Origin of the sequence: Streptomyces sp. NBC_00989, from assembly GCF_045162655.1 — a bacterium.
Taxonomy (GTDB): Bacteria; Actinomycetota; Actinomycetes; order Streptomycetales; family Streptomycetaceae; genus Streptomyces.
Genome location: NZ_CP108728.1, coordinates 516,875 through 747,560 on the forward strand (window position 1 = coordinate 516,875; position 230,686 = coordinate 747,560).

The following is a 230,686-nucleotide window of genomic DNA, read 5'->3' on the forward strand; positions in this document are numbered from 1 at the left end:
ACGGACCGCGACGGCGTCCAGGACCCCTCCGAACCGCCGATCGCCGGCGTGAAGGTGACGCTGACGCCGAAGGGCGGAGGTGAGCCGATCACCGTCACGACGGACGAGAACGGCGAGTACTACGTCGGCACCGCCCAGGGCCTCAAACCGAACACCGCGTACGACATCGTCTTCGACTACAGCGGCGTCGACCCCTCCGCACTGCCCGGCTCCCCCTCCCTGGACGAGCTGCGCTGGACGACCCGGAGGGCCGGTGACGACCGGCTCACCGACTCCGACGTGGACGACGAGGGCCGCACCGGCGTGAGCGTCGGCGACCCCGGTTACGTCAACCACGGCATCGACGCTGGCGTCAGCGCCCGGCAGCGGGGCCATCTCACGGTCGTCAAGAAGGACAAGGTGACCGGGAAGCCGCTCGCGGGCGCGTCCTTCGAGCTGTGGCGGGAGACCAACGGCACGGACGGACTGCAGATCTCGGGCACCGATCCGGACACCAAGGCGGGCGGTACGTGCACGACGGGGGCGGACGGCCACTGCGTCTTCCGCGATCTGCCGCTCGGCGCCTACTACCTGCGCGAGACCGCGGTCCCCGGCGGCTACGTCCTGCCCGGCAACCCGGTCGTCGGCCCGTACTCCCTCACCGCCGACAACGCGGTCGAGGGCGACGGCAAGGTCGTCACCCTCACCAACCGGCCCGACCTCAGGCTCACCCTGCTGAAGAAGGACGCCAAGACCGACCGTCCGCTCGAAGGCGCGGTGTTCGAACTGTGGCGGGAGTCCAACGGCACCACGGGACTCCAGACGTCCGGCACCCACCGGGACACCCTCCAGGACTCCGGCTGCGCCACGGACGAGCGGGGCCGCTGCGCCTACCGGCAGCTGCCGGCCGGCAGGTACTACTTGCGCGAGGCCGCCGTCCCCGAGGGCTACGCCCTGCCGGCCAACCGGGTCTCCGGACCGTACGACCTCACCGCAGGCAACGCGGACATGGGAGACGGACTCGTCGTCACCCTTCACAACAAGCGCGGCGAGCCGTGCAAGGGCAAGTGCTGACGGGTCACCCCCCCCCGAAGTGAGCGGCGCACACCCGCAAGGGTGACGCCGCGCGGGCCGCGCACCGGTGTCGACCGGCGCGCGGCCCGTCCCCGTGTAAGAGACGTTCATGCGAACAAAGGCAACATCCGTGCGCGCGCGGACACCACGCGCCCTCACCTGGGCGGCTCTGACCCTCGTCGCGGCGCTCTCCGCGTGCGGCTGGCTGTGGCTCACCGGTCACGACGGATCCGGCCCCCGCCCCCTGACCGCGAGCGAAACCCAGCGCCTGGCCCTCGCCCGTTTCCGCACGTACCAGGGCAGCCCCACCGAGGTCACCGTGCACGCGCCGGTGCCCGGCGCCACCGCCGTCGTGCACGCGGTGGTGGACCAGCGGCGGCACCGCGCGGTGGGCTGGTACGAGACGACGTCCGGTACCGCACGGGACGGACGGGGCCTGCTGGCCTGGGACGGCACAGGACTGGCGCTGGCCCGTCCCAAGGGCACCACCGTCGCGGTCGGATCCGTCCCTCAGGCCGTTCGAGAGGCCGGCCGGCTCACACCGGACGCGTGGATCCGGCGCCCCTTCGGTCACGACGCGTTCGACACGGCCCTGCGGCTGACCCTCACCATGGCCGCCGACCGCCCCGACAATGCCCAGCTCCTCGCCCAGTCAGGGGCACTCCACCTGCGCGAGGAGGACGTCGACGGCAGCTCCTACGACGTCTTCTCCGGCCCCCGCCCCCGTCCCAACGCCTCCGCGAGCCCTGCCGCCGGCCGCTCCCCGCTGACCTACTGGATCGCCCCCGACGGCCGCCTACGTCGCGTCGCGGCGAACCTCGACACCGGGCACACGGCGACCATCGACCTGGGGGCCACCCGTGTCCGGCCAGGGGTACCGGGAACGCCGTGGTCGCCACGACGGTGAGCGGCACGGCGCCGGACGGCGTCCACAGCCTCAGCCGCGGTCCGCTCCGGGGCGCCCGGCGCCGGGCCCCGATCGGGCTAGCCCGATCTCACCGACCCGCGGCAACTGCCGTATCCATGGATGCATGAAGGCGCGCATACGCAGGCTCTGCCTGCTCACGGTGGTGCTCCCCGCCCTGTCCTGGCCCTCCGCCCTCCCGGTGTCCGCCGAGCCGGCCCCCGCGTGCACGGCGATGACCGGCCCCTACCAGCGGGAGATGGAACGGCACCTGCAGCTCCCGGTCGACGGCCGGCAGTCGGATCAGGACTGCCGGGCGATCCGCGTGTTCCAGAGCGCCAACGGGGTGCGCCCGGCGGACGGTTACGCCGGGCTGGCAACCTACCGCACCATGCTTGTGGTGGAGGCCCGGCCGAACCCGAACGCGGCAGGCCGGTGCCCCGTGCGTGACTACAAGGTGGCCTGTGTCGACCTGGACCGCCAGCTGATGTGGGTGCAGACGGGGCGCAGGACGGTGTTCCCGCCGGTTCCCGTCCGCTCCGGCCGCGACGGCGACGAGACGCGCACGGGCTGGTTCCGTGTCTACTGGCGGGACCTGGACCACTATTCCGACCTGTACGACAACGCCCCCATGCCCTACTCGCAGTTCTTCAGCGACGGGCAGGCCTTCCACGGCAGTTACGTCGACCTGTTCGAGGGCGGCTCGCACGGCTGCGTAAACATGCGCCTGGACGACGCCCGGCGCCTGTGGGACGCGCTGGAGGAGGACGACGCGGTGTTCGTCTGGGGCACCAAGCCCGGCACAGAACGCTCACTCACCCGAGCAGACGTGCCCCGAGATCCTCCCCCGCCCGTGCCCCGGGCAGAACGTACGCCACCGCCGATGCCCGGTGCTCGATGAACCGGCTCAGGTCGTCCCGCTCGGCCAGCCGCTGCTGTACCCGCACGAACAGGGCCGGGTCCCGCATGAACGCCAGGAACAGCAGGCCTCGGTCGTCGGGTCCTTCGTCGTAGGAGTAGCCGCGGCGCAGCATCCGCGCTCCCCCGTCGAAACGGGGACTGGCCGCGCGGACGTGGGCGTGCAGCGGGATGACGTACCGGCCCTGCGGGCTCTTGGCGAAGATGTCGACGTCGTCGTGTTCGTGCCGGCGTCCCAGCGGGGCGCCGTCGGCCCGGTGCCGTCCGATGATCTCCTCCTGGCGTCGCGGTGCCAGCCGGGAGAAGTCGCCGACGCGGATGTGGACGCGGCGCACGACCAGGAAGGTGCTGTCGCCGGCCCAGACCCACTTCTCGCGCTCCTGCGGTGTGGGGTTCTCGGTGCCGTCCTTGAAGCCGAGCAGGTTCCGGGGCGTCTGTCCGGCGGGGGTGGGCGACAGGAACCCGGTCTGCCGCCAGCGGGGGCGCAGGGCCTCGGCGGCGAGACCGGTCAGGGTGGTGGCCGCCTGTTCCGTCGTACGACGGTCGTCGGCGCACAGCTGGACCAGCACATGGCCACCACAACGCGCGGGATCGAGACGGTCGCCCGGGAAGGGAGGCACCTCGCGCAGGGCGTCGGGAGCAGAGACGCCCAGCCGGCCGGGCAGCAGCGGGCCGATGCCGACGGTGGCAGTGAGCCGGGCCGGGGCAGGCTCGGCGTCCAGCGCCCTGGACCACCGGGCGAGAACGTCCCGTACGGCCCGCCGGCCCGCCCGGCCGTACAGGTCTGGTGCGAGGTCGTACGACACCACGAGCACGGCGGGTTGTTGCGGAGTGGTCACTCCGGCCTGCCGGGCACCCCGGAAGGTGAACCCGGTGCCGCCAGGCGCGGCCGGCCGGCGCTCCGGCGCACAGGCGGCGGCCGCCCCGAGGACGCCGAGCCCCGCCGTCTCCAGGAGGAAGCGGCGGCGGGAGGGCTCGGGGGAATCGCCCGGTGTGTCGTGAAAGAGATGTGCTGTCATAGGAGTGAAAAGGACGATACATCTGCGAACGTGCGAAAAACTCTCTTTCTCTCTCTGTCCCGGGCCGTGTCCCGCGCACTGCCGGCCGTGGCCCTGCTGCTGGGTGCCGCGGGCTGCGGCGCCGGCGGTATCGGCGGCGGTGCGGCGGGCGCGGGCGGTGGAGCCGCGATCGTCCGGGTACCGCAGGACACGGCGTCGCTGCGGACCGCCGTGGAGCGGGTCCGCCCCGGCGGACTGGTACTGGTGTCTCCCGGCGTGTACCGGGAGAGCGTGACCGTGGCCAAGCCCCGCGTGGTTGTGCGGGGCACCGACAGGAACAAGGTCGTCGTGGACGGGGAGTTCCAGCGGGCCAACGGCATCACCGTGACCGGCGCGGGCTCCGTCGTCGAGAACCTCACGGTACGCAACCACCTCGCCAACGGCGTGCTGTTCACCGGCGTGACCGACGAGAAGCTCCAGGCGGGCCGGGCGGGCGGCTCGGCCTACGACCCGCTGGACACCGTCAAGTTCCCGCCGCTGAAAGGCTTCCGGGCCTCGTACGTGACGGCCTACGACAACGCCCTCTACGGCATCTACGCCTTCGACGCCCGCTCCGGCGTCATCGAGCGGTCCTACGCCTCCGGACAGGCCGACTCCGGGATCTACGTCGGCCAGTGCCGGCCGTGCGACACGGTGGTGCGGCACAACACGATGGAGCACAACGCGGTCGGCCTGGAGGTCACCAACGCCTCGGAGCGGCTGTACCTGCTCGGCAACCGTGCCTCGCACAACCGGGTCGGGCTCACCCTCAACTCCAACGACCTGGAGGCGCTAGGCCCGCAGCACGGCGCGGTAGTCACGGGCAACGCGTTCACTGACAACAACGACGACCAGAGCCCCGAGCAGGCCGACGGCGGCTTCGGTATCGGCGTGGGCGCCGGCGGAGCCCGCGGCAACGTCCTGGAGCGCAACCTGATCACCGGCAACCGGGCCGCCGGAGTACTGCTCAGCGACGTCCAGGGCTACCCGGCCCGCGACAACACCGTGCGCGCCAACGAGATCACCCGCAACGGCACCGATCTCGTCCTGGCCACCGCCACACAGGCCGGCAACTGCTTCACCGCCAACGCCGAGTCGACCACCAGCCCGGGCCGGATTCCAGGCACGGAGAGCTGCGGCACCGGCACCGTGTCCGCCGCGCCGACCACGCCACCGCTGGGCCACGCGAGCCCCGTCGCGGCGCCGCCCGGCATCTCCTTCCAGGACGTCCCGCCGCCACCACCTCAGCGCAGTCTCCCCCGCGCCCGCACCGCGCCGCCCAGCCCGGCGACCGGCCTGCCGGGCAAAGTCGACCCGGGGCGCTTCGCGCTACCGCCCCGGGTGACGGCCCCGGTCTCGGAGATGCTCCCGCCACCAGGCGATGGTGGCGATGGGCAGGGGGACAGGTCGGCGGGGGCCACAGCATCTCCGTAGGTCTCCGGGGGAGGCGCGGCTCGGGACTGCAGCGGCATGGCGTGGCGACTCCAGGACCCAGTCGATGCCCGTGCGGACGACGTGGTCGAGGCTCGCCAGTTACTCGTTGCCACCACTCCACCACTGACCACCCCCGTCTCAGGCAGGGTGACGCCGGAGTAGCCGCTCCCGATTCCCTGCGTCCTGCCAGCGTCCCGAATGCGGCGCCCAGCCATTCACAGAGGCCACCCGCGGCGGCCTCCACCGCCTACAAGCCTGGTCATCCCCGCAGGTCAGAAGAGTTCGAACTACCGTTGCCAAGTAAGGCTGTTGAACTCACGCGCAGCGGATTTACTCCGTTGGGCCAAAGTCCTGAATCCACACGCCCGATGAGACGTTTCCGCAGTTCAGAAGCCTGCACAGCTGGGCGGGTGGCACTCGAACCCACGGCCGACGGATTATGAGGCCTTTGAGGATCTTGGCGGCCTTTGCCGATCAACGCTCATCCTTGACGTTTTCCCAGGTCAGATGAGGCCATCCATGTTGGTACTCCTCAGCCCTTGTCGGCCTGTTCCTGTCCTTGCGGCCTCAACTCGGCCTCAATGAGGCCCGGCAGGGTCTGGCCGAGCCCATGAAGATGATCCGGGCCGAAGCGTTCGTCATCCTCGACGGCACCCTGCCGCCGATCGACCGCATCGCCGCCGATACCCCGTACCACTCCGGGAAGCACAAACGCCACGGCATGAACGTCCAGGTCCTCACCGATCCGTTCGGACGGCTGCTCTGGGCCTCGCCGGCTCTGCCCGGCGCGACCCACGATCTGACCGCCGCCCGCACGTACGGGATCATCGAAGCCCTCGCCGACACAGGGCTCAAATGCTGGGCGGACAGTGATGATGGGTGATGGCGTCACCGATAGATCTGTCCCTTGGGCTGACTGACCGGAATCTCGTGTCCTTGCCTTGATCCGTCGGTCTGTCGGTGACGCCGTCGCACGTGGCCGGCCAAAGGCATCGTGACTTCATAGGGGCTTGTGCGAGAAGACCCGTCACTGTCGTGTCCGCCTGCCTCGACTGGCGCGTGTTGCCCTGTCAGCACGATGAGAAGGCAGCAGCTCCTGCATGATCGACCAGCAGCCCGGGAACGAAGTCTTCGCCGGAGTCGACACCCACACCGATACCCACCACGCCGCCGTCGTGGACCCTCTGGGACGTCCCCTCGCCGACCGAGAATTTCCCACGACCACCCAGGGATACCGCGCCCTGTTGACGTGGCTCATCACCTTCGGCCACGTACAAGCCGTGGGTGTGGAGTGCACAGGCTCCTACGGCGCCGGACTGACTACGGTGCTGAGCGCGGCCGACCTGACGGTGGTCGAGGTCAACGTCCCCGACCGGGGTACCCGACACGCCCGCGGCAAATCCGACCCGATCGACGCCTATGCCGCCGCCCGCGCAGCAGCCTCAGGACGAGCTACAGCCATCCCCAAGTCCCACACCGGCACGGTGGAAGCCCTTCGCCAGCTGCGCGTGGCCCGCGCGTCTGCGATCAAGGCCAGAACCCAGGCGATCAACCAACTCATAGGCCTGCGGGTAACCGCTCCCGAACCTCTGCGTGCATCGCTCACGGGGCTCACCCGTACCGCCCTGGTCAACTGCTGCCTCCGGCTCCGGCCGGCAGCTGATCTCACCTCTCCCGCCGACGCCGCTCGGTATGCGCTGCGGCAACTGGCACGCCGCATCCGCATGCTCACCGAGGAGATCGACGAGGTCACCGAACACTTGGCGACGCTCACCACGTCCGCCGGGCCTGAGCTCGTCGCACTGTTCGGCGTGGGCACCGAGACCGCCGGCCAGCTCTTGGTCACGGCCGGCGACAACCCCGAACGCCTGCGCACAGAGGCCGCGTTCGCCGCTCTGTGCGGCGCCGCTCCAGTTCCGGCTTCCTCCGGACGCACCGACCGACACCGACTCAGCCGAGGCGGGGACCGCCAGGCCAACCGCGCCCTCCACATGATCGCGGTGGTCCGGATGCGCTATTGCCCCCGCACTCGCGCCTACGTTGCACGCCGCACCCAACAGGGACTGACCAAGAAGGACATCATCCGTTGCCTCAAACGCTTCATCGCCCGCGAGGTCTACCACGCCCTCACTCGCACTCACCCCGGCAGCACTACCTCAGCAACTTGACTTCTATAGGAGCATCAAGGCATATCAAGGCGCTGGCAGACCCGTTCGAGTACCGTTTCGGGGCCGCCGCCTCAAGCGGTGGAAGCGCCGCCACAACACCACCCACGCCATGGCCCGCTGCCTCGGCGAGCGGGCCATAGCCACCCTCAAGGGCTGGCGCCTCCTGAGGAAGCTCCGCCGCAGTACCAATCGGATCACCAACGTGGTGAAGGCCGTTCTCGTCCTTCACCACGCATCAGCATGAGGCCGGAAAGGGCTCACTGATCGACCCCACCGAGAAGTTCTGTCTCGTTCGGGTCGATCAGTACGGGGCCGGCGTGGGCGGCACCCACCTGACGGGGACTGCAAGTGCCTGGCCCAATGCGCGGCCGCCCAAGAGGGCTACCTCGCCGGGCTTCCCAGAGCCTTTGGCTTCCCTCCGGGGTGCCGCCCCGTTCATCGGTGCGATCGGCATCCACTGCGGCACAGCCTGGCCGTTGCGGACTCGGCCTCCGACCTCGGCCGGTTCCGCGCGGTCCTCATCGACCGCCCCCGTTCCGGCGGTTCGACAAGATCCTCATCTCCCGCTGACATGTTCGGAGCCGAGAGCCTGTCGGGAGTCGAGGCCGTCGTCACCGACGAGGTGCTCGCCTGACTGATAGCCGATCCAGGTGCGAGAACCCGTGGGAGAGGTGTCCTCGGGGGCAGTTGCACCGCGCAACTGATGTCCCGGCTGTCATCAGTGTCGGACCGGGTCCGGGATCACCGTGATCGCGTACTCGGTGTTCGCGGGGTCGGTGGAGAAGAAGTGGGCGTTGGTCAGATAGAGCTTGTCGCCGTGGCGGGCGAGGGTGGTGGGGGTGTCGAACCGGGGGTCGCTCACCTCGGCCGTGAGCCGGCCGGCCGTGCCGGACTTGTTGAGCCGCAGGACGGTGAGCTTGTTGGGCGTGTTGCGTACGACGTAGAGGGTGCGGCCCTCCAGACGCATGCCGTCGCCCCAGGCCATGTCCACGTCGCCGAGGTCCACCGGCGTGGCGTGGCCGGTGGCCGGGTTCACCCGGAACAGCGTGTTGGAGTTGGTGTCGACGACCAGGAGTGCCTTGCCGTCGGGGGTGGGGGTGATGCCGTTGGAGTTCCATCCGTAGTTGCCCTCCCCTCCGTAGGGCATCCCTTCGAGGGGGATGGTCCTGACCTGGCTCTGCCGGGGCAGCTGACCGTGCTTGCCCAGAGGGATCTTGTACAGGTTGGAGGCGAAGGAGTCGGTGACGTAGACGGCCCCGTCGAGGACCGTGAAGTCGTTGATGGCGGTGTAGGAGCCCTTGGCGGCCAACTGGTAGCGGGCCAGCAACTTGCCGCTGTGGGAGTCGATCACGCGGACGCTCCCGCCGTAGCCGTCGGCGACGAACAGACGGCCGTGGTGGTCCAGCAGGATGCCGACCGATCCGACCCCGGTGGCCGGAACGAACACGCGCCGCTCTCCGGTCCTCAGGTCGAAGCGGTAGATGGTGCCGTCCACGAAGGACGTGACGTAGGCCGTCGAGCCCTTGATCACGATGCCTTCGGGGCGCATGCCCTTCGGCATGTTCAGGGTCGAGGGCCACTGCGCCGGGGCCGTGGTGTGCATCGCGTGCGCGGTCTGGGTCACAGGGGCTGACGGCTCGGCGGCGTAGGCGATCGGGGCGACCGTCAGCACCGCCGCGACCAGGCCGGCGGACAGGACAGAGGACAGTTTCATGATCTCGGTTCCTTCGAAATCGAGTTACGCGATTACTTTCAATATAGTCCACTCTATCGGCTAGAGTGTCAACATGAGTGGAGTCGAGGAACGACAGGAAGAGCAGGCAACTGTGTCCGGAACACCCGAGCGGCGCCGCTACCGCTCCACGCTGCGCGACGAACGCGCGGCCGACACCCGCAACCGGATCATCGACGCCGCCCGCACCCTGTTCAGGGAACACGGCTTCGCCGGCACCACGGTCGCGGTCATCGCCAAGCAGGCCGGGGTCGCCGCTCCCACGGTCTACGCCGTGTTCTGCAACAAGGCCGAGATCATCAAGGAACTGGTCCGCCGGCTCGAAGCCGAGGCCGACGGCGAACAGTGGCGCGCCCGCATCGGCGCCGAACCCGATCCGCGACGGAAACTCGACCTGTACGCCGCCTGGCACCGCCTTCTCTTCAGCAGGGGCCGGGACGTCCTCGGCGCCGCCATCGACGCCGGCGGCGACCCCGCCGTCCGCGAACTCCGAGAAGAGGGCGACCGCAGCAACCAGACGTGGCTCGACCCCGTCGTCGACGCCCTCATGGAAGCCGGCCTCCTCGCCCCCGGCCTCACCCGGCAGGATGCCGTCGACCGCATGATGCTCCTGAGCAGCGTCGAGCTCTACTTCCGCGCCACGGCCGGACGCGGCTGGACCGACGACCAGTACCAGCAGTGGCTGACCGAATCACTGCGTCAACAGCTGCTGGCCCAGCCACCGGCGACGACACCAGATCCGCGGTGACTGACGGCAGTCCTGGTCCGTATGCGGCCGACAACGGCCCGTTCCCTGGGGCTGCCACCGCTCAGGCACCGGTAGGTGAACCACCGCGACGGCTCCGCCAACCGCGCTGTGCGGGAATGGCGCGACGCCGGGGTTCCGGGCAGCGGCCTCCAGTGACGACGCTGATCATGACCGGCGTCCGGCTCGGCCTGGGGAGGACGGTCACCGGCATGGTGATCGTCGAACTCCTCATGGTCTCGCTCGGTTTCGGCGGTCTGATCCTCGAATACCGCAGCCGCTTCGAGGCTCCCAGGCGCGCCGCGGACTGCTACCTGCCGAGCACCTGGTCGACGGCGGCCACACCTCTCTGGTCCACCTGAAACGAGCCTCCCGCGAACACCAGATCACCGTCAGTGGGCCGCTGCCGGGCAACCCCACCCGCCAGCACCGCAAGAACGAAGGATTCGACCGCGACGACTTCCACATCGACTTCGACCGACGACAAGTCACCTGTCCCCAGGGCCAGTTCAGCGCGGGCTGGCACGGCCCCTATCCGACGTCCTCACCCACCGCCGCCCCACTGATCGTGGCCCGGTTCACCAAGAACCAGTGCCGCCCCTGCCCGGCCCGCACCCGCTGCACCACCACCGCCGACAGCCCCCGGACCGTGGGCTTTGCCCCACGAGAACTCCGCGACGTGCAACTCCGCGTCCGCGCCGAGCAGCAGACACCCGACTGGAAGACCCGCTGTGCGGTCCGCTCCGGAGTCGAGAGCACCATCAACGAGTTCGCCCACGGACACGGCATGCGCCGCTGCCGCTACCGAGGACAGCCGAAAGCCCACCTGCAACACGTACTCACGGCCATCGCCGTGAACATCGGACGACCCAGCAGCCGGTCAGCGACCGAGGAACACTCTTCACCGAGACCGCCGACCGCCTTCCTGGACCAGAACGAGATCCCCCGGTCAAAGTCCTGGCGAACCCTCGGCAGCTGAGCCCGACCATCCAAGATCCCCGACAGAGTCAGGTCCGGTGACCCTCAGGGGCCGTTTTCTGTTGGGGCCGTTTGCATGGCTCCTCAGGACCCTAGCCAGGCGTACTCCTCGCAGAGCTACAACCCCAGACGGTCGCCGCACGAAGCGCCATGAGTCACCCGCAGACAACTCGTCGGACAACGCCTCCGGGACACCTCTCCGGTACCTCCGGCCTCAGGAGGGCCAATGCCTGCATCAAGCCACTGGTGAACCGCGATATGGGCATTCCCGACAGCTGGTTCGAGGTGCTGCTGCGACTGGGCCGCACACCCGGTCACCGGATGCGCATGACCGACCTGGCCGATGCCGTGTCCTTCAGCTCGGGCGGCTTCACCCGGCTCGCCGACCGCATCGAGAGGGAAGGGCTGATCCGCCGAGAGCCCGACCGCCGCGACCGGCGGGCGGCACTCGCCGTACTGACCGAGCAGGGCGGCGAAGCTCTCAACAAGGCGTTGACCGCCCATGTCTCCCACCTGCGCAGTCATGTCACGTCCGTGCTCTCAGCCGAAGATCGCTGCCACTTTGCACGCATCCTGCGCACACTCCGCGACGCCAACCAGTGAGCTCGGGCCGTAGACCCAGGCGATAGCTGCGAGCTCCGGACGATGGTCGGCGGCAACGGTCCTCGCACTCGGCCACCGACAGCTGGACGAGGCACCCTGCACGAGACAGCCCTCCACGTTCGGCGCGAGCGACGGGCTCTGAGGCCCGCGCCGGCCCGGAACCAGGGCTGCCGGAGAGCGATGACATTCGCTTCCGACTTGGCCGCGAACGGCTGCAGCAAGTCCGTGGTCACCGCCGCGGCAACGTCCTCGACCCGGGCCAGGGCAATGGACCGCGGTGGGTCTTCTCCCACGGGTGGCGGGCTTGACGACCTACGGACCGACCCGGCGACTGGCTCGTGCGACGTCCGCCGACTCTGACGCCGATCTCGTGGAGGCGAAGGGCACCCCCGACACCCGGCGGTCCTTCTGCCACTTCGACGCGGCCCGCCTCGCGGACCTTGAAGTTGATGTGCTCGTCCTGTGATGAGGAGAGGCGGGCGAGCAATTCGTCGGTGACAGGGAAGCCGTCAGCAGCCATCTACTTGACGGCGGCGCCGATGTAGAGGCTGGTTGAACAGCATCCTCTTCCGCCTCGACGCCCCGGCAGGCGGGCAATCATCTTCACCAGCGCGACCCGCAACTCCCTGGTCGTCCTGCCCCTGGCCCTCACCCTGTCGGTGGACTGGAGGTCGCCGCGGTCGTCGTGGTCACCCAGACCCTCGTCGAAGTCCTCGGGGTGACCGCGCAGCCAGTCGGCCAGCGGTGCGGCGTCCCGGCCGGGCAGCACATCGAGCGGCCGGCGGGCCTCCAGGTCGATGAGGATGGTGGCGTACGAATCGCCCTTGCGTAAAGCGAAATCGTCCACGCCCAGCACTCTGACCTGGGCCGGAGGCGACTTGAGGACAGCGCGAAGGAGATGCAGGAGGGTGTCCTTCGCAACGCTGATGCTCAACGCGCCGGCAAGACGTGCCCCGGGACGGCCCGCCAGCGTCAGGGCGATCGAGGTGAGCACCGTTCGAAGCAGTGGGGTGTAGCGGGCGTGCGGGCTGGTCAGCCCTTGAATCTGCACGACGAATGTCACCGCCGGGCAACGGGAGTTGACGCACTTGAAGCGCCGCACCGAGAACTCGATCACAACGGGGGCCGCACCGATGGGTGCGTCAACGAGGCGGCGCCGGAATCGCCCGTGCACCCGCCAGGAAGGCCTCGCACAGGACGTACATCTCGCTGGGAGCGTCCGGCATGATGTACGAAACGTGACCGCCCCGGCCACCCGCTCGACGGACTCCACGACCACACCAGCTAAATGCGGCAGCAACCGCCCCAAAACCCCTGAACCGCACACCCAGTAGATGCCCAGCTCAGCCGGACAGCATCACAAGATCGTCGACAGAGCCGAATTGCGCGACCGCTCACAGTTCCTGCTGCCCCGCGCCGAACAGCAGGCCGGCGATGTGCGCGTTCGCCACCTGGTCCATGTGCGCGAAGAGCCAGTCCACCTTGTCGTCCTGGTAGTGGTTGAGGGTGTTGTTCTGCGCCATGTTGCCCACAGGGATCTGCCACAGGGCCACCGGCTTGCCCACGGACTCGGCCATCGTCTTCCAGACCCCCAGCTCGGCGGCGGCCTTCTGATCGGTCCAGAACATGTCGCGGCTCCCGTGCGCCGGCTCGGCGTACCAGCCCGCGTCGCGGTCCGACACGTCGGCGACCAGGAAGTCGGCCTTCTGCGCCCCGAGGATCGCGTAATCCTTGGCGCACGCCTGCGTGTTGCCCTGCCAGTCCCAGCAGGTGAGGTGCATACCGACGGCCGCGTGAGGAGCGTACTTGCGGGTCATTGCGATCAGGCAGTGGGCCAGACCCGCCACACTGTTCGCCTGATTTGCGCAGTCGTTCGGGGCCGCAGCAGTCACCTGCGCCGGGACCTTGTTCACATTGCCCACGGTCGAGTAGCCGGGGCACAGCAATGTGCTCCGGCTACCCGACATCATCGACGGCAGCAGCTCGCGGACGTCACCGACGTCCCGCGGGCGGCCAGCATCACGCCGCGCAGGACCGGGCCGATCGTGCTGAACGACGTGCCGACCGCGAAGGCAGCAGCCTTCTCGCGCTATTTGAGCGGCGTGCCACCCGAGTTTCGGTAGGCGATCGTCTTCCTGAACAGGTTGCCGCCGTCGGTTTCAATCGTGGTCGACTTATCCGATCCTTGGCCGAACAGCAGAGCCGCGACATGGGCGCTCGCGACCCGGTCCATGTGCGAGAACAGCCAGTCCACCTTGTCGTCCTGATAGTGGTACGGGGTGTTGTTCTGTCGCATGTTGCCGACCGGGATCTGCCAGACCACGATCGGTTTGCCGGACGCGTCCGCCATCGTCTTCCAATACGCGAGCTGCGCGGTCCACTTCTTTTCGCTCCAGAATGAGTTATGTCCGCCATTCTCCGGCAAGGCATTGAGGCCAGCGTCCACAGCTTCAACCTCCCCGACCAGGAAGTCCGCATTTTTTGCCCCGAGGGCCACGTAATCCCTGGCGCATTTCTTCTCGTTGCCCGGCCAGTCCCAGCAGGTGAGGTGCAGACCGACGGTCGCGTGAGGAGCGTACTTGCGGGTCATTGAGATCAGGCAGCGGGCCAGACCCGCCACACTGTTCGCCTGATTTCCGCAGTCGTTCGGAGCCGCAGCAGTCACCTGCGCCGGGACCTTGTTCACATCGCCCGTCCCTCGGGCGAATCCCCAAAAATCGGGTTCGAGATCGATCATGTCGTGCGAGGTGCCGATCTTCTGGAGGAAGAAACGGTAGTCGTTCAGGTACCTGGTGAGGAGGTCGACCCGGTTGACCGCCTTCACCTCGTCCTGCCACGTCGCATTGGGGGTGAGGTGGGGGAGTTCATACCACGACCACACCATCGTCTGCGGATGCGGTTGACCCTTATAGGTAGCCTGCGCAGCGCGGGCTTGCATATGGGGGACGAGCCCCCCGCGCCCACCCCACACGCATCCCCACCAGTTCGTCCCATTCGGGCAGGACTTCGCCGTGTACACGCTGCTCGACGGTGCAGGCGGACTGACGACGTATTGGTACTGAGCGTCGAATGGTGCGGCAACCGAAGGTTTATCGTTCGATATTCTTCCGATCATCACCGTGTTCTTGCCCATGAAACGTATCGTCGAGCTGGCGCCACCGGCCGCAGGAGACGACGCCGACGACGCTGCTGCCTTGGCGCTCGCCGACGCCGACGCCGACGCGCTCGCCGAGGCTGAGGCCGAACCGCTCGCCACGGCCGCCGCGACACCCGCAGCGCCCCGTGCCCCCGCCGTGGCGGAAGGGGAACCCTGTGGCTGGTGGCTGGTGGCCGCGTAGACGACGCCCGCGCCGACGGCTACGGCGGCAGCCACCGCGGCCGCGACGAGCTTCCCGGACACGTGCGCGGCCAGCCCGCCCGATCTGCCGCCGTGGCCGCCGTGGCGCAACCGCTTCGCGGCCTTGCCTTTCCCCGCGACCCCTTTCGCCGCGGCGGCCTGCGCGCTCGGCGCGGACGGGGGCAGGGCGTGCCGCAGCCATGTGGCCGCGAGCAGTGCGGGTACCGGTACCAGGGCCGAGCCCGCCAGCAGCCGCTCGGCGGGCACCAGGTCCTGCCAGGACGCGACGCAGGCTACGCATTCGCGTACGTGCCGCGCGAACTGCTTGCGCCACGACGGGGCCGCCCACCCATCCCACCGGGCCGCTATCTGGGAGAGCTCAGCGCACCGGGGCGCGGCGTCCAGCGCCCGCACCACCGTGCGGGCGGCGTCCAGCCGGGCCTTGAGCCGCTGCACCCGCACCGCCGCGTGTCCCGGCTCGATGCCCAGCGCCCCGGCCAGCTCCGCCCGGTCCAGCTCGCCCGCCGCCTCCAGCCACCACAGCGCCAGCAGTTCGCGGTCACCCTCCTCCAGCCAGCGCGTCGCCAGAGCCGTCTCGCGCCTCTGGCCCGACAGCTCCAGTTGAAGGATCGTCAGGTCCACGAAGTCCGCGCCGGGATCGGCCGCGTCCGGCGCGAGCTCGAAGCCCCAGCCGTGCGCCGCCGAGGGCTGCGTCTGGTGGCGCCGCCACCGGTCGCGCACCTGGCGCACCGCGATCGCCACCACCCAGGCTCGGAACGCCGTAGGGTCGCGCAAATCCCCGATCCGGTCCACCGCGCGCATCAGCGTCTCCTGGACCACGTCGTCCACATCGACGTGTCCGTCCAGCGCCCGCCCGACGATGTTGTAGACCAGCGGCAGATACGCGGCCATCAACTCGTCCAGGGCTTGGCGGTCCCCGCCCTGCGCCGCCACCACCAAGTCCTGATCTGCACGCCCGTCCCGCTCTGCAACCCGCATCCGCACTCCTTCGCTCACCGGCCGGGCGCCCGCGCGCGCCCGGTCCGCCTCGATGTATAGGTGACGGCTGCGCGGCGGCCGGGTAACACTTCCGGCCGCATTGTTTTGCCGGACCGCGCACTACCCGCGGGCGGCGGCGACCCAACACCAAGCAAACCAACCAGTAGACGAAACACCATGCGTCAGCTGGCTGCCCGGCAGAACCACCGAATGGAGAAACGCACAGGTCATCGATCAGCAGCGCGGTTCACCACAACGCTCTCAGTCTTTCCGATCCTTGTGTCCAACCTGCGTCCAGAACGCGTCCTGGAGGACAGCCCAACCGGATTCCGAGACGATCGCCCCAGCTCAGAAGTGCGCCTCGAACTCGCCCGCAGCGGATTCCCCTTCCAACGCACAGAGACTCCACCCCAGGGCGCCAGGGCGGAGCCTCTGGGAGCACTTTCACCGAGCAACGCGTATACACAGAGCCCGAGCTACAGGACCGGAATCAGTCCGCGTCCAGCTCGGCCGCTTCGACGGGGTGCCGCTGCAGCCAAGCGTATGCGTTTCGCCTGTTGCTACCAACATCCCCGGGGCGATGCCGGCCTCAAACTGAGCCACCGTCCGCGCGCCCGCTGCGAGGACCGCATCCGCAACGCCCGTGCCACCGGCCTGCGCAACCTCCCCCTGCACGACCTCTCCCCGAACCAGATCTGGCTGGAGATCGGTCTGCTTCTATCCTTGCGTCCCGAACGCGTCCAGGATGGACGAGGAGAACCCGACTCCCCGGATACTGCTCCAGTTCAGAGGGGTTCTCGAACTCCTCCGCAGCGGATCCCTTCCTCACTTCGGGTGGATGTCGGGGCCCCTGCGGGGCGATCCCACTGGCACTGGCGTCGGCGCGAGCGTCACGCGTCCAGTGACGTCATGACGTGCTTGATACGGGTGTAGTCCTCGAAGCCGTACGCGGACAGATCCTTGCCGTAGCCGGATTGTTTGAAGCCGCCGTGGGGCATCTCGGCGACCAGTGGGATGTGGGTGTTGATCCACACGCAGCCGAAGTCCAGCTTCTTGGACATGCGCATCGCGCGTGCGTGGTCCTTGGTCCACACCGACGAGGCCAGGGCGTAGTCCACGCCGTTGGCCCACTCCACGGCCTGCTTCTCGTCCGTGAAGGACTGGACGGTGATGACCGGGCCGAACACCTCGTTCTGGATGATCTCGTCGTCCTGCTTGAGGCCGGAGACGACGGTGGGGGCGTAGAAGTAGCCCTTCTCGCCGACGCGGTGGCCGCCTGCCTCGATCTTGGCGTGGGCGGGCAGCCGCTCGATGAAGCCGGAGACCTGCGTGAGCTGGTTGGCATTATTGAGCGGTCCATACAGCACATCCGGATCGTCGGGCCGACCGGTCTTCGTGCCTGTGGCGGCCCTCGCCAGCGCCGTCACGAACTCGTCGTGGACCGACTCCTGTACGAGGACGCGGGTCGCGGCCGTGCAGTCCTGGCCGGCGTTGAAGAAACCGGCCACCGAGATGCCCTCGACGGCCTGGGTTATGTCAGCGTCGGCGAAGACGACGACGGGGGCCTTGCCGCCCAACTCCAGGTGGACGCGCTTGACGTCTTTGGCCGCGGACCCGGCGACTTGCTTGCCAGCCCGTACGGAGCCGGTGATGGAGGCCATCGCCGGAGTGGGGTGTTCGACCATCAGGCGCCCGGTGTCGCGGTCACCGCAGATGACGTTGAAAACGCCCTTGGGAAGGATGGACCCAATGATCGCGGCCATCAGCAGGGTGGAGGCCGGGGTGGTGTCCGACGGCTTCAGGACCACGGTGTTGCCCGCGGCCAGCGCCGGGGCGAACTTCCAGACCGCCATCAGCATCGGGTAGTTCCACGGTGCGACCTGCGCGCAGACCCCGACGGGCTCACGCCTGACGATGGAGGTCATGCCGTCCATGTACTCACCGGCCGATCGGCCCTCGAGCAGGCGCGCGGCGCCGGCGAAAAAGCGGATCTGGTCCACCATCGGTGGCACCTCTTCGCTCGCCGTCAGCTCCAGGGGCTTGCCGGTGTTCTCGGACTCGACGGCGACGAGTTCCCCGGTCCTCGCCTCGAAAGCGTCCGCGATCTTCAGTAGCAGGCGCTGTCGCTCGGCCGGGGTGGTGTCGCGCCACGCCGGGAACGCGGCCGCGGCGGCGCCCATGGCGGCGTCGACGTCCTCCCGGCCGGACAGCGGCGAGGTCGCGTAGGACTCGCCAGTCACCGGGTTGACGATCTCGATGGTCTGCCCGTCGGCGGCGTCCAGGGACTCGCCGCCGATGTAGTTTCGCAGCGTGCGCAGAACGGTGGTCACTGGGTCTCCAGTTGGCACATAGGTGGTTCCTCGCGTGTTATTTCGGGTCCGGTTGTCGAGGGTGATGTCGGACGGCAGCCGCTGGGCCACGTGGACAGGGATGAGGACAGCAGCAGCACCAGCACGGTGCCGACATGGACCAGGTGCCAGTGCCGTGAATTCCCACGTGCCCCGACTCCGATCGGGCACCGACTCGGTGCCGGGTACCGGGGTGCGCGGAAGCCGCCGCAGAGCGGGGACTACGCCCCTGGGCCAAGTGCCGGTCTGCGCAGCCGGATGGCGTAAGGCGAGCTGCTCCGCCGGCAGAGCTGCTCGCCTTGGGCAACAGGGGGTGGCCTAGTCCAGCGGCTTCTCGTCGCGGAAGCGCCGCAGCACGTTGCCGGTGATCTTCGCGATGTTGTTGTCGTACCCGTTGTGGGACAGCGACCCGGTCCAGGCGATGGATCCGACCGAGAAGAATCCGCCGCCGCCCTCCAGCGTGCAGTAGACCATGTCCGCGCGGACCGCCGGCTGCTCGGTTCCGCCCATCCCCGGGAGCATTTCGAAGATCTCCTCGGTCACCAGCAGGTAGTTGTCGGAGAACGGTCCGGAGGTGGCCAGGACCAGGGTTCCGGGCGGCGAGCCGAGCGCCGGGTTCCAGCAGTCGATCTCGGCACCGGCCGCGCCGCCGCCGATGATGCCGAAGTCGCCCAGGAGCTCGTTCTCGCCGACGCCTTCGAAGATGAAGGCCGCCCGCGGATCCTGGCTGTCCGCAAGGCGCTCGTAGTAGGTGCAGCGGTCGAAGCCCTGGGCCACCATGCCGACTCCCACCAGACGCTGTGGTGCTTTGCCCTTGTTGCGCCACAGGCCACTGGCCTCGCCCGAGGTGGTGTGGCGGCGTTCGGCGAAGGGTGACTGGTGGGGGCGGGTGCCGCCGTCGGCCCGGCGCAGCTCCATCAGGTGCGGGGCGTCGGGGTCGTAGGAGACGGTCGCGAAGAAGCCGTTGCCGCCCAGGTACATCAGCCGGCCGCCGTTCGCGGTGAACTCCTCGAGGGCGTCGAGCTCGCGCCGCGTGACGTATTCGGGGTGGCTTCCGGTGATCACGACACGGTAGTCGCGCAGCAGGTCATGGCCTTCCCGATCGAGGTCCTCGTCGGTGAGGGCGTCGAACTCGCACTCAGCGGTCTCCAGCCAGTGCACGAGGGACAGGTCGGCGGGCAGACCCCAGGGGCCTTCGCTCATGAACGAGGCGCGGTAACGCGGCTGCAGGCTGATCAGCGGGCGGCGGACGCTCCCGAACACCACGCCGGACCCGTCGTTGTGGATTTCGTACAGGGAGCGGCCGAACTCGGGGTGGTCCTGCAGGACCAGGTCTTCCTTGTGGACGATGGGCGTGTGCCCGAGGAGCATCTCCATGCCGTCCGCCTCGAACGCGATCCGGTCGTTGGCATACGCCAAGTAGGTCGCCGTGGGGAACAGGACAGCGACGTCCTTGCGCCGACGGCCCGGCCCAACGAGGAAGGGCACGTGCTGCTCGATGCCCTCGGCCCGCAGCCGCACCGCGTAGACGCCACTGGGCAGGTCCTCGGGCACCTCGAAGGTGAACGCCGCAGGCCACTGAGCATCAGCGATGTCGTCGTCGTGGAAGTGGATGGCGTCGAACTCGTCGGGCGCAAGCCGGAAGTCCTCCACGACACCTTGGAACTCGGGCCCGGTGACGCCCCGGACGGGCGCGTTGACGCAGCGGCCGTGCAGCATGTGAGGCCCCTCGTCGACCACATCCCACAGCAGCAGCCCGTCGGGGCGCCGACTACGGCCGAAGTGCCAGGCAGCCACCGGCTCGCGCGCCGTGGAGACGTCGTCGATGGCCCGTTCGATACGGATGCCACCGATCTTCCCGTTGAACGCGGTTGCCGCGAGCAGCCGGTCATCGGCTCTGCGAGCCAACGCGCCGATACGGAACGGCATCGAGGAAGCCGTCCAGACCGCCGAGGCGGTTGCGCTCGCCTGCTCGGGTACGGCGGCTGCGGCGGCCGGGGCCACCCGGTCCGCGCAGTGGTCCAGCGGGGCCTGCCGCAGGGTGATCTGCCCCGCCGACCGTGGCAGTTCGACCTCGAGCCGGTACCACTGGTGGGCCGTCAGCTCCTGTTCCAGGGTGAGGGTCCGCCGCTGACCGCCCTCGCTCCATACGAAGGACGGCTTGCCGTCATCGAGCAGCAGGGCCCAGCCGGTCATGGTCGCCGCGTCCCAGGTACCCATGACCGCCTGGCGCTCGCCGGTGAAGCCGACCGAGCTCTGGCTGACCCGATAGGCGCCCAGGCTCCCCGAGCGGTTGTCGCGCGGAAGCGTCGGGAAGACGGCGGCGCGGATGACCAGCGCGTCGGGGTTCGCCAGCAGGCCCTTCGGGTCAGGGACTTCGACGTAGGAGCCGGGCTGGCAGGCGTAGTACTGCCCTGGGTACGTCCCGTCGATGGTCGAGGGGACCTCGTCCTCCAGGAAGCCCGGCCCCGCCTGCCCGTCGTATCCGTGTCGCAGGCGCACCAGGGCCGCGTCGTAGGCCGGCGGGCCTTCACAGCTGATGTGGAACGACAGTTGCTCGCCGGGACGGGCGGAGAAGCGATCGGTGTAGCCGAAGACGTTCTGGGTCGTCGTGCGGCCGCTCGCGAATGCCATGACCTTCTCGTTTCTTTCTAGTTCTGCTGCAGTGCCGCGGCACGAGCGGTGAAGATGTGCCGCATGGCGTCTTCGTAGTCCTCGAAGGACTGCTCGGTCAGGCGCAGGTTGCCCGGCATGCCCAGGACGATCTGCGCCACGCGCCAGGGGCCGTCGGGTCCTTCGGAGAAGACGATGTGCTTGCCCGAGACGGGCAGGCTGCGCAGCGCCCGCAGCACGCGTTGAGTGCGGTCGTCGTGCGGTCCCAGCGGAGCCGCGTCATGGGCAGCGACGACCTCGTCGGTGCATTCCTTGCGCAGGCGTTCTTCGCTGCGCAGACGGAACACTTCGAGCAGTTCGGCCGAGCGGTCTGCACTGGTGCGCATCAGTTCACCCCCTGCTGCTGGAACACCTTCGCGCTGCGACGGGACAAGAACGATGGGCTCACGGTGGGGGTGCCTTTCATGCTTGAGGGGCTCGCGGGCGTCGGGCAGCGGCTGTAGCTCGCGCCTCGGTGACGGTGCCTCGGACCAATGCCGAGTGCTGCCCGGCGGTGAGCGGGAGCGCGGTCAGGCGTCGGAGCTGGCGAGCGAACGGCCGGTGAGCTTGAAGTACGCCGCCACGCCGAGGCCGATGACGAGCCAGCACGAGCCGACGATCTTGGCGTTGGAGTCCGCGTTCCACAGCGCGACCAGGAGGAGTGCGCCGCCGAGGACCGGAGAGACCCAGTGGACAAAGAAGCGGCGGCTGCCGCCTCGGACGACGAAGTGGGTGAAGACGCTGACGTGGAGAAGGACGTACGCGGTGATCGCGCCGAAGGTCACCAGGGTGGTCAGCAGTCCCGACTGCTCCACGCCGAGGATGCCGACCCCCACCGACAGGACTGCGATGAAGATCATCGCGTTGAGGGGGACCTGGTGTCTGTCGCTGACCCGCGACAGGAACTTCGGCAGCTGCCCGTCGCGGGCCATGCTGAAGACCAGGCGGGCGGAGGTCGCGTTGGAGGCGATGGTGTTGGCGAAGATCGCGATCAGAGCAGCGGTCAGCAGGAGGACCGTCTTGAACCAGCCCGCCATGGCCGTGCCCACCACGTTGTAGAAGGCGTTGTTGACCGGGTCACCGTCGGCGAATTCCGTCCCGCTCGGGACCAGGATGCCCGCCACGAAGACCTGTACGACGAACAGCGCGGTCACCTGGTAGAGGACGATCATGGTGGCCTTGGAGACGGTCCTGCCCCCGCCCTCGGCTTCCTCGTTTAGTGTCGAGATCGCGTCGAACCCGATGAAACTCAGCGCGGCGACCGGAACTGCACCGAGGACCAGGGACCAGGAGCCGCCGTCGGCGGGGACGAACGGGCTGAGCGACAGATGGGCCCGGCCCTGGAGGAGGAGCACGGCTGCCCAGACCAGGAACACGGCCAGCACGACCAGCTGGATGTAGAGGAAGATCTTGTTCATCGTCGCGGTGACGCTGATGCCCATGATGTTGATCAGGGCGGTCGCGGCGACGAAGATCACCACCCAGATCCAGGCGGGCACCCAGGAGACCACTCCGGTCATCGCGCTGGCCGCGAAGACGCACAGCAGCGCGGGCAGCAGCAGGTAGTCGAGCAGGATGGCCCACCCGGAGACGAACCCGAGGAAGCGGTTGCTGCCTAGCCGCACGTAGCTGTACACGGAGCCGGCGACCGGGAACCGGACTGCCATCTCCTTGTAGCTGATGGCACTGAACAGCATCGCGATGGCGGCCACCACGTACACCGCGGCGACGGCGCCGGCGGACATGTTGTAGACGATGCCGAACACCGCGACGGGGGCGAGCGGCACCATGTAGATCAGGCCGTAAATGACGACGTCGGCCAGGCTGAGCGTGCGGGCGAGCTCCTGCTCATAACCGAGCTCGTGCAGCCGGTCGCGGTGGTCGTCCGCGCCGCCAGGTCTTTCGGGCACTGTTTGGCGAGCTTCTGGAACGTTCATGGCCGGGCCTCCTGAGGGATGAACGAGCCCCGGTCGGCTGTCGGTGCCGTGAGCGGCGACAGCAGGGGAAGACGCGGGGTCGGCAACAGCCGGCTCGGCGGGTGAGGACCGCCTACAGCGCGGGCTTGTCTTCACCTCGAATATGGCGCTCGGCCACCTTGCGCCTCAATACGCATTCCTACCGACAGCGGCGGTCAGCGGTTCAAGCTGAGAATCCCGTCGCGCAGCGCCGACGCCACCGCGCCGGCTCGCGACGGCTGCTTCATCTTGTGGAGGATCCGCTCCACGTGCGTGGTCACCGTGCGCAGGGAGACGTCTCGCTGCGATGCCAGCTGCTGGTTCGAGAACCCCGCCGCCATCCCGTTCAGGATGTCGTACTCGCGCGGCGAGAGTGAATAGGGCAGGCCGACCGTCGGAAGCTCCTGCACCAGTGCGGCCGGTTCCGGCCGTCCCAGCGGATCGGCCACCTTCAGGACCTGCAGCGCGAGCCACCCTTCGCTCGACGCCTGCAGCCCGGTCGCGGCAACCTGCGCCGAGGCCATGAAGCGACGCAGAAAGCCGGTGAACTCGGGCTGCGTGGGCGCGAGCGCCGGGGCGCGCGACTCGACGGCCCAGGCACGGCCGGTGTAGTCGATCAGGGTGGCGTTCGCTCCCTGCGGTATGGCGCATCCGGTGGTCTGCCGCCGAGCCACGTCGCACATCCGCGCCAGCGCGGGCACCAGGGCCTTGAGGAGTTCGGCCGCATCATCACGGAACGCGCCGCGCCCCGCCGCGGAGAAGTGCAGCATGCCCGTGTACACACCGCTGTCCGAGAAGAGGCAGGTGGTCATGCCGTCTGCGAAGCCGGCAGGTCCGAGCACCTCTCGGTACATCGGGGACCGTCGGTAGTCGCCCGGCACGTCGTCGATCCGCATCGGCAGGCGCCGCTCCCGGACCAGCCGGTTCTCAGCACTCGCCGCATAGCGGTCACCCAGTGCGGCAACTGTTTCATCACCGTAGGCGACCACAGCGAGTGCGCGGTGCGCACGGGCCATCGGGTCCCAGAGCATGAGGGCGCCGGCGTCGTGATGGGTCACCGGCTCAAGCAGGCTCAGCACCGTCATCGCGGCCTCGCGCCGGTCACCGGCTCCGGCTGCGTAGGCCGCCTCGACCAGGATCCGGGTGTGGGATGGCTCCATCAGTGAATCCCTCTCGAAGCCGGACTACCCAATCCCACGATAGCAACGGCCTTCAAGGATCTGAGGGTGAGAGCTGCGGTTGCACATCGCGCTCGGGGTGACCGCCTGGGAGAATGAGCCTGGCCGGTCCTGCTTCTGATCCCTTAGCAGCTCCTCAATGTCCTCTGCGCGTGTGGTCGCCGCATCGAGCACCTCAAGCCCCTTGCGCAGGGCGGCGACGTCGCTGCGCAGCGGCGCATGCGCCATCAGCAGCTGCTGCATCATCTGGCGGCCGGCGACAGTTCCCGCCTGCGGCTGTGTCATCATCGCTGCTCCTTTGCGACTGCCTCGCGCACGGCGGGCGCGACCTTCTCGATGATGGGGCGCAGCGCGGACTCGTCGACCGGGCCGCTGAAGATGTAGCCGTTCATGCCGTGCTCGACCGGCCAGCTCGTCAGCAGGTCGACCCGCTGCGTAGTCGAACGGTCACCGACCAGGTTGTAGACCCGGTTGGTCCGGCTCGGGTCCCGCCCGGCAGCGCCGGCCGCCTCGCCGATTCGCCGGTTCGCGTCGTCCAGCTCCTCCGGGGCGAGAAATTCCTTCGAGGGCAGCCAGCCGCCTGTCCCCGCTGGAGTTCGCCCACGGCGGCCGTGAAGCGTGCTTCACGGCCGCCGTCCGGAGGGCGCTGTTTCTAGGCGGCGATGCGGTGGGCTATCGCCTTGGCCGTGGAGGCTGCGTCGTCCAGTGCCTGCTGGCGGGAGGCTTCGAAGAGGGGGATCAGCTGGGACATCGCCGGGTTGTGTACGGCCATCGTGAGTTCCGGGACGATGAAGTTCACGTCCAGGGCGAGCGCGTCGGCCAGAACGGCCGTGAGGTAGTTCTGCACGTATTCGTAGCCCTCGCGGGGCGTGCCCGGGGCGTAGGAGCCGCCGCGGCTGGCGACGACGGTGACGGGGGTGCCCTTGAGCCTGGAGCTTTCCACGCCGGCGGTGCGGCCGACGAGGACGATGTTGTCGAGCCACGCCTTGAGGGTCGAGGGAATCGAGTAGTTGTACATCGGAGCGCCGATCAGTATGGCGTCGGCGTTCTCCAGCTCGTCGATCAGCGTCAGCCGGTGGGCGAGGGCGGCGGCCTGGGCGGGGGTGTGCGTGGCCGGGTCGGTCTGGCCGGCGGTGTGGGCGTCGGCGGTGAGGTGCGGTACGGGGTTCGTGGCGAGGTCACGGTAGATGACCGTGCCCTCGGGGTGGTGCTCCTGCCAGGTCCGGCGGAAGGCGGCGGTCACGGCGCGGGAGGAGGAGGCGTCGCCGGAAAACAGCGAGGAATCGAGGTGCAGAAGAGTGGTCATGGGATGTTCCTCAGGTGTAGCAGTGGTCGGGAATGCGGATGATCGGTGACGGTCCGCGTGGCGAGGGCGTCTCGCGATCACCCGGCCGGGTTTGCCGGGCGGAAGGTGAGCTGTGGCGCCTCGGATTCAGGCGCTGGTCAGGAGGCGAGGACGAGCGTGGCGGCGGCAGCGATCGCGATGACGGTGAGGATGATGGGTGCCATCGCGTTGCCGCGGGTCTCGGGGTTGGCGTAGTCGCCGGACTTGGCGTGGAAGCCGACGGCTCCGACGAGCAGGACTGCGAATCCCAGGGCGGCGGCAACGCCGATGGGCTGCCAGAAGAGACCGGCGATGAGCCCTGCGGCTGCGGCCAGCTCGGCCAGCCCGATGAACCGGACCAGCGGGGCGCTGAAGCCTCCGGGAGACTGCAACTGGGCTGGAATGCTGCCCTTGAGCAGGGCTTTCGGTAGTCCGGCGGCCAGCCCGACAACGGCGAGCAGAACGCTCAGTACGGCGGCGAAGACAAACACGGGTCATGCCTTTCTGGAGAGTGATTCGGACCGCCCGAGCTGTGAGGGACCGGCATCCGTGGAGGATGGGTGTGCCGGCGGGTTTTGCTGCTCACGCGTGAGCGTTGCTGAAGTGCGGTCTCATCGATGGAGAGCGCTGCTGCGCGGCAACCCGGCCGCGGGCCGGGCGCCGGCCGCCGCGGTGCGGCCGGTGACGGCAGACGCTGAGGCGGGACGGCTCGTCGGCGCCGGCCGCACCGCCTGTGGAAGGCGGAACGCGGCCGATCAGGTGAGGGGCTGTTCGGTGAAGTTCCTGAGCACCAGTGCGCCGGGAACCTCGATGAGGCGTCCGCCTTCGTCGATCCTGCCGAGTTCCACCGGCGACAGGCCGAGCGTGCGGGCGAGCTCGGCGATCTGGGAGCTGGCCTCCCCGGAGTCGCTGGAGACGAAGACCACGCGCTTGCCCTGGCCGGAGGGCACTTCGGCGGCGAGCGTCTGGGCGGGAAGGTGGTTGAAGCCCTTCACGATCTGGGCGCCGGGCAGGACCTCGGCCGCGTACTGCGAGGAGAGCCGACCCTTGAGGATGTCGCCCGCGTTGGGCGCGTAGTGCGCGTTGGTGGTGTCGACGACGATCTTCCCGTTCCAGTCGGGCAGGGCGTTGCCGAACGTCTCGACTGCGCCGAACGGGATGGCCATGAAGATGACGTCGCTCGCCAGTGCCTCGGTGAGCGTCACGGCCCGGACCGTGGAACCCCAGGAGGCGGCGAGTTCGCTGATCGAGCCCGGTCCGCGGGTGTTGGCGATGCTGACCTCGACTCCGGCCCGGGCGAAGAGACGCGCCAGCGCCGAACCGATGTTTCCGGTGCCCACGATGGCGTAGCGGGTGTCTGCAGACATGAGTGCTCCCTGTTCCAGTAATTGCTGAAGGCTGTCGAGGCGGCAGAGCGGCTTCGTCGTCCGGCCTGTCGTCGCCGCGTTTCTGTAGGCGGCTCCGACCTCCGCAAGTCCATTTGGTTGAGGTGTTAACCAAACCGTACGACGGACTGGTTAACATGTCAACCAAAGCGGTAGGATGGGCTTCATGGACGAACCGCGATGGCTGGACGAGCGTGAACAGCGGGCTTGGCGCAGCCTCATGAAGATGCAGGCCGGCCTGTCCGAATACATCGAGCGGCAGCTGCGCACCCACAGCGGGCTGTCCACCGCCGACTACCAGGTGCTGGCGCACCTGTCTGAGGCGCCCGAGGGACGCCTGCGGTCGTTCGCACTCGGAGATGCGCTGCAATGGGAGAAGAGCCGTCTGTCGCAGCATCTGACCCGCATGCAGAACCGCAACCTCATCCGCCGCGAGCGATGCGCGACCGACCAGCGAGGGGCCGTCGTGGTCATCACCGAACAGGGCCGCACCCTCGTCGAGGCAGCCGCCCCGCTCCACCTGGCTGACGTGCGCAATGTGCTGATCGACCACGTGACCCCTGCGCAGATGGACCTGCTGATCGAATTGGGAGACCAGGTGGAGGCGCAACTCGCCGAGATCGATCAGAAACCGGGATGACCCCTTGCGTCCCCGCCGGGCTGCCGCCGACCGTGCCGTCAGAGTCTCGCCCGGGGTGCTGATGAGGGCCCGGCATCGCACCAACCGCCCTTACTGCGACACTCCCATCCAACAAAGAAGACGATGCGGGTCGACGAGCCTCGCCTTCAAAAAACGAACGTTTTCTGAAGATCACCGTGCGGGGGTCCGCACACCCCGCAGCCCCTTCAAAAACCTGGGTCATTCAAGAACCCTCGACCACCGCTTTCTGACATGATCCGGGGTCATGAGTGACACTCCGGAGCCGTCCGGCCACCCCGAACTCCTCGTTGCCGAACGGCTTGTCTGCACCGAGATCAAGATCGGGTACGCGCGGGTGTCCAGCGGCGGACAGAAGCTCGACCGGCAGATCGACGCCCTCACCACCGCCGGATGCCGGAAGATCTTCTCGGACAAGAAGTCCGGAAAGAACGCCCTCCGCCCGGAATTGAAGGCGTGCCACGCCTTTCTCGACGCTGGCGACACCCTCGTCGTCCCGTCGCTCGACCGCTACGGCCGCAGCCTCCAGGACCTCATCAACATGGTCGCCGAACTCCGGACGCGCGGGATCGGCTTCACCTCGCTGCACGAGAACCTCGACACCACCACCCCCGGCGGCCGACTCGTCTTCCACGTCTTCGCCGCTCTGGCGGAGTTCATCCGCGAACTCGTCGTCCAGGGCACTCGCGAGGGCCTGGCCGCTGCCCGCGCCCGCGGCCGGGTCGGCGGGCGCCCCACCGTCGCTACCGAGGAAGTCATCCGCGCCGCCCGCGACCTGCTGCCCGACCCCGGCCGCTCCATCACCTCGATCGCCAAAATGCTGGGCATCTCCCCGGGCACCCTCTACAACCACATCCCCGACCTCCAAGACCTGCGCGCCTCCGCCGTCCCCCACCAGCTCGACGCTGCGGAACGGTGACTCCACGTGCCGATCCGTCCCTAGGACCGCGAGCGTTGTCCCGCCGACTGGCCGGACATCTCCAACGCCATCAACGAACGCGCCGGCTGGCGGTGCGAGTGTGAAGGCGAGTGCGGACGCGGCAGTCACCCGGCCGGTGTCCCAACCGGCACGGACAGCCCGTGTACGGCACCGGTTCGCGGGTCATCCTGACGACGAGAGCGCGCACCTCGACTACACGCCGGAGAACTGTCACCCGGCATACCGCGCTCGAAACCGGCGGGCAGCTGACGTTTGAGTTGTAGGCGAACGTAGCAAGATCAACCCGGCGGACAGCATCACCCCACCGGAGCAGTGGAACCCGGCGCCCCCCGACGCGACAGCCGGGCCATCAACCTGCCCACGACCAACCCACAACAGAGAAACGGCCCGCCGGAGAAACCGACGGACCGTCATGCAAGATCGAGGCTAAGGCCGCTACACCTGCGTTCCGGGCCGTTTCCTGTTGGGGCAGTTTCCTTGGACCCTCGCCAGACCTACTGCCCGGAAGCCGCAGGCCCCGGCCGTCACACAAAACGCCCTGAGTCACCCGCAGACGACTTGTCGGACAACGCATCCGGCGCACTTCACGGGCACCTCCGGCCTCAGGAGGGCCTCAATACATGCTTTGCCGCAGCAGAGCCGAGCAGAACCCGTCTCAGCGATTGCACGTCCATGCAGGTCAGAGAGTCATCAGCCGAAGCAGACCAACGTGGCATCAAACTCACGAGCAGCGGATTCAGTCCGTTCAGGGAAAGTTGACACCCCGACAGGACAAAATGAACGTTTCCGCAGGTCAGAAGCCTGCGCAGGTGGGGCGGGTGGGACTCGAACCCACGGCCGACGGATTATGAGTCCGCTGCTCTACTCCACAGGGAGATTCGCACCTTCGGCACCCCCCGGTCGCCAACACCCGGCGGCCACACCAGAACCAAGCATCCCGGCGCTTCGCCGCCCACCGAGCCCCCGCCACTCGGCAGCAGGGTGTGTTGAAGAGCCTGCCGTCCGTCCTGGGAGCCCAGGACGGACGGCAGGCGCGCGCCCGAGTCCAAGATCCGGGCCATTCCCGGGCCGATGCGTCCTCCGCCGACGGCAGCAGCCCCGTTTCCACAGGTCAGTGCAGGAACCGCCATGTACATCCATGAGACCAAGAAGTTGCTCGGGTACGCCCTTCAAGGCCACAGCCTCAGCAATCGGTCTTGCACTGCCTGCCATCACGCCCTCTCACCCCGCTCCTGACCTGCAACTACGCCCTGGAGAGGCGAAAGAACAGCAAATTCGACCCGGATTCGACCCCACGGCCTGTCAACGCGGAAATCATCAAGGTTGATCTGCGGCGATACAACTTCTGCCGGTGTACCACCAGTTCGTGGCACAAAATTCGATAGAAAATACCCAAAGCTGCCACATAACGCAAAGCGGAAACGCCAAGGTTGACGCAACCCACCGACGGAAACGCTCAGCGAAGTCGCCGACCCAGCGCACTCCTGGTTTCACTCCCACAGACGAGCACCCGAGCTGAGCAGGCAGTTTCCTCAGCACCTTCCGTGAGACGGAAGAGGTATTGCGCCCCAGTGACGCCCTTCCGGACGATGTCGCCATCACCCAATGACGGGAGCCGCAGCCATGCCGCACACCACCGCCTTCGCCAGGAACCAGTGGTTCATGGATGGCGTCGCCTGCTTCCCAGCGGATCCGTAGGCCGCAGAACCATTGAAGTCGCCTTCCACGCCCGGCGTTGGGTGCGCCGGCCGGAGCCGTGTTCCGTACCGTCTCGGGCGATCAGCGGCTCCATCGGGAGAACCGGACCACGCGGCAGGCACGGTCTTCCGTCGTGGTGATCAGGGACCCGACACCTCATGATCACCCGGAGCCGTGCCCGCCTCCGTCTCCGCGAACTCGGCGGCCACGCCTGTCGCCTGAATCGGCGTCAGGCGCAACAGATCCCCTGATCGACGCCGCCCCGGCACCGCCCGTCCTGGCGAGGATCCAATCACGACGCCTGGAGGAGGTGTCCCACCGCAACCTCGTGAATTCCCGCCGCATTTCAGGTGAGAGGACCCGATCCGTCACCTCCCCCGAGGACTCAGCCGGACACCTCCGTGAGCATCCACCACCCGGGCGCGTAGTTGCCGTGCAGCACCAGCGACGCGGCCCCGATCGCGCCCACCGTCTCGCCGATGACGCTCTGCTCGACGGCGACAGAACGGATCGCGCGGGCGACGGACGTGCGGTTGACGGCGGTCTCGATCTCCTCCCGCATGATCGGTTCGATGCCGCGCAGCGCCTCGCCGCCCAGGACGACCCGGCTGACGTCGAGGAGGCTGGCGGCGCCCCGTGCCGCCTCACCGATCCGGCGCGCGGCACGGCGTACGACGTCACAGGCGTCGGGGTCGCCCCCGCGGGCGGCACGGCGCAGGGCCTTCCAGTCGTGGTGGACGGAGTCGGGCGTGCCGGTCAGACCGATGCGGTCGGCGGCGTCCCGGCCGTGCAGCCGCAGCAGGTCGTCGATGATCGCGGGCGGGCTGACGTACGGGCCGAGACAGTCGAGGGCGCCGCACTGGCAGACGCGGTCTCCGGGGTCCACCGCCATGTGGCCGAACTCGCCGGCGTTGCCCGAATCGCCGTGCAGCACGGTGTTGTTGAGGACGATTCCGGCGCCGATGCCGGTGCCGAAGTAGATGAACAGGAAGCTGCCCGCCCGCTCGGCACCGCCGATCCAGCGTTCGCCTATTGCCGCGGCGGTGGCGTCGTTGTCGAGGGCGACGGGCAGGCCGGTGGCCTCGGCGAACATGTCCGCGAGGGGGACCCGGCCCCAGCCCGGGAAGTTCGGCGGTGAGACGACGGCCCCTGTGGTGCCGTCGAGCGGTCCGGGGGCGGCGATGCCGAGCCCGAGCAGGCGGGAGCGGTCGACGCCGGTGCGGTCGACGAGGCGCCCGGCGGCACGCGCGACCCGCTCGACGACGTCGGCGGGGTCCGAGGCGTCCGTGAGCCGGAGCCGGCGTCCGCCGATCACCTCGCCGGCCAGGTCCACGACGACGATCACGGCGGCGTCGGGGTCGAGGTGGACGCCGACGGCACAGGCTCCGTCGGCCCGGATGGTCAGGAGGGTGCGGCGCTTGCCGCCGCTGGAGGGTGCCTGGCCGGATTCGGCCACCAGGCCGGCGTCGAGCAGCTTGCGGACGACGTTGGAGACGGTCTGGTTGGTCAGGCCGGTGAGTGCGGCCAGCTCGACCCGGCTCACCTGTCCCGTGGTCCGGATGGCGTCCAGCACGACGGCCTGGTTGTAGCCGCCGACTCTCGGCAGGTTCGTGCCGCTGAGCATCGTCACCTGTCAGTCACCTGAGCCCCTCATGTCAGCCCCCACCCCTCGCCCCGGCCGCACAACCGTTCGGGAGGCATGCCGGCGGGTCCGCCGGTGGCCGAAGTTTACATACTCGAAGCATTGACTTCATCCATCAAATGGATTTAGCTAGCGCCCACCAAATCCGGCCATGACGGCCAGACAGCGCAGGGCGGCGCCGAGCGTGGGGCGTCGTCGGTCTGGCCTCTCGTCCGGTCAAACTCCCGGTTTTCCCTCAGGTTTCGCGTTCCGGAGGAACCACTGTGCGCTCGTCGAGAATCGTCACCGCCGCGGCCCTCACCGCCGCCACCGCCCTGGCCGTCACCGGCTGCGGTTCGGGCTCCTCAGGCAGCTCGTCCAAGTCGATCAAAGTCGTCTACTGGCAGAACCTGGACAGCACGAACAAGCTCCAGGCCACCTTCCTCTCCTCGATGGTGAAGCAGTTCACCAGGGCCAACCCGGGCACCAAGGTCACCCTCGTGCCCGTGACCGCCTCCGAGAACGACTACTACACGAAGATCCAGCTCATGATGCGCTCCCCCGCGACCGCTCCCGACCTGGTCTACGAGGACACCGCGCTGATCAACTCCGACATCGCGGGCGGCTATCTCAAGCCCCTCGACACCTACACGGCGAAGTGGAGCGACTGGTCGCAATACGCCAAGGCCGCCAAGGGAGCGGTGACCGGCGCGTCCGACGGCAAGACCTACGCCGTGCCGGACGACACCGACACCCGGGGGATCTGGTACAACAAGCAGCTTCTGGAGAAGGCCGGGGTCTCCGTGCCCTGGCAGCCCAAGACCTGGGCCGACGTGATCGCCACCGCCAAGAAGGTGAAGGCGAAGCTGCCGGGTGTCACCCCGCTGAACCTCTACACGGGCCAGGCGGGCGGCGAGGCGTCCTCCATGCAGGGCTTCGAGATGCTGCTCTACGGCACACCGGCCGGCGACAAGTCGCTCTACGACGCCTCGCAGAAGAAGTGGGTGGTGGGCAGCCAGGGCTTCAAGGACGCGCTGGACTTCGTCCACACCGTATACAGCCAGGGGCTGGGCCCGTCCAAGGAGCAGGCGCTCGGCGCCAACTTCGGGACCGCCGTGGGCACCGAACTGATCCCCGAGGGCAAGCTGGCGATCGACATCGACGGCTCCTGGATGCCCAACAACTGGAGTTCCGCGGCGGCCAAGCCCTGGACCGAGTGGCAGTCGGTGATGGGCACCGCGGCCATGCCGACACAGAACGGGCAGGCACCCGGCCGTACCAGCATGTCCGGCGGGTGGGCCTGGTCGATCCCCGCGAAGGCGGGCAACGCGGATCTCGCCTGGAAGTTCCTGTCGACCACACTCCAGACCAAGGCCAACGCCGCTCAGTGGAACGCGACCAACGCGAACATCGCGGTGCGCACGGACGTCGCCTCCGACTCGACGTATCTGAACTCGGTGCCGACCAACAAGTTCTTCACCGAGCTGGTCGCTGACACCCACTACCGGCCCGGGCTTCCCGCCTACAACCAGGTCTCCACAGCGATCCAGAAGGCGATGGAGTCCGTGACCACCGGTCAGGCATCCGTCGACAAGGCCGCATCGACCTTTGATAACGATGTCAAGGCGGCCGTGGGCGCCGACAAGACCACCGAGGGCGGCTCGTGACCGCCCTCGCCCCGGCGCCTCACGGGACCGGCGCTCGCCGCCGGTCCCGTGAGGCGCCCGCCCCCGCCGTCCGTACCCTGCTGCGCGGGCTGCCGACACTGCCGGCCGTGGTGCTGCTGGCCGTCTTCCTGGCCGGGCCGATCGCGTACTGCGTGTACTACGCGTTCACCGACATGCAGCTCACCGGTGCCTCCGGCGCCCGCTTCATCGGCCTGGACAACTTCACCCGGGCCTTCAAGGACAGCGACTTCCTCAACGCAGTCAAGCTCACCCTGGTCTTCGTGGTCGGCTCCGCGGTCATCGGCCAGAACACGCTCGGGCTGGCCCTGGCCATCCTGATGCAGAAGGCCACCAAACCGGTGCGGGCACTCGTCAGCGGCGTCGTCATCGCCGCCTGGGTGCTGCCCGAGGTGGTCGCCGGCTATCTGATGTACGCCTTCTTCTACGACCAGGGCTCGCTCAACTCACTGCTGGACGCGCTGCGTCTCCCGGGGCAGAACTGGCTGTACACGATGCCGATCCTGGCGGTGTGCCTGGCCAACGTCTGGCGCGGGACCGCCTTCTCGATGATGGTCTTCACCGCGGCCATCAACGACGTGCCCCAGGAGCTGACGGAGGCCGCCGAGATGGACGGCGCGAACCCCTGGCAACGGCTGTGGCGGGTCGTCCTGCCGGTCATCAGGCCGTCGATCCTGACCAACCTGATGCTGATCACGCTCCAGACGCTCTCCGTCTTCGGTCTGATCTACACCATGACCCGCGGCGGACCGGGCAACAAGAGCGAGACGCTGCCGATCTTCATGTACCAGCAGGCCTTCCAGAACAGCCTGATCGGCTACGGCACCGCCATCGCCCTGGTGCTGCTCGTGGTGGGCGCGCTCTTCTCCGTCGTGTACATCCGGCTGCTGAAACTGGAGGACGACTGATGGCCGCCGTCGCCACGCCCCCCGCCACATCCACCGGACACGCCGCCCCGAAGACCGGCACCACGCGCCGGAGCCGCCGCTTCCGGCCGAGCCGCGTCGTGATCAACGCCGTACTGCTGGCGGTTTCGGCGCTGTACGTACTGCCGCTGGTGTGGATGCTGCTCGCCTCGGTGAGCGACACCAACTCCTTCCGGCTGACGCTGCCCTCGTCGCTGACGCTCGACAACTTCGACGCGGTCCTCAACGTGGACACCACCTACCGGCCGATGCTCAACAGCCTGCTGCTGTGCGGCTTCGGGACGGCGGTGACCGTCGTGGTGTCCGTGCTCGCCGCCTACCCGCTCTCGCGCTACCGCTCCCGGGTGCGGCGGCCGTTCCTCTACACGATCCTGTTCTCCACCGGCCTGCCCATCACCGCCGTGATGATCCCGGTGTACAGCATGTTCGTGCAGGTCAACCTGATCGACTCGATGCCCGCCACGACCCTGTTCCTGGCCGCCTCCGCACTGCCGTTCGGCATCTGGCTGATGAAGAACTTCATGGACGGCGTACCCGTCGTCCTGGAGGAGGCCGCCCGCATCGACGGCGCGAACACCATGCAACTGCTGTGGCGGGTGGTGCTGCCGCTGATGCGACCCGGCGTCGTCGTGGTCACCATCTTCACCTTCATCGGCATGTGGGGGAACTTCTTCGTCCCCTTCATCCTGCTGCTGTCGCCGGAAAAACTCCCGGCCTCCGTCAGCGTGTTCACCTTCCTCAGCGCCCACGACCAGACGCAGTACGGGCAGTTGTCGGCTTTCTCCCTCATCTACTCACTGCCCGTGGTCCTGCTCTATCTGCTGCTGTCCCGCAAACTCGGCGGCGGCTTCGCCCTCGGCGGCGCACTCAAGGGCTGACTCCCCCACCCATGCAAAGAAAGACACCCATGCACAACGACCGTGACGTCATCGAAAAGCGGCTGGCCCGTGTACTGAACGAGCGGATCCGGCCCGCCGTCCACGCCCGGTCCGTCCGTCTCGACGTGCAGATCTGGAACGTGTCCGGCGAGCCGGTGCCGGTAGGCGAGGGCCTGGCCGCCCCCTACCGTCCGGCCCGGGTGGGCGACCTCTGGGGACCGGCCTGGTCGACGAGCTGGTTCAAGGTCAGCGGGACGATCCCCGCGGAATGGGCCGGCGAGACGGTCGAGGCCGTGCTGGACCTCGGTTTCGCCACCCACTCCCCCGGTTTCTCCGCGGAGGGGTTGGTCTACCGTGCCGACGGCACCGCGGTGAAGGCACTCAACCCGCGCAACACCTGGGTCCCCGTCGCCGAACATGCGGAGGGCGGCGAGGAGTTCACGGCCTTCGTCGAGGCCGCGGCGAATCCGGTCGTCATGCACACCGCGCCCGACGAGCTGACCTTCGGCCCCACCCCGGTGGGCGGACGCGCGCCCTGGCTCGGCGAGGGCGGCGACGCCCCGGGCGAACCTCTGTACCGGCTGCGGCGACTGGACCTCGCCGTCCTCGACCGCACCGTCCACGAACTCGTCCAGGACCTCGACGTCCTGGGGCAGTTGATGCACGAACTGTCCCCCGACTCCCCGCGCCGCTGGCAGCTGCTCCAGGCGATCGGCCGGGCCCTGGACGCGATCGACCTCCAGGACATCGGCGGCAGCGCGGAAGCGGCACGGACCCTCCTCGCCCCCGTCCTGGCCGCACCCGCGCATGCCGGCGCGCACCGCATCACGGCTGTCGGGCACGCACACATCGACACCGCCTGGCTGTGGCCGCTGCGCGAGACCGTCCGCAAGGTCGCCCGGACGGTTTCCAACGTCACGCAACTCATGGACGACCACCCGGAGTTCAAGTTCGTGATGTCCCAGGCGCAGCAGCTGGCCTGGCTGAAGGAGCACCGGCCCGAGGTGTACGCGCGGGCCCAGGAGAAGGCGAAGACCGGACAGTTCCTGCCGACCGGCAGCCTGTGGGTGGAGCCCGACACCAACATCAGCGGCGGCGAGGCGCTGGTACGCCAGTTCGTCCACGGCAAACGGTTCTACCTGGAGGAGTTCGGGGTCGAGACCGAGGAGATGTGGCTGCCGGACACCTTCGGCTACAACGCTGCCCTGCCGCAGTTGATGAAGCTGGCCGGGGTGCGCTGGTTCCTGACCCAGAAGATCTCCTGGAACACCACCAACAAGTTCCCGCACCACACCTTCTGGTGGGAGGGCATCGACGGCACCCGCATCTTCAGCCACTTCCCGCCCGTCGACAGTTACAACGGCGAACTGTCCGGCGCCGAAGTCGCCCACACGGTACGGAACTTCCAGGACAAGGGGCCCGCCAACCACTCGCTGATCCCGTTCGGCTACGGCGACGGCGGCGGCGGCCCCACCCGCGAGATGCTCTCCCGCGCCGCACGGCTGAGAGATCTGGAGGGTTCGGCCCGGATCGAGATCGAGCGGCCGGCCGACTTCTTCGAACGCGCCCATGCCGAGTACCAGGAGAACGGCGGCGCCCCCGTCTGGTCCGGCGAGCTGTACCTGGAGTTCCACCGCGGCACCCTGACCAGCCAACTGGCCACCAAGCAGGGCAACCGACGCAGCGAACACCTTCTGCGCGAGGCCGAGTTGTGGGCCGCGACGGCGGCCGTGGGCCACGAGGAGCCCTACCCGTACGACGCGCTGGACCGCCTGTGGAAGACGGTGCTGCTGCACCAGTTCCACGACATCCTGCCCGGGACCTCGATCGCCTGGGTGCACCGCGAGGCGGAGGAGACCTACGCGGCTGTCGCCCGCGAACTGGAGGAGCTGATCGGCGTCGCGCAACGGGCACTGGCCGGTCCGGGAGACGGGACCGTGGTCTTCAACGCGGCACCCCACACCCGCGGCGGCGTCGCGGCGTTCGGTGCCGCTCCGCGTCCCCGGTCGCCGGAGGCTCCGGTGGCACCGGTGCCGGACGGAGACGGATTCGTCCTCGACAACGGCGTGGTGCGGGTCGCGGTGGACAGCCGAGGGCTGATCACTTCGGCGTACGACCACACAGCGGGCCGGGAAGCCCTGGCGCCCGGTGCGGTCGGCAACCTGCTGCAACTGCACCAGGACTTCCCCAACCAGTGGGACGCCTGGGACATCGACGTGTTCTACCGCAACACCGTCCGCGACCTCACGGAGGCACAGTCGGTGACACCGACCGGCGACGGCATCCAGGTGGTCCGGGTCTTCGGGGACTCACGGATCGAACAGAACCTCTCGCTGCCGACGGGCTCCCGGCGTCTGGTGATCGACACGGTGGTGGACTGGCACGAGCGGGAGAAGCTGCTCAAGGCCGCCTTCCCCCTGGATGTACGGGCCGCGCACTCGACCGCCGAGATCCCCTTCGGTCACGTCGAGCGGCCCACCCACACGAACACCAGTTGGGACGCCGCCAAGTTCGAGGTCTGCGCGCACCGATTCCTCCACGTCGGCGAGCCCGACTGGGGCGCCGCCCTCCTCAACGACTCCACCTACGGGCACGACGTCACCCGTGACATCCGCCCCGACGGAGGTACGACCACGACGGTCCGCCTCTCCCTTCTCAGGGCTGCCCGCTTCCCCGACCCTGACCAGGACCAGGGAACGCACCGGCTCGGCTACGCGCTCCTGATCGGCGCCGACGTCTCGGACGCGACCCGTGAGGGCTACCACTTCAACCTCCCGGAACGCGCGGTGCCGGGCGGTTCGAGGGTCGCCCCCCTGGTCGCGGTCGACCACGAGGGCGTGATCGTCGAGGCGGTGAAGCTCGCCGACGACCGCTCGGGCGATGTCGTCGTACGCCTCTACGAGTCCCGTGGCACACGCGCCCGCGCCACCCTCACGACCGTGTTCCCACTGGCCTCGGCGACCGCGACGGATCTTCTCGAACGCCCGCTCGCCGATCCGACGAGCCACCGGCATGCCGGTGACGGTGTGGAAGTGACGCTGCGTCCGTTCCAGATCCTGACGCTGCGGTTGCGGCCCACCCCTGGCGACTGACGCCGCGAGGACAGTTGAGGGCGCAAGTCCGGGCCCTCAACCCCTCGGGGCATGTCAGACGAAGCGGTGACCCCTCCCCCAAGACGGGCGACAGACGGTGGAGCTCGCCACATCGAGGCGGGCGTCAAGCTTCAGTAATGATTGTCATTCCGCATAGGTCGGACGTAGTGGTGACAATCGTTTTCATCTAGGGTCGCAGACGTTCCCCTCCACCGAGCCGCGCCCCCATGCGCCAGGCCCATCAGCCCGTCTAGGAGACCGCGTCGTGCGTACTGCCGGCATTCCGATATCCCGCCCCGCCCGCCTGATCGCCGGCGGCCTGGCTGCCGGCGCGGCGCTGGCCGCCATCAGCGGCTGCTCCACCGCCTCCTCCTCGAACACCGCCAAGGCGGGCTCGACGACGGTCGGCGGGACCATCAAGGTCGTCGCGGCGGAGAACTTCTGGGGCAGCATCGCCACCCAACTCGGCGGCACTCACGTGCAGGTCAAGAGCATCATCAACAACCCGAACGCCGATCCGCACGACTACGAGCCGACCGCGGCCGACGGCCGGCTGGTGGCGGGCGCCCAGTACACGATCGTCAACGGCATCGGCTACGACGCCTGGGCGGACAAGTTGCTGTCCGCCAATCCGGAGAGCGGCCGTACCGATCTGAAGGTCGGTGACCTGGTGGGCATCAAGCCGGGCGGCAACCCGCACCGCTGGTACTCGCCGGACAACGTCCACCAGGTCATCGAGAAGATCACCGCCGACTACAAGAAGCTCGACCCGGCCGACGCCGCGTACTTCGACGCCCGGAAGACGACCTTCGAGACCAAGACTCTGGCGCCCTACAACAAGCTGATCGCCGACATCAAAGCCAGGTACGCGAACACCCCGGTCGGCGCCTCGGAGTCGATCGTGACCCCGCTCGCCGAGGGGCTGGGCCTGAAGATGCTCACGCCCGAGTCCTTCCTGGACGCCATCAGCGAGGGCACCGACCCGACGGCCAAGGACAAGCAGACGATCGACCGGCAGATCAGCGAGAAGCTGATCAAGGTCTACGTCTACAACAGCCAGAACGCCACCCCTGACGTACAGGCCCAGGTCGAGGCGGCCAAGGCCGAGGGCATCCCGGTCGCGACCGTGACCGAGACCCTCACCCCCGCGGGAGCGTCCTTCCAGGCGTGGCAGGTGCGCCAGTTGCAGGGCCTCGAGAAGGCCCTGGGGCAGGCAACGGGCAGGTGAGCACGGTGAATCCGGCCACCCCGTCGGGCCACCTGCCCCGGCACCGGCTCCCCGCGCAACCGGCCGCACCACAGCCACCGCGCTCCCCCGTCGTGTCGTTGCGCGGCGCCGGTGTGCGCGTCGGGGGCCGGACCCTGTGGTCGGGTGTCGATCTGGAGGTCGGCGCCGGTGAGTTCGTCGCCGTCCTCGGTCCCAATGGGGTCGGCAAGTCGACCCTGGTCAAGATGCTGCTCGGCATCCTGCCTCCGGCGGCAGGCGAGGTCAGGGTGCTGGGCGAAGCACCCGGCAGGGCCGGCCACCGCGTCGGCTACCTGCCGCAGCGCCGCAGCTTCGACGCGAGTCTGCGCATCCGCGGCACCGATATCGTGCGGCTCGGACTGGACGGCGACCGCTGGGGCGCACCGCTGCCGGTGCCCGTCCGGTTCAGCGCCCGGCGCCGGGCGGCCCGGAACCGTATCGCCGAGGTCGTCGACCTGGTCGGGGCGAGCGCGTACGCGCACCGGCCGATCGGCGAGTGCTCCGGCGGCGAGCAGCAGCGGCTGCTCATAGCCCAGGCACTCGTGCGCGACCCCGAACTGCTGCTCCTGGACGAGCCGTTGGACAGCCTCGACCTGTCCCATCAGGGTGCGGTCGCCGCGCTGATCGGGCGGATCTGCCGGGAGTCCGGCGTCAGCGTCGTCCTGGTGGCGCACGACGTGAATCCCATCCTCACCTGGCTGGACCGGGTGGTGTACATCGCCGAGGGCGGTGCGGTCGCGGGCCCCCCGCGGGAGGTCATCACCACCGAGACGCTGTCACGGCTGTACGGCGTGCCGGTGGAGGTGCTCCGCACCAGCGACGGAAGGCTGGTGGTCGTCGGCCATCCCGAGGCGCCCGCCGCCCACACCGACCGGCACGCCGAGGGAGGCGGGCCGTGAACTGGGCCGATACAAGCGCCAGTTGGTCGTGGAACCCGCTGACCGACCTCCAGCAGATCTGGGCGTTCCCCTTCATGGTCAACGCCTTCCGGGCCGGTACGGTCGTGGCCGTGCTGGCCGCCGTGGCGGGGTGGTTCATGGTGCTGCGGCGGCAGAGCTTCGCCGGGCACACCCTGGCCGTGGTCAGTTTTCCCGGCGCCGCCTGCGCGACGCTGCTCGGCATCAGCGCGAGCTTCGGATACTTCGCGTTCTGTATCGGAGGCGCCCTGGTGATCGCCGCCATCCCGCGCTCCGGACAGGGCGGCAGCGGCCAGGAGGCGGCGCTGACCGGCACCGTCCAGGCGTTCCTGCTGGCCTGCGGGTTCCTCTTCGTCGCCCTCTACAAGGGCTTCCTCGGTGGGGTCAACTCCCTGTTGTTCGGCAGCTTCCTGGGCATCACCACCGTCCAGGTGGCCGTGCTGGCGATCGTCGCAGCGGTCGCGCTCTGCGTGCTGGCGGTCATCGGACGGCCGCTGCTGTTCGCCTCCGTCGACGAGAACGTCGCCACCGGACGCGGGGTGCCGGTGCGGGCCCTGTCAGTGGTCTTCCTCGTCCTGCTCGGGGCGGCAACCGCCGAGGCAAGTCAGATCACCGGCACGCTGCTGGTGTTCGCGCTGCTGGTGATGCCCGCCGCAGCCGCACAACAGCTCACCGCACGGCCCGCCGCGAGCCTGGCGCTGTCGGTGCTCATCGCACTCGCGGTGACCTGGACCGGGCTGATCGCCGCCTACTACTCGCCGTACCCGATCGGTTTCTACGTGACGACCTTCGCCTTCGCCGTCTACGTCCTGGCCCGCACGGGCCGCACCGCTGCCGCGGCCTTCGGCAGGCACCGCACGGTGGAAGCAGGTGCTCTCGCATGAGCGCCTTCACCCACCCCTACTTCGTGCACGCGCTGCTGGCCGGCACCGCGATCGCCCTGGCGGCCGGTCTCGTGGGCTACTTCCTGGTGCTGCGCGCCCAGGTCTTCACCGGCGACGCACTCAGTCACGTCGCCTTCACCGGGGCGCTCGCAGCCCTCGCGCTGGGCTACGACCTGCGGCTGGGACTGTTCGCGGCCACCGTGCTGTTCGCGGTGCTGCTCGGCGCGCTGGGCCGCCGCAGCCGCGCCGACGACGTCGCCATCGGCAGTCTCTTCTCCTGGATCCTGGGCCTGGGCGTCTTCTTCCTCACCCTCTACACGACGTCCCGAAACGCGGCGAACGGCACCGCCGGGGTGAACGTCCTCTTCGGATCGATCTTCGGCCTCTCCGGCGGGCAGGCCGAACTGGCGGCCGTCATCGCGGGCGTCGTCTGCCTCGCCGTGCTCGCCGTCGCCCGCCCGCTGTTGTTCGCCTCCGTCGACGAGGCGGTGGCGACTGCCCGCCGAGTACCCGTACGGATGCTGGGTCTCGTCTTCCTGATCCTGGTCGGCGTCTGCGCGGCCGAGGCCGCTCAGGCGGTCGGCTCGCTGCTGCTGCTCGGTCTGCTCGCCGCGCCCGCCGGCGCCGCGCAACGGTTCACCGACCGGCCCTACCATGCCCTCGCCCTGTCCGCGGGACTCGCGGTGGCGGAGATGTGGATGGGCCTCGCCCTGAGTTACTACATCCCCCAACTGCCTCCCAGCTTCGCCATCATGGCCGTCGCCACCACCGTCTACGCGGCCGCGCTCATCGCCGTACGTCGACCCCACGCCCATGCCGCTCTCGCGGAGGCGTGATGAGCGCACCGGCCGACGACCTTGACCTCATCGGCCGCCGCACCGCCCAACGCACCAGCGTCGTACGGGCGTTGATCGACCACGGCGGCTTCATCGGTGCCCGCGCCCTGCACGACGTACTGAAGGTTCGCGGCGCGCGCGTGGGCCTCAACACCGTCTACCGCACCCTGGCCGCCCTCGTGGACGCCGGCCGCGCCGACGTCGTACGCGACCGGGGTGGTGAACGCCTCTTCCGTCACCGCCCGTCCCCCGAGCACCAGCACTATCTGCTGTGCCGCGCCTGCGGGTTGAGCACTCCTGTCGACTCCGCGGCGGTCGAGACCTGGGCCGAACACGTCGCCTGCACGTCCGGCTTCGCGCAGGTCGAGCACACTGTCGAACTCACCGGCCTCTGCCCGCAGTGCCGCACGCCGTAGACCGGCGTGCGGATTACCGCCCCCAGTTGATAACGGTATCCATTTTCATATAGCTTTGCTGCAACGTACCGGCAGTCGTCCAGGAGGATCCCATGGCCGTTCCCAAGCGGAAGATGTCCCGCAGCAACACCCGTCACCGCCGCGCCCAGTGGAAGGCGACCACGCCGACGCTCGTACCGATCACCATCGACGGCGTCCCGTACCTGGTGCCCCAGCGGTTGGCGAAGGCGTACGAGCGCGGGCTGCTTCGCCCCGAGGGCTGACCTTCATGTCCTACGGCTCTCACGACCGACTGCCCGTAACCGTCCTGTCCGGATTCCTCGGGGCGGGCAAGACCACCCTCCTCAACCACGTTCTCGGCAACCGCGAGGGCCTGCGCGTCGCCGTGATCGTCAACGACATGAGCGAGGTCAACATCGACGCCGCACTCGTGCGCGGCGGCGAGGCGGCCCTGTCCCGCACCGAGGAACGTCTGGTCGAGATGACCAACGGCTGTATCTGCTGCACCCTGCGCGACGACCTGCTGGAGGAGATCGACCGGCTGGCCCGCGAGGGCCGCTTCGACTACCTGCTCATCGAGTCGTCCGGCATCTCAGAACCCATGCCTGTGGCCGCAACCTTCGCCTTCGCCCGCGACGACGGCGCCACCCTCGGGGAGATCGCCCGCCTGGACACCATGGTCACCGTCGTCGACGCCGCCAACTTCCTGCCCGAGCTGACCAGCGGCGACGAACTCGTCGAACGCGGCCTGGACCAGTACGAGGACGACGAACGCACCGTCAGCGACCTGCTCATGGACCAGATCGAGTTCGCCGACGTCATCATCCTCAACAAACTCGACCTCGTCGACGAGGAGTTGGCGGACCGCCTGTGGGCGACCCTCACTCGCCTCAATCCGGCCGCACGCGTCATCCCGGCCGTCCACGGCCGCGTGAAGGTCGGTGAGGTACTGGGCACCGGGCTCTTCGACCTGGAACGCGCCCAACAGGCCCCCGGCTGGGTGCGGGAGCTCAACGGCGACCACATCCCCGAGACCGAGGAGTACGGCATCTCCTCAACCGTCTTCCGCTCCGAACTGCCCTTCCATCCCGGCCGGTTGTGGACGTTCGTGACCGAGGAACTCGACAGCGGCACGTACGGGCAGATCCTGCGTTCCAAGGGCTTCTTCACGCTGGCCAGCCGCCCGCGGGTGACGGGCCTGTGGTCCCAGGCCGGCTCCGTAGCCCGCTTCGAACCCTCCGCCGCGCACGACACCGACAGCCCCGACGGCCAGGAACTGGTCTTCATCGGCACACACCTGCACCCGAACACACTGCACGCCGCACTGACCAACTGCCTCATGACCGACACCGACAGCCTCCCACCCGCCGACCCGTTCCCCGCCTGGGACACCTACGGCATCGACGACACCTGCGAACACGAACACCCCGCACTCGTAGCGGGCGCCTGAAAACCCCGGGCCGGGCGGTGAACGCAGCCACGGCACCGCCCGGGCCGGCACCGCTCCGATAGGGCGGCGGAGAAGCGGCACGAATCCCCTCGATCACGCAGTCTCCGGGTCGCACGACCGGTACGTCGTGGCGAAGGGCAACGGCCCTGTGTCCTCGCTGAACTGACTGACCATCAGACCCTCACCGGCGATGTGAGGAAGCGTGTCGCCCGGCTCCGCTACGGCAGGCCCCAGGCCGGCCCCGGCTTGCTGACGGCGACGGGTGCGATGACGAGGTCGGGACGGGAACCGGCGTGGACGAGCACCTCACGGCCTCGGGGAAGGTCGATGGCGAGGGTGCCGTCGCCCAGATCGTGGGTGTGTGCGGGTGTGCCGTCGTCCAGCAGCACGGTGAGGGTCCCGGTGAGGCCGTGCCGGAGCTTGAGCGGCTCGCCCGCCAGGCTTCTGATCCTGATGAACCGGGTCACCCCGGCCTTTCGCACGGCGCTGACCAGGAAGGCGCCCTGGGTGCGGAAGTCGTGCAGGGTGACGTCCGCCCAGGAGGACGGGACGGCCGGGAAGACACGGATCACGCCGCCCCAGCTCTGGCAGAACATGTCGTGCAGGGACTGCGAGGCGGACAGCGGCGTCTCGATGACCGGACCGGCCTCGGTGTAGTGCGTGTTGGCACGGCAGGGGTAGCGCGTGGTGGGATCGAAGAACTTCCGCAGGTATGTGATCGCGGTGTCTCCGTCGCCGGTCATCGCGTACATGGAGGCGGCCCCGGTGTAGCTGTAACCCCGGTGGGCGCCGGTCAGCGCGTGCCAGTGGGTCACCGACTTCGCGATCAGGTCGCGGCTGCCGGGCTGGTCCCAGTTCACCAGATACAGCGGATACACCATCAGCAGGTGCGAGTAGTGCCGGTGGGACTGCGCGTACGGGGTGTCGGCGCCGATCATGAAGCCGTTGTCGTCGACCGGGTACGGCGTGAGCCTGGCCAGCACCCCCTGCCACTGTGGGATCAACTCGTCGTCGACCGCGAGCAGTTCGGCGGACTCGATGAGCGTCTGGCAGCCCCAGCGGATCAGGGCCAGGTCGTAGTTGGTGTCCTGTGGCGGTACGACGGGGTATTCGGGCGAGAGCGTGCTGGGCAGGTGGAGTCTGCCGTCGCTGCCCGGGGTGAGGAAGTGCAGGTAGTAGTTGATCGCCCGGCGCAGCACGGGATAGATCGTGTCGCGCAGCAGTCCCTTGTCCATGGAGTGCCGGTAGGACAGCCACACGTTGTGCAGCGCCCAGGTGAGGTCGCCGGTCTCGGCGCCCGTTCCCGGTCGGCCCACTTCGCGGTTGGCGAACATGTCGGAGCTGCGGCCGATGCCGGAGCTGTCCGCCCGGTAGGCGGTGGGCACGTTGGCCGCGAGCTGCTCCTGGTTCTGGCGCAGCGTGGTGGCGAGCGAGTCCAGCTCGGGGTGGTTGAAGCCGTGGATGAGCCAGTACTCCAGCTGGACGTTGAGGTTCCACCAGACCGCGGGCCAGGGCGTGGGCTCCAGCCACGGCCCGGAGGTGGCCATGACGGGGCCGCCGGCGCGGCTGGCGGAGGCGATCTTGTAGAGCTGGATCCAGTGGAAGCTCTGCAGGCGCTGGTCGGGGAACGAGACGAAGCTCTTGCGGTAGAACGCGTGCCACCACTGGGTGTGCCGTCGTCTGAGGGCGCTGTACGAGGCCGCGCGCCGGAGATTGCGCAGCGAATCGGCTGCGGCGGCGGTCTCGGAGGGCGAGCTGTGTCCGACGCTGAGCAGCAGGTCGTGGCCGGTGCGGCGGTAGGCGGTGGCGGTCTGGCCGCCGGTGAGGGGCTGGAGCACCTGCTCGGTGCCGTCGGCTGAAGTCCGGGTGGTCCAGGGCGGGTTGACGGTGTAGCCGGCGGGCGGAGCCTCGCTGATGCGCCGGGGGCTGAGTGCTTCTTCGGGGTGGAACGTCCAGGTGACCCGTTCATCGCCGCCGGCCGTCACACGGGCGGCGAAGACCTCGCCGTGGATGAGAGCGGAGAGGACGAGCGTGCCCGCGGTGGTGGTGACGGTACCGGTGAGCTCGGCGTTCCACAGGCTCAGGCGCCAGTCGACGGAGGTGATGGTGCCGACCGGTTCGAGGGTGAGGTGGCCGACCGGCAGGCGACAGGTTCCCCAGCCGCTGCCGAACTCGGGCCGATGGTCCTGTACCCGGCCGTGCTGGATGGTGAAGCGGAGCTGGTTGGCTCCCGGCTCCTGGTACACCATGCTGCCGAGCTGGCCGTCCCCCAGGAACGGCCCCTCGTGCCAGAGGGTGGGCAGTCTGCTCCACAACAGATCCTGGCCCCGCAGAAATTTTTCCCAGGCACCGTCGGCGCGCATGGTGTCACGGAGTTTCCAGGGGCTTCTGCCGGCCCGGGCCGCCGGAAGAACGTCGGCCGCCCCCTCCGCCCGTACGGACTCGTCGGCGTGGGCCGTCCCACCGGGCAGGGCCGCGGCCGCGGCTCCTCCCAGCGCGGTGCCGAGTAAGACCCTGCGGGGCAACGGCGAGTGGTTCCCCGGCTGCGAGGTCATCATCGTCCTCCAGAACTGACGGTCAGTGATACATCGGGTGTATCGAGGAACCTAGGCACGCCTCGGGCGCCTGTCAATGACCGCAACCAATAGCCCTTCATGCCGAACAACCCTTCATTTTCGGCTACTTGGGAAGAGCCGCGCACATCCACCATCGCACCCCAAGTCCTTGACTCCTCCGATGTATTGCGGCTGCCGTTGGAGGTCAGCCGTGGGCCGAACACGGAATGAGCGGCGAGGAACGCGACCCGGGTCCCGCCCGCTACTTCAGGAACGGCGTGTACGACCACGGTTCCGGCCGTGCCGAGGCACGCTTCCGCAGCCTCCGATACGGGACGAAGTGACCGGTCCGACGACACGAACGGCGACGAACTCGCCGACACCGCTTGACTGATCACCGCATCGGACGTCTGTCTCCCACGACAGCGCGTACAGACCGTCAGCCGCTGGTCGTGAAGTCGGTGAACTCGTCTTCGCTCGGGTAGCCCGGGTTGGCCGCGGTGCCGAAAAGGCCGACGTCCTGGGTACGGGCGGCGGAGGGAACGTCCGCGGTACTCAGGCGGGTCCAGTTGGTGCTGTCGGTGGAGTAGTAGCCGGTGAAGGTGGTGCCAGAGCGGACCAGCCGGATCCAACTGGGCAGGACGGGCTTGCCGACGCCGGAGCCGTTGGGTGCGGTGCCGGCGTCGAGCCACCCGTCGCCGTCGGCGTCCCACTGCATGAAGTAGCCCTTCTTGGCGCTCACTCCCACGGTCACGAAGCCGGGCGAGTTGCTCGCGCCGGTGATGTCGTTGCGCACCATGATTCCGGTCTTGGCCCCGGAGTTCTGGTACCGCTGCCAGGTGACACGAACCGTCGTGACGGATCCGTCGTGTTCCGCGCCGGGGACATAGAGCGCGCCGTACTCGTTCTTCGGTCCGTAGGCGCCGGCGCCGGCCGCGCGAATGCCGAGGGCTGAACCGACCTGTGAGAAGTCCGCGGGCTCCGGCGAAGAGGAAAAGGTGTGGAACGGGGCCCGAACGGGAGCGTCGAGCAGAACGGACGTGTGCCCGGCGGCCGAGCCGGAGGCCCGTGCCCCGGTGCCGGTGCGGTTGTTCCAGCGGAAGTGGGCGAAGGCGTCGAGCCGGACCGTCGGGAAGAGCTGGGTGATGGACGCCGGTGGCGTGACGCGGTAGGTGGCGCGGACGGTCACGCCGGGCGCGACGGCGGCGAAGGAGGTGGGCGAGACGGGGGTGGCTGTCCAGCCCCTCGGGACGGGCAGGGCCACGTGGACACCGGTCGCGGCGACGCTGCCCCAGTTGGTGAAGTCCGCGTCGACAGTGGCCTGTTGGCCGGTCCCCAGGGTGCCGGGGGCGGTCACGGTGAGGCCGGCCTGCGGGCGCCCCGGCGCCTTGCCCGCGGCCCACGGACGTACACGGAACAGCGCCGCGCCGTGCACGGGGACCGAGGCGGCGACGGTGGCGCCGGAGGAGCGGGTGACCTCGTGCGTCCACAGGTTGTCGAGGCGGTACGAGGAGGACGCGGGCAGGCCGGCCGTGGCCGCGGCGATGGAGACGGTCTGGGCGACGGACCCGGTGTTGAACAGCCCCAGGATCACATCGCCGTTCGGCTCCGTTTTCGCGAAGACCTGCGCGGTCGCGCTCCTGCTCACCCGAGAGGCATTGACGGTGTCCTGGTCCACGGCGATCACGTCACGATTCGCCAGCAGCCTCAGATCGGCGGCGTCGAGCCTGGTCAGGTCCGTGCCCAGGAGCAGTGGGGAGGAGGCCAGCGACCACAGGCTCAGCTGGGTCTGCCGCTCGTCGGGGGTCAGCCCGCCGTCGCTGCCGTTGCCGACCTCGATCGAGTCGTAGTCGTTGAACGCGCCGGAGCCGCCGAACGGTTGCCAGGCCGCGACCTGGTCGAACCGGGCCGACGTCCGCTGCCAACTGGTCAACGGGGTACTGGATCCGTTGACGCCGCAATAGCACTCGATGTCGCCGCCGGTGCGCCAGCCGTTGCTGGTGGCCTGCCAGGTGGCGGCGTCGGCGATGCTGAGCGAGTTGGAGAGCTCCAGGTGCATCGGACGGCCGGTGGCGACGATCGCCTGGTGCCACGCCCGCATCTCGGGACGGTTGTCGGCGGGGACGAGGCCGCCGCCAGGGCCGACGAAGTCCATCTTGATGTAGTCGACGCCCCAGGAGGCGAACAGGTCGGCATAGCTCTGCACATACTCCGCTGCGCCAGGCTTGCCGAAGTCGATGCGGTAGGAGTCGTTGTGGGTGTTGCCGGGCTGTGTCGGGTCCGCGATGTCCTGCATGTGGTACGCGGTGCCCTGGACCGGCAGGTTCTCCTGATACGCCTCGATGGGGATGCCCGGCGTGAGATAGATGCCGAACTTGAGCCCCAGGCGGTGCAGATACGCGGCGAGAGCGGGGATTCCGTCGGGAAAGCGAGCGGTGTCCCAGGCGCTTCGCCCATAGGCGTCCAGGTGGTCGGACCAGCCGGCGTCGATGTTGATGTAGCGGTAGCCGTACCGCCACAACTTGTCGCGCATGACCCGCGCCTGAGCCTTGATCCCGTCCTGGGTCAGGCCACTGCCCTCGCGCAGCGCGCTCCAGCTGCTCCAGCCCATGGGCGGTGTGGACGAGAGGGGCGCGGCTAAGTCCGTCGGGGCCGCGGGTGGAGGCGCGGCCACCGCGGGCGATGTTCCCGCCGCAAGCCCGAGGAGAAGCAGTAGAGACAGCAGACATCTGATCAATCTCGCATACATCGAACGGCTCCTCAGCGTGGCCAACGGCAACTTGCCTTGTCCTTACCGGTCGAACGGCACATGTTCTATGCGCGATCCACTGCCACGTCAACACATTCATCCGATGAATCACTAAGAAACGTCCGGCGGGCTCACTTCGCACACCACGCGGCTCGCGTCGCCGCCATCCCGCCGACCCGGCACCCGCCACCACCGACGCAGGCCCGCGCTGGAAACGTCGGCGAAACGGGGTCACGACATCAGCAGCCAGGACAACGCGAACGACATCACGCTCCGGGAGAACACGAACTGCCCCGCCACGGGCAGGCGCCGTCAGGACTTCGGACGATCCCCGTCCCGGGACACGTCCAGGTTCGCGGGCCAGTCGCCGGGCTTCGCCCTCGTCGCACCCGCAACGACATGGAACTCCAACTGCAGTGACCGTGAGGCTGGTTCGGGACAGGGGCACGCGATCCCGTACGGCCGGGCAACCCTCGCCACTGATCCGATCCGCAGCCGCTCGTACACAATCGGCCAGATTTCAGCTGTACCGTTCCGTGTCGCTCGCGTATCAATGGGGATCGCAAGTGCTGACGGACTGTCAGATTCGATCCCCCGCAGTGTGCCCGCACCCACCCGGCCCGGGGTCGCCATCCCACACATGGCACTCCCACCAACGGGAAGGGAACACGATCCCCATGAACCGATTAACCACAGGTGCGGCACTCACAGCCGGCGTCATTGCCGCCACGACGCTGGCCTTCGCGCCCTCCGCGTCCGCCGCCGTCACCCCGAGCTCCGCCACCATCACCGCCGCCTGCGGCATCTTCGGCGGCGGCACGGCCACGCTGACCGCGACCCAGGTCAGCAGTACTTCAGCCACCGTCACCCTCAGCTCCACCGCCATCACCACGCCGCTCGCCCTGTCGGCGAACTCCATCAGCTCCACGCTCACCATGACCAACTCCACCGGCGCGAACCGGGTGTTCAGCGGCACCGTGAACCCGGCCATACCCGCAGGCGGCGCGGTCACCGTCGGTCCGCTTCCCGGCACCGTGGCCGTGGGCGACCAACTGGACTTCTACAAGGGCTCGCTGAAGATGGTCATCTTCGGCATCTCCGTCACCTGTACGTCGAACGCCGCGCAGTCACCCGGGCCCTTCGTCTTCAGCTGAGCCTGCCGTGAGTGAGTGATTCGTTCCCGACGCCGCAAGAACCGACGGAGCCGACGACCTGGACCGCCCGAATTCCCGCACGCCGCTCCACCGGGCGGTTCTGGTCGAAGGTCCGCGCCAGGATCCGGCGGCCTTCCTTCACCATCGACTGCCGACCGAGCAGTGGCCCGTTCCGCGTTGCCTGGTCAGCCCCTACATCGGTGAGGCCCGGGAGGATTCCTTCCCTGAGCTGCCGCGTACTGCTGCGGACGGCATGCCGTCCGCAGCAGTACAACTCCCCCCGCTCGACGAGCGTCTCCTCACCGACATCCACGACCTTGACTCGCCCCCCTCGTCACCGACCCTGATCCGGCGAAGAGTGCAAGGCCGATGGGACCTCGCCGTAGGGACGGACACGCGTCCGCCACAAAATCGTCACAGCGCCCGTGGGTGTCGGGACGCCGGATCCGCCCTCCCCCGCGGACCTGGAAGGGGACGGCGTCGGGGGCACGCCTGACGCGGGGGACAGCCCGTTCGCTGGATAGGGTCGGGGCGTGGACCACAGCATCAGGCAGCCGGGCGAGGCGTTCGCCGGGGAGCCACGGGACGAGCTGTCGGCGCGGGCGGTGCGGGCGCTGTGGTGGGGGTCGGCCGGTCTGGTGCTCGCCGTGCTCGCCACCTCAGTGCTTGTCGCAGGCGCCGGGGACGGCCGGCGGCTGCCTGCGGCCGTGATTCTGGTCCTCGCGCAGGTCGTCGTCCTGAGATGGCAGGTGCGCGCCCCGATCGCCGTGCTGGCCGTGACCGTGGCGACGGGGCTCGCGGTGTGGGTCTTGTTGCCTGAGGTGTCCTTGACGGGAGCTCTGCTCGCGGCGCAGGTCGCGTTGTGCACCCTGTCCGCCACCGGGTCGCGGCGGGTGTCGGTGCGGGCACTCGCGGCGATGTGCCTGCCTGCGCCGCTGGCGTTCGGGGCAGGCGGTGGCCCGGCGGGAGTGACGGTCTATCTGTTGGCCGTGCTCCTCGCGTGGACCGCGGGGCAGTGGCGGCGGAGGCGGCCCTGCCCCTGTTCCTGGAGGCGCTGGCACTGCGGACGGGGCCGGTGGCCACCGGAATCCCGCTGGAGGCCCGGGACCACCTGGTGTTCACCGCGTTGGAGCGTGAGTACCTGACAGCCGTCAAAGAGGCGGCCGACGCGGCTCTGGCGGGCGGCGGCACGGACCGCCTGCTCACGGTGCTGCACCGCACGACGTGCGAGCACCCGCTCGACGAACAGCTCCAGGCCCGGCTCGTGCGTGCCCTGGCGGCCACCGGCCAGCGGGCGGAGGCGCTCGACGTCTGGCAGCGGGTCCGGGTCCGCCTCGATGCCGAGCTCGGTGTGCCGCCCGGTGCCGAACTGCGGGCCGCGCAGACGGAGGTGCTGCGCGACACCACCTCCGTGCTCGCCCCGCCCGGCGGTGCCGCTGCCCCGTCGAGCACCGCACGGACCTCCTCGCGTCCCGGAGACCGGATTCCTCGCGGTCCGCGCCGGGACGTCCGGCCGCCGGACCGGAGCGTTCCGGAGACCTGCCCGGGTGGACACCGGCTCGGATACCCGGACAACGGAGTGATGCGGACGGGCCGTCGGGCAGGTCGGGACCGTCGGCGCCCCGCCGGGCAGGTGCGCGCACGGCACGCGACGGAGGCACGGTCGGGGGCGGCGAGCCCGCGATCGGCAGAGGGCCCGCGGACCGCGGGAGGCAGCGTGCCGACGCGGACGTCCGACCGACGCGTGTCGCGCCGCCCGGCGGGCCCGTCGTACCGGGCAAGCCGACCGCACCGACGAGCCTCCCGGCAGCCGCGGACCACCCCGCGACCGCCACCCTGCTTCTCGTACCGGACGCGTCCCGGGACCGGCGCTCCGGGGCCGCCGCCCCCTACACGCGTCCGGCCCAACTGCCCGCCGATCTCGGTACGTTCGCCGGTCGGCGGACCGAACTCGCCCAGGTCGTCGATCTGTTGGCGAACTCGGCTCCCGTCACCCGGATCGCCGTGATCAGCGGTATGGGCGGCATCGGCAAGACCACGCTGGCCGTGCACTGGGCGCCCCGGATCGCCCACCCTTTCCCGGACGGACAGTTGTATGTGAACCTCCGCGGCTTCGACCCGGGCGGAACCACCAAGGACCCGGGCGAGGCCCTCCGCGGTTTTCTGGAGGCGCTCGGCGTACCGGCTCAGCGGATACCGGTCGGCGAGGCCGCCCAGACCGGCCTCTACCGGAGCCTGCTGGCAGGGCGCCGCGCGCTGATCCTGCTGGACAACGCGCGAGACGCCGATCAGGTCCGCCCGCTGCTCCCCGGCAGCGCCGGTTGCCTGGTCGTCGTCACCAGCCGGAACCACCTCTTCGGCCTGGTCACCGTCGAAGCCGCCCGGCCTCTGGTGCTGGCCCAGCTCAAGGTGCCCGAGGCCCGGGAATCACTCGCCCGTCGGCTCGGTGCCGGCCGCGTGTCCGCCGAGCCGCGGGCCGTCGACGAGATCGTCGCCCGCTGCGCGGGACTTCCGCTGGCTCTCGCCGTGGTGGCCACCCGGGCCGCCGCCCACCCCGGATTCCCGCTCGCCGCGATCGCGGCCGAACTGCGCGAGGCCCACGGAAGCCTCGACGCGTTCACGGACCCCGACCCGGCCGGCGACGTACGGGCGGTGTTCTCGTGGTCGTACCACACCCTGAGTCCCGGTGCGGCCCGGCTGCTGCGGCTGCTGTCCCTGCACCCGGGCCCGGACGTCGCGCTGCCGGGCGCCGCGGCGAGCGCCGGAGTCGCTCCTGCGGACGTCCGCCCGCTGCTGGCCGAACTCACCCGCGCCCATCTGCTCAGCGAGCACACACCGGGCCGTTACTCCTGCCACGACCTGCTGCGTACGTACGCCATGGAACGCTCGGAGGCCGAGGATGCCGCCGCCGACCGGGACGCGGCCGTGCACCGGCTGCTCGACCACTACCTGCACACCGCGCACGCCGCCGGCCGCCGCTTCTCCCCCGCGTGGACCACGAGCCCACTCACGGAGGCCCAACCCGGCGCGGGGGCCGTGGAGTTCGCGGACGACGGGGCGGCGCTGAGCTGGTACACGGCCGAGCGGCGGGTACTGGGCGACGTCGTCGCGGTGGCCGACCGGCTGGGCTTCGACTCCCATGTCTGGCGGTTCGCCTGGACGTTGGAGCGTTTCTTCGCAGGAAGCCGCTGTCCCCGACTCCTCGCCGGACTAGGGCTCATGCCGTCGTGAGTCCTACGGCTGCCCCCCGGAAGCCAAGGGGGCCGGGCCTCCGCTACAGGAGGCCCGGCCCGGCCGGGGTGCAAGATCGCTACGCACGCAGCCGCTTGATCAACGTCTCGGCGGCGATGAGGAGTTCATCCGTCGTGGTCGTGGCCTGCCGGAGGTCGATCAGCACCTCCTCCGCGCCTGCCCCGGCCGTGCGGACGAGGTGGTCGGCGACCTGGCCGATCGTTCCCACGGCCGACCGCCGCACCGCTCAGTTGAACATGCGCCAGGTGTACGTCACGCGGTAGTGCCCGCCGAAGCCGCGGTAGTCGGCGGATGCCGCTGCCGTTTCGGGCTTGCCGTTCCAGCGGGCGGTCAGTGCCGGGATGATGGTGCTGAGGGTCACGGGCGTGAACACGTCGTCCTCGACGATGCCCTTGAGCTGGTCGAAGGCCCAGCCGATGGCCGCGCCGACCGCCATGCCGATGAGGACGCCGAGCACTCCGCCCGAGACGCCGATCGCCCCGCCGACGGCAGCGGCGAGATAGGCGGCGACCTTCGTCCTGACCAGGTCCAGCAGTTGGTCGACGTAGGCGGCGAGACCGCCGAAGTCGACCTCCGCGAGCACCAGCGTGACGAAGTACGGCTTCGGGTAGGTGGTGCCTCCCTCGTCGAGGCTGAACCAGTGGAACTGCTTCGGCGGCGCATACGTCTTGACGTCTCCGTCGTCGAAGCTGCGCACGTCGAACGGGCTGATCTTCAGCGTGTCGCCGCTCTCGTCCACGCTGGTCCCCGCGAGGGAGATCTCGTCCGAGCCCAGCTCCGATGTCTCGGCCAGGCACTTCACACTGTGGATGCGCAGCTCCAGCTTGTGCAGCGCGGAAGGTGCGGCCGCGGCCCCCTCGCCGGCCTGCGGTTCCCCGGGGAGGAGGAACGGCAGTTTCCTCAGTTCGTCGGCCGGGAACCTCAACCGCTCCGGGAAGGGCATCCGCTGGACCTGCGCGTCGACCGAGGCCGGTGAGCGCAGGTCGACCCGGGCCAGGTCGCCGAGGCGTCGGCCCCTGCCCGCCACGTCCTTGAGGTCGGCGACGACCGCGTCCGCCGCCCGCTTCTTCTTGTCGTCGGGCAGCCGGTCGAAGCGCTGGGCCAGCAGGTGTTCCGCGGCGCCCTTGTCCTCGGGCATCGGGTACCTGGCGGGCTCGGCGTGGTGCGCGGCGACCTTCTCGGCGGCGAGCCTCAGCTCCTGCACGACGCGTTCGGCCACCGCCTTCACCTTGGCGTGCGGTATGTCGGTCACTATCTGACTGGTGTTGTCGGCCATGACAGTCGATCCCCCGGTTGATTGCGTGTGACTGGGATTCCTCCGCCACGGACCTTGAGTTCACGAGTGGCGAAGTTCGACCGACGCTACGGGGAGCGCCGGCCCGGCACCCCGGGTGCGGCACCGGGGGTATCCCTAGGAACGGGCTTCGGGTACGTCGGCCAGCCGGGCCGCGAGACGGGTGCGGGAGTCCACGCCCAGCTTCGGGAAGATCCGGCCCAGGTGGTACTCGACGGTCTTGACGCTGATGACGAGTTCGCGCGCCACCTGCCGGTTGGTCAGACCGGACGCCACCAGACGGGCGACCGCACGTTCCTGCGGGGTGAGCCCCGCCAGGTCCGACGTCCGCTCGTGCCCCGCCGCGGGGCGCAGCCCGCACGCGGCCAACTCCCTGTCGCAGCGCTCCAGATCGGGCCTCGCCTCCAGGGGTACGAGGAGGTCGCGGGCGCTCTGCAACTGCTCGCCCGCCGAGGTGCGCTTCCCCGCGCGCCGCAGGAAACCGCCGTAGGCGAGATGCAGCAGGGCGCGGTCGAAGGGGGCCTCGACATGGGCGGAGTGTCTGAGGCCCAGCCGGAAGGCGCGTTCCGCGGCTTCGGTGTCGCCACGCGCGGCTTCCAGCGTGCCGCGGGCCCGGGCGGCGACGAGCAGCGCCTCGTGATGACCGCGCCGGGCGGCGAGCACTTCGTAGGGGGCGAGGATCCCGGCGGCGCGCTTCTCCTCGCCGAGGGCGGACCACGCGTCGGCGAGGAGGTCGGCCCACGGCACGGTTCCGGGCTCTTCCAGGGAGCCGCGCGGGCCGAGCGCGAGCAGCGGATCGAGGGCTGTGACGACGCCCTCCGGGTCGCCCCGGGCGCGGGCCAGGTAGCCCTCGGCGAGCGCGGCCGCCAGCGCCGGGCTCACATGGCTGCCTCGGGCGTAGTCGCGCACCACGCACGCGTGTGCCTGCGCCTTGGCGAACGCGCCGCGTGCCGCGCACAGTTGGGCGGCCAGTGTCCTGCTGTGCAGGGCGATGTGCGGCTGATCGGTGTCGGCGGCGAGCGAGAGCGCGAACTCGGTGTGGACGAGGGCGTCGTCCCAGCGCCCCACGCGGTACTCGGCGGAGGCGAGCGCTGTCGCGGCGACCACCCGGAACGACGCGGCCCGCCCACGGCAGGCGCCGAACACTCCGCTCAAGTCCCTTACGGCGCCGGTGAGATCGCCGACGAACGGGCGCAGGTTCCCACGGCCCAGGAGGCACTCCAGCTGCGCGGGGGACGCGAGGACCGGGTCGGGCAGCGGGCCGAGCGCCGCCAGGGTGTCCGCGGCCCGTCCGCTCATCGCGAGCCCGATCAGGCGCAGATAGCGGATCATGTCGGTGGCCGTGTCGTCCGGCGCGAGACGCAGGGCGAGATCCGCCCATTCGGCCATCTCGGCTCCGTGCGACATGCTGCCGTGCAGTGCGGCGAACTGGCCCGCGATCCGCGCCCCCAGCACGGGCTCGGCGTCCGGGTCGCAGCGGTGCCAGGAATCCGTGAGCAGCGCCTCGGCGCGCGCCACGTCGAACAGACTGAGCCGCCCCAGCAGGTAGCTGCGCCACCCGCCGGGCGCGAACTGACCTATCCGTTCGGCTACTTCACCCACGTCCGGCACGTCCCCCGCAAGCAGCCGGCACTCTACGGCTTCGAGCGAGCACCGCTCCTGGACACCGGCGTCGGCGCTCAGCCGGGCGGCGGCCTCGAGTTGCCCCGCCGCTCCGGCCCAGGCGCCTTCGGCGGCGAACTTCCGCCCCAACGAGGCCAGTTCGGCGGCCAGCCCCGGGTCGGGGCCGACCGCCGCGAGCGCCCGGTGCCGTAGCCGCCGCTCCTCGTCCGGCACGACGGCCGCGGCTCGCAGATGCAGCGCGGCCCGGCGCGCGGGACCGAGCCAGTGGTACACGGCGGCATGGATGAGGGGGTGCGGAAACCGGATGGCCGAATCCCCGGCCGTTTCGGTCAACAGGCCTGCGCTCACTGCCTCTTCGAGGGCGACGAGAGCATCCCCGCCGGCGGCCGCCCGCGCGTTCTCGTCAGCCACCGTCCACGCTTCGGCGAGCTCGCAGTGCGCGCCGAGCACCGCCGCCGCGCAGATCAGCGCCTCGGTCGGCGCGCTGATCGCGGCGAGCCGGGCCAGCACCAATGCCGTGAACGACTTGGGTACGGGCGGCGCTACGTCGGTCCGCTCCAGCGCCTCCAGCAGCCCGGGGCCCTCCTGCTCCAGCAGGGCCCTGACGTGGAGGGGATTTCCCCCGGTGTGCGCGTGCAACCGCTCGGCTGCCCGAACCGTGAGCCCGGATGCCCCCAACTCGCCGCCCAGTCGCCGCAGTTCGGTGGGCGCGAGCCCGCCGAGGCGGACCCGCACGACGTTGTCGGCGGTGAAGCACCGCCGCAGTCCACCCGGCAGCCGCGCGTCGTCGACGTCCCGCACGACCACCAGCACCAGGACCCGGTCGGCCCGCAGCCGCCGTACGGCGAAGGTGAGTGCCTGGAGAGACGCGTGGTCCGCCCACTGGGCGTCGTCCACCACCACGACGACCGGTTCCCCGGTCGCTCCCCCGGGCTCCGGGTCGCTCTCCTGCGCCTCGTCCCATGCCTCCAGCAGTTCCGCCCCGGCCGCCGAGGCGTCCGTCCAGCGGGCCCGCCGGCCCAGGAGCTGCGCCAGCACACCGAAGGCCAGCCCGGACTCGGCCTCCTCTCCCGCGGCCCGCAGCACATGCCCGGACCCGCACAGGAAGTGACGTACGAGGGCGGTCTTGCCGATCCCCGCCGGGCCTTCGACGAGAACGCACGCGGGGACTCCGGCCCGTGTCCGCTCGCGGGCACCCGCCAGCAGCGCGAGGCTCTCCGTGCGGCCGACGAACACTCCCGCCGCTCCTGGCCGAACAGTGGGCCCCGCGTGGTCCACCTCGGCTCACCTCCTCGGCCGCCCCCTGCGGGCATCCTCCTCAGGAAGGCGTGAAGAGTCCAGGTGTCGAACTCGCGGGGCTTCACGCATCGAAGACCCTGACCGAGCCGACATCTTCAGCCCGAGGATCACCGGGGTGCGGGCAGCGGTCGCGGAGGGGCGTCCGCCTGTTGGAGTTCGGCGAGGATCTGGTTCTGCCCGGTGAGGAGTTCGGTGAGGATACGACGCGCGGCGCGCAGGAGGTCCGCGACGTCTCCGCCGGCAAGTTCGTAGCGGACGGTGGAGCCCTCCCGTGTGGACACGACGATCCCGGAGCGTCGCAGGACGGCCAGTTGCTGCGACAGGCTGGAGGGTTCGATCTCGATGTCGGCGAGCAGGTCCCGTACGGACACCGGACCGTGCTGGAGGAGTTCCAGGACCCTGATGCGCACGGGGTGGCCGAGCATGCGGAAGAAGTCTGCCTTGACCTGGTAGAGGGGGACCTGCATGGACGCTCGCTCCTCGCCGGGTGGTTGGGAATGCGGCCGCCGTGAAGTGGCGGTACTCGAGAGTGCCGCCACTTCACGGGCTGCCCTCGGAAGCCGATCCTTCACGCCCCGGTCCCCGCACGACCGCACATTGTGACCATGCAGACATGGTGAGTTGAAGAAGCCTTCACATCAGGGGCATGGGTGGTCCGGCATGTCGGGACGGGCTAGATCTCGATCGCCCCCTCGACGCGTTTGAGTTGGTGGCGGGCCATGGCCAGGTTCGAGCGGGCCTTGTCGAGCACGAGGTACAGGAACAGCCCGTTGCCGTTGCGGCCGGTGACCAGGCGGATCAGGTGGTACTGGCTGTCCAGCGTGATCAGGATGTCCTCGATCTCGCCCTTGAGACCCAGCTGTTCCATGGTGCGCACCTTGGCCCGGATCACATCCGTGTTGCCCGCCGCGGCGACCGTCAGGTCCAGGCTCTTACTGCCGCCCAACGTGCCCAGCGCCATCCCGCTGGTGTAGTCGACGACCGCTGCCCCCAATGACCCCTCGACGCCGGCCATCATCTCCTTCAGCGACACTTCCACACTCGCCACGGTGCCTCCCCTTGTGTTCCGTTGACTGCGGCGGGCCGGTGCTGCCGCCCCGCCTCGACGTCCGGACCGTACGCACGCGGCTCCGACTCGCGGAGAGTGTCTTTGAGACTGACCCGCAACGATCGAACAGTGGCCCGACGGGATCCCTTGATGAGCCAGAACTGCCCTACCCGGTAAGGAATCGGAGCGCTCCAGGAGGCGAGTGCGGTGACGGACCGGTCGTCGCCGACGCGGGCGAGCCCGGCCCGCCGAGCCGGGCAATGACGAACGCATCCAGGCGACCAGAGGTCCGACTCGGCCCGATGGCGCGGTGTCACCCACCCCGGAAAGGCTCAACGGCAGACATGACGCCACCCTTGCCACTAGAATTGGTGTCATGACTGCCATCACGCTGCGCATTCCCGACGCCATGGACAAACAGCTGCGCGACGCCGCCGCCGGCTCCTCGTCCCTCAACGACTACATCGTGCGAGCCGTACGACGTCAGATGACCCTCGACGCCGCGCGCCGACTCGCCTCCGTCGCCCCTCTCGACCTGGCGGGCGAAGGCGACGCCCTGTGACCATCCGCAAGGGCGACGTCTGGGACGTCGACACCGGCAAAGGCACCCGTACCGTTCTTGTCGTCAGCCTCGACGGACTTGCCGACGCCTACGGCGCTGTCGTCGTCCTGGTCCTGCACGCCCCGGCCCAGCACCCCGACACGGCGATGAGCGTGCACCTGGCCACCCCGGTCGACGCCTCCGCCGTCGCCGTCAATCTCCTCCAGCTCTCCACGCTCCGCTTCGAAACCGGCACACCGCACGGGAACATCGGCCCCGAACAGCAGGAACTCGTCGACAACGCCCTCCGCGCGGTCCTCGACCTGTGAGCCGGTGGCGTACGGCGCGGCGAAGCCCGCATCGAGCAGGAACACCGGCCGGCCGATTCGCGCCTGGTCGGCAGGGGCGCGCCAAGTGCCAAGAGCGTTGACCCTGGTGGCGCCGGTCGCGGCGCCGACGTCACGACCGACGACAGCAGGACGACTTCCCTCAGGCGCGGAGTCCGCCTTCGTCGGAGGGCCGTCAGCGCAGTCGACGCGCCCGCAACACCACGTCATCGGTGTGGTGCGCACCGGCGCCGCCGTCAGGTGCCACTCGTGGCCGCTGCTCGTCCACCTCCACCGTCCAGTCGTCGTCGAGCAGAGCGGCGACCATGGAGGGCCAGACGTAGTCGGCCGGGTCGAACCCGCCGTCGTGTTCGTGCCGGGTGTCCATCCCCGCGTGGTGCACGAGCAGCAGCGCACCGCCGGGCGCGACGGCCGCGAGCAGCGCCCGCTCGGCTGCGGCGTCGGGTGTCCGCAGCAGAGCCGGGTACTGCGCGGAGACCAGGTCGAACGAGGCCGAGGGGAGGGCCGCTTCCGTCAGTGCGGCGTGTACCCAGCGGACGGTGAGACCGGCGTCCCGTGCGTGTCCCGCGGCCCGTTCCAGTGCCACGCCTGAGACTTCGAGCGCGGTCACGTCCCAGCCGCCGCGCGCGAGCCAGACGGCATCCGCGCCCTCGCCACAGCCGACGTCGAGCACCCGTCCGGGCGTGAGATCGGCGACCTCGGCCACGAGCGCGCCATTGGGCCGGCCGCTCCACAGTTGTCGGCGGTCGGCGTATCGGTTGTCCCACTCGGCCCGGACCTCGGGGTCTCCGACGTATCCGTCGGCAGGCATCGAGGCGTGGGGCGCGGACGATCCTGTGATGTTGTCAGTCACGCGCCCACGGTCACCCATCAAATCCTGGCCCCGCCAATCCTGTTGCCATTCCGGCAAAACGCACGCCGAGAGCGAGGAACGACAGGACGCGGCGACACCGGTCGGCACGGCACCGTCACAGCACCCGCGCTCGTCGTCCGGCAACGTTCGTGATCGCCAGGACACCGCCCACCGACTGGGCGCTTTTGTCCCGTCGACGGTTCCCCGGGCCGCAGGTAGTCTCCCACCGGCCGCTGCTACCCCACATTCCGGCAGCATCGCCACCTGCCGGTATCAGCGCGGAGGGCACCTCATGGCTAAACTTGTCCGGTACCTGACACTACTCGTCATGGGTGTCTCCCTGCTGTTCCCGTCCACCGGAGCGGCCTCCGCGGCCCCGGCGGACGCCACCGCGCCCGGCGCCACCGCGGGATCCTGGCAGCCACCCCTGTCCACGCGTGGGCGCTACATCGTCGACGCGAACGGCGACCGCTTCCGGTTGAAGTCCGCCAACTGGGACGGCGCCCAGGGCTCCTGGACGGGCAGTGGCAGCGAGGCCGACAGCGCCAATCACCACGCCGGGCAGAACTCCTACGGCATCCCCCTGGGCCTGGACCGCGTGCCCTTGGCGCAACTGACGGCCGACTTCCACCAGTTGGGCATCAACAGCATCCGGCTGCCGTTCTCCAACGCGATGATCCATGACACCACCGCCGTACCGGACGCCGCCGTGGCGGCCAATCCACAGTTGCGCGGCCGGACGCCGCTCCAGGTGTTCGACGCCGTGGTCTCCGCGCTGACCTCGGCCGACTTCGCCGTCATCCTGAACAACCACACGAACACGTACCGTTGGTGCTGCGGGGTCGACGGCAACGAGCGGTGGAACAGCAGCCAGTCGACCCAACAGTGGGCGGACGACTGGGTCTTCATGGCCCGCCGCTACGCCGCCGACCCCCGTGTGGTGGGAGCCGACCTCTACAACGAGGTACGCCGTGACGTCTGGGACGACCCGAACTGGGGCAGCGGCGACGCGCACGACTGGTTCGCCGCCGCTCAGCTCGCCGCCGACCGCATCCTCACCGAGGCCGACCCGAACCTGCTCATCGTCATCGAGGGCATCAACTGGACCGGCCTGCCCATAGACGGATTCGCCCACGGCCGCCCCCTGCTCACCCCCGCGCGCACGCTGTCGCACACCCTGGTGGCCGCCCACAAACTCGTCTACTCGGCCCACTTCTACGGCTACACCGGCCCCCACCACAGCGGTGCCACCGGCCTCGGTGAGACCAGCGACCCCCGTTACCAGGACCTCAGTCGCGACGCGCTGTTCCAGGCCCTCTACGACGAGGCGTTCTTCGTCTCCCAGGACGACGGCAAGCACTACACCGCCCCTGTGTGGATCAGCGAGTTCGGCATCGGCGCGGGTGAGACCGGCGCCGCGGCACGCACCTGGTTCGGCAATGTGACCGACTATTTCGCCGACCACGACGCCGACTTCGCCTACTGGCCCCTGGTCGGCTGGCAGGGGCACGACGACTGGGCCCTGCTGCGCTACGACACGGACGGCACCCGGCACGGCCTCCTGGACGACGCGGACTGGCGCGGCGCCGGGTGGCAGCGGCTGATGTCCGCCTCCTCGCTCACCGGTCCGGTCGCCCGGGTTCCCGCTTGGCAGATGCTCGCCACCGACCACGGCGACTACGTCGAGTCCGTGCGGGTGCGCGGCACCGGCGACTGGGACCCGGGAGCCGCCAAGGCTGCCTGCCCGGACGGCCTGCGGCTGATCGGCCTCGGGCACACCTCGGGCCGCGGGCTGTGCACGGACGTCACCGCGGGCGACCTGCGTGCCGCGGACGGCGCCCAGTCGGTCGTCACCGACGAACGCAACGTCCCCCAGGGCGGCGACTGGGCCTCGGGATACACCAAACTCCAGTGCGCCCAGGGCCAGTTCCTCATCGGCTACAGCCACCGGGGTGTGCGGACGTCGGCGGCCCTGTGCGCTCCCGCCGGTGGCGCACTGGCCGGCGCGGGACGCACCGTGTGGTTCGACCGGTCCGACAACCGGCCTGGCGGCGCCGGCGGCGGTGACTTCGCCGGCGGCGACTACAAGGGCCAGTGCGCGGACGACGAGTACGCCGCGGGCATCGCCTACACCGACCGCGTCGGCAGCTCGCCGGGCCCCGCGGCCCTGTTCTGCCGCGAACTGGCCCACTGACGTGGGTCATTGACCTCGCCGGCGAGGAGGGGGCGCGGGAGCGGCGGATGTCTCAAGAGGGCGGCGGGAGCTGGTCGGTCAGGTCGAGGTGGGGTTCGAAGGCCCGGAGCAGGAGTGAGCGCATGCGGTCCGGCTGCATGTCGGTCGAGTTGGCGAGGATCTGGATCGCCAGGCCGTCGACCATGGCGGTGAACCGGTCGGCGAGGGCCTCGATGTCCGCGTCCGGTGCCAGGCCCTCGGACCGGCACTCGTGCAGCACGTCCACCACGACCCGGTACCAGCCCGAGTAGATCCGCCGCTGCGCGGGCCGCAGACGTGGCTCCAGCATCGCCTGGTTCCAGAACTGGATCCACACCGACCATTCGTCGATGTCGTCGGCGGCGAGCGGCAGTTGGACCTCGATGAGGCGGCGCAGTTTGTCCCGCGCGGACGTCGCCCGGCCGAACTCCTCGTCGAGCCGGGTGCGGAACCGCTGGGCGTAGTACTCCAGCGCCGCGTGCAGCGTGGCTTCCTTGCTGGGGAAGTGATAGTGCACCGTCGCCGTGCTGGTCCCGCAGTAGCGGGCGATGTCCGAGACACGCACGTTGTGGTAGCCCCGGCGCGCGATGAGGACGGTCGCGGCCTCCAGGATCTGCTCCCGGCGTTCCTGCGCCGTCACCGGCTGTGCCCGGTCCCGGCCCGCGTCGGGCGGGAGTACGGGCTCCGGGCCGGTTCCCTCGACGAGATACGCGGTGGACACCCCGCAGGCCTTCGCGATGGCGGCGACCTCCTCCTCGCGCAGCCGCCGGGTCCCGCGCAGCGCCTTGGACAGGGCGGTCGGGTCCATGCCGATGCGGTGGGCGAGTTCGCGCTGGGAGACGGCGGCGGCCCGGATCGCCGTACGGACGCGTTCCGGCAGATCGGCGACGGTCGCGGCCGGCCGCTCTTCGATGCTGGTCATAACCCGGTCAGTATGTCAGGCAAGGCGGTTCACCCCAGGTGCCCGACGGCCGCCAGGGCGCTGATCACCTCGGCCGCGGCACGCTCGCCGGACGAGATCGCCCCGTCGATGTAGCCGTTCCACACCGAGGCGGTCTCGGTCCCCGCCCAGTGGACGAGCCCGGACGGTTCCCGCCAGCCGTCCCTGCCGTGGCGGGTCCAGCCGCCCGGGGTCACGAAGCACTCGTAGCCTCCGATGGTCCAGCCGGTCCGCGGCCAGATCTTCTCGACGTAGTCGATGGGCTGAGCAGCCCGGGGTCCGGCCGTCGCGGACAGGGCGGCCAGCACCTCGTGGCGGCGCTCGGTGTCGGTGCCTGCGGACCAGCGGTCGAGCCGGTCGCCGTAGACGAAGGCGACGAGCACGCCGTGCGAGGCGTCCTCCGGGGAGTTGTCGAAGACGACGCCGACCGGGCTGTCGCCGTAGAGCGTCGCGATTCCGGAGCGTCCGGCCGTGCGCCAGAAGGGTTCCTCGTACACGGCGTGCACCTTGGCGACCCGGCCCATCGGCGCGTGGCTCACCCAGCCGCGCCGTGCGGCGGGGAGCACCGGGTCGAACGTGATCCGTCCGATCGCCGCCGGGGGGACGGCGACGACGGCTCGCCGCGCGCGGACGACGGTGTGGCCTGTGTATGCCTCCACGCCGTGCGTGGTCTGCCGCAACGACAGCACCGGTTCGCCGGGGCGGACGCGACCGCCCAGCGACTTCGCGAGCGCGTGGGCCACCGCGTCCGCCCCGTCGGAGAACCGGGCGTCCTGGGCGCAGCCGCGGGTCTCCATCAGCTGTTCGTACCCGCCGCCCGAGGCCAGGTAGAACAGCACGTGGAAGAAGGAGATCTCGCGCGGTTCGGCACACCAGACACCCTCGATCGCGAGCGCCAGCCTGAGCAGGGCGTCCTCGTCGTCGGTCTGCGCGCGGAAGAAGTCCTCGGCCGACAGGGCGTCGAACTCCGCGAACCGCGGGGTGGACCAGGGCAGTTCGAGGTCGACGGTGCGGGCGAGGTCGTCGAGCAGGGCGGTGACGCGTTCGTACTCCTCGATGCCCGGTCCGGTGTCCGGTGCGCCGCCCGCGTAGTCGACGCGGGTGCCGTCGGCGCGGATCTCGACGTGCCGGCCGGTCTCCCAGGTCGGGAACGTCCGGCAGCCGAACCGGTCCGCCAGCGCGTGGAACCGCCGCTGGCTCGGCCCGATCCACTGTCCCCCGTGGTCGATGCGCACCCCGGACGGACTCACCTCGCTGAACACACGGCCACCCACGCGGTCGGCGGCCTCCAGTACGACCACGTCGACCCCGGCGTCGGCCAGCCGCCACGCGGTGCTCAGCCCCGCGTAGCCGGCGCCCACGACCACGACCTCGGTGTTCACGGCAGAAGTTTCGAGTGATGTCACGCCGGCCACCGTGCCGCAACACTGACTCATGAGTCAAGACACTCCACAGAATTGCGATCCAAGCCTTGACAGCGCCTCCGCACGCAGCCAGTCTGACTCGCCAATCAGTCATTGCGTTTTGTTGTCGGTACCCGTAGACGACTAGATCGGGAGTGGCAATGACCTCTAATTCGCAATATCAGCAAGGCACGGCGTCGGCACCTGCGCAGGACGTCGGTCGTACCGACAAGGGCCTGCGCACCGGCGCGCTCGGCATGGCCACCAGCCTGATCCTCGCCGTGGCGTCCGCGGCGCCCGCCTACAGCCTCACCGCGACGCTGGCCTTCGTCGTCGGATACGTCGGCTTCCAGGCTCCGGCCGTGGTGGTGCTCGCCTTCGTCCCGATCCTGTTCGTCTCCTTCGGCTACGCCGCGCTCAACCGACGCGATCCGGACTGCGGCACGATCTTCACCTGGGCCACCCGCTCCCTGAACCCGAGTCTCGGCTTCCTCGGCGGCTGGGCGATCATCGCGTCCTTCGTCCTCGTGATCGGCAGCCTCGCGCAGGTCGCCGGACAGTACGTGTTCCTGCTGTTCGGCGCGGAGGGCATCGGTTCCGCACCGGCGGACTGGCGGGTGCTGCTGGCCGGACTCGGCTGGCTCGCGCTGATGACCCTCGTCTGCTACCGGGGGATCGAGATCGCGGCGGCGGTCCAACGCGCCCTGCTGTTCCTGGAGTTCGGCATGCTCGTGGCCCTGTCCGTCGTCGCGCTCGTCAAGGTGTACGCCGGCTCCGCGCCGACCGGGACCCGGCGGCTGAGCCTGTCCTGGCTCAACCCGTTCGAGGGCGCGTCCCTGAGCGCTTTCGTCAGCGCGCTGGTGCTGATGCTGTTCATCTACTGGGGATGGGAGACGGCACTCACCGTCAACGAGGAGACCACCGACCGGCACCGCATCCCCGGCCGCGCCGCGACCTGGTCCACCGTGCTGCTGGTCATGCTGTACCTCCTGGCCACGTTCGCCGCGATCTCCTTCGCCGGCATCGGCGACTCCGGGATCGGCCTGAACAACCCGGACAACTCCGGGGACGTCCTCTACGGCTTCGGCACCGCGGTGTTCGGGTCGAGCGGTTTCGGCTCGGTGCTGTGGCACCTGCTGATCCTCATGGTCCTCACCTCGGCCGCCGCCTCGACGGAGACGACCGTGCTGACCCTGAGCCGCACGATGCTGTCGATGGGCGACCAGGGCGCTCTCCCCCGCGCACTGGCCCGGGTGCACCCGCGCTTCCGCATCCCGCACGTGGGCACGATCGCGGTCGGGGTCATCGGCGCGGTGGTGTACGTCGCGCTGAACTTCCTCGGCCACGGACTCGTCCTCGGCGACGCGGTGTCCGCCTGCGGGGTGCTGATCGCCTTCTACTACGGCCTCACCGGCCTCACCTCCGCCTGGGTGCACCGCGCCGGACCACGCGCCAAGGCGACGGACCTCTGGCTGACCGTCGTCCTCCCCGCTATCGGCGGGCTCGTCCTGCTCGCCGCGGGAGCGTGGAGCCTGGTCCAGGCGTGGGATCCCATCAACAGCGGTACGAGCTGGTCGCTCCCGTTCTCCTCGGGAACTCACGTCGGCGGCACATTCATGATCGGCACCGGGACGCTCGTGCTCGGACTGCTGGCCCTGCTCGTCTGCCGGCGCCTGTATCCCGCGTTCTTCGAGCGCCGGTCAACTCCCGCGGCTCAGGCCTGAGTTCGGACCCTCCGCCCTACGACCCCCGAGGTTGATCACTCATGACCCTGCCAGGCACGGGGCAGCCCTCCTATCAGGTCGTCGATCCCGCGACCGGCGACCCGGTCCACTCCTTCCCCTACGCCACCGATGCCGAGGTCGCCGAGATCCTGGACGCCTCGCAGGCGGCGTACCTCGACTGGCGGGAGCGCGCCGTCGCCGAACGCACGGATCTCGTCCGCCGAGCGGGCGCCGCTCTCCTACGGCGTTCCCGCGAACTGGCCGCGACCATGCGGCTGGAGATGGGCAAGCCGCTCTCCGAGGGGACCGACGAGATCGAGTACTGCGCGTCGATCTTCGACTACTACGCCGAGCAGGGCCCCGCTCTGCTCGCGGACGAGGATCTCGCGACCCGCGGCGAAGGGCGTGCGGTCGTGCGGCCCCGTCCGATCGGCCCGCTGCTGGGCGTCATGCCCTGGAACTACCCCTGCTATCAGGTCGCGCGCTTCGCCGTCCCGAATCTCGTGCTGGGCAACACCGTGATCGTCAAGCACGCCGAGTCGGTCCCGCTGACCGCCCGCGCACTCGAGGAGGTCCTCCTCGACGCGGGGCTGCCGCACGGGACGTACCTCAACGTCTTCGCCACGCACGAGCAGGTCGAGACCGTCATCGCCGACCCCCGGGTCCAGGGCGTGTCGCTGACGGGATCCGAGCGTGCGGGATCGGTCGTCGCCGCGACCGCGGGCCGGCACCTGAAGAAGTGCGTGCTCGAACTCGGCGGATCCGACCCGTTCATCGTGCTCGACTCCCCCGACGTGACAGCCATGGCGGCGCTGGCCTGGCTGACACGGATCCACAACAATGGCCAGGCCTGCACCTCGAACAAGCGCATGCTCGTGATGGCCGACATCTACGACGCGTTCGTGACCGCGCTCGTCACCGAGGCCGAGGCCGTCGACCCCGCCGTACACCCGCCGTTGGCCTCTCGCGCGGCGGCGGAACACCTCGCGGCCCAGGTCGAGGACGCGGTCTCCAAGGGCGCCCGCCTGCTCGCCGGCGGTGTCCTGTCCCCTGACCGGTCGGCCCGCTACTCGCCCGCCGTCCTCGTGGATGTCACGGAGGACATGCGGGCCTGGCACGAGGAACTCTTCGGACCGGTGGCCGTCGTCCACCGCGTGACGCACGACGAGCACGCGGTCGAACTCGCCAACGCCACCCCGTACGGACTCGGCGCCGCCGTGTTCAGCGCCGATCCCGAGCGGGCCCGCCGCGTCGCGGAGCGGCTGGAGACCGGCATGGCGACCATCAACTCCCCGTCCGTGGACGGACCCGAACTCCCCTTCGGAGGCGTCGGACGTTCCGGCTTCGGCCGCGAACTGGGCGCGGGAATGGGCGAGTTCGTGAACAGACGGCTCGTCTGTACGGCGGTGCGGGCCCATGCCTGACCAGTTCGGCACCGCAGACGGCAGCTCCGGCCCGCCCGGGATTCCCGTACCCGAGCCCCCCGAGACCGGGAGACCGTCCGTGTCCTTTCCGCAGGCCTTCGTCGACCCCTCGTCCGTCGCCGTCGTCGGTGCCACCGAGGACCGCGCCAAATGGGGTCACTGGCTCGCCACCGGTGCCCTCGCGGGAGCCGGCCGGCGGCAGGTGTGGCTGGTCAACCGCCGTGCCGCGCAGGTCCTCGGGCAGCCCTGCCGCGCGACGGTGGGTGACCTGCCGGGGACCCCCGACCTGGTCGCCCTGTGCGTGCCGCCGGAAAACGTCCTTCCCGTCGTCCGGGACGCCCTCGCCAAGGGCTGCCGCGCGTTCCTCGCGATCACCGCGGGACTCGGCGCCGACGAGGCCGAACTCGCCGCGCTGCTGCGCGAGTCGGGCGCGCGGATGATCGGGCCGAACAGTCTCGGGCTGTTCAACGCCGCTACTCAACTCCGGCTCACCTGGGGGGACTTCACGCCCGGGCGGCTGGCGATCGTCTCGCAGAGCGGTCAGCTCGGCTCCGAGATCGCCGGCCTCGGCGCACGGGCCGGACTGGGCGTGTCCCGCTTCTGCTCGGTCGGCAACCAGCTCGACGTGGGAGCCGCCGACGTACTCGAATCCCTCGTCGCCGACGAGCACACGACCACGGTGGCGCTCTATCTGGAGAGCTTCGCCGACGGGGCACGGATCGTCACCGCCCTCGACGCCCTGCGCCGCGCGGGCAAACACGCCCTGCTGCTCACCACCGGTGCCAGCGAGGGCAGCCGTCGGCTCGCGCGGTCCCACACCGGTTCGATGACCTCGGCGCTCGACGTCGTCGACGCGGCGTGCCGCGCCGCCGGAGCCCTTCGCGTGGCGACGCCGCGTGAACTCGTCGACGCCGCACGGGTGTTGGACGCGACCGCGCCACCGGGCGGACGCCGGGTCGCGATCATCAGCGACAGCGGCGGGCAGGGCGGGATCGCCGCCGACCTGGCCGCCGGCCGGGGACTTCGTGCGCCTGTCTTCACCGACCGGCTACAGGCCGGCCTGCGTGCCCTGCTCCCCGCCACCGCGGCGGTGTCCAATCCGGTGGACCTCGCGGGCGCCGGGGAAGCGGATCTCCAGGTCTACGCGTGGGTCACCGAGTTGGTGGCCGCCTCCGGCGAGGTCGACTCGATCGTCCTGTCGGGATATCTCGGCCGCTACGGCGAGGACACGCCGAGCCTCGTGGACGCCGAGTCCGCCGTGATCGACCGCCTCGGCCGCCTGGGTCGCCTGGGTCGCGGCCACCGGACGGACGCGGCGCGCGTGCCCCTGATCGTGCACAGCATGAGCGCCTCATCGCCCGCGGTCACCCGGCTACGGGAGCACCGCGTCCCGGTCTTCGACACCATCGACGCTGCCCTGGGCGCGCTGGGCCACGTGACCCGGCTGGGCGGACAGCCCCGCCCCGCGCCGATGACCGTACGGACCGGAGCGGCCGCCCCGACGCCGGGCTACTGGGCGGCTCGTACGTTCCTCACCGCACTCGGCATCGCGATGCCCGAGGCGAGGCGGGTCACCGACGCGGCCGGGTTCGCGGAGGCCTGCGCGTCCCTGCGACCGCCGCTGGTGCTCAAGGCCGGCTGGATCGAGCACAAGAGCGAACACCAGGCTGTCAGAACCGGGTTGGGCCCGGACACCGCCACTGCCGTGTTCCGCGAGATGTACGGACGGCTCGGCCCCGGCGAGTATGTCGTGGAGGAGCAGGACACCCGGCCGGGCGTCGTCGAGATGCTGATCGGCGCCCGCCGGGACCGTGACCTCGGTCCGACCGTGACCGTGGGCCATGGCGGGGTCCACGCCGAACTCTGGCGTGACGTGTCGTTGGAGCTGGCACCGGTCGACCGGCGGACGGCGGCCGGGATGCTCGACCGTCTGCGCTCGCGTCGGCTGCTGGACGGCTGGCGGGGACAGCCGGCGGTCGACCTCGACGCGCTGATCGACGCGATCGTCGCCGTGTCTGAGGCGATCGCGGCCACCTCCGGCGTGGCGGACATCGAGGTCAACCCGATCCGGGTCGGACCCGAGGGCGCACTCGCCGTGGACGCGCTCGTCGTCTCCAGTACCGCTAGTACCGCCAGTACCGCCAGTACCGCAGAAGCCGTACCAGAGACAACCGGGGTGAACGGCCACCGGAAACCCACCGAGGAGCAGGAGATATCGCGTGAGCACGTCCACTGAGCCCTGGCCGCTGACCGATGAGCAGCGGGCGATCGTCGAACTGTGCCGGGAATTCGCCGCGAACGAGATCCGGCCGCGCGGACGCGAGGTCGACGAGCGTGACATCGAGTCACCGCTGGACATCTTCCGGGCCGCGGCCAAGGTCGGCATCACCGACTTCATGCTGCCCGAGGAGTACGGCGGGGGCGGTTTCACCGATGTCGTGACCCAGTGCCTGGTCCAGGAGCAGATGTGCTGGGGCGACCCGGGCATCGGCAACTTCGTCTGCTCCAACGGGTTCTTCGCCGACCCGCTGCTCGCGCTCGGCACCGGGGAGCAGAAGGCGGAGTGGTTGCGTCCGCTCGCCGGTCCGAACCCGCTCCACACCGCGCTGGCGACGACCGAACCCGAAGCGGGTTCCGACGCCGCGTCGATCGCCACCACGGCCGTCCGGGTCGAGGGCGGCTACGCGATCAGCGGGCAGAAGGTGTGGATCTCCAACGCGGGCCTGGCCGACCAGTACGTGGTCTTCGCCAAGACGGACCCCGGCCGGGGCTCCTCCGGGGTCACCGCCTTCCTGCTGCGCAAGGGCGCCGAGGGGATGAGGTTCGGCGAGCCCATGCGCAAGATGGGCCAGCGCGCCATCGTCTGCCGCGAGATCTTCTTCGACGACGTCTTCGTGCCCGAGTCCGACCGCCTCGGGGACGAGGGGCAGGGCTTCCGCGGGCTGATGAGGACGTTCGACATATCGCGGATCGTGCTGGCCGCCGCGGCGACCGGAGCGGCGCGTGCGGCCTACGAGTACGCGCTCGGCTACGCCCGCGAGCGCAAGCAGTTCGGCAAGCCGATCATCGAGCACCAGGCCGTCGCGTTCCGGCTGGCCGACATGGCGACCCGAATCGAGTCCGCGTGGCTGCTGACCCTGCACGCGGCACGCCGGATGGACGCCGGCGCGGATGCCACGAAGCTCGCCGCCATGGCCAAGCTCCAGGCCTCGGAGACTTCGATGGCGGTGACCTGGGGCGCCGTTCAGACCCTCGGCGGCTGGGGCTACTCCCGCGAGTTCCCCGTCGAGCAGTGGATGCGCGACGCCAAGCTGGAGGAGATCGAGGAGGGCACCTCGGACATCATGCGGCTGATCATCTCGCGACGCCTCTGACGGCTCTGACGCCTGTGACGTCCTCGCCCCTTCCCCGGCAACAGGAGTGACATGACCTTCCAGAACGAGTTCACGGAGATGTTCGGGGTCGAACATCCCGTCGTGTGCGGCGGAATGCTCGCGGTGGGCACCGCCGAGCTGATCTCGGCCGTGGCGAACGCCGGTGCGTTGGGGTTCCTCAGCGCGCTGACCCAGCCCACCCCGGAGGCGCTCGCACGGGAGATCACGCGCTGCCGTGAACTGACCGACAAGCCGTTCGGCGTCAACCTCACCATCCTGCCCACCATCGAACCGGTGCCGTACGACGACTACCGGGCGGTCATCATCGACTCGGGTGTGAAGGTCGTGGAGACGGCGGGCAGCAACCCGGCACCGCACCTGCCGGCGCTCAAGGAGGCCGGGGTGAAGGTCGTCCACAAGGCCGTCGCCGTCCGGCACGCGCTGAAGGCCGAGGCACTGGGCGTCGACGCCGTCAGCATCGACGGGTTCGAGTGTGCCGGGCACCCCGGTCAGGACGACGTCCCCGGCCTCGTCCTGATCCCGGCCGCCGCCCGCAGGCTTCGCATCCCGATCATCGCGTCCGGCGGCTTCGCCACCGGCTCCGGGCTCGTCGCGGCCCTGGCGCTCGGGGCGTGCGCGATCAACATGGGGACCCGGTTCGAGGCGACCGAGGAGGCGCCGATCCACCCGAACGTGAAGGCCCGGATCGTCGCGAACGACGAGCGCGGCACCCAGATCGTGTTCCGGGAGTTCGGCAACACCGCCCGGGTGGCGCGTAATTCGGTCTCCCAGGACATCGCCCGCCTGGGCGCGCGACCCGGGGCCGGCTTCTCCGACGTGGCCGAACTCGCCTCCGGGAAACGCGCCAGGCAGCGGGTAATGCGGGAGGGCGATGTCGAGGGCGGCATGTGGTGGGCCGGTCAGGCGCAGGGCCTCATCGACAGCGTGGAGAGCTGCGAGACGGTGGTCCGCACGATAGTCGCGGACGCCGAGAGCATCATCCGCGACCGCCTCCGGCGCCAGCTCGTGCCGTCGGCCGACATGAGCCCGGCAGTGGTCGGCTGACCGGTCGGCCGCCCCCGGCACGCCATCGACCGCACGTCCTCGCCGCCGCCTTCGGCAAGGACCTCCCCGTCCAACTGAAGCCGTACAGCAGCTACTTCTCCATGCCCAACCAGGCCGGCTGTCAGGACAACTCCGGTACCTACGGCACGTACGACCTGAAGAAGGGGGCGAACCACTGGACGCGACGGGCGGCAAGCGGGTCGAGGGAACGGGTACGGACTAGCGGCGCCCGCCACGGCGGTCCGCGAGCCGGTGGACCGCCGCGATCAGCGTGTCCACCTCCCCGTGCGTGTTGTAGAAGGCGAACGAGGGCCGGACGGTGGCCTCCAGGCCGTACCGGCGCAGGATCGGCTGCGCGCAGTGGTGGCCCGAACGCACCGCGATGCCCTCCTCGTTGAGCGCGGTGCCGACCTCGGCCGGCTCGTAGCCGTCCAGGACGAACGACACGATGCTCGCCTTGTTCGGGGCCGTGCCCACCAGCCGGAGCCCCGGCACACCGCGCAGGCCCTCGGTGGCGTGCTCGACCAGGGTGTGCTCGTACGCGGCGATGTTCGGCAGGCCGATGCGCTCGACGTAGTCGATGGCCGCGGCCAGGCCCACCGCGTCGGCGATGTTGCCGGTGCCGGCCTCGAAGCGACCGGGCGGCGGCTGGTAGCTGGACTTCTCGAAGGTGACGTCGGTGATCATGTTGCCGCCGCCCTCCCACGGTGGCATGTCCTCAAGGACCTCCCGTTTGGCGTAGAGCACCCCGATCCCGGTCGGCCCGAACAGCTTGTGCCCGGAGAAGACCAGGAAGTCCGCGTCGAGCGCCCTGACGTCGATCGGCAGGTGCGGGACCGACTGCGCGGCATCGACCAGGACGCGTGCCCCGGCGCGGTGTCCGATCTGGATGACCTGCTCGACCGGCACGACGGTGCCGAGCGCGTTGGACATCTGGGTGACCGCGACGAGCTTGGTCCGGTCCGACAGGAGCGCGGTGTACTCGTCGAGCAGCAACTGCCCGTCGTCGTCGACCGGGATCACCTTGATCACCGCACCGGTCTGTTCCGCCAGCATCTGCCAGGGCACGATGTTGGCGTGGTGCTCCAGATGGGAGATCACGATCTCGTCGCCCGCGCGGATGTGCGCGGGACCCCATGCCTTGGCGACCAGGTTGATCGCCTCGGTGGTGCCCCGGACGAACACGATCTCCTCGGCGGAACCCGCCCCCACGAACCGGGCGACGGTCTTCCTGGCACCCTCGTAGGCGTCCGTCGCCCGGGCGGCCAGCTCGTGCGCCGCCCGGTGGATGTTGGAGTTCTCCCGCGAGTAGAACTCGACCAGCCGGTCGATCACCGCCTGCGGTTTCTGCGTGGTCGCGGCGTTGTCCAGCCAGATCAGCGGACGGCCGTTGACCAGCTCGGACAGGATCGGGAAATCCCGGCGGACCGCCTGCACGTCGAACGCCGGGTGGTGGTCGAGCGGCAGTCCCGACGGCGCACCGGATACGTCGGGTTCCTGGACGAAGTAGTACGGCGCGGTCGTCGCCGTCGGTGACAGCGGTTCGGAGAGGGGCGGCAACCCCAGGTGCCCGAAGCCGGGGAGCTCCGGCGCCCGAGCGGGGTACCCGGGTGCCTCGGCGAGAAAGTAGAACGGTCCCGGGTCGGGCAGCCGGGCCGGTGTGGACGACAACGGGGCGGGCTGCGGCCCCGGGGACACCGGCGGGGCCGTCGGCTCCGGGGTGGGTCCGGCGCCGCCGGGCGAACCCACCGTATGCGGGTTCGCCGTGTACGTGGTCAGGGCGCTGGTCGGGGGCGGCCCGGACGGCGGGCTCATCCCTGCGGTCGGCGCCGGGGGCGGCGGGTCCATGGACGGCAGACCGGTCGGCATCGGAGGTGAAGGGTTCGTGGTGGGCGTGCCTGTCGGCACCGGAGGCGCGGGGTCCGCGACCGGTGGACCCGTCAGGACCGGAGGAGACGGGTCGGCGGCCGGCGGGCCCGTCGGCGTCGGCCACTGCGTCGGGCCGTCGACGACCGGAGCCTCCGTGCCCGCCGGCTGTGCCGTGTCCGCCGGCTGCCCGGGGAGTGCTCGGAAGAACTCCCCGGCCATCCGGCTCAGCGTCTCCTCGTCCGGCAGCCACGCCGGGGCTGCTGTGTCACCAGTGGGTGAGGGCGTGGTCATGGTTACCGGTAACTCGGGGCGTAGTCATGGAACTTGTCCACCTCGACGTCGTCCAGCACGGCGAGGGCGTCCTCCGTGAGTACCGCGAGCGAGCAGTACAGGGAGATCAGGTAGGAGGCGATGGCACTGCGGTCGATCTGCATGAAGCGCACCGACAACCCCATGCCCTGCTCCCCCGAGAGCCCGGGCTGGAACAGTCCCACCACGCCCTGACGCGACTCGCCGGTCCGCAACAGGATGAACTTCGTCTTCCCGTTCTCCAGCGGCACCTTGTCCGACGGGATGATCGGCAGACCGCGCCAGGTCAGGAACTGCGAGCCGAACATGCTCACCGTGGCCGGCGGTACACCGCGCCGGGTGCACTCCCGGCCGAACGCGGCGATCCCCTCCGGGTGGGTGAGGAAGAAGGCCGGCTGCTTCCAGACCTTCGTGATGAGGGCGTCCAGGTCGTCCGGCGTCGGCGGCCCGGCCATCGTGGAGATCCGCTGCGTGTCCGCCGCGCTGGCCAGCATCCCGTACTCCGGGCTGTTGATCAGCTCGCCCTCCTGATGCTCCTTCACCGCCTCGATGGTCAGCCGCAGTTGCTGTGCGGTCTGGTTGTGCGGGCTGGAGTACAGGTCGGAGATCCGGGTGTGGAGGTCCAGGACCGTCTGGACGGCCTTGAGCCGGTACTCCCGGGGTTCCCGTGCGTAGTCGACGAAGGTGTCGGGCAGCGGCGACTCGTCGTAGTTGTCGCACTCGATGCGTACCGACTCGGGGTGAACGACGTTGTTCACCCGGTAGATGCCGGCCTCGACCGGGACCCAGGACATCAGATGCACCAGCCAGCGAGGCGTGATGGAGCTCATCTGGGGAACGGTCTTGGTGGCGTTCGCGAGGGTTCGCGCCGCGCTGTCGCTCACCGACATGGATCGCGACGGCGGATTCACAGCCGTGGTCATGCGACATCTCCTTTCCGCGCCCGGAGACCGGGCACGCGTGACGGGGTGAGATCGCCGACGGGAGGCGTGCGGCCGCGATCTCTCGCACCCACTATCGATTCACCGTCGCAGTAGGTCCGGTAATGGTCCAATGCGTGTTTTCGAGGCCGTCATCGACGCGGTCTATGATTCGCAAATGATCGACTTGAGTCGGTTGCGCGTTTTGGTCGCCGTCGCCCGCGAGGGTTCGATCACGGCGGCCGCCGAGGCACTTCACTACGCACAGCCGTCGGTGAGCCATCAGCTCGCCAAGCTCGAAGCCGAGGTCGGCATGCCGCTGTTGCAGCGCATGGGGCGCGGTATCCGGCTCACCGAGGCCGGCCGGCTGCTGGTGGACCGCGCCGAGTCGATCCTCGCGCAGGTCGAGTCGGTGCACGCGGAACTGGACGAGCTGGCCGGGCTGCGTACCGGCCGGGTACGGCTGGCGGCCTTTCCCTCGGCGTTGGCCACTCTGGTGCCGCTCGCCGCCGCCCGCGTCTCCGACCGGTATCCCGGCATCGAGCTGACCTTGCGGGAGGCCGAACCACCGGACGCGCTCAACGCCCTGCGCAACAACGACGTCGACGTGGCGCTGATCTTCGAGCACGGCGACCCACCCCAGAGCGATCGCCGCGACACCACCATGACACCGCTCCTCGACGAACCGTTGTACGTGGTCACGCCGGCCGACCGCTCCTGGGACGGGTGCCGGACCGACCTGGCCACCTACGCCGACACGCGCTGGATCGCCGGCTGCGAACGCTGCCGCGAGCATCTCGTCGCGGCCTGCGGGCGGGCCGGGTTCTCACCGATCGTCGAGTTCGAGACCGACGACTACGTCGCCGTACAGGCACTCGTCGCGGCCGGACTCGGCGTGAGCCTGCTCCCCGGACTCACCCTCCTCGCCAACAGACACCCGGGCGTCAGACTCCACCGCATCGACGGCATGCGCAGACAGGTCGCGGCCGCCGTCTACGGCAAGCCGCCCGCGTCCCAGCCCGCCCAGGTGCTCCTCGACGCCCTCGCCGCGACCCTCACCGAACCGGAGTGGCCGGCCTGACGGCACGCGCAGGCGCGGAACGTGCTTCACGGTGATCGTTCCCGAAGCCGTCGCGTGCTCAACTGCCTGGTCTGGCAGGGCTGTTGGGCAAAGGTGAGTCAGTCCTGCGGCGGCACCGACGGGTCAGCCGCCTGCGACCCGGCACCGGGCGCGTGGAAACAGGCGCTGACCGACTTGCCGTGGCGGCAGGAGTGCGACTCCCAGGTATCGGCCACCGCGTCCACGAGGAGCATGCCGCGTCCACCGAGACGATCCGTACTGGCCTCGCGGGGAGTGGGCAGGTCGCCGGACTTGTCGTGCACGGAGACGTGCAGACAGTGGTCGTCGCACGTCATCACCAACTGGGCGCTGCTGTGGGCGTGCCGGTGCGCGTTGGTCACCAGCTCGGAGACGGTGAGCAGGACGGCGTCCACCGTTTCCGGAGCGGTGGTAGTCCAGTCCATCGCCTCAAGATGTCCGCGCGCCCAGTCCCGGGCCGATTTCACTTCGCTGTTCAACGGAAGCGTGCGGGCCCAGCCCACCACCCGGAGTGACGAACCTTCCACAGCGATCATTCCTCCTTGGGTGACGCGGGCCGCTGGGCGGGTGGCGTGTGCCGCTCGGCTCACTCCCCCCGGCCACGCGGGCGCGGAGCGGGTGTGCTCAACGGCGGCCGCGAAGTCTGCCCAACAGGCGCCGGGCCTGGGCCTGGCGGCGCGGGTCGGCAGCGGCTCGGCGTACTTGTTCCACTGTGCGTCGCCCCTGGGGACTCCTGGCGAACCTCTTGATGCGCTCCATTACGCCCGACATGACACTCCTTCTCCTCAAAGCACCGTGCTCATCGCTGTCTCGACTACCCCCGCCCCGCCGACTCAGCCCTGTCACCTGGTGGTTGCGGAATACCAAGGTGTGCCAGGAGATGAGCCAAGGTGTGTCAGGAGATGATCCGAAGCCGCCCGTGGGACCCGTGCCGGAGTTGGTCGAGGGCCTGGGCCGTGCTGTCGTCCGCGGGAAGGAGCACGATCAACTGCTGGGCGTCCGAGGGGAGTTCGAGCGTCTCGCGGAGCAGTCGGAGTTCGCACCCGGACGGGTGGCTGAGGCGGAGTGCCCCACGCCGGGGAACCACATGCCGGTTCAGGCGGCGGGTGAAGTCGGGGCCGGCGACGCGGGCGAGTTCCGTGGTGAACCACTCGGAGTTCGCCACGGACGGTCCGAGCCACAGGTCGAAGGCCTGCTCGTCCGCGATGTCGTCCCAGTCCGTGAAGAACGTCCGTGCGCGGGGGTCGGTGAAGACGTAGCGCGTGAGATTCGGTGTGTCCGCGTCGAGCAGTCCGGTCCCGCGCGTCACCGACTCGTAGCCGCTGGTGTGGGCGAGGACGTCGCCCAGCCGGTTGGTGACCATGGCGATGCCCGGTTCCAGCAGGCGGAGCGTCTCCAGGACGGACGGGCGGACCTCGCGGCGTGGTGGTGCGGGTCGCGTGTGGGCGGAGCACTCGCCGCCGGTGATCTTCGTGAGGTAGCGCAGGTGGTCGCGCTCCGAGGAGTTGAGGCTGAGCGCGTCGGCGAGCGCGTTCACCACCGCCACCGAGGGATTGCGGTCGCGGCCCTGTTCGATGCGGGTCAGGTACTCGACGCTGATGCCGGCCCGCGCGGCGAGATCCGAGCGCCGTAGACCCGGTGACCGGCGGCGGCCGTGATCGGGCAGCCCCAGCGACTGCGGCTGGATGTTGTCTCGCGTGGTCCGGAGGAAATCCCCCAACGGCGAACCCATGCCGTGAGTTTACGGCGCCCCCCGGCGGGCGCGGAGTGCTCAGCGTGGCCCTGCGGGGGCAAGCCTGAGCACGGTCTGGCTCGGTGCCCGGTGCGGTCCGATCGTGGTGGGCATGGACAACAGACCTCAGCTGGTGATCGTCGTCGGAAGCACGCGCGAAGGACGGTTCGGCCCGGTGGTGGCCTCGTGGGTCGAGGAACAGGTCGGCCCGCACGGCGTCTTCGAGGTGGAGGTCGTCGATCTGGCCGCCGTCGACATCCCGTTGGCACTGCCCGCGGCCTCGCCGAAGTACGCCGGCGACGACTACCCCCGCCCGGCCGGGATGACGGCACTGACCTCGGCGCTGACACGCGCCGACGCCTTCATCGTGGTCACGCCGGAGTACAACCATAGCTATCCCGCCTCATTGAAGGCGGCCATCGACTGGCACTTCACCCAGTGGGCGGCCAAGCCCGTCGCCTTCGTCAGCTACGGCGGTGCCGCGGGCGGCCGGCACGCGGTGCTGCACCTGGAGAACGTACTGACCGAACTCCACGCGGTGACGATCCGCGACGGCCTCTCCTTCCCGTACTACTTCACGGCGTGGGAGGACGGTCGTCCGCTCGATCCCCAGGCCCCTGTGTACGCCAAGACCGTGCTCGACCAGCTGGCCTGGTGGGCGGTGGCACTCCGGTCGGCGCGGGACGCCGTGCCCTATCCGGGGTGAGCGGCCGGTCCGCTCGGCTTCGCCGCGGCGGCCAGGCCGGGTTGGAGGCGGCGGGCGGCGTTGAGGTGGTCGGCGGTCCAGATGATGCGGACGGCTGTCGCCGTGGCGTGTCCGTCGTCGCCGCGCAGGTCACGGCGCAGGGAGTGGACCAGGCGTGCCTCCTCCCCGGGGTCGCGTGGGAGCGGAGCTGGTACGGCGGTGTGCCGGCCGAGGCCGACGGCCAGGTCGCGGTACCAGTCGGCCAGCCGGCCGACGGTGTCGAGCAGGGTGAGCCGGGCCTCGGAACGGTCGGGTTCCATCGGTTCCTCACCACCGTTGCGCTGCCACAACTCCAGTACCGCGTCCGAGGCGAGACGCAGTCCGACGATCCCGGTGACCAGGGTGGTCATGTCGGACAGCCGCACCGGCTTGGCGCCGCGTTCGGCGAGGTAGCTGCGGAAGGCGTCGTCGAGCCGGCGGGCCGCGGCGGCCGCCTGCCGGCCCGCCTCCACCGGGGCATCGGTCGGAATGCACCCGATGCTGCAACGGCTGGCCGCGTACTCCACCGCGTCGGCGAGGTAGCGGGCACTCTCGGTGTACGCCGCCGACAGCGCCTGCTCTACGGCGGCCGCGGCACCGCGCGGCCAGAAGAACAGGCCCACCAGGACGCTCACCCCGCACCCGAGGGCGATGTCCTCGATCCGCAGCAGCACGATGTGCCAGTCGGGGTCCTGGCCGATGTTGAACAGGATGACCAGGGTGACGGTGAAGGCCGCCTGGCCCGCCGCGAACGAGATGGCGGCGGGCGCGATGCCGGCGATGAGCACGGCGACGGGGAGCAGGAACCAGAGCACGGTGCTGTGGTCCCCGATGAGCTGGAGCAGTCCGGTCCCGATGAGAGAACCGGCGAGTGTGCCGCCCAGGGCCCTGAGCGCGTTCTGCCCGGTGTTGAGCGCGTTGGAACGCAGCACCGACAGGGTTCCCAGCAGGATCCAGAACGAGTGCTGGGCACTGGTCAGGTTCGCCAGCGCCACCGCGATCCCGAGGCCGAGCGCACCCCGGAGGCTGTTGTGCAGCCACACCGAGCGCGGCTCCAGGTGGGCGGCGGCGCGCTCGACGGCGGAGGCCAGCGGCTGGGTCAGCGCGCCGGGTTCCGTGCCCAGCAACCGCTCGGGCCAGCTGCGGCGCTCGGCGGCCGCGGCCAGGTCCACGTTGCCGGCGATCTGGAGGGTGGCGTACCCCAACTCCTGGGCGCGGAACGACAGATCGAGGGTTTCGATGAAGGCGCGGACCTCCGACTCCGTGCCGGGTTTCGGCCGGTGCACGGGCAGTCGGTGGGTGGCGCGGAGTTCCATGCCGTCCATGGCCGTACGCAGGTTCGCGAGGGCGGCGCGGAGGGCGTCGGGCGCGTTGCGCGGGGCGTCGAGCATGTCGGCCGCCTCGTCCAGGGCCGTGGCCGCCGCACGCCGTACGGCGTGCGCGTCGGCGTCGCAGGCTTCGCGGTCCTCCAGGGGCGGGCCGCTGTCGGCCACGATGGCGCTCAGCCAGGTCAGTTCGTCGACCAGCCGGACCAGAGCGCGGGAACCGGCGGACAGGCCTGTGGGCCGGTAGAGCGTGGCGTCGAAGGCGGTGCGCAGGTCCGCCGCCGCGGCGGCGGCCTGACCGGCGGTGACCTCGCACTGCCGGATGGTGGCCGCCTCCGGCCCGCCGGCCAGCCACGAGACGTCCGTACGCAGTTGTGCCGCGGCCGCGCGGCAGACCCGGGCGGCGGGTGCGCTGAGCGGGTCCGCGGCGGGCCGGGGCCACAGCAGCGAGATCGCGAGCATGGCGGCAGCCGCCGCGAGGCCCGCTCCGGCGAGCCGTTCGGGCAGCTGGGACAGCGGGGCGGGCGAGGTCACCGGGAGGATGAAGGCCAGCAGCAGCGCGGTCGTCGCGCCCGCGAGGACGGAGCTGACCACACCGGAGAACAGCACCAGGAAGCCCACCACGACCATGACGGTGACCGCGAGCCAGGTCGTCGGGGCCACCAGCGAGCCGAGGCAGATGAGCACCGCCCAGGCCACGGCCAGACCCACGTGCGCCCGCAGCCGCTGCACCATGGGTCCGGTGAACTCCACCAGCAGAAGCATCGAGAACGAACCGAACGCCGCGTAGGTCGCCATCGTCGAGGAATGCAGCACCTGGCTGCACAGGGCGAACAGCGCGGGCATCACCAGCGCGGTGCGCGCGGCCCGGCGAGTGGCCACGAGTCCCGGATCATGGTCGCGCAACCAGGTGGGGATCCGCCCGGGCAGACGGCGCCAAGGTACGTCCATGCGCTCGCGCACCTCCTGTCGGCACAGCACACCTGTGCCCCGCCGTTCACGAGTATCCGGCATTCACGGTGCCCGCACAGTGCGCCGCGTGGAGGTCCGGGGCGTGGGAGTGGCGGGACGGCGGTCGCGCTCGCCCCGGTGGGTCAGGTCCCCGGGCCTTCCCTCGATCGTCGTCCGGAGTCTGAACCGGCGCCCGCTGCGCTGAGAAGGGCGGCTGTCTCGGGATGGGGACCGTTGCCCGCCCAGTCCAGGGGCGACCAGCCCGCGCCGTGATCTTCCCGTACGTTCGGATCCGCGCCGTGGGCCAGTAGCTCGCGCACCGTCTCGGTGTGCCCCCAACACGCGGCCGCGCACAACGGCGTGCCCTCCGCGCCGATTCCGCTGCTCTCGGTGTCGGGCGAAGCACCGGCCGCCAGGAGCAGCCCTGCGATCGCGGCCTCTCCGTTCACCGCAGCCGCGTAGAGAGGTGTGGTGCCCTCGCTGTTGGCTCGCTCCGGGTCGGCTCCGGCCCGCAGTACGGCAGACACAACGGCGGTGTCACCGCCTTGTATTGCTCCGAAGAGACGTCCGGAGAGCTTCTTCCGCTGCCGCTGGTTCATGGGCCGAGATTAGGGTTGGGCCGCGAGGCAGAGCCACTGATATCCGCCGCCCTTCAGCTCGTACGCCGACCAGGTCATGATGGTGGTTATGGCGTTGTCGACGGCGTTCACGAAGCTGTTCGGTGTGCAACACCCCATCGCACTGGCCCCGATGGGCGGATCAGCCGGCGGCGCACTGACCGCAGCGGTCTCCCGCGGAGGCGGACTGGGGCTGCTGGGCAGCGCGAACGGCGACCGCGACTGGCTGGCCCGCGAAGTGGCCATCGTCGCCGAACAGACCACAGAGCCTTGGGGAATCGGGTTTCTCACCTGGCAGACAGACATCGCCGCGGTCGAGCACGCGCTGGAGTACAACCCCGTTGCCGTGATGCTGTCCTTCGGGGACCCGAGCCCGTTCGCCGAACGGATACGCCGGGCAGGTGCGGCACTGATCATTCAGGTGACCGACCTGGAGGAAGCCCGGCGAGCGGTGGACCTGGGTGCCGACGTCATCGTGGCCCAGGGATCCGAAAGCGGCGGGCACGGCGCCCGGCACGGTCGCTCCACCCTGCCGTTCGTGCCGGTCGTCGTGGATCTCGCGGCTCCCGTGCCCGTGCTCGCCGCGGGGGGCATCGCCGACGGCCGCGGCCTGGCCGCCGCGCTCGCCCTCGGAGCCGCCGGAGCACTCATCGGCACCCGCTTCCAGGCCACGGCCGAAGCCCTGGTCAACCCGTCGGTCAGCACAGCCATCATTCAGGCGCGCGGAGAGGACACCGAGCGCAACAGCATCCTCGACATCGCCCGAAACTCCCCCTGGCCAAGGAAATACACCGCCCGCACCCTCGGCCATCCCTTCCTCGACGAGTGGCGCGGCCGCGAGGCCGAACTCACCACCGACCCCCACGCCAGACAGGCCTACCAAGTCGCCCTGTCACAGGGCGACATACCCGCCCTGCCCGTGTGGGCCGGCGAAGCCGTAGACCTCATCAACGACCTGCCCGCCGCAGCCGACCTCGTCAACACCCTTGCCACACAAGCCGAGAACGCACTCGCCCGTGCCGGAAAGGAGTGAGCCAACCCCACCGGACCGTGCGCCCTCCTTCTCGAATTCCGCGGACAGCGATAACCCTGTGCACCACGTGTCCCGCACGGCGGACACCCGGCACAGTGGAACCATGACAGTGGGATTCAGCGGCGAAGTGGCCCAGTACTACGCGAAATACCGACGCGGTTACCCTCCCCAAGTCTTCGACGCCCTCCAGGAAACCTTCCAGCTCTCACAAGCCGACACCGTGCTCGACATGGGATGTGGCACCGGCCAGCTCACCCTGCCCCTAGCACCCCGCGTCCGCTCAGTGGTGGGAGTCGACCCAGAACCCGACATGCTGCAACTCGCCCGGCACGCCGCGCAGACCCAGGAGATCCGCAACGCCACCTGGATACTTGGCGCAGACACCGAACTCCCGGCACTGGGCGAGCTGTTGGGAGAACAATCGCTGGCGCTGATCGTCGTCGGACAGGCACTCCACTGGATGCGCCACGAGGAACTCTTCCGCACCGCCGCACCCCTCCTGCGTACCGGCGGAGGCATCGCCGTGATCTCCAACGGAACGCCGCTGTGGTTGCAGAACAGTCCGTGGTCCCGGGCTCTGCGCACCTGCCTCGAAGAATGGATGGACACCCCGCTGACAGCGACCTGCGGCACCAGCAACCACGACCGGCTGAGGTATGCGAAGGCACTTCGGTCCACGGGATACGACGGCGTACGGGAGTTGGCCGTCGAATACCGCGACGAGCTCGGCTTCGACCAGCTCTTCGGCGGAGTCTGCTCCGCGATTCCCGCCGAACGGCTCCCCGGACCGGACGAACGCGACGCCCTCGCCGAACGTATCCGGCAATCACTCCCCACAGACGAACCGTTCACCGAGGAAGTACGAGTGACCATGCTCGTGGGACAAGCCCAGACCGGGCACAGGCCCGGGACGCCTGCGATGTGCCGGCCGTCGGGCTCGTAGGCCTGGCAGGCAGGCCGGTCACGGCGCCCGGGCTCTCCGGCGCCCCGGTGAGCCACCTGTCCCACGCCGGCCTGGCGTGCTCGGGAACGGGCTCGATCAACTCCCCGTCGAGTTCAAGGCCGATCAGGTCCGGCCCGTACTTCCGGGACTGCCTCCTCCACATTCAGTGACCGCAGGGTGCCCTGCACGAGCGCGGCCCGCAGGTGGTCACTTTGAGCGAACCCCCGCAACACGAGCGGACGGTCTCGTCGTCCGGTACCAGCCACACCCGGCTGCCGGCCCAACCCCGTACGTCGACTGCTTCCGAGACCCGGCCGAACAACTCGTAGGGCCCGACCAGGGGCACTCCAAAGAGCCCGTCCACCGCATCGCACACACCCTGTGCACCGACCCTGCCAACGGTCGCCCCTGTCCCCGTGCACGGTGGAATCATGCCTGGGCCAGGAACGAACTCCGTATGCCGGCGGGCTTTCGGGCGAGAATCTGGATCCCCGTCGAGTCATGGCCGTTCATCGTGCCCACCGTGATGGTTCGCGTGCCGATAATTTCGAAGTCCGCGAGCAGCGCGGTGAGCCATTCACGGGAATGGTGGCGGCAGACGGCGCCGTCGCCAGTCTCGAAGACGCCATAACTGCCGTAGAGAGTCGCGTAGTTGTCGTAGCGCTCGCGGTTGCGTTCATCGTGCTGCAGGAGGAGGTCGCTGATGTAGAGGAATCCGCCGGGCTTGAGGATGCGGTTCAGTTCGGCGATCAGGCGGCGTTGGGTCTCGTCGCCGGGGACGCAGGTCAGCACGGCGAAGAGCAGTACCGCGTCGAACTCGGCGTGTGGGGTGGGCCAGGTCGGCGGGGTGTCGATAGTGGTGAAGTGCAGTGTGGGGTGCAGGAGTTGGGCCCGTCTGACCATTTCCGGCGAGGTGTCGGCGCCCGTCAAATCACCGAAACCGTGCTGTTCAAGCTCCCCCATGGTGCGGCCGTAGCCACATCCGTAATCGAGAATCGCGGCCTGCCTGTCGATCCCGCGCAGCCAGGGCAGATGGAGTGGGTGCGTGAACGTCTTCGTTGCCGCGGCGGCATTCCAGTAGGGGATCTGGCTGTGCGGGTCGGACATGGCGGACGCCTTCCTTGTGCGTGACGTCATGTAAGAGTGCCGGACACAGCGCGTCGACTCCTGCCGCAGTTGCTCACTGCCGAAGGACCGCGGCCCTTGCCCTAGCCACCGCGCCTCACAACCCCCGCGTCACACGTCGGCCTCGCTCAGGATCCGGTACATCCGACCGGGCCGCAGTACGGAGTTGGCGGCGGCATCGTCGGCGACGTCAGGGACTGGGTCAGCCAGGAGTTGGCTCAGCAGGGCATCTGTTGCCTGGGGGTGGCGGGCGACTCCCCTCCGGAGGAAGGACTCCGGCGCCGCCGCCAGCTGGTGCAGGGCTGTCACCGGTAGTTCGGGGTCCTGCAGGGCGATGTAGCGGACGTGGGGGTCCCGTTCGGTGACGAACGTGCGGAGCGCGTGGCGTGGGAAGTTGGGGTGTTCGACGAGCGGTGGCCGGATGTGGAATTCGTCGCCGTGGGCGCGTACGAGACGTTCCAGGACTTCCGGCGGCGTGTCCGGGCGGCGTGCCGCCGTGCGGCGGACCTTGATGTCAGGGTCGTCGTCCAACCGGCGCCATGCCTCCTCGGGCAGGTCCCGGCAGCACGCCAGTACGCGTCGGAACACCGGCTGGCGGCAGTCCAGGTAGGTCATCCGCTCGTCGAGGGGTTCCTCTCGCAGCCAACTCGGTTCAATGAAGGTCCAGTTCAGGGCAACCCGAGCCCCGGTGCTTCCGGCCTCGCACTCGGCTTCCACGAGCGCGTACAGCCGGTCCCGTGTTTCGGCGTCCACATGGCGGCTCTGCGCGACCGCCACGCGCACGTTCGGGTCGTCCATGTCCACGAGCTGGGCGACCATGTCGGCGGACAGGTGCGGGTTTCCGGCTACGGCCTCACGGATCTCCTCGTCCTCGGTCCGCATCAGCTCGGCGAACTGGTCGACCGTGAGCGGGACGTAGAACGCCACGTTGGCTCGCACGGCCGGGTCGGCGAGACATCGGTCCGTCCATACCGGTGGGACGCCCGGTTGCGGACGCACGGTGGCGGCTGCCCGGACCCGCGGATCCGGGTCGGCGAGCAGTACGGCCTGGACCGACATCGGACGGTCGCGCCAGGCCTGCGCGATCGCGGCGCGGAGCTTCGGATCCCGTGCGCCGGCAAGCGCCGTTCGGGGCCGGCCGTAGACCTCCTCCAGGTCCGCGATGCCGACCTCCACCTCGCGGTCCACGCTGTGCCGGACGGAGTCCGCGTGCGCGTCGCGGATCGCCGGATCCGGATGCTCGGCGATCCTGCGGCGCATCCCGGAGGAGATCCGGTCCCGTCGAAGCATCGTCGCGGCGTCACCGCCGCCGTGTGTCAACAGAGCCTCGACCACCGCGTCCGCCAACTGCCCCCTGCGCATCGCCAGGCCGTGCCGACCGGCCGGGTGTGCGGCCAGCCGCACCAGGACGTCCTCGGGAGCGGCCTGGTTGCGCGCGAGCCCGGAGAGTTGTGGATGGCCGAGGGATGTCATGCGGTCAACCTAGTCGGCCCATGACTGACCCTGTGCGCGAGCTTTCCGGTACGGGCCGCACCAGCCGATCAGGCGGCGGACGCGGAGGCGAGTTGGACGGGTCCCGCCCGCCGAAAGGCCCCAGACTCCCGTGAGTTGGAAGGCCCATGGTCCTCAACTCCACGCCCGCGTCGACCCCTCAGGCCTCCCCCGCGCCCAGCACGTACAGCCCCGGAACGTTCACCACGATCGCCTCCTGCGTACTGCGCGCGATCACCACCACGGCCTCTTCCGCCGGGTCCGGATTCTCCTCGCGGTGCGGCACGAAGGGCGGGACGAAGATGTAGTCCCCCGGGGACGTGCGCAGACGGATCTCCTTCGGCCGCGGGCCCGCGTCGTCGAGGAAGACGAACTCGGGGTGCCCGCTCACCACGTAGATGGCGGTCTCGGACTCGCCGTGGTGATGGTCGGAGGACGCGGTCGAGGGGGCCACGTGGGTCTGGCCCATCCACAGCTTCTCGGAGCCGACCGTCCTGCCGCTCACCGCGGCGAACCTGCGCATGCCACCGCTCTGGGCGGTGTCGCCGTCGAGGGCGCCGGCGCGGACGTGGTGCAGGCGGGTGCGAAGGGGGGCTGCCGACTGCCCTGCGGCGTCGTGGAGATGGGGGTGGAAACCTTCGCCGGGGGTTGTCAACGGCTCGCTCATGGTTGGCGACGCTAGAGCCGCCCCGAAAAGGATGTCAAGAGGTGTCCATTGTCCTTCACCTGCGGCAATGTTCCCGCAATGTACGAGGGGGCGGATGAGTGGAAGGCGTGAGGGGAACCCTGGGAAGTCCTCGTGACGGGCCCCGCGTCGGGCATCATGTGCGCATGCACATTTCCGCGAAGGCGGACTACGCCACGCGGGCCCTGTTGGAGCTCGCCTGCGAACCTGCCCGTCCGCTCACGTGCGAGGCGATCGCCTCCTCGCAGCACATCCCGTTCCGGTTCCTGAAGTCCGTGGTGGGCGAGTTGCGCAGAGCCGGCCTGGTGCGCAGCCAGCGCGGCTGCGAGGGCGGGTACTGGCTCGGCCGGCCCGCCGACGAGATCACGCTCCTGGACGTCGCCCGCGCGGTGGACGGCGAGTTGATCACCCTCCGCGGCGAACCGCTGGCCGGACTCGACTACCCCGGCCCCGCCTCCGGCCTGCCCGGGGTGTGGCGCCGGATCGAGGCCGAAGCCGCCGCCGTCCTGGGCGGCACGACCCTGGCCACGCTGCTGCCCGCGGCCGAGGACGAGCACGCCTCGGGTGAGCAGCCCTCGGCCGAGCACGCTCCGGGCGAGCACCTCACCCGCCAGGGAGCCGCATGACCATCGGCGTCGACGCGGACCGACCGCCCCTGGAGATCGTCGAGTACACCGACCCCCTGTGTCCCTGGGCCTGGGGATCCGAGCCCGCCTTCCGCCGCCTCCGCGCGGCGCTGAGCGGCGACGCCCGGGTCCGCTGGCGCCGCGTCTACTGCATCCTCTTCGACCACGACGACGACCCCGCACCCGACCCGGCCGCGGAGACCGCCTGGTACGCGCGCTACGTCGAGGACATCAGCGCCCACACCCACGCACCGCGAGCACTCCGCCTGAGCCGCGTCGCCGCGAGTTCCTGGCCGGCCTCGCTGGTCGCGAAGGCCGCCGAGGCGCAGGGTGCGCAGGTCGCCGACCGGGTGCTACGGCGGCTGCGGGAGAGCGTGTTCGTGCTCGGGGAACCCGCGGACACCCCCGAGTCGGCGCTGGCCGCCGTGTCGGGCGTACCCGGCCTCGATGTCGACCGGCTCGCGACCGACGCGGCGTCGCCCGACGTCCTGGCGAAGGTACGCGCCGACCATGCCGAGGCGCGCCGGCCTGTCGACGAGGTGCTGTCGGTGCACGGCTGCGACTCGCCCCATCCCGGCGCGGCCAAGGAGACCCCCGACGGCCAACACCGGTACGCGCTACCGACGTTGCTCGTGCGCACCGCCGCCGGGCACCACCGCGCCGTGCCCGGCTGGCGACCGTACGAGGAGTACGTCTCGGCCATCACCGACCTCAGCCCCGGGCTGCTGCCCGCGCCCATGACGCCGGACGCCGGGTCGCTACCCACGCCCACGCTCACGCCCGTGACGCCGAACCCGGCGAAGACGCCCGCACCCACAACACCCCACCCGGCAGCGGCACTCGCGCACTACCGCACCCTGACCGAACCGGAGCGCGCGCTGCTGACCGACGGCGGCCCCTGGCCCCCGCCCGGTGCCGTCCGCGTCGACACCGGCAACGGCCCTCTGTGGCTGCACCCGGACGAAGTCGCGGTGCACCCCGTCACCGCCCCCTCCCGTCCGTCCGTGCCTCGCTAGGCCTCTGATCAGCGGTCAGGGACCATCCCGCCCAATGAGACACCAATTGGTGTCCATTGACAGCCGCCGACAGCTGCCCCCAGGATGTGCAGCATGCTCACGACGCACCCCGGTGTGGTGTGCCGCTACGTGGACCTGCGGCGCACCTGTAGCGCTCTCTGTCGCTGACCCGCCGACCCCGGCCCACAGGCGCCTGACCCCGCTCCCGTAGGCACCGGCACTCCGCCGCCTCGCCGCCCAGCGCCGTCTCCTCGCGCCCCTCGCGTTTCGTCGCCTCCTCTGCCTCCCTCCGTGTCTCGGGCTCTCCCCCGCGATCCGCCGACGCCTCATGCCCTGGGCGCGGCATGCCCCCGTGCTCATCGAAGCCGCACCGGCATGTCCGCCGTCCCGGTCTCCGTGGTGTCCGGCCCCCGGGTGTGCCGCCCTCGCTTCCTTTCCGCTGCCCCGGCGCGGCCGGGAGCCCTCGAAGAAAGAAACGAAGATGTCCGGACGACTCACGTCTCGCAGCCCTCGGGCGGCCCTCCGCCCCGGCAGACTGCGCGCCGCCGCCCTGGGTACCGCCCTCGCCACCGTGCTCGTCCCCACGCTCAGCGCCTGCGGCGGCGACGCCTCGACGGCCGGCGGCAGAGCCACGCTGAAGTGGGCCTCCTCCTACTTCCCCACCCACTGGGACCCGGTCGTCAGCGGCAGTGGCGCTCAGTTCCGTGAACTCGCCCTGGTGTACTCCTCGTTGACCCGCACGGACGCGACCGGCAAGGCCGTGCCCGACCTGGCCAAGAGCTGGGAGTACAACGCCAAAGGCGACCAGATCACGTTCCATCTGCGCCCGAACCTGAAGTTCAGCGACGGTGAACCCGTCGACGGCGCCGCCGTGAAGGCCGCCATCCTGCGCGCCCAGAAGCAGAAGAACTCCGCGCTCTTCGGCGACCTCACCTCCATCAAGTCGGTGGACGCGAAGGGACTCGACGCGGTGCTCCACCTCAGCCAGGTCGACTACCAGATCCCCCAGCTCCTCGGCGAGCGCGTCCTCCAGATCGCCAGCCCGAAGGCGGCGAAGTCCCCCACCAAGCTGGACCAGAGCCCGGTCGGCGCGGGGCCGTTCACCGTCACGCAACTCGTGCCGGGCACCAAGGTCCTCCTGAAGAAGAACCCGGACTACTGGGACGCCAAGGACATCCACATCGACAACGTCGAACTGACCTCGGCCCCCGACGCCGCGACGGTCGTCTCCGGACTCCAGACCGGTGTCTACAACTTCGCCGACATCGCCCCCAGTCAGGCCGAGGCCGCCAAGAAGGCCGGACTCGACGTCTTCGTACAGCCCGGCTTCAACGCCTCCAACGTCAGCCTCAACGTGAACAAGGCGCCGTTCAACAACGCCAAGGTCGTCGACGCGGTCCGCTACGCGATCAACCGCCAGGAGTTCGTGGACAAGCTGACCTTCGGCTACGGCTCGGTCACCAACCAGCCCTTCCCCAAGGGGTATGTGGCCTACGACCCGCAGTCCGCGAACGACTACGCCTACGACCCGGCGAAGTCGAAGCAGCTGCTGTCCGAGGCCGGTTACAAGGCGGGCCAGATCAAGCTCAACCTGGTCATCCCGGCGGAAGACCCCTCGGCGGAGATCGTCCAGGCGCAGTTGGCGAAGGTCGGCATCACGGTGAGCATCAAGGTGGACAAGAACTGGGCCACGCCGTTCTTCGCCAAGAACCTGACGCTCTCCATCTACGGGACGACGGGGCGCGACTCCGCCGCACAGACCCTCACCGCGCACTTCGGTCCGAACGGCCCGCTCAACCTCAGCTCGCCGTACGAGCCTTCGGGCTTCGAGGCGGCCATCGCCAAGGTGCGCCAGACCCCGCTGGACTCGCCCGACTACGCGAAGGTCCTCCAGGCGGCGACCCGGGCCGGCCTCCAGAGCAAGGCGCTGGTCTTCACGTACTCCTCGCCCAACCTGATCGCGAAGAGCAAGTCCATCTCCGCCCTGCCCAAGAACCCGGCCCACATCGACTGGACCGGCGTGACCATCGGCGCCAACTGACGCTCCGTCACATCGCGGAGAGCCACTACCCGCAGAGCCACTACCCGTACAGACACTACAGAGAGGGGGCAAGCCATGACGACGACGGAGGCACCGGCCACACCACCCGACGTCCGTCACAGGCCCGCCACGGCCAGGACGCGGAACACACTGGGCCGCGTCCTGGTCACCCTCGCCCGGTCGATCGCGATCTTCGTGCCCGTGTTCCTGGTCGCGACGTTCGTGACGTTCGCGCTGCGGTCACTGACCGGGCTCAGCCCGGCGCGGATCCAGCTGGGCGAGGAAGCAACTCCCGAGGCGGTAGCCAGAGTTGAAGCACATTGGGGCCTCAACCGGCCCTTCCTCGTCCAGTACGTGGACTGGCTGGGCGGCGTCCTGCACGGACAGCTCGGCACCAGCTGGACCAACGGCGCCGACATCTCCACCCTCATCGGCCTCGGCCTGGGCGTGAGTCTGTCGGTGGCGATCTTCGCGCTGCTCATCGGCGTGGTCGCGGGCTTCGCCCTCGGCACGATCGCCGCGCTGCGCCGTACGACGTGGATCGACCGCGCGATCACGGGCTTCGTCACGGTGATCTCGGTGATGCCCGCCTTCGTCGTCGGCATCGTGCTGGTCGCGGTGTTCGCGGTCGGACTGCACGTGTTCCCGTCGGCCGGATACGTCCCGGCGGCGCAGGGGGTCGGGCCGTGGCTGGCCCATATCACCCTGCCCGCCGTCGCGTTGAGCTTCGACGTCGTCGCCGACGTCGCCCGCCAGCTGCGCACCAGCCTCATCGCCGCCTACCGCGAGAACTACGTGACGGGCGCGGTCGTACGAGGGCTCAGCCCACGCCGGATCTTCTTCGGGCATGTCCTGCGCAACGGCCTCGGCCCGGCGCTCGCCACGCTCGGTCTGAAGTTCCCCACCCTCGTCGGCGCCTCCGTCGTCACCGAGTGGATCTTCGGGCTCCAGGGGTTCGGCCGGTTCGCGAACGACTCCGCGCAGGCCGGTGACGTACCGGCCGTGCAAGGGGTCCTCGTGGTGTCGATCGTCCTGGTCGTCGTCTTCAACCTGATCGTCAACCTGGTGCTGGCGCGTGTGACGCCGGCGTCCCAGCGGGGGGTGTGACCATGGTGCGCCGCGTGCTCTCCCTGACGTCCGGCCGGATCGCCCTGGTGATCCTGACCGTGATCGCCCTGCTCGCCGTCCTCGGGCCGTTCATCGCGCCCCACGACCCGCTGGCCACCAGCTCCGACACCCTCGCCGAGGCGTCGGGCGCGCACTGGCTCGGCACCGACTACCTCGGCCGCGATGTGCTGAGCCGGCTGCTCGACGGCTCCCGGGTCAGCGTGCTCGGCTCGCTCGAAGTCGCCCTCACGGCACTGGGAGTCGGAGCGATCCCGGGCATCCTGTCCGTCTACCTCGGCCGGGTCTTCGAGTGGGTCACCCTCCGGCTGACCGACACGCTGGTCGCCCTGCCCTTCCTGCTGTTCGCCGTCGCCGTGGTCGCCCTGCTCGGCAACGGCATCACCCAAGCCATGCTGGTCACAGGGGTGTTGGTGTCCCCGCTGTTCTACCGGGTGGCCCGCGCCGCGACGCTGGCGGTGGCCCGATCGCCGTACGTGGAGGCCGCGTTGATCTCCGGCGCGTCCATCGGGTGGGTCGTCCGCCGGCACGTCTGGGTCAAGGTGCTGCCGCCGATCGCGGTCGCGCTCGCCCAGACCATCGGCGTCGGCTTCGTCATCGTCTCGACGCTGACCTTCCTGGGCATCGGCGTCCAGCCGCCCGCACCCACCTGGGGCGGCCTGCTCGCCTCGGACCTCGGCTATCTCACCCAGAAGCCGTGGGCACCGCTGGTCCCCGCCCTGCTGATCATGGTCACCGTCTGGGCCTGCAACCTCCTCGCCGACGCGATCCGCGACGTCTCCGGCGAGGCGGGCCGCGCCCTGGTCAACAACCGCAAGGCGCGCGCCAACCGACTCGCCGACGCAACCGACTCCGACCTCACTCACGTTCACGCCGGAGGTGCGTGATGGCAACTCTCTCCGAGAAGGTCCTCACCCAGACTGAGCAGAACCGTAGTTCTGTGGTCGAGAAGCCCGACACCGAGACTGCCCCTGCCCCTGCCGCTGCCACTGTCCCGACCCAGACCGTCCGCGAGTCCTCCCCGTCGACACCCGTCCTGTCCGTGCGCGACGTCCGCATCAGCGACCGGGCCGCCGGCCAGGAGATCGTCCACGGCGTCACCTTCACACTGACACCCGGCAAGGCGGTCGGCGTCGTCGGCGAGTCCGGCAGCGGCAAGACCCTCACCTGCCGGGCCACGCTGGGCATCCTGCCCGCCCACTTCGAGGTCACCGGCGGCTCGATCGAGATCGACGGCCAGGACATCTCCGGGCTCTCGTCGGCTCAGTGGACGGCCCTGCGCGGCGCCACGATCAGCGCGGTCTTCCAGGACCCGGCGTCGTATCTCAACCCCTCGATCCGCGTGGGCGCCCAGATCGCCGAGGTGCTCAAGGTCAAGAAGGGACTGAAACGGCGCGAGGCCCGCCGGCAGGCGATCGAGCTGCTCCACGCGGTGCATCTGCGCGACCCGGAGCTGGTCTACAGCCAGTACACCTACGAACTCTCCGGCGGCATGCTCCAACGGGTCCTCATCGCCGCCGCGATCGCCGCCGACCCGCGCATCCTCATCGCCGACGAGGCCACCACCGCGCTCGACGTCACCGTCCAGGCGGAGATCCTCGACCTGTTGGCCGACCTGCGCGAGCGCAGCGGACTCGCCCTCGTCCTGGTCTCGCACGACCTGGCCGTCGTCGCCCGACTCTGCGACGAGGTCCTCGTCATGCGGCAGGGCGAGGTGGTCGAACAGGGCCCGACGCACGAGGTGTTGCACAACCCCCAACACGAATACACCCGGCTGCTGATCGCCGAGCACGAGCAGTACGGCCTGGACAAGTTCCTCGGCGCGGACGCCGTGGAGCCCGCGAGGACCGACGCCCTGGTCGCCGCAGAAGCCGTAGAAGCCGTAGAGGAGGACGCGTGAGCACCGACCGCCCGGCGTCGCGGGCCGCCCAACCCGTCCTGGACGTCACCGACTTGGAGGTGCACTACGGCCTCCGCCGGCGCCGCCGCCAGGCCCTGAACCGGGTCTCCCTGAGCATCGCCCCGGGCGAGACCGTCGGCATCATCGGCGAGACCGGTTCGGGCAAGTCGACGCTCGCGCGGGCCGTGCTCGGTCTGGTGCGCGCCTCGGCCGGGTCGATCGTGATCGACGGCGAGGAAGTCGGTTCGTACGGCCATCGCCAGTGGCGCGCGTTGCGTCGGCGCGGTGTGATCCAGTACGTCTTCCAGGACCCGCTGCGCAGTCTCGACCCGGATGTGACCGTCGAGGCGTCGCTGGCCGAACCGCTGCTGATCCAGGGCGTTTCCCGGCAGGAGGCGGCGGCGCGGGTGCGCGCGTTCCTCGACCGGGTACGGCTCTCCGCCGAGCTGCTCGACCGGCTGCCCGGCGAGTTGTCCGGTGGTCAGCGTCAACGCGTCGCGGTGGCGCGGGCGTTGGTGACCGAGCCGCGTCTCGTCATCCTCGACGAGCCGGTCAGCGCGCTCGACTCCGCGAACCGCGTGCAGATCCTGCAGATCCTCAAGGAACTCCGCGCCGACGGGGTGGCCCTCGTCTTCATCTCCCACGACCTCGGGTCCGTCGCCGGGGTCGCCGACCGGATCGCCGTGCTGTACCAGGGCGAGTTGGTCGAGGTCGGCGCCACCGCCGACGTCATCAACCAGCCCCGGCACCCCTACACGCGCCTGCTCGTCCGCTCCGCGCCCACATTGCACGGCGCGGCGGCGGACCGGGCCGAACGCGAGGCCCTGCGCGCCCTACTCCACGCCTGACACTCCCTGAACTCTCCCTGGCAGCAGCTCCCCTGACAGAAAAGGAACAGCCATGTCCCGCACGCTCCACCTCGCCCTGCACCCCTACGGCGTGGGCGGTCCCGGCCAGCACGGGCTGTGGAAGGACCCGCGTGTCGCGAAGAACGCCAGCATCGACATCAACTACTACATCCGGCTGGCCCAGGCGGCCGAACACGCCCTGTTCGACGCCCTGTTCATCGTCGACAGCCAGTTCATCAACTCCACCTACCCGGCGCACTATCTCAACCGCCTCGAACCGCTGACCCTGTTGTCGGCCGTCGCCACCCACACCAAGCACCTCGGCCTGGTGGGCACGGCGAGTTCGACATACAACTCGCCCTTCAACCTCGCCCGCCGCTTCGCCTCGCTCGACCACATCAGCGGCGGCCGGGCCGGCTGGAACGTCGTGACCAGCTTCGACACCGGCACCGCGCGGAACTTCGGGCTCGACGAGCACCTCGACTACGCCACCCGCTACGGCCGTGCCCTGGAGTTCGTGCAGGTGGCCCGGGGGCTGTGGGACTCGTACGAGGACGACGCGTTCCCGGCCGACGTCGAGCGGGGCGTGTTCCTCGACCCGGCCAAGCTGCACGAACTCGACCACGCGGGCGAGCACTTCAAGATCGCGGGCCCGCTGAACCTCTCCCGCTCCCCGCAGGGCCAGCCGGTGATCTTCCAGGCCGGCGTGTCCGAGGAGGGCCGTGATCTCGCCGCGCAGGTCGCCGAGGGCATCTTCGCGCCCGGGGGCACCCTGGAGTCGGCCCGGGACTACTACGCCGACGTCAAGAAGCGCGCGGCGGCCTACGGACGCGACCCCGAGCACGTCAAGATCCTCATCCACGGCGGCCCGGTCGTCGCGGCCACCGACGAGGCGGCCCGCCGTCGCGAGCGGGAGATCTTCGAGGAGGACGACGACTTCGGCCGCAACCTGGCGCTGCTGGGCCGTTCCTTCGGGGCGTACGACTTCAGCGTGCACGACCTGGACGCGCCCTTCCCGGACGTCGCCCACCTCGCCGAGAAGGGCGGGCGCACGGGTGCCGCGCAGCTCATCGAGCGCGCCAAGGCCGAAGGTCTGACGTTGCGTCAAGTAGCTGAATCCATCAACCAGTTCCGCCAGTCGCCGTTCGTCGGGGACCCGACGACCGTGGCCGACACCCTCCAGCAGTGGTTCGGCGCCCGCGCCTTCGACGGCATCAACCTGGCCTTCCGCACCGAGGAGGAGCTGAACTACTTCGTCGACGGCGTCGTCCCGATCCTCCAGAAGCGCGGCCTGTTCCGCACCGAGTACACGTCCGACACCCTGCGCGGCAACCTCGGCCTGCCGATCCCGGCCAACCGCAACTCCCGCGAGCGCCAGCTCGTGAACGACTGAGGGCCGCGCGATGACCGAACTGTCGGCGACGGGGGGACGTGATGTCCACACCGTCCGCTTCCCCGCCACCACTCCCCCGGCGACCGTCGACGTCCTCGTCGTCGGCGCCGGCCCGGTCGGCCTGGCAGCGGCCGTCGAGCTGACCTCGCGGGGTGTCAGGGCCGCCGTAGTGGACCGCGCCCCCGCCGCGACGCTGGTGCGGGCCGGGGCCATGGGGCACACCCCGCGGGTCGTGGAGCATCTGCGGCGCTGGGGACTGCTCCAGCGCGTCCGGGACGCGTGGACGTACCCGCCGGAATGGCACCGGGGCACCCGGCTGGTCACCTCGCTCGCCGGGCACGAGCTGGTGCCCGTGCCCGCCCCGTCGTTCACCGACAGGGCGGGCAGCGCCGGGTACTCCGCCGACGAGGCGCTGCGCCGCCCGCAGACCGTGTTCCAGCGAGTCTTCCTCGACCACCTGACGGAACAGGGCGTCAGCGTGTCCGGCGGCTGGGAGCTGACCGGTCTGCGCGAGGACGCGAACGGCGTCGACGCCGAGGTCGTGGACGTCGGCTCCGGCCGCTCACAGATCATTCGGGCCGCCTATGTCCTGGGCACCGACGGAGGCGGCAGCACCACCCGCCGCCTGGCCGGCATCGACCGTGCGGGCGAGCACGCCACCGAGAAGCGGTTGCGGCTCATCGTCCGCACCGGCGACATCGCGGACCGGGTCGGACCCGCCCCGAGCGCGACGAACATCGTCATAAACGCCCGCGCCTCCGGCTTCCTGGCCGCCGTGAGCGCACGGGAGTGGCGGGTGTACGCCGGCCCGTACCCGCTCGAACACGAGCCCAGCGAAGGTGAGTTGCTGGACGCCGGGCGGGCCGCGTTCGGCCTGGACATCGACCTTGAGCTGGTGTCCGCGACGACCTTCTACCACGCCACCCGAATCGCGGAGACGTTCCGTCGCGGCCGGATCCTGCTCGCCGGTGACGCCGCCCATGTCCGCACGCCCGGCGGCAACCTGGGCGAGGGCATCGGCGATGTCGTCAACCTGGGCTGGAAGCTCGCGGCGGTGCTCGACGGACAGGCCCCGCCGAACCTGCTCGACTCCTACGACCAAGAGCGCCGCCCCCACAACTGGCGAGTCGCCGACCACGCGTTGGAGCGTGCGCGGCGCACCCAGGCCACCCTCGCCGAGATCCGGGCCGCCGGCATTCCCGACGACGCGGACCTCGGCGAGGACGCGGTACGACGGCGGGCCGAGATCGGCGCACGGCTGCGCCGGGACCGGTTCGGCAGCGACGGGGTGGCCTTCGACGAGCGGTACGACGCCTCGGCGGTCGTCCGGTACGAACCCGGCCAGCTCGACGCCGAACAGCCCTGGCGCGCCGACGTCTATGAGGACGACCCGCGCCCGGGCCACCGTGCGCCCGACGGTCCCGTCGACCCGAGCGGCGGCACGCTCTACGACCGCCTCGGCACCTCCTTCGGCCTGCTCGTCCTCACCGACGACCGGACCGTGGAGAAGGCCTTCGCCGCCGAAGCCGCCGCCCGTTCCCTACCGTTCACGGTCGTCCACCTCACCGACCCGGCGGCACGGGCCGTCTACGGCACGGCCAACGTCCTGATCCGCCCCGACCAGCACGTCGTCTGGCGCGGTACCCGGCTGCCCGACGCGGGCGCCGCCGCCGTACTCGACCAGGTGCTGGGGCACGCCGAGGCGGCGGCCGAACCCGCCCCGGTTCCCGTCACCACCGCAGCCTGACACCGAAAGGCCATCACCCCATGACAACCGAGAGACCACGCTTCCGGCTCGGTTTCCTCACCCACGTCCAGGGCCGCGACGACGACATCGCCCGCACCTACCGCAACGCCCAGGAACTCTTCGTCGTGGCCGACGAGTTGGGCTTCGACGTCGGCTGGGTGGCCCAGCACCACGTCCCCCTCGGAGGCGGCGGACTGTCCTCGCCGTGGACCTTCCTGGCCCACGCGGCGGCGCGGACGACCCGCATCCGGCTCGGCACCGCCATCACCGTCCTCCCCCTGGAGGACCCGGTACGGCTCGCCGAGGACATCGCCACCGTCGACACGCTCAGCGGGGGCCGCGTGGAACTGGGTGTGGGCAGCGGATCCAGCGAGGTGGAGTACGCGGCGTTCGGCAAGGACGTGGCCCGCAAGCGCGAACTCACCAGCGAGAACCTCGACATCGTGCGCCAGGCCCTCGGCCGGCGCGAGGTGGGCACACCCGGCTTCCGCATCCAGCCCCGGCCCGGTGAGTTCAACGACCGTGTCTGGCAAGGGGTGTTCAGCGAACAGGGAGCCGAATACGCCGCACAGGGCGGTGCGAATCTGCTGCTCAACCGTGCGGCCTACGGCTTCGACGCCCCCACCGACGAGGTCCAACGCCCCTGGGCCGACGCCTACTTGGCCGCCTGGGACCAGCCGCGACGCCCGCGCATCGGCCTCTCCCGGTTCGTGTTCCCGGCCAAGGACCGGCGCACGGCACTCCAGGCGATCGGCGACGACGTCCACCGGGCGGCGCTGCGCATGGCGGAGCACGGCGCGTTCCCCAAGGGCCTCGACCAGGACGAGGCGTTGCGCCGTTTCCACTCGTTCTACGGCCATCCCGAGGAGATAGTCGCGGCGCTCGGGCAGGAGAAGGTGCTGCCGGTCGCGACGGATCTGATCACCCAGTTCAACCCCGCCGTCCCCGACCACGACGCCGCCGTCCGCGCCCTCGAACTCATCGCGACCGAGGTGGCACCCGCGTTGGGCTGGAAGCCCGCGCCGACGGCCGCGACCGTATCCGCAGGAGTGTGACATGACCCAGTACAGCGACTACTTCGGCCCCGAGGGCCTGCGCGTCCGGGGCACGGTCCTCGTCGTCCCCGGCCGCGGCGAGACCCGGGCGACCTACGCCCGCTTCGGCAAGCGGCTCGCCGCCGACGCCTACCGGGTCCGTGTCATCGACGCCCCCGACCTCGACACCGAGGACCTGACCGACCTCGCCACCCGGCTCTCCGAGGCCGCCGAGGACACGGCCGTGGACGACGGTGTCGTACGGCCCCTCGTCCTCGTCGGCGCCGACTCGGGCGCCGCCGCGATCGCCGCGCTGCTCGGCCGGGCGGCCGGCGATGAGCCTGACGCCGTGGTCCTCGCGGGCCTGCCCGGCCTGGCCCCCGGTACCGCCGCGACCGCCGGCACGTGGGACGAGGAACTCGACGTGCGCACCTCCTGCCCCGCCCACCGGGGCGCCCTCACCCAGGACCCCGAGGTGCGGCGCGGCTCGCTCGACGACGCGGTGCCGGAGGCCGTGCTCACCGCCGCCTACGACAGTGAGGCCGCCGTACCGACCCTGCTTCTGGCCGGCGACGCCGATCCTCTCGCGGACCACGAGGCGCTCGCGCGCACGGCCAAGTCCCTTGCCGGCGCCCGGCTTTCGGTGGTGCACGGCGCTCACCACGATGTCCTCAACGACCTCCAGCACCGGTCGGTGGCCGCCGAGGTCGTCACCTTCCTGGAGACCCTGCGCAACGAACTGCGTCCGCTGATCACGGTGCGGTCGAGCGCCTGGTGAGCACGCCTGCGCCCACCTGGTACTCCGTCTGAACCCGACCTCGAAAGGTCCCGTCATGGCCTCGATCCTGTCCGTCTCCGGCAGCCCCTCCCCCACCTCCCGCACCACCCGACTCCTGCGTCACCTGGACGACCGGCTCCGCCGTCAGGGCCATGACGTGACCCCGCTGGAGGTACGCACCCTGCCCGCGCAGGCCCTGCTGGGCGCCGACTTCGGGCATCCGGCGATCGTCGCCGCCACGGCTCTGTTCGAGCAGGCGGACGGGGTGGTGATCGGCACACCGGTCTACAAGGCCGCCTACTCGGGCCTGCTGAAATCGCTCCTCGACCTGCTCCCGCAGTACGCGCTGACCGGCAAGACGGTGCTGCCGCTGGCCACCGGCGGCAGCACGGCCCATGTGCTGGCGATCGACTACGCGTTGCGTCCGGTGCTGAGTTCCATGGGACCCTCGCACATCGTGCCGGGCTGGTTCACCCTCGACAAGGACATCACGGTCGGCGAGGACGGCACCCTGACCGTCGCCTCCGCCGCGGCCGAGGCGCTGGAGCAGGTCACGGACCACTTCTCCAGCGCGTTGGGCGGTCGTACGGCGCTGCTCGCGTCCACGGGGTGAACGGCGGCGGGGCCGGCGTGGTTGTGGCAGTCGTGTGTCAACTGCCCACGTCACGCTGGTCCTTCGGTACCGGCTGTGGTTCTCTCAGTGCATGACCGTGCTCGTGACCCGCCGCCACGTCGACTACGTGCGTGTCACCAGCACGGGGTGTTCCGCCGTGAGCTGACGCTCCGCTCCGGCATACGGTCCCCCTCTTCACCAGCGCGCCGCGCCGTCCTCCGTCCTGCCCTTCTCCGGTCCGGACGGCGGCCCCGCGGTCGCTTCACGCACCCCCGCACGCTCCGCACAAGGGAGAATCATGAGCCAGCCCATCGACGCCGTCGCCGCGGGTCACACCCCCGAGGACGAGCCCGCAGGTCCCGACACCTCCGCCTGGTCGTTCGAGACCAAGCAGATCCACGCCGGTGCCACGCCGGACCCGACGACCGGGGCGCGGGCGACGCCGATCTACCAGACCAGCTCGTTCGTGTTCCGTGACACCCAGCACGCCGCGGACCTGTTCTCGCTGGCCGAGCCCGGCAACATCTACACCCGGATCCACAACCCCACCCAGGACGTCTTCGAGCAGCGCGTCGCCGCCCTCGAAGGCGGAGTCGCCGCCGTCGCCCTCGCCTCCGGGCAGGCCGCGGAGACCCTGGCCATCCTGACGCTGGCGTCCGCGGGCGACCACCTCGTCTCCAGTACGTCGCTGTACGGCGGCACGTACAACCTGTTCCGGCACACGCTGCCGAAGTTCGGCATCGAGGTGTCGTTCGTCGACGACCCCGACGACCTGGAGGCGTGGCGGGCGGCGATCCGGCCGAACACGAAGGCCCTGTTCGCCGAGACGCTCGGCAATCCGCGCGGCAACGTCCTCGACGTGCGAGGGGTCGCCGATGTCGCGCACGCGGAGGGCGTCCCGCTGATCGTGGACAACACCGTGCCGACCCCGTACCTCCTGCGGCCGATCGAGCACGGCGCCGACATCGTCGTCCACTCGGCGACGAAGTTCCTCGGCGGGCACGGCACCACGATCGGCGGTGTGGTGGTCGACGGCGGCACCTTCGACTTCGGCGCGCACGCCGAGCGCTTCCCCGACTTCAGCGAGCCGGACCCCAGTTACCACGGTCTGCGGTACTGGCCGGCGCTGGGCCCGGGTGCCTTCGCCATCAAGCTGCGCGTGCAGTTGCTGCGTGACCTGGGCCCGGCGATCGCACCGCACTCGGCGTTCCTGCTGCTCCAGGGCGTGGAGACGCTGAGCCTGCGCATCGAGCGGCACTCCGCCAACGCGCAGGCCCTGGCCGAGTGGCTGGAGCAGCGTGACGAGGTCGCCGCCGTCCACTACCCGGGACTCGAGTCCAACCGCTGGTACGAGGCGGGGCAGCGCTACCTTCCGCGCGGTGCCGGAGCGGTGCTGGCCTTCGAGCTGCGGGACGGGGTCGAGGCCGGGAAGCGGTTCGTGGACGCCGTCGAACTCTTCAGTCATCTCGCCAACATCGGGGACGTACGCAGTCTCATCATCCACCCCGCCTCCACGACCCACAGTCAGCTGGACGAGGCGCAGTTGGCGGCGACCGGCACCTCGCCGGGGCTGGTGCGACTGTCGGTCGGCATCGAGAACCTCGCGGATCTGAAGGCCGATCTGGAGGCCGGGTTCCGCGCGGCCAAGGGCGCGTCCTGAGCACCGTACCGACGCCGTCAGCGGTCCCTCTTCCGCCGGTCTCCGGGGCGTGGCGGGAGGGGGACCCGCCCGGGCGCCGCAAGTGGTACGCCCGGGAGAAGCCCCTCGCGTTGGAGGCGGGGGGTGAACTGCACGGTGTGCGGCTGGCGTTCGAGACGTGGGGGCGGCTCGCGCCGGACCGCTCGAACGCCGTGCTGGTGCTGCACGCACTCACCGGCGACAGCCATGTCGCCGGGCCCGCCGGACCCGGTCACCCCACCTCCGGCTGGTGGAACGCGCTCGTCGGGCCCGGTCAAGTCCTGGACACGGAACGGTGGTTCGTCGTCGCGCCGAACGTGCTCGGCGGCTGCCAGGGCAGCACCGGGCCGTCCTCGCCCCGGCCCGACGGGCGAGCGTGGGGCGGGAGCTTTCCGTTCGTCACGCAACGCGACCAGATCGCCGTGGAAGCCGGTCTGGCGGATGAACTCGGCATCGGGCGCTGGGCGTTGGTGGTCGGTGGGTCCATGGGTGGGATGCGGGCGCTGGAGTGGGCCGTGACGTATCCGGAGCGGACGGACGCGCTCCTGCTGCTCGCCACCACCGCGGCGGCGAGCGCCGAGCAGATCGCGTGGGCCAATATCCAGCTCCACGCCATCCGTTCGGACCCGCACTGGCGCGGCGGCGACTACCACGACTCCGGCCGGGGTCCCCATGCGGGACTCGGCCTGGCCCGGCGCCTGGCCCATGTCACCTACCGCAGCGAGCCTGAGTTGGCGGCCCGCTTCGGTCGTACGGCGCAGGGTGCGGAGGATCGGTGGAACGGCGGCCGTTACCAGGTCGAGTCGTATCTCGACCATCACGCCGCCAAGTTGGTGCGCCGTTTCGACACGGGCAGTTACGTCACCCTCTCCGAGGCCATGAACAGCCACGACGTCGGCCGCGACCGCGGTGGCACGCGTGCCGCGCTGCGCCGGGTGACGGCGAGGACCCTTGTCGCCGGGGTCGACTCCGACCGGCTCTATCCGCCGTATCAGCAGGCCGAGTTGGCGGCGGGGATCCCTTCCGCGGACCGGCTCCGGGTGATCGAGTCGCCGTACGGCCACGACGGGTTCCTGATCGAGACGGAGCAGGTGGCCGCGCTCATACGGGAACTCGTCGGCTAGCCCCGTATTTCGCGGGTCGCTGATTTGAATGGTGTGACCGGTCCGGGGGTGTCCCGGGCCGGGGTGGCGGCGTTGGGCGGGGTGTGTCGATGACTTCCCGGCACCCCGGTCCTGGCCTGGCACTTCGAAACCGGCATGCTGAAGGCCGAAGCGGCTGTCGACAGCTGGTACGCACTGCTGACGTCCGTCCCCGCCGACCAGGCAGACGCCGGACAGGCCCTGATCCCGGCCTCCTCGACACCGGTATCGAACAAACCCACTGGCCACAGACCTGTGACTGAGCGCTTCCATCGGCCGGTCGAGCGCTGGTCGGCCAAGGTACCGACTGGCTCCTGCGCAGGCTCCGCCAAGCGACGCCCCTGCTTGTAGCATCCTGACTTGCTGTGCTGAATGCAGACGCACACCAGGGGCTGCGTGTACACCTGACAGAGCGGGTGGGACCGGACTCAGGGCGGGGACAGTGAGCGCATGGCAAAGGCGGTCGACAGTACGGCCGGTTTATCCGGCCTCCTGGGGGAGGGCAACATGACCGTTCTCCGACACTCCGTATCCGTCCTCGCCCTGGAACCCGACCGGCTCCAGGAGCTCTCCAAGCTGATCTTCGATTTCGCCGAATCCACCCGGGCCCAGGGAGAAGAGATCGTCCTGGAAGACGGGCGGCCGGTCGCGGACGTGCGACTGGTCAAGGGGCGGCATTTGCGGCCCGGCGCGCGGTACGAGCTCTCGGAGGCCGGTGACACGGATCAGGTGGCTGTGCTCGTACGTGAGTGGCAGCGCCGCAGCGCGATCGCCGTGGAACAGCTACTGGTTTCGGACGATGTGACGGTGCGGATGGTTCTGCGACTGCGCACCCCCGACCGACCGCGGCTGCTGGAGGTCGAAGGACAGGTGCGGGGCCCCGAGGGATCGGGGGCGCTGCGCCGAGGGTCGGGAAAGGCGCGGCTCGACCTGGCCGCATGGTGGGCGGCGACCGACCTCGCGCCCGGAGCCCTGCCGGCGGCGCGTGCCCCGGCGACGGCACGGCTGAAGCACCGGCTGGGCAAGGCGCATCTGTATCTGCGGCCGCGGCGGGCGGACGGCGGACGGTGGCAGGTGGACGTCGCGGTCACCGTGCGTGGGCGTTGGCTGTTGCGGCCGGTCGCCGCTGTCGCCCTGATGGTGGCGGGGCGCCCGGTGCGGCGAGGCTTCCGGTCCGGGGTGGAGCAGGCGGCCGACGATTGGAACCGGTCGATCGGCGAACTGCTGGCGCTCGGCCCGGACGACCTCCGGGCCGAGCTGACGAGGCAGGCCACCGAGCGGCCCCCGGAGGAGCCGATGGGCGCTCCGGACCCCTGAGCCCCCATGGGACGGCTTCCTGGTTCGCTGCTTCCTACACGGCCAACTCGAATGCCGACTGGCCCATTGAAGCGCTGAGTCACAAGACCTGAAACGGTGACCCGCGAAGTCCGGGGCCAGCGGGGCGAGTTCAGGTCTGCCCCTGCCCTACCGCCGGCGCCAGGGCAGCGCCTCCTGGTCGTCCCCGGCGCCCTCCTCGCGGTGGAGCGCCGCGTTGATCGCCTCGCCGATCTCCGCGAACTGGCGCACCTGCTCGGGTGTCAGCGCGTCGAAGACCGCGCGGCGTACGGCCTCGACGTGGCCGGGGGCCGCGCGCTCCAGGAACTCGCGTCCCTGCGCGGTGAGCGCGGCGAGTTGGCTGCGCCGGTTCTCGGGGTCCTCGTGGCGGTCCAGGTAACCGGCCTCCTGGAGGCGGGTCACGGCGTGGGTCAGCCGACTGCGGGTGATCTTGAGGAGCTCGGCCAGCTCCGACATGGTCAGCCTGCCCTGCGGAATCGAGGAGAGGTGGGCGAGCAGGATGTAGTCGGAGTGCGTCATCCCAGCGTCGCGCCGCAGCTGACGGTTCAGGTGGTCGGACAGGAGCGTGGAGAACTCGACGTAGGCGAGCCAGGCCCGCATCTCCTCGGCATCCAGCCAGCGTGGCGTCGTGGTCATGGTCGCACTGTAGTCACTGCCGTTTGAACCTTCACACCGCCCGGCCGGGCGTGCTCGCGCTGATCCAGTCGGTGACCTGCCGCACGTACTCCCGGTATCCGGACCGCGCGGCGGACACGACCGCGGCGACCTCCTCGGGCTCCGCGTCCAGACACAGCTGCACCAGGACGTGGTGCGGTCCGTCCGCCGGCGCGAGGGCGGCCGCCAGTTCGGCGTCGATCAGCCCGGCCCGCTCGGCCGCGCCGAACGAGGCGGTGGGTGTCTGCGGCGGCGCCTCGCCCAACACCCCGTCGGAGACATGTCGGTTGATGGTGGAGGCGAGGTCGTTCAGCAGGGCCAGGACGCGCTCGACCGCCAGACCGGTGCCCGGGTCGTTCGCCAGGCGCGCGCTGTCCAGCCGTCCGAGCGAGTCGAGTTGTACGACCGACTTGCGCATCGTGATCAGCCGGTGCTCGATCGCTGCCCGGTCCACGGTCACCGGCTCCGTCCCCGCACTGGATGTGGTCATCACCGCATCGTCCCACCCCGCAACCGCGTCCACGCGGCCGATTCCGTCTGGTGGGACATGCGATGGACGACCGCGGAGGGCGGGGGGACAGTCGTTCCCCGTGGTCAATCGGGCCGATCAGAACAAGGGGTGCCGAGTGCGATCGTTGAGTGACCTCTTCCGCAACTTCATGCAACTCGGATACGTGACCGACGACATCGACGCCGCGGCCGCCTTCCTGGAGTCGAGGCTGGGGACGGTCGAGTGCGTCAAGCACTTCAAGTCGTCGCTCGGCGGCGGTCTGCCGCCCGCCGGTGCCGAGGACCCGCGCGGCACCTTCGTCGTGGTGGACGGGGTGCCCGCCGACGAGTGGGTCATCGATGTCGCCCTGGTCAACGCCGGTCCGACCAACCTGGAGATCATCCGCCCGGTCGGCGGCATGGTCGATCTCTATCGCGGTGCCGTCAGGCCCGGGGAGCCGGCGACGCTGCATCATCTGGGCTTCCGCGTCGACGACTTCGACGAGGCGTCCGCGATCGTCGCCGCGAGCGGCAGGTCGTGGAAGCAGTACGGGGACAGTGGCGCCATCCGGTTCGGGTACCTCGACATGACAGCCGAGTTGGGGCACTTCGTCGAGGTCATGGAGCTCGACGAGGAGGCCGCCCAGGGGTTCGCGCACCTTGAGGCAGCGTCGAACGCAATCCGTGACTGAGTGCACTGTTCTCTTTCGGCATGGCCCTCTTCCGCAGGAGCCGGCCGTGTCCGTCCGATGCTCGACACTTCACGAGAGGGACCGCCATGAGCGGCGAAGGCACAGCTGATTCCTACGATGTCATCGTCGTCGGCTCGGGCGCGGGGCTGGTCGGCGCGTACGCCGCGGCCTCCCGCGGGCTGCGCACGCTGGTCATCGAGAAGACGGAGTACGTCGGCGGGACCACGGCCTATTCGGGCGCCGGGATCTGGCTGCCCGGCAACGCGGCCGAGCAGCGGGCCGGCGTCGAGGACGGCCCCGACGTCGCCCGCCCCTACCTCGACGCGATCGTCGGTGACGACTCACCGGCCGCGCTGCGGGAGGCCTTCCTCCAGGCCGGTCCCACCCTGATCGACGAGTTGGAGAAGAACCCGCGGTTCGGCCGGTTCTTCTGGCAGGGCGTGCCCGACTACTTCGCCGGCCGCCCCGGGAGCCTGCCCCAGGGCCGCACGATCTTCCCCGAGAACCTCGACCGGTCCGAACTCGGCGAGCTGGAGCCGCTGGTGCGCAGGCCGCTGTGGACGGAGCGCTGGGGAGTGGAGGTCCCGCGGGAGATGATCGGCGGGCAGGCCCTCATCGGCCGTGCGCTGCTCGCGTTCATGGAGACCGGCAACGGAACCGTGCGCACGAACACCGCGCTGGAGCGCCTCGTCGTCGAGGACGGAGCGGTCGTCGGGGTCGAGGCCCTGAGCGAGGGCGAGTCGGTGACCTTCCGTGCCGAGCGGGGCGTACTCCTCGCCGCCGGTGGCTACGAGCGGAACGGCGCGCTGCGTGAGCGGTTCCAGCCCGGTGTCACCGACGAGTGGACCCAGGGCTGCGAGGGCAACACAGGCGACGCCCTCACCGCGGGCATCGACATCGGCGCCGCGACCGACCTGCTCGACGAGTCGTGGTTCGCTCCGGGCCTCGTCGTACCCGACACCCGCCCGGTGTTCTACACGTCGGTCTGGAGCGGCATCTGGGTCAACTCCGCCGGACAGCGCTACCTCAACGAACGTCTCCCCTACGACCGCGCGGGTCACGAGATGCTCAAGGCGCACCGGTCCTCGCATGTGTCGCACCTGCCCACGCACTGGGTGTTCGACCAGCGCCAGCTCGACAACCGGCGGGCGTTCGCCGGGCTGCCGGTCGCGCCGCAGGTGCCCGGCTGGTTCGACGTCGAGAAGTTCCTCGCCGCGGGTGTCCTGAAGCGGGCCGACACGCTGGAGGAGCTGGCGGAGCTGATCGGCCTGCCCAAGGGGGCGCTGACCGAGAGCGTCGAGCAGTTCAACGGGTACGCCCGAGGCGGCAAGGACGAGCAGTTCGGTCGCGGTGAGGATCCCTGGGACCTGATGATCACGCACATGGCGGGGGCCCACACCGACGGGCCCAACCCCTGCCTGGGCGTGATCGACAAAGCGCCGTTCTACGCGGCCACGATCGTGCTGTCCGACCTGGGGACCAAGGGGGGCCTGAAGACGGACGAGCACGCGCGCGTGCTGCGGCCCGACGGCTCGGTGATCTCCGGTCTGTACGCGTCGGGGAACACGATGGCGCCGATGTCCGGCCGGATCTACCCGGGCGCGGGCGGTCCCGTGGGTTCGTCGATGGCGTTCTCCTACATCGCCGCCGTCGACATGGCGGACGAGGACCGGTAGACACGCGGAGCACGCCCAACTCCCTCTCGAAGGCGGTCTCTTCAAGAGGGAGTTCCGTGTTCAGGCGGATTCGGTCGAATGACCGGGGAACAGGGACAGCGCGGGGTCCAGGGCGACGGCGGCGTTGTTGACCGCGGTCGCCACCTCCCCGAAGCCGACTGACATCAGACGCACCTTCCCGGGGTACGCGGTGACGTCACCGGCCGCGTACACCCGGTCGACCGTGGTGCGCATCCTGGTGTCGACAACGATCGTGCGGCGCTCCAGTTCGACGCCCCAGTCGGCCAGTGGTCCAAGGTTGCTGATGAAACCGAGGGCGGCCACGACCGCGTCCACCTTCAGCACCCGGGGCTCCTCCTCCCCGTCGACCTTCAGGTGCGCATGGCGCAGCAGGTCGTCCCCGGCCAGGGTCTCCACCTGGGCGTTGATGACGATGTCGACGCCGCACGCGTGCAGTTCGCGCACGCTCGCCGCGTGGGCCCGGAACGTGCCGCGCCGGTGTACGAGGGTCACCGAGCGGGCGATCGGGTGCAGGGCGAGGGCCCAGTCGACCGCGCTGTCCCCGCCGCCGACGACGAGGACGTCACGGTCGGCGTGCTCCGCCGGGTCCGGCACGAAGTAGCTCAGCCCGCGCCCCAGGAACTCCTCCCCGGCCGGGAGGGTGCGCGGGGTGAACGTGCCGATCCCGGCGGTCAGTACGACCGCTCCGGCGTCGACGGTGATGCCGTCGGAGAGGGTGACCTGCGGACGTCCGTCGGGTGTGTGGGTGAGGTCGACGGCCTGGCGGCCGAGGAGGTACGTCGGGTCGAACGCGTCGGCCTGGTCCTTGAGGGCGGTGACGACTTCACGGCCGCGGGTGCCGGGGACGGCGGCGATGTCGCGGATCTCCTTCTCCGGGTAGAGCGCGGTGATCTGCCCGCCGCACTGCGGCAACGCGTCGACCAGGACGGTCCGCAGTCCGCGGAAGCCCGCGCAGTAGGCGCCGTAGAGCCCGACCGGGCCGGCTCCGACGATGAGGATGTCTGTGGTCACGGTCTCGGCCACGGGCCGACCTCCTGGGGAGAGTTGATGGGGCGCCCCGCCGACGGCGAGCACCTGCGCCGCGAAGACGGCCGTGGCCGCGCCCGTCACGTCTCGCGTTCGTCGAAGGCCCTCGGCCGGGCGAGTGTATGGCGGCCGCGAAAAGGGCCGTCGGCTCCGGTCCCGGCTGATGGGACGGGCGGTGGACGGCCCCGGACGCCGAGTGGAGAGTCGTTTTGACCGCCACCGCGATGACGGCACGGCGTCCGCAGGGACAAGGAGGGCGACACGCGTGAGCGATGAGGTGCGGGTGTGGATCGATCAGAAACTGTGCACGGGTGACGGTCTGTGCACCCAATACGCCCCGGATGTCTTCGAGTTCGGCGGCGACGGACTGGCCTACGTCAAGAACGCCGCCGACGGCGAACTGCTGACGCCCGAGGGCGCGCAGGCCGATGTGTCGGACCGGCTGCGTCTCGATGTGATCGACGCCGCCGACGAGTGCCCGGGCAACTGCATCCATGTGGTGCGGAGTGCCGACGGGACGGAGGTCGCCGGCCCCGACGCCGGCTGACGTCAGCTTGCGGCCGCCTGGAGCCGTACACGCATGTCGAGTGGAGGAGTGGTTATCGGTGTCTGCAGTGGTTGAGCCCCAAGTGGACCGTCGCGTTCCGTGGTTCGAGGGAGATGTGCCGGCCGAGAAGGTACCGGAGAAGTACCGGCTGTCCCGTGCGTTCGTGCCCAAGGGCCGCTATCTGGACGCCGAGTTCCTCAAGCTGGAACTGGACAAGGTCTTCACGAAGGCGTGGTTGCTGGCCTGCCGCCTGGAGGAGCTGCCGGGTGTCGGGTGTTTCGTCGAGTACGAGATCGGCGGTCATTCGATCCTGATCGTGCGGGAGAGCAAGGACTCGATCCGCGCCTACTTCAACGCGTGCCGGCATCGTGGCACGCGGCTGGCACGGGGCCGGGGCCGGGTCGGTTCGCTCATCTGCCCGTTCCACGGCTGGCGTTGGAACCTGGACGGTTCGATCAGGCTGGTGCTGGACCGTGAGGAGTTCGTGCCGCGCTCGGACGACGACCTGGGCCTGGTGCAGGTACGGGCGGAGCAGTGGGGCGGGTTCGTGTTCATCAACATGGACCCGGACGCGAAACCGCTTCTCGAATATCTCGATCCGATCCCGCGGATCTTCGCACCGTTCCAGTTCGAGAACATGCGGTACCGGTGGCACAAGAGCGTGCTGCTGCCGTGCAATTGGAAGACCGCGCTGGACGGATTCCTTGAGGCCTATCACGTGGCGGGAACGCATCCGCAGCTCTACCGCTTCGACAAGTCGAACACCAACATCGCCTCGATGAAGGAACTCGAGAACCGGATGTGGGCGCCGACGACCGTGTACGAGCGGCACGCCCACTATTCGAGCGTCGGCCCGAAGAAGAAGACGGCTCCCGAGAGCGCGGCCAAGGATCCGACGGACCGCGGCGGCACGGGAGGCATCACCGACGAACGGCTCGCCGTCGCGCTGAGTGTGCAGTACATCGCCGACGACATGCGGGGCCTGGAGAACGAGCGGAGCTGGCGGGCCGCCGAGGCGTTGAAGACGGCGGACGTGCCGGAGGGGATGACCGCCGGTCAGTACTACCTCCAGCTGTACAAGGAGTTGTCGCTCGCCGAGGGCTACGACTGGCCGGAGATCTCGCCCCAGCAGTGGGCGGAGGCCGGTACGGCGTGGAACGTGTTCCCGAACACGATCCTGCTGCCCAACCAGGGTTCGGTGTTCGGCTACCGGGCGCGCCCCGACGGTCTCGACCCTGATAGCTGCCTGTTCGAGATCTTCAGCCTGGACCAGATCCCCGTCGCCGACTACGACACGAAGCGGGACTTCCAGCCCCAGTTCTTCGAGGACTTCCGTGAGGCCGACCTCGGAGAGATCTTCACGCAGGACCTGCTGAACGCCAAGGAGGTGACCGTGGGCATGCACTCCCCCAGCTTCGACGGGCACCGGCTGAGCGAGGAGCAGGAGATGACCATCTACAACCATCACCGGGTGGCCGACCGGTTCCTCTGGACGGACTGACCCGTCCGACGCCCGATCCGTGGTCCCGGCTCCCAGGAGCCGGGACACGATCGTGTCGGCGACCTACCGCCGGACCCAGCCGACGTCGTGCCAGTAGGTCTCCAACTCCCGCACCGGCTTGGGCCAGGTCTCGATGTAGGTGACCCCCTCGGATCCCGCCGTCATCGTGTACGGCGTGCCGGCCCGGCTGAGGAAGACATCCCCCGGGCCCACCCGCACGGTCTGCGGCTCGCCCGACTCGTAGTGCTCGATGTGGTATTCGCCGGCGAAGACGAAGAGCATCTCGTCGACGTTGTGGTGGTGCCGGGGCACCGTGAAGTTCGGCCGCACGCGCAGCGGGTTGCGGTTGAAGCGCGGTACGTCGATGGGCTTGGTGGTCACCCACATCGCCCCGTCGAACGTCGCCGCGAAGTCCACGGGGGCGTCCCTCAGCAGACCGCCGTCGTTCCAGAAGTACTGGGGATGGCCCTGCTGCTCCAGGCCCATGGGAACCCAGTCCGCGTCTTCCACCAGATCACCGAATGTAAGAGTCACGCGGCGACCGTATGCGCGGCCCGACACGGTGTCGTCGAAAGGTTCCGCTCATCGAGACCCATCCGGCGAGAGCTGCCCGGTCCCGGCCAACGGGATTCGCGCATGACACCTCCCAACCCGGTCCCCACTATCGGGGCATGGGAATCGAGTTCTTCAATCTGCTGTCGGACGAGGGCTGGATCGAGCTGCCGGTCGACCAGTCCGCTCCCACGTATCTGTGGAACGAGGGCGGTCTCCTGGCCGATGCGCCGGTCGACATGGAGCAGACCTTCAAAGGGAACATGTGGTGGTCGACGAAGGTGGACCCGTCGTTCAACCTGAACGGCCTGCGGTGCGCGCCGAACTTCGCGGTTCCCCGCCACCATCACAACCTCGACGAGTTGATCATCGTCTTCGGCGGTGAGTTCCACGTCGCCTGGGGCGAGGACGGGGAAGAGGGCAGCCGGACCATCGGTCCGGGCGAGTTCTGGATCAGCGAGGCCGGGACTCCCTATCTCATGACGGCCGGAGCGGAGGGCGTCACTTACATCGAGACCTGGCCCGAGCCGATGGAGAACCTTGAGACGTACTGGCACGACGCGGGTTGGGTGCACCGCGACCACTGACCAGCCCACCCTCATATTCCGGCCCCTCATTCCAGGCTTCATGCCGGAAGAGGGGCCGACTGCATGGACAAGTCCCGCACGACCCATTCCAGCGTGACTCAATTACGTATACTCTTCTTGCTTGCGGCCACTCTTTGCGGAGATCGGCCGCCCCTCTCCCCGCATCGGAGCAGGGTCCGTCTCGTCGCCGGTCGTGGAACCTCGGCACGCCCTCGGCACGCCGGCCGGCATGGTCTGCCGCGGCGCCCGGCCCTCGTGCCGTTCGACCTCCACTCGCGGCTCTCTCCTCACTTTCTCGGACGGCAGCGTCGCCGCACGGCGCCGCCGGTCGCTGATCGCAGCGAGTGCCGGGCACTCGCCGACACGTTGGGACGCAGACATGATCGAGTCGGTCGGACGAGCCATCTCCTCACCCAGGTCACGCGCGTCGGTCGCGCTGGTGTCGGCCGCGGTCCTGCTCGCGGGATGCGGCAGCGGCGATGACGGCGACACCACCGCCACGGACAGCACGAAAGTCCCGGCCGCACTCGCGAGCGCCTTCCCCGGGAAGAAGGCCACCGGCGCACCGGTCAAGATCGGGCTCATCACCAACGAGGGCGGCTCCGCGATCAGCCAGCCCGAGACCAGGGAAGCCGCCCAGGCGGCCATGAAGTACGCCAACGCCAACCTGGGCGGCATCGCGGGCAGGCCGATCGAGTTCGCGATCTGCAAGACCAAGGAGGAACCGGCGACGGCGCGGGACTGCGCGAACCAGATGGTCGAGCAGAAGGTCGACGCGGTCGTCCTGACCAGCAGCGGCCTCGGCGACTCCATGGTGCCGATCGTCACCCAGGCCGGCATTCCCTGGACGACCGCCATCGCCGCGAGCAACTCCGAGGGCACCACCGCCAACGCCTTCTCCTGGACGGGCGGTTTCCCGACGACCATGACGTCGATGGCCGCGTACGCGAAGGACAAGGGCTACAAGAAGGTCGCCGCGTTCGTGATCGACGCTCCGGCCGCGGTGAGCGGTATCGAGGCCATCGGCAAACCCGTCTTCGCCAAAGCGGGTGTCGGCCTGCAGATAGTGACGGTGGCCGCAGGCACACCGGACGCGTCTCCGCAGGTGAGCGCCGCGCTGCGGAAGAAGCCCGATGCTGTCGCCGTCGTAGCGGATCCGACGGTCTGCACCTCGGTGCTCCAGGCGATGGGCACGCTCGGCGCCGGCATCGCCCGGATGACCGTCCAGTCGTGTGTGTCCCCCGAGGTCGTCGAGGCCGTGGGCGCGGGCATGGACGGCGTGCAGGTCTTCAGCAGTTTCGACGTGGCCAGCGACGACCTCGAGGCGCAGCTCTACCGGCAGGTGATGAAGGAGTACAGCCCCGACACCTCGGCCACGGGATACGCGGCGATCGGCTACCAGGGCGTGCTCGCCCTGGTGCGCGCGCTGCACGGCCTGACGGGCACGGTCGCCCCGAAGACGATCACGGCCGCGCTGCACTCGGCGAAGAACGTCGTCCTGCCCGCCGGTCACGGCATCACGTTCACCTGCGACTCCAAGGCGGTACCGGGGCTGCCCGCGGCCTGCTCGGCGAAGGAGGTCACCGGCACGGTCTCCGACGGCAAGTTGAGGCAGATGCGGGTCGTCGATCCCAGTCCGTTGTTCGCACGCTAGTCGCAGCAGCCGGAAGGGACGGTCTCGCCGATGAGCCAGTACGTCGTGTTTCTGTTGCTCGGGCTGGGAAGCGGTGCGGTGTTCGGCGCGCTCGCGCTGGCCCTGGTGCTCACCTTCCGCAGTTCCGGGGTGGTCAACTTCGCCACCGGGGCGATCGCGTTGTACAGCGCGTACACCTACGCGTTCCTGCGCCAGGGCGAGTTGCTGGTGCCGCTGCCGGGCGTACCGAAGAAGGTCGGGCTCGGCGGCCCGCTCGGTCTCTTCCCGGCGGTGGTCATCTCCCTTGCCCTCACTGCCCTGTTGGGGGTCGTGCTGTACGGGCTGGTGTTCCGGCCGCTGCGGACCGCGCCGCCGGTGGCGAAGGCCGTCGCCTCGATCGGGGTGATGCTGGTGGTCCAGGCCGTGCTCGCCGCGGCGGTGGGCACGGGGGCGGTGTCGGTCAAAGCGATCCTGCCCAACGATCCGGTGTCCTGGGGCGGTTCACTGCTCCCCGGTGACCGGCTGTGGTTCGCGGCGGTGATCGTCGTACTGACCCTCGTCCTGGCGCTGGTGTTCCGGCTGACCCGGTTCGGCCTCACGGCCCGGGCGGCGGCGGAGTCGGAGAAGGGCGCGCTGGTCAGCGGACTGTCGCCGGAGCGGATCGCGGTGGCGAACTGGGCGCTCAGCTCGGCCATCGCCGGTCTGTCCGGCATCCTGATCGCGCCGATCGTGCCGCTGGTCCCGGTCTCCTACACGCTGTTCATCGTGCCGGCCCTGGCGGCGGCGCTGGTCGGCAACTTCACGGCGCTGATCCCGGCCGTGGGAGCGGGCCTGGTCATCGGGATGCTCCAGTCGGAACTGCAGTTCCTGCAAGGGAAGTGGTCATGGCTCCCCCAGACCGGTCTGGCCCAACTCGTCCCGCTGGCCGTCATCTTGGCCTATCTGGTGGTCCGCGGCCGACCGCTGCCCACACGCGGCTCGCTGATCCAGCAAGCGTTGGGCCGGGCTCCACGGCCCAACAGCATCCTGGTACCGGCCGTCGTGAGTACGGTCCTGGGTGTCGTCGTGCTCTTCGCGACCACCGGGAGCATCCGCGCCGCGGTGATCACCTCACTGACCCTGGCGGTGATCTCGCTGTCGCTGGTGGTCGTCACCGGGTTCGCCGGGCAGATCTCGCTGGCGCAGCTGACCCTGGCCGGGGTCGGCGCGTTCAGCCTGAGCAGACTGAGCGTCGAATGGGGTATCCCCTTTCCGTTCGCTCCGCTGCTGGCGGCCTTGGCTGCGATGGTGATCGGCGTGGTGATCGGGCTGCCCGCGCTGCGGATCCGCGGTCTGCCGGCGGCGGTGGTGACGGTCGCGCTTGCGGTGGCGTTGGAGGCGTTCTGGTTCCGCAACACCGAGCTGAACGGCGGCCTCGGCGGCTCGAAGGTGCCCGCGCCCCGTCTGTTCGGGATCGACCTGGGCATCGGGGCCGGTGAGGACTATCCGCGGATCCCGTTCGCGCTGCTGTGTCTCGTGGTGCTGCTGCTGGTCGGCCTGGGCGTGGCATGGCTGCGTCGCAGTCTGCTCGGCGCCGCGATGCTCGCCGTGCGCGCCAACGAGCGGTCGGCCGCGGCGGCGGGCATCGACGTCGCCCGTACGAAGATCGTCGCCTTCGCGATCGGGGCGTTCATCGCCGGGCTCGGCGGCGCGCTGCTGGGCTATCAACAGACCGTCGCCGACGCCGAGATGTTCACCGCGATCGGCGGTCTCGGCCTGTTCGCGACCGCCTACCTGGCCGGCATCACCTCACTGTCCGGCGGCCTCGTCGCCGGGGTGATGGGAGCCGGCGGCCTGCTGCCCGTCCTCCTGGACCGGGCCCTGTCCATCGGCGAGTGGTACGACGTGATCATGGGCATCGGCCTGGTCCTCACCGTGATCACGAACCCCGAGGGCGTCGTCGGCCCGGCCCACGAACTGACAGCCCGCCTACGGCGTTTGCGCCGCCCGGCCACCGTCGACTCCGACAACTCCGAAGACGAGCAGGACACCGACGTGCTCACCGGGGCGGCACCGGCCGCCCTACCACCGGTCCCCGAGCCGGGCGAGGTGGTCCTCTCGGTCCGCGATGTCGGGGTGCGCTACGGCGGTGTGGTGGCCGTCGACGCGGTCTCCTTCGATGTGCGCTCGGGCGAGATCGTGGGCGTGATCGGGCCCAACGGCGCCGGGAAGACCACCCTCCTCGACGCGATCAGCGGCTACAACCGCAGTACGGGAACAGTCGAGTTCGACGGCCGGACGATCTCCTCGCTGAAGCCGCACCAGCGCGGACGGGCGGGCCTCGGACGCACCTTCCAGGGCATCGAACTCTACGAGGACCTCAGCGTCGAGGAGAACGTGCTGGTCGGCGAAGCGGCCGCCCGGCACGGCGGCGACCATGTCGGCACCATGCAGGGTCTTGAGCTGCGGAACCGACTGTTCGAGACGCTGCACCTGAGCCGGTTCCGGGCCCAGCCGGCGCGTGAACTCTCCCAGGGCAGGCGGCAGTTGGTGTCCATCGCACGGGCCCTGGCCGGTCGTCCCCGGATGCTGCTGCTCGACGAGCCCGCGGCCGGCCTGGACAGCTCGGAGAGCCGGTGGCTGGGTGACCGGCTGCGGGCCGTGCGGGCCGACGGCGTGACGGTCCTGCTCATCGATCACGACATGGGGCTGGTGCTCGACGTGTGCGACCGGATCGTCGTCCTGGACATCGGAAAGGTCATCGCGGACGGAACTCCCGCCGAGATCAAGGCCGATCCGCGGGTCGCCACCGCCTACCTGGGTGCGACGCACGCCGATACCGACGAGGTGCGCGGGGAGGTCGTCCAGTGACCGGGCAGGAACTGCTGACGTGCGAGGGCGTGGACGCGGGCTACACCAAGGGACGGCCGGTGGTGCGCGGCTTCGACCTGAAGCTGCTCCCCGGTGAGGTCACTGCCCTGCTGGGGCCCAACGGGGCGGGAAAGACAACCCTGTTGATGACCCTCGCAGGCCTGCTGCCACGCCTCGACGGATCGGTGACGCTCGACGGACGGGAGATCCGTGGCGGGCGGGCGCGTGAGGCCGCCCGGCGGGGACTGGTCCTCGTGCCCGACGACCGGTCCCTGTTCACCCAGCTCACCGTGCGGGACAACCTGACACTCGCGCGGCGGCGCCGGGGCAGCACCGTGGACCAGGTGCTCGGCTTCTTCCCGGCACTGGGCAAGCGCCTGAAGGTCGCGGCCGGGATGCTCTCCGGTGGGGAGCAGCAGATGCTGGCCCTGGGCCGGGCCATGATCCAGGACCCTCGGGTACTGCTCGTCGACGAGTTGAGCATGGGGCTGGCCCCGGTGATCGTCGAGGAGTTGCTGCCGATCGTACGGCGGATCGCCGAGGACACCGGCACGGCGGTCGTGCTGGTCGAGCAGCATGTCCGGCTGGCGCTCGACGTGGCGGACCGGGCGATGGTCCTGGTGCACGGTGAGACGGTGTTGAGCGGATCCACCGCGCAACTCACGGCGGATCCCGGTCTGTTGGAGCGCGCCTATCTCGGCGAGCGGGCAGCGGACTCAGTCTCGTGACCACGCTCCCGATTTCCCGTAATGGGGATACTCATTAGGTCGATCGAGTACGGAGGGATCGTCGCGGGTCCCGCGACACGGGGACCCCATGAACGAAAGCGAAGCATGAGGAACAGCAGCCCGTACGACGACCCGACGCTCGGCCTGGACCTCCCCGAGCCGGAGCGTGCCCCGCAGGCCGGGCCGTGGCCCCGGGCGGCGGCCCTTGACGGCTCGGGCGGCTCGGGCAGCTCGGCCGGAGATGGGTACGGCGAGATGTGCTTGTAGTCCTCCGTCGGCGACACCTGCTTCTCCAGGCTCCCCTGCCCGGTCTCATACACCCGGGTTCTCGGCTTTGTCGACGGAGCTGTAGACGAAGTGCCGAAGTGGCGGCACCCGACATCCTGGCCGCGACACCGCTCCACCTGCTGGTCGACGATCTTCCCGGTGCCACGCTGGTCTCCGGCGCGGCGTTTCGGCCGTGGTACGGCATGGGGCGCTACCTGGCGGGCAAGGCGGACGTCTCCGCCGCAGAGTGATGGCCGGGGTCTGCGCCGGATACCAGGAAGGATCGAGCGCGCTGGCGCCCGACGGCACCCTCCGGTGGGCGCAGCGTCGCGAACGGGCCGTCGAACTCGACGCCGTCGACGACGACTTGGCCTGGCACGAGGTCGTCGACCACCGCGCTGTCTCCATGCGCCGTGCACGGCGGCTGGATCTGTGGACGCGTGTGGACACGGTCCAGGTCGACGCGTTCTTCCAGGACTCCTCGACCCTCCCTGAGGGTGGTCGGCAGGCGATCCACGAGTACGCCCTGACCGCGCGGGCGGACGCGGCCGATTTCGTCCTACGGTCGGTCGGCCCGGTTCCCCGTGTGCTCCCCCACCGTGAGTGCCCGCTCGCCGTTCCGAACACGTCCCGTCTCATCGGTGTCCCGCTGGGAGAGCTCCGTCCCAGGGTTCTAGGCGAGTTGAGCGGCATCGCCGGCTGCACGCACCCACCTCAACGACATGCTGCGCTCGCCGACGCACCGGCACTGGCCGCGAAGCTCGGTTCCCTTGCGGTCACCGGCCGGTGACCGCAAGGGAACCGGCGCGCGACACAGGATTCACGTCCATCATGCCGGTCGGTCGACGACGAGGACGAGCCTGCCGCGGACCCGGCCGTGTTCACTGATGCGGTGGGCTTCGGCGATGTCGGCGAGAGGGAACGTCTTGTCGACGGGGAGCCAGAATCGGCCGGTCTCGATCAACTCGCCGATCGTGTGCAGCGAGCGGAACGCGTGGCCGTCCTTGAAACCGCTGCTGAAGTGCACTCCGTAGTCCGTGGAGCCCTGGAGGTCGGCAAGGGTGATGACGTGCTTGGCGTCGCCGGTCAGTTCGATCAGCTCGGGCAGGACACCACTGCCGACGATGTCCAGGGCTACGTCCACGCCGCCGGGGGCCAGGGCGCGGACCCGCTCGGTCATGCCGTCGCCTTAGGTGACGGGTTCCGCGCCGAGCAGGTTCAGGTAGTTCTGGTTGGCGGCGCCGGCCGCGCCGATGACGCGGGCGCCACGGGCGACGGGCAGGCCTGCGGCATCGATGAATCCGAGCGAGGCGGGGATGGGCGCGCGGTAGGTGAGTGGTGCCAGCTCGACCGCGCCTGCGGCGTTGTCGCTCACGCCGAAGACACGGTCTCCGACGCGTACATCGCCTACGCCTTCGCCGATCTCGTCAACCACGCCCGCGACGTCGGTGCCGGTGGTCTGCGGGAGTGTGGCGCCGAAGGAGAGTTCGCCGGCGCGCAGTTTCCAGTCGGTGCCGCTGATGCCGACGGCATGGACCTTGACGCGGACCTGGCCGGGGCCGGGGTGCGGGTCGGGGAGGTCGGTGATGTGCAGGACCTCGGGGCCCCCGTACTCGCTGAACTGGACGGCCTTCATGACTTTCCCTTTTCAGGTGGGCGCCGGTCGGCCGAGGCCTGCTGCGGCTGCGGAATGCGTGGGCGGTGTCAGCGCGCGGCGGCGGGCTGTGCGTCGTCGGAGACGATGAGCGAACCGCTTCGGAACATGAGGGCGGTCAGGATGCCGCAGGCCAGGAACACCACTGAGGAGGCCCAGTACACCAGGTGGCGGCCGGCCAGGATCTGCTTCCGCGAGGCCGAACCCGCGTGGTCCTCGACGGTCGAATGCAGCACAACCATCAGTCGCGTAGCGGTGTTCCCGTGCCTATGAGGTCTGTCTCCTGCCTTGATCGGTGTGTCCCCCGAAGAGCAGCCGGAGCGCGTGGTCGAAGCGTTCGTGTCCCTCGCCGGAGTGGGTCTCCTCCGCCGACGCGACCGTGATCGGGAAGAGGTCCGGGGGCAGCATTTTCAGTCGGTCGACGATGTTGTCCCGCGCTGCGGGACTGCCGTCCGGGCCCCGCTCGGTTGTCCGCCTGGGGGCTACGACGCTGTAGGCGCCGATGTAGAGGAAGGCCGCGTCACTCGCCCACGCCGCCGAGCGGACACTTGCCCCGCCGGCCACGAGGAGCGCGAGGAGCGCTTCGTTGATGCGCAGCGTGTCCAGGCTGTGCGGGGCGCCGGCCACCGTGGCGCGCCACATTCCCGGATACCTGAGGTACTGGTCGCGCAGTTGCCGGCAGACATCCAGTGCCTGGTCCATCCACCGGTCCGGGTCCGGTTCGGGCAGCACCACCTGCGAACAGAGCTTCCCGACCATCAGGTCGTCGAGTTCCGCCTTGTCCGTCACATGCGAATACGGCGCCCCCGGCGTGGCATCCAGCGCGGTGGCCACCCGGCGCATGGTCACAGCGTCGAACCCGTGGGCTTCGGCGAGCCGCAGAGCGGCGTCGACGATCCGCCCGGCGGTGAGCGGCTCCCGTCGCGCGGCCGTGGGCCCACGCGGATGTGTTCGTCCGGCTGTGCGACGCCGACGCCGAGGGCCGCTCGATGAACGTGTGCGACGGCCTGGTCGGTCTGGCCGACGCCGACCGGACCTCCCGTGCGACGGTACGGCTGTGGCCGACGGCCCACCGCTTCCGGCGCGGTAACCGCATCCGGGTCCAGGTGTCCAGCGGTGCTTTCCCCCGCTACAACCGCAATCCGGGCACCGGGGAACCCAGGGCGACGGCCACGACTCTCCGCGCCGGGAACCAGGAGGTGTTCCACGACCCCGGACACCCGTCCGCGGTACTCCTGCCGGTCCGTCCGGCGATACGGAAAAACGGCTCGGCCGAGCGCGAGCTCGATAAAGGACCAGACATGAGTGGACTAGACAATTAAGCCGCTTCAACTCCCACGTGATGTCCCGGAATACGGCGTCTCCAGGACCCGGTCGGGTCTCGGCGCATATTGCCCCACCAAGACCCGACCGACATCACGACTACTCAATTGTCATATGCCTCAGCGTGCTTATACCTCCAGGGTGGACTCAAGCCGCTTGAGGTTATGCCTCGCCAGCGCCAGATTGCTGCGCTCCCGGTCCAGCGCCAGATACAGGAAGAGCGAACCGCGGGCACTCGCCAGCGGCCTGATCAGGTGGTACTGCTGACCGAGGGTGATCAGGATGTCCTCGATGCGGTCGTCCACGTTGATGGACTTCAGCGTGCGCTGCTTGGCCCGCACGACCTCGGTGTTGCCCGCCCCCGCGACCTCCAGGTCCAGATGCGGGCCGCCGCCCAGCGCCCCCAGCGTCATGCCGCTCTCGTAGTCGACCAGGGACACCCCCAGGGCCCCGTCGATAGTCATCGCTTCCTTGAGTGTCGCTTCAATGTTCACGTGGTGCCTCGTTCCCCTCACCCCGGCGAGATTCGGCATCTCGCCACGAAAACGGTCTCAATGCGAGCCGTTCGGGTAACAGACAACACCATCTTTGGTCAGAGTTGCGATAGTTGGCAAATAAAGTAGTCTGCTCGCCGGAGTGACCGAAGGGGGGACCTTTGTCATCGCTGGACGCCGCGCTGGGCCGCGCCCTGAGCACGCCGGGCATCAGCGGAGCCGCGGTACTCGATGCCGTCACCGGCCTCTCCTATGCGGAGTCGGGTGATATGAGTGCCAGTCAGGACTCCTGCGAAATAGCCGAATTGGCCCGCACCCGCCTCGTTCGGGCAGGCGCGTCAGGGGAGTTGGAGAGCGTCATCGTGACGACCTCCACCCGGCATCTCGTGACGATCCAGCTCCCGCGGCAGGGCGACCCCTTGTTGCTGTGCGCGACCGTCGACCGCGACCGCACGAACCTCAGCTCGGCGCTGCGCGAACTGAGGCTGCACGCCGACGAGTTGCTGGCATGACGGAAGGCACCGAGGAGCCGCTCCCCGACTCCCGCAATATTCCCGCCCTGTTGGCGGCGCTCCGGACCCAACACCGTTCCTGCACGGTGGCCGTGACCGGCACCCCCGGCGGCTCGATCCATGTGCGCGACGGTCTTGTGGTGGCCATGGAGACCCCCGGCGCACCGGGCATCGAGGGGTTGCTGCTGAGGTCGGGCCGGATCGGCGAGCAGGCGTGGTCGGCGGTCCGCGCCTCCGACACCACCCACGAACACCTCGCCGCCGAGCTCGTGGACCGCGGACTCGTCGGCGCCGGCGAGCTGGAGGTCATCAGTCTCAGCGCGCTCTTCGACGCGGCCTTCGCGCTCTCCCTGTCCGTACCCGACAGCTGGGAAGTGACCGAGCCCGTACCGACGTTGTACCGCAACGCGGGAGTCACCCCCGAGCGACTCCTCGGCGAGGTGTCCCGACGTATCAACTTCCTTGCCGGGGAGCCCGGTTCGGTCGCCGCTCTCGCCCGCACCCGTATGCAGCCGGCGTCCACCGCGCACCTCTCCGAGCCCGTCGACAGGCTTCCGGCCCGGCACCGAGCCGTCCTGGCCGCCGCGGACGGACGCAGGACGGCGAGGGACATCGCCTTCGCCCTCGGCCGGGGTCTCTTCGCCGTCATGATCGACCTACGACATCTGCTGGACCGCGGTCTCGTCCGCCCGCACACACACCCGACGAACGGCCGGCCGAGCACGGCGGCGCGCAACGCACCCTCCGTGGTGCCCCCCTCCGCCATGGCGCCGCCCGCCGCATCCCTCCCGCGTCGCCTCCCCGGCCGCAACTCCGCGCCGGCCCGCCGACCTCACGACTGAACCGCCCCTCCCACAGCCATGTCCCCACCGGGCTCCCCTCCTGACTCGTTCTCCCATCGCCTGCACGCAAACAGGAAGAAGACGCCATGAGCGACCCCGTGACCGACCTCCTCATCGCCCTGCGGGACAACGTGATGGGAGTCACCGAAACCACACTGGCCACCAGCGACGGGCTCGTCGTGGCGAGCGACACGACCAAGACCCACCCCGAGTCCATGGCCGCGGTGGCGGCGGCGACCCTCGCCCTCGGCCACCGCCTCTCCGATCAGGGCGGCACCGGCCACCTCCGCGAGATCAGCGCGCGCTGCAGCACGGGTCACGTCATCGTGACGGCCGTAGGAGAACGGGCACTGCTCGCCGTGGTCGCGGACGACGGCCTGGACCAGGCGGCGTTCCGCCGCGAGATCCCGGCCATCACGGCGAAACTGCGCCGGCATCTGGACGAGGACGTCTAGGCGGACTCGCGGACGATCACCCGAGCCGGTCGCGACGCGGCGTCCGCCGCCGGCAGGCCCAGCGCGGTGCGTGCGGCGCTGCGGCCGATGGCCTCCGCGTCGATGTGCACGGTGGTCAGAGCGGGCGAGAACAGCGCTCCGTGCGGGGTGTCGTCGAACCCGACGACGGCGAGGTCCTGCGGTGCGCGCAGCCCGAGGCGTCTCATCGCGGCGAGCGTGACGAGCGCGAGATCGTCGTTGTAGGCGAGGACGGCCGTGACGTCCGGGTGGTCGGTACGGAAGGCCCGCAGCCGCTCCTCGGCGGCGCCGAGGCTGCCGGGCAGGACGAGCGCGGGGCAGGCGGGCAGGCCCGCTGTGTGCGTGGCCTGCCGGATGAGCCGCTCTCGCAGACCGGCCAGAGCTTGGAGTTCCGGGGTGTCCGGCATGACGGTTGCGAGGTGCCGGTGGCCTCGGTCGACCAGGTACCGGACCGGGACGTCGGCCTGCGCGGAGAACGCGTCGAGGGACGTCTCGGCGTCGGTGACGATGTCGTCCGCGCGACCCGCGTCTCCCAGGTCGATCACCGCCCGGGCGGAGACGGCCTGCGCCACGTCGGAGAGGGCCTGCGAGGAGAGATGGCCGTGCAGCACCAGCAACACGTGCTGGTGCGCGGCGAGTTCGGCGTCGAGGCCCCGGATATAGCTGCCGAGACTGCTGCCGGTGGGCACGCCCTCGATGTTGAGCAGGACGATGCGGGACGCCCCTTTGCGCAGCGCCTGCGCCGAGCCGTTCGGGACGTAGCCGAGTTCGCGCGCGGCCTGCCGTACCCGTTCCCGTGTCTCCTCGGAGACGTGCCCGGCCGCCCCGTTGAGAACGAAGCTCACCGTGGTCTGTGAGACCCCGCTGGCCCGGGCGACGTCCTTGGCTGTCGCGCGCGTGGACCTGCTCACTCTCTCGCTCCTCGGAACGGGGCCCGGCGGCCGGGTCTCCTGCGTGCGGTCTGATCTGGGGCTTGTGCGGTGCGGGATGCGCTGGATACCGTACCGCAGACAGGTGGTAATACGTTTTACCAGTTGCGGGATGCGTACTGCGTACCTGATGCGAGGAGAGGCGCCCATGAAGCTCGACCTGGTCGACCCGGAACTGCGGCGCGCCGTCGCGCGGATGCCGCGGCTGCCGGTCCGCCGGACGTGGGGACGGCGCGTGGTGCGCGCCCTGGTCGTCCGGCACGGGCCGGGCGACCCGGTCGAGGGCGTCGACGTCCGCGTCCTCGACGAGGGCCGGGGCATGCGCGTGTACACACCCGCCGGTGGCGGTTCGGGCGCGGCGCTGCTGTGGGTGCACGGCGGCGGGTACGTCATCGGCGACGTCGTCCAGGACAACGCCTTCTGCGCCCTGACAGCCCGCGAGTCGGACATCGTCGTCGTCTCGACGAACTACCGCCTCGCCCCCGAACACCCCTTCCCGGCCGCGCTCGACGACGTCTTCGCCGCATGGCGATGGGTGCAGGAATCGGCCGCGTCACTCGGGATCGACCAAGCGCGCGTCGCCGTAGGGGGTGCCAGCGCGGGCGCGGGTCTGGCCGCCTGCCTGACACAGCGGCTGCACGACGCCGACGGGGTCCAGCCGGTCGGGCAGTGGCTTTTCTCCCCCATGCTCGACGACCGCACCGCCGCGCGGCGCGAACTGGACGACGTACGGCACCGGGTGTGGCACAACGCGGCGAACCGAACCGGTTGGGCCGCCTATCTCGGTACCGGGCCCGGCGCCTCCCGCGCCCCCGACCACGCGGTCGCGGCCCGGCGCACCGACCTGAGCGGGCTGCCACCGGCCTGGATCAGCGTCGGCGACATCGACCTGTTCGCCGACGAGTGCCGCACGTATGCCGACCGCCTGCGCGACGCGGGCGTGGCCTGCGAGTTCGACCTCGTGCCCGGCGCTCCGCACGGCTTCGAGACCTGGGCTCCCGGCACCCGTATCGCCCGGGCGCTGCTGGAGCGCGGCCGTGCCTGGCTGCGTACACGGGTGGCCGGACCGACCTCGACGGCATCCGGTGAGGCCTGAGCCTCGCTCCCCCGGAACCGGTCACCGCCCCTCACTTCACGGAGCCCCCATGATCCGCACGTCCTTCAACGACGGCTGGCAGACCCGCCCCAAGGTCAACCCCTTCGCCGAACTGTCCGGTACGAAAGTGCCGTTCAGGCCGGTGACACTGCCGCACGACGCCATGATCGGGCAGGAGCGCACGGCGCCGGACGGCGAGGCCACGATGGAGGGCGGCGCCGGGGCGTACTTCCCGGGCGGGACCTACGAGTACCGCAAGACGTTCGCCGTTCCCGAGGAACACCGGGGCAAGCGGATCCTCTTCGAGTTCGAGGGCGTGTACCGCGACGCCGTCGTGTACATCAACGGGGACTACGCCGGCCAACGTCCCTTCGGTTACTCGCACTTCCACATCGACGCCGACCGTTTCCTGCGCTTCGGCGAGGACAACGAGATCCGCGTGGAGGCCCGCGCCCATCGTGACGCGCGCTGGTACACCGGTGCGGGCATCTACCGCGACGCCTGGATGCTCGTCGGCGACGTGGTCCGGATCGCGCCCGACGGGGTCCGTGTCACCACCCCGGACATCGACGCGGAACGGGCGGTGGTCGAGGTCGCGACGAGGGTCGAGAACGACTCGATCGCGATCCGTACGGTCGACGTCGTCACCGAGGTCCGCGATGCCGACGGGAGTGTCGTCGCGAGCGACGTCTCGAAGGCGACGGTGCTGCCGGGAGAGCCCGCGGTCGTACGCCAACGCCTGTACGTCCGCGCCCCGTTGCTGTGGAGCACCGGCACACCCGCCCTGTACACCGCCACCGTGACCCTGAAGGACCTCGACGCCGAGACCGTCGTCTTCGGTGTCCGCTCGCTGCGCCTCGACCCCCGGTACGGGCTGCGGATCAACGGCGAGACGGTCAAGCTGCGCGGCGCATGTGTCCACCACGACAACGGAGTTCTGGGCGCGGCGACCTTCGCCCGCGCCGAGGAACGGCGGGTCCAACTCCTCAAGGACGCCGGGTTCAACGCGCTCCGCATGTCCCATCACCCCATGAGCAAGGCGATGTTGGACGCCTGCGACCGCCTCGGCATGCTCGTCGTGGACGAGGCCTTCGACGTGTGGACATCGGGCAAGAGCGACTTCGACTACAGCCTCGACTTCCCCGAGTGGTGGGAGCGCGACATCGAGGCGATGGTCGCCAAGGACTTCAACCACCCCAGCGTCATCATGTACTCGATCGGCAACGAGATCCCCGAGACCGGTACCCCCTCCGGCGCCGCGCGGGGCCGCGAACTCGCGGAGAAGGTCCGCTCGTTGGACCACACACGCTATGTCACCAACGCGGTGAACGGCATGCTCGCCGTCATGTCCGAACTGGGCGGACTGCGCCGCCAGTCACAGGGGAAGGCAGCGCAGGCGGCCGACCCGGGTGAGGGCGAGGACAAGGGCATCAACACCCTCATGGCCGACGCGGGCGACATGATGAACGCGATCAGCGCCTCCGCCCTCGTCACCGAGAAGACGGCCGAGTCCTTCGCCGTGCTCGACGTCGCCGGCATGAACTACGCCGAGGCCCGCTACGCCATGGACCGCGACCTGTTCCCCAACCGCGTCATCGTCGGCACCGAGACCTTCCCCACCCGCATCGACGGCAACTGGCGCCTGGTCGAACAACTCGGCCACGTCATCGGCGACTTCACCTGGACCGGCTGGGACTACCTCGGCGAGGTCGGCATCGGCCGCCCCCAGTACCTCACCCCTGACACCCCACGCCCCGCCCACACCGCGCCGTACCCATATCTGCTGGCGGGCTGCGGCGACCTCGACATCACCGGCCACCGCCGACCCGCCTCCTACTACCGCGAGATCGTCTTCGGCCTGCGCGCACAGCCCTACATCGCGGTCCGGCGACCCCAGCACCACGGCAAGACCTACGCGGGAACGCCCTGGGCCTGGAGCGACACCGTCGCCACCTGGACCTGGCCCGGCTCCGAGGGCGAACCGGTCACGATCGAGGTCTACGGCGACGCCGACGAGGTCGAACTCCTCGTCAACGGAAGCCCGTTGGGGCGCCGACCGGTGGGCGAGGGCCATCGTTTCCGCACCGAGTTCGAGACATCGTACGAACCCGGCGAGCTCCTCGCGATCGCCTACCGCGACGGCGCCGAGACCGGACGCACCGTCCTGCGCACCGCGACCGGCACGGTGCGGCTGCGCGCCGAACCCGACCGTCCACACATCACGGCACACGGCGGCGACCTCGCGTACATCACCCTCAGCCTGACCGACGCGAACGGCACCCCGCACACCGCGGCCGACCGCCCCGTGGCTGTCGCAGTCTCCGGCGCGGGCGTCCTGTCGGGCTTCGGCAGTGCGGACCCGTCCACCCTGGAGCGCTTCGACGCGACCGAGCGCCGTACCTACGAAGGCCGCGCCCTCGCCGTCCTCCGCCCGACCGGCCCCGGCGAGATCCGCCTGGTCGCCTCGGCGCCGGAGTGTGCTCCGGTCGAGGTTGTCGTCGCTGTCGAGTAGCGGGGCTGTCGAATGCGCCGGTTCCCGATCGACGTGAGGGTGGAAGCAGCAGTACGTCCACGACTCAGGAGCACCATCGTGACCGTGACCGCGGATCTGGCCATCTCCCTCGACGGCTACATCGCCGGCACCGGCGTGAGCATCGACAACCCGGGCGGCGACGGCGCCGAGCCGCTCTTCGAGTGGATCCACGGTCTGGCGAGCTGGCGGGAGCGTCAGGGAATGACCGGTGGGGAGGAGAATCGCGACTCCGAGTTGATGCGGGAGTGGTTCGACGCGACCGGAGCGGTGGTGATGGGCCGGATGATGTACGACACCGGGGAGGAGTTCTGGGGCGACAACCCGCCCTTCCGGACCCCGGTCTTCGTCCTCACCCACCGCCCCCGACCGACCCTCGTCAAGGAGGGCGGCACCACCTTCACGTTCGTCACCGACGGCATCCACAGCGCGCTCGACCGGGCGAAGGCCGTCGCCGGTGACCGGAACGTCGACATCGCGGGCGGTGCGAGCACGGTGCGGCAGTACCTCGGGGAGGGTCTCATCGACGAACTCCAGCTCCATGTGGTGCCCGCCCTCCTCGGCGCGGGCCTGCGGCTCTTCGACGAACCGGGCGCGGGACCGCGGCGCGTCGAGCCGGTCAGGGTGGTCGAGACGCCCCTCGCCACGCACCTGAAGTACCGCTTCGTGAAGTGACCGGGCGACTTGTGCCGTCGGCCGGAGGAGAGGACATGGAAGACCAGACGGACTTGGAACCGGCGAGCCCCGAGGTGCAGGCGCGCGTCCGGGCCGGCTTCGACCGGCAGGAGTTCATGGCCCACCTCGGCGCGCGGCTCACGCATATCGGGGTGATGGGCACCGTTCCGAAGTACGGGCGCACCCTCACCGTGTGCCGGCTGGAGGTGTTCGGCGTCCAGGACGAACCGAGGAGTGCCCCCTGGACCCCTGCGGGAATGGTCACGCGACCGTCTCCTCCAACCCGATCGGGTCGCCCACCCGCACCGTACCGGCCTCCAGTACATCCAGGTACACACCGAGGCACGACAGCCGGCCGAGGTCGAACACCGGGATGCGGTGCTCCCTGGCGACCGCGCGCATGAGGCCGGGGTCCGGCGGGAGTTCGTCGTGGCCGAGGGTGGGGATCACACAGCGAGGTGTGGGGACCAGCACGCGGAACAGCGCCTCCCCCACCCGCAGGTGCGACCCCACCCAGTTGTCCTCCGGAAAACCGGGCCCGCCAAGGGAGTCGACGACCAGGTTGGGCCGGAAGCCGCGCGCGTCGAAGTCCCCGGAGGGATATACGCTCCGCATCCGGTCCAGGGCGGCCGTGGTGACGAGGTGGACCCGGCCGAAGTCGAAGAACGTCCCCGGCGCGACACCGCCGGTCGTGATGCTCTCCCCCGTCGCGTCGACGGTCGCCGACTCCCGTACGACGTCCGGGACTCCACCCTCGTATTCGGGCACGGCACGCTCCAGCCGGCCGTGCTCCGGAACGACGCCGGAGACGGACACCTTTCGGCCCAGCAGCTTGGACAACTCCGCGTCCAGGTCGAGGTCTTGGACCGGTAGGGCGGTGCCGTCCGGCAGGACGACGCGGACCACACCGGAGTCGTCGAGTCGGCTCCGGCAGCGCAGCAACTCGCCCCACTTGCGAGGGTGTTTGGCGCTGCCCACCGCGCCCGTCCCGTCGAGGACGGCGTAGACCCGGTCCCCGGAGAGCCCGTTCTCCGTCACCGCGACGGCGATCACGGCCTCACCCAACATCGACTTGACCGGATATCGGTACAGCGCCGTCACAGTGCCCATGGATCAACTTTCGCGGAACCAACTACCGTCAGAGGGTGAGGAGTTCCTCGTAAAAACCGCCGAATCCCCGTTCGCGGTCGACGAGATGGATCTCCAGGATCCAGTGGCAGGCACGGCCGGCCTTGTCGGTGCAGCGCATGGGGGTGTCGTTGTCGGGGGTGACGTACGACTCGACGTGCGCGCCCTCGATCGTCTCGTGCGGGAACTCGCCGACGAGGTGTCCGGCGTGCCAGCCGCCCAGTTCCCAACCCGCCTTGTCGGCAAGACGGGCGACCTCCGTGTACAGGCGTGCGCCGGTGATGTCCGGGGTGTTCTCGAAGAAGCGCCGACCGGCCGCGAACACCTTGGGGAGGTCGTCGCGCAACCGGTGCTTGACCGGGTCGTCGCCCAGCACGAAGGTCCGCCCGAAGTCGGCCTCGTACTCCTCGAAGATCGGCCCGAAGTCGGCGAACACGATGTCGTCCGCGTCGATCACCCGGTCCGGCGGGTTCTCCTTGTACGGCGCGAGCGTGTTCGGCCCCGAGCGCACGATCCGCTTGTGCCAGTGCCGGGTCGTGCCGAACAGCTCGTTCGCGAGGTCACGTACCCGGTCGCTGACGGCCCGCTCCCCCTCGCCGGGCGCCACGAGCCCGCGCTCCTCGACCTCCGAGAAGAGCAGCGCGGCCTTGGCCTGGGCATCGAGCAGGTGTGCGGCCCGCGTGGGTTCGTCATCAGCCATGGGGCGAACCTAGCCAGCTAGATCGTTCTCGGCAACGTGATTGGCCACGGCGGGATTCTGGTCCTCGGCGTTGCTGTCCGCGGGGTTCCTCTGTTTTGCCAGGACGAAGCAAACTCCCAGGTGGTGGATGCGACGGGGTCGGTGACGGGCGGGGCCGGAGCGGCTAGCTTGTGGACTCACAGTCGTAGCAAATCCGGCAATCCAGACCTTCTCTCTGCGAGGCGTTCCGTCATGAGCTTGAGCATCCGCAACCAGATTCCCGGCACCGTCACGGCCGTCACGCCCGGTGCGGTGATGGCGACCGTGAAGGTGCGCCTCGACGGCGGCCAGGACCTCACCGCGGCGATCACGCTGGAGGCCGTGAAGGACCTGGGGCTCGCCGAGGGTACGGCCGTGCGCGCCATGATGAAGTCCACCGAGGTCGCGCTCGCCACGAGCCGGGTGGAGGGGGTGTCCATCCGCAACCAGCTGCCCGGCACGGTCAGTGATGTCGCCACCGGCGGGGCGATGGCCGTCGTCAAGGTCACCGTCGACGGGGGCGAACTGACCGCGGCGATCACGAAGGACGCGGTCGGCGACCTGGGGCTGCGGACCGGTTCGCCGGTCGTCGCGCTGATCAAGTCGACCGAGGTGTCCCTGGCGACCGTCTGACGCGGGGCCGCTCCACTCCACTCCACTCCGGTCGGGTCGGGTCGGGTCGGGTCGGGTCGGGTCGGGTCGGGTCGGGTCGGGTCAGACGGTTGGGCGGCGCGGGCGCGCACCGGGACCCGGCGTCCGTCCTGCCCCGCGTGACGCCTACGCTGCTCAGCGAAGGCAGCCGTGACCAGGAGACCAGCGGAGAAGGGGCGTCACCCGTGGCAAGCGACCGACAGGGTACGGCCGAGGCCGCCGCCGGCGCGTCCCGGCCCGTTCCGCCCGGCCAGCGTCATGTGCACGGCTGGCCGGTCTCGCACTACGGGCCCGTCCCCCGTTTCCGCCCCGAGCGCTGGAACCTGCGTGTCCACGGCGCCACGGCCGACGGCGCCGAGCACCTCTGGACGTTCGACGAACTGGCGCCTCTGCCGCATGTCACGGTCGTCGCCGATCTGCACTGCGCGTCCGGCCCGACCTCCACCGACCACGAGTGGTACGGCATCCCCGCCGGCACCGTCCTGGAGCTGGTACCGCCCGCGCCGGAGGTCACGCACGTCATGGCCTGGGCGGAGTACGGCTACTCCACGAACCTCCGCCTCGCCGACTTCACGGCCCCACAGACCCTGTTGGCCACGCACCACGACGGCGAGCCCCTCACCGCCGAACACGGCTTCCCGCTGCGTCTGGTCGTGCCGCATCGGTACGGCTACAAGAGCCCCAAGTGGCTGCGCGCCATCGAGTACCTCACCGAGGACCGGCGCGGGTTCTGGGAGGAGCGCGGCTACCACAACATCGCCGACCCGTGGAAAGAGCAGCGCTACTCCTACCAGGAGCAGGACGCTGACGAGGCACAGCGTCCCGGCCGATAGGCCGAAACCCGCCACGCGGCTCGACAGGCACGACACGTAGCCTCGTCCGCATGGTCAAGCATCGTTTTGTCGACGTGAACGACATCCGTCTGCACATCGCCGAGCAGGGTGAAGGCCCCCTGGTGATACTCCTGCACGGCTTCCCGGAGTCATGGCACTCCTGGCATCACCAGATCGGCGCTCTGGCCGACGCGGGGTTCCATGTGGTCGCCCCCGACCAGCGGGGATACGGCAGCAGTGACCATCCGGACGAGGTCGACGCGTACACCATCCTCCACCTGGTCGGCGATGTCGTCGGTCTGATCCAGGAGTTGGGCGAGGAGAAGGCGTACGTCGTCGGGCACGACTGGGGTGCGCCGGTCGCGTGGCACACCGCGCTGCTGCGGCCGGACCTGGTGCTCGGGGTGGCCGGGCTGAGCGTGCCGCCGCCGTACCGGGGGACGCAGCGTCCGCTGGCGATGATGCAGGAGATCTTCCAGGGCAGGTTCTACTGGAACTACTTCAACCAACCGGGCGTCGCCGACGCCGAGTTCGGGAGGGACGCCCGCACCACGCTCCGCAAGTTCCTCTACTACGCCTCCGCTTCGGCCTCCCCCTCCGGCGAGATCATGCAGCCGTTGGTCGACCCCGAGAAGGGCTGGCTCGCGGCCATGGAGGACCCCGAGGTGCTGCCGGAGTGGCTCACCGAGGAGGATCTCGACACGCTGACCGAGAGCTTCTCCAAGGGCTTCACCGGCGCCCTGAACTGGTACCGCAACCTCGACCGCAACTGGGACCTGACCGCGCCCTGGAACAACGCCGTCGTCACCCGGCCCGCCCTCTATGTCTTCGGTGACCGCGACCTCGTCCCCGCCTTCCCCGGCGCGCGCGACATCATCGACCAGCTTCCGAACTTCATGCCCAGCCTGGTCCGCGCACCCATCGAGCTGCCCGGCTGCGGCCACTGGACCCAGCAGGAACGCCCCGCCGAGGTGAACGCGGCACTCATCGACTTCCTCACGACCTGCGAGAGCGCCGCCGGCGGTGGCCCGGGAACGGAAGCAGACGCGTCGTGACCGTCTGATCCGCATGAGCCGGTCGCAAGGCCGGGCGGGAAAACCCGCTCGACCCGGTCACCTCCACGAGGAGATCCTTCGGACATGGAGTTCCTCTGCTACCACCGCGACCGGCCCGGTTCCCTCACCCTGCGCGACGAACTGCTGGAACGGCACTGGTCCTACATGGACCAGTACGCCAAGGAGATGATCGCCCGGGGTCCGACGCTCGCCGACGACGGTGACACCCCCACCGGCAGCGTGCACATCCTCGACCTGCCCGATCCGGCCGCCGCCCGCGCGTTCGCCTTCGACGAGCCCAACTATCAGGCCGGCGTCTACCGGGACGTACTGCTGCGCCGGTGGCGCAACACGCTGGGGCGCACCATGTGGGACTTCCCCGGCGGCCGGACCGGCGGCAACCGGTACCTGGTACTCGGCTTCGCCACCGGGCAGGCCGTGGACCTGGCGGTGCCGCCCGGCCGGGACGAACTGATCGCGTACGGGCCGCTGTTGTCCGACGACGGCGCCACCTGGCTGGGCACGGCGGCGTTGCTCCGGGCACCGGACCCGGAGACGGCACGCACCGTGCTGACCCAGGACCGGTACGCCGACATCGAGGTGCACCACTGGCAGTTCGGCGGCCGGCCCTCCTGATCCACTGGACACCACCGCCACGGCCGATTCCTGTCAGCTCGTCAACTGACGCCTCGATCAAGGGAGTTCACTCCTACGGCGTCCGAGGGCGGGCAAGTCCGCCGGCCGCCAGGAGTTCGTCCCACGCTTCCAGCGCCGTGGCCTCGAAGTCCGGCGCACCCAGCAGTCGGGCACCCGCGGCGGCCATGGCGGTGCCATGCGTGGCCCAGGTGTCGAGGTGGCCCTGGAGGACGGCCCGGTTTCCGGGGTCCGCGTCGGTCAGGAATTTCAGCAGGGTCCGGGTCCAGCGGGCCGCGCGGTGGGCGTCGCGCCCCAGGTCGTCGGTGATGAGGGAGTCGAGGGGGACACCGACGGTGTCGAGGCGGCGGGCCAGGCCGTGCAGGAGTACGGCGTCGGCGACCGGTTTGAGCACGAGCTGGAAGGCGACCAGGGCCACGTCCCAGTCGTAGGCGACCAGTGATTCCTCGACGGCCCGCCGGAACGGTTGCCAGTCCGGTTGGTGTTCCCAGGTCGTGCGTTCGGCGAGGCCGAAGGCGCGGTCGGGGTGGGTGCGGGCGAGCTGCGTGGTGCGGTAGGCGAGGAGTTGGACGCGGCGGAGCTGGTCGGCGGTCTGGAAGGCGGCGCAGGTGGCGATGTAGCTGCCGGGGGCGAGTTGCTGGAGGTAGGCGGAGAGCATCTGCTGGCCGTGGACGAGGTAGCGGGCGGGAGTCACGGCCAGTGCCAGCAGGTCGAGTTGAGGGGCCGTCAGGTGTTCGTCGTGCTGTTCCTTGTCGAAGCGTTCGAGCAGGCCCTCGACGTATGTCTCACGGTCGTCCTGCATGGCGACGTAGCTGCCGTACGTCACCCGGTCGGGATCGCGGAAGGCGTCCCAGTCGGGCACGGTCAGGGCCATGCCGTCGCGGTGGTCGCGCAGCCAGCGGTTGCCGTGCGCCTCGGGTGGGAGCTCCAGCGGGGTGGCGCCCATGGTGTGGTTCATGCCGTGCGTGAGGACCTCGTACTCACCGGGCCGGCGGCCCAGGTCGCCGAAGGCGCTCCAGGTGCGCAGGCGGGTCGCGCGCTGCCGGTCGCGCTGCTGTGCCATGGCTTCTCCTGACCTTGTCACCGACTGCTGCCTGATCGCTGGCTGCCGCGTCACTCGCTGTGGAACCACACGTATTCCTGCGACCGGGAGCGCATCCGTCCCTTGAAGGAGGGCATCTCGATCTCCAGGGCGGAGAGTTGGAAGGTCCCGCCGAGGTGTTCCTCCAGGCTGCGCCGGGTCAGCCGGCACTCGTGCGGGGTGTGGACGCGTACGTAGTCTTCGCGGTCCACGACGTACACGTCCCGGTCGGGGTTGTCGTCGGACACCGCTTCGATGACGGCGTCCGCCAGCGGCCCGGAACGCAGCACCGGGCCGACGAGGACGGGATCGAGCGCGGCGTCGCTGTCGAGTTCGTAGACGGTCATGGGGTGGGTGCCGGCCTTTCGTCGGACGGGCGGCGGCTGACGTACACCTGGCCGTCGGCGATGCGGGTGGCGTGGCGTACCAGGCAGGAGCCGCGCGGGTTGATGCCCCTGCCGGTGCGCACGTCGAACTCCCACAGGTGGAAGGCGCAGGTCAGGATCGTGCCGTCGAGATCGCCCTCGGCGAGGGACTGCCGCTGGTGCGGGCAGGTGCCCTGATAGGCGAGGTGGTCGCCCTCGACGCGGATCAGCAGGATCTCCGTGCCGTTGACCTCGAAGGGTTCCATCTCACCGTCCCACAGGGCGTCCTGGGGAGCCACCGGCACATAGTCGGGCGCCTCCTCAGTCACGGAACCGCACGTCCAGCCATTGCAGGGGCAGCAGGGACAGTTCGCCGAGTGTCACCGCCGGTTCGATCTTCCGGTCGTCGAGATACACGTCGTACGACGGGACGCCGGGCGGAGCCGCCACCCGTCGCCCGACGCTGTGCACGGCCACCTTCGCCGCGACGGTGTCCATGGTGTCGTCGGTGTCGACGGCCACCAGGTGCGGGATGAAGTCGCCGACCAGTCTGCCGACGATGGGGAACAGTGCCATATGGATGAATCCCCTTATGCCTTGGGGTCGTTGGCGTATTCGCGCGCCCAGCGGTAGCCGTCCGTGTCGTCGCCCATGACGTCCGGGGTGAGGCCCATCCACGCCAGTGCGCCGGGCAGGTCCATGGGCTGGATGTCGCCGCCGATGAACCGGTCGACGACCGTGCGGTGGCCCGCGTACCGCTCGGGTTCCTGCTCGAAGCACCACTTGGAGATCTCGCTGTCGAAGTGGTGGATCCGGCCGTCGCGGACGAGGGAGACGGGGTTGAGCCGCTCACGCGACATCGCGGTACCGAGGGGCAGTTGGGTGACGCTGCACAGGGCGGGGAGTGTCTCGGGGAGGGTGCGGTCGATGTGTCCGGCGTTGATGTTGCGGATGATCTCGTCCCACAGGACGCCCCAGCTCTCTTCCCATTGGGGGTACTTGTCGTTCAGCCAGACCCGTTCGTCCTTCGAGACACCGGCGCTGGTGTTCCAGAAGAGGGTGGGCCGGTAGAACCACAGGCCGAGTTGCATCGCGTGCTGGCCGTTGTCCAGGGAGTACAGGAAGTCGTCCCAGTACCACGGGCGCTTCAACCCGTAGTCCTCCAGCACTCGTTCGTGCTGGTCGACGATCCACTCCAGCATGAACTCCTTGTAGGACATCTTCCGCTTGTCGAGCGGCGTGTAGTAGTCCATCGCCGGTCCGGTGAGGGTCTGGAAGATCCGGGAGGCTCGCCAGAACGCCACGTCCACGATGCGCTGCGCACGTTGCGGGTCGTGGGCCATCACCACCTCCAGGGTGGGAAAGCCCTGTTGGGCGTGGCGGGCCTCGTCGGTCTGGATGGAGGAGAGCAGGTTCGACCAGTTGACGTCACCTGCGGCCATCGCATCGGAGGCGAGAGCCACGAACTGGATGTTGCTGAAGCCGTGTTCCAGGGTCAGGTTGGAGGCGAGGCAGGCTTCCACGCAGTCGGCGCCCAGCATGATGTCGTCGAAGAGGCTCTTCGCCGCGACGACCGCCCACTGGTTGGTGTGGTAGGCCTTCTGCGCCCAGTCGAAGCGGGTGTCGTGCTTCAGCAGGGCGTGCGAGAAGCGCAGGCTGAGCTGGGCGTGCCGGGTCTCGTCGAGCAGCCCGAACACACCGAGGTTGCGCCACTTCGGGGAGGGGGCGAAGCGGCAGAACCGGCTCTGCATGGTGACGGCCATGTACTCGACCATCGTGATCAGTCCCATGTGCATCTGCGAGGCGGCGACATGGGAGGCGGGTAACTGGTTGTAACTCCCCGCCCGCTGAAGGGCGTTGCTCACCGCTTTGACCCCGGACTCCTTCTCCCGCTGGACGCGCACGTAGTCCCGGTACGAGACACGGAACGGCTCCTCCCAGGCGTCCCACGCGTCCTCCGGGATGCCTTCGGCGCCGGTCCACTCGGCGGGGAAGGCGGCGGCACGGTCCACATACGAAAAGGTCCAGTCGAGGTCGCGCGAGGTCTCGTACCAGTCGTCCTGGGTGAGAAGCATGCGGATCACATCCTGATGGAATGGTGCGCGGGCTGCCTCGTAGCCGCATTTTCCACCGGCATACCACCCGCTTGCCAGCAGAACGAGGCACATGTCCGACAATCGCCCATCACGCCGACGCTACGTCCTGCTGGGGCGAGAACTCGGCCCAGGACAGCGGCTGTTACAAGAGGACAGCGGCCAGGACCCAGCACGTCACGAGCACCGTCCTCAGCCGGGGCTGGGCCGCGCTGGGGTCGGGCGCCTCAACCGGGGGCCGGTGTTCCGGAGCGGCCCGTTGGGAGTCGCCGCCTCCCAGCAGAGAGGAAACCGGTCGTGGCAGCGGCGCCGGTCACCGGCGCATGCTGGCTGTTCGATGAACCACAACCGTCCCGGAGCGGGCCCCCTCACCGTCACCGTCCTCGTCTTCCCGGGTGTCCGGCTGCTCGACGTGACCGGCCCGATCGAGGTGTTCGCGTCGGCCAACGAGTTCGGCGGACGCTATCGGGTGCGGGTCGCGTCCGAGGACGGCGCGGGCGTGATCACCTCCGCCGGGACCCGTATCGGCGCCGACCTCGCCGTGGCCGACGTACGCGAGCCGTACGACGTCCTCGTGGTCCCGGGCGGCCCGGAATGGGAGTCGGCGATCAAGGACGACGCGCTCCTGGACGCCGTCCGGCGACTGCACGGCATGGCGCGTTGTACGGCGTCGGTGTGCACCGGTGCGTTCCTGCTGGCCGCGGCCGGACTGCTGCGAGGCCGTCGCGCCGTGACGCACTGGCGGCAGTCCCGGCAGCTGGCCGTGCGTTTCCCGTCCGTGCGGGTCCAGCCGGACGCCATCTTCGTACGGGACGGGCCGATGATGACCTCGGCGGGGGTCTCCGCCGGTATCGATCTCTCCCTGGCCCTCGTCGAAGAGCATTTCGGTGCGGAGGTCGCCCGGGCGGTCGCCAAGGACATGGTCGTCTTCATGCAACGGCCGGGAGGACAGTCCCAGTTCAGCGTCCGCACCCAACTCCCTTACTCGCGACAGGAGTTGCTCCGGCGGGTACTGGACGAGGTGGCCGCCGATCCCGGCGCCCCTCACACGCTGACCGCCATGTCCCGCCGGGCCGGCATCAGCGTCCGCCATATAAGCCGGCTCTTCGACGAGGAGCTGGGGACCACTCCGGCCCGGTACGTGGAGCAGGTCCGGCTGGAGGCGGCGCGGGTGCTGCTGGAGACCGGTGACGACGCCCTGCCGGTGGTGGCGCGACGCACCGGGTTCGGCTCGGCCGAGTCGCTGCGCAGGGCGTTCGTGCGGCACTTGGGGGTGACGCCGGGCGCGTTCCGGACGAGCTTCCGGACGACCGGTACGGGCACGGGCACAGGCACAGGCACGACTATTGCGAACACAGAACAGGACAGCCAGGCATGATCCCGAACGACCAACTCGACTTCCGCCAGCCGGAACTCGTCGTCATCCCGTGCGGCAGCCGCAAACTGGACCGGCCCGCGCGGACCGCCGACCTGTACATCGGCTCGTACCACCGTGCGTGCCGCAAGGCGGCCGACGCGCTACGGCCCGACCGGCTGCTGATCCTCTCCGCGCGGTACGGCCTGCTCGATCTGGACGACGTCGTCGAGCCGTACGACACACCGCACGGTGCGACGGACGCCGTGACGGCCCAACTCATTCTGGAACAGGCGACGTTGCGTGGCATCGTGCTCCTCGATCCGGTCGTCGCCCTCGGTGGCGCACGGCACGTCGGCCTGGTCCACTCCGTCTGGCCGCACGCCCTCACCCCACTGGCCGGAACCCGGGGCATGGGTGAGCAGATGGCCCGCCTCGCGGCACTGCGCAAGGGCCCTGTCAACTAGCCCGCTCGACTGAGGGAGTTGCTCGGTTCCCGTGGTGCCGACTGGGCGCCAGGGGTGGCGGCGACGTGACGCAGGGAGCGGCCGGCCACGACGATCCAGGCCAGGACGAGGAGAACGTAGAACACCACGGCGGGCCAGACGAACAACACCGAACCGGTGCGCGCCGCAAGGGCGTTGGTGGCGGTCACGAGCGCGCCGAACGGGAAGATGAACGACCACCAGGTGGGCGCGAACGGCAGCCCCGCGCGAATCGTCCGTGCGGTCAGGGCAGTGGCGAGCGCCAGCCACAGCAGGGCGAAGCCCCACACCATGGTTCCGCCCAGCAGCGCGAGGGCCCCGGCGCCCCTGGCATAGAGGGCGGGCAGTGTGCTCGGTGCCGCCGTGGCGAGCGCGCCGAGCGCCGTCACCGCCTGGCCCAGGGCCCCGAGACCGATCCACACGGTGGGCACCATGGCGCCGGTGGGTGCGTCGTGGTGCACGAGGCGGCCGTAGAGCAGGGACAGGACCAGTAGCGCGGCGACGAGGCCGAGGCCGAGCATCGCGTAGCAGCCGAGGAACAGGGCGAGCCGGAGTTGTCCGGCCGGGGCGTGGGGGACGAGCAGGGCGCCGGTCGCGGCGGAGACCATCGGCGGGACGATCGGCATCAGCCAGCCGCCGAACGCCGCGTCCGGCGCGAAGCGGTGCCGGGTGACCATCAGGTACGGCACCGTGCAGGCGGTGGCGAGGCCGAGTGCGGTGCCGAGCGACCACAGCACCCAGTCGACGCCCAGCGCGGCGTCGAGCCCGATCACCCGGCGGCCGAGCAGCAGCGCACCGGAACCGACCGTGAGCAGGGCCATCGGCGGCGCGCCGAAGAACTGGGCCACGACCGGATCGGCCGCGTGCGAGCGCAGCGCCCGGTCCCGGAGGCAGCCGACGGCCAGCACGACCAACAGGAGTACGGCGCCCACCCAGACGACCGTGGCGGCGGTCCGCAGCCCGGGGAGGCTCCGCGGGAGGGTGACCGCCGCGTCGGCGACGATGCCGGTGCCCATCACGGCCGCGAACCAACTGGGGCTGAGGGGTGGACGTGTCGCGCTGGGGGCCGTGGGCGGCAGGGAGTGGGTGGACGAGGAGCGGATCATGGCCCCAACGTAGGTCTGGGTCAGGGCCGTGTTGTCGGTTGTGTCCTGATGCGAGGGAGGCCTGGCAGAAATCGAGGGGCTGGTGGCAGGGGTACGGCGGCGCTGTCAGGCGGCGGTCGTCACTCCCCCGTGTCCGCCTCGTCGGGTCGTGGTGGCGGCTGGGGGGTGAAGGTGGCGTTCGGGAAGTCGCGGCCCATGAGGACGGGGGCGTAGTAACTGCCGCCGCTGATCGAGTTGTTGACCGGGCCGTCGCCGGTGCGGACCAGTTTGGCCTGCTGGTGCCAGGCCGTGAGGGCGGTGGCGAAGTCGGGGTCCAGGGCCGCGCGAACGGCCAGGGCCGTGCTCAGCGCGTGGGCCCGGGTCCCGTCACCGGGTGCCTGCTGGAGACGCATCAGTTCGTCCTCGCCCGGGACCGGCCCGCCCGTGCCGTCGTCGCCGCGATGGAACGGTCGCCGTACGAGCGTCGTGAGAGCCGTCCACAACTGTCGTCCCACTTCGCCGCCCGCGCCGCCGGCCAGCGATGCGAGCAGTCCTACCGACACCGGGTCCATCTGGCACCATCCTTGACGGGGCGTCACCACTCCTGTGGTGGGGAACGCACGGCGGGCTGTCGCGGTTCCCACCGGTCACGAGGTGTCCGGTCTGGCTCGTACGTAGAGCCGTACGAGTCCGCGCATGCGCCAACTGCCCGGCGCAGTACCGGACTCGATCAGGTGCAGCAGTGACGTGAGCCGGTCGCGGACGGTGTCCTCGGGTTCCGCGCAGAGTGCGGCGAGTGCCGGTGTGGTCGTCTCCGGTGCGTCGCTGAGGGCGAGCAGGCGCAGCAGCCGGGCCTGTGCCGGGTCCAGACGGGCATGGACGGCGTCCAGGCGAGTGCGCAAGTCCCTGTCGGGGTGGGCTAGTTCGGCGAGGCGGGTGCGTGAGTCGGCGAGGTCCGCGGCCAGTTCCGCGAGCGGTCGGTGCGAGCTCTCCGCGAGCAGGACGGCGGCGGTGCGCAGGGCGAGCGGCAGACCGTCGCAGAGGTCGGCGACGCGTGCGGCGTCCTCGGGGTGGTCGAGGATCCTGGTGTCGTCGGGGTGGGCCATCGTCACGGCGCGGTGGAGGAGCCTGGTCGCGTCGGCCGTGGCCAGCGGGCGCAGGACGATGCGGTCCGTGCCCAGCCCGCCGAGGTGGACCGGGGTCGTGACGATCGTGGTCGCCGGGGCGGTGGCGGGCAGCAGCCCGGCGAGTTGGTCGGGGTGCGTCACGTCGTCGAGGACGATGAGCAACGGGCTGCCGTTGCGGGCGAGTTCGGTGAGGATCAGGGCGTAGAGCGCGGACCGTGCCGCCCGCGAGGGTGGCACGCGGTCGGCGGGCAGCCCCATCGCCCGCAGGAATCCGCCGAGCAGGGCGGAGCCGTGCAGCCGTGACACGTCGGCGAACAGCACACCGCCGGGGAACCGGCCCTGGGCTAGGGCCTGGTGAGCGGCCGTCAGGACGAGTTCCGTCTTGCCGCTGCCGGTCGGGCCTCCGACGACGACCACGGGACTTCCCTGACGTGCGTCGCGTGCGAAGAGGGCGCTCAGAGCGGCCAGTTCGTCTCCGTACCCCGCGAACGCCGGGGTCGGTGCGGGCAACGCGGCGAGGGCCGGGGGGAGTTGGTACGGCATGCGGAAGGTGAAGTCGCGGCCCTGCATCACCCAGGACAGGAAGAGGCCACCCGAAATGGCGTTGTCAACGGGCGAGTTGTCGAGAGGCTCGTCATCGAGAGGCTCCTCGTCTTCAAGCGGGGTGTCCGTCACCGGGCGTCGATCAGCACTCGGGCCTCCTGGGCTGCGGCGGGCAGGTCGAGCAGCGGCAGCGGGCGCCTGGCCGGCCGTTCGACCGACTCGACCTTCCTATTCCCGACATGGACGAAGTCGCGTGCGGTCGCCTCGTCGACAGGTCGGTCGGCGGGAGTGAGGAGGTCGTGCACCACGCCCGGTCGATGCAGCCGACCGCGCCGGTGACAAGGATCTTCATGGGCTCGTCCAAGTGCTCGTCACGGGGGCGGGCGGCGGTTGCCGTCAGGTCTCGTCGTCCGACGTGCCGTCGGGTTGTCCGTCGGTGCCGGGTCCGGGCAGGGTCGCGAGGTCGCGGGTCAGTGCCTCCACGGCGGTGGTGTCGCCCAGACGCTCGTACGGCTCGACCGCCCGCTGCCAGTGGACGCGCGCCGACGCCGGGTCGTCCGTCGCGACGTACAACTCGCCGAGCGTGCGCAGGACTTCAGCCTCGTCGTGAGTGTCCTTGATGCGCTCGAAGATCTCGCGTGCCGCCAGGCAGTGTCCGATGGACTGCCCGTACTCCGCCCGCCGCCGCGCGATGCTCGCGTGCACGAGTCTGCAGCGGGCCCAGGCCCGGTCGTCGCGCCTGCCGTCGAGGTCCTCCCAGATGGCCAGGGCGCCGGCGGCCGCTTCGGCTGCCTCGTCGAGCCGGTCGAGGTGGGCCAGGGAGACCGCGATGATGTCCTGGGCCGCCGCGTTGCCGGAGCGGTCGGGCACCGTGAGGCGGACCATGACGTCCAGCGCCTCGTAGGACAGGCGCAGTGCCTCGTCCCAGTCCTCCCAGACCCGGGCGGTCATGGCCATGTCCTTGAGGGAGTCGGCCTGTCCGTGCAGGTCGCCCAGGCCGCGGCGGACCTCCAGTCCGGCGGCGAACGCGGCACGGGAGCGCTCCGGCTGCCCGATGGCGCGATAGCCGGTGCCGAGGTTGTTCAGCAGCCAGCCCTGGCCCGAGTGGGCGCCGCACCGGGCCGCCGCGTCGGCGGCGACGTGGTGGGCCTCAATCCACTGGTCCCAGGACAGCATCTGGGTGAGGAAGCCCCACATGCTCAGCGGGATGGTCCACACGAGGTGGCCCATGCCCTCGGAGACGCCGTTGTGCACGACCGCCACGAGGTTGGGCTGCTCGGCCTCGCACCAGGCGAGGGCCTTGTTGCGGTCGGGGAACTCGGCGGGTGCCGGTCCGGGTGCCGTGCCGAGGTCGGGCCGGATCCGCCCGGGCCGCATGACCTGGTCGGCGACGTTCACGGAGTGCGTGTACCAGGTGAACAGGTCGGTCAATACCGGTTGCCGCTCCTCGTCATCGGCCGCGAGCCGGTCGCTGAAGGAACGGACGAGGTCGTGCATGCGCCAACGCCCGTGCGGTGTACCGGCTTCCACCAAGTGGGCGCGGGCCAGGTCCTGGAGGTCCCTGCGGGCCACGTCGCGGTCCGTGCCGGCGAGCACGGCGACAGCGTGCGTGGAGGCGTCCGGTCCCGGGTTCAACGAGAGCAGGCGGAACAACCGCGCCTGTTCCGCGGGCAGCTGACGGTACGACAGCTCGAAGGCGGCGCCCACGGCACTGTCGTCGTACCGCAACGCCTCCAACCGCGCCTTCTCGTCCGCGAGTTCGGCCGCCATCCGGGCGAGTGGTGTGCCGGGTCTGCCGATCAGTACGGCGCCGATGATGCGCAGTGCCAGTGGCAGTCCCGCGCACAACTCGGCGATGCGGAGGGCGTCTTCGGGCGAGTCCGTGACACGGGTGTCGTCCGGGCGGGCCATCCGGAGGGTGCTGTCGAGGAGCCTGACCGCGTCATTCATGAGAAGGATATCCAGGTCCAGCAGACGGGCGTTCAGCATACCGAGGGTGTGCCGGGACGTCACGACGGCGCCTGTCCAACTGTCCGCGGGCAGCAGGGTTCTGGCCTGCTCGTGGGTGGCGGCGTTGTCGATCACCACGAGGATGCGTCGGCCCTCCTTCGCGTACGAGGCGAGGATCGAGGTGTACAGCCGCTGCCGGTCCTGCACGCCGTGCGGGATGTGCTCGCCGGGCACGCCCAGGGCCCTCAGGAATCCCTCCAGCGCCTGTGCGGGCTCGACGCGGCGCGCGTCGTCGTAGCCGAACATGTCGACGAACAGCACGCCGCCGGGGAACCAGCCCCTGTCCCGGGCGGTGCGGGCCGACTGGAGGGCGAGTTCGGTCTTGCCGACACCGGCCAGGCCGCCGACCGCGGTGACGATCACGACCGGTCCGCCCGCGCCGGCGTCCGATGTTCCGGCGGCCGGGTCCAACCGGCCCAGCAGGACGTCGAGATGGGCATCCCGGCCGACGAACACCGGGGACACGGGCGGGAGTCCGTGCAGCGCCGGCGACACCTGTGGTGGTAACTCCATCTTGATGTGGCGGCCTTGGACGACGATGGAGAAGAACACTCCGCTGGATATGTTGTTGCTGGTTCCGGTCACGCTCATCGTGTATGCCGCCCTTGCGGATTCCGATGGTGCTGTCGCTCGCGCTTCGCGCCGGCCCTCGATCGTGACCGGGCAGCGCGCCTCCCCCACGTGCGCGAGGGTGCCCTGTGCCACGTGATGCCCAGGCTGAGAATGCCCCCTGCGGTGTGGCCGGAACCGCATGGGGCACGTCCGATGCGCGAGCCGTCGTCGCCGGGGCGGGGCCCGTGAGGCGGCGCCGTGCGTCCGTATCGCGTGAACCGATCCGTCCCGGGTAGGAAACGGGCTCGGACGTGGCCGGACGAACGGTCGCGCCGTGCACGAAGGGACGGTTGGGACATGACGTTGGAGCAGGCCGCCGAGGACGCGGTGGACGCGGTCGTCGTGAACGACGGACGTGTGCTGCTGGTGGACGTGCAGGGCGGCTGGAGCCTGCCGTCCGGTGTCCCCGAGCAGGCCGAGACGGCGCAGGCCACCGCCGCGCGGGTGGTGTACGAACTCACCGGCTATCTCGTGGACGGCTCCAGCCTTCTGGAGTCCGATTCCGGGGGCGGTCCGGCCGTGGTGTGCCACCTGTTGAGCGAGGACCCGTCGGGTGAGGCTCAGCTCACGGCGGGGCAACTGCGCTGGGCGCCGTTCGCCGACGCCATCGCCGCCGGGCTGCCGGCACCCGTGCGCACCTACCTGGAGGGCCATACGCCCGTGTAGGAAACACCGGAAGCCACGAACCTCCGCTTCCGAGACCCCGGCAGCGCGCGGCCGTCGAGGAGCGGTTCCTCGACGGCTTCAAGGAGTCGATGGCACGCAGCGCGCGGCCGAGGCGGACGCCCTCCGTGAACTCGAGCGCGGCGAAGCTGCCGTGTCTGGAGCACTCTCCAGCGAGGCGCTCGCCTGGCACGCCACCGAGGCCTGTCCGATCCTCAACGACCGCCGCCTCGACTACCCGCCCAAGGCTGCCGCAGCGCTCGTGCGCGACACGGCCTCCGGGAAGCTGTGCCTCGCCCGGACCGCCCGCCGGCCCCGCGACTGGACCACCGCCTGAAGCACGAGGGAGGCACGCCGGTCTCAGGCCGTCGCCTTCCGGATGCGGGCGAGCAGGGTCCGTAGATGCGCCCGGTCCTCCGCGTCCAGCTCGGCCGTCGCCTCCGCGAGCGCGAGGCCGTCGATCTCCTCCGCCTCGCGGTGGCACTCCCGGCCCTTGTCGGTGAGGCGCAGCAGGAACGCGCGGCGGTCGTGCGGATGGCGTACGCGCTCCACCAGACCGTCGCGTTCCAGGCTGTCGACGATGCTGGTCGTGGTCCGAGCCGCGACACCGGTCATCTCGCTCAAGTCCCGCATGCGGAGCGGCTGTTCGGCGTGCGCGAGCATCCGCAGGGCGCGCAGTCGCGCGACCGAGGCCCCGTTGGCGCGCAGCCGGGTCTCGACGAACTGGCGCAGCTGGTGCGTCGTCTCGTAGAGCTCGTCGACCAGGACGTCGCTGCTGCCGTGCACTGCCATGGCGTTCCCCGTTCCGTGGTGAGGGCCGATTGTACGAGCCGGCCGACGGCGATGAGCACTCACATAGTGAGTATGCTCAGCATGTGCTGCCGTTCCGACGCCTTCCCGTCCCCCGTGTCCCTGTTGTCCCCCGGATACCCCTCCGCCTGCGCCCCGGCCAGCGTCTCGTCGTCCCCGTCATGTGCGTCTGCGTGACGTTCATAGCCATCGTCGACGGAGCGATCACGACCGTGGCGCTCCCGTCGATCGCCCGCCAGTTCCACCTGACGACGGCCGCCCTGGACGGGGTGGTCGTGGTCTACCCGGTCTGCCTGGCCATGGCCATCCCCGCCTCCGCCTGGCTGGTCGAACGGTTCGGCGCCAAGCGGGTGCTGCTCACCGCCCTCGCCGCCTTCCTCGCCTCGTCGCTGCTGTGCGGCGCGGCGGCAGGACTCGGTCAGCTCGTCGCCGCCCGCGCGGTGCAGGGCCTGTCCGCCGGACTGCTCTTCCCGGCCGCCTCCTCCCTGCTCTACAGCACCTTCAACTCCTGGGAGCAGGTGCGGATCTCGCGGTACATGATCATCCCGCAGCAGATAGCCCCCGCCGTCGCGCCGATGCTGGGCGGCCTGCTGGTGGACCACCTGTCGTGGCGCTGGGTGTTCTACGTCAACCTGCCGCTCGGCCTGCCCGCCGTGGTGTTCGGGGCGTTGTTCCTCGCCGAGCACCGCGGGCACCGGCCCGGCCGCTTCGACCTCACCGGGCTGCTGCTGAGCGCGGCGGCTCTGGGCAGCGTGATGTTCGGCGTGTCCGAGGGACCCAACCGCGGCTGGTCCTCCCCCTCCGTCGTCACCGCCCTCGTGCTCGGCGCGGTCCTGCTGACCGCCGCCATCATCTTCGAACTCCGCGTCTCCCAGCCGCTGTTGAAGCTCCGCCTCTTCGCGGACCGGCTCTTCCGGGACACCAACCTGATCAACCTATTGGGCCTGGTGCCGATCCTCGGCGCGATGTACCTCGGCCCACTCTTCCTCCAGCAGGGACAGGGCCGTTCCGCCCTGGAGTCCGGCACGAGCACCTTCCCCGAGGCCTTCGGCGTACTGCTGACCGTCCAGGTCGCCGGGATCCTCTACTCCAGGGTCGGCCCCCGCATCATCATCGGCAGCGGCCTGGCGATGGTGAGCGCGGTCCTGCTGCTCCTCGCCACCTGCGACCAGGACACCGGCCTGTGGACCTTCCGCGGCTACATGTTCCTGCTCGGCATCGGCATGGGCGGTGTCTTCATGCCGACCACGGTGGCCTCGCTGGCGACCCTCTCCCGCAAGGACCTGGCCCAGGCGTCCACGCTCAACACGGTCGTACGGCAGACCGGCGGGGCCTTCGCGCCGGCGGCGGTGACCACGGCCCTGGTCCTGAGCACGCCCACGGCAGCCGCGGCCAATCCGCCCATCTCCGCCTACCAGCACGCCTACTTGGCCCTGGCCGCCCTCGCGGCGGCAACCGCCGTCTTCGCCTTCACGATCCCCGACGGCCCGGCCCGCGCCGCCGCGCGCGGCACCACCGCGTCGGGCGGCGGGAACGCTCCGGCTCCGCTACGACGCCACGAGGAGGCGCACTGATCGGCGTGGCGCCGGCCGCGACCCTCACGGGCCGACCGGCGAAACCGACCAGGAATCCCTGGAGTTGAGCACGGCGGTCGTGCACCCGGCGAGCTTCTTGCACCCCTGCGACAGAGCCGTCGCACGCTCGGCGGGCACCGGGCCGCCGATCTCCTCGGCCAGGGCGATGATCTTCTCCGGGCCCAACTCGCGGCTGGCCAGCACCAGTTGGTTCGGAGGTTCCCGGCGCACGTTCTCGTACCACCCCAGTGCCCGTACCGGATCGTCGTGCTGCGAGAGCGTCCAGGCCAGGACACGCGCGTCGACGATCGACTGGGAGCCGCCGTTCATACCCATCGGGTACATGGGATGGGCGGCGTCGCCGACCAGCGTCACCCGGCCGAAACTCCAGCGCGGCAGCGGGTCCCGGTCCACCATCGGATATTCGTGGATGCCGGTGGAGCCGCGGATCAGTTCGGGCAGGTCGACCCAGGTCAGATCCCACCCGGCCAGCCCGGCCAGCGCCTCCTCCGTCGGGACCGGACGGTTGGAGCGGTCCAGTCCCTCGCCGGGCTCCTGCCCGCGGATCTCCAGCACCCAGTTCATCAGCGCGGGACCGCCCTCGACCGCCGGGTCGGCTACGGGGTAGGCGACGAACTTGTCCCCGGGGCGGCCGCCGGCCACCACGACGATCTTCACGTGTTCTCCCTTGCGTTCAGGGTCTGACGGCTGGCTCTGTCACGCACCCGACGGCTGACTGTGTTTCGTGCCCGACAGCCGGCTGCGCTAGGGGCCCGACGGCCGCCGGAACGCCGTTGCGAGCCACACTGCCGCATGGCCGGAGTACCGGCCGCCGGGTCACCGCCCCCGCCAGGCGCACCACACCCCGTCATCCCAACTCGACCTGGACACTTGCCAGTTCGGCCGACGCGCCAGAGAAGGAAGCCCCGATGACTCACCGGAACAGCCGGGATCCCTTACCGCGGACTGCCGACGAGGCCGTCACCGAGGCCCAACTCGTCCATGTGGCACGGTTCGTGGCGCCGGTCGTCTCGGCCCACGTCGAACAGACCGAGCAGCAGCGGACGTTGGCCGAACCGAGCGTGAAGGCCCTGCGCGAGGCAGGGCTGTTCACGCTCGGCACCCCGCGCCGCTACGGCGGCCACGGCGCCGGTGTGCGCACGGCAGTCGACGTGTGTGCCGAGCTGGCCGCGGGGTGCGCGTCGAGTTCGCGGCTCGTCGGCATCGCGTACGGGGCAGCGCTGTTCGCCTCGCAACTGCCCGACGCGGTCCGCACCGCGGTCTGGGAGCCGGATCCCGACGCACTCCTCTGCGGGGCCGCCAATCCGTCCGGTTCGGTCACGGCGGTACCCGGCGGCCTCCAACTCGGCGGACGGTGGCCGTGGATATCCGGCATCGACCACGCGGCCTGGGTGCTGCTGGGCATCGTCCGGGAGGACCGCGGCCGGCCGGAACGTGGGCTGGCCCTCGTCCCCGCGTCCGAACTGACCGTGGCGGACACCTGGCACATGGCCGGCATGCGCGGCACCGGCAGCCGGACGGCCACGACGAAGCAACTCTTCGTCCCCGACGAGCGGTTCGTGTCGTTCGCCGAGATCGCCGAGGGGATCGGCATCCAGCGCCATCCCGGCGAAGCCCGGGTCGTCTTCCCGCTGTCCATCAATCTGCCGCTGGTCGGCACGGGCGTAGGCATCGCACGCGGCGCCCTCGAACTGGTCGTCCGGGACCTCGCGGGAGGCAAGCGGTCCGTCTCGCCCCTGCACTCCCACACGGCGGAAGCGGCACCCCACCAGCTGAACGTCGCCCAGGCCGCCACGCTGATCGACACGGCCAGACTGCACGTACGGCGCGCGGCCGACGAGGTCGACGAGGTCGCACGCGAGGGACGGCGCCCCGACCTGGAGACCCGGGCACGGCTGCGGATGGACGGCAGCCACGCGATGCGCTGCGCCCGCGACGCGGTCAGCCTCCTCCTCGACACGGCAGGCGCGAGCAGCTTCTCCGACGACTCACCGCTGCAACGCGCCTGGCGCGACATCGGGACGGCCTCCCGCCACGCGGCACTGAGCGTCGAGACCAGCCGGGAGCTCTACGGCCGCGTCCTGCTCGGCCGGCCCCTCCCCCACACCGACGTCGTCTGATCCCCCAACCGACATACCGACGTACCGACATATCGGCGTACAGACATCCCGGTGTACAGACGTCGTCCGATCCCCGCAGCGAAAGCGAAGGAGACCCGAACCGGTGGATGCACCCCAACCCTCAGCAGACTCGGCCCGCCCGGCAGTGGACCGCAAGGTCGCCCTGGTCACCGGCGCCGCCCGTGGCATCGGTGCCGCGATCGCCTGCTAACTGCACCGCCGCGGCCTGCGCGTGGCGCTGCTGGACCAGGACGCCACCGGCGCGCAGGCCCTGGCCAAGTCCCTTGATCCTGACGGGGATTCGGCCATGGCGGTGCACGCCGACGTCAGCGACCCCGAGGAGACACGGCGCGCGGTGGAAGCGGTGTCCTCGACGTGGAGCAGCCCCGATGTGCTGGTCAACAACGCGGCGCGTACGGCCCCCGGCTCGGTGTGGGACGTCGATCTCGACGAGTGGGACGCCTTGATGGCCACCAACCTGCGCAGCGTCCTCGTCCTCACCCGCCTCTGCGCACCGGCGATGCGGGAGCGCGGCTGGGGCCGTGTCATCAACCTCGCGTCGCTGGCGGGGCAGCAGGGAGGACTGGTCGCCGGCCCGCACTACGCGGCGGCGAAAGCGGGCGTACTGGTGCTGACCAAGGTCTTCGCCCAGGAACTCGCGCCCCACGGTGTCACCGTCAACGCCGTGGCACCCGCGGCCGTACAGACACCCGTGATGGACGATCTCCCCGCCGAGACGCTGCGGCGGGCCGCCGACCGTATTCCCGTGGGCAGGTTCGGGCGGCCGGAGGAAGTGGGCTCCTTCGTGGGACATCTGGCCGGGGAGGACACCGGATACATCACCGGCGCCACGCTCGACGTCATCAACGGCGGCTTGTTCATGAGTTGACTTCCTCCCCCGCCTAAAGGCGGGGGATTCCAGCGGTCGCCCGCTGGGGTTCCTGCTTCACCGACGACTGCCCCGTCCGGGAGGACTCCCGTTGAGGTCTTACACCCTCTCCACAGGCAGACGCCGCCAGCCCGGCGGCCAGGATGTTGCAGGCCGCGTTGATGTCGCGGTCATGTACGGCGCCGCAGTCGCACGTCCACTCGCGGACGTTCAGCGGCATCTTCCCCGCGAGGGTGCCGCAGGCCCCGCACAGCTTCGAGCTGGGGAACCACCGGTCGATCACGACGAGTTCGCGCCCGTACCAGGCGCACTTGTACTCCAGCATCGACCGGAGATCCGTCCACGACGCATCGGAGATGGCGCGTGCGAGCCTGTGGTTCTTCAGCAGGTTGCGGACGGTGAGGTCCTCGATCACGACCGTTTGGACGCCCCTATGACTGTCAAGCAGTCATGCCAGGACGGGCGTGAGCCCGGCACGTGGGAGGAGGGAGAAGATCTCGCGGGCGACGTAACGCTTGAGGCATCTGATCACTTCGCGCCGGGTCTTTCCCTCGCTGGTCCGCCGCTTGAGGTAGTCCTGGGTGCGTGGATCCCAGCGCAGGCGGCTCTGCACGATGCGGTAGAGCGCAGCGTTGGCCTGTCGATCGCCGCCGCGATTGAGGCGTCTTCGCTGCTGTTTGCCGGAGGAGCGCTCGACCGGGCTGGCTCCGCACAGCGCGGCGAAGGACGCCTCGTCGGCCAGGCGTTCTGGGTTGTCACCGGCGGTGATCAGGAGCGTGATGGCGCTGTCCGGGCCGACGCCGACGCGCTCCAGCAGTTGCGGAGCGTGGGACTGGACAAGGCCTGCCAGGCGTCGCTTCAGCTCGTCGATCTGCGCGGTCAGTTGCTGGATGCGCTCGGCCAGCAGCTGGAGCGTGACCACTGTGGCGTCCAGGACGTCGTCCCTGCCGAGGTAGCCGGGATCCGAGGTCAGGTTCGCGCAGGTGCGGATCAGCGCCGGGTTGGTCAGAGGGGTCAGTTGCTCCCGCAGGGCTGGGTCGGCGGACACCAGGACGGCCTTGAGCTGGTTGATGGCCTGGGTGCGGGCCTTGATGGCGGAGTCCTTGGCGAGTTTGAACATGCGCGCGATCTGCACCGGCCCATTGCCGGTCTTGGCCTGGGCAGTGGCTCTGCCGGAGATGACGGCCCGCGCGGCCGCCTGGGCGTCGACGGTGTCGGTCTTGCCCTGCTGCCGCTGGGCCGTCCTGTCGGGCCGGTTGACGTCGAAGACCTGGACGTCTCGGGCCAGGAGGTGGCGTGTCAGGGCTGCTCCGTAGGAGCCCGTGCCCTCGACTCCGGCACGCGTGAGTGTCCCGAAAGACCGGGCCCAGTCCAGCAGTTCGCGATAGCCGACCGAGGTGGCCGGGAACGCCTCGGTGGCCAGGACTCCGCCGAGAGGAGTAACCACGGCGGCGACGTGTGTGTCCCTGTGGGTATCGACCCCCAGAACGACCTCGCCGTCGGGCTGTCGCTGGCTGGCGTGCACACGGTTGGGCATACTGGCCACGGTCAATCCGCTCCCGGTCTGTTGGAGTGTCGGTTGGCCGACACCGGACCGGTCGGGGCGGTCAAAACTGTGACGGCGCCCTGTTCACGGCAAGGCCCCTATCGGGACACACCCCGCCGGCCCGGTGACAGCAAGCACCACCCCGGACCAACGACCGACAGATCCAAACCAGGACACCACGGTCCGTTCTCACGCGGGTCAAGCCGCAGCCCGGGACAGCACCCGCCGATTCTCACAGTTCTCACGGACGAGACGAGTCGACAGCTTGTGCAGGTGGTCGCGGCGCCGGTCGGCGATCCGCGCATGCACACGGGCGACCTTGCGGCGGGCCTTCTCCCGGTTCGCCGAACCCTTCGCCTTGCGCGACAGGTCCCGCTGCGCCCTGGCGAGACGGGCGCGGTCACGGCGCTCGTGCCGGGGGTTGGTAACCTTCTCGCCGGTGGACAGGGTCACCAGGGACGTGACGCCGGCATCGATACCGACCGCATTCGTGGTGGCCGGAGCCGGAGCAATACGCTCGTCGCACAGCAGCGACACGAACCAGCGGCCCGCACTATCACGGGACACGGTCACCGTCGTCGGTACCGAACCCTCCGGGAGGGGACGCGACCAGCAGATGTCCAGCGGACCGGCCATCTTCGCCAGCGTCAGACGGCCCTCGCGCCACGTGAAGGCGCTACGCGTGTACTCGGCCGACACGCGGGATTTCTTCCGGGACTTGAAGCGCGGGTACTTCGCGCGCTGGGCGAAGAAGTTCCCGAACGCCCTCTGAAGATGGCGCAACGCCTGTTGGAGCGGGACGCAGGACACCTCGGCCAGGAAGGCGAGTTCCCCGGTCTTCTTCCACTGGGTCAGCTCGGCCGACGACTGGACGTAGGAGATGCGGCGCTGCTCTCCGTACCAGGCCCGGGTGCGCTCCTCCAGCGCCTTGTTGTAGACGAGGCGGACACAGCCGAACGTGCGCGACAGCTCGGCCGCCTGCACACCCGTGGGGTAAAAGCGGTACTTGAACGCCCGCTTGACCTGCCGCGCCATACCTCACACCGTATCAACCCCTCTGTGAGCGGCGGGTGTCGGCCGCTAGACGGCGCACACCGGTCCGCCCTGACGGCGAACCCACTTTCCCTGCCCTGCTGCGCAGGAGCTTCGTTTCCTCCCCCAGCTGAAGCCGGGAGTATCCACGAAGAGAGCCCCGGTGAGGGGCGGGCGTAAAGTTCCGAGGTCGGAAGGGAGACGCGTATGGACGGGGACGGGCTTCCTGCGGCGCATCCGGCCGAGATGCTCATCGGCCGCGATCACGACCTCGGGCTGGTTCGGGGGTTCGTCGACGAGGCCATGGTCTCCGGCGGGGCGCTGCTGCTGTCCGGGGACGCCGGTGTCGGCAAGACGGTGCTGCTGGACGCCGCGGCCGGGCAGGCCCGGGTCACGGGCGCGCGGGTGGTGCGCGCCGCCGGTGTGGAGTTCGAGAGCGCGATCAGCTTCGCGGGTCTCCACCAGGTCCTTCAGCCGCTGCTGGCCGGTCTCGATCGCCTGACGGACCCGTACCGCACCGCCCTGAGCGTCGCGCTGGGTCTGGACCAGGGCGCGCCGTCCGATCAGCTGCTGGTGTCGAACGCGGCGCTCGCCCTGCTCGTCCAGGCCGCCGCGGAGCGCCCGTTGCTGGTGATCGTCGACGATCTCCCGTGGCTGGACCGTGCGAGCGCCGTGGTGCTCGGTTTCGTCGCGCGCCGCCTGAGCGGCAGTCGGGTCGGTTTCCTCGGCGCCTACCGGTCGGGGGAAGGAAGCTTCTTCGAACGCGGCGGAGTGGCCCATCACGACGTACAGCCCCTCGATACGACGGCTGCGGCGGCGTTGATCCAGGCGCGTAGCCCGTCCCTGGCCCCGCGCGTTCGCGAGCGGCTGCTGGCGGAGGCGCAGGGCAACCCGCTCGCCCTGCTGGAACTGCCCGTCGCGCTGACCGCCCCGCAGCGTTCCGGCGCCGCGGTGCCCGAACTGCTGCCGTTGAGTCGCCGTCTCCAGTCCGTGTTCGCGTCCCGCGTCGAGACACTGCCCGCGTCGACCCGGCTGCTCCTCCTGTACGCGGTCCTGGACGGCACCGGTGATCTGCGCGTCCTCACGTCGGCCACGTCCGAGCGGGTCGGCATGGAGGACCTGGCGCCCGCGGAGCGAGCCGGACTCGTGGACGCGACCACCGGCCGGCTGACGTTCCGCCATCCCCTCACGCGCTCCGCGGTCGTGGAACTCTCCACCAGCGAACAGCGCCGCGAGGTGCATCGCGCCCTGGCGGAGTACTGGTCCGACCGCCCCGGGCGACGCGCCTGGCACCTCGCCCACGCCACGGTCGAGCCGACCGAGGAAGTGGCGAGTCTGCTGGAGGAAGTGGCGCGCGACAATGTGCGGCGCGGTGACGCGGGCGGCGCCATCGCCGCGCTGCTGCGCGCCGCGGAGTTGAGCCCGCGCGGCTATGAACGCAGTCGCCGGATCGCCGAGGCGGCCTATCTCGGCGCGGATCTGACCGGCGATCTGCGCGATGTGCCCCGGCTCCTCGAAGAGGCCCGCCTGGCCGACGGCGGACGGGCGGGACCGTTGGTCGCCGCGGTCGCCGCCGCGCACCACATCCTCCTCAGCGGCGAAGGCGACCTCGGCACCGCCCACCGGCTGCTCGTCGGCGCGATCGACATGCAGCACCAGCCGTACGACGCCGCCGACCCGACCATGATCGACGCGCTGTACACGCTCGCCTGGCTGTGTCAGAGCAGTCAGCGCACGGAGCTGTGGAAGCCGCTGCACCGGGCGCTCGGCCTGCTGAAACCGGAGGTCCCGGACCAACTCGCCCTGACCCTCAGCACGATGGCCGACCCGGCCCGCACCGCACCGCCCGCGCTGGGGATGCTCGACGAGGCCATCGCCTCCCTCGACCAGGAGGCCGACCCTGTCCGGGTCATCCGGCTCGCCATGACCTCCCTCTACGTGGACCGGTTGCCGGCGTGCCGGACGGCGCTGCGGCGTGTGCTGCGCGACGGGCGGGACAACAGCTCGCTCACCGTGGAGATCCAGGGGCTGGTGTACCTGGGCCGGGACCATTTCGCGGCGGGTGAGTGGGACGAGCTGGAGGCGCGGGCCGCGCAGGGCCGGGATCTGGGCGAAGCGCACAGCTATCAGCTGCTGTCGACGGAGTTCCTGTACCAGCGGGCGCTGGTCGCCGCCGCCCGGGGAGACGAGACGGCCGCCAAAGCCCTCACGGACGAGATGACCTTGTGGGCGACACCGCGCGGTGTCGGTTCCTATCTGTCGTGCGCCTCGCATGCGCGGGCGCTCGCCGCGCTCAGCCAGGGCCGGTTCGAGGACGCCTACCGGCACGCGTGCGTCATCAGCCGCGCGGGGGAACTCGCCTCGCATGTCCCCCCGGCCCTGTTCGTCGTCATGGACCTCGTCGAGGCGGCGGTCAGAACGGGCCGGACCTCGGAGGCTACGGCCCATGCCGCGGCGGCACACGAGGCGGGCATCGCCGCGATCTCGCCACGGCTGGCCCTGCTCGTGAAGGCGTCGGCGGCGATCGCCGCAGGGGACCACGTGGCGATCGACCTGTTCGAGGAGGCGCTCGCCGTGCCCGGCACCGACCGCTGGCCCTTCGAGCTGGCCCGGGTCCGGCTCTCCTACGGCGAACGCCTCCGCCGGGTGAAGTCCACGACGGAGGCGCGCACCCAACTCGCCGACGCCATCGACACGTTCGAGCGGCTCGGTGCCCTCCCCTGGACGGCCCGGGCGGGCAACGAGCTGCGGGCGACCGGCCTGTCCGTCACAACCGCCGGGGTCACCGGAGCGGCATCACTGACGCCCCAGCAACGGGAGATCGCCCTCCTCGCGGCGGCCGGCCTCACCAACAAGCAGATCGCCGAACGCCTCTTCCTCTCCCCCCGCACCGTCGCCGCGCACCTGCGCCAGCTCTTCCCCAAGCTCGGCGTGGCCTCCCGCGCCGCGCTGCGTGACGCGCTGGCGGACCTGCCGCCCGACTAGAGCGGCAGGGGTGCTCAGAAGATGCCCTGCCCCGGCACCAGGATCCCCTTCGGGTCGTACGTCTTCCTGGCCTCGGCGAACCGCTTCCAGACCGGCCCGAAGTGCCGCTTCCAGTCGGCGTGTTGGAAGGGGATCGAGCCGACCGGGTACTGGGTGCCGCCGGCCGCCTGGACCGTCTCGTACGCGGACCGGTTGGCGTTCAGCAGTCGCTGTACGGTCGCCGTGTCCTCGGGCGGCGCGGCGCGCAGGACCGCGAACAGGTAGGGAATCGGGTCGTCGGGCATGCGCAGCAGCGGTGTGTGGAGGTGCTCGCGCAGCAGCGGGTAAAGGAGGACGACGCCGGGTCCCAGGTCGGCCGGGGTGAGCGCGCCCAGGAGGGTGCCGGCCACGTCGGCGGTTCTGCGGCCCGGGATGACCACGTTGAGCCAGGGGTGGGCGTAGGCCCACAGGCCCGCTTCCTTGAGCGCGGCGACGGAGGCGGCGAGCCGGTCGAGGAAGTCGTAGTAGCCGAGGTCGGTGATCTGGGCGCCGGACGCGACGTGGCGCAGCCCCCGCAGGAGGACGGTGTCGTCGGGGGTGTCCCCCACCGGCGGCCCGTAGGCGACGGCCTCGATGGCGAACTGGTTGAAGACCCCGGCGGTGTCCGCACCGACCTGGCCTTCGAGGTAGGCGAACCGCCCCTCGGTGGCGAGGAGTTGCTGGTCGTCGAGGAAGGTCTGGAGGTCGTCGTACGGCAGGAGGTAGTGCCGTACGGTCTCCGGGGCCGGGACGAGGCGCAGGGTGGCGCCGACGATCACCGCGCACTGGCCGAGGCCGGCGAGTACGGCGTGGAAGAGATCGCGGTGGCGGGTCGGGGAGCAGCGGAGCAACTCGCCCGCTCCGGTGACGACTTCGAGTTCGAGGACGTTGTCGACCTGGGCGCCCTGCTGGTGGCTCTGGCCGCCGAGTCCGCCGACGGAGAGGGTGCCGCCGACGGAGAGTTCGAGGTAGTCGGTGAAGACGGGCGGGGTCAGACCCTGGGCGATGGCCGCTTTGGCGACGTCGCTCCACTTGGCGCCCGCGCCGACCGTGACGCGTGAACTCCCCGTCCGTACCGGGCCGATGGAGGCGAGCGGCCCGGTCTCGATGATCAGGCCGCCCTCGACCTGCGCCTGTCCGTTCGTACCGTGGCCCTGTCCGCGCGGGGCCACACGGAGCCCGTGCAGATTGCAGAACCGCACCATCGCGACGACGTCCCGTACGGAGCCGGGTCGCAGGACCGCGGCCGGACGCCGGTGCACGATGTGCCCGAAGTCGTCAGCGTCCGCGGTCAGCGAGGCGTCGTCGGTGTGGAGCGTGCCGTCCAGGTGCGGGAGGCCGGTGAGCGGCCGGCCGGTGTCGGTCGCCGCCCAACTGCGCGTGAAGGGATCGAAGCCGATCACCACGGCTGAACCTGCGACCAGGCCGCGCAGAGCGGTGCGTCGAGACGGGGTGCGGGGCATGTGGTCCTCCTGAGACCGTCCGTGAAACGATCAACGACGGCACAGTCTAGGCACGTTGGGGTACGGAATAAGGGCTCTGCACGGGCGAGTTCCCTGACCGGTTCGGTACTTGCCGCGGCTGCCCGGCCTTGCTAGTCGTCGTCCTGGCTGCTCGGGTTCTGGCCCAACCGCCGCTTCTTGCCGGAGCTGCGCAGGAGGTCGCTCGCGGTGAGGGTCACGGTCGCCACGACGCGTGCCCAGCGGGGCCCGCCGCGCTCGGCCCAGAACACACACGCACACCCACCGATGAGGAGCACCAAGACGCCGAGCAGCAGTACAACGATCATGTTTCCCACCCCTGTTGCGTACGTACGGTCCGGTGACGCGTACGTTCCTGATGATCTTCTCAGGTCGGGACGCGTCGACCCGACTCACCCGTCCCGCATCCACGCCCGCGTGCCGAACGAGGCGCATGCCCGCGAGGCCACGACGGCCGCCGCCCGCAGCGCCTCGGCGAAGCCTTCCGACGTGAGACGGCTCCCCGCGAGGTGATACGCGAGGGCCCCGTGCAGGACGTCGCCCGCGCCCAGCGTGTCCGCCACCTGCACCGCGGGGACGGCCACCGTGCCTTCGTGACCCGGCCCCGCCCACAGGATGGGGTCCGCTCCCCCGGTGACCGCCGACCAGACGACCCCGTGTTCCCGCAGGAAGCGGAGCGTGTCCGTCGGGGCGCTCGTGCCGGGTGGGCGGAAGTCGGCCGAGCAGACGGCCACGTCGACGAACGGCAGCAGGTCCTGTGTGCCGGGCTTCCAACTCCCGCCGTCGAAAAAGGTCTTACGGCCGAGGGCACGCGCGGAGGTGGCCGCGGCGACGGCCAGTTCCATGTGGTGGCCGTCGAACTCGACGATGTCGCAGGCCGCCACCTGCGCGTCGAGGTCGTCGGGCGGGGCGAGCCGGTGTGCCGTCGCGTTGGTCGAGGCGACGGCGCGTTCCCCGGTGGACGCGGTGACCAGGACGGAGGAGACGGCGGGCGGCTGTGTCGAGTCGGGCGCCAGGTCGGAGACGGTCACGCCCAGCGCGTCCAGGTCGGACGCCACCCCAACTCCCAGCGCGTGGGCGCCAATTGCTGTCAGGAGCGTGGCCGCGCCGCCCAAGTGGCCGAAGGCGACAGCCGCGTTGGCCGCCGGGCCACCAGCGGCGACCGCTTGCTCCCGAGCCGTGAGCTTCTCGTTCGAGCGCGGTGCATGGTCCACGAGCTGGATGACGTCCAGGGTGCACAGACCGACGAAAAGCCCTCTGGGGCGCCCTCTCTCCACCAACGACCTCCTCACGCCATTTACTAACAATTGGTTGAGCAGTTCAGGCTGATAAATCTACTGTTAGTAACTATGAAGGTGAACAGCCCGAACGACACCGCTCGGCTCGCGTCCGAGCTGCGGCTCGCGGTGGGCCGGGTGACGCGGCGCCTGCGTCAGGCGCATGCCGTGGGGGACGTGTCACTCTCCGGAGTCTCCGTCCTGGCCCGGCTCTCCCGCGACGGTTCCGAATCACCGACGTCCCTCGCCGAGGCGGAGCGGGTCCGCCCACAGGCGATGGCGAGCACCCTCGCGCTGCTCGAACAGCGCGGGCTGGTCCGTCGTAGCCCCGATCCGGCGGACGGGCGGCGGAGCATCCTGGCGATCACGGACGAGGGTCGCGCCGTGCTGGCCGAGCGGCGCTCCGCGTCGGTCCACCGGCTCGGGGCCGTCCTCGACGAGTTCACCGCGGAGGAGCGCGCGGCCCTCGCCGCGGCCCTGCCCCTCCTCGACAGACTGGCGGAGCGACTGTGAGCGGGCGCGCGCACATACCCGGCGACGGACAGGGGAACGGGGGCGTCCGACCGTCGCTGCTGGGCGCCGTGCGCTCGGGGCGTCGTAAGGACGCTCCCCCCGGGCCTAACTACAAGTGGGTCGCGCTGTCGAACACCACGCTCGGCGTGCTGATCGCCACGATGGACGCCTCGATCGTGATCATCTCGCTGCCGGCGATCTTCCGCGGGATCGGCCTCGATCCGCTCGCGCCGGGCAACATCGGCTATCTGCTGTGGATGATCCTGGGCTATTTGCTGGTCTCGGCGGTGCTGGTCGTCGTGCTCGGCCGGCTCGGTGACATGTTCGGCCGGGTGAAGATCTACAACATCGGCTTCCTGATCTTCGCGTGCGCGTCCGTCGCGCTGTCGCTGGACCCGTTCCGCGCGGGTGCGGGGGCGATGTGGCTGATCCTGTGGCGCGTCGTGCAGGCCTTCGGCGGTTCCATGCTCACCGCCAACTCGGCTGCCATCCTCACCGACGCCTTCCCCGCCCGGCAGCGCGGAATGGCGCTCGGCATCAACCAGATCACCGCCCTGGCCGGTCAGTTCCTGGGCCTGCTCGCCGGTGGTCTGCTGGCCGTCGTCGACTGGCGCGCGGTGTTCTGGGTGAGCGTGCCGATCAGCATCACCGGCACGATCTGGTCGTACCTGAGCCTGCGCGAGACCTCGGCGGGCCGCCCCGGCCGCATCGACTGGCTGGGCAACCTCACCTTCGCGGCAGGCGCCGGAATCCTCCTCGCGGGCATCACCTACGGCATCCAGCCCTACGGCGGCAGCGCCACCGGCTGGGGAAACCCGTGGGTGCTCAGCGGCCTGATCGGCGGCGTCGTACTCCTGCTGATCTTCTGCTACGTCGAGACACACATCGCCGAACCGATGTTCAACCTGGCCCTGTTCAAGGTGCGGGCCTTCGCCGCGGGCAACCTGGCCGCCCTGCTCACCGCGATCGCGCGGGGCGGACTCCAGTTCATGCTGATCATCTGGCTACAAGGCATCTGGCTGCCGTTGCACGGCTACGACTACGAGGACACCCCGCTGTGGGCGGGCATCTTCATGCTCCCGCTCACGCTCGGCTTCCTCATCGCCGGGCCGCTCTCCGGCTATCTGTCGGACCGGTTCGGCGCCCGGATGTTCTCGACGACGGGTCTGGTCGTCGTCGCGCTGTCCTTCCTCGGTCTGCTCGCGCTGCCCATCGACTTCGACTACGGGATGTTCGCGGCACTGTTGCTGCTCAACGGTCTCGGCCAGGGCATGTTCTCCGCGCCGAACACGTCGTCCATCATGGGCAGCGTGCCGAGCGAGTACCGGGGTGTCGCCTCGGGCATGCGGTCCACCTTCCAGAACTCGGGCACGGCCCTGTCCATCGGCGTGTTCCTCTCCCTGATGGTGTCCGGGCTCGCGACCTCGCTGCCCAGGACGCTGAGCCACGGACTCCAGATGCACGGGGTACCGGCCGGCGCGGCCGAGCAGGCGGCGTCGCTGCCTCCGGTGAGCACGCTGTTCGCCACGTTCCTCGGCAACAACCCCATCCAGCACCTGCTCGCGTCCGATGGAACCCTCGACCACGTCACCGCCGCCCAGCGCGCCGTCCTGACCGGCCACACCTTCTTCCCCCAGCTGGTCTCCGGCCCGTTCCACCACGGCCTGACCATCGTCTTCAGCGTCGCCGCCGGCATGGCCCTGGTCTCCGCGGTCGCCTCGGCCCTGCGGGGCGGCCACCAGCCCGACCCGGAACCCGAACCGACACCGGCCAATCGGCCCCCCGCCCCGGCGGAGACGCCCGAGACATCACAGGCGGGGCCGAACGGGACGTCGTAGGACCCCGCAGAAACGGATCCCATGCATCGGCGGGTCCCGGCACTCCGGGGCCCGCCAACCTGCCATCCGGTCATCCGGTCATCCGCGGATCAACAGGACGCCTCCCAGCGCCCAGCGGTGGGAGCGGATCCTGACGTTGAGACTGGTCCAGGTGCCGCGCCCATCGCGCCGGCCGACCCCGGACTCCCGCCGGTGCTGCCGTATCCGCTCCACCATCCGCCGGCGGTGACCCCGCACGCCGACTCCCCGCCGCTGAACGTGCTGCTCGGGCCGACCCGAGCCGCCGGAGTCAGGTCACCAGGAGGTGCGGCTCTGCGACTGCTCGGCCGGCTCCCTCGGCGGGAACACGGAGTCGCCGCCGAACAGCGGGGCGGGCGTAGGCTCCGACGTCTGCGTCTCGGCGTCGCCGAGCATCATGTCGGGGTCGAACATGACGATCACGGCCGCGACCAGGAGGACGAGGAGCGGGCCGGCGAGCATCACGAGGAGGAACGCGACCAGGTCGGCCGAGGACTGCGAGGCACCGGCCACGTTCGTGAGGTGGACGGAGACCGCGGCCATGCCGGTGTAGTGCATACCGGTCACGGCCACGCCCATCACCAGGCTCGCGCCGAGGCTCGCCCACAGCGCGTGGATGGAGACCGCCGCCCACAGCGCCGCGGTGGCGGCGGCGACGGCGATCACGACGGAGAGCACCACGGTCGTAGGGTCGTAGTGGAGGGTGCCGTTCGTGTGGATGGCGGCCATCCCGAGGTAGTGCATGGCCGCGACACCGAGCCCGGTGACGGCGCCGGCCACCCCCAGGTTCAGCGGGGATCCGCCCCGGTAGCCGACCAGGAACACTCCTACGGCGACCACCGCGATCGCCACGACGAGGCTCAGGAGTGTCTTCGTGGCGTCGTAGTTGACGAGCGCGCCCTCGACGCTGAAGCCGATCATGGCGATGAAGTGCATGGTCCATATGCCGCAGCCGATCGAGACGGCGCCCAGTGCCAGCCAGCGGGCTCTGTGCTGCGGGCGGCGCAGTGAGCGGGTCGTGCAGCGCAGCCCGAGGGCCGCTCCCAGACACGCCATCAGATAGGCGGCGACGGGGGTCACCGCGCCGTAGTAGAAGTCGGAGACGGTGGCGGCGGTGGCTGTGACGGTCATCGAGGGTTCCCTTCACGTACGTGACGGCTGACGGCACCGCAGTCGCGGTGGGCCGGCACGGTGACGCGGCGCACGCTCCCGTCCGGCAGGCCGCGGAAGGTGCCGGGTCATGCCGGGCGCGGCCTCCGGTCGGGAAGGGCGCAGGGACACAGGGTGCGCTACGGCAGGGGCGCGCGCGGATCCACCACTCCCGCCCCTGCCGCACGTTCGTACCGGCTCGGCCGGGCGGACTGACCTGCACGAGCGCGCGGACATCCTGCTGATGAGCCACAGGACACGGGGAACCGAACGGTCGAGATCTGGCCACCTGGCCGAGTTGTGCATGATTCAATCACACGCTGCGCACATTTCCTGCACAATCCGGATAGGTGTTAGCCGAATCGATACATCGCCACCACTGCCCACAAAGCCCACCACTAGGGCGAGTTCGGTCATCCCGAGTTCAACGTCCGGCGCTCCGGCCGCCGTCGACGTGGAGGATCTCGCCGGTGACGAAGGGCGCCTTCTCCAGGAAGACGATCGCGTCGACGACGTCGCCGACCTCGCCCATCCGCCCGAGCGGGTGCAGCGCGGCGAGACCCGGGGACGCCTCCGGGTGCACGGGGGTTCTGATGACGCCCAGCGCGACCGCGTTGCTGCGGATGCCCCGGGAGGCGTACTCGATCGCCAACGCCCTGGTGGCGGACTGCAGTCCGCCCTTGGTCAGGGACGCGAGCAGCGCGGGGGTCGTGGAGTCGGCGTGGTCGGCGAGGCTGGTGCTGATCTGGACGAGGTGGCCGGTGCCCTGACGGAGCATCTGCCGGACGGCGAGCTGGGTGATGTGGAAGAAGCCGGTCAGGTTGACGCCGACGACCGTCTCGTACTCCTCCCGGGAGTACTCGGTGAACGGCTTGGCGAGGTAGCGGCCCGCGTTGTTGACGAGGGTGTCGATCCGGCCGAACCGTTCGATCGCGGCGGCGACGACGCGCTCGGCCGTGGCCGGATCGGCGATGTCGCCCTGGACGGTGAGGACGTCCGGGTCCGCGGCGGGGGTGATGCCGCGCGAGGTCGCGACGACGGCGTGGCCGAGCCCGCGGTACGCCTCGACCAGACCGGCGCCGATGCCCTGTGACGCGCCGGTGATGACGGCGACCTTCTTGACGGGAGTGTCCATGGTGGCCCTCTGCGTGGTGACGGTGCGGACCGGCAAGCCTTGTCGGCCGGTGCCGCTCGGGTAGGGCATGACTACCTGTGCGGAGGCGCGAGTTGGGGGAACTCGGCAGCGGGTCGCGCTCCGCCGCGGGCCCCGGGGTTCTCAGATGCCGACGTGGTGATGGGCCGCCCATGCGGCCGGTGCGTCGCCGTAGTGGACGCGGACCTGTCGCGCCGTACGGGCCAGGGCTGCGGCCGGTTGGTCGCGGGCGGTGTCCAGGGCGTCGTAGAACACGCGGGCCGTCGTCTCGGCGACGGCGTCCGGTACGCGCCACAGGGTGCCGATCACCCCGGAGAACCCGACGAGCAGGAACGCGGACGTGAGGTGGATGGCCTCGTCCGCGAGGGCGCGGGGCGTGTACGTCGTCTCGCACGCCGAGAGGTACGCGAGGCGGCCCCAGCCGCCGCGGCGCGCGGCGATCTCGGCGAACGTCAGGTCGAGGTCCGGCAGCAGGAAGCGGCTGGTGCCCGGGTCGTCCTGGTCCGCCACCGCGTGCAGCGCCAGGTGCAGATGGGTGCAGGTGATCAGCGCGGAGACGAGGGCCTCCCGCCCGCACTCGGCGAGGTCGAGCGGTTCGGCGCCGAGGCGGTCCGCCGCCGCGCGGGCCTCGCGGCGCGCGGCGGGCAGTTCCGGCAGTCCGGGGCGGCGTACGTCGGCGTGCACGACGGCCGCCACCGTACGGTCCGGTGCCGCGCCACGGGCCCGCGCGTGGTGCAGGGCGGTGACCGTCGGCGTGTACGAGGACACCGTGCGGTCCACCAGCGACTTCGGGATCCCCGAGGCGTCCTGGGTACCCGACGCGGTCGCGGCGTGCAGCGGCAGCCGGCACAGCGCCTGGGTCGGTACCCACCAGACGCGGGTGTCCGGATCCGTCACCCGCAGCTCGGCGAGGACCGGGGCGGCCACCTCCCGCCACAGCAGGTCGAGGGTCGCCGTGACCCGTTCGTTGGCCGCGTCGACCTCGTCCTGCGCGGCCCGGGGATCCAGCGCGGTGACGACGTCGGTGTGGAGCGCGTCCGCGGCCTCCTCCACCTCGTCCGCGTCCAGGCCGTCCAACGGAACGTGCCGCAGCCCCTCGGCGGTGAGCACCAGCGCGTCGCAGCGGTACTCGCTGACGTTCACCACGACCACCGGACCGTGTGCGGCCTCGGCGAGCAACGACTCGACCGACGGCGGCAGTTGGAACCCGGCCCGCCCGGGCGACGCCCTGATCCCGCCTACGACGAGGGCGAGTTCGGCCTCCAGGTCCCGGCGGCGTTCCCGCTCGCGGCCCGTCGCCTCCGCCGTCGGGGGCAGGGTCGGCAAGGTGAGCGGGGGATGGTCCAGGCGGTCGAGCGCGTCGCGCAGGTCCTCGAAGCGCCGGGCGAGATCGGCGTCGGCGTCGTGGAGGTCCGCGAGGTCGGCGTGGATCCCCGACCGGCGGTTGAGGAGCACGCCGCGGCCCAACTCCAGCAGACTCAGCGCCCGTTCGGGATCGCCGCAGGCCAGCCACATCGCGGCCGCGTCGCTCGCCAGTCCCGCGGCCCCGGCGAGCCTGCGCTGGGCGTCGGGGCGTTCCAGGCGACGGGGCGTGGCGGCCGGCAGCAGTTCCACACCGAGCGCGAACGCCTCGGCCGCGGCCCGCGCATCGCCCGTCAGCGCCGCGAGCCGGCCCTCCTCACGGGCCGCGTACAACCGTACGTCCGCCGGGCCGGTCCCGGTCCGGGCGGCGGCGCGCAGCGCGTCGAGCGCTCCTGCCCGGTCGTCCGCCTCGTGGGTGGACTCGTGCCGCAGGTTCAGTACGTAGGCGAGGTTGGCCAGCCAGCGGCTCAGGCCGGGGTCGTCCGGCGGGGTGTCCGCGACCACCCGGCGGGCCAGCGTCGCCGCCTCGTCGAGGTCGCCGTCGCCGGACCGGGCGGCCAGGGCGAGCAGCAGACTGCCGCGGACCGCGGTGGCGGACCGGCCCTCGTCGAGGACGGCCAGGGCACCGCGCGCCGCGTCGACGGCCTCCGCGGCAGCCGCCGCGCGATGTGCGGACGCCTCCCGCAGCGAGACCGCCAGATTGGCGAGCTGGAGCGGCAGTTGTGGATCGGTGGGCGCGGTGGCATCCACGGCCGTGCGCAGACTGACGAGGGCCCGCTCCAGCGTGTCCTGGTCGCCGGTGATGGCGTGGAGCGCGTGCAGCGCGAGGCCGTGAGCACCCGCGACCGTCGCCAGCCGCCGGGACGCCGGCCCGGCCGCCATGGCCTCCTCCAGGAGCGCTAGTGCCTCGGACAGGTCGTCCCGGACGCCGAGCGCCTCGTGGCGTTCGGTGAGGGCGGTGGCCAGATTGCTGAGCAGCCCGGGGCGCTCGGGGTGACCGGCCGGGACCAGGTGCAGCGCCTCGCGCTGGAGGTCGATGTCCTCGTCCAGGTCGTCGAGGTCGCCGTCACGGGTGTAGCGCGCGTACAGCGCCCCGCCCAGGTTGCTCAGCCGCAGCACCCGCTGGTGGGCGGGACCGTCGCCGTGTACGGCCGCCCGGCCGGCGGTGATCGCGTCGTCCAGTTCGTCGTCGGCGCCGTGCAGCCGGGTGCGGGCGGCGAGGGCGGAGCCCAGGTTGTTGAAGTGGATCCCGGCGTCGGGGTGATCGTCGCCGAGCAGGGCGAGGGCCTCGTCGAACCGGCCGATCGCCGCGTCGAGTTGGGCGGGCTCGCCGGTCTCCTCGTGCCGCAGGCGCAGCAGGACGCCGAGGTTGCCGATGCGCCCGGCACGGTCGCCGGGCGGCCCGGCCTTGAGCGGGGCGGCCGACTCGCCGTGCGTGATCGCCTCGTCCAGCAGCGCGGGATTGTCGCTCAGCAGATACCCGCAGCGCAGGACGTCGGCGAGGGTGTCGAGTGCGTCGGCCCGGCGCTGTACGTCGTCCCCGGCCAGCGCGAGCGCGGTCCGTGCCGTCCGCCCGGCCTCCTCCGCCACGCCGATGTCCTCGTGCTGGTCGGCCCACTCGCACAGCACGGCGGCGGCGATCTGCCAGACGTCGGAACGGCCGGCGGGCGGGCCGGCGTCGGCCGAGCGGGACGCCTGACCTCGGGCACCGGCGCGGTGGAAGTCCGCCGACCCCGATCGCACGGTTTCGGAGGCCGTCGCCGCGCGTACGACCGCGACCGCCTCCGCCAGCGCCTCCGGGTCCCCGGCGTAGTGGCACTCGGTCAGGGCGCCCGCCAACAGGCAGGCCCGCTTGGCGTGTTCCTCGTCGCCGTCGGCCGTGCGGTGCAGTGCTTCGCGTGCCGCGGTGGCGGCCTCTTGCGCGAGACGTGGATCGTCGCTGCGGCCGGAGCGGTAGCGAAGGACCTGCGCGAGTTCGGCGTATTCGTCGGCCGCATCGAGCCCGTGCTCCTCGCACTGCGCCACCGCGTCCCGGGCCGCCGCCTCGGCGCGGGTGAGCGTCTCGGCCTCGCCGTCGTGCTCGTACCGCATCCGATGGGCCTGGGCCAGGTGCAGCAGCGAACCGCCGCCCGCGGCGAGCGAGTCCCCGATCACCACGACGACCTCCTCGAACAGCTCGGGATCGTCGAGGTCCGAGCCCGCCCCCAGCATCAGTTCGGCCACCGACGAGAGGACCATGATCCGGGACAGCGGGTCGTCCGGGGCCCGCTCCGCGGCCCGGCGCGCGGTGGAGACGGCCTCCCGCAGCACCCCGGTGTCGCCCGTCATCGCGTGTAACGCGGCCTGGGCTTCGGCGAGTTGCCCGAGGACCACCGCCTCGTCCGGTCCGGCGTCGGCCAGGGCCCTTTGCAGCGCCTCCACCGACCGCGCCCCCGCGGCGGCGCCGCCACCGCGCCGGGCCGACCCGGCGTGCAGCGCGGCGATCCCCTCCAGCAGCGACACCCGGTCCTCCCGCCCGGCGCACCCGAGGGCGGCTTCCAGAAGGCCGACGGCCCGGTCCGTGCGGCGCGGGAAGCGGCCGTCCACGGTCGCCCGGCGGGCGCGCCGCAGCGCCAGGGCCAGTCGCAGGCGGCGGTACGGCGACGGCTTCACCGCAGGGGGCGGTGCCGCCTCAGCGTCGGTCGTCGTCGCCGTCGGCTTCTCCCGCCGTGTCCTCGCCTCGCTCGGCGATGATGTGCACCAGGGCGGTGACCCGCTCCCGCAGGGGCTCGGGCGGCGGGATGTCGGCCGGGTCGGCGATGCGGTCCACCCGGTTCGGGCTGAGGACTTCGAGCCGGGCGACGGCGGCTTCGAGAGCGGGCCCGTCCCCCGCGTCGCAGGCCGCCGCGAGCGCCTCGACCGCGGCGGCGGGACGCGACCAAGCGGCGTGCGGAAGCCGCGACTTGGAGATGTCCTCGAGCAACACGCGGGCCCGCGTGAGCAGCGCGGCATCCAGGTTCGTTCCGGGTGAATCCGCCCTAGACTGCATGGGCTCAACTGTAGCGAGAACGCCGGGAGTGGCGACGCGAGGCGGGGGTGTACCGGCACGTGACCGAGGGAGAAGTGACGGAGCGGAAGGTCACGGAGCAGGAGGTCGCGGTCCACGTCTTCGCCCCGCTGTACGGCGGACGCGCCGAGGAGGGGATGGCCTCCGTCCGGGCGTTGTGGGGGCGCTTTCGTGAACTGCAGCACGCGGACGGGGAGTTGTACGAGGCGCTGCCGGTCCGGGTGCCGGACGACCTGCTCGCCCCCGCTCCGCACGGCCCGGTCGTGGTGGCGGGAGTGCAGTCCGCCGACCTGCTCGACCAGGCGGTACTGCGACGGCACGGGGAGATCGTCAACGTGTCCGTCCTGCTGGGCGCCGGTCCGGGCCGGGAGTGGTCCGGGTTGCGTGAGCGGTTGGAGACGATCGTGGGCCCGTTCGGGTCGTGTCATCTGGGCGCGGTGACAATGGAGTTGGGGAAACTGCCGGCGGGAACACCCGGGGACGTCGACCTGTCGGAACCGGAGGGCGGCGACGCCTCGCACCGGTGGCGGCTGTTGCGGATGCTGGGGCGGGTCGGCGCGGACCCGCGGCTCGGATCCTGGGCGTGGTCGCACAACCACCGTCCCGAAATGCCGCACTTCGTCCGCTACTTGATGCACATGACCGCGCTGCGCCACCAGTGGGCGACACATCACTCGCTCGGCGACGCGCGGGCCACCGGGCAGGACGGGACGCTCGCCGCGGTGCGGCTGCCGTACTGGGGCGCGGAGCACTACGAGTTGACGGGGGCCGAGGCCGAACTCCGGTTCATGCGGCGCGTGGTGGAGACACTCCGGGAGAACGCCCAGCTCGCCCTGGAGGACTCGGGTCTCGACGGCGAGACCGTCCTGGACGCGGACCGGCGGTTCGGCTCGTCGTTCCTCCAGCGGCTGGACGACCTCCTCGCCCTGAGGGAACTGACCGGTTCGGCCGGCCCGGCCGAGCCGGCGCGAGGTCCGGCACCGGAGCGGAGCCCCCGGGCGGCGGGACGGGACCGGGTGCTGGCCGTCGTCGACGAGTGGTTCCCCGCCCACGGTGGCCTGAGCGCCTTCAACCGCGGGCTGTGCATCGCTCTCGCCGAGGCCGGCGCGAACGTCCGCGTCCTGGCGGTGTCCTCCACTCCGGAGGAACGCGCGGACGCGGACTACCATCACGTGCAACTCGTCGACGCCGCCCAGCCGGGCGTCCCGGGGAAGGAGTCGCTGTTCCTGCGGCCGCCGTTCACCGATGGATTCGAGCCCGACCTCGTCATCGGCCACGGCAGGGACATGGGGCTGGCCGCCCGGGCGCAGGTGAAGCAGTACTTCCCGAACGCGGGGCGACTGCACTTCCTGCACGTGGAGCCGGACCGGGCGGAGGCCCAGAAGCCGCAGGCGGAAGCGGACTTGGCGGTCCGCTCCCAGGACCGCACGGAGCGGGAACTCGAACTCTGCGTGGGCGCCCTGCGGTCGGTGGCGGTCGGCCCACGGCTGGCGAAGAACCTGCGGCGTCATCTGCGCACACGGACTCTGGCCCCCGTGGTGCGCGTCGACCCCGGATTCGACGGCAGGCCCGCCGCCACCGCTCCGGGCCTCGACGAGATCCCGCAGATCCTGATGATGGGCCGGCTGGACGACGCTTCGCTCAAGGGGCTCGACATCGCCTGCCGGGCGCTGGGGGCGGCGGCACCGAAGAGAGCGGAGCACGGCTCCTGGGAACTGCTGGTCCGCGGCGTTCCCGACCAGAAGTCGCGGGAGCTGTACGAACAGGTGGAGGACTGGATCGGCAACCCCGCGGTGGATGTCACCCTCCGCCCGTTCTCCGCGGATCCCCGGCACATCATGGAGGACGTGGCGCGGGCGAGTCTGGTCCTCATGCCGTCCCGCGCGGAGGCGTTCGGCCTGGTCGGTCTGGAGGCGATCGCCGCGGGGGTGCCCGTGCTGGTGAGCGGGCGCAGCGGGCTCGGCGTGCTGTTGCTCGACCAGGGGCAACTGCCGGTCGCGCAGCAGGCCGTGGTCGACGTGGCCGCCACGGTTCGGGACCTGGAGACGGACGTCCGGATGTGGGAGAAGTCGATCCACGCCGTCATGCGGAGCCTGCCCGCCGCCTTCCGTGACGCCGCCGAACTCCGCGAGGAGATGGCCGCCCGCTGCACCTGGGCCACGGCCGCCTCCACCGTGCTCGGCTGCCTCCGCCCCGACGAACCCGCCTGACCCGCGGCCGGCCCTCCACGTCTCCCCTGTCCACGTGGAGGGCCGGAGCCGGATGGGGCGCGGGTTTCAGTGGGTCTGCACGGCTGTCGACCTCCTGCGGCCGGCCGGGGGCCGATATCCCCTCGGCGTGGAATCCGCAGGCAAACACGCGGATCCGTCCGGCCGTCCGTGGTCCTGGAACACACTGGAATCGTCTGGACCCGCGCGGTGCGGATCCGTGAACGTCCCCGCGGAGGAACGGTGGTGAACGAAATACCCCGCCCGTCCGGCCGGCCCGCCGAGGCACTGGCGCAGCGCCTGGCGGTCGAACTGGCCCGGGCTGTCGTCCGGGCCGAGAAAGGGCTCGCCGGAACGCTGGACCGCCGTGAACTCGCCCGCCGTCTCAACGTCTCCGCCAGCAGCCTGTACGCCTATCTCAACGGCACCACCCTGCCCGCCACCGGAGTCTTCGACGCGCTGCTCGCCGCGCTGGGCGTCTCCGGACCCGAGGCCGGCCGGCTGGCCACCCTGCGGGACGAGGTCGACGCGGCCCGGCGGCTGCGCCCGACCGCTGCCCGCCGGTCCCCCGGCGCTCTCGCCGTACCCCGTCAACTCCCGCTGAGCCACCCCGTGTTCGTTGCCCGGGACGCCGAACTCGGCCGGCTGGACGCGGTGCGGAGCCCGTCCGGCGACCCCGCCCCGGGCCGGGCGGGGGTCGCCGTCGTCGAGGGAACCGCGGGCGTCGGCAAGACCGCGCTCACCCTGCACTGGGCGCACCGGACGCAGCACCACTTCCCGGACGGCCAGCTCTACGTCAATCTGCGGGGCTTCGGCGATGAGTCGGTCATGGATCCCGGCGAGGCCCTGCACGGTTTCCTCCAGGCGCTCGGGGTCACCCCCGCCGCCGTGCCGACCGACACCGTCGTGGCCTCCGGGCTGATGCGCACGCTGCTGGCCGGCCGCCGGGTGCTGCTGGTCCTGGACAACGCCCGCTCCACCGACCAGGTTCGGCCGCTGCTGCCCACCCACTCCGGTTCGGTGGCCGTGGTCACCAGCCGCAACCGCCTCGACGGCCTGGTGATACGCGAAGGGGCCCTGCGCATAGCCCTGGACGTGCTGCCCCGCTACGCCGCCCGCACCCTCCTGGAGCGGCAGATGGGCGCCGAACGGATCGCCCTGGAACCGCGCGAGACCGACGAACTGGTCGATCTGTGCGCCCGGTTGCCGCTCGCGCTGAGCGTCGCCGCCGCCCGCACGGCCGCCGCCCCGGCCGGTTCCATCGGCGCCCTGGTCCGCGAACTGCGGCGCGCCCGGGCGCCGTTGGACCTGTTCGGGGTGCAGGACGCGGATGTCGACCTGCGGTCCGTGTTCCACGGTTCGTACACGCTGCTGCCGGCGCCGGCCGCCCGGCTCTTCCGGCTCCTCGGCTGCCACCCCGGACCCGAGATCGACGCCACGGCCTGCGCGGGCCTCATCGGCGACACGGAGCCGCCCGTCGCTCTCCTCGACGCCCTCACCGCCGCCCACCTCGTCCGCCAGCACACCCCCGGCCGCTACACCCTGCACGACCTGCTCCGGGTCTACGCCGTGGAACTCCTCGACGGTGGCTCGCCGCAGGAGCGCCGGGACGGTACCGAACGGCTGCTGCGGCACTACCTGGACACCGCGCGCCTGGCCGACCACCACCTCGAACCCTGGCGTCCCACAGCCGGCGGGGCGCCGAGGCCCACCGACGCGCTGCCGCCGATCGACGGTCACGCCGCGGCGACCGACTGGTTCGAGTCGGAACTGCCCTCGCTGCAGGCCGTCATCGGCCAGGCCGCCGCGACCCCGGGCCTGGAGCCGTACGCGTGGCGGCTGGCCGACGCCTGCGCCGTGCATCTGCGCCGCTCCGGCCGCCGTGCGCAGCGGGCCGCCGTGCACGCGCTGGCCCGCGACGCGGCGGGCCGGGCCGGAGACGGCGCCGCCCACGCCACGGCCACCCGCCGGCTCGCCGACGCCCTCTCCCGCCTGGGCCGCGCCCAGGACGCGCTCGACCTGCTGTACGCGACCCTGCGCACCTGCCGCGGCCTGGGCGACTCGGAGGGTGTACGGGAGGTACGGCTCTCGCTCGTCCGGGTGTACGGCTCGTGCGGCGACCCCCGCAGGGCGATGCCGCACGCCCGGCTCGCCCTCGCCATGGCGGAGCGGACCGGAGACCCCGTCGCGCTCGCAGACGGCCTCACCTCCGTGGCGCAGCAGTGGGAACGGCTGGGAGAACACACCGTCGCCCTCGATCACGCACGGCGCGCCCTGGACCTGTACACCCGGCTCGGCCACCTCGACGGACAGGCGGGCATCCTCATCGGCATGGGCCGCGCCGAACAGGGGCTCGGCCGGCCCGCTGCCGCGATCGGCCACTACGAGGTCTCCTTGGACCTCGACCGGGCGCTGGGCGACCGTTTCCGCGAGGCCCATGCCCTGGAGCATCTCGGGGACGCCCACGCGGCGCTCGGCCGGGGCGAGGACGCGCGCGCCCTGTGGGAGGAGGCCCTGGCGCTCTTCGAGGATCTGCACCACCCCGACGCCGGACCGGTCCGCGCCAAGCTGCGCGCGGCGGCGGACTATCCTCCGGTGCCCGCCTCCAGCCAGCAGAGCCCGTAGCCGTATCCCACCCTCATCGCCCCGAACTCGACGTCCACGCACCCGTGTTTGTCGGGGCGCAGGGTCGGGGTGCCGGGGTCCTGCTGGTAGATGACGGCGGTGGGCACGCCGGCCAGCCGCCACACCGTGCGTGGTGGCCTCGCCGGGTCGAAGTCGACGCGCAGCCGGAAGTGCTCGCTGCGGGTCAGCGGCACATGGACGAAGTGGGGTGCCATCGGCTGGTCGGGCGGGATGCGCAGCCGCAGTTCGTACGCGTGCCGCGTGCCGGCCCCGAGCGGTTCGGGCAGCACCAGGAACCGTTCGAAGTAGCTCTCGTACTGCGGTCCGCCGTCCTCCAGGCGTCCTCCCCTGACGACGGAGATCTCCAGCTCATGGCCGGGCGTGGTGTCACCGGCGCGGCGGGGCACGCTGACGCCGACGGGGATCCGGGCCAGGCCGTCGCAGGTCGCGACCACGATCCGGCGCTCCAGGGCCTCGGGGGCCGGGGTGTCCAGCCGGAGCCGGGTGGACACGGACTCGGTGTACCAGCCGTGCGGTTCGGTGCGCGCGCAGTCCGGCGGGCACCGCTCGGCATGTGCCCCGGCCGCGCGGTCCGCCGGGCCGTCCCAGGGCGGCGGGACGACGCCGGCCGGACCGTCCGGGGAGTCGGGGTCCAGGGCGCGGCGCACCTGCGCCCAGTACTCGCCCCACCGCCGCAGGTCTCCCCCGCAGGCGCCGACGATCGCCAGGGTGACCGGTCGGGTGGGATGGCTCTCGCCCCGCATGGCGTCGCTGACGGTCGTCCTGCCGTAGCCGGTGCGGCGGGCCAGCTGGTCCAGGGTGAGTCCGGCCGATCCGCGCAGGTCCCGGAGCCAGTACGCGAAGAGCCGGGCCGGTGACCCGTCCAGGACGATCTCCTTCTGCGGACGCCCCATCGTGCGCAACCCCCCTGCCGGGCAACGGCGTTGCCGCCGGTGTCGCGGCCGAGTCTGGCACACGGCCGGGCACGTCGTCCCGGTCTTGTGGGCCCGTCCGCCGGCCGTCCGGGTTTTCCGGAGATCGTCCGGTTCGCCGGAGAACTGTTGAGTGCGAACTCCGGCCCTTGTTACACAGGTTGCGCCCCGCTCCGGTGCGTCCGCACCGGCCGGTTCCCGCTCTTGCGCCAGGAGAGGACCATGGTTCTGTTCCCCAGGACGCCCCGCGCCACCCGGCTGCCGGGCGACGTGGTGTCGCGGATGGAGCGGTTCGGCCGCTTCGAGTTCGACCCCGTCGGCACCGACATCGACGCCTCGGACGTGTGGGGCGAACTCCAGGCGCCCTACCTGCCGTTCGCGCAGTCCGACCCGCAGGGCTTCGCCCGCGCCCTGGCCGACGCCGTGCTGCCGGCCGGTGGCTTCGCCCTGTTCGGCGCCGCGCGCACGGTGTGGAACCTGGTCGGCTCCGACTTCGCCAGCCCGGCCTACGACGCGCTGCGGATGGGCGCGCTGGAGTTCTTCCGGGCGAACGGGGTGCCGAGCAACCGGCTGTCCGCCGCCGACTGGCAGTTCTGGCGGGAGAACCGCTCCGAGCCCTGGCTGGTGGGCCGGCCCCCTCCGACGCCCGAGGAGGCGCGGATCCCGCCCCTCGCGCCGGGAGAACTGCGCCGGATCGCGCAGATCACCGAGGCTCGGGACTCCAACGTCGTCTACGTCTCCGCCGCGCGCGAGGGCCGTTTCGTGACCGTCGTGGACGCGCCGACCAGCGACACCGACCCCACCCGGGCGCGCTTCGAATCGACGTCGGCGGACACCCTGCACGACCTCTACACCCAGATCGGCGAGGTGTTCCAGACGCCGGTCCACTGGGTCGCCGACGAACTGCGTCCGTTCATCCCCCTGCCTCCGTCCCGCCTCTGAGGCGGGAGGGCCCCCGAGGAGAGAGAAACATGGCCAAGACTCCGGTGGAGATAACCACCCAGCTGTCGATGGCGGAGGCGGCCGACGTCTTCCGCGACGCGATGCGGGTGAGCTGGTGGAGCGAGCACATCACCGGCGCCGGCACCACCTTCGAGGAGCCCAGAGGCTCGGTCTTCGACACCGTGGCCACGGACCGGCCCGACTTCACCGTGATGGCGCTGCTCGGCGGCCGGGGAGCGGAGATCCAGAAGTCCGCGGTGCACATGTACATGTGGGACCGGGGCGCGCACCGCGAGATCGTGCTGGGCGTCGGCCGCAACCTCGGCGCCTTCGGCATCAAGGCGAACCGGAAGATCCGCCGGTACGTGGACGCGCTGACGGAACTCGATCCGTCCATGAAGTACACGGGGATCTGAGCGGCCCCACCGAGCGGCCCTCGATCCCGCGGTCCGACGAGCACCCGGCACAGGGGACCGGGTGCTCGTTGTCGTCAACGCGCCCGTCCCGTACGGGTGTTCAGCCGACGGCCGCGAACGCCTCCGCGGACACGTCCCGTTCGAGCACCGACCGGTGGAAGGAGTAGACGCCGATGTCGGAGACCTTCACCAGCAGGCAGTACCGGTCGACCGACGCCACCGACCGGACCACCTGCGCGTACTCCCGCCGCAGGAAGTGGACGGCCGCCTGGTTCGCCACCGAGCTCTGCCCGCACACCAGCACCACCGGGCGGCTCGACTCGGGCGGCGTGAACTTGGCGACCACCGCGTACTCCTGGTGGCCGCGGTCGAAGTAGTAGCGCTCCCCGCCGACCCCGATCGCCACCGAGTCGGGGCGGTCGCTGAACGGAGTGATCGTCACTCCGGGCAGATGGGCCGTCAGATGGCCGCCGGTGCGCGGATTGGACCCGCCGATCGGCCCGCCGACACAGAACTCGGTACGGTCGCCGTTGGTGCCCCGCAGATCGCCGTTCTCCACACCCACCCGGCAGCCCAACTCGCTGAGCAGTACGGCCAGTTCGACGACCGCCCGCAGGTCCCGCTGCTGGGTCGTGCCGGGCTGCCCGTGCTTGGTGCCGACGACGATCACACAGTGCTCGCCGGGCCGGGTGCCGAAGAACGCGGCCCTGCGGTACAGGGCCCGCCTCCGCCGTCCCCGCTCCCACAGCGTGCCCAGGCCGAGGCCGACGAGGCTGGTCAGCAGACCGATCGCGACGTTGGCGAGTACCGACAGCATCGGCCGGCCGTCAGGTCCGCCGGGCGGGCGCGGGCCGCTGTCCGCCGGGCGGGGGGTCCGGGCGGAGCACGTGCACGAGCGCGACGACCCGCTCCCGCTCCGGCTCGGGCAGCGGCACCCGCCCGTCCGCGGCGCCCCCGATCCGGGTGACCCTGCTGCCCGACCACTCGTCCAGCTCGCCGGTGAGCGTCTTCACCGTCGTCGCGTCCCCGTCCGCGACGGCCGTCGACAGTTCGTCCAGCAGACCGGCGATCTCCGCCCATCCCTCGGGCAGCAGCCGCCACTCCTCCAGCATCAGCTCCAGCGCCAGACGCGCCGCGTCGGCCGTCTCCCGGTCGATCACGGCCGCCCCCTCCGATGTGCTCACGCCTGTTCCTTCCCCTTGTCCGTCGTCACTGGTCAGCGCCCGGTGTGGACGTACGGCGCCCATACGCGCGGTGAGCCGGGATGCCGCTCCCGCAGTTTTCGTACGATCCCGTGCACGACCCGCGCGGTGTCGGTGACATCGAGGCCGTCGCCGTAGGTCCGCAGGTCGCGGTACAGGCGTTCCGTCAGCCGTACCGACACCAGGTCGGTCGCCTCCCACAGTGCGCCCACCACCTGCGGGTACCCGGCCGTCTGGAACGCGGACGTCAGGTGCACGGCCTCGTCGGGGAGGCGGTCGGTACGGGTGGTGTGGCAGGCCAGCAGCACGGCGAGCTGGGCGTGCGGCAGATGTCCGCGGGCCACGTCCCGCACCGTGAGCCGGCCGTCGGCGAGTTCCAGACGGCTCCGGGACGGGTCCTCGGCGTCGCTGAGGCCGTGGCACGCGAAGTGCACGGTGGCCGCGAAGGACAGCTCGGTGAGCACCCGTTCGACCGTCGCGTCGGCGCCCTCCACGATCCGCAGTCCGCGCAGGGTCTGGCTCATCGCCTGCACCTCCGCCACGGACGCGCCGTCCCTGCCGTCGGCGCCGGTGGGCTGCCGCACCGCGAGGAAGGGGCCGCGGCCCGCGCGCGTCACCGAGGCCTGCCGGGCGTGCCGCAGCGCCCTGATGCTCGGCGTGTACGAGGACGCGGCCCGGTCCAACACCGAGCGCCTGTCGCCGAGTTCGGCCGCCCGGTGATGGCCGGCCGCGTGCAGCGGCAGATGGGCCAGCGGCCCGGACGCCGACCACCACAGTCTCGGCACCGCACCGCGCGGCGCGTCCTCGGGGACCGGCCGGGTCAGGCCCGCCGCGTTCAGCACCGGTTCCGCGATGGAGTCCCAGAGCCACTCGAGGGTGTCGAACACGGTCTCGGCGGCTTCCTTGCGCTCGGCGCGCGTCTCGCCGACGCCCACGGAGACCGCCGTGAGGAACTGGCGCGCGGTGTGCGCGAGGCGCCCCTCGGTGACGTCGAGGGGCACCAGCTGGATGCCCTTGGTGGTGACGACGAGGGCGTCGGAGCGCAGCCGGTCGATGTTGATCAGGACGATCGGCCCCTCCTTCGCCTCCCGCCGCATCTGCTCGGCGCTCGGCGGCAGCAGGAAGCGCTCGAACCCGTCGAGCCCCCGGATCCGGGCCAGCAGCCGCTGCCACTCCTCGGTCACCGCGTGCTGATCCCGGATCCGCGTGGCCTCGCCGGGCCCGCCCGACGCGCTCCCGCTCTCCGTCTCCCGCAGCCGGCGGGCGAGGGCGGTGAACTCCCGGGCCACCCGCGGATGGGCCACGACGAGGTCGGAGTCGTCGCTGCGGGCCTGGAGGTCCTGCCCCATCAGCACCGCCCGCCCCTGTTCCAGCAGGGCCGCCGCCTGTTCGGTGCGGCCCGCGGCGAGCGCCACCGCGCACGCGGTACGGGCCAGGCTCGTCCCGGCGATCCGGTCCGGGAGGTCGGCGGTGCGGCCGGAACCACCCGGGCCCTGATAGCGGCGGCCGAGCAGCGCGGCGCGCAGGACGGCCTGGCGGTCGTCACGGTGCAGCGCCTGGGACACCACCAGCGGCAGTGCTTCCAGCGCGGCCTCGGCGGCGTCCGTCGCCCGGGCCCAGTTCCGGTTGCTCACCGCGGCCCCGAGCGCGGTCCGCGCGTTCTCGAAGCGGGCCCGGGGCGGCAGTACCCGTTCGGTGGCCGGGTCCCAGGAGCTGGGCTCGGGATCGCCGTAGCGGTACCCGGTGAGGTCGTCGAAGGCGGTGCGGACGAGTTCGGTGACGGTCGCCAGGGCCGGGCGGAGCTGCTCGCGCAGTGCGGCCAGCTCGGGTGAGTACTCCGGCCGGTCCGGCAGTGCTTCGAGGGCCTGCGCGGCCAGCTCGACGAGCCGTACCGCCTCCTGGACGCCGGACACGTCCCGGCGCATCCAGGAGACGCCGGACAGCGCGTCGGCGTAGAGGATGACGCAGCCGAGCCAGGTCGCCGACATCTCCGGCAGCCGGCCGACCGCCCAGGCCAGCGCGTCGGACGCCCGGGCGACCGTCGCCTCGTCCTGACGCACCATGCCGTAGGCGTGCCGGTGCATCTCCACCGAGCACAGCAGCTCGATGTACCGCGGACTGGTGGGCGACAGCTGGGCCAGCTGATCGTCGCCGACCCGCACCACCCGCTCCAGGTCCTCGTGGCGCTCGCTGAAGGTGAACTGCGCGGCCAGGAACTGCACGAGGGTGGAGGCGAAGAAGCCGCGCCGCCCGGCGGGCAGCGGTCCGGCCAGTACGGCCGTCAACTGGTCGACGGCCAGGGCCAGTCGGCGCGGATCGCTGGCACCGGCGCCCAGCAGGGCGGCCCGCACGGCCGCGGCGTCCGGCGGCAGCCCGTCGAGGTCCGCCGCGGTGGCCGGCTCCGCGGGCCCCGCGTCGGCGGGCGGCCCGGGCGGCCAGACGAGGCCGGCGGTTCGCGTGCGACCGGGTCCGGCGTCCGCCGGGGCGGGCCGGGGTCCGCCGGTGAAAGGGGCGAAGACCGACGGGTCCGGGCCGGGCGAGCGCACCCCGGGGCGGCCCAGCGGGACGGACACCTGGACGGGCGGGAGCTGCACCCCGCTCAGCAGCCGTCCCAGCATCGGGCCCATGAGCTTGAGCAGTTGGGCACCGCTGACCGGCATCCACTTGAGCATCTTCGCCAACTCGGCGCACGCGGTGCGCTTGTCGGCGATGTGCGGCACCAGGGGGTGGTCCGGCGGCAGGTCCCGCTGGAGCGCGGCCCACAGTTCGTCGGCGCGCCGGAGGTCGGCGTCCGACTTGGTGAGGATGGCCCGCGCGCCCAGCAGCGCCGGCATGTTCCCGGCGTAGATCCCGTTGTCGTCGGGTGGCCCGCAGGCCCGGAACGCCTCCAGTTGGGCGATGGCCTCGTCGATCACCTCCTCCTCGGGATGGAACGGCACGGACATGGTGAGGGCGAGGGAGAGCACGAGGTGGGCCGAGGCGGCCTCGGCGTCGACCGGGGCGGTGCCGTGGCGCCGGGCGTGTTCGACCGCCCGCAGCGCCGACCGGCCGCCCCGCAGCGCCAGTTCGACGGGCCGGGTGTCGCTCGGCCTGTCGCGAATCCGCGCCAGGGACGCGTGCACGACGGTGGCGCTGACGAGGCCGGCCTCCAGATGGTCGACGGTGATGCCGGCGAACGCCGCGTCGGCCCATCGCCCGGCCTCCTTCAGGACCGTCATGTCGCCGGACTCCATGCGGAAGAACGCGGACTGCGCGAGCCGGGCCAGCAGACAGGGCCGGACCAGGTCGTCCGCCGGAAGCCCCTCGGCCAGCCGTACGGCGTGCGGATGCGACGGCCGGGGCGGCTCGAAGTGGCGGGGCGGGGGCTCCTCGGGGTAGGTCGCCGCGACCGCCACCGGATCGTCCGCCGGCCGGCCCTGGGTCTGGGCGGCGAGATAGTGATGGCACTCGTCCGACAACCGGTGGTCCTCGAACCGCAGCGCCAGCGTGCGCTCGGCCAGCCACAGGTGCAGCGCCCAGCGGGGCCGCCGCGGATCCTGCCGCTCCCCCACATCGAGCGCGTACTCCAGGACGGCCGCCGCGGCCACCGCGCAGTCCCGGCCGCCCTCGTTCCAGGAGGCGCGCAGGAGCCCGGCCGCCGACGGCAGCCAGCTGTCCGGTTTCTCACCGGCGCCGGCCACATGCCGCTTCACGTCCGGTGTCCACGCCGCCTCACAACGCACCAGCAGGCGATCCACGGCTGTTCGTATCTCTGACACACCGCCAGTCTTCCCGGCCGGGGCGCGCTTTGGTCATCATCCGGAAATCTCCGACAAACAACACCCCAGTGTGCCCAGGGCCGTTCACGGTCCATCAGGGCGACATGCACCGCGCGTACCCGTCGGGCCAGTCCGGGCCCACCGGCCGGCGCACGCTCGTGGTCGAGAAAACGGCTGGTCGTGGGACCGTGTCGAGGAGGCTCTCCACGGCACGGCAGTGGCCACGCTTCGCCGGCGTGCAACCAGAGCACCGTGCACCGTCGTCGGAACCCCTAACTGCTCAGGTTCATAAGGGTAGTTGGCAACCAAGAGCACTGGCGTGCGCCACACTCGTGGCAAGGGTGCGGGCACAGGGGCGGGAGCGACACATGGCCGAGTGGAGACCAGTCTTAGCCGCGGCGGCGGGTGTGCTGCTCCTGGCGGGATGCAGCAGCGGATCGGACGATGAGCCGAAGGCACAGGAGGCGCCGGAGAAGAGCGCCGGAGCGTCGACTTCGGCCTCGGCGTCGCCCGACAACGAGCCGTACACGCTCGCCCAGGATCAGGCGCCCGGGACGCGGGCCGAGGCGGTCGAGTTCGTTCGTGAACTCACCGTGCGCCCCGACTACTTCGGCACCGGGTACCGCAAGCGCGATCCCTTCGAGAGCGATCCGGCCGAGTGGGCCGTACTCGGCGAGGACTGCCTGTGGCGGCGCGAGGCGCTGCCCGGCACCGTACTGGCCAGTCTCACCCGGGCGTACGAGCTGCCGGCGAAGGGTGACAAGGGGCCGGTGTACCTGTCGTTGACCGTCACCGTGCACCAGGACGTCATCGCGGCGCGGCGCGACATGGCCGGGTCACTGGAGGAGGCGCTGCGCTGCCCCGGGCAGCAACTGAACGCCACGGACCGGGTGCTCGGCCTGTACTCGCGGGCCGACGCGTTCGCCGACGGGCGGTCCGTGATCTCCGACGACGACCTGACGGAGTCCGGCACCTGGGCCGCCGACGGCGGCAAGGCGCATCCCTTCGACTGGTACAAGTTCCGGATGGGGCCGGTCACCGTGGCCGCGACCGCGCGGCACGGCGCGGGCCGGACCGAGGCCGAGGACTCCACCGTCACCACCGACATGGGCAAGGGAATGACCTTCGTCGCGGCGAGCATCGACAGCCGGGGCAGGGCGGGTGACGCCGGCGTCACCGCCGAACCGACCGAGAAGAAGGGGGCGGGGCAGTGAGCGAACCGCTGCGGTCCTCCGGCCCGTCCCGCATCGCGGGGTTCCGGCTGCTGCGGCGGCTCGGCGCGGGCGGCATGGGCGTCGTCTACCTCGGGCGCACCGACTCCGGGGCGCTCGCCGCGGTCAAGGTGATCCGCGGGGAGGGCTCCGGTGACGACGGCTTCCGGGCCCGGTTCGCGCGGGAGGTGGAGCTGGCTCGGCGGGTGGACAGCCCCTGGGTGGTCCCTGTCCTGGACGCGGACGCCGAGGCACGCGAGCCATGGCTGGCCACCGCGTTCGTCCCCGGCCCTTCCATCGCCGAGGCTCTCGCCGATCACGGCCCGCTGTCGCCGCCCGCCGTACGCGTCCTGGGTCGGCTGCTGGCCGATGCGCTGGACGCCGTGCACACGGCCGGGCTCGTCCACCGGGACGTCAAACCGGGCAACGTCCTGCTCGCCCTGGACGGGCCGCGCCTGATCGACTTCGGCATCGCGCGCGCCGCCGACGACACGGCACTGACCGCGTCCGGGCTCGTGGTCGGCACCCCCGGTTTCCTCGCCCCGGAGCAGGCCCAGGGGCAGCCCGCCACCGCTGCCAGCGACATGTTCGCGCTGGGCTGCGTGCTGGCGTACGCCGCGACCGGCGCTCCTGCTTTCGGCACCGGGACACCGGATGCCCTGATGTATCGCACGGTCCACGACGAGCCCGAACTCGGCACTCTGGAAGGCGAGTTGCGGGCCCTTGTAGAGCGCTGCCTGGCAAAGGACCCGGCCGAGCGGCCTACGGCGGACGACATAAGGGGCTTGTTCACCGAGGACGTTCCGGACGCCTCCGGCGACTGGCTCCCCGATCCCGTCGCCCGGATGGTCGCCGCGCGGGCCACCGAGAGCCTCGCCTTCCCGGACGTCGAACCCACGGTCGTGGACGATCCGGTTGTCCCCGCCCGGCACCCGGGGCGGCGCCGCCTTCTGCTGGCAGGCGGCGCGCTGCTGCTCGCGGGCGGCGGAACCGGAGCGGCGGTGTGGGCGTCGGGGGACGACGAGAAACCGTCCGGGAGCGTCGGACGTCCTGTGTACGTCCTCGGCGTGCACACGACCACCGGCACGGCCGAGGCCGCCGTCAGCCGGGCCTACGAACGCGCCGCCCGCCTCGCCGTCGCCCAGCACAACGCCACTCCGAAGCGCTCCTACGACCTGAAGGTGAAGGTCCTCGCCGACAAGGGCGACGCGGACACCGCGCAGGTGGTGGCCCGTACGTTCACCGCCGACCGGAACGTCGTCGCCGTGCTGGGACCGGCCGCCGAGCTCCCCATGCAGAGGGCCGCGGCCGTCTACGGCGCGGCGGGGCTGACTCATGTCTCCAGCAGCACGGGCCAGCAGGACTACTTCCTGACGTCGCCGAAGACCTCGTTCCAGACCGGCCCCGCCCACGCCGCGCTCGGCGGCTGGATCGGACTGCACGCCTACGTGACCCAACAGGTGGTGCGGGCCGGCGTCGTGATCGACCGGGCCGGGGGTCCAGCCATGCAGGACGAGGGCACCCAGGTGGTCGGCAACTGGCGCAACATCCTCAAGAGCGAGGTCGTACCCCGCGTCGTCGCGGAGGACACGGACGACGGCCCCAAGGCGGTGCGCCAACTGCTCGCCGCCGATGTCGAAGCCTTCGTGTACCTGGGCACCCTCGACGCCACCGTCCGCACGGCCCAGGACCTGGCCACGGCCCGCTTCGCCGGCCCGCGCTGGATGCAGCACCAGCTCTACGGCTCGGACTTCCCGCGTCTCACGGGCGCGGCGGGCGACGGCTGGTACGTGGTGACGGACGCCGTGGACCCCTCCGTACTGACGACAAAGCGGGCCAAGGACTTCACCGCGGCCTGGCGGAAGCGCTACGGCGGCACTCCCGAGCCGTACGCGACCGAGGCGTACGACAGTGTGGGGATGCTGCTCGCCGAGTTCGCCCGCACGGTTCCGGCGGGGGCACGCCGGCGGCCGGTGCGGGCCGATCTCGCCGTACGGCTGGCGAAGGTCAAGTACCAGGGCATCGCCCGGACGTATGCCTTCGGCGACTTCCACCAGTACGACAACAGCTCGACGGGCTGGGCGGACGCGACCTTCGTCCACGAGGTGCGAGGCGGGCGGTTTCGGCAGCTGGGGTCGCTCGGCGACCTGCATCGCGCCGCGGAGAGCCAGAGCTGACGGAGGTCCGGAGGCGACGGGCGGGAACGACGGCGAAACGGAGGCGGCAGACGTGGAACGGCTTCTGCCCACCGATCCGTCCCTGATCGGCGGGCACCGGCTCGCCGGGAGGCTCGGCGCGGGTGGCATGGGCGTCGTCTACCTGGCGCGCTCACCGTACGGCGCCTGGTGCGCGCTGAAGGTGATCCGCGAGGAGTACGCCGACGACCCCGGTTTCCGCGCCCGCTTCCGCCGTGAGACCGAGCTCGCGTCGTGCCTGACGAGCCGGTGGACCGTGCCGGTCGTAGCGGCCGACGCCGACGCCCGCTCCCCGTGGCTGGCCACCGCCTATGTGCCCGGCCCGTCCCTCGCCGAGGCGGTGGCGCTGCGCGGGCCCTGGCCCGAGGCGCAGCTCCGCGGGCTCGGTGGCGTGCTGGCCGAGGCGCTGGACGGGGTGCACGCGGCCGGGCTGGTCCACCGGGACGTGAAGCCTGCGAACGTGCTGCTCGCCGCGGACGGGCCGCGGCTGATCGACTTCGGGATCGCGCGGGCCGTCGGGGCGACCGCGCTCACCACGGACGGCTCCGTCGTCGGCTCCCCCGGCTACCTCTCCCCCGAGCAGGCCCGCGGACACACCGTGGGTCCGCCCAGCGACGTCTTCTCGCTCGGCTGCGTCCTCGCCCACACGGCCACCGGCCGCCCGCCGTTCGGCACCGGCGGCGCGGCGGCCGTGCTGTACCGGACCGTCCAGGAGGAACCGGACCTGGACGGCATCCCGGAAAACCTCGGCCGGACCGTACGCCGATGCCTGGAGAAGGAACCGGAGCGGCGCCCGAGCACCCGTGAACTCCGCGACGTCTTCGGCGAGTTCGCCGTGGCCGAGTGGCTGCCCGAAGGGCTGCAGGCCCTGGTCGCCACCCGCGCCGCACGCGTCCTGGACCTGCCCGTTCCCGACCCCACCCTGCTCGTCGGGCCCTCCCCCGTGGGCGCGCCGCCCTCGGCCACCCGGCGGCGGCTGCTCGTCGCGGGGGCCGCGCTCGGTGTCACCGCGGCGGCCGGGGCGGGCGCGTGGTGGCAGTGGGGCCGGGGCGCCACGTCGGCGAACAGCGGTTCCGTACGGCGCTCCCGCCATGTGGTCGCCCTGCTCGGCAGCCCGGACGACCCCTTCTTCACCGACCACGAGCGCGGCGCCCGCCTCGCCGTCGAGCAGCACAACGAGGACTCCGGGCGCGCTGTGGACCTCGTCCTGCGCACCGCGGACGATGCCGGCACCGCGAAGGGCTCCGCCGCGGCGGCCACCCGGCTGGCCGCCGACCCGGACGTCTCCGTGGTGATCGCGGCGGGCACGAACGCGACCGTGCCCGCCGCCCTGGACCCGTGTGCGAAGGCCCGGCTGACCCTGCTGGTCACCCGCGCCGACACCGACGCCCTCGACACCGTCAACGTCACCAGCACGCTCGTGCTGCGCGCCACCCGGACCGTCGGCCCGTTCGCGGCACTGATCTATCTGAACCGGGTCGCCGAACCCGCCCGCACGGTGATCGTGCACGACCTGGCCACCGAGGCGGAGAGTCTGGCCACGGTCCGCATCACCACCGTCTACGGCAAGCTCGACGGCGAGACATCGGTGGAGGAGGTGGCCGCGGACGACGACTTCACCGGAGCCGCTCGCCGTATCGCCGCCCGCCCCCGCGACGCCGTCTTCTTCGGCGGGGTGAGCCCCGACCGCGCCGCCGCCTGCGCCCGCGCGCTGCGGGAGACCGGCCACCGGGGCGCCCGGGTCGCGGGCGAGCACGTCCTCGGCGCCCCCTTCCTGGCCGTCGGCGAGGACTGGCGGATCGGTACGAGCTACACCGACGCGAACGCCGACACCCGTACCAGGGCGTTCGCCGCCGCGTTCCGTACCCGCCACGGACACGCGCCGGGCCCTTGGGCGGCCGAGGCGTTCGACGCCGTCCGGTTCGCCGCCCACGGCCTCGCCTCCGTCGGCGACGACGGCCGCACCGCCCTGCGCTCGGAGCTCCTGCGCCGCCCCTGGCAGGGCATCACCCGCCTCATGAGCTTCGACGCCTCCACGCAGTACTTCGTGACAGGCGACGACGGCGGAGGGTTCCTGTACCGGACGACCGGCGGAGCCACCCGCTTCGTGGCGCGGTCCGCCGACATCGGCAAGAAGACGTGAACCTCACACAACTCCCTTCGCGTTCAAGGGAGTTGCACGACGATCACGCGCCCACGTACGCCGCCAGATGCTCCCCCGTGAGCGTCGAGCGGGCGTCGACCAGGTCGGCCGGTGCCCCCTCGAAGACGACCTTGCCGCCGTCGTGGCCGGCACCGGGGCCGAGGTCGATGATCCAGTCGGCGTGGGCCATGACCGCCTGGTGGTGTTCCACGACGATGACCGACTTGCCGGAGTCGACCAACCGGTCGAGCAGGCCGAGCAGTTGCTCGACGTCGGCGAGGTGGAGGCCGGCGGTGGGTTCGTCGAGGACGTAGACGCCGCCCTTCTCGGACATGTGGGTGGCCAGCTTGAGGCGCTGGCGTTCGCCGCCGGAGAGGGTGGTGAGGGGCTGGCCGAGGCTGAGGTAGCCGAGGCCGACGTCGGCGAGCCGGGTCAGGATCCGGTGCGCGGCCGGTGTCGCCGCCTCGCCCGCGCCGAAGAACTCCTCGGCCTCGGTCACCGACATCGCGAGCACCTCGCTGATGTCCCGGCCGCCGAAGTGGTACTCCAGCACCGACGCGTCGAACCGCTTCCCTTCACAGTCCTCGCAGGTGGTGGCCACGCCGGCCATCATCGCCAGGTCGGTGTAGATGACGCCGGCGCCGTTGCAAGTGGGGCATGCCCCTTCGGAGTTGGCGCTGAACAGGGCCGGCTTCACCCCGTTGGCCTTGGCGAACGCCTTCCGGATCGGTTCGAGGAGTCCGGTGTACGTCGCCGGGTTGCTGCGGCGTGAGCCGCGGATGGCGCCCTGGTCGACGGAGACCACGTTCTCGCCGGCCGGGATCGACCCGTGCACCAGGGAGCTCTTGCCGGAGCCGGCGACACCGGTGATGACGGCGAGGACGCCGAGCGGGATGTCGACGTCGACGTCGTGGAGGTTGTTGGTCGAGGCGCCTCGGATCTCCAGCACGCCGGTGGGCTTCCGTGTCGACTCCTTGAGGGACGCCCGGTCGTCGAAGTGCCGGCCGGTGATGGTGCCGCCGGTGCGCAGTCCCTCGACGGTGCCCTCGAAGCAGACGGTGCCGCCCGCCGTACCGGCGCCGGGGCCGACGTCGACGATGTGGTCGGCGATCGCGATGGTCTCCGGCTTGTGCTCCACGACGAGCACGGTGTTGCCCTTGTCGCGCAGGCGCAGCAGCAGGTCGTTCATGCGCTGGATGTCGTGCGGGTGCAGTCCGATGGTGGGCTCGTCGAAGACGTACGTGACGTCGGTGAGCGAGGAGCCGAGGTGGCGGATCATCTTGACGCGCTGCGCCTCACCGCCCGACAGCGTGCCGGCCGGCCGGTTCAGCGAGAGATATCCGAGGCCGATCTCGACGAACGAGTCGAGGGCCTGCTGCAACGCGGTGAGCAGCGGCGCGACCGACGGTTCGTCGAGGCCTCGGACCCAGTCGGCCAGGTCGCTGATCTGCATCGCGCAGGCGTCGGCGATGCTGATGCCCTTGATCTTCGAGGAGCGGGTGCCCTCGTTGAGGCGGGTGCCGTCGCAGTCGGGGCAGGTGGTGAAGGTGACCGCGCGGTCCACGAACTCCCGGATGTGCGGCTGCATGCCCTCCCGGTCCTTGGCGAGCATCGACTTCTGGATGCGCGGGATCAGACCCTCGTAGGTCATGTTGATGCCCGCGATCTTCATCCGGGTCGGCTCGCGGTGCAGGAAGTCCTGGAGTTCCTTCTTGGTGAACCTGCGGATCGGCTTGTCCGGGTCGAAGAAGCCGGACTCGCTGTAGAGCCGGGAGTTCCAGCCGCCGCCGGTGTAGCCGGGGACGGTGATCGCGCCCTCCGCGAGGGACTTGGAGTCATCGTAGAGCTGGGTGAGGTCGAGGTCGGTGACCGAGCCGCGGCCCTCGCAGCGCGGGCACATGCCGCCGGTGATGCTGAAGCTGCGGCGCTCCTTCACCTTCTGGCCGCCGCGTTCCATGGTGACCGCGCCCGCGCCGCTGATCGAGGCGACGTTGAAGGAGAACGCCTTGGGCGAGCCGAGGTACGGCTTGCCGAGCCGGCTGAAGAGGATGCGCAGCATGGCGTTGGCGTCGGTGGCGGTGCCGACCGTGGAGCGGGGGTCGGCGCCGAGCCGCTGCTGGTCGACGATGATCGCGGTGGTCAGCCCGTCGAGGACGTCGACCTCGGGGCGTGCCAGCGTCGGCATGAAGCCCTGCACGAAGGCGCTGTACGTCTCGTTGATCAGCCGCTGCGACTCGGCGGCGATCGTGTCGAACACGAGTGAGCTCTTGCCCGAGCCGGAGACTCCGGTGAACACCGTCAGCCGGCGCTTCGGGATCTCGATGCTGACGTCCTTGAGGTTGTTCTCGCGCGCCCCGTGCACGCGGATCAGGTCGTGGCTGTCGGCGGCGTGCGGCGCGGACGACCGCGGGTCCGTCCTCGTGGCCTTGCTCATCGTGTCTTCCCTCCGTGTCCACCGGGCCGGCCCATCGTCGGGTCCGCCGGCTGCCCCCACGCTAGAGGTGAGGTGCGGGTCCGCGCTTCTCGAATCCTGACCGGCCCGGTCGTCGCGGTGCGAACGCCCCCTAGCCGGCCGGGAGAACTTGTTCACGTCCCCGCAACCGACTTCGGGATCCCCCTACCTACAGTGTGGATCCAGCCAATCGATGGCCCATGCACTTTCCCAGTACCGGAGCATGCCGATGCGTCTGCCGCCCCACCCTCGCGCCTCATGACACGCCACGGCGTACGCAGGATCGTGCCCCTGCTGCTGGGCTGGGAGGAACTCCCCAAGTCCGTCTCCGTGCACGGCGCCCCCTACGAGGAACGCGTGCGTGAACCCGTACCGGCCGTGCTCCTGGAGTGCGACGGCGGCTGGCTGCTGCTCGACACCGGCTTCAACACGGCGCTGATCCGGGACCCGGCCCTGCGCCGCCGCTTCTACGGCTCCCCCAACTACCGGCCGATCCTGCCGGGCCCCGGCGAGCCCCTGGAGGAGGCCCTCGACGTGGCCGGCATCCCGATGGACGCGATCCACGCGGTGGCCGTCAGCCATCTGCACGCCGACCACGCGGGCGGACTCAAGCACTTCGCGGGGCGGGTGCCGGTGCACGTACAGCGCGAGGAACTCGCCTACGGCCTGTCCGGGCGGCCGGAGGTCGAGCGCCACTCGATCTTCCGCGTCGACTTCGACGACCCGCGGATCGACTGGCGACAGACCGACGGCGACACGGAGATCGCCCCCGGTGTGACCGCCGTGCTGACCGCCGGACACACCCCCGGACACCAGAGTTTCGTCGTCGACCTCGCGGACGGCGGCGGCTTCGTGTTCGCCTTCGACGCCGCCGACCTCACCGAGAACATCGAGCACGAGCGCCCGATCGGCGCCTCCATCGGTGTCGATCCGGAGAGCACCGTCGAGCCCATCCGGCGCCTCAAGCGCATCGCCGCCGACCGCGGCTACGAGCTCATCCCGGGCCACGACCCCGTGGTCTGGCCGGAGTTGATGAGCCGCAAGGGCGTGCCGCGCGCGTAGCCGGTGCCGGCCGGTTCGCACCCACAGGTCGGTTCACACGCCTTTAACACCCGGGACACGAGAGCGACCCTGTGGCCCGTGACCATGTTTTTGGATCCAATCTAGACACTTTGAGATCCATTATTCGAGGATCGGTGCCCAAGGAGGCCCACATGCCGGACCAGTCAGCTGGATCGTCCTCACCCGGCTCCGCCCCGTCGACGGCGTCGCGCCGCACCATGCTCCGGGGCGCGGGCCTGCTCGGCGTGGGAGTCGGCTTCGGGCTCCCCGCCCTGCTCAGTGCCTGCGGTGCCGCGGCCGACGACGCCAAGGGAAGCACCAAGGGCGGCACGCTGACCCTGGCCATCGACGCCACCAGCGCGGTCAACGACCCGTCGTTCTACACCTCGTTGGGCGACTGGATGGCCGTCGACTGCATCTGCCGTGGCCTGACGTTCATCTCGTTCGAGACCAACGAGCCCACCCCCGACCTGGCCAAGAGCTGGACGATCTCCGACGACCAGCTCACCTACACCTTCGCCCTGCGCGAGGGCGTCAAGTTCCACGACGGCACCACGCTGACCTCGGCCGACGTGCTGGCCAGCCTGGGCCGGCAGTTCGACGAGAAGGACAAGACGCTGCCCAAGGGCGCCACCCGTCCGCTGTCCGACCTCGGCGCGAACGTCGCCTCGCTGACCGCCCCGGACGACCTCACCGTCAAGATGGTCCTCAAGAAGCCCGACCGCACCACCCTCGGCCAGCTCTCCGACATCGGCGGCCGCATCATCTCCAAGGCCGCGCTGAAGAAGTACGGCGCCGACATCGGCAAGCACCTCGTCGGCACCGGCCCGTTCGCCTTCTCCGCCGCCACCTCCGGCCAGTCGATCACCCTCACGGCCTTCGACGGCTTCCGCCTCGGCAGACCGCCGGTCGACCGGCTCGTGCTGCGCCAGGTCCAGGACCCGTCGACGATCGTCAGCTCCCTGCTCAGCGGCGACATCTCGGCCACCCAGTTCACCCCGTACTCGGCCGCCGCGCAGCTGCGCAAGGACGACTCGGTGACCGTCTACAAGACGCCGTACAACGCCAACGCGATCCTGATGATCGACGCCCGGCGCGTCCCCGAGCTCAAGGTCCGCCAGGCCATCAACCTCGCGATCGACCGCAAGTCCATCCTCGACCAGGCCTTCTACGGCGTCGGCGCGCTGCCCGGGGGCTACGCCATCCCGCCCGCGCAGAGCGGCTACGACACGAGCCTCGCCGACCTCAGCACCCAGGACACGGCCAAGGCGAAGAAGCTCGTCGCCGAGGCGGGCGCGGGCGGCCGGCGTATCCGGCTCATGGCGGCGAGCGACTCCTGGCACCCGAAGGCCGCGCAGATCGTCGCCCAGAACCTGACCGACGTCGGCTTCAAGGTGGTCACGACCTCCGTCGACCCGGCCACGTACTTCACCCGGCTCCTCGACGGCAAGGACGACTACCACGACCTGATGATCTGGGAGCGCAACACCTACGTCCCGGACGCCAACGACATGGTCGGCGCCATGGCCAGCCCCACCGGTCTCTACGGCGCGACGATCACCGGCATGGACACGCTCAAGGACGTCGCCTCGCTCCAGGCCGAGCTGGACACGGCCAAGAACCTGCCCCTCGGCGCGCAGCGCACGGCTGCCTACACGAAGATCCAACGCCGTTGGGCCGAGGACTACATGGTCCTGTCGATGCTGGCCTGCTTCGCCAACCTGGTGGTCAGCGGCTCTCACGTGAAGCACATGAACACGGCGGCGCTGGCCAACCACCGCTGTTACATGGAGAAGGCCAGTGTCTGACACCACGACCGCTCCACCACCCGTCGCGACGGTACGGCCCTCTTCGTCCGCTCTCGCCGGGCGGACCGTGCTCGCCGTCTGGCGTCGGCGCCGGCTGGCACGGTCCTGGCCGGCCGTGCTGTCCTGGGCCGTCCTGATCGTGCTGGTCCTGGTGGCCGTCGTAGGACCGCTGTTCGTCCAGGCTGACCCGCTGCGTCAGACCTCGTCGGCGCTGCTGCCGATGGGGTCAGCGGGCCATCTGTTCGGCACGGACGACCTGGGCCGCGACGAACTGGCCCGACTCGTGCACGGCGCCCGCCCGTTGCTGCTCGTGGCGTTCGCGGCGACCGCGCTCGCCGCGGTCGTCGGCACCGGGATCGGGCTCGTCGCCGGGTACGCGGGCGGTGTCGTCGAGCAGGTCCTGATGCGGATCGTGGATCTCGCGCTCGCGTTCCCGTCCATCCTCCTCGTCATCCTGCTGGTGGCGGCCGCGGGACCGGGCACGGTCAGCCTGGTCTTCGGTATCGGGGTGTCCCTCGCGCCCGGTCTGGCCCGGCTGGCCCGCGCCCTGACCGCCCGCGAGGCGGCGCGTGACTACGTCGTCGCCTCCAGGCTGGGCGGCACCCGCACCCCGCGCATCCTCGCCCGCGAACTCCTCCCGAACATCGCGGGCCCGATGCTCGCCCAGGTCGTCATGACCCTCTCGATCGCGGCCGGTTTCGCCGCGGGCCTGTCCTACCTGGGCCTGGGCATCCAACCCCCGCAGCCCGACTGGGGCTACATGGTCCAGGCGGGCCAGGAGTTCCTGTACACGGCACCCCGACTGGTGGTCCTGCCCGCGACGTTCACGCTCCTCTTCGTCGTCGCCTGCAACTTCGTGGGCGACGACCTGCGCGACGCCCTCGACGTACGGGGGCCGGCGTGACGACCGCACTGCTCCCTCTCCCCCGGCCCAAGTGGGCAGCGGGAACAGCCCTGTTGGTCCTACGACGGCTCGCCGTCATCCCCGTCGTCCTGTTCGCGCTGGCCAGCCTGGTGTTCCTCGCGATGCGCCTGCTCCCCGGCTCACCGGCGACCTCGCTCGCGGCCGGCGGCAACAACCTCTCCGCGTCCCAACTGGCGGTGAACGAGGCACGCGTCAACAAGGCACTCGGCCTCGACCGACCGCTGATCGTCCAGTACGGCAGCTTCCTCAACGACCTGGTGCACCTACGGCTCGGCACCTCGTTCTACGGCTCGAACAGCGTCCTGGGTCTCCTCGGCGACGCGCTCCCCGCCACCATCGAACTGACGCTCGCGGCGATGACGATCGCGGTGCTGCTCGGGGTCGTCACCGGTGTCATCGCCGCGCTGCGCAAGGGCAGTTGGATCGACCAGTCGACGCGGGCCGTGGCCACGGTGAGCTTCTCGCTCCCCTGGTTCGCGCTCGGTGTGCTCGGCATCGTCGTGTTCGGCGTGTGGCTGCGCTGGCTCCCGGTCCTGGGGCGGCTGCCCAGCTCGCTCGACTACAACCCGACGACCAACTTCGTTCTCCTCGACGCGATTCTGCAGAACCGGCCCGAGCTGGTGTGGCCCTGGATCCAGCATCTGATCCTGCCCGCCGTCACGTTGGCGCTGTCGATGGCCGGGTTCATCACCCGCATCGTGCGCGCCTCCGTGCTGGAGGTCCTCGACGACGACTTCGTGCGGACGGCGCGGATGAAGGGCCTGAGCGAGGGCGTGGTGATCCGCCACCACGTCCTGCGGAACTCCTGGCTGCCCATCGTGACCGTCCTCGGGCTCCAGTTCGGATCCCTGCTGGGCGGTTCGGTGATCACCGAGACGGTCTTCTCGTACGCCGGTGTCGGCCGCCTGCTCGTGCAGGGCGTCCTGCAACGCGACTACCCCGTCGTGCAGGGCGCCGCCCTCGCCATCGCCCTCCTCTTCACCCTGGTCAACCACGCGGTGGACCTGCTGTACACGGTCCTCGACCCGCGGCTACGGAAAGGATGACCCGCATGGACATCGTGCTGGTCCACGGCGCCGGCGGACGGCCGACGACCTGGTCTGCGGTCCAGCCCCTGCTGGCCGCGCACGGCCACCGGCTGTTCACCGTCACCAACCCGATGACCTCGCTGGAGGACGACGTCGCCAATACGGCGGCCGTGCTGAAGGAGACGACGGGCCCGGTGCTGCTGGCCGGGCACTCCTACGGCGGCGCGGTCATCAGCAACGTGGGCCGCGATCCGCGGGTCAAGGGACTTGTCTACATAGCCGCGTTCGGCCCGGACGAGGGCGAGACGGTCAACGGGATCGTCGAACGGTACGAGGAGGCCGAGATCTCCAAGTACATGCGCCGCGGCCCGAACGGTGAGTGGAAGTCCGAGACGAGCGAGGCGTTCTGGGCGGAGATAGGTCCCGATCTCTCGCCGGAGCAACGGGCCGTGGTGGAGGCGGAGGGGCGCAAGGCGGAGAACCTCATCTTCACCCAGCTGACGGGCTCACCGGCCTGGCGCACACTGCCCAGTTGGTACCTGGTCGCGGACGACGACCGCACGCTGCGCCCGGAGATCCAGAACGACATGGCGGCCCGCATGAAGGCCACCGTCGAGCACGTGCCGGGCAGCCACTACACGACCCTCGTATGGCCGGAGCGCGTGGCCGACCTGATCCACACGGCGGCCGTGGCCGTGGGCGACGGCTCATGACGTCCGCGCCCGTGCTCGAAGTCCGGGACCTGCGCGTCCAGTTCGACGTTCCTGGCGGCCGGCTGCCCGCCGTGGACGGAGTGGACCTGACCCTCCGCCAGGGTGAAGTCCTCGCGCTGGTGGGCGAGTCGGGGTCGGGGAAGTCCGCCCTGTCGATGAGCCTGGTCGGCCTGAACCGCGGTCCGCACACCCACATCAGCGGTGCGGCGACCTTCAAGGGCCGTGACCTGGTGGCCGCGTCGGAGCGGGAGCTGCGCGGTGTGCGCGGCAAGGACATCACGGTCGTCTTCCAGGACGCGCTGGCCGCGCTCAACCCGCTGCACCGGGCCGGCGCCCAGGTCTCCGAGATGATCCGCGCCCACCGCGATGTGACGCGGGGTCAGGCGATGGGCCGGGCAGTGGAGTTGTTCGGCGAGGTCGGCATCGCCGGCCCGGACCGCACGGCACGGGCCTACCCGCACCAGCTCTCCGGGGGCATGCGGCAACGCGTGATGATCGCGATGGGCCTGGCCAATGATCCGTCGGTACTGATCGCCGACGAGCCGACCACCGCCCTGGACGTCACCATCCAGGCCCAGGTGCTCGCCGTACTCAAACGCGTCCAGCGCGACCACGGCACCTCCGTCCTGCTGATCACCCATGACCTGGGTGTCGTCGCCGAGGTCGCCGACCGGGTGGCGGTGATGTACGCGGGCCGGATCGTGGAGCAGGGGCTGCGCGAGGAGGTGCTGTTCCACCCCCAACACCCTTACACGATGGGCCTGTTGGGCTCGGTGCCACCGATCGACGGTCCTGTCGTACGACGGCTGCCGACCATCGCGGGCAGTCCGCTGACCGGGGTGGACCGGCCGTCCGGGTGCGCGTTCGCTCCCCGGTGCCCGTTCGTCCACGACGCGTGTTCCGAGCGCCCTGTGCTGCGACAGCGGCACGGCGACGACGGGCATCTCGACGCCTGTGTGCTGCCCTCCCCCGCCCGTGCCACGGCCCGCTCCCAGGGAGGCATCGCATGACCGCCGCGCTCATCCAGGCCCGCGAGTTGCGGGTCGAGTACCCGGGCCGGGCGGGTGGCCGGGTCAGGGCGCTGCGGGACGTCGACCTCGACATCCTCCAGGGCGAGACCCTCGGTCTGGTCGGCGAGTCGGGGTGCGGCAAGTCCACGCTCGGCCGCGCCCTGTTGCGCGTCATCGAACCCGCCTCGGGCCGCATCGAGTTCGACGGCACCGACCTCACCCGGCTGCGCGGTCGCCAACTGCGCCGTACCCGGGCCGAGTTGCAGATGGTCTTCCAGGACCCGTTCGGTTCGCTGAACCCGCGCCGCAGGATCGCCGACATTGTCGCCGAGCCGCTGCTGCGGGCGCGCGGCGCCACCCGGGCCGAGGCCGCGAAGGCGGTGGCCGACCTGCTCGACCTGGTCGGTCTCGGCGCCGAGGCCGGCGGGCGCAGGCCGCACGAGTTCTCCGGCGGTCAGCGCCAGCGCATCGGCATAGCAAGGGCGTTGGCCTCGTCTCCGCAGTTCGTGGTGGCCGACGAGGCCGTCTCCGCGCTGGACGTGTCGATCCAGGCCCAGGTGCTGAACCTGCTGTCGGACCTGGTCCGCGACCGGGGCCTGACGATGCTGTTCATCTCGCACGACCTGGGCGTCGTACGGCACATCGCCGACCGGATCGCGGTCATGTACCTCGGCCAGATCATCGAAGTCGCCTCCCGCGACGCCTTCTTCGACGCCCCCGCGCATCCCTACAGCCGGGCGCTGCTCTCCTCCGTTCCCGTACTACGGCCCGGAGAGGCCCGCGAACAGCAGGTGCTGGAGGGCGAGTTGCCCGATCCGGCCAATCCGCCCGAGGGCTGTCTGTTCCGCACCCGGTGCCCGATCGCCACGGAGCGATGCCGCACCAGCGCGCCCGAACTGCGCGAGATCGCGCCGGGCCGCAGTGTGCGCTGCCATCTGCCCCTGGTCTCCAGCGAGCAGCACGTCGCGAGTAGCGAGTAAGGACGAACCGCTTTGATCATCGACGCGTACAACACCACTCAGGACGTCCGCGGCCGTTCCGACTACCTCACCGGCGCCCGCAAGGGCCAGGCCCCGCCGCCGTACAAGCCCTTCGAGCCGCGCCGCATCCTCGACCGGATGGACGCGGCCGGGGTGGACATGGCGATGGTGTGCTCGCTCGCGCAGCGCATCGAGAACGACTTCATCGCCTCGCTGGTGGCCTCGTACCCGGACCGGTTCTTCGGCTTCGGGCAGGTGCTGCCGCAGGCCGACGACGCGCTCGACGAGATCGACCGGATGGCCGACGCGGGCCTGGTCGGTCTGAAACTGCACCCGAGCCTGCACGGCTACCACGTCGCCGACCACGGCCTGCTGGACCCGGTGTTCGAGGCGTGTGCACGGCGGGGGCTGCTGGTGCTGATCAACGCGCTCGACGACGCGTTCTGCGCACCCCTGGCCATCGAGGAGATCGCCCGGGACCACCCCCAAGTCCCCACGATCATCGCGCACATGGGAGCGGTGTGGAACGTGCCGGAGGCGATCATCGTGGCCGAACGGCAGCCGCACGTGTACCTGGAGACGTCGGCGACGCTGATGAGCGACGTCAAGCGCGCCTACGCACGACTGGGACCCGAGAAGATCCTCATGGGCAGTGAGTGGCCGGGGTCGGACTTCGACCTGGAGCGCATGAAGATCGCCAAGGCGGTCGAGGACGAGAAGGACCGGGCACTCGTCGAGGGTGGCAACATGGCGCGGCTGCTGGGGCTGACGGTATGAGTGCCGTGGGCGCGCGACCCGTGACCGTACCGCCGTCGATGGACGAGGACGACGTCGAACTCCTCGCCACCGCGCAGCACTTGCTGGCCAAGGTGTGGCGGTCGGGCCGCCACGAGGTCGCGACCGCGCTGCGCACCGCCGACGGCCGGGTGCACACCGGGGTCCATGTGGAGGGTTCCTGCCGGCGCAGTTCGATCTGTGCCGAGGGGGTGGCCATGGGTACCGCCCGGGGCGCCCTGCCCGCCGGGGCGGAGTTGAACATCACGTCGGTGGTGTCGGTGCAGATCAAGCCGGCGGGGTGGTTCCGGATCATCGCGCCGTGCGGGGTGTGCCGTGAGCTCATCAGCGACTACTGCCCGGACGCCACCGTGTGGGTCACCACGGTCGACGGGGACGAGCCCGTCCCGTTGCGTGCCCTGGACCTGCTGCCCGAGAAGAGCCGACGCCGATGGTGAGCGCCGTCGATCCCGAGAAGAGCCTGTGCCGATGACGAACGCCATCGGTCCCGAGGAGAGGAGAGCCATGTCGTCCGTCTTCGTCACCGGTCCGTCCGGACGAACGATCCCCACAGGGCTCGATGTCCCCGAACTCGCCGCGCGGTTGGGCGGGTCCGGAACGCCGGTGCTGTGGGAGGAGCTGACCTGGTCGGAGGCCGGGTCCACGGCCGCTGCCCAGGACGCCGTCATCATCCCCGTCGGCGCCACCGAGCAGCACGGCCCCCATCTCCCCCTCGCCGTGGACACCCGGATCTGCGAAGCGGTCGCCCTCGGCGTCTCCGCCCTGACCGGCGTGCCCGTCGTCCCGCCCCTGAGCTTCGGCGTGTCCGCGTCGCACGGCGACTTCGCGGGGACGGTTGCCCTGCGGCCGGAGACGATGATCGCCGTCGTCGAGGACGTCATCGACTCCCTGTACACCTCTGGAGTACGGCAGTTCGTGCTGCTCAACGGGCACATCTGGAACAACGGCGCGCTCGACGTGTCGGCCGAGAAACTGAGGGTCCGTCACCGGGACGCACGGGTGCGGGCGTTGGGGTACGTGACGATGTACCCGGGTCCCGAGGTCGACGGACACGTCACCTACGGCCGGGCGTTGATGCACGCCAACTTCTTCGAGACGTCCGTGATGCTGCACCTCGCGCCCGAGCTGGTCCGGATGGAGCGGGCCACCTCCCACGTCGACGTCGACTCGTTCTGGGACTACCGCATGGACCAGGTCAGCGAGACCGGCGTCTGGGGCAGGGACGTCACCGACGCCAACTCCCAGCACGGCGAGGCGGAGTTCGACCGCTGCGTCCTGACCACCGCCCGGGCGGTGTCCACGGCGGTACGCGAACCGTGGCCCGACCCCACTCACCGTCCCGGACGCCAGGCGTGAAGGAGAACACCGTGGACCCCAGCATCGTGATCCCCCACCTGCCGGACTGCGAGCCCATGCTCATCGGCGGCGAGTGGACCACCGGCACGGCGACGGGACGCGTCCCGGTGCTCGACCCCGCCACCCAGCAGCAGCTCACCACCGTCGTCCAGGCGGGCTCCGCCGAGGTGTCGGCGGCGGTCGAGGCAGCCAACACCGCCCACCGGGACCGCCGTTGGCGCGGGCTGCCACCCCGGCGGCGCCGTGACGTCCTGCTGCGCCTCGCCGATCTGGTGGAGCGCGACGCCGAGCAACTGGCGGTGCTGGACACCCTGGACAACGGCAAGGCCATCGAACGTGCCCGGGGCGACGTGGAGTTGGGCCTTCAGGCCATCCGCCACTTCGCGGGCACCCCGACCCGGCTGGAGGGCACCGTGCACGCGGCCGGCCCCGACCGGCACGTCTACAGCGTCCGCGAACCGGTCGGCGTGGTGGCCGCCGTACTGCCGTGGAACTTCCCCTTCATGATCGCGGCCTGGAAGCTCGCCCCGGCCCTGGCGGCGGGCTGCACGGTCGTCGTCAAGCCGGCCGAGCAGACCCCGCTCACCGCGCTGCGGCTGGCCGCGCTCTGTCTGGAGGCGGGCGTCCCCGAGGGCGTCGTCAACGTCCTTACGGGCGACGGGCGTACGGGTGCGGAACTGGTCGCCCATCCCGGTGTCGCCAAGGTGTCCTTCACCGGGTCCACCGAGGTCGGGCGGCACATCATGGCCGCGGCTGCACCGTCGCTCAAGCGCCTCACGCTCGAACTGGGCGGCAAGTCACCCAACATCGTCTTCGCCGACGCCGATCTCGACAGCGCCGTACCGAACGCCGTGCGCGCGGTGTTCGGGCACTCCGGGCAGATGTGCACGGCGGGCAGCAGGCTGCTGGTGGAGCGAACGGTCGTCAAGGAGTTCCTGGACCGGCTGGTCCCGGCCGTGGAGGCGCTGCGGATCGGCCCGGGGCTGTCGGGCGGTGTCAACATCGGTCCGCTGGTGTCGCAGGAGCAGTACGACCGCGTCACCGGCTATGTCGAACTGGGCCGCGCCGAGGGTGCCGAGGTGGCCGTGGGTGGTGAACCGCTGCCCGGGCCGGGGTGGTTCGTGCCGCCGACGGTGTTCACGGACGTCAGCCCCGACATGCGGATCGCCCGGGAGGAGATCTTCGGTCCGGTCGCCGCGGTCCTGCCCTTCGACAGCGAGGAGGAGGCGATCGCGCTGGCCAACGACAGTGAGTACGGACTCGCCGCCGGTGTGTGGACCGGCAGTCTGGCCCGCGCCCATCGCACGGCCGCCGCGCTGGAGGCCGGGACCGTGTGGGTCAACACGTACAACGAGTTCGACCCCGCCGTGGCCTTCGGCGGGATGAAGCAGTCAGGCCTCGGCAGGGACCTCGGCGACGCCGCCGTCGACGGGTTCACCGAGCTCAAGAGCGTGACGATCGCCCTGTGAGCGCGCCCGTGACGGCCGGAACGGCCGCCTCGCCCCCGAACCCAGCGCCCCCGCGCACCCTGAACGTCGCGTCCGAACGCGCCCGTACGCCGGGCTCGTTCACCGGCCACCACTTCAACTCGGCCGGTGCGGCGCTGCTCGCCAACGGCACCGTCGAGGCGGTCATCGACCACCTGCGCGCGGAGAGCCTGTCCGGCGGCTACGAGGCCGCCAAGCACGCGGCTCCCGCTCTGGAGGCCGTCTACGCGCGTACCGCCGAGCTCCTCGGCGCCGGGCTGGAGGAGGTCGCCCTCGTCGAGAGCGCGACGGCCGGCTGGCAGCGGGCTGTGTCGGCGCTCCGACTGCGCCCCGGCGACCGGGTGTTGGCGGCCCGCTCCAGTTACGTCAGCAGCGCGCTGCACCTGCTGTCCGTCGAACGCGACCACGGTGTCCTGGTCGAGCTGCTGCCCAACGGCCCTGACGGAGCGGTGGACCTGGAGGCGTTGGAGGCGGCACTGCGCGCGGGACCCGCCGCGCTGGTGACGGCGGCGCATGTGCCGACCTCCTCCGGTCTGGTCGAACCCGCCGCCGCGATCGGCGCGTTGGCCGGCGCCCATGGAGTCCCCTTCCTGCTGGACGCGACCCAGTCGCTCGGCCAACTGCCGGTGGACATGGGTGCCATCGGCTGCGACCTGCTCATCGGAACCGGCCGCAAGTTCCTGCGCGGCCCACGCGGCACCGGCCTGCTCGCGGTCCGCCGCCCGCTCCTCGACCGGCTCGCCCCCGAGGCACCCGACGTCCGAGGCGCCCGCTGGACCGCCGAGCGCAGTTGGGAACTGGTCCCGGACGCCAAGCGCTTCGAACTCTGGGAAGCCGCCCACGCGTTGCGCCTCGGCCTCGGCGCCGCCCTGACCGACCTCGCGACACTCGGCGTCGACACCGTCGCCCAGCACCTGGCCACCCTCGCCGCCTCACTGCGCGAACGCCTCGCCGCACTGCCGGGCGTCCACGTCACCGACCCACCGGCCGCGGGCGGCGCCATCGTCACCTTCGTGGTCGACGGGATGGACGCCTCCGAGGTGCAACGCCAACTCGACTACCGCCGCGTCCACTTGATCGCGGTACCGGCGGGCCACGGCCGCTGGGACATGGATCACCGGGGCCTGACCAAGGTGGTCCGGGCGTCCGTCCACGTCTACAACGACGAGGACGATCTGGACGCGTTGGTCGAGGCGGTGCGGGAGATCGTCTGTCTGAAGGGACGCGATACGGCGTCGGCTGCGGGTCAACGGGAAACGGGAGACACACGACGGGGCAACGCCGAGCCGGAGGTCGATCCCGCACCACCCACACCCTCACCGGCGACCCCACCGGTCCAGCACACCTCTCACCACTGCCACGACGCGATCGTCGTCGGCCTCGGCGTGCACGGCAGCGCCGCCCTACGTCACCTGGCCGCACGCGGCCTCGACGTCCTCGGGCTCGAACAGTACGGCCTGCACCACGACTTGGGTTCCTCGCACGGCGCGACCCGGATGATCCGCCGCGCCTACCCCCACCCCGACTGGGACGCTCTGGTCGACACCGCCTACCGGGCCTGGACGGAGTTGGAGGGCGCTTCCAAGACCCAACTGCTCGACATCACCGGCGGGTTGTACGCGGCGCCGAAGGACCGCCCCGATCCCCTGCGCGGCCCCGGTTGCCGGCAGGTCGACGGCGAGGAAGCGGCACGGATCTTCCCGGGACTGCAACTGCCCCCCGGCTTCACGGCGGTACACGACCCGCGCGCCGGCATCATCGACGCGCAGGAGACGCTGCGCGCCCAACTGACCCTCGCCGAACGGTCGGGCGCGCACCTCCACGACCACGCTCCCGTCTTCGGCTGGGAACCGGACGGCGACGAGGTCGTGGTCCGCACCGGCAAGGCCGTCCTGCGCACCCGCCGTCTCGTGCTGTGCACCGGCCCCTGGACGGCGGCCCATGTCCCGGCCCTGGCACCGCATCTGACGGTCACTCGTATCGTCAACGCCTACTTCGCCGCCGACCCGGCGGGGCCGCTCGGGCCGTCCGGCCTCGGCAGCTTCTCCGTCGATCTGCCGCAGGGCCTGCTGTACGGGTTCCCCGCGGCCGACGGCCGTGGGCTCAAGGCGGGGCTGGACAGCGGACCGCCCTGGGACCCGCAGGCGCCCCGCCCCGAAGCGACCGACGAGGAACTCGCCCTGCTCGCCGAGGCGGTGGCCCAGGTGCTGCCCGGTGCCGGGCCCGTGACCGAGAGCCTGACGTGTCTCTACACGATGACCGCCGACCGGCGTTTCATCGTCGGCGAAGTGCCGGGCGTACCGCAGGTGGTGGTCGCGTCGGCGTGTTCGGGGCACGGATTCAAGTTCGGACCGGCGATCGGCGAGGCACTGGCCGACCTCGTGTGCGGGATCGCCCGCCCGGACCTGGACTTCCTCTCCCCGGCCCGGCTGTTTCCCGGTGGTACCCCGTGAAGGGCCGCACCGGGTCACAGCGGACCCGCTGCTCAGCCGTGGAAGACGGTCTGCGAACGGCGCTCGTACCAGGCCGTCAGATGCTCACCGGAAGTGATGACGTGCTCGCGCATCAACGCGTCGGCACTGTCGGCGTCGTGCGCGGCCAACGCGTCGATCACCGCCTCATGCTGACGGATGTTCAGGTGACGGTGGCGCTCGTCGCCGGCGAGAGCGAGCGAAGAGACGTTGCGCGGGAAGCTCTCGTTGATCCGGTCGATCATCCGCGTCAGCCACGGGTTGTCGGCCGCCTCGCAGATGACCGTGTGGAAACAGTCGTTGGCCGCCGTGGTGGTGAGTCCGCCCGCGCCCCTCACCTCACCCTCGGCGCGTGCCACCGCCTCGCACAGGACGGCGTTGTGCTCGCGCAGCGCGGCGAGCCCGCGTTCGGTGATCCGGGAAGCGGCGCGCCGGGCGGCCATTCCCTCCAGCTCGGCCCGCACCTCGTAGGCCTGGCGCACCTCCCAAGGGGCGGGCACCCGGACCACGGCTCCGCGGTTCGGCTGCATCTCGATCAGCCCGCCGTTCTGCAGCTGGCGCAACGCCTCGCGCACCGGCGTACGGCTGACCCCGAACTCGGTGGCCAGCGCCGCCTGGCGCAGCGGTTTGCCGATCGCCAGCTCGCCGTTCATGATCCGCGCGCGGATGCGGGCCGCGATGTCGTCGACGAGGGGACTCTCGTCAGTCTGGGGCGTCATCGGAGTCGGTCAAACCCTTCTCGGGGGCGGTCGGGGAGTGCGCGGTGGTGGAGCAGTTTCCCACGCGGCCGAGGGCGTCCACAGCCGCTCGTTTTTGGATCCACTTCCATGATATCCGCATCCAATAAGAGGGCCGCATGAATCTGGACTTCGCGAAGGCGATCGACGTGTCCGTTCCCATCCATCCCGGCATGCTGCACTGGGGCCGCCGCCCCGAGGTGGAGATCGTCGAGTCGCGTACCGCCGGCGATCCCTCCAATGTGAGTCGCTGGCGCATCGGCGCCCACACCGGCACCCACATCGACGCTCCGGCCCACTTCATCGACGGCGGCAAGACGGTCGACCGGCTCGACCTGACCGCCCTCAACGGAACCGCGCGGGTCCTGGACCTCACCCACGTCAAGGAGCAGATAACCGCCGCCGACCTCGACGCGGCCGGCCTCGGCACCGAGGAACGCGTACTACTGCGCACCAGCAACTCCGAGGGCGTGCTGCGCAGCCCGTGGAAGGCCCGGGAGTGGGTCGGACTGGCCCCCGACGGAGCGGAACGCCTCATCGAGGCCGGGGTGCGCACCGCGGGCATCGACTATCTGAGCATCGAGGCGGTCGCCTACACCACCCATTGGGAGACCCATCAACTCCTGTGCGCCGCCGAGGTGTTGATCCTGGAGGTCGTGGACCTCCTCCACACACCGGCCGGTGTCTACGACATGCTCTCGCTCCCCCTGCCCCTCCAGGGCGCCGAAGCCGCCCCCTCCCGCACCGTGCTCCTCCCGAGGGACGCCGCATGACAGCCGCCTCCCCGCTGGTCCCCCCGCTGATCCTGGCCGCACCGCACCCGGCGGCGCTGACGGCGGCCCGCCGCGCGGCCGAGCGAGGCGGCAACGCCGTGGACGCGGCACTGGCGGCGGCCGCCGCGCTCACCGTCGTCTACCCCCACCAGTGTTCCCTGGGCGGCGACTTGATCGCCCTCGTGCACGCCCCCGGCGGCTCGGTGCGCGCGGTGGTCTCGGCGGGGGCCGCCGCACAGGCCGTAGACGTCGAAGCGCTGCGCGCCGCCGACCGGCGGATGCCCGCGCAGGGGCCGCAGACGGTGACCGTGCCCGGTGTGGTGGCGGGCTGGACCGCGCTCGCCGACGCCCACGGCACGCCCGGCGCCCTTGCTGCCGCGCTGCGGGACGCCGCCGAACTGGCCGAGGGCGGGGCCACCGTGTCGGCGGGTCTGGCGCGCGCCATGCGGGAACGGGCCCCGCAGATCGCCGCGGACCACGGGCTCACCGCACTGCTGACCGGCCCCGCCGGCGTACCGCTCGTCGAGGGCGATCCGCTCTCCCAGCCCCAACTGGCCGCCGTACTGCGGACGCTGGCCGACGATCCGTCGTCCTTCTACCGGGGCTCGGTCGCCGACGCGTTGGCGGACGGGCTGCGCCGGGCCGGAAGTCCGCTCACCGTGAGCGATCTCGCCGCCCATCAGGCGGAGGACAGCGAGCCGTTGACGCTGGACGTGGCCGGAACTCGTTGGTGGACCGCGCCGCCGCCGAGTCAGGGGGCGAGTCTGCTGGCCGTACTGGAGACCGCCGCGTCGGCGGCGAAGCTGCCCGAGCCGGAGCGCACCGGTGTGCTGGCCGCCCGCTGCCAAGACGCCTCGGCAGCACGGGACTTGCTGCTGGGTGACCCGCTCGGCCCCTCGCCCGTCGACCTTGACGGACTGCTGCGCCCGGCTCCGCTCGCCGGTGCGCGACCGCCCGAGCCGTCCTTCCGGCCCGCCGGCGACACCGTCGCGATCACCGCCGTGGACGCCTCCGGGCTGGCCGTCTCCCTGATCCAGAGCGTCTACCAGACCTTCGGCTCCGGCATCTGCGACCCGGAGACGGGCATCGTGCTGCACAACCGGGGTTCGGCGTTCAGCCTGCTGCCCGGCCATCCGGCCCTCATCGGCCCCGGGCTGCGGCCCCCGCACACCCTGTGTCCCGTGCTCGGCCGGTCCGCCGAGCTGCTGCTCGCGGCCGGTTGCCAGGGCGGCCGGGCGCAGCCGCAGATCCTCGCCCAGACCGTGCCCGAGCTGATGGACCCGGCCGCCGATCCGACCGCCGTCCTCGACCGGCCCCGCTGGGTGATCGGCGCCCGCGACATCGGACACGAGACACAGACGTTGCTGGCCGAACCCGGATCCGTCCCGGCGGGCGCGTTCCCGTCGGTGGTTCCGGTGGTCGTGACGCCGGGCCGTACGGATCTGGCCGGTCACACCCAGGCCGTACGACTGTCCGCCGACGGCCGGCTGGACGGCGCCTCCGATCCCCGCGCCGACGGCGGCACCATCTTGGAAGGAAACCCGCTGTGAGCACTCTCGCCCCCGAACCCGTACCGGCCGACGCACCCCATCCGCTGGACCCCCTCACCGTCGCCGAACTGACCACGGCCGTAAGGGTGTTGAGAGCAGACACCCGCGTCCCCGACGACGCGCGCTTCTGGGGTCTGGCGCTGGACGAGGACCACGCCCGCCGCGCCGCGCCCGGGGACACCCGGCGGGCCCGCGCGGTCGTCTTCTCCACCTCCGCACGCCACGCCTTCGAGGTCGATCTCGAACTCGGCGACAAGCCGCAGACCACCGCCTGGCGGGAGTTGGACGTACGCAGCCCGGGCTGTTCCTCCGAGGAGGCGCGGCAGGCAGCGGCGGCCTGCCGGGCGGACCCCCGTTTCCGGGAGGCGCTGGCGCTACGCGGTATCCATGACGTGTCGCTGGTGATGGTGGACCCGGAGTCGATCGGCGGTTTCGAGCCGCCCGAGTACGCGGGCCGCCGGCTGACCTGGGGCAGTGTCTGGCACCGCACCTCCGAGGACGACAACGGCTACGCCCGTCCGGTGCAGGGCGTGGTGCCGATCATCGACATGGAGTCCATGGAGATCCTGCACATCGAGGACCACGGGGTGGTCCCGCTGTCGGAGGAGTCGGGCGTGTTCGCGGCCGGGACGGTGGACGAGCGGCCGGGGCTGAAGCCGCTGGAGGTGGTCCAGCCGGAGGGGCCGAGCTTCACCGTCACCGGGCAGCGGATCGACTGGCAGGGGTGGTCGGTCCGGGTCGGCTTCAGTCATCGCGAGGGGCTCGTGCTGCACGACCTCGCCTTCGCCGCCGCAGGGAAGGCTCCTCGGCAGGTGATCCGGCGTGCGGCCGTCAACGAGATGTACGTCCCGTACTTCGACACCGCCTCCACCCAGTACCGGAAGAACTTCTTCGACTGGGGCGAGTACGGCGCGGGCCCGCTCACCAACTCCCTTGCCCTGGGCTGCGATTGCCTCGGCGTCATCCAGTACTTCGACGCGGCGGTGCTCGGCGGCGACGGCGTCCCCCGGCTGATCCCCAACGCCGTCTGCGTGCACGAGGAGGACGACGGCATCCTCTGGAAGCACCACGACGGCCGCACGGGCCGTACGGAGGTGCGCCGTTCGCGCCGGCTGATCATCTCGGCGTTCGCCACCGTCGCCAACTACGACTACGGCTTCTACTGGTCGCTGTACCAGGACGGTTCGGTGATGCTGGAGATCAAGATGACCGGCATCCTCTCCGCCACCGGCGTCGAGGAGGACGAGGCGACGCCGTACGCGCGCCGGGTCGCGCCGAACGTCGCGGTCACCAATCACCAGCACTTCTTCAGCGTCCGCCTCGACATGGCGGTGGACGGCGATCCCAACCGGCTGGTCGAGGTCACCGCCGAGCACGAGCCCGACCCGGTGCTCGACCCGTACGGCAACGCGGCCCGGACCGTGCTGCGGCCGATCCTCAGCGAGTCGGAGGGCGCCCGGCGCACCGACCCGTCCCGCGCGCTGCACTGGCGGGTGGAGAGCACCGAGTCCCGCAACCGGATGGGTGAACCGACCGCGTACCGAGTGCACTTGGAGAACACGGCGGTGCTGCCGGTGCGCGAGGACAGTGTCTGCGCCCGCCGAGCCCCGTTCGTGGGGCGGCAGTTGTGGGCGACGGCCTACGACCCGGAGCGGCGGTTCGTCGGCGGCGAGTACCCGAATCAGGCCGAGCCCGGCGCGGACGGCGTCCACAAGTGGCAGGAGGAGAACCGGTCGTTGGACGGGACCGACCTGGTGCTGTGGGCGACGGTCGGCTCGCATCACTTCCCGCGCCCGGAGGAGTGGCCGGTGATGCCGGTGGCCAAGGCCCGGCTGCGCCTGGAGCCGGACGGCTTCTTCGACCGCAACCCTGCCCTGGACGTACCCGCACCCACCTCCTGCCACACGCCGAGCCCCTCGGCACCGGACCACTGCTGCGGCTGACCGCGCCTCCCCTCCCCCGAAAGGCGTCCCATGCGCGAGGAAGAGAACACACGGCTCACCCGGACCGGGCCCGGCACCCCGGCCGGCGAGTGGATGCGCCGCTACTGGCAGCCGATCGCCCTCAGCGAGGAACTCGCGGGCGTACGGCCGCTGGTGGCGCCCAAGGTGATGGGCCAGGACCTGGTCCTGTTCCGCGACGAGCAGGGCGAACTCGGTCTCGTCGACCGCGGCTGCCCGCACCGCGGCGCAGACCTGGCGCTCGGCCGGCTGGAGGACGGCGGACTGCGCTGCTGCTTCCACGGCTGGCTGTTCGCCCGCGACGGCTCGTGCCTCGACACTCCCGCCGAGCCCGTCGACAGCCCGCTCAAGTCCCGCGTCCGGCTGGGCAGTTATCCGGTCCGCGAGATCAACGGGATCATCTGGGGCTACCTCGGCCCCGGCGAACCGCCCGAACTCCCCGCCCTGGACTGCTTCCAGGCCCCCGCCGACCACGCCTTCGCCTGGAAGGGCCTGCTGGACTGCAACTGGCTCCAGGCCCTTGAGGTCGGCATCGACCCCGCCCACGCCTCCTACCTCCACCGCTTCTTCCAGGACGAGGACCCCGCCGACAGCTACGGCAAACAGTTCCGCGCCGCCTCCCAGGGCACCGACCTCCCGATGACGAAGATCCTGCGCGAGTACGGCCGCCCCGACATCAACGCCGTCCGCGCCCCGTACGGCATCCGCCTCACCGCCCGGCGCACCCTCGACGGCACGGACACCCAGGGCCTGCCGATGGACGGCAGCCGTACCCATGTCCGCATCACCCACCAGGTGTTCCCGCACGCCTTCCACATCCCGCTCGACGCGGAGACGGCGATCACCCAGTGGCATGTGCCGATCGACGACAACTCCAGTTACTGGTATGCCCTGTTCACCAGCGTCGGCGGCCCGGTGGACCAGGACGAGATGCGCCGGCAGCGGGTCGGCGCTGTCACCCTGCCCGGCTACCGGCCGCGCTTCGGCCGCGCGAACGGCTACGGCTACGACCCGGTGGAGCAGCGGACGACGACGTACACCGGGCTCGGCTTCGACATCAACGTGCACGACCAGTGGGCGGTGGAGGGGCAGGGTTCCGTCCAGGACCGTACCCGCGAGCATCTGGGCCGCTCCGACAAGGCCATCGTGATGTACCGCCGGATGCTCGGCGAGGCCATCAGCGCCGTCGAGCGCGGCGAGGACCCGCCGCTGGTGCTGCCCGCCGAGGAGGCCGGACAACTGCACGGACCGGTCGCCCTGGACGGGATCGGCCCCACCGACGGCTGGCTGGAGCACTGGACGGCCGTCACCGACAAGCAGCGCGCCGACAGCAGTTGGGCGCAGCCGCTGGGAACGGACGGCTGAGCCGCGTGGGATTCATCGAACGGCACGGCCTGTGGAACGCCGAACAGGCCGCCGCCGCACGGGAGATACAGGAACGCGCCGAGAGCGGCGGGATGACGGTCGTACGGCTGGTCTTCGCCGACCAGCACGGTCTCCTGCGCGGCAAGACCGTCACGATGGGCGAGCTCACCAACGTGCTGCGCGACGGCACCGGCATCGCCTCGTCCCTGCTCGCCAAGGACACTTCGGGCCGGACCGTCTTCCCTCTCTTCACCAAGGAGACGCCGCTCGGGCTGCCCGAACTGCGCGGCGCCGCCGACATGGTGATGGTGCCCGACCCGCTGACCTTCCGGATGCTGCCGTGGTCGCCGGGTACGGGCTGGCTGCTGTGCGACCTGCGCTTCACCTCCGGCGCGCCGGTCCCGCTGTGCACGCGCGGGCTGCTGCGCTCGGTCCTCGACCAGGCCGACGGACTGACGTACCGCACCGGTCTGGAGGTGGAGTTCCACCTCTTCCGGCTGGACGATCCGCGTCTGGGCCCTGGCGATCAGGGTCAGCCGGGTGCCGCGCCCGAGGTCGGGATGCTGAACCACGGCTACCAGTACCTCAGCGAGCTGCGCTACGACGAACTCGACCCCATCCTCGACATCCTGCGCGCGAACATCGAGGGCCTGGGACTGCCGTTGCGCAGCCTGGAGGTGGAATTCGGCCCGAGCCAGGTCGAGTTGACGCTCCAGCCCGCCGACGGTCTGGGCACGGCCGACGCGATGGTGCTGCTGCGCAGCGCCGTCAAGCAGGTCGCCGCCCGCCACGGCCACCACGCCACCTTCATGTGCCGTCCTCATCTGCCGGGCGTGTTCTCCAGCGGCTGGCATCTGCACCAGAGCATGCTGCGGGACGGCGTGGGTGTCTTCGCGCCGGAGAACGGCGAACTCACCGCGTCCGGGCCGCCGTTGTCGCCGTACGGAACCGCCTTCCTGGGCGGGCTGCTGCGGCACGCGCGGGCCACGAGCGCGTTCTCGACGCCAACTCTCAACGGCTTCAAGCGCTTTCGCTCGCTGTCACTGGCTCCGGACCGCGCTGTGTGGGGGCGGGACAACCGTGGGGCGATGGTGCGGGTACTGGGTGACGGGCCGTCATCCACCCGACTGGAGAACCGGATCGGTGAGCCGGCCGCCAACCCCTATCTCTACCTCGCCTCCCAACTCGCCGCCGGACTGGAGGGCGTGGCGGGTGACCTGGAACCCGGACCGGCCGCCGACGAGCCCTACGCGGCACGCGCCGAGCCGCTCCCCCGCTCGCTTGGCGAGGCCCTGGACGCGCTGGAGTCCGACCGCATGCTCGCCGACCGGCTCGGCAAGGACTTCGTGGCGTACTACACGAGCATCAAACGGGCCGAGATCACCCGCTTCAGCCAAGAGGTGACCGACTGGGAACAGCGGGAGTACTTCCGTGTCTTCTGACCTCGTCTCCCCCAGCGCGACGACCGAGCGGCTCCTGGTCCGACAGGCCCGCTGGGTCGCCCACGACGTGCTGGAACTCCGCCTGACCCGCCCCACCGGCGGCGCCCTGCCCGCCTGGGAACCGGGCGCGCACGTGGAGCTGACGCTTCCCTCGGGACTGCGACGGTCGTACTCGCTGTGCGGTGACCCAGCGGAAACCGAGGCGTGGAGCGTCGCCGTGCACCGCGTGCCCGAGGGTCGCGGCGGGTCGCGGGAGATCCACGAAACCGCCTTGGTGGGAAAGGAGTTGGAGGTACGCGGGCCGATCAACAGGTTCCCGCTCGTGCCCGCACCGGGCTATCTCCTGCTGGCCGGCGGCATCGGCGTCACCCCGCTGCTGCCGATGGCCCGCGAACTCACCGCCCGCGGCCTGCCCTGGCGCCTCGTCCTCGGCGCCCGCGACCGGTCCCGGCTCGTGTACGCCGAGGAGTTGGCGGCGCTGGGCGGGGACCGCGTGCTGCTCGTGCCACAGGACGAGGCAGGCTTCCCGGACCTGGCGGCCGAACTCGCCGCCACTCCACCCACGCACGCCGTCTACGCCTGCGGCCCGCAACCGATGCTCGACGCGGTGACGAACCTGTGCCGCACGGCCGGCCCGGCGCGGTCGCTGCATCTGGAGCGCTTCACCGCTGCCGCCGACGACGCGATCCCGGATCAACTCGGCTCCGGGAGCGGGGAGTTCGAGGTGGTGCTGACCCGTTCGGGTCTGCGGCTGACCGTGCCCGCCGACCGTTCCGTACTGGACGTCGTACGGGAGAAGCTCCCGGACGTGCCGTACTCCTGCGAGGAGGGCTACTGCGGCACCTGCGAAACACCGGTCACGGCCGGGGTCCCGGACCACCGCGACACGGTGATCGAGCCGTCCGAACGCCCCACCGCCACCACGATGATGATCTGCGTGAGCCGTTGCGAGTCCCCGGTGCTGGAGTTGGATCTCTAAGCGCGACTCTTCGCCAGGCGATGCAGCAGAGCCCGAGGTCGGTAGGGGATGACCTCGGCCAGGGAGATGGCGGTGCTGGTCCGGTCGACCCCGTCGATGGCGAGGATCGCTTTGGTGATGCGGTGCAGGTCCGCGGTGTCCTGGGCGACGACGTGCGCGAGGAGATCGGCGTCGCCGGTGGTGTAGTGGACCTCGATCACTTCGGGGAGGTCGAGCAGGCCCGCGTGGACGCTCTCGGGCTCGGCCTGGCTCACCGCGAGCGACATGAACGCCACCAGGCCGTATCCGAGGGCGGCGGGGTCGACACGTCGGCTGACGGGTTTGAGCACTCCGTCGGCGGCCATCCTCCGCAGCCTGGCGTGAACGGTGTTCCGGGCCACGCCCAGGGTCTGGGCCAGGGCGAGGATCGTCGCGTCCGGGTCGTCGTCAAGGGCCAGGACGATCCGGGCGTCCAAGGGGTCCATCAGCATCATGGTGCGCATTCTGCCACCAGTAAGTCATTCAATTGAGCATCTGTCGCAGCAGATAGAGCATGTATTGCGCCAATGCCCCGGCGTGTGGTCAACCTGATGGGCCATTCACACCTCCACCCTGATGAAGGACCGCCCGCCATGGCCGTGAGCTCGCACCCCACCGGTACCGGTCGCTCCTGGGTCGTCGTCGTGGCCGCCGGAGTCGCTGCCGGCCTACAGGTGTGGAAGGTCCCGCCCGCGCTCCCCTTCCTGCGGCACGACCTGTCGCTGAGTCTGGTCCAGGCCGGGACCCTGCTGGGGATCGTCCAACTGGCCGGGATGCTAGGGGGACTTGCCGTCTCGCTGCTGGCCGAGTTGATCGGTGAGCGTCGCTGTCTGAGCGCGGGGCTGGTCCTGTTGTTCCTCGGTTCGGCGGGCGGCGGCTTCGCGTGGTCGGCGGGGCCTCTGCTGGTGTCGCGGGCGGTCGAGGGGGCCGGTTTCATCCTGGTGGCGGTGATGGGCCCGGGGCTGATCCGGCGTACCGCCCCGCCCGGCCGGTTCACCACGGCCATGGGGTTCTGGGGCGCCTACCAGGGCATCTCCACCTTCGCCGGGCTCATCGTCGGCGCGCTGGCGCTCCAGGTGATGCCGTGGCGGGTGTGGTGGTGGGGCATGGCGGTGATCGCGCTGCTGCCGTTGCCGTGGGTCCTGGCCCGCGTTCCCCGTGACCACGCGGGTGGTGTGCGCGGCGCGGCGGACGCTCTCGCCCGTATCGGCCGTACCGTCCGGGCACCGGCGCCCTGGACGGCCGGTCTCGTGTTCGCCTGCTACACCCTGCCGTGGATGGCGGTGGTCGGGTTCCTGCCCACGATCTACCGCGACGGCGGGATGACGGGCAGTTGGCCGGGCGTGCTCAGTGCCGTGGTCGGTGCGGCGAACGCCGTCGGCTCGGTCGCCACGGCGGCGCTCATGAGACGCGGCCTGCCCACCCGTGTCCTGATCGTCCCCGCGTTCGTCCTCATGGCCGTCACCTCCGTGCTTGCCTTCGCCGTCCACTGGAACGGCCTCCCGACGGGTACCGCTTGGCAGTTCGTGTGTGTCACGGTCTTCTCGCTGACCGGCGGTGCGATACCGGCGACGTTGTTGCGCATGATCGGCGAGCTGACGCCGGTCGGCGGTTCCGCTCCCGCGACCATGGGCCTCATCCAGCAACTCTTCAACGCCGGCAGCTTCGTCGGCCCCACGCTCGCCGCGTGGCTGGCCACCCGAACCGGCGACTGGCACTCCACCTGGTGGCTGACCTGCGCCTGCACGGCCGTGGGCATCGCCCTCAGCCGCCGCCTCAGGCCGCGCGTCAAGACCCGGGTACCGGACGCAACGGCCGTACCATGCGCCTGAGTTGACAGCCCCGGCCGCTACGCCAGCGGGCCGTCCCCGACGCGCTCCCGCAACCCGGCGCGGAGGGGATCGTCGTCAGGCAGGCCGAGTTCGGTGGTCAGGGCGAGTGCGCGGGTCCACACCTCGTGGGCCGCGTCGGACTGGCCCGCGCTGCGATGGCTGTCGCCGAGGCAGATCAGACAGGCGGCCTCGCTGTGGCGCTCCCCCGTGGCGTGGAACAGCTGGGCCGCCTGCCGGTAGCGGTCGACTGCCTGTTGGTAGCTGCCCAGTTGGTGGTGGATGTAGCCCAGGCTGTCGGAGATGTGGGCCTGTCCGTCCACGTCTCCGGCCGCCTGCGCGAGTTCGAGGGCCTGCTCGCAGTGGGCGAGCGCGCGGAGATGGTCGCCGAGGTGCGCCTGCCGCCAGCCGATGTGGTTCAACGCGGCGGCCTGTCCTGCCCGGTCGCCCGCGGCCCGATAGTGCTCCAGGCTCCGGTAGGCGTGCTCCAGGGAGAGTTCGGCGTTGCCCTGGGCCCCCGACATCCGCGAGAGATGCTGATGGGTGCGGGCCTGCCCCGCGTCGCTGCCGACCGCGGCGAAGAGTTCGAGGGCCCGCAGATAGTGCTCACGGGCCGGTCCCGGGCACTTCAACCGGTCCAGGGCCAGGCCCAGTCCGCGATGGGCGCCCGCCCGGCCGGCCGGGTCGCCCTCCCGCTCGGCCGCCGCCAGCGCGCGGTGCCCGGCGGTGAGCAGCGCCTGCCAGTATCCGTGCCGGTCCAGGAAGGTGGTCAGTACGGTGACCAGCCGCCAGACGTGGGCGTCGAAGCCGGGCCGCTGCTGCCGTACGAGCGCCAGCAGCACCGGGTGTTCGGCGACGAGCCAGGTCAGTGCCCGGCCGTAGTCCTCGAACCGCACCGGGTTCGCGCCGGGTCTGGGCGCGGACGATTCCACCGGGTTGGGCTGCGGAGTCACCAGGACGTCGGCCGCCCGCGCGGAGTGCAGATAGTGGTCCATCATCCGGTGGAGCGCCGACCGGCGTTCCCACTCGTCGTCGTACGCGGTCACGAGTTCCCCGGCGTAGACCCGCAGCAGGTCGTGGAAGGCGTAGCGTCCCGGGGCGTGTTCGACCAGCAGGTGGCCGCCGGTCAGTTCGGCCAGCAGTGCCCGGACGCGTTCGGGCGGTACCCCGGCCAGTGCGGCGGCCGCGCGCTGGTCCAGGTCGGGTCCCGGGTGCAGGGCCAGCAGGCGGAACAGTCGGGCCGCGGCCGGGCTGAGCGCGCTGTAGGACCAGGAGAACACCGCCCGTACCTGGCTGGACTCCTCGCCCCCGTCGAGCGCGTCCAACCGGCCGCCGGCTTCCCGGAGTTCCTCGGCGAGTGTCCCCAGGGGCTGATGCGGTTGGGCGGCGGCGCGTGCCGAGACCACGGCCAGCGCGAGGGGCAGTCCCGCGCACCAGGTGACGACGTCGGCCACCGCCGCCGGTTCTGCGGCGACCCGGCCCGCGCCGAGCCGCTCCGCCAGTACGTCCCGTGCGGCGGCCGGTGTCAGCGGGTCCACGGCGAGGAGATGGGCGCCCTCGGTCGCGGCCAGCCCGGTCAGCCGGTTCCGGCTGGTCACCAGCGCCATGCAGCCGACCGAGCCCGGCAGCAGCGGGCGGACCTGTTCCTCGTCACGGGCGTTGTCGAGTACGACCATCATCCGACGCCCCGTCAACAAACTTCGGTACAGGCCGACTTGGGCCTCCAGCCCAGGGGGCACCCGCTCCGGCCGTACCCCGAGCGCGTCCAGGAAGCCGCGTACCGCCTCGGTCGGCTGCACCACCGATCCCTGCGGGTCGAATCCTCGCAGGTTCACGTACAACTGCCCGTCGGGGAACGCGCTCTCGACCCGGCGCGCCCAGTGCACGGCGAGGGCGGTCTTCCCCACGCCCGCCATGCCCGACACCGCCGAGATGACCACGGCGGCGGACTCGCCCTCGGCCGAGGCGAGGATCGCGGCGAGGCGGGCCAGTTCTCCGTCGCGACCGGTGAACCCTCGTACAGCCATGGGCAGTTGGGCGGGCAGCTCGGGCCGTGGTGTCAGCGCCGTCGGCTCGGGGCGCGAGGTCGACGCGGAGCGGTGGCCGCGCAGGATCGACTGGTGGAGCTGGCGCAGCGCCGGTCCCGTGTCGGTGCCCAGTTCCTCGGCCAGCCGTTTGCGGACGGCGGCGAAGCAGTCCAGGGCCTCCGCGCTGCGGCCGGTCTCGTGCAGGGCCCGCATCAGTGCTTCGGCCAGGGGCTCCGCGAGCGGGTACTCACCGAGCAGGCCGGTCAACGGGCCGATGACGGGGGCGGGATCGCCGTGGCGCAACTCCGCGCGGGCCCAGCCGACGGCGGCGTCCTGGTGCTGGCGCCGCCAGGCCTCGCGCATCCGGGCCGCCCACTCCCCGTTCAGCCCGGACAACGGCTCTCCGCGCCACAGGTCGAGTGCCTCGCGCAGCAGCACCGCCCGCACGGGGTCGGCCGGTCCCGCCGCCCGCGCCCGGTCGACCAACTGCCGGAAGCGGTACACGTCCACCTGATCAGGGCGGGCCTCCAGGAGGTACCCACCGGAACGGCGCACCAGTAATAAGGGTTCCCGCGCGGTCTCGGCCGCCTGCTCGCACATCCGCCGGATCCGGGCGACATGGGCGTGCACCGCGCCGCGCGCGCCGTCCGGCGCGTGCGGGCCCCAGACCCGCTCGATGACCACGTCGACGGCGACGGGCCGGCCGACGTCCACGGCCAACGCGGCCATCACGGTGCGGCGTTGGGGCGGGCCCACCTCCACCGCGCGCCCCTCCGCCGACAGTTCCACCGGCCCGAGCAACTGCACGTCCACCATGGTGTGCGCCTCCCCATGCACAAAGCCTCCTCCTTTTCTTCACGAACATGTATGCGGCGCGACAAGCCTTCGACAAGGTTTCCCGTCACACACCCGTGCGAATCTGCTGAGGAACGGACGGGGCGCCGACCGCGTCCCGTCCATGCACGACGGCAGGGCCGTCGCCTGGCGGCTGCGCAACAGGCAAACGGGGGCGAGACGTGTGATCACACAGGGAGTGATGGCACCTGAGACACGGGTGCCGGCACAACGGCCGGAGACCTTACCGGCCGCCACGGGGAACGCCGGCGGAAGGAGCGTGCTGGAGGGCGCCTTCGCGCTGCTGGAGGCGGTGGAGCGGGCCGTGGAGGCGGGGCCGACGAGGCTGGCGTCCGACTGCGGGCTGCCCAAGACGACCGCGTACCGCCTGCTGGAACAACTGGCGGACCTGGGCGCGGTCGAGCGGTGCGGAGGGAGTTACCGGGTGGGCCCGCGGATGTTCCGCCTGGGGCGCGCGTGGCAACCGCACCCCCTGCTGCGCGCCGCCGCGAAGGAGCCGATGCGCCGGCTGGCGCAGCTCACGGGGACGACGGTGGGGATCGCCGTGCTGTGGAAGGGCGAGACGCTGATGGTCGAGTGGTGTCCCGACGACGCCCGGCAGCCCGGTCCGCTGGAGACCCGGATGACCTGGCCGTGGTTCACCGCGGCGGGCAAGGTCCTGGTGGCCACGGCCGCTCCGGCACCGCTGCTCGGGCCGCTTCCCGCGTCCTGGGCGCGGGACGCGGCGGCGATACGGGAGCACGGTGCCGCGTTCGACCGGGAGGAAGTGGTAACTGGGGTGTGCTGCGCGGCGGTTCCGCTGCTCGGGGTGCGCGGTACTCCCGTGGCGTCCCTGTGCGTCCTCACCGATCCGGCCCATCACTTGGAACGGCTCGCGGAGACCGCGCGCCGGACGGGGCGAGTGATCAGCGCGGGGTTGCGGGGGCGCTGAAGGGCCGTTGGAGGCGGTTGGGGGGCTGATACGACGGGGTCGGCGGCGCGATCCGGAGGCCGGGCGGGGACGAGCACCGGCCGCGCCACCGACCCCGTCCTCGAACACGCCGGGCGCTCGGGAGGGGGACGAGCGCCCGGCGTGGCGTTCCGTGTGGCCCGGCGTCGCACGGCAGAAGACGGTGGCCGACGTCAGGGCCACCCGAAAACCCCTGCACTCCCCATCGATCCCCGTCGTACGCTGACGGCCGCTGTCTGCCGAGGGAGGACACATGGGGATCCGAAGCCTGACCCGCACCGAAGCCGAGCGCCGGGCCGAACTGATCGCGGTCGAACGGTACGACGTGGACGTCGATCTGACCGCACTGCCCGACGGCCCGGAGGTCCGCTCCGTCTCCACCGTGGCGTTCACATGTCGCGAACCGGGCGCGGAGACCTTCGTGGACTGTGCGGCCCGGGTGCTGAGCGCCACGCTGAACGGGGTCGGACTCGCCTCCGCCGAGGACGGGCGGATCCGGCTCCCCGCCCTCGCCGAGCACAACGTGCTGCGGGTGGAGAGCGTCCAGGCCGACACGACCGCAGGCGAGGGCGTCCACAAGGCCACGGACCCCGCCGACGGCGAGGTGTACGTGTGGATGAGCTTCGAACCGGACGAGGCCCGCTTCGTCTGGGCCTGCTTCGACCAGCCCGACCTCAAGGCCCCGCACGCCTTCACCGTCACGGCCCCGTCCGCCTGGACCGTCACCAGCAACTCCGGCGACGCGCACGTCGAGGAGCTGGACGCGGCCCGCCGCTGGACCTTCCCGGACACCCCGCCCCTGTCCGTGTACAACACGGTCATCAACGCGGGCCCCTTCCACGAGGTCCGCCGCGAGGTCGACGGCCACAACCTGGGCCTGTACTCCCGCAGTTCACTCGCCGAGGTCCTCGAACGCGACGCCGACGAGATCTTCACCCTCACCGGCCAGGGCCTCGCCTTCTACGCCGATGTCTTCGCGATGCCGTTCCCGCAGCGCCGCTACGACCAGGTGTTCATGCCCGAGTTCGGCGGGGCGATGGAGAACTACGGCTGTGTGACCTGGTCGGACGCGTTCCTGCGCCGGGCCGCGCCGACCCCGGCCGAACACGGGCTGCTGGCAAGGGTGTTGCTGCACGAGATGGCGCACATGTGGTTCGGCAACATCGTCACCATGCGCTGGTGGGACGATCTCTGGCTGAACGAGGCGTTCGCGGAGTTCGCGTGCCACTGGGCGGCCGAGCGCGCCACCCGGCACACCGACGCGTGGGCGAGCCATCTGATGATCGGCAAGATCAGCGCGTACCTGTCCGACCAGGGCCCCGCCTCGCACCCGATCCACCAGCCCATCCACGACGTCGCCCAGGCCGCGTCGATCTTCGACAACATCACGTACCCCAAGGGCGCGTCCGTCCTCCAGCAGCTCAAGACATACGTCGGCGAGGACCACTTCAGGACCGGCATGGCCGCCTACTTCGCCCGCCACGCGTGGGGCAACACCACGCTCCAGGACCTGATCGACTCCCTGTCCGAGGCCAGCGGCCGCGACCTCGACACCTGGCGCACGGCCTGGCTGGAGACGGCGGGCACCGACCGCTTCACCCTGGAGCGCGACGGCGACACGGTCACCCTGGTGGCCGCCGCCGCCCCCCGTCCGCAGGTCCTCGCGGTGGGCGCGTACGCCAGGAACGGCGACGCGCTGGAACGCAGGGCGCTGGTACGGGTCGAGGTGACGGAGCCCCGCACGACCGTCACCGGCCTCCCGCCGGCCGCGGACGTCCTGCTGATCAACGACGACGACCTGACCTTCGCGACGACCCGCCCGGACCCCACGACCCGGGACGCCCTCTTCCGTACGGCGGCGCAGTTGCCGACGGCCATCTCCCGGGGCGTGGCCGCGGCCACCGTGTGGGACATGCTGACGACCGGCGAGGCCACGGCGGCGGAGGCCGGGCGGTGCCTCACCTCGGTCCTGGCGGCCGAGACGTCCGACGCGGTGATCGAGCCGTATCTGACCCTCGCCGCGAACGTGGCCGAACTCTGGGCGCCGCCCGCCGAGCGCGACGACCTCTCGGCAGCGGTGGCGGCGGCCTGCCGCGACCTCGCCGGGGACCCCGGCCGCCGTCAGGTCGCACTGCGCGGGCTGGCCCGTACCGCGACGACAGTCGACGATCTCGCCTGGCTCCGCGAACAGGCCGGTGACGACGTCGACCTGCACTGGCGCGCGCTCATCCGCGAGGCGGAACTGGGCGGCGACATCACCGCGGAGTCAGAGCGCCTGCTCACGCGCGACCCGGACCCCGACGCGTGGCTCCGCGCCCTCACCGTACGGGCCGCCCTGCCCGACGCGGCCACGAAGGCGGAGGTCTGGCAGCAGTTGGTCGTGGACCGTACGGTCCCCATCAACTCGGTGGGCCTGGTCGCTGCGGCCTTCTGGCGCCCCGGCCAGGACGCGCTGCTGGCGCCCTTCGCCGAGCGCTACTTGGAGGCGGTCCCGAAGCTGCACCAGGGCGGCATGATCCTGGCGATGAGCTACACCCACCGCCTCTTCCCGCTGCACGGCATCGACCCGACGTACATCGAGCGGGCCCGTGAGGCTTCCCGTGAGGCGGTGCCGGTGGTCCGCCTCACGCTCCTGGAGCGGTCGGACGAGGTGAGCCGGATGCTCCGCGCCCGGGGCACGTCGGCCTGACGCGCTCAGCGGCCCGTTCCACCACCCAACCGGTCGGCCAGGCACGCGAGTTAGAGGGCCATGGCCGTCCGGTACTCCCGCAGCGAGCGGCCGGTGATCTGCTCGATACCGATCGCGTCCCCGGCCACCACCTCGCCGCGTACGTCCGCACCGGCCGCCGCCCGGCTAGTCCGCCGGTGTTGTCGGATCGGGAGTGGACTGTTCCGGGTGCGGAGAGGACGGCTGGACGCGCAGCGGGCGGGCCGCCCAGGCGGGCAGGTGCCAGTTCCAGCCGCCGAACAGGGAGACGAGGGAGGGAACGAGCAGCATCCGCACGATGGTCGCGTCCAGCAGGATGCCGATGCCCAGGCCGGTCGCCAGCGTCTTGAGGTCGGTGCCCGGTCCCGAGGCCAGTGCGGCGAAGGCGAGGAAGAGGATGAGTGCGGCGCTGGTGACGAGTCGGCCGGTGCGGCCGATGCCCTCGACCACCGCGTCGTCGGTGGAGAGGCCTGCGTCGTACTCCTCCCGGATGCGGGAGAGGATGAACACCTCGTAGTCCATGGACAGTCCGAACAGGAACGCGAAGATCATGATCGGGATCCAGAACGTGACGGCCCCGGTCGCGGCGATGCCGAAGAGCGTGTTCGAACCATGGCCGTCCTGCCAGAACAGCACCATCAGACCCAGGGTCGCCGCCAGCGAGATCAGATTGAGCAGCACCGCCTTCAGCGGCAGCAGCAGCGAGCGGAAGGCGCGCACGAGCAGGACGTACGTCAGCAGCGCGATGATCGTGAGCATCAGCGGGAAGTTGCCGTAGACGGCGTGCAGGAAGTCGATCTGTGCCGCGCCGACGCCGGCGACACCGACGACTCCGGGCAGGTGCTCGGTGGCGGTCTTCACCCGTCTGACCACGTCGACGCTCTTCGAGTTCACCGTCTCGGTGTCCGGGATGACGACGACGATGCTCTGCCCGCCCCGGTTGCCCGCGGGCCCGGTCGGCACGAGGACGCTGGTCACGCCGTCGACCTTGGCCAGCTCCGCGGCGACGGGTTTCACCTGGTCGGTGCTGACCAGGACCTCCATCGGGGTCAGCGCGCCGGTCGGGACGCCGCCGCGTTCCAGGGTCTGCAAGGTGTCGTAGGCAGGGCCGTTCTTGGCCAGCGAGTCGGAGGAAGCGAGGCCGATCTTGATGCCGAGGAAGACGCCGACGAGGGCCGCGAGCGCGGCCAGGGCCGCGGCGGCCGCGATCCAGCGGCGCCGTACGACCGCGGCGGTCCAGCGGCTCCAGAAGCGGCTCGCCCGGTTCTCGTGCCGGATCTTGGGCCAGTCGACCTTCGGCCCGATGCCGCCGAGGATCGCGGGGGTCAGGGTGAGTGTCGTCAGGACGCTCGCGAGCGGGATGAGCGCGCCGCCGTAGCCCATGCTGCGCAGGAACGGGACGGGCAGGACGACCAGCGAGAGCAGGCCGATGGCCACCGTGACCCCGCTGAACACGATCGCGTGCCCCGCGTGCTGCATCGCGACCACGACCGCCTCGTGGTTGTCCCGGCCGCGGTCGCGTTCCTCGCGCCAGCGGGTGACGAACAGCAGCGAGTAGTCGATCGCCACGCCCAGGCCGATCAGGGCGACCAGGAACTGCACGATGAACGACACGTCGGTGGCATAGGTGAGCGGCAGCAGCATCACGAAGGTCGCGAGGATCGACACCGCGGCCACGAGCAGGGGCAGCAGGGCCAGGAAGGAGGCGAACACGAAGGCGAGGACGGCGAGTGCGCCGACGGCGCCGAGGAGCGTCTCGCCGAGCACCCCGGGTCCGCCGCCGTCGTCGCCGCCGGAGGCCAGTGGGTCCTCGCCGGTCACCCCGATCACCGCGCCCGTCGGCATGGCCTGCTCGGCCGCCGCGCGGATCGGATCGGTCAGCGGTTTCTGGCTGGGTGACGGGTTGAACCGGTAGAACACCAGCGCGTAGGCGGTGCGGTCGTCCTTCGTCCGGAAGGCCTTGTCCCCGGTGTTCGCCTCGTCGATCACCCGCACGCCCGGTACCGCGGTGCCGACGGCGGTGAAGACCCGCCCGACGTCCGACTCGTGACCGGTGACCGTCTGCCCTGCCGGAAGGGTGACCGCCACCAGATAGGGATTGGTGTCGCCGCCGCTGCCGAAAGCGTCCTCGATCTTGTGCGCGGTCACGGTGCCGGGCTGGCCGGGCAGGGAGAAGTCGATCGTCAGCCGGTCCGTGGTACGACCGGCCAGCAGGATGCCGGCGACCAGCACCAGGCCCCAGAACGCCACCACCGCTTTGCGATGACGCAGAACGAATTCGGCCCACCGTCGCATGCCGGACCTTTCCAGCGTCGTAGGTTGCGCGAGTTTAGCCCGCCGCCCACTTTCACCGCTATCGGAGCGATCCATCCGTTTTGACGGGATCCGGAAGCCTGGAATCCGGACACGCGGACCTCAGGAAGAGAGCGCGCGAGAACGGTGTTCAACCTGTCAGCACTGGATCATCAGCGGACGCGTGAGAACGGAGCAGTCAAGGTGAACGACGCGCCGAAGGCCGACATACGCCAGGGAACGGAGTATCCGACTCCGACACCCGACGTGCTGGATCGGGTACGGCGGCACCGGCGCCACACCCTGGAACTGCTCACCGTGTGCGCCGTAGGACTCGTCCCCTGGACGGTCCTGCTGGCGCTGACGTTGCCCTCCGCCTACGAGGTCCACCAGTGGCGGACGACATGGGTCGGGTTCGACGTCCTGCTGGTGCTCTCCATGGCGGCCACCGCGCTGCTCGGCTGGCGGCGGCACCGGGCGGTCATCGTGGCGGCCTCCGTCTCGGCGGCGCTGTTGATCTGCGACGCGTGGTTCGACGTGTCCCTGGCCTTCGGAACCTCGGACGTCTGGTCCGCCGCGGCCCTCGCGGTCTTCGCCGAACTCCCGCTGGCCGGCTATCTGATCCACCGCGTGCTGGCGATGATCTCGCTCGCACGGTGGCCGTCCATGGAAGCGGCAACCAGGCTCACCGAATAGCCTTTTTGCCTCTGCGGCAACGGTGAGGTTTTCGCAACTCCCCTTTGTTCCCGATGACTTCGTTCGGAAATCCACAGGGCTGAAATTTGTCGCCATGGAGAGCGGCGAGGTGGCAAGACCTCGGCGCGCGGCATGGAGGATGTCATGCCCGAGATGTATTTCGATGTGCGCTGGCCCGACGGTCTGACCCAGCGCTGTTATTCACCCTCCACGATAGTCGAGGACTACTTCACGCCGGGCGGTGAATACGAGCTCGCCGAATTCGTCGAGCGCAGTCGTACGGCGCTCGGTATCGCCGGGGAGCGGGTGAGGGAGAAGTTCGGCTTCTACTGCACCGGCGCCTCCGACCAACTGGCGCGCATAGAACGGACGGCGGCCGCATACGGCGACGTCGGCGGCGCCAAGGTCACGGTCGAGTCGCTCCTCGGCGCCGACGGGAGTCCGCGATGAGTCCGGCTGTACGCCTGGCCGGCGCGCACTTCCCGGTGGCCGTGGTCGGTGGTGGCCAGGCGGGCCTCTCCGTCAGCCACGAGCTGCGCGAACGCGGAATCCACCACGTCGTCGTCGAGGCCCACCGGGTCGGACACGAGTGGCGCGAGCGCCGCTGGGACTCCTTCTGCCTGGTGACCCCCAACTGGCAGTGCAGGCTGCCCGGTTACCCCTATCGAGGCGACGACCCCGACGGCTTCATGGTCCGCGACGACATCGTGCGGTACCTGGAGGGCTACGTCGCCCACTTCCGGCCCCCGCTGGTCGAGGGCGTGACGGTCACCCGGCTGCGCCGCTCCCCGAGCGGAGTCTTCGAACTCGCCACCACCGAGGGGGACTTCACCGCCGACCAGGTGGTGATCGCGACTGGCCCCTACCACAGCCCCTCCCTCCCACCGATGGCCCAGCGGCTGCCCGACTCGGTCACGCAGGTCCACTCCTCCCGCTACCGCAACGCCGCCCAACTCCCGCCGGGCGCCGTCCTGGTGGTCGGCACCGGCCAGTCCGGCTGCCAGATAGCCGAGGACCTGCACCTCGCCGGACGACAGGTGCACCTCGCCGTCGGCAGCGCGCCGCGCGTCGCCCGCTTCTACCGCGGCCGTGACTGCGTGGCGTGGCTCGACGAGATGGGCCACTACGCGAAGAACATCGACGACTTCGACGACGCCGGCGCGGTCCGGATGCGCGTCAACCACTACGTCACCGGACGCGACGGAGGCCGCGACATCGACCTGCGCGTCTTCGCCCGCGACGGTATGCGACTGTACGGCCGGCTCACTGAAGTCGGCGGTACGGCAGTGGAGTTCGCCGACGATCTCAAGGTGAACCTCGACCACGCGGACGCCGTGGCCGAGGGCATCAAGGACGCCATCGACACCCACATCACCGCCCGGGGCATCGCGGCACCGGACGAGCCCCGCTACGTACCCGTGTGGGAGCCGGACGACCAGCCGCGCGAACTCGACCTGGCGCAGGCCGACATCACCTCCGTCGTCTGGTCGACCGGGTTCCGCCGCGACCACCGCTGGATCGAGGCACCGGTGTTCGACGGCCGCGGCTACCCGATGCACTGGCGCGGCGCGACCAGCGTCCCCGGCCTGTACTTCCTGGGCCTGCCCTGGCAGCACTCGTGGGGTTCGGGACGCTTCGAAGCGGTGGGCAGGGACGCGGAGTTCCTGGCGAACCACATCGAGGCCTCCCGCCGCCTGGCCGACGTCTGCGGCGCCCTCACCGGCGCCCCCACCGAACTCGCCTCCGCCCTCCCGATCGGCTGAGGCGGAGGAAAGAGGAGACGAAGAGGACGAGGAACGGGACGACACACATGGTCTACGACGCACACCGCCACATCGGCGTCCTCCCCGCCTATCCCTTCTACGGCGGGCCGCCGGTCAACCCCGACACCACCGCCCGCGCCACCGTGAAGCAACTCATCGCCGACCTGGACGCGGAGGGCACCGAACGTGCCCTGGTCATCCCGAACTACGGCGTCCCGGACCCCGCGATCGCCTTCTCCTTCAACGAGCTGGCGATCGAGGCCGCCCAGACCGACGACCGCATCCGGGCCGGACTGTGGGTCTCACCCCGCCCCGAGGACGAGCAACGCACCGCGCGGGCGCTGGAGTTGGCGGGTGAGCGGGGCGTGAAGGCGCTCAAGCTGAGCTTCCTGCTCGGCGGGCGTCCGACCGACCCGGCCTGCCGCCCGCACCTGGACCGTATCTTCGCCGAGGCCGCCCGGCACGGGCTGGTGGTCCACGTCCACACCTCCCCCGGCGCCGCCTCCGACATCGACGAGGTCGGCCACCTGGTCGACTGGTACGCCGACCGAGTCCCCGTCCATCTCGTGCACTTCGGCGGCGGGATGAGCGGCCACATCAAGCTCGCCGGCTCCCGGTTCTTCGACTGGATCACCGCCGGCAAGCACGTCTACACCGACCTCTCCTGGGCCATCGGTTTCACTCCCCGCTGGCTGGCCCGGGAGATCGAGCGCCGCGGTATCGGCCACGACCGGGTGCTCTTCGCCAGCGACCAGCCGTGGGGCGACTTCACGGGCGAGTATGCCCGCCTCGCCGAAGCGACCGGCGGCGGCGAACTCGGCGACCTGGTCTTCCGGGACACGTTCGCCACGCTCTACGACTGACCGACTCCCCTCTCAAGTCCGGTACGCACAAGGAGACAGCCATGTCCGAAACCGTCGAACTCAGCGAGATCGAGCAGCAGTCCCTCAACGAGATCCCCCACCCGTCCCTCCCCGACGGCACCAGCATCTACGGCGCGACGAAGGTGTTCCCCGACTACAAGGCCGAGGACGGCGAGACGTACTTCACGCTCGTCCACGGCATCGCCCACGAGTCGTCGGTCTCCTTCGTCGCCGTCCTCCAGGCGACCCGCGCCCTGCGCAAGGGCTTCGAGACGGCCATCTACTTCTACGGCCCCGGCTCCCTCAACTGCCTTGCCACGCGCGGCTTCCCGACCACCGGCAACTCGGCGTTCCCCGGCGAGCACAACATCAACAACCAGCTCAAGACGTTCATCGCGGAGGGAGGCAAGGTGTTCTGCTGCCGCTTCGGTCTGTCCCTGCACGGGGCCCGCGAGGAGGACCTCATCGAGGGCGTCATCCCGACCCACCCGCTGGACGTCCAGGACGCGCTGATCCACTACGCGCGCAAGGGCGCCATCATCAACTCCACCTACCAGCTGTAAGGGGGCCGCTGTGAGCGTTGGCACCGAATCGACGAGTACGGCGGTGGATGTGCGCATCCTGACCCGCGCCGAACTCGCCCTGCACGGCGTCGCGTTGGACGCCCCCGTACGGCGGCCCGACGGCGCGGGTCCGAGCGGCGACGGTCACGTCCTCGTCGACGGTGCCAACGCCGCACTGCCCACCAACCCGGCCAGCCCCTACCGCGTCCGCGACGGCAAGGTGTGGCTGGGCGACGAGGACGGCCGACTCACGGACACCGGGCTCGCGTTGACCGCCGTGAGCCGCCCGAGGTTCTACGACCTCACCACCGCCGACGGCACCCCGTACGAGCACATCGCCCGCCTCCACGGCGCCGACGTCCTCGCCACCACCGTCGTCCAGACCTGTATCCGCTACGCCGAGTCCGACCGCTGCCGCTTCTGCACCATCGAGGAGTCCCTGCGCTCGGGCGCGACGGTCGCCGCCAAGACACCGGCGCAGCTCTCCGAAGTCGCCGAAGCGGCGGTGCGGTTGGACGGCGTCAAGCAGATGGTCATGACCACGGGCACGACGACCGGACCCGACCGGGGCGCGCGCAATCTCGTCCGCTCCGTGCGCGCCGTCCTCGAAGCGGTGCCCGGCCTGCCCATCCAGGTGCAGTGCGAACCGCCAGGCGACCTCGCCTGGATCCGCGAGCTGCGCGACGCCGGGGCCACCACGATCGGCATCCATGTCGAGTCCCTCGACGAGGGGGTGCGCGGGCGCTGGATGCCGGGCAAGTCGACGGTCCCGATGGCCGAGTACGAGGCCGCGTGGGACGAGGCGGTGCGGATCTTCGGACCGAATCGCGTCTCCACGTATCTCCTCGTCGGACTCGGCGAGGACCCGGACGAACTCATCGCGGGTGCGGGCGAGTTGATCGACCGGGGGGTGTACCCGTTCGTCGTCCCGTTCCGCCCAATGGCCGGCACGCTCGCCGCCCGGGACGGCATCCCGGCACCGAGTGCCGCACTCCTGACGTACGTCACCGAGAGCGTCGCGGCCAGACTTCGTGCCGCCGGGATGAGCGGTGCCGACCAGAAGGCGGGCTGCGCGGCGTGCGGTGCGTGCAGTGTCCTTCAGTCGGCGGGCGGGTGATGGCCGTGTATCTCGACGGCTCCACGGCACCCCTCGCGACGGACGGACCGGTCGACATCCTGGCCCTGCTGGGCGACCGGAGCACACTCGCCCGCCGTCCCGCGTTCCACATCGAACAGGCCGCCGACAAAGCAGAGTTGGCCGCCTACCGACGGTTGCGCACGGAGACCTTCGTCCACGAGCAGGGGCTCTTCACCGGCGACGACCTGGACGACCGTGACGCCGACGCCCGTACCGTCGTGCTGATCGCCCGCACCCCGGACGGCACGGTCATCGGCGGTGTGCGATTGGGCCCGGTCGACGACGGTCCCGACCTCGGTTGGTGGCAGGGCGGCCGGCTGGTCGTCGCCCCACAGGCACGCGGCCCCCACGGAATCGGCGCGGCACTGGTCCGGGCGGCCTGCGCTCGGGCCGAGGCCGAGGGTGTCCTGCGGTTCGACGCGACCGTACAGGCCCGCAACGAGGTGCTGTTCCGGCGTCTCGGCTGGCAGTCGGTACGGGCCACGGAGGTCGCCGGTACACCACACGTCCTGATGCGCTGGCCCATCGCGCGGATAGCGGCCCAAGTCGCGGTCACAAAGGCCGCGTTGGGCCCACTGCTCGCCGAACTCCCCGCGCCCTCCGGCTTCGTCGGTGACGACGGCGCGCCCGTCCCCGGCACCGATGTGATCGCCGCGTGCGACGCGATCGTGCCGTCGATGGTCGAGCGGGACCCGGAGTGGGCGGGCTGGTGCGCGGTCCTGGTGAACGTCAACGACCTTGCGGCGATGGGTGCTTCACCGGTCGGGCTGCTGGACGCGGTGGGCGCGCGCGATGCGGCGCACGCCGCACTGGTCCTCGCCGGACTGAGCAAGGCGGCACGGGCCTACGGCGTCCCGGTGCTCGGCGGTCACACCCAACTCGGCGTCCCTGCCGCCCTGTCGGTGACCGCGCTCGGCCGCACCGACCGGCCGGTGCCCGGCGGCGGAGGGCGCCCCGGACACGCCGTACGGCTCACGGCCGACCTCGGCGGCGGCTGGCGCGCGGGCTACCGGGGCCGCCAGTGGGACTCGACCACCCGTCGTCGTACGGACGAACTGCGCACCATGACAAAGGCGGTGGCGGCCGCGCGACCGGCCGCCGCGAAGGACGTGTCGATGGCCGGGATCGCCGGGACGCTGGGGATGCTCGCCGAGGCGAGCGGCTGCGGGGCGGTGCTCGACGTGGCCGCCGTGCCCCGGCCGGCGGACGCGTCCATGGGCGACTGGCTGACCTGCTTCCCGGGGTTCGCGATGCTCACCGCCGACGAGCCGCACGCGCCTCCGCTGCCCGCCGGGCCCGCAACGGGCGCCGTGTGCGGGGAGTTGACCGTTGGGCAAGGGGTCGGGCTGCGCTGGCCCGACGGAGAGATCACCGAGGCGGTCGCCTCCGCGGTGACCGGAATGGGGACGGCATGAGCACGCTACGGATGGCGGCCGTGGCCGCCGAGTTCGGCCGCGACCTGGAAGAGGACTTCGCGATCGCCGAGCGGCTGATCAAGGAGGCCGGGGAGCAGGGCGTACGGCTCCTCGCGCTCCCGGAGGCGTGCCTGGGCGGCTATCTGCTCGGCCTGGACGACGACAGCGAGCTGGACGAAGGCCCGCCCGCGCTCGCCCTCGACGGCCCGGAGATCCGCCGACTGGCCGCGCTGGCCGGGGAGTTGACGGTCGTGGCGGGCTACTGCGAGGCAGCCGGGGACGCCCGCTACAACAGCGTCGTCTGCGTCACCGGCGACGGTGTCCTCGGCAATCACCGCAAGGTCCACCAGCCGCTCAGCGAGGACGCGAGCTATGCGTCCGGTGACCGTTTCCACGCCTTCGACACACCGGTCGGCCGGATCGGGATGATGATCTGCTACGACAAGGCGTTCCCGGAGTCGGCGCGGGCCCTGGCGCTGGACGGCGCCGAGATCGGGGTGTGCGTGTCGGCGTGGCCGGGCGCGCGGACCAACGCGAGCGCGGACCTGGAGAAGGACCGCTGGAAGCGGCGTTTCGACCTGTTCGACCGGGCCCGCGCGCTGGAGAACCAGATCGTGTGGCTGTCCGCGAACCAGGCGGGCACGTTCGGGTCGCTACGCTTCGTCGGGAGTGCCAAGGTCGTCGACCCGGGCGGCGAGATCCTCGCCGACACGGGCGTGACGTCCGGCATCGCCGTCGCCGAACTCGACGTCGCACAGGCCCTGGAGACCGCCCGCCGGTCGATGGGACACCTGCGCGACCGGCGGCCCGAGACCTATGGACCAGCCCCGGGAGCAGTCACCGCATGAGCACCATCCGGATCGCGGCCGCGGCCGCCCACTTCGGCCGCGACCTGGAGTTCGACCTGGCCCGCGTCGCCAAACTCATCGACGACGCCCGCGGCAACGGCGCCGGACTGCTGGTGCTGCCCGACGCCACCCTCGGCGGCTACCTCGCCGACCTGCGCCACCCCGACCCCCAGACCCTGCCCCCGGCCCTCAAGCCGGACGACCCGCTGATCCTCCAAGTCGCCCGCCTGGCCGCCGAGATGGTGGTGTGCGTGGGCTATTGCGAGGACGGCGGGACCGAGCGCTACAACGCCGCCGTGTGCGTCAGTGGCGACGGCATCCTGGGCCGGCACCGCAAGGTGCACCTCCCGGCGGGCGAGGTCGCCGCGTACACGGCGGGGGACCGCTTCGACGCCTTCGACACCCCGGTCGGCCGCCTGGGCATGCTCATCGACTACGACAAGACCTTCCCCGAGTCGGCCCGCTCACTGGCCCTGGACGGCGCCGAGATCCTCGCCTGCCTCTCCGCCTGGCCCACCAGCATCACCAACCGCGCCCCGCGCATGGCTCAGGACCGCCAGGCCCGCCTCTTCGACCTCTACGACCAGTCCCGCGCCGCCGAGAACCAGGTCGTGCTGGCCTCCTCCAACCAGACCGGAGCCATGGGCGGCATGCGCTTCCTCGGCCAGGCCAAGGTGGTCGGCCCCGGCGGCGACATCCTCGCCCGCACCTGGTCCAAGGCCGGTCTCGCCGTCGCCGAGATCGACGTCGCCGCCGAAACAGACCGGGCCCGCCGCGTCCTGCGCCACCTCGACGAACGCCGTCCCGACGCCTACCGGGAGTCCCGTACGTGAAGATCGCCCTGCTCAGCTACTCCACCAGGCCGCGCGGCGGGGTCGTCCACACCCTCGCCCTCGCGGAGGCCCTCGCGGCACTGGGCGAGGACGTCACGGTGTGGACCCTGGGCCGGGGCGGCGACGCGGGCTTCTTCCGCCCGGTGAACCCGGCGGTACGACTCCAGATCGTCCCGTTCCCCGACGGCCCGCCCGAGGAGACCGTCGGCGCACGCATCCTGCGCTCCATCACCACCCTCCGCACCGCCTTCGACCCCACGCCCTACGACGTCGTCCACGCCCAGGACTGCATCAGCGCCAACGCGGCCGGCCGCTGCGTCCGCACGGTCCACCACCTCGACCACTTCACCACCCCCGAACTGGCCGCCTGCCACGAGCGCGCGATCGTCGAGCCGTACGCGCACGTCTGCGTGTCGGAAGCCGTCGCCGGTGAACTGGCAGCCGGCTGGGGCATCGAGGCACAGGTCATCCCCAACGGCGTGGCGTACGACCGTTTCGCCGCCACCGACCCTGCCGCGCGGGCGAGTTGGCGTGCCCGTCTCGGCCCGTACGTCCTCGCCGTCGGCGGCATCGAACCCCGCAAGGGCTCACTGGACCTCCTGGAGGCCTACGCCCTCCTGCGTACCGCCCGTCCCGACGTCCGACTGGTGATCGCGGGCGGCGAGACGCTCTTCGACTACCGCGACTACCGGGCGAGGTGGGAGGCGCGGGCCGCCGAACTCGCAGTAGAACCAGTGGTGTTGGGGCAGGTGGACGAGGACGGGCTGCCGTCCCTGGTAGCGGGGGCGGGCGCGTTCGCGTTCCCGTCTCTCAAGGAGGGCTTCGGTCTCGCGGCCATGGAGGCGTTGGCGGCGGGTGTCCCGTTGGTCGTACGAGATCTGCCCGTGCTGCGGGAGGTGTTCGGCGGGGCCGCTCAATTCGCCGCCACACCAGTGGACTTGGCCAGCAAACTCGGCCACGCCCTCACGACCGAGGACCCGGCCCGCGCCGCCGCCGGACGTTCCCTCGCCGCCCGCCACACGTGGGACGCGGCGGCCCGCAGCCACCTCGACTTCTACCGCTCCCTGCGCCCTCGCTCGTGAACGGCCCCTGTCAACACGGGCGTTGACACCTCACCCGATCCGCGTCACGGTGAGGGCCCGTCGTGCCCGGAGGTCGTCCATGGCTCCGTTATCCACGCCCCTGTCAGACGTCTGCCTCGTCGAACGCGTGCAGGCGATACAACCCCTCCTCCGCGAGCACGCGTTGCGCACCGAGCAGGAGAGAAGGGTGACGGGGGAAGTGGTGGCGGCGCTGACGGACGCCGGGGTCTACCGGATGAACGTCCCCCGGCGGTACGGGGGTTACCGGAGCCGGTTGAGCACGCAGGTCG

198 protein-coding genes and 7 pseudogenes (2 of these 205 cut by a window edge) are annotated in these 230,686 nt (G+C 70.7%); 128 read left to right on the forward strand and 77 right to left on the reverse strand.

Going from position 1 to position 230,686, the window contains the following annotated elements; genetic code table 11:
• The 3 genes from OG714_RS02360 to OG714_RS02370 form a co-directional block, all read left to right on the forward strand.
• Window positions 1-1,053: the final stretch of a SpaA isopeptide-forming pilin-related protein gene (locus tag OG714_RS02360; protein ID WP_406118154.1), read on the forward strand. It extends 1,902 nt beyond the left edge of the window; the window shows 1,053 of its 2,955 coding nt (coding positions 1,903-2,955); its start codon lies off the left edge, out of view; its stop codon occupies window positions 1,051-1,053.
• 109 nt (window positions 1,054-1,162) lie between these two features.
• Window positions 1,163-1,960: a hypothetical protein gene (locus tag OG714_RS02365; protein WP_406118155.1), complete on the forward strand. Its 798-nt coding sequence runs from the start codon at window positions 1,163-1,165 to the stop codon at window positions 1,958-1,960.
• Window positions 1,961-2,084: 124 nt separating this feature from the next.
• Window positions 2,085-2,858 carry a L,D-transpeptidase family protein gene (locus OG714_RS02370; RefSeq protein WP_406118157.1) on the forward strand — a complete coding sequence of 258 codons (774 nt, stop codon included), beginning with the start codon at window positions 2,085-2,087 and terminating at the stop codon, window positions 2,856-2,858.
• Here OG714_RS02370 and OG714_RS02375 read toward each other — a convergent pair.
• Complete coding sequence (locus tag OG714_RS02375) at window positions 2,773-3,894, reverse strand: Dyp-type peroxidase (RefSeq protein ID WP_406118159.1); 1,122 nt, start codon at window positions 3,892-3,894, stop codon at window positions 2,773-2,775. The genes OG714_RS02370 and OG714_RS02375 overlap by 86 nt on opposite strands.
• Window positions 3,895-3,960: 66 nt before the next feature.
• Between OG714_RS02375 and OG714_RS02380 the strand changes: the two genes are divergently transcribed.
• The 4 genes and pseudogenes from OG714_RS02380 to OG714_RS02395 all read left to right on the forward strand — a co-directional run bounded on the left by OG714_RS02380 (window position 3,961) and on the right by OG714_RS02395 (window position 7,758).
• Window positions 3,961-5,346, forward strand: coding sequence for a right-handed parallel beta-helix repeat-containing protein (locus OG714_RS02380; protein WP_406118161.1), 1,386 nt, complete (start codon window positions 3,961-3,963; stop codon window positions 5,344-5,346).
• Window positions 5,347-5,977: 631 nt separating this feature from the next.
• Window positions 5,978-6,214, forward strand: a pseudogene (locus OG714_RS02385) (transposase family protein); the annotation flags it as partial.
• Between the two features lie 232 nt (window positions 6,215-6,446).
• Complete coding sequence (locus tag OG714_RS02390; RefSeq protein ID WP_406118162.1) at window positions 6,447-7,514, forward strand: IS110 family transposase; 1,068 nt, start codon at window positions 6,447-6,449, stop codon at window positions 7,512-7,514.
• 13 nt (window positions 7,515-7,527) lie between these two features.
• Entirely contained in the window at window positions 7,528-7,758 is a 231-nt protein-coding gene (locus tag OG714_RS02395; RefSeq protein WP_406131695.1) for a transposase family protein, read from the forward strand.
• 474 nt (window positions 7,759-8,232) lie between these two features.
• Here the strand turns inward: OG714_RS02395 and OG714_RS02400 are convergent, their stop codons facing one another.
• Complete coding sequence (locus OG714_RS02400; protein WP_406118164.1) at window positions 8,233-9,228, reverse strand: SMP-30/gluconolactonase/LRE family protein; 996 nt, start codon at window positions 9,226-9,228, stop codon at window positions 8,233-8,235.
• A 73-nt stretch (window positions 9,229-9,301) separates the two neighbouring features.
• On the opposite strand from OG714_RS02400, the gene OG714_RS02405 reads away from it, so the two are divergent.
• The 6 genes and pseudogenes from OG714_RS02405 to OG714_RS02430 all read left to right on the forward strand — a co-directional run.
• Window positions 9,302-9,994, forward strand: a complete 693-nt coding sequence (locus OG714_RS02405) for a TetR/AcrR family transcriptional regulator (RefSeq protein ID WP_406118166.1) — start codon at window positions 9,302-9,304, stop codon at window positions 9,992-9,994.
• A gap of 152 nt (window positions 9,995-10,146) precedes the next feature.
• Window positions 10,147-10,353 (forward strand): hypothetical protein, encoded by a 207-nt coding sequence (locus tag OG714_RS02410; protein ID WP_406118167.1) that lies wholly within the window; start codon window positions 10,147-10,149, stop codon window positions 10,351-10,353.
• A gap of 104 nt (window positions 10,354-10,457) precedes the next feature.
• A complete protein-coding gene (locus OG714_RS02415) occupies window positions 10,458-10,970 on the forward strand; it encodes a transposase (RefSeq protein ID WP_328980802.1) in 513 nt (170 codons plus the stop codon).
• A gap of 245 nt (window positions 10,971-11,215) precedes the next feature.
• Window positions 11,216-11,572: a MarR family winged helix-turn-helix transcriptional regulator gene (locus OG714_RS02420; protein WP_406118169.1), complete on the forward strand. Its 357-nt coding sequence runs from the start codon at window positions 11,216-11,218 to the stop codon at window positions 11,570-11,572.
• A gap of 304 nt (window positions 11,573-11,876) precedes the next feature.
• Window positions 11,877-12,038, forward strand: a complete 162-nt coding sequence (locus OG714_RS02425; protein ID WP_406117907.1) for a hypothetical protein — start codon at window positions 11,877-11,879, stop codon at window positions 12,036-12,038.
• A 98-nt stretch (window positions 12,039-12,136) separates the two neighbouring features.
• Window positions 12,137-12,404: pseudogene (locus tag OG714_RS02430) on the forward strand (hypothetical protein); the annotation flags it as partial.
• Here OG714_RS02430 and OG714_RS02435 read toward each other — a convergent pair.
• The 12 genes and pseudogenes from OG714_RS02435 to OG714_RS02490 form a co-directional block, all read right to left on the reverse strand.
• Window positions 12,345-12,899, reverse strand: a pseudogene (locus tag OG714_RS02435) (transposase family protein); the annotation flags it as partial. The pseudogenes OG714_RS02430 and OG714_RS02435 sit on opposite strands and share 60 nt — an antisense overlap.
• A gap of 67 nt (window positions 12,900-12,966) precedes the next feature.
• Window positions 12,967-13,389 (reverse strand): hypothetical protein, encoded by a 423-nt coding sequence (locus OG714_RS02440; RefSeq protein WP_406118171.1) that lies wholly within the window; start codon window positions 13,387-13,389, stop codon window positions 12,967-12,969.
• Window positions 13,390-13,661: 272 nt separating this feature from the next.
• A complete protein-coding gene (locus tag OG714_RS02445; RefSeq protein ID WP_406118172.1) occupies window positions 13,662-15,908 on the reverse strand; it encodes an RNA polymerase sigma factor in 2,247 nt (748 codons plus the stop codon).
• Window positions 15,909-16,798: 890 nt separating this feature from the next.
• Window positions 16,799-18,238, reverse strand: coding sequence for a gamma-aminobutyraldehyde dehydrogenase (locus OG714_RS02450; RefSeq protein WP_328976301.1), 1,440 nt, complete (start codon window positions 18,236-18,238; stop codon window positions 16,799-16,801).
• A 336-nt stretch (window positions 18,239-18,574) separates the two neighbouring features.
• The gene (locus OG714_RS02455) at window positions 18,575-20,890 is read right to left on the reverse strand and encodes a N,N-dimethylformamidase beta subunit family domain-containing protein (RefSeq protein WP_406118174.1); all 2,316 of its coding nucleotides are present in this window, start codon (window positions 20,888-20,890) and stop codon (window positions 18,575-18,577) included.
• 17 nt (window positions 20,891-20,907) lie between these two features.
• Window positions 20,908-21,255, reverse strand: coding sequence for a hypothetical protein (locus OG714_RS02460; protein WP_406118175.1), 348 nt, complete (start codon window positions 21,253-21,255; stop codon window positions 20,908-20,910).
• 183 nt (window positions 21,256-21,438) lie between these two features.
• Window positions 21,439-22,818 carry an APC family permease gene (locus OG714_RS02465; protein WP_406118176.1) on the reverse strand — a complete coding sequence of 460 codons (1,380 nt, stop codon included), beginning with the start codon at window positions 22,816-22,818 and terminating at the stop codon, window positions 21,439-21,441.
• Between the two features lie 221 nt (window positions 22,819-23,039).
• Window positions 23,040-24,023: a LuxR C-terminal-related transcriptional regulator gene (locus OG714_RS02470; RefSeq protein WP_406118177.1), complete on the reverse strand. Its 984-nt coding sequence runs from the start codon at window positions 24,021-24,023 to the stop codon at window positions 23,040-23,042.
• A gap of 24 nt (window positions 24,024-24,047) precedes the next feature.
• Window positions 24,048-24,329, reverse strand: a complete 282-nt coding sequence (locus OG714_RS02475) for a hypothetical protein (RefSeq protein ID WP_406118179.1) — start codon at window positions 24,327-24,329, stop codon at window positions 24,048-24,050.
• A 364-nt stretch (window positions 24,330-24,693) separates the two neighbouring features.
• Entirely contained in the window at window positions 24,694-25,347 is a 654-nt protein-coding gene (locus OG714_RS02480; protein WP_230193429.1) for an FMN-dependent NADH-azoreductase, read from the reverse strand.
• A 137-nt stretch (window positions 25,348-25,484) separates the two neighbouring features.
• Window positions 25,485-25,856 (reverse strand): DoxX family protein, encoded by a 372-nt coding sequence (locus tag OG714_RS02485; RefSeq protein ID WP_057582123.1) that lies wholly within the window; start codon window positions 25,854-25,856, stop codon window positions 25,485-25,487.
• Between the two features lie 264 nt (window positions 25,857-26,120).
• On the reverse strand, window positions 26,121-26,732 hold the full coding sequence (locus OG714_RS02490; protein ID WP_057582124.1) for an NADPH-dependent F420 reductase: 612 nt from the start codon (window positions 26,730-26,732) through the stop codon (window positions 26,121-26,123).
• 184 nt (window positions 26,733-26,916) lie between these two features.
• Here OG714_RS02490 and OG714_RS02495 point away from each other — a divergent pair, with 184 nt between their 5' ends.
• Both OG714_RS02495 and OG714_RS02500 read left to right on the forward strand, forming a co-directional pair.
• Window positions 26,917-27,390 carry a MarR family winged helix-turn-helix transcriptional regulator gene (locus tag OG714_RS02495; RefSeq protein WP_057582258.1) on the forward strand — a complete coding sequence of 158 codons (474 nt, stop codon included), beginning with the start codon at window positions 26,917-26,919 and terminating at the stop codon, window positions 27,388-27,390.
• A 265-nt stretch (window positions 27,391-27,655) separates the two neighbouring features.
• Complete coding sequence (locus OG714_RS02500; protein ID WP_406118182.1) at window positions 27,656-28,327, forward strand: recombinase family protein; 672 nt, start codon at window positions 27,656-27,658, stop codon at window positions 28,325-28,327.
• Window positions 28,328-30,431: 2,104 nt separating this feature from the next.
• Here OG714_RS02500 and OG714_RS02505 read toward each other — a convergent pair.
• Window positions 30,432-31,670, reverse strand: coding sequence for an ROK family protein (locus OG714_RS02505; RefSeq protein WP_406131697.1), 1,239 nt, complete (start codon window positions 31,668-31,670; stop codon window positions 30,432-30,434).
• A gap of 281 nt (window positions 31,671-31,951) precedes the next feature.
• Between OG714_RS02505 and OG714_RS02510 the strand changes: the two genes are divergently transcribed.
• From OG714_RS02510 to OG714_RS02560, 11 genes are all read left to right on the forward strand, one after another.
• Window positions 31,952-33,334 (forward strand): extracellular solute-binding protein, encoded by a 1,383-nt coding sequence (locus tag OG714_RS02510; protein ID WP_406118183.1) that lies wholly within the window; start codon window positions 31,952-31,954, stop codon window positions 33,332-33,334.
• Entirely contained in the window at window positions 33,331-34,260 is a 930-nt protein-coding gene (locus OG714_RS02515) for a carbohydrate ABC transporter permease (RefSeq protein WP_406118185.1), read from the forward strand. Before OG714_RS02510 ends, OG714_RS02515 begins: the two co-directional genes overlap by 4 nt.
• Window positions 34,260-35,156, forward strand: a complete 897-nt coding sequence (locus OG714_RS02520; protein ID WP_406118186.1) for a carbohydrate ABC transporter permease — start codon at window positions 34,260-34,262, stop codon at window positions 35,154-35,156. Before OG714_RS02515 ends, OG714_RS02520 begins: the two co-directional genes overlap by 1 nt.
• A 29-nt stretch (window positions 35,157-35,185) precedes the next feature.
• On the forward strand, window positions 35,186-38,248 hold the full coding sequence (locus OG714_RS02525; protein ID WP_406118187.1) for an alpha-mannosidase: 3,063 nt from the start codon (window positions 35,186-35,188) through the stop codon (window positions 38,246-38,248).
• Window positions 38,249-38,513: 265 nt separating this feature from the next.
• Window positions 38,514-39,476 carry a metal ABC transporter solute-binding protein, Zn/Mn family gene (locus OG714_RS02530; RefSeq protein ID WP_406118188.1) on the forward strand — a complete coding sequence of 321 codons (963 nt, stop codon included), beginning with the start codon at window positions 38,514-38,516 and terminating at the stop codon, window positions 39,474-39,476.
• Window positions 39,477-39,481: 5 nt separating this feature from the next.
• Entirely contained in the window at window positions 39,482-40,393 is a 912-nt protein-coding gene (locus tag OG714_RS02535) for a metal ABC transporter ATP-binding protein (protein WP_406118190.1), read from the forward strand.
• Window positions 40,390-41,295 (forward strand): metal ABC transporter permease, encoded by a 906-nt coding sequence (locus OG714_RS02540; protein ID WP_406118192.1) that lies wholly within the window; start codon window positions 40,390-40,392, stop codon window positions 41,293-41,295. The genes OG714_RS02535 and OG714_RS02540 overlap by 4 nt, the downstream gene beginning before the upstream one ends.
• A complete protein-coding gene (locus OG714_RS02545; RefSeq protein WP_406118193.1) occupies window positions 41,292-42,131 on the forward strand; it encodes a metal ABC transporter permease in 840 nt (279 codons plus the stop codon). Before OG714_RS02540 ends, OG714_RS02545 begins: the two co-directional genes overlap by 4 nt.
• On the forward strand, window positions 42,131-42,547 hold the full coding sequence (locus tag OG714_RS02550) for a Fur family transcriptional regulator (RefSeq protein ID WP_406118194.1): 417 nt from the start codon (window positions 42,131-42,133) through the stop codon (window positions 42,545-42,547). The genes OG714_RS02545 and OG714_RS02550 overlap by 1 nt, the downstream gene beginning before the upstream one ends.
• 92 nt (window positions 42,548-42,639) lie before the next feature.
• Window positions 42,640-42,810: a 50S ribosomal protein L32 gene (rpmF, locus tag OG714_RS02555; RefSeq protein ID WP_093628134.1), complete on the forward strand. Its 171-nt coding sequence runs from the start codon at window positions 42,640-42,642 to the stop codon at window positions 42,808-42,810.
• Between the two features lie 5 nt (window positions 42,811-42,815).
• Window positions 42,816-43,997, forward strand: coding sequence for a GTP-binding protein (locus tag OG714_RS02560; RefSeq protein WP_406118196.1), 1,182 nt, complete (start codon window positions 42,816-42,818; stop codon window positions 43,995-43,997).
• A gap of 218 nt (window positions 43,998-44,215) precedes the next feature.
• Here the strand turns inward: OG714_RS02560 and OG714_RS02565 are convergent, their stop codons facing one another.
• Together OG714_RS02565 and OG714_RS02570 are read right to left on the reverse strand one after the other, a co-directional pair.
• Window positions 44,216-46,552, reverse strand: a complete 2,337-nt coding sequence (locus OG714_RS02565; RefSeq protein ID WP_406118198.1) for a glycosyl hydrolase family 95 catalytic domain-containing protein — start codon at window positions 46,550-46,552, stop codon at window positions 44,216-44,218.
• Window positions 46,553-46,991: 439 nt separating this feature from the next.
• A complete protein-coding gene (locus tag OG714_RS02570) occupies window positions 46,992-49,163 on the reverse strand; it encodes an NEW3 domain-containing protein (RefSeq protein WP_406118200.1) in 2,172 nt (723 codons plus the stop codon).
• An 815-nt stretch (window positions 49,164-49,978) separates the two neighbouring features.
• On the opposite strand from OG714_RS02570, the gene OG714_RS02575 reads away from it, so the two are divergent.
• From OG714_RS02575 to OG714_RS02590, 4 genes and pseudogenes are all read left to right on the forward strand, one after another.
• Window positions 49,979-50,455, forward strand: a complete 477-nt coding sequence (locus OG714_RS02575; protein WP_406118201.1) for a hypothetical protein — start codon at window positions 49,979-49,981, stop codon at window positions 50,453-50,455.
• Window positions 50,456-50,988: 533 nt separating this feature from the next.
• A pseudogene (locus OG714_RS02580) lies at window positions 50,989-51,480 on the forward strand (sensor histidine kinase); the annotation flags it as partial.
• Between the two features lie 50 nt (window positions 51,481-51,530).
• Window positions 51,531-52,463, forward strand: coding sequence for a bacterial transcriptional activator domain-containing protein (locus OG714_RS02585; protein ID WP_406131698.1), 933 nt, complete (start codon window positions 51,531-51,533; stop codon window positions 52,461-52,463).
• Complete coding sequence (locus OG714_RS02590; RefSeq protein WP_406118202.1) at window positions 52,427-53,686, forward strand: NB-ARC domain-containing protein; 1,260 nt, start codon at window positions 52,427-52,429, stop codon at window positions 53,684-53,686. The genes OG714_RS02585 and OG714_RS02590 overlap by 37 nt, the downstream gene beginning before the upstream one ends.
• A 79-nt stretch (window positions 53,687-53,765) precedes the next feature.
• On the opposite strand, the gene OG714_RS02595 is transcribed toward OG714_RS02590, so the two are convergent.
• The 5 genes from OG714_RS02595 to OG714_RS02615 all read right to left on the reverse strand — a co-directional run bounded on the left by OG714_RS02595 (window position 53,766) and on the right by OG714_RS02615 (window position 58,971).
• On the reverse strand, window positions 53,766-53,915 hold the full coding sequence (locus tag OG714_RS02595) for a hypothetical protein (protein WP_406118204.1): 150 nt from the start codon (window positions 53,913-53,915) through the stop codon (window positions 53,766-53,768).
• 18 nt (window positions 53,916-53,933) lie between these two features.
• Window positions 53,934-54,983, reverse strand: a complete 1,050-nt coding sequence (locus OG714_RS02600; protein ID WP_406118205.1) for a hypothetical protein — start codon at window positions 54,981-54,983, stop codon at window positions 53,934-53,936.
• Between the two features lie 135 nt (window positions 54,984-55,118).
• Window positions 55,119-57,860, reverse strand: coding sequence for an AAA family ATPase (locus tag OG714_RS02605; RefSeq protein WP_406118206.1), 2,742 nt, complete (start codon window positions 57,858-57,860; stop codon window positions 55,119-55,121).
• Between the two features lie 170 nt (window positions 57,861-58,030).
• The gene (locus OG714_RS02610) at window positions 58,031-58,390 is read right to left on the reverse strand and encodes an ArsR/SmtB family transcription factor (RefSeq protein WP_406118208.1); all 360 of its coding nucleotides are present in this window, start codon (window positions 58,388-58,390) and stop codon (window positions 58,031-58,033) included.
• Between the two features lie 206 nt (window positions 58,391-58,596).
• Window positions 58,597-58,971 carry a hypothetical protein gene (locus OG714_RS02615; protein ID WP_406118209.1) on the reverse strand — a complete coding sequence of 125 codons (375 nt, stop codon included), beginning with the start codon at window positions 58,969-58,971 and terminating at the stop codon, window positions 58,597-58,599.
• A gap of 376 nt (window positions 58,972-59,347) precedes the next feature.
• On the opposite strand from OG714_RS02615, the gene OG714_RS02620 reads away from it, so the two are divergent.
• Both OG714_RS02620 and OG714_RS02625 read left to right on the forward strand, forming a co-directional pair.
• The gene (locus OG714_RS02620) at window positions 59,348-59,533 is read left to right on the forward strand and encodes a hypothetical protein (protein ID WP_328686162.1); all 186 of its coding nucleotides are present in this window, start codon (window positions 59,348-59,350) and stop codon (window positions 59,531-59,533) included.
• A complete protein-coding gene (locus OG714_RS02625; protein ID WP_406118211.1) occupies window positions 59,530-59,841 on the forward strand; it encodes a type II toxin-antitoxin system PemK/MazF family toxin in 312 nt (103 codons plus the stop codon). The genes OG714_RS02620 and OG714_RS02625 overlap by 4 nt, the downstream gene beginning before the upstream one ends.
• Window positions 59,842-60,034: 193 nt before the next feature.
• Here OG714_RS02625 and OG714_RS02630 read toward each other — a convergent pair whose 3' ends face one another.
• Window positions 60,035-60,712 carry a class I SAM-dependent methyltransferase gene (locus tag OG714_RS02630; protein ID WP_406118212.1) on the reverse strand — a complete coding sequence of 226 codons (678 nt, stop codon included), beginning with the start codon at window positions 60,710-60,712 and terminating at the stop codon, window positions 60,035-60,037.
• Window positions 60,713-61,040: 328 nt separating this feature from the next.
• Here OG714_RS02630 and OG714_RS02635 point away from each other — a divergent pair, with 328 nt between their 5' ends.
• Window positions 61,041-62,906, forward strand: a complete 1,866-nt coding sequence (locus OG714_RS02635) for a glycoside hydrolase family 5 protein (protein ID WP_406118213.1) — start codon at window positions 61,041-61,043, stop codon at window positions 62,904-62,906.
• Between the two features lie 52 nt (window positions 62,907-62,958).
• Here the strand turns inward: OG714_RS02635 and OG714_RS02640 are convergent, their stop codons facing one another.
• Both OG714_RS02640 and OG714_RS02645 read right to left on the reverse strand, forming a co-directional pair.
• Entirely contained in the window at window positions 62,959-63,846 is an 888-nt protein-coding gene (locus OG714_RS02640) for a TetR family transcriptional regulator C-terminal domain-containing protein (RefSeq protein WP_406118214.1), read from the reverse strand.
• A 29-nt stretch (window positions 63,847-63,875) separates the two neighbouring features.
• Window positions 63,876-65,270, reverse strand: coding sequence for a flavin monoamine oxidase family protein (locus tag OG714_RS02645; protein WP_406118215.1), 1,395 nt, complete (start codon window positions 65,268-65,270; stop codon window positions 63,876-63,878).
• Window positions 65,271-65,428: 158 nt separating this feature from the next.
• On the opposite strand from OG714_RS02645, the gene OG714_RS02650 reads away from it, so the two are divergent.
• The 5 genes from OG714_RS02650 to OG714_RS02670 all read left to right on the forward strand — a co-directional run bounded on the left by OG714_RS02650 (window position 65,429) and on the right by OG714_RS02670 (window position 72,854).
• Window positions 65,429-66,991 (forward strand): APC family permease, encoded by a 1,563-nt coding sequence (locus tag OG714_RS02650; RefSeq protein WP_406118217.1) that lies wholly within the window; start codon window positions 65,429-65,431, stop codon window positions 66,989-66,991.
• Between the two features lie 41 nt (window positions 66,992-67,032).
• Entirely contained in the window at window positions 67,033-68,415 is a 1,383-nt protein-coding gene (locus OG714_RS02655; RefSeq protein WP_406118219.1) for an NAD-dependent succinate-semialdehyde dehydrogenase, read from the forward strand.
• Window positions 68,416-68,494: 79 nt separating this feature from the next.
• On the forward strand, window positions 68,495-70,651 hold the full coding sequence (locus tag OG714_RS02660; protein ID WP_406118221.1) for an acetate--CoA ligase family protein: 2,157 nt from the start codon (window positions 68,495-68,497) through the stop codon (window positions 70,649-70,651).
• Complete coding sequence (locus OG714_RS02665; protein WP_406118223.1) at window positions 70,635-71,789, forward strand: acyl-CoA dehydrogenase family protein; 1,155 nt, start codon at window positions 70,635-70,637, stop codon at window positions 71,787-71,789. Before OG714_RS02660 ends, OG714_RS02665 begins: the two co-directional genes overlap by 17 nt.
• 51 nt (window positions 71,790-71,840) lie before the next feature.
• The gene (locus tag OG714_RS02670; protein ID WP_406118225.1) at window positions 71,841-72,854 is read left to right on the forward strand and encodes an NAD(P)H-dependent flavin oxidoreductase; all 1,014 of its coding nucleotides are present in this window, start codon (window positions 71,841-71,843) and stop codon (window positions 72,852-72,854) included.
• Between the two features lie 219 nt (window positions 72,855-73,073).
• On the opposite strand, the gene OG714_RS02675 is transcribed toward OG714_RS02670, so the two are convergent.
• Window positions 73,074-75,014, reverse strand: a complete 1,941-nt coding sequence (locus OG714_RS02675; protein ID WP_406118226.1) for a family 2A encapsulin nanocompartment cargo protein cysteine desulfurase — start codon at window positions 75,012-75,014, stop codon at window positions 73,074-73,076.
• A gap of 2 nt (window positions 75,015-75,016) precedes the next feature.
• Entirely contained in the window at window positions 75,017-75,955 is a 939-nt protein-coding gene (locus tag OG714_RS02680) for a family 2A encapsulin nanocompartment shell protein (protein ID WP_406118227.1), read from the reverse strand.
• A gap of 175 nt (window positions 75,956-76,130) precedes the next feature.
• On the opposite strand from OG714_RS02680, the gene OG714_RS02685 reads away from it, so the two are divergent.
• Window positions 76,131-77,033 carry a LysR family transcriptional regulator gene (locus OG714_RS02685; RefSeq protein WP_406118228.1) on the forward strand — a complete coding sequence of 301 codons (903 nt, stop codon included), beginning with the start codon at window positions 76,131-76,133 and terminating at the stop codon, window positions 77,031-77,033.
• Window positions 77,034-77,131: 98 nt separating this feature from the next.
• Here OG714_RS02685 and OG714_RS02690 read toward each other — a convergent pair whose 3' ends face one another.
• Both OG714_RS02690 and OG714_RS02695 read right to left on the reverse strand, forming a co-directional pair.
• Window positions 77,132-77,587 (reverse strand): ATP-binding protein, encoded by a 456-nt coding sequence (locus OG714_RS02690; RefSeq protein WP_406118229.1) that lies wholly within the window; start codon window positions 77,585-77,587, stop codon window positions 77,132-77,134.
• A gap of 359 nt (window positions 77,588-77,946) precedes the next feature.
• The gene (locus OG714_RS02695; protein WP_406118230.1) at window positions 77,947-78,783 is read right to left on the reverse strand and encodes a helix-turn-helix domain-containing protein; all 837 of its coding nucleotides are present in this window, start codon (window positions 78,781-78,783) and stop codon (window positions 77,947-77,949) included.
• A 112-nt stretch (window positions 78,784-78,895) separates the two neighbouring features.
• On the opposite strand from OG714_RS02695, the gene OG714_RS02700 reads away from it, so the two are divergent.
• Window positions 78,896-79,489: an NADPH-dependent FMN reductase gene (locus OG714_RS02700; protein ID WP_406118232.1), complete on the forward strand. Its 594-nt coding sequence runs from the start codon at window positions 78,896-78,898 to the stop codon at window positions 79,487-79,489.
• On the opposite strand, the gene OG714_RS02705 is transcribed toward OG714_RS02700, so the two are convergent.
• Complete coding sequence (locus OG714_RS02705) at window positions 79,477-81,783, reverse strand: FUSC family protein (RefSeq protein WP_406118233.1); 2,307 nt, start codon at window positions 81,781-81,783, stop codon at window positions 79,477-79,479. The two genes, OG714_RS02700 and OG714_RS02705, sit on opposite strands and share 13 nt — an antisense overlap.
• A gap of 143 nt (window positions 81,784-81,926) precedes the next feature.
• Window positions 81,927-82,382, reverse strand: coding sequence for an ankyrin repeat domain-containing protein (locus tag OG714_RS02710; protein ID WP_406118234.1), 456 nt, complete (start codon window positions 82,380-82,382; stop codon window positions 81,927-81,929).
• Between the two features lie 88 nt (window positions 82,383-82,470).
• Here OG714_RS02710 and OG714_RS02715 point away from each other — a divergent pair, with 88 nt between their 5' ends.
• A complete protein-coding gene (locus tag OG714_RS02715; RefSeq protein WP_406118236.1) occupies window positions 82,471-83,433 on the forward strand; it encodes an NAD(P)H-dependent flavin oxidoreductase in 963 nt (320 codons plus the stop codon).
• Window positions 83,434-83,536: 103 nt separating this feature from the next.
• Complete coding sequence (locus OG714_RS02720) at window positions 83,537-84,376, forward strand: class I SAM-dependent methyltransferase (RefSeq protein WP_406118238.1); 840 nt, start codon at window positions 83,537-83,539, stop codon at window positions 84,374-84,376.
• Between the two features lie 429 nt (window positions 84,377-84,805).
• On the opposite strand, the gene OG714_RS02725 is transcribed toward OG714_RS02720, so the two are convergent.
• The 3 genes from OG714_RS02725 to OG714_RS02735 all read right to left on the reverse strand — a co-directional run bounded on the left by OG714_RS02725 (window position 84,806) and on the right by OG714_RS02735 (window position 87,659).
• Window positions 84,806-85,483, reverse strand: a complete 678-nt coding sequence (locus OG714_RS02725) for a class I SAM-dependent methyltransferase (RefSeq protein WP_406118239.1) — start codon at window positions 85,481-85,483, stop codon at window positions 84,806-84,808.
• A 129-nt stretch (window positions 85,484-85,612) separates the two neighbouring features.
• Window positions 85,613-86,974: a hypothetical protein gene (locus OG714_RS02730; protein WP_406118241.1), complete on the reverse strand. Its 1,362-nt coding sequence runs from the start codon at window positions 86,972-86,974 to the stop codon at window positions 85,613-85,615.
• A gap of 178 nt (window positions 86,975-87,152) precedes the next feature.
• Complete coding sequence (locus OG714_RS02735) at window positions 87,153-87,659, reverse strand: cupin domain-containing protein (protein ID WP_406118243.1); 507 nt, start codon at window positions 87,657-87,659, stop codon at window positions 87,153-87,155.
• Window positions 87,660-87,823: 164 nt separating this feature from the next.
• On the opposite strand from OG714_RS02735, the gene OG714_RS02740 reads away from it, so the two are divergent.
• The 15 genes from OG714_RS02740 (at window position 87,824) to OG714_RS02810 (ending at window position 104,935) form a co-directional block, all read left to right on the forward strand.
• The gene (locus OG714_RS02740) at window positions 87,824-88,303 is read left to right on the forward strand and encodes an RrF2 family transcriptional regulator (protein ID WP_406118244.1); all 480 of its coding nucleotides are present in this window, start codon (window positions 87,824-87,826) and stop codon (window positions 88,301-88,303) included.
• The gene (locus OG714_RS02745) at window positions 88,300-89,319 is read left to right on the forward strand and encodes a DsbA family protein (RefSeq protein WP_406118245.1); all 1,020 of its coding nucleotides are present in this window, start codon (window positions 88,300-88,302) and stop codon (window positions 89,317-89,319) included. The genes OG714_RS02740 and OG714_RS02745 overlap by 4 nt, the downstream gene beginning before the upstream one ends.
• A gap of 481 nt (window positions 89,320-89,800) precedes the next feature.
• Window positions 89,801-91,360: an ABC transporter substrate-binding protein gene (locus OG714_RS02750; RefSeq protein WP_406118247.1), complete on the forward strand. Its 1,560-nt coding sequence runs from the start codon at window positions 89,801-89,803 to the stop codon at window positions 91,358-91,360.
• Between the two features lie 75 nt (window positions 91,361-91,435).
• Complete coding sequence (locus tag OG714_RS02755; protein ID WP_406118249.1) at window positions 91,436-92,467, forward strand: ABC transporter permease; 1,032 nt, start codon at window positions 91,436-91,438, stop codon at window positions 92,465-92,467.
• A gap of 2 nt (window positions 92,468-92,469) precedes the next feature.
• Window positions 92,470-93,372: an ABC transporter permease gene (locus OG714_RS02760; protein ID WP_406118250.1), complete on the forward strand. Its 903-nt coding sequence runs from the start codon at window positions 92,470-92,472 to the stop codon at window positions 93,370-93,372.
• Entirely contained in the window at window positions 93,372-94,385 is a 1,014-nt protein-coding gene (locus OG714_RS02765; RefSeq protein WP_406118251.1) for an ABC transporter ATP-binding protein, read from the forward strand. Before OG714_RS02760 ends, OG714_RS02765 begins: the two co-directional genes overlap by 1 nt.
• Window positions 94,382-95,233, forward strand: coding sequence for an ABC transporter ATP-binding protein (locus OG714_RS02770; protein ID WP_406118252.1), 852 nt, complete (start codon window positions 94,382-94,384; stop codon window positions 95,231-95,233). Before OG714_RS02765 ends, OG714_RS02770 begins: the two co-directional genes overlap by 4 nt.
• A gap of 52 nt (window positions 95,234-95,285) precedes the next feature.
• On the forward strand, window positions 95,286-96,626 hold the full coding sequence (locus tag OG714_RS02775) for an LLM class flavin-dependent oxidoreductase (protein ID WP_406118253.1): 1,341 nt from the start codon (window positions 95,286-95,288) through the stop codon (window positions 96,624-96,626).
• 10 nt (window positions 96,627-96,636) lie between these two features.
• Entirely contained in the window at window positions 96,637-98,373 is a 1,737-nt protein-coding gene (locus OG714_RS02780) for an FAD-dependent monooxygenase (RefSeq protein ID WP_406118254.1), read from the forward strand.
• A gap of 20 nt (window positions 98,374-98,393) precedes the next feature.
• On the forward strand, window positions 98,394-99,428 hold the full coding sequence (locus OG714_RS02785) for an LLM class flavin-dependent oxidoreductase (protein ID WP_406118256.1): 1,035 nt from the start codon (window positions 98,394-98,396) through the stop codon (window positions 99,426-99,428).
• A gap of 1 nt (window position 99,429) precedes the next feature.
• Entirely contained in the window at window positions 99,430-100,185 is a 756-nt protein-coding gene (locus OG714_RS02790; protein ID WP_406118258.1) for an alpha/beta hydrolase, read from the forward strand.
• A gap of 55 nt (window positions 100,186-100,240) precedes the next feature.
• Window positions 100,241-100,798, forward strand: coding sequence for an NADPH-dependent FMN reductase (gene ssuE, locus OG714_RS02795; protein ID WP_406118259.1), 558 nt, complete (start codon window positions 100,241-100,243; stop codon window positions 100,796-100,798).
• A gap of 298 nt (window positions 100,799-101,096) precedes the next feature.
• Entirely contained in the window at window positions 101,097-102,458 is a 1,362-nt protein-coding gene (locus tag OG714_RS02800) for a bifunctional o-acetylhomoserine/o-acetylserine sulfhydrylase (RefSeq protein WP_406118260.1), read from the forward strand.
• Window positions 102,455-103,600: a homoserine O-acetyltransferase gene (locus tag OG714_RS02805; protein WP_406131700.1), complete on the forward strand. Its 1,146-nt coding sequence runs from the start codon at window positions 102,455-102,457 to the stop codon at window positions 103,598-103,600. The genes OG714_RS02800 and OG714_RS02805 overlap by 4 nt, the downstream gene beginning before the upstream one ends.
• Window positions 103,601-104,125: 525 nt before the next feature.
• Complete coding sequence (locus tag OG714_RS02810) at window positions 104,126-104,935, forward strand: hypothetical protein (RefSeq protein WP_406118261.1); 810 nt, start codon at window positions 104,126-104,128, stop codon at window positions 104,933-104,935.
• A gap of 147 nt (window positions 104,936-105,082) precedes the next feature.
• Here OG714_RS02810 and OG714_RS02815 read toward each other — a convergent pair whose 3' ends face one another.
• Window positions 105,083-105,589, reverse strand: coding sequence for a MarR family winged helix-turn-helix transcriptional regulator (locus OG714_RS02815; RefSeq protein ID WP_406118263.1), 507 nt, complete (start codon window positions 105,587-105,589; stop codon window positions 105,083-105,085).
• 31 nt (window positions 105,590-105,620) lie between these two features.
• Window positions 105,621-106,097 carry a hypothetical protein gene (locus OG714_RS02820; RefSeq protein ID WP_406118264.1) on the reverse strand — a complete coding sequence of 159 codons (477 nt, stop codon included), beginning with the start codon at window positions 106,095-106,097 and terminating at the stop codon, window positions 105,621-105,623.
• A 136-nt stretch (window positions 106,098-106,233) separates the two neighbouring features.
• Between OG714_RS02820 and OG714_RS02825 the strand changes: the two genes are divergently transcribed.
• Window positions 106,234-106,788 (forward strand): VOC family protein, encoded by a 555-nt coding sequence (locus OG714_RS02825; RefSeq protein WP_406118265.1) that lies wholly within the window; start codon window positions 106,234-106,236, stop codon window positions 106,786-106,788.
• Window positions 106,789-106,874: 86 nt separating this feature from the next.
• On the forward strand, window positions 106,875-108,464 hold the full coding sequence (locus OG714_RS02830) for an FAD-dependent oxidoreductase (RefSeq protein WP_406118266.1): 1,590 nt from the start codon (window positions 106,875-106,877) through the stop codon (window positions 108,462-108,464).
• Window positions 108,465-108,524: 60 nt separating this feature from the next.
• Here the strand turns inward: OG714_RS02830 and OG714_RS02835 are convergent, their stop codons facing one another.
• Window positions 108,525-109,508 carry an NAD(P)/FAD-dependent oxidoreductase gene (locus tag OG714_RS02835; protein ID WP_406118267.1) on the reverse strand — a complete coding sequence of 328 codons (984 nt, stop codon included), beginning with the start codon at window positions 109,506-109,508 and terminating at the stop codon, window positions 108,525-108,527.
• Window positions 109,509-109,776: 268 nt separating this feature from the next.
• Here OG714_RS02835 and OG714_RS02840 point away from each other — a divergent pair, with 268 nt between their 5' ends.
• Both OG714_RS02840 and OG714_RS02845 read left to right on the forward strand, forming a co-directional pair.
• Complete coding sequence (locus OG714_RS02840; protein WP_406118269.1) at window positions 109,777-110,058, forward strand: ferredoxin; 282 nt, start codon at window positions 109,777-109,779, stop codon at window positions 110,056-110,058.
• A gap of 58 nt (window positions 110,059-110,116) precedes the next feature.
• On the forward strand, window positions 110,117-111,559 hold the full coding sequence (locus tag OG714_RS02845) for an SRPBCC family protein (protein ID WP_406118270.1): 1,443 nt from the start codon (window positions 110,117-110,119) through the stop codon (window positions 111,557-111,559).
• A 63-nt stretch (window positions 111,560-111,622) separates the two neighbouring features.
• Here OG714_RS02845 and OG714_RS02850 read toward each other — a convergent pair whose 3' ends face one another.
• Window positions 111,623-112,093 (reverse strand): cupin domain-containing protein, encoded by a 471-nt coding sequence (locus OG714_RS02850; protein WP_406118271.1) that lies wholly within the window; start codon window positions 112,091-112,093, stop codon window positions 111,623-111,625.
• Window positions 112,094-112,230: 137 nt separating this feature from the next.
• Between OG714_RS02850 and OG714_RS02855 the strand changes: the two genes are divergently transcribed.
• The 7 genes from OG714_RS02855 to OG714_RS02885 all read left to right on the forward strand — a co-directional run bounded on the left by OG714_RS02855 (window position 112,231) and on the right by OG714_RS02885 (window position 118,966).
• Entirely contained in the window at window positions 112,231-112,698 is a 468-nt protein-coding gene (locus OG714_RS02855) for a hypothetical protein (RefSeq protein WP_406118273.1), read from the forward strand.
• 379 nt (window positions 112,699-113,077) lie between these two features.
• The gene (locus OG714_RS02860) at window positions 113,078-114,352 is read left to right on the forward strand and encodes an ABC transporter substrate-binding protein (protein WP_406118274.1); all 1,275 of its coding nucleotides are present in this window, start codon (window positions 113,078-113,080) and stop codon (window positions 114,350-114,352) included.
• Between the two features lie 30 nt (window positions 114,353-114,382).
• Window positions 114,383-117,181 (forward strand): ABC transporter permease subunit, encoded by a 2,799-nt coding sequence (locus OG714_RS02865; RefSeq protein ID WP_406118276.1) that lies wholly within the window; start codon window positions 114,383-114,385, stop codon window positions 117,179-117,181.
• Window positions 117,178-117,909 (forward strand): ABC transporter ATP-binding protein, encoded by a 732-nt coding sequence (locus OG714_RS02870; protein WP_406118277.1) that lies wholly within the window; start codon window positions 117,178-117,180, stop codon window positions 117,907-117,909. Before OG714_RS02865 ends, OG714_RS02870 begins: the two co-directional genes overlap by 4 nt.
• A gap of 105 nt (window positions 117,910-118,014) precedes the next feature.
• Window positions 118,015-118,176, forward strand: coding sequence for a hypothetical protein (locus OG714_RS02875; protein WP_406118279.1), 162 nt, complete (start codon window positions 118,015-118,017; stop codon window positions 118,174-118,176).
• 98 nt (window positions 118,177-118,274) lie between these two features.
• On the forward strand, window positions 118,275-118,427 hold the full coding sequence (locus OG714_RS02880) for a hypothetical protein (protein ID WP_406118280.1): 153 nt from the start codon (window positions 118,275-118,277) through the stop codon (window positions 118,425-118,427).
• Window positions 118,427-118,966, forward strand: a complete 540-nt coding sequence (locus tag OG714_RS02885) for a DUF2889 domain-containing protein (protein WP_406118282.1) — start codon at window positions 118,427-118,429, stop codon at window positions 118,964-118,966. Before OG714_RS02880 ends, OG714_RS02885 begins: the two co-directional genes overlap by 1 nt.
• A gap of 39 nt (window positions 118,967-119,005) precedes the next feature.
• Here OG714_RS02885 and OG714_RS02890 read toward each other — a convergent pair.
• The 3 genes and pseudogenes from OG714_RS02890 to OG714_RS02900 all read right to left on the reverse strand — a co-directional run bounded on the left by OG714_RS02890 (window position 119,006) and on the right by OG714_RS02900 (window position 120,727).
• A pseudogene (locus OG714_RS02890) lies at window positions 119,006-119,812 on the reverse strand (NADP-dependent oxidoreductase).
• 68 nt (window positions 119,813-119,880) lie between these two features.
• Window positions 119,881-120,066, reverse strand: coding sequence for a hypothetical protein (locus OG714_RS02895; protein WP_406118284.1), 186 nt, complete (start codon window positions 120,064-120,066; stop codon window positions 119,881-119,883).
• A gap of 31 nt (window positions 120,067-120,097) precedes the next feature.
• A complete protein-coding gene (locus OG714_RS02900; protein ID WP_406131701.1) occupies window positions 120,098-120,727 on the reverse strand; it encodes a TetR/AcrR family transcriptional regulator C-terminal domain-containing protein in 630 nt (209 codons plus the stop codon).
• Window positions 120,728-120,777: 50 nt separating this feature from the next.
• On the opposite strand from OG714_RS02900, the gene OG714_RS02905 reads away from it, so the two are divergent.
• Window positions 120,778-121,152 carry a CocE/NonD family hydrolase C-terminal non-catalytic domain-containing protein gene (locus OG714_RS02905; protein WP_406118286.1) on the forward strand — a complete coding sequence of 125 codons (375 nt, stop codon included), beginning with the start codon at window positions 120,778-120,780 and terminating at the stop codon, window positions 121,150-121,152.
• Between the two features lie 129 nt (window positions 121,153-121,281).
• Here OG714_RS02905 and OG714_RS02910 read toward each other — a convergent pair whose 3' ends face one another.
• Window positions 121,282-121,647 (reverse strand): hypothetical protein, encoded by a 366-nt coding sequence (locus OG714_RS02910; RefSeq protein ID WP_390167743.1) that lies wholly within the window; start codon window positions 121,645-121,647, stop codon window positions 121,282-121,284.
• A 161-nt stretch (window positions 121,648-121,808) separates the two neighbouring features.
• On the opposite strand from OG714_RS02910, the gene OG714_RS02915 reads away from it, so the two are divergent.
• The 3 genes from OG714_RS02915 (at window position 121,809) to OG714_RS02925 (ending at window position 123,456) form a co-directional block, all read left to right on the forward strand.
• Window positions 121,809-122,159 carry a hypothetical protein gene (locus tag OG714_RS02915; RefSeq protein WP_406118288.1) on the forward strand — a complete coding sequence of 117 codons (351 nt, stop codon included), beginning with the start codon at window positions 121,809-121,811 and terminating at the stop codon, window positions 122,157-122,159.
• Window positions 122,156-123,001: a hypothetical protein gene (locus OG714_RS02920; RefSeq protein ID WP_406118289.1), complete on the forward strand. Its 846-nt coding sequence runs from the start codon at window positions 122,156-122,158 to the stop codon at window positions 122,999-123,001. The genes OG714_RS02915 and OG714_RS02920 overlap by 4 nt, the downstream gene beginning before the upstream one ends.
• Window positions 123,002-123,087: 86 nt before the next feature.
• A complete protein-coding gene (locus OG714_RS02925) occupies window positions 123,088-123,456 on the forward strand; it encodes a roadblock/LC7 domain-containing protein (RefSeq protein ID WP_406118291.1) in 369 nt (122 codons plus the stop codon).
• On the opposite strand, the gene OG714_RS02930 is transcribed toward OG714_RS02925, so the two are convergent.
• On the reverse strand, window positions 123,453-124,385 hold the full coding sequence (locus tag OG714_RS02930; protein ID WP_406118292.1) for a LacI family DNA-binding transcriptional regulator: 933 nt from the start codon (window positions 124,383-124,385) through the stop codon (window positions 123,453-123,455). The two genes, OG714_RS02925 and OG714_RS02930, sit on opposite strands and share 4 nt — an antisense overlap.
• Window positions 124,386-124,551: 166 nt before the next feature.
• Between OG714_RS02930 and OG714_RS02935 the strand changes: the two genes are divergently transcribed.
• From OG714_RS02935 to OG714_RS02945, 3 genes are all read left to right on the forward strand, one after another.
• Window positions 124,552-125,499 carry an alpha/beta hydrolase gene (locus OG714_RS02935; RefSeq protein ID WP_406118294.1) on the forward strand — a complete coding sequence of 316 codons (948 nt, stop codon included), beginning with the start codon at window positions 124,552-124,554 and terminating at the stop codon, window positions 125,497-125,499.
• A 49-nt stretch (window positions 125,500-125,548) separates the two neighbouring features.
• Window positions 125,549-128,011 carry a glycoside hydrolase family 2 TIM barrel-domain containing protein gene (locus OG714_RS02940; protein ID WP_406118296.1) on the forward strand — a complete coding sequence of 821 codons (2,463 nt, stop codon included), beginning with the start codon at window positions 125,549-125,551 and terminating at the stop codon, window positions 128,009-128,011.
• 78 nt (window positions 128,012-128,089) lie between these two features.
• Window positions 128,090-128,704, forward strand: coding sequence for a dihydrofolate reductase family protein (locus OG714_RS02945; RefSeq protein ID WP_406118298.1), 615 nt, complete (start codon window positions 128,090-128,092; stop codon window positions 128,702-128,704).
• A 261-nt stretch (window positions 128,705-128,965) separates the two neighbouring features.
• Here the strand turns inward: OG714_RS02945 and OG714_RS02950 are convergent, their stop codons facing one another.
• A complete protein-coding gene (locus OG714_RS02950) occupies window positions 128,966-129,814 on the reverse strand; it encodes an MOSC domain-containing protein (RefSeq protein ID WP_406118299.1) in 849 nt (282 codons plus the stop codon).
• Window positions 129,815-129,842: 28 nt separating this feature from the next.
• The gene (locus OG714_RS02955) at window positions 129,843-130,532 is read right to left on the reverse strand and encodes a M24 family metallopeptidase (protein WP_406118301.1); all 690 of its coding nucleotides are present in this window, start codon (window positions 130,530-130,532) and stop codon (window positions 129,843-129,845) included.
• Window positions 130,533-130,763: 231 nt separating this feature from the next.
• Between OG714_RS02955 and OG714_RS02960 the strand changes: the two genes are divergently transcribed.
• The 4 genes from OG714_RS02960 (at window position 130,764) to OG714_RS02975 (ending at window position 133,725) form a co-directional block, all read left to right on the forward strand.
• Window positions 130,764-131,183, forward strand: a complete 420-nt coding sequence (locus OG714_RS02960) for a molybdopterin-binding protein (protein ID WP_266775314.1) — start codon at window positions 130,764-130,766, stop codon at window positions 131,181-131,183.
• 203 nt (window positions 131,184-131,386) lie between these two features.
• Entirely contained in the window at window positions 131,387-132,034 is a 648-nt protein-coding gene (locus tag OG714_RS02965) for a molybdopterin-dependent oxidoreductase (RefSeq protein WP_406118303.1), read from the forward strand.
• Window positions 132,035-132,084: 50 nt separating this feature from the next.
• The gene (locus tag OG714_RS02970; protein ID WP_406118304.1) at window positions 132,085-133,089 is read left to right on the forward strand and encodes an alpha/beta fold hydrolase; all 1,005 of its coding nucleotides are present in this window, start codon (window positions 132,085-132,087) and stop codon (window positions 133,087-133,089) included.
• 84 nt (window positions 133,090-133,173) lie between these two features.
• Window positions 133,174-133,725: a YciI family protein gene (locus OG714_RS02975; protein WP_406118306.1), complete on the forward strand. Its 552-nt coding sequence runs from the start codon at window positions 133,174-133,176 to the stop codon at window positions 133,723-133,725.
• Between the two features lie 73 nt (window positions 133,726-133,798).
• Here OG714_RS02975 and OG714_RS02980 read toward each other — a convergent pair whose 3' ends face one another.
• Genes OG714_RS02980 through OG714_RS03000 form a run of 5 tightly spaced genes read right to left on the reverse strand, consistent with a single transcriptional unit; the run spans window position 133,799 to window position 137,264 of the window.
• Window positions 133,799-134,806: a toluene hydroxylase gene (locus OG714_RS02980; RefSeq protein ID WP_406118307.1), complete on the reverse strand. Its 1,008-nt coding sequence runs from the start codon at window positions 134,804-134,806 to the stop codon at window positions 133,799-133,801.
• 50 nt (window positions 134,807-134,856) lie between these two features.
• A complete protein-coding gene (locus OG714_RS02985; RefSeq protein ID WP_406118308.1) occupies window positions 134,857-135,171 on the reverse strand; it encodes an MmoB/DmpM family protein in 315 nt (104 codons plus the stop codon).
• Complete coding sequence (locus OG714_RS02990; protein WP_406118310.1) at window positions 135,168-135,518, reverse strand: Rieske 2Fe-2S domain-containing protein; 351 nt, start codon at window positions 135,516-135,518, stop codon at window positions 135,168-135,170. The genes OG714_RS02985 and OG714_RS02990 overlap by 4 nt, the downstream gene beginning before the upstream one ends.
• Window positions 135,511-135,765, reverse strand: coding sequence for a toluene-4-monooxygenase system B family protein (locus OG714_RS02995; RefSeq protein WP_406118312.1), 255 nt, complete (start codon window positions 135,763-135,765; stop codon window positions 135,511-135,513). The genes OG714_RS02990 and OG714_RS02995 overlap by 8 nt, the downstream gene beginning before the upstream one ends.
• Before the next feature lie 14 nt (window positions 135,766-135,779).
• Window positions 135,780-137,264, reverse strand: a complete 1,485-nt coding sequence (locus tag OG714_RS03000; protein WP_406118314.1) for a toluene monooxygenase — start codon at window positions 137,262-137,264, stop codon at window positions 135,780-135,782.
• 355 nt (window positions 137,265-137,619) lie between these two features.
• Between OG714_RS03000 and OG714_RS03005 the strand changes: the two genes are divergently transcribed.
• Both OG714_RS03005 and OG714_RS03010 read left to right on the forward strand, forming a co-directional pair.
• The gene (locus tag OG714_RS03005) at window positions 137,620-138,660 is read left to right on the forward strand and encodes a GlxA family transcriptional regulator (protein WP_406118316.1); all 1,041 of its coding nucleotides are present in this window, start codon (window positions 137,620-137,622) and stop codon (window positions 138,658-138,660) included.
• Window positions 138,657-139,103, forward strand: coding sequence for a DUF6884 domain-containing protein (locus tag OG714_RS03010; RefSeq protein ID WP_406118317.1), 447 nt, complete (start codon window positions 138,657-138,659; stop codon window positions 139,101-139,103). Before OG714_RS03005 ends, OG714_RS03010 begins: the two co-directional genes overlap by 4 nt.
• Here OG714_RS03010 and OG714_RS03015 read toward each other — a convergent pair.
• The 5 genes from OG714_RS03015 to OG714_RS03035 all read right to left on the reverse strand — a co-directional run bounded on the left by OG714_RS03015 (window position 139,100) and on the right by OG714_RS03035 (window position 144,477).
• Entirely contained in the window at window positions 139,100-140,227 is a 1,128-nt protein-coding gene (locus tag OG714_RS03015) for a C4-dicarboxylate ABC transporter (RefSeq protein WP_406118318.1), read from the reverse strand. The genes OG714_RS03010 and OG714_RS03015 overlap by 4 nt on opposite strands.
• Before the next feature lie 119 nt (window positions 140,228-140,346).
• Window positions 140,347-140,778, reverse strand: coding sequence for a hypothetical protein (locus tag OG714_RS03020; RefSeq protein WP_406118320.1), 432 nt, complete (start codon window positions 140,776-140,778; stop codon window positions 140,347-140,349).
• Between the two features lie 75 nt (window positions 140,779-140,853).
• Window positions 140,854-142,008, reverse strand: a complete 1,155-nt coding sequence (locus tag OG714_RS03025) for an AAA family ATPase (RefSeq protein ID WP_406118322.1) — start codon at window positions 142,006-142,008, stop codon at window positions 140,854-140,856.
• Window positions 142,005-142,184 carry a hypothetical protein gene (locus tag OG714_RS03030; protein ID WP_406118323.1) on the reverse strand — a complete coding sequence of 60 codons (180 nt, stop codon included), beginning with the start codon at window positions 142,182-142,184 and terminating at the stop codon, window positions 142,005-142,007. Before OG714_RS03030 ends, OG714_RS03025 begins: the two co-directional genes overlap by 4 nt.
• A gap of 88 nt (window positions 142,185-142,272) precedes the next feature.
• Window positions 142,273-144,477, reverse strand: a complete 2,205-nt coding sequence (locus OG714_RS03035) for an ATP-binding protein (RefSeq protein WP_406118325.1) — start codon at window positions 144,475-144,477, stop codon at window positions 142,273-142,275.
• 318 nt (window positions 144,478-144,795) lie between these two features.
• On the opposite strand from OG714_RS03035, the gene OG714_RS03040 reads away from it, so the two are divergent.
• Window positions 144,796-145,164, forward strand: a complete 369-nt coding sequence (locus OG714_RS03040) for an NUDIX domain-containing protein (RefSeq protein ID WP_406118327.1) — start codon at window positions 144,796-144,798, stop codon at window positions 145,162-145,164.
• Window positions 145,165-145,315: 151 nt separating this feature from the next.
• The gene (locus OG714_RS03045; RefSeq protein ID WP_406118328.1) at window positions 145,316-145,498 is read left to right on the forward strand and encodes a hypothetical protein; all 183 of its coding nucleotides are present in this window, start codon (window positions 145,316-145,318) and stop codon (window positions 145,496-145,498) included.
• Between the two features lie 23 nt (window positions 145,499-145,521).
• Here OG714_RS03045 and OG714_RS03050 read toward each other — a convergent pair whose 3' ends face one another.
• On the reverse strand, window positions 145,522-145,953 hold the full coding sequence (locus tag OG714_RS03050) for a MarR family winged helix-turn-helix transcriptional regulator (protein WP_406118329.1): 432 nt from the start codon (window positions 145,951-145,953) through the stop codon (window positions 145,522-145,524).
• A 179-nt stretch (window positions 145,954-146,132) separates the two neighbouring features.
• On the opposite strand from OG714_RS03050, the gene OG714_RS03055 reads away from it, so the two are divergent.
• Complete coding sequence (locus OG714_RS03055; RefSeq protein WP_406131702.1) at window positions 146,133-147,545, forward strand: DHA2 family efflux MFS transporter permease subunit; 1,413 nt, start codon at window positions 146,133-146,135, stop codon at window positions 147,543-147,545.
• Window positions 147,546-147,569: 24 nt separating this feature from the next.
• Here the strand turns inward: OG714_RS03055 and OG714_RS03060 are convergent, their stop codons facing one another.
• Window positions 147,570-148,223 carry an FAD-dependent monooxygenase gene (locus OG714_RS03060; RefSeq protein WP_406118330.1) on the reverse strand — a complete coding sequence of 218 codons (654 nt, stop codon included), beginning with the start codon at window positions 148,221-148,223 and terminating at the stop codon, window positions 147,570-147,572.
• 251 nt (window positions 148,224-148,474) lie between these two features.
• Here OG714_RS03060 and OG714_RS03065 point away from each other — a divergent pair, with 251 nt between their 5' ends.
• Both OG714_RS03065 and OG714_RS03070 read left to right on the forward strand, forming a co-directional pair.
• Complete coding sequence (locus OG714_RS03065; protein ID WP_406118331.1) at window positions 148,475-149,686, forward strand: acyl-CoA dehydrogenase family protein; 1,212 nt, start codon at window positions 148,475-148,477, stop codon at window positions 149,684-149,686.
• Between the two features lie 211 nt (window positions 149,687-149,897).
• A complete protein-coding gene (locus OG714_RS03070) occupies window positions 149,898-150,575 on the forward strand; it encodes an SDR family NAD(P)-dependent oxidoreductase (RefSeq protein WP_406131704.1) in 678 nt (225 codons plus the stop codon).
• 13 nt (window positions 150,576-150,588) lie between these two features.
• Here the strand turns inward: OG714_RS03070 and OG714_RS03075 are convergent.
• From OG714_RS03075 to OG714_RS03085, 3 genes and pseudogenes are all read right to left on the reverse strand, one after another.
• Window positions 150,589-150,999, reverse strand: a pseudogene (locus tag OG714_RS03075) (RNA-guided endonuclease TnpB family protein); the annotation flags it as partial.
• Between the two features lie 24 nt (window positions 151,000-151,023).
• A complete protein-coding gene (locus tag OG714_RS03080; RefSeq protein ID WP_329557339.1) occupies window positions 151,024-152,112 on the reverse strand; it encodes an IS110 family transposase in 1,089 nt (362 codons plus the stop codon).
• 246 nt (window positions 152,113-152,358) lie between these two features.
• Window positions 152,359-153,156: pseudogene (locus OG714_RS03085) on the reverse strand (RNA-guided endonuclease InsQ/TnpB family protein); the annotation flags it as partial.
• A 204-nt stretch (window positions 153,157-153,360) separates the two neighbouring features.
• Here OG714_RS03085 and OG714_RS03090 point away from each other — a divergent pair.
• Window positions 153,361-156,138: an ATP-binding protein gene (locus OG714_RS03090; RefSeq protein WP_406118333.1), complete on the forward strand. Its 2,778-nt coding sequence runs from the start codon at window positions 153,361-153,363 to the stop codon at window positions 156,136-156,138.
• A gap of 14 nt (window positions 156,139-156,152) precedes the next feature.
• On the opposite strand, the gene OG714_RS03095 is transcribed toward OG714_RS03090, so the two are convergent.
• The 3 genes from OG714_RS03095 to OG714_RS03105 all read right to left on the reverse strand — a co-directional run bounded on the left by OG714_RS03095 (window position 156,153) and on the right by OG714_RS03105 (window position 158,914).
• Window positions 156,153-157,619 carry an FAD-binding protein gene (locus tag OG714_RS03095; RefSeq protein ID WP_406118335.1) on the reverse strand — a complete coding sequence of 489 codons (1,467 nt, stop codon included), beginning with the start codon at window positions 157,617-157,619 and terminating at the stop codon, window positions 156,153-156,155.
• 131 nt (window positions 157,620-157,750) lie between these two features.
• Entirely contained in the window at window positions 157,751-157,945 is a 195-nt protein-coding gene (locus OG714_RS03100; RefSeq protein ID WP_406118337.1) for a hypothetical protein, read from the reverse strand.
• 84 nt (window positions 157,946-158,029) lie between these two features.
• Window positions 158,030-158,914: a PfkB family carbohydrate kinase gene (locus tag OG714_RS03105; protein ID WP_406118339.1), complete on the reverse strand. Its 885-nt coding sequence runs from the start codon at window positions 158,912-158,914 to the stop codon at window positions 158,030-158,032.
• A 72-nt stretch (window positions 158,915-158,986) separates the two neighbouring features.
• Here OG714_RS03105 and OG714_RS03110 point away from each other — a divergent pair, with 72 nt between their 5' ends.
• The gene (locus OG714_RS03110) at window positions 158,987-159,427 is read left to right on the forward strand and encodes a MarR family winged helix-turn-helix transcriptional regulator (protein WP_406118341.1); all 441 of its coding nucleotides are present in this window, start codon (window positions 158,987-158,989) and stop codon (window positions 159,425-159,427) included.
• Window positions 159,424-161,265, forward strand: a complete 1,842-nt coding sequence (locus OG714_RS03115) for an MFS transporter (RefSeq protein ID WP_406118342.1) — start codon at window positions 159,424-159,426, stop codon at window positions 161,263-161,265. Before OG714_RS03110 ends, OG714_RS03115 begins: the two co-directional genes overlap by 4 nt.
• A gap of 78 nt (window positions 161,266-161,343) precedes the next feature.
• Here OG714_RS03115 and OG714_RS03120 read toward each other — a convergent pair whose 3' ends face one another.
• The 5 genes from OG714_RS03120 to OG714_RS03140 form a co-directional block, all read right to left on the reverse strand.
• The gene (locus tag OG714_RS03120) at window positions 161,344-161,502 is read right to left on the reverse strand and encodes a hypothetical protein (RefSeq protein ID WP_406118344.1); all 159 of its coding nucleotides are present in this window, start codon (window positions 161,500-161,502) and stop codon (window positions 161,344-161,346) included.
• Window positions 161,503-161,559: 57 nt separating this feature from the next.
• The gene (locus tag OG714_RS03125) at window positions 161,560-162,414 is read right to left on the reverse strand and encodes an MHYT domain-containing protein (RefSeq protein ID WP_406118345.1); all 855 of its coding nucleotides are present in this window, start codon (window positions 162,412-162,414) and stop codon (window positions 161,560-161,562) included.
• A 442-nt stretch (window positions 162,415-162,856) separates the two neighbouring features.
• Window positions 162,857-163,567, reverse strand: a complete 711-nt coding sequence (locus OG714_RS03130; protein ID WP_406118347.1) for an SDR family NAD(P)-dependent oxidoreductase — start codon at window positions 163,565-163,567, stop codon at window positions 162,857-162,859.
• Window positions 163,568-163,708: 141 nt separating this feature from the next.
• Window positions 163,709-167,599, reverse strand: coding sequence for a CHAT domain-containing protein (locus OG714_RS03135; RefSeq protein WP_406118348.1), 3,891 nt, complete (start codon window positions 167,597-167,599; stop codon window positions 163,709-163,711).
• Between the two features lie 19 nt (window positions 167,600-167,618).
• Window positions 167,619-167,975, reverse strand: a complete 357-nt coding sequence (locus OG714_RS03140; protein WP_406118350.1) for a CATRA system-associated protein — start codon at window positions 167,973-167,975, stop codon at window positions 167,619-167,621.
• 59 nt (window positions 167,976-168,034) lie between these two features.
• Between OG714_RS03140 and OG714_RS03145 the strand changes: the two genes are divergently transcribed.
• Together OG714_RS03145 and OG714_RS03150 are read left to right on the forward strand one after the other, a co-directional pair.
• Window positions 168,035-170,203 (forward strand): CATRA conflict system CASPASE/TPR repeat-associated protein, encoded by a 2,169-nt coding sequence (locus OG714_RS03145; RefSeq protein WP_406118351.1) that lies wholly within the window; start codon window positions 168,035-168,037, stop codon window positions 170,201-170,203.
• Between the two features lie 243 nt (window positions 170,204-170,446).
• Window positions 170,447-172,825 carry an ATP-binding protein gene (locus OG714_RS03150; protein WP_406118352.1) on the forward strand — a complete coding sequence of 793 codons (2,379 nt, stop codon included), beginning with the start codon at window positions 170,447-170,449 and terminating at the stop codon, window positions 172,823-172,825.
• On the opposite strand, the gene OG714_RS03155 is transcribed toward OG714_RS03150, so the two are convergent.
• The gene (locus OG714_RS03155; RefSeq protein WP_406118353.1) at window positions 172,786-173,739 is read right to left on the reverse strand and encodes a helix-turn-helix domain-containing protein; all 954 of its coding nucleotides are present in this window, start codon (window positions 173,737-173,739) and stop codon (window positions 172,786-172,788) included. The two genes, OG714_RS03150 and OG714_RS03155, sit on opposite strands and share 40 nt — an antisense overlap.
• Window positions 173,740-173,979: 240 nt before the next feature.
• Between OG714_RS03155 and OG714_RS03160 the strand changes: the two genes are divergently transcribed.
• Both OG714_RS03160 and OG714_RS03165 read left to right on the forward strand, forming a co-directional pair.
• A complete protein-coding gene (locus tag OG714_RS03160; protein WP_406118354.1) occupies window positions 173,980-174,699 on the forward strand; it encodes a hypothetical protein in 720 nt (239 codons plus the stop codon).
• A 29-nt stretch (window positions 174,700-174,728) separates the two neighbouring features.
• Window positions 174,729-175,115, forward strand: a complete 387-nt coding sequence (locus OG714_RS03165) for a hypothetical protein (protein ID WP_406118355.1) — start codon at window positions 174,729-174,731, stop codon at window positions 175,113-175,115.
• A gap of 100 nt (window positions 175,116-175,215) precedes the next feature.
• Here the strand turns inward: OG714_RS03165 and OG714_RS03170 are convergent, their stop codons facing one another.
• From OG714_RS03170 to OG714_RS03180, 3 genes are read right to left on the reverse strand one after another with little or no spacing between them, the layout of a single operon-like run.
• Window positions 175,216-175,932 carry a hypothetical protein gene (locus OG714_RS03170; RefSeq protein ID WP_406118356.1) on the reverse strand — a complete coding sequence of 239 codons (717 nt, stop codon included), beginning with the start codon at window positions 175,930-175,932 and terminating at the stop codon, window positions 175,216-175,218.
• A 10-nt stretch (window positions 175,933-175,942) separates the two neighbouring features.
• Window positions 175,943-176,299: a CATRA system-associated protein gene (locus tag OG714_RS03175; RefSeq protein WP_406118358.1), complete on the reverse strand. Its 357-nt coding sequence runs from the start codon at window positions 176,297-176,299 to the stop codon at window positions 175,943-175,945.
• 32 nt (window positions 176,300-176,331) lie between these two features.
• A complete protein-coding gene (locus OG714_RS03180; RefSeq protein ID WP_406118359.1) occupies window positions 176,332-180,075 on the reverse strand; it encodes a CHAT domain-containing protein in 3,744 nt (1,247 codons plus the stop codon).
• Window positions 180,076-180,443: 368 nt separating this feature from the next.
• Between OG714_RS03180 and OG714_RS03185 the strand changes: the two genes are divergently transcribed.
• The 3 genes from OG714_RS03185 to OG714_RS03195 are packed head-to-tail and all read left to right on the forward strand — an operon-like array spanning window position 180,444 to window position 185,624.
• Window positions 180,444-181,289: a hypothetical protein gene (locus OG714_RS03185; protein WP_406118360.1), complete on the forward strand. Its 846-nt coding sequence runs from the start codon at window positions 180,444-180,446 to the stop codon at window positions 181,287-181,289.
• Complete coding sequence (locus OG714_RS03190) at window positions 181,286-183,463, forward strand: bifunctional serine/threonine-protein kinase/ABC transporter substrate-binding protein (protein ID WP_406118361.1); 2,178 nt, start codon at window positions 181,286-181,288, stop codon at window positions 183,461-183,463. The genes OG714_RS03185 and OG714_RS03190 overlap by 4 nt, the downstream gene beginning before the upstream one ends.
• A gap of 52 nt (window positions 183,464-183,515) precedes the next feature.
• A complete protein-coding gene (locus tag OG714_RS03195) occupies window positions 183,516-185,624 on the forward strand; it encodes a protein kinase domain-containing protein (protein ID WP_406118362.1) in 2,109 nt (702 codons plus the stop codon).
• A gap of 43 nt (window positions 185,625-185,667) precedes the next feature.
• On the opposite strand, the gene OG714_RS03200 is transcribed toward OG714_RS03195, so the two are convergent.
• Window positions 185,668-188,058 carry an ATP-binding cassette domain-containing protein gene (locus tag OG714_RS03200; RefSeq protein ID WP_406118363.1) on the reverse strand — a complete coding sequence of 797 codons (2,391 nt, stop codon included), beginning with the start codon at window positions 188,056-188,058 and terminating at the stop codon, window positions 185,668-185,670.
• Between the two features lie 276 nt (window positions 188,059-188,334).
• On the opposite strand from OG714_RS03200, the gene OG714_RS03205 reads away from it, so the two are divergent.
• The 12 genes from OG714_RS03205 to solA all read left to right on the forward strand — a co-directional run bounded on the left by OG714_RS03205 (window position 188,335) and on the right by solA (window position 201,693).
• Complete coding sequence (locus OG714_RS03205; RefSeq protein ID WP_406118364.1) at window positions 188,335-189,138, forward strand: N-acyl homoserine lactonase family protein; 804 nt, start codon at window positions 188,335-188,337, stop codon at window positions 189,136-189,138.
• A gap of 152 nt (window positions 189,139-189,290) precedes the next feature.
• On the forward strand, window positions 189,291-190,946 hold the full coding sequence (locus OG714_RS03210; protein ID WP_406118365.1) for an ABC transporter substrate-binding protein: 1,656 nt from the start codon (window positions 189,291-189,293) through the stop codon (window positions 190,944-190,946).
• Complete coding sequence (locus OG714_RS03215) at window positions 190,939-191,850, forward strand: ABC transporter permease (protein ID WP_406118366.1); 912 nt, start codon at window positions 190,939-190,941, stop codon at window positions 191,848-191,850. The genes OG714_RS03210 and OG714_RS03215 overlap by 8 nt, the downstream gene beginning before the upstream one ends.
• Window positions 191,847-192,917 carry an ABC transporter permease gene (locus tag OG714_RS03220; RefSeq protein ID WP_406118367.1) on the forward strand — a complete coding sequence of 357 codons (1,071 nt, stop codon included), beginning with the start codon at window positions 191,847-191,849 and terminating at the stop codon, window positions 192,915-192,917. The genes OG714_RS03215 and OG714_RS03220 overlap by 4 nt, the downstream gene beginning before the upstream one ends.
• A gap of 5 nt (window positions 192,918-192,922) precedes the next feature.
• Entirely contained in the window at window positions 192,923-193,612 is a 690-nt protein-coding gene (locus OG714_RS03225; protein WP_406118368.1) for an alpha/beta hydrolase, read from the forward strand.
• A complete protein-coding gene (locus OG714_RS03230; protein ID WP_406118369.1) occupies window positions 193,609-194,622 on the forward strand; it encodes an ABC transporter ATP-binding protein in 1,014 nt (337 codons plus the stop codon). The genes OG714_RS03225 and OG714_RS03230 overlap by 4 nt, the downstream gene beginning before the upstream one ends.
• A complete protein-coding gene (locus OG714_RS03235; protein ID WP_406118370.1) occupies window positions 194,619-195,602 on the forward strand; it encodes an ABC transporter ATP-binding protein in 984 nt (327 codons plus the stop codon). Before OG714_RS03230 ends, OG714_RS03235 begins: the two co-directional genes overlap by 4 nt.
• A gap of 12 nt (window positions 195,603-195,614) precedes the next feature.
• Window positions 195,615-196,379, forward strand: a complete 765-nt coding sequence (locus OG714_RS03240; protein ID WP_403589115.1) for an amidohydrolase family protein — start codon at window positions 195,615-195,617, stop codon at window positions 196,377-196,379.
• Window positions 196,376-196,834, forward strand: coding sequence for a cytidine deaminase (locus tag OG714_RS03245; protein ID WP_406118372.1), 459 nt, complete (start codon window positions 196,376-196,378; stop codon window positions 196,832-196,834). The genes OG714_RS03240 and OG714_RS03245 overlap by 4 nt, the downstream gene beginning before the upstream one ends.
• Before the next feature lie 31 nt (window positions 196,835-196,865).
• Complete coding sequence (locus tag OG714_RS03250) at window positions 196,866-197,753, forward strand: creatininase family protein (RefSeq protein WP_406118373.1); 888 nt, start codon at window positions 196,866-196,868, stop codon at window positions 197,751-197,753.
• A gap of 11 nt (window positions 197,754-197,764) precedes the next feature.
• Window positions 197,765-199,222, forward strand: a complete 1,458-nt coding sequence (locus OG714_RS03255; protein ID WP_406118374.1) for an aldehyde dehydrogenase family protein — start codon at window positions 197,765-197,767, stop codon at window positions 199,220-199,222.
• Window positions 199,219-201,693 carry an N-methyl-L-tryptophan oxidase gene (gene solA / locus OG714_RS03260; RefSeq protein ID WP_406118375.1) on the forward strand — a complete coding sequence of 825 codons (2,475 nt, stop codon included), beginning with the start codon at window positions 199,219-199,221 and terminating at the stop codon, window positions 201,691-201,693. Before OG714_RS03255 ends, solA begins: the two co-directional genes overlap by 4 nt.
• 32 nt (window positions 201,694-201,725) lie before the next feature.
• Here solA and OG714_RS03265 read toward each other — a convergent pair whose 3' ends face one another.
• Window positions 201,726-202,430 (reverse strand): GntR family transcriptional regulator, encoded by a 705-nt coding sequence (locus OG714_RS03265; RefSeq protein WP_406118376.1) that lies wholly within the window; start codon window positions 202,428-202,430, stop codon window positions 201,726-201,728.
• Between the two features lie 137 nt (window positions 202,431-202,567).
• Between OG714_RS03265 and OG714_RS03270 the strand changes: the two genes are divergently transcribed.
• The 6 genes from OG714_RS03270 to OG714_RS03295 are packed head-to-tail and all read left to right on the forward strand — an operon-like array spanning window position 202,568 to window position 210,518.
• Window positions 202,568-203,221, forward strand: a complete 654-nt coding sequence (locus tag OG714_RS03270) for a cyclase family protein (RefSeq protein WP_398999877.1) — start codon at window positions 202,568-202,570, stop codon at window positions 203,219-203,221.
• Window positions 203,218-204,771 (forward strand): gamma-glutamyltransferase, encoded by a 1,554-nt coding sequence (locus OG714_RS03275; RefSeq protein WP_406118377.1) that lies wholly within the window; start codon window positions 203,218-203,220, stop codon window positions 204,769-204,771. The genes OG714_RS03270 and OG714_RS03275 overlap by 4 nt, the downstream gene beginning before the upstream one ends.
• Window positions 204,768-206,714 carry a primary-amine oxidase gene (locus OG714_RS03280; protein ID WP_406118378.1) on the forward strand — a complete coding sequence of 649 codons (1,947 nt, stop codon included), beginning with the start codon at window positions 204,768-204,770 and terminating at the stop codon, window positions 206,712-206,714. Before OG714_RS03275 ends, OG714_RS03280 begins: the two co-directional genes overlap by 4 nt.
• Window positions 206,715-206,744: 30 nt before the next feature.
• Window positions 206,745-208,097: a Rieske 2Fe-2S domain-containing protein gene (locus OG714_RS03285; RefSeq protein WP_406118379.1), complete on the forward strand. Its 1,353-nt coding sequence runs from the start codon at window positions 206,745-206,747 to the stop codon at window positions 208,095-208,097.
• Between the two features lie 5 nt (window positions 208,098-208,102).
• On the forward strand, window positions 208,103-209,539 hold the full coding sequence (locus OG714_RS03290; protein ID WP_406118380.1) for a glutamine synthetase family protein: 1,437 nt from the start codon (window positions 208,103-208,105) through the stop codon (window positions 209,537-209,539).
• On the forward strand, window positions 209,529-210,518 hold the full coding sequence (locus tag OG714_RS03295) for a PDR/VanB family oxidoreductase (RefSeq protein ID WP_406118381.1): 990 nt from the start codon (window positions 209,529-209,531) through the stop codon (window positions 210,516-210,518). Before OG714_RS03290 ends, OG714_RS03295 begins: the two co-directional genes overlap by 11 nt.
• On the opposite strand, the gene OG714_RS03300 is transcribed toward OG714_RS03295, so the two are convergent.
• On the reverse strand, window positions 210,515-210,982 hold the full coding sequence (locus OG714_RS03300; protein WP_406118382.1) for an Lrp/AsnC family transcriptional regulator: 468 nt from the start codon (window positions 210,980-210,982) through the stop codon (window positions 210,515-210,517). The genes OG714_RS03295 and OG714_RS03300 overlap by 4 nt on opposite strands.
• 147 nt (window positions 210,983-211,129) lie before the next feature.
• Here OG714_RS03300 and OG714_RS03305 point away from each other — a divergent pair, with 147 nt between their 5' ends.
• Window positions 211,130-212,368, forward strand: coding sequence for a CynX/NimT family MFS transporter (locus tag OG714_RS03305; RefSeq protein WP_406118383.1), 1,239 nt, complete (start codon window positions 211,130-211,132; stop codon window positions 212,366-212,368).
• A gap of 17 nt (window positions 212,369-212,385) precedes the next feature.
• Here the strand turns inward: OG714_RS03305 and OG714_RS03310 are convergent, their stop codons facing one another.
• Window positions 212,386-215,229, reverse strand: coding sequence for an AfsR/SARP family transcriptional regulator (locus OG714_RS03310; RefSeq protein ID WP_406118384.1), 2,844 nt, complete (start codon window positions 215,227-215,229; stop codon window positions 212,386-212,388).
• Window positions 215,230-215,428: 199 nt separating this feature from the next.
• Here OG714_RS03310 and OG714_RS03315 point away from each other — a divergent pair, with 199 nt between their 5' ends.
• On the forward strand, window positions 215,429-216,178 hold the full coding sequence (locus tag OG714_RS03315; protein ID WP_406118386.1) for an IclR family transcriptional regulator: 750 nt from the start codon (window positions 215,429-215,431) through the stop codon (window positions 216,176-216,178).
• A gap of 271 nt (window positions 216,179-216,449) precedes the next feature.
• Window positions 216,450-218,885, forward strand: coding sequence for an aminopeptidase N (gene pepN / locus OG714_RS03320; RefSeq protein WP_406118387.1), 2,436 nt, complete (start codon window positions 216,450-216,452; stop codon window positions 218,883-218,885).
• A 165-nt stretch (window positions 218,886-219,050) separates the two neighbouring features.
• Here the strand turns inward: pepN and OG714_RS03325 are convergent, their stop codons facing one another.
• Window positions 219,051-221,198 carry an MMPL family transporter gene (locus OG714_RS03325; protein ID WP_406118389.1) on the reverse strand — a complete coding sequence of 716 codons (2,148 nt, stop codon included), beginning with the start codon at window positions 221,196-221,198 and terminating at the stop codon, window positions 219,051-219,053.
• 201 nt (window positions 221,199-221,399) lie between these two features.
• On the opposite strand from OG714_RS03325, the gene OG714_RS03330 reads away from it, so the two are divergent.
• The 11 genes from OG714_RS03330 to OG714_RS03380 form a co-directional block, all read left to right on the forward strand.
• Complete coding sequence (locus OG714_RS03330) at window positions 221,400-221,891, forward strand: hypothetical protein (RefSeq protein WP_406118390.1); 492 nt, start codon at window positions 221,400-221,402, stop codon at window positions 221,889-221,891.
• 144 nt (window positions 221,892-222,035) lie between these two features.
• Window positions 222,036-222,341, forward strand: a complete 306-nt coding sequence (locus tag OG714_RS03335) for an MSMEG_0570 family nitrogen starvation response protein (RefSeq protein ID WP_406118391.1) — start codon at window positions 222,036-222,038, stop codon at window positions 222,339-222,341.
• On the forward strand, window positions 222,338-223,654 hold the full coding sequence (locus OG714_RS03340; protein WP_406118393.1) for an MSMEG_0569 family flavin-dependent oxidoreductase: 1,317 nt from the start codon (window positions 222,338-222,340) through the stop codon (window positions 223,652-223,654). Before OG714_RS03335 ends, OG714_RS03340 begins: the two co-directional genes overlap by 4 nt.
• 47 nt (window positions 223,655-223,701) lie before the next feature.
• On the forward strand, window positions 223,702-224,517 hold the full coding sequence (locus tag OG714_RS03345) for an amidohydrolase family protein (protein ID WP_406118394.1): 816 nt from the start codon (window positions 223,702-223,704) through the stop codon (window positions 224,515-224,517).
• Between the two features lie 41 nt (window positions 224,518-224,558).
• The gene (locus OG714_RS03350) at window positions 224,559-225,080 is read left to right on the forward strand and encodes an MSMEG_0572/Sll0783 family nitrogen starvation response protein (RefSeq protein WP_033279770.1); all 522 of its coding nucleotides are present in this window, start codon (window positions 224,559-224,561) and stop codon (window positions 225,078-225,080) included.
• A gap of 10 nt (window positions 225,081-225,090) precedes the next feature.
• Window positions 225,091-226,197 (forward strand): MSMEG_0568 family radical SAM protein, encoded by a 1,107-nt coding sequence (locus OG714_RS03355; protein ID WP_406118395.1) that lies wholly within the window; start codon window positions 225,091-225,093, stop codon window positions 226,195-226,197.
• A complete protein-coding gene (locus tag OG714_RS03360) occupies window positions 226,197-227,633 on the forward strand; it encodes an MSMEG_0567/sll0787 family protein (RefSeq protein ID WP_406118396.1) in 1,437 nt (478 codons plus the stop codon). Before OG714_RS03355 ends, OG714_RS03360 begins: the two co-directional genes overlap by 1 nt.
• A complete protein-coding gene (locus OG714_RS03365; RefSeq protein ID WP_406118397.1) occupies window positions 227,630-228,481 on the forward strand; it encodes a carbon-nitrogen hydrolase family protein in 852 nt (283 codons plus the stop codon). The genes OG714_RS03360 and OG714_RS03365 overlap by 4 nt, the downstream gene beginning before the upstream one ends.
• A complete protein-coding gene (locus OG714_RS03370) occupies window positions 228,478-229,314 on the forward strand; it encodes a carbon-nitrogen hydrolase family protein (RefSeq protein WP_365302943.1) in 837 nt (278 codons plus the stop codon). Before OG714_RS03365 ends, OG714_RS03370 begins: the two co-directional genes overlap by 4 nt.
• The gene (locus OG714_RS03375; protein ID WP_406118398.1) at window positions 229,311-230,396 is read left to right on the forward strand and encodes an MSMEG_0565 family glycosyltransferase; all 1,086 of its coding nucleotides are present in this window, start codon (window positions 229,311-229,313) and stop codon (window positions 230,394-230,396) included. The genes OG714_RS03370 and OG714_RS03375 overlap by 4 nt, the downstream gene beginning before the upstream one ends.
• A gap of 79 nt (window positions 230,397-230,475) precedes the next feature.
• A protein-coding gene (locus OG714_RS03380; RefSeq protein ID WP_406118399.1) for an acyl-CoA dehydrogenase family protein crosses the window boundary here: on the forward strand, window positions 230,476-230,686 show its start. The gene runs 977 nt beyond the window's last position; the window shows 211 of its 1,188 coding nt (coding positions 1-211); the start codon lies at window positions 230,476-230,478; its stop codon lies beyond the right edge, outside the window.

Coding starts and splice junctions, on each gene's coding strand:
- OG714_RS02365 (WP_406118155.1), top strand. CDS start 1,163: ATGCGAACAAAGGCAACATCCGTGCGCGCGCGGACACCACGCGCCCTC.
- OG714_RS02370 (WP_406118157.1), top strand. CDS start 2,085: ATGAAGGCGCGCATACGCAGGCTCTGCCTGCTCACGGTGGTGCTCCCC.
- OG714_RS02375 (WP_406118159.1), bottom strand. CDS start 3,894: ATGACAGCACATCTCTTTCACGACACACCGGGCGATTCCCCCGAGCCC.
- OG714_RS02390 (WP_406118162.1), top strand. CDS start 6,447: ATGATCGACCAGCAGCCCGGGAACGAAGTCTTCGCCGGAGTCGACACC.
- OG714_RS02400 (WP_406118164.1), bottom strand. CDS start 9,228: ATGAAACTGTCCTCTGTCCTGTCCGCCGGCCTGGTCGCGGCGGTGCTG.
- OG714_RS02405 (WP_406118166.1), top strand. CDS start 9,302: ATGAGTGGAGTCGAGGAACGACAGGAAGAGCAGGCAACTGTGTCCGGA.
- OG714_RS02440 (WP_406118171.1), bottom strand. CDS start 13,389: ATGACCCGCAAGTACGCTCCTCACGCGGCCGTCGGTATGCACCTCACC.
- OG714_RS02445 (WP_406118172.1), bottom strand. CDS start 15,908: ATGCGGGTTGCAGAGCGGGACGGGCGTGCAGATCAGGACTTGGTGGTG.
- OG714_RS02455 (WP_406118174.1), bottom strand. CDS start 20,890: ATGGCATTCGCGAGCGGCCGCACGACGACCCAGAACGTCTTCGGCTAC.
- OG714_RS02460 (WP_406118175.1), bottom strand. CDS start 21,255: ATGCGCACCAGTGCAGACCGCTCGGCCGAACTGCTCGAAGTGTTCCGT.
- OG714_RS02470 (WP_406118177.1), bottom strand. CDS start 24,023: ATGGAGCCATCCCACACCCGGATCCTGGTCGAGGCGGCCTACGCAGCC.
- OG714_RS02475 (WP_406118179.1), bottom strand. CDS start 24,329: ATGATGACACAGCCGCAGGCGGGAACTGTCGCCGGCCGCCAGATGATG.
- OG714_RS02480 (WP_230193429.1), bottom strand. CDS start 25,347: ATGACCACTCTTCTGCACCTCGATTCCTCGCTGTTTTCCGGCGACGCC.
- OG714_RS02490 (WP_057582124.1), bottom strand. CDS start 26,732: ATGTCTGCAGACACCCGCTACGCCATCGTGGGCACCGGAAACATCGGT.
- OG714_RS02495 (WP_057582258.1), top strand. CDS start 26,917: ATGGACGAACCGCGATGGCTGGACGAGCGTGAACAGCGGGCTTGGCGC.
- OG714_RS02500 (WP_406118182.1), top strand. CDS start 27,656: ATGAGTGACACTCCGGAGCCGTCCGGCCACCCCGAACTCCTCGTTGCC.
- OG714_RS02505 (WP_406131697.1), bottom strand. CDS start 31,670: ATGCTCAGCGGCACGAACCTGCCGAGAGTCGGCGGCTACAACCAGGCC.
- OG714_RS02520 (WP_406118186.1), top strand. CDS start 34,260: ATGGCCGCCGTCGCCACGCCCCCCGCCACATCCACCGGACACGCCGCC.
- OG714_RS02525 (WP_406118187.1), top strand. CDS start 35,186: ATGCACAACGACCGTGACGTCATCGAAAAGCGGCTGGCCCGTGTACTG.
- OG714_RS02545 (WP_406118193.1), top strand. CDS start 41,292: ATGAGCGCCTTCACCCACCCCTACTTCGTGCACGCGCTGCTGGCCGGC.
- OG714_RS02550 (WP_406118194.1), top strand. CDS start 42,131: ATGAGCGCACCGGCCGACGACCTTGACCTCATCGGCCGCCGCACCGCC.
- rpmF (WP_093628134.1), top strand. CDS start 42,640: ATGGCCGTTCCCAAGCGGAAGATGTCCCGCAGCAACACCCGTCACCGC.
- OG714_RS02560 (WP_406118196.1), top strand. CDS start 42,816: ATGTCCTACGGCTCTCACGACCGACTGCCCGTAACCGTCCTGTCCGGA.
- OG714_RS02565 (WP_406118198.1), bottom strand. CDS start 46,552: ATGACCTCGCAGCCGGGGAACCACTCGCCGTTGCCCCGCAGGGTCTTA.
- OG714_RS02570 (WP_406118200.1), bottom strand. CDS start 49,163: ATGGGCTGGAGCAGCTGGAGCGCGCTGCGCGAGGGCAGTGGCCTGACC.
- OG714_RS02575 (WP_406118201.1), top strand. CDS start 49,979: ATGAACCGATTAACCACAGGTGCGGCACTCACAGCCGGCGTCATTGCC.
- OG714_RS02600 (WP_406118205.1), bottom strand. CDS start 54,983: ATGGCCGACAACACCAGTCAGATAGTGACCGACATACCGCACGCCAAG.
- OG714_RS02610 (WP_406118208.1), bottom strand. CDS start 58,390: ATGCAGGTCCCCCTCTACCAGGTCAAGGCAGACTTCTTCCGCATGCTC.
- OG714_RS02620 (WP_328686162.1), top strand. CDS start 59,348: ATGACTGCCATCACGCTGCGCATTCCCGACGCCATGGACAAACAGCTG.
- OG714_RS02635 (WP_406118213.1), top strand. CDS start 61,041: ATGGGTGTCTCCCTGCTGTTCCCGTCCACCGGAGCGGCCTCCGCGGCC.
- OG714_RS02640 (WP_406118214.1), bottom strand. CDS start 63,846: ATGACCAGCATCGAAGAGCGGCCGGCCGCGACCGTCGCCGATCTGCCG.
- OG714_RS02650 (WP_406118217.1), top strand. CDS start 65,429: ATGACCTCTAATTCGCAATATCAGCAAGGCACGGCGTCGGCACCTGCG.
- OG714_RS02655 (WP_406118219.1), top strand. CDS start 67,033: ATGACCCTGCCAGGCACGGGGCAGCCCTCCTATCAGGTCGTCGATCCC.
- OG714_RS02670 (WP_406118225.1), top strand. CDS start 71,841: ATGACCTTCCAGAACGAGTTCACGGAGATGTTCGGGGTCGAACATCCC.
- OG714_RS02675 (WP_406118226.1), bottom strand. CDS start 75,014: ATGACCACGCCCTCACCCACTGGTGACACAGCAGCCCCGGCGTGGCTG.
- OG714_RS02680 (WP_406118227.1), bottom strand. CDS start 75,955: ATGACCACGGCTGTGAATCCGCCGTCGCGATCCATGTCGGTGAGCGAC.
- OG714_RS02685 (WP_406118228.1), top strand. CDS start 76,131: ATGATCGACTTGAGTCGGTTGCGCGTTTTGGTCGCCGTCGCCCGCGAG.
- OG714_RS02690 (WP_406118229.1), bottom strand. CDS start 77,587: ATGATCGCTGTGGAAGGTTCGTCACTCCGGGTGGTGGGCTGGGCCCGC.
- OG714_RS02695 (WP_406118230.1), bottom strand. CDS start 78,783: ATGGGTTCGCCGTTGGGGGATTTCCTCCGGACCACGCGAGACAACATC.
- OG714_RS02700 (WP_406118232.1), top strand. CDS start 78,896: ATGGACAACAGACCTCAGCTGGTGATCGTCGTCGGAAGCACGCGCGAA.
- OG714_RS02705 (WP_406118233.1), bottom strand. CDS start 81,783: ATGGACGTACCTTGGCGCCGTCTGCCCGGGCGGATCCCCACCTGGTTG.
- OG714_RS02710 (WP_406118234.1), bottom strand. CDS start 82,382: ATGAACCAGCGGCAGCGGAAGAAGCTCTCCGGACGTCTCTTCGGAGCA.
- OG714_RS02715 (WP_406118236.1), top strand. CDS start 82,471: ATGGCGTTGTCGACGGCGTTCACGAAGCTGTTCGGTGTGCAACACCCC.
- OG714_RS02720 (WP_406118238.1), top strand. CDS start 83,537: ATGACAGTGGGATTCAGCGGCGAAGTGGCCCAGTACTACGCGAAATAC.
- OG714_RS02725 (WP_406118239.1), bottom strand. CDS start 85,483: ATGTCCGACCCGCACAGCCAGATCCCCTACTGGAATGCCGCCGCGGCA.
- OG714_RS02730 (WP_406118241.1), bottom strand. CDS start 86,974: ATGACATCCCTCGGCCATCCACAACTCTCCGGGCTCGCGCGCAACCAG.
- OG714_RS02735 (WP_406118243.1), bottom strand. CDS start 87,659: ATGAGCGAGCCGTTGACAACCCCCGGCGAAGGTTTCCACCCCCATCTC.
- OG714_RS02740 (WP_406118244.1), top strand. CDS start 87,824: ATGCACATTTCCGCGAAGGCGGACTACGCCACGCGGGCCCTGTTGGAG.
- OG714_RS02745 (WP_406118245.1), top strand. CDS start 88,300: ATGACCATCGGCGTCGACGCGGACCGACCGCCCCTGGAGATCGTCGAG.
- OG714_RS02750 (WP_406118247.1), top strand. CDS start 89,801: ATGTCCGGACGACTCACGTCTCGCAGCCCTCGGGCGGCCCTCCGCCCC.
- OG714_RS02755 (WP_406118249.1), top strand. CDS start 91,436: ATGACGACGACGGAGGCACCGGCCACACCACCCGACGTCCGTCACAGG.
- OG714_RS02760 (WP_406118250.1), top strand. CDS start 92,470: ATGGTGCGCCGCGTGCTCTCCCTGACGTCCGGCCGGATCGCCCTGGTG.
- OG714_RS02765 (WP_406118251.1), top strand. CDS start 93,372: ATGGCAACTCTCTCCGAGAAGGTCCTCACCCAGACTGAGCAGAACCGT.
- OG714_RS02775 (WP_406118253.1), top strand. CDS start 95,286: ATGTCCCGCACGCTCCACCTCGCCCTGCACCCCTACGGCGTGGGCGGT.
- OG714_RS02780 (WP_406118254.1), top strand. CDS start 96,637: ATGACCGAACTGTCGGCGACGGGGGGACGTGATGTCCACACCGTCCGC.
- OG714_RS02785 (WP_406118256.1), top strand. CDS start 98,394: ATGACAACCGAGAGACCACGCTTCCGGCTCGGTTTCCTCACCCACGTC.
- OG714_RS02790 (WP_406118258.1), top strand. CDS start 99,430: ATGACCCAGTACAGCGACTACTTCGGCCCCGAGGGCCTGCGCGTCCGG.
- ssuE (WP_406118259.1), top strand. CDS start 100,241: ATGGCCTCGATCCTGTCCGTCTCCGGCAGCCCCTCCCCCACCTCCCGC.
- OG714_RS02800 (WP_406118260.1), top strand. CDS start 101,097: ATGAGCCAGCCCATCGACGCCGTCGCCGCGGGTCACACCCCCGAGGAC.
- OG714_RS02810 (WP_406118261.1), top strand. CDS start 104,126: ATGACCGTTCTCCGACACTCCGTATCCGTCCTCGCCCTGGAACCCGAC.
- OG714_RS02815 (WP_406118263.1), bottom strand. CDS start 105,589: ATGACCACGACGCCACGCTGGCTGGATGCCGAGGAGATGCGGGCCTGG.
- OG714_RS02820 (WP_406118264.1), bottom strand. CDS start 106,097: ATGACCACATCCAGTGCGGGGACGGAGCCGGTGACCGTGGACCGGGCA.
- OG714_RS02830 (WP_406118266.1), top strand. CDS start 106,875: ATGAGCGGCGAAGGCACAGCTGATTCCTACGATGTCATCGTCGTCGGC.
- OG714_RS02855 (WP_406118273.1), top strand. CDS start 112,231: ATGGGAATCGAGTTCTTCAATCTGCTGTCGGACGAGGGCTGGATCGAG.
- OG714_RS02860 (WP_406118274.1), top strand. CDS start 113,078: ATGATCGAGTCGGTCGGACGAGCCATCTCCTCACCCAGGTCACGCGCG.
- OG714_RS02865 (WP_406118276.1), top strand. CDS start 114,383: ATGAGCCAGTACGTCGTGTTTCTGTTGCTCGGGCTGGGAAGCGGTGCG.
- OG714_RS02875 (WP_406118279.1), top strand. CDS start 118,015: ATGAGGAACAGCAGCCCGTACGACGACCCGACGCTCGGCCTGGACCTC.
- OG714_RS02885 (WP_406118282.1), top strand. CDS start 118,427: ATGGCCGGGGTCTGCGCCGGATACCAGGAAGGATCGAGCGCGCTGGCG.
- OG714_RS02920 (WP_406118289.1), top strand. CDS start 122,156: ATGACGGAAGGCACCGAGGAGCCGCTCCCCGACTCCCGCAATATTCCC.
- OG714_RS02925 (WP_406118291.1), top strand. CDS start 123,088: ATGAGCGACCCCGTGACCGACCTCCTCATCGCCCTGCGGGACAACGTG.
- OG714_RS02935 (WP_406118294.1), top strand. CDS start 124,552: ATGAAGCTCGACCTGGTCGACCCGGAACTGCGGCGCGCCGTCGCGCGG.
- OG714_RS02940 (WP_406118296.1), top strand. CDS start 125,549: ATGATCCGCACGTCCTTCAACGACGGCTGGCAGACCCGCCCCAAGGTC.
- OG714_RS02950 (WP_406118299.1), bottom strand. CDS start 129,814: ATGGGCACTGTGACGGCGCTGTACCGATATCCGGTCAAGTCGATGTTG.
- OG714_RS02955 (WP_406118301.1), bottom strand. CDS start 130,532: ATGGCTGATGACGAACCCACGCGGGCCGCACACCTGCTCGATGCCCAG.
- OG714_RS02960 (WP_266775314.1), top strand. CDS start 130,764: ATGAGCTTGAGCATCCGCAACCAGATTCCCGGCACCGTCACGGCCGTC.
- OG714_RS02970 (WP_406118304.1), top strand. CDS start 132,085: ATGGTCAAGCATCGTTTTGTCGACGTGAACGACATCCGTCTGCACATC.
- OG714_RS02975 (WP_406118306.1), top strand. CDS start 133,174: ATGGAGTTCCTCTGCTACCACCGCGACCGGCCCGGTTCCCTCACCCTG.
- OG714_RS02980 (WP_406118307.1), bottom strand. CDS start 134,806: ATGGCACAGCAGCGCGACCGGCAGCGCGCGACCCGCCTGCGCACCTGG.
- OG714_RS02985 (WP_406118308.1), bottom strand. CDS start 135,171: ATGACCGTCTACGAACTCGACAGCGACGCCGCGCTCGATCCCGTCCTC.
- OG714_RS02995 (WP_406118312.1), bottom strand. CDS start 135,765: ATGGCACTGTTCCCCATCGTCGGCAGACTGGTCGGCGACTTCATCCCG.
- OG714_RS03000 (WP_406118314.1), bottom strand. CDS start 137,264: ATGCTTCTCACCCAGGACGACTGGTACGAGACCTCGCGCGACCTCGAC.
- OG714_RS03005 (WP_406118316.1), top strand. CDS start 137,620: ATGAACCACAACCGTCCCGGAGCGGGCCCCCTCACCGTCACCGTCCTC.
- OG714_RS03010 (WP_406118317.1), top strand. CDS start 138,657: ATGATCCCGAACGACCAACTCGACTTCCGCCAGCCGGAACTCGTCGTC.
- OG714_RS03015 (WP_406118318.1), bottom strand. CDS start 140,227: ATGATCCGCTCCTCGTCCACCCACTCCCTGCCGCCCACGGCCCCCAGC.
- OG714_RS03020 (WP_406118320.1), bottom strand. CDS start 140,778: ATGGACCCGGTGTCGGTAGGACTGCTCGCATCGCTGGCCGGCGGCGCG.
- OG714_RS03035 (WP_406118325.1), bottom strand. CDS start 144,477: ATGAGCGTGACCGGAACCAGCAACAACATATCCAGCGGAGTGTTCTTC.
- OG714_RS03040 (WP_406118327.1), top strand. CDS start 144,796: ATGACGTTGGAGCAGGCCGCCGAGGACGCGGTGGACGCGGTCGTCGTG.
- OG714_RS03050 (WP_406118329.1), bottom strand. CDS start 145,953: ATGGCAGTGCACGGCAGCAGCGACGTCCTGGTCGACGAGCTCTACGAG.
- OG714_RS03055 (WP_406131702.1), top strand. CDS start 146,133: ATGTGCGTCTGCGTGACGTTCATAGCCATCGTCGACGGAGCGATCACG.
- OG714_RS03065 (WP_406118331.1), top strand. CDS start 148,475: ATGACTCACCGGAACAGCCGGGATCCCTTACCGCGGACTGCCGACGAG.
- OG714_RS03080 (WP_329557339.1), bottom strand. CDS start 152,112: ATGCCCAACCGTGTGCACGCCAGCCAGCGACAGCCCGACGGCGAGGTC.
- OG714_RS03090 (WP_406118333.1), top strand. CDS start 153,361: ATGGACGGGGACGGGCTTCCTGCGGCGCATCCGGCCGAGATGCTCATC.
- OG714_RS03095 (WP_406118335.1), bottom strand. CDS start 157,619: ATGCCCCGCACCCCGTCTCGACGCACCGCTCTGCGCGGCCTGGTCGCA.
- OG714_RS03100 (WP_406118337.1), bottom strand. CDS start 157,945: ATGATCGTTGTACTGCTGCTCGGCGTCTTGGTGCTCCTCATCGGTGGG.
- OG714_RS03110 (WP_406118341.1), top strand. CDS start 158,987: ATGAAGGTGAACAGCCCGAACGACACCGCTCGGCTCGCGTCCGAGCTG.
- OG714_RS03125 (WP_406118345.1), bottom strand. CDS start 162,414: ATGACCGTCACAGCCACCGCCGCCACCGTCTCCGACTTCTACTACGGC.
- OG714_RS03130 (WP_406118347.1), bottom strand. CDS start 163,567: ATGGACACTCCCGTCAAGAAGGTCGCCGTCATCACCGGCGCGTCACAG.
- OG714_RS03140 (WP_406118350.1), bottom strand. CDS start 167,975: ATGCAGTCTAGGGCGGATTCACCCGGAACGAACCTGGATGCCGCGCTG.
- OG714_RS03155 (WP_406118353.1), bottom strand. CDS start 173,739: ATGGGGCGTCCGCAGAAGGAGATCGTCCTGGACGGGTCACCGGCCCGG.
- OG714_RS03160 (WP_406118354.1), top strand. CDS start 173,980: ATGGTTCTGTTCCCCAGGACGCCCCGCGCCACCCGGCTGCCGGGCGAC.
- OG714_RS03165 (WP_406118355.1), top strand. CDS start 174,729: ATGGCCAAGACTCCGGTGGAGATAACCACCCAGCTGTCGATGGCGGAG.
- OG714_RS03170 (WP_406118356.1), bottom strand. CDS start 175,932: ATGCTGTCGGTACTCGCCAACGTCGCGATCGGTCTGCTGACCAGCCTC.
- OG714_RS03185 (WP_406118360.1), top strand. CDS start 180,444: ATGGCCGAGTGGAGACCAGTCTTAGCCGCGGCGGCGGGTGTGCTGCTC.
- OG714_RS03200 (WP_406118363.1), bottom strand. CDS start 188,058: ATGAGCAAGGCCACGAGGACGGACCCGCGGTCGTCCGCGCCGCACGCC.
- OG714_RS03205 (WP_406118364.1), top strand. CDS start 188,335: ATGACACGCCACGGCGTACGCAGGATCGTGCCCCTGCTGCTGGGCTGG.
- OG714_RS03210 (WP_406118365.1), top strand. CDS start 189,291: ATGCCGGACCAGTCAGCTGGATCGTCCTCACCCGGCTCCGCCCCGTCG.
- OG714_RS03225 (WP_406118368.1), top strand. CDS start 192,923: ATGGACATCGTGCTGGTCCACGGCGCCGGCGGACGGCCGACGACCTGG.
- OG714_RS03230 (WP_406118369.1), top strand. CDS start 193,609: ATGACGTCCGCGCCCGTGCTCGAAGTCCGGGACCTGCGCGTCCAGTTC.
- OG714_RS03235 (WP_406118370.1), top strand. CDS start 194,619: ATGACCGCCGCGCTCATCCAGGCCCGCGAGTTGCGGGTCGAGTACCCG.
- OG714_RS03245 (WP_406118372.1), top strand. CDS start 196,376: ATGAGTGCCGTGGGCGCGCGACCCGTGACCGTACCGCCGTCGATGGAC.
- OG714_RS03250 (WP_406118373.1), top strand. CDS start 196,866: ATGACGAACGCCATCGGTCCCGAGGAGAGGAGAGCCATGTCGTCCGTC.
- OG714_RS03265 (WP_406118376.1), bottom strand. CDS start 202,430: ATGACGCCCCAGACTGACGAGAGTCCCCTCGTCGACGACATCGCGGCC.
- OG714_RS03270 (WP_398999877.1), top strand. CDS start 202,568: ATGAATCTGGACTTCGCGAAGGCGATCGACGTGTCCGTTCCCATCCAT.
- OG714_RS03275 (WP_406118377.1), top strand. CDS start 203,218: ATGACAGCCGCCTCCCCGCTGGTCCCCCCGCTGATCCTGGCCGCACCG.
- OG714_RS03285 (WP_406118379.1), top strand. CDS start 206,745: ATGCGCGAGGAAGAGAACACACGGCTCACCCGGACCGGGCCCGGCACC.
- OG714_RS03300 (WP_406118382.1), bottom strand. CDS start 210,982: ATGGACCCCTTGGACGCCCGGATCGTCCTGGCCCTTGACGACGACCCG.
- OG714_RS03305 (WP_406118383.1), top strand. CDS start 211,130: ATGGCCGTGAGCTCGCACCCCACCGGTACCGGTCGCTCCTGGGTCGTC.
- OG714_RS03315 (WP_406118386.1), top strand. CDS start 215,429: ATGGCACCTGAGACACGGGTGCCGGCACAACGGCCGGAGACCTTACCG.
- pepN (WP_406118387.1), top strand. CDS start 216,450: ATGGGGATCCGAAGCCTGACCCGCACCGAAGCCGAGCGCCGGGCCGAA.
- OG714_RS03325 (WP_406118389.1), bottom strand. CDS start 221,198: ATGCGACGGTGGGCCGAATTCGTTCTGCGTCATCGCAAAGCGGTGGTG.
- OG714_RS03335 (WP_406118391.1), top strand. CDS start 222,036: ATGCCCGAGATGTATTTCGATGTGCGCTGGCCCGACGGTCTGACCCAG.
- OG714_RS03340 (WP_406118393.1), top strand. CDS start 222,338: ATGAGTCCGGCTGTACGCCTGGCCGGCGCGCACTTCCCGGTGGCCGTG.
- OG714_RS03345 (WP_406118394.1), top strand. CDS start 223,702: ATGGTCTACGACGCACACCGCCACATCGGCGTCCTCCCCGCCTATCCC.
- OG714_RS03350 (WP_033279770.1), top strand. CDS start 224,559: ATGTCCGAAACCGTCGAACTCAGCGAGATCGAGCAGCAGTCCCTCAAC.
- OG714_RS03360 (WP_406118396.1), top strand. CDS start 226,197: ATGGCCGTGTATCTCGACGGCTCCACGGCACCCCTCGCGACGGACGGA.
- OG714_RS03365 (WP_406118397.1), top strand. CDS start 227,630: ATGAGCACGCTACGGATGGCGGCCGTGGCCGCCGAGTTCGGCCGCGAC.
- OG714_RS03370 (WP_365302943.1), top strand. CDS start 228,478: ATGAGCACCATCCGGATCGCGGCCGCGGCCGCCCACTTCGGCCGCGAC.